Here is a 230,686-nt window from a genome sequence, read left to right on the forward strand (position 1 = left end):
GTTTATTTAATTGTGTGAATTATAATGCTTGTGATAAAAAACAAGAGAAATAAAGCTAGTAAGGCATATGTGTAAAAAGGAGTTTTTGATTCCTTTTTCAATTTGATACCTTCTAATTTCATCTCAGGACTGAATTCATTAAATCTTCTATTCTGTTTGCAATGAACACAAACTGAGCGTAACTCCTTCCACATAGGAAATAAAAAAATCCAAAATACATGAAAGTAATTTTGATAAGCGATGTATGCCAATGTATTTTGACTTTGGCAATAAGTACATGGCAATTTAGACACTTGAGTGCCGATACGAGCTTTTCTTAATCCGAATATGAAAAACATAGGCGATTGTTTTTGTTATTCAAAGTTTTTGAATTTGATTAAAACATGCAATAAATGCTAGTCTACAGAATACATACGTGATGGAATACGGCTATATACAATGTCTCTACAAGAATGGGTAAATGGTTGAAATTCAGTGTTTTTCTTATTCAGGTAGAATTTCGTTTTTATTATAGAACTTCTTTTTTAATTGTTAGATTAAAAATAATAAAAGCATTATTAAATAATCATTAATTTTTCTAAATGATTAATATTGCTTGATATGAGATCGTTTAAATAGTTTTTTAGAGGTTTTTAAAGGGGATAGAATAGGTGTCGAAAAAAATAATCCTTTTATAATGAGGCTGTTTTATTGAAAAATAAAAAAAAGATAGATTTAGATTGTGAATTTATTTGAAAAAGTCTACCTTTGCATCACTTCAAACAACGAAGGGTTCTGGTTAAAAGAACAACGATTCCGTAGCTCAGCTGGTAGAGCAATACACTTTTAATGTATGGGTCCTGGGTTCGAATCCCAGCGGGATCACAAAAAAAAGCTCAATCGAAAGATTGAGCTTTTTTTTGTGCCCGCCGGGATTCGAATAATATTCCGAAGGGACCCATATTGGGTTCGATTCGGAGAAGGTTCAGGACAAAGTATTCAGTGGCATGTGGGGACACCTGCCACGTCGGCAAGTAATCTTCGCTCATTCAAAACGGTCTGTACAGCTCACTAAATAGTTTCCCTCTCTTACGAGAGGGAATGACACGCTCACTCGTTTATTGAGGCGGGAATTGGGCGGGGAAGTGGTCGCCGCAGCGACCACTTCCCCGCCCAATTCCCGCCATACCCCCAGGATTGCTTGTCATTCTCAAGCTTTAGCTTGGGAAACTATTTAGTCTCATTACAGAATTTTAGTTTGTTTGGTAGTGTGGATAGTTATTTAATTAACCAGCAATTTATAGTGCCACCCCTACAGGGTTGAATGGCATCGTATAATCTATTCTATAATAGTTACACCCCTACAGGGTTTCATGGCGTGATAATCGTTTGTTGTAATAGGTTAACCCCATCGGGGTGCCACTATTATAGCAGGTGTTAAACAAACATGCCACACCTACGGCGTTTGTGTTTGACGCGATTTTCATTTCTATAGATATGGCAATGCCGATGGCATTTAAGAGATATTTCATGCCTCCGGCATTTAACCCCGATGGGGGTTTTTGGTCTGTATATTCCACATTTTCTTAACTCAATGAAATTGCCTGTAGAGAGGTAACTTTAAATTTCAGTCTACATTTCAATACATCCAACATTAATTATTATTCCGACTTTATAATTTCAACCTCTTCTGGAACCATAAATAGAATCTGGCAACCTGTTTCGGATTTAACTGAATGCTTATAGTTTTTTAGGGTATAGAGATAATCCCCTTTGATTAACTTTACTCCATTAAAAAAGACTTCACCTTCTAAAATAAATGCTTCTTCACCACCAGGATGATTATGTAATGGATAGGAAGCACCTTCTTCAAATTTTAAAATAAAACTTTTTGGTCTTTGATTATCCTCATCATAGAGCAAGACCTTATAAGAAATTCCTCGAGTATCAACATTTTCCTCCAATAATGGCTTCCATTCAATCATGGACGTACTAACCATATATTTACCAAAATTATTTTTAGATTCCATAAAATTCAATTTCTATATTAACGTCTGTTTAACTAAAATGGTTTTATCGTGTTTTTTAAGCCCACCGATGCAGGAATTGGATTTCCCACGTTTTGAGTTTTCATTCTCATCGCAGATGAGAAAACAATTTTTAACATAATACCCTATCCACATCGATTTTAACTAACAAACCATTTCTAACTTTATCCTTTTTTGAAGAAACTTTGAATCAACCAAAATAACTTCCTTATCAATCAATTGAACCACTTGATTTGATGAAATACCCAGTAATTCCTTAATTATAGTCGATATTTTAAGATTGAAATTATATGGATATACGATTTCAAAAATAACTTGTCGATGCTGAAAGTTGATGAGATTAGCCAATGAATCACCATGATATTTTAAAGAATACTCCATACTTGCAAAATCAAACTCAAAAGAATTTTTATTAGCAAGTACTGGTGAGAACGCATACATCCAAGCAGTTTCAATGTCATCATTTAAAAACTTATCATATAGTTCCTTATTTATAACTTCTGGATTTTTTCGTGTTAGGATTGTAGCGTTATAGGTACTGTCACAATTAGTACACTTATAAATCAACCAAATATCAATATTTTTCTTCTGTGCGTTTATTCGAAACCTTTCACTGCAATAAAACTTATAACTGTCACACCGGCTACATTTCTTTTTTAATAACGGAGTGTTTTTCACTATCACCTCCAATTTAAATTCTTGAACCATTGTTCTTTAATACCGCTTAATATTCTTTTGTGAATTGTATTATTCATGCGGTAGCATTCTCACTAGATTAATAAGATCACTGAGTTTTATAGCAATGATTTAGGTTGCTCTTTCGCGTAACCCTGCATATTCATGAATAATTATTTATTAGGAAACCGGTCGGGGAGAAATTGCCCCAACAAAAGAATTCAGCCTGTGGTTTATGAGGCTGTTATTAAGCGACTATAAATTTAAGAATGGTTCTCAAAATATATTTTGTGTTTGTGCTAATTCAAATCTACTCATTCTAGAATAAAGCTGCAAAACTTGAATCACCAATTCGATTAGGGTTGTTTTATTAATAATGCCATCAGTTCGGTGGAACTTTTTACTTCATCTTTCGATTTATATTTTTTTTATGTGTTTCCAATGTAAAAACACTTAAGTCTGCAATCAACCAAAACTAGCCACATTTAGTGATGGTTGGGCGACACCAACCATGGCGACAAGTAATCTTTGGATATTCAAAACAGCCGTGTATAGCTCACTAAATAGTTTCCCTCTCTTTCGAGAGGGAATGACACGCTCACTCGTTTATTGAGGGGGGAATTGTGAGCGGAAGTGGTCGCCGCAGCGACCACTTCCCCTCACAATTCCCCCCCCATACCCCAGGATTGCTTGTCATTCCCAAGCTTTAGCTTGGGAAACTATTTAGTCGCATTACAGGATTTTAGTTTGTTCGGTAGAGTGGATAGTTATTCAATTAACCAGCAATTTATAGTGCCACCCCTACAGGGTTGAATGGCAAAGTATAATCAATTCTATAATAGTTAAACCCCTCTGGGGTTGGATGACCGGAAAACATATCTGCAATAATATTTTCAACACTTTAGGGTGAAAATGTGCTATTGTCGAAAATAACATTAAGCGTCTACTAATCCTGTAAGGATGTAACTATAATAGAAATTAAAGCTATACCCCCCCAAAAAACCCCATCGGGGTTAAATGCCGTAGGCATGAAATCTCTCTTAAATGCCATCGGCATGTAATATCTATAGCAATGAAAATCGCCTCAAGCACCAACGCCATCGGCGTGGCATGTTTGTTAAATTAATTTAACTTAATGACATTAACCCTACAGGGTTTAATGGCATCGTATGATCATCTAGAAAAATCGGTTTTTTCAAACCCATCATTTATAAAATTGTTGTTATTCATAGTTAATTGGTTGATCTAATTATTTTAAGAGAATAGATTGATAGAATTCTTTATAGCGTATTTATTATAAAATTATCATGCAGACTATTAACATCACTGAAAACATAATATTTGATTCTAATCATAATCTTAAATTGGATATATATGAACCCAGTCAAAATCCAAAAGGAGCATTGATCGATATTCATGGAGGGGGGTGGTTTCGTGGGGATAAGTCCAAAGAAAATGATTTAGCTTCTGTTTTGGCAGAAAATGGATTTTTAGTGTTTGTTCCAAATTATCGCATAGCACCAGAATTCCTATATCCTGCTCCTGTGGAAGATATGGAAACTATTTTAAGTTGGGTTAAATCTTCAGATTATAAATTTGATAAAAATAATATTGGATTTATTGGCAGTTCCGCAGGGGGGAATTTAGCCATTGAAATGGGGTTGAAAACCGGTTTGCCAATTGCTTCTTGGTCTGGTATGATTGATATTGAAAATTGGATTCAAAATCATCAAGATGTTGTCCCATCCAAGGGTGAGGCACAAGATGGAGGAATACAAAGCGGCCCTAATGACGCTCTTTATAAATGGGCAATTTTAAATTATACCGGCGAAGATCAAGATCTAATAAAGAAAGCATCTTTATTGGAAAGAGTTACTAAAAAAGCAGGCCCCATGTTTTTGGCTAATTCCCTCAATGAATTTTGTCCTGTCGATCCAGTCTTTCAGTTGGCTCAAAATTTAGCAGATTTAAAAATTGCATCAGTTACCCAAATTATTCCAGGAACCAAGCATGCTAAAGGATATCTCAATCATGCCATTGATTATACACTTATCTTTTTTGAAGACTGTTTTAAAAAGAATAAATAATAATAGTCTGTGTTTTAAAATTAGAATGTATTCCTAATACTTAACTTATACCAACCCAAAAAACGGAACTAGGGCATACCACAAAATATACATCAACGAAACAGCCATAATACCATCTATTCTATTAGGCTTATCTCGCTTGCCCATAAATCCCACCAACAAAGCGACAAGCCAGATAGCATGTCCAATCGCCAAGTAAATAATATCTCCAATAACTGCATTAATTTCAGGGATTTGCTTTAAGACTAATACAGATATTATAGATAATACTACAAATCCAATAGCCAAACCCGTCGCTTTTGATTTTCCCATTCTAACCGCCAAGGTGCCTTTTCCAGTTTGTTTATCAGCTTCATAATCAGGAATGCCAGCCATAATAATTGCAGGAACTATGGATAGGAACAATGGTATTCCCAATAACCAAGGGAAATGGATTTCCTATGTTACCTCCCTGAAAGATAAATCCACAAATTATCACGGCAAAACTATGCGTGAACCCAACGACAACTTCTCCCAGCCATTATAGGAGAATTTCAGCGGAGGTGCAGTATAGGAAACTGCGATTAAAAATAATACAGTTGTGGCAAGAATAACTAGATGAAAAGGTGCTGTCGATAGAAATCCTAATATTACAGTTAGAACACAGCTAATAATAAATAGGTTTCTGATCGAATTCTTTATGGAATTTTCAGTCAATACGCCATTCACTAAAACCCTGGAACCTCCAGAAAAAAGTACTAAAATTCCGATTTATCTTGTCTGTTTCCCTGTCGTGATAATCATTGCTAAATACAGTGATTACTTTCAATCAAGAAAAGTACGATGTATCCCAAGATAAAAACCAAAAGGTTAAGCTTGAAGTTAATTCCCGATAGGCGTAAGCTCCAATGCCATAAGCAAAAAATGTCATCGGATAAAATTGCAATCGTATCGCCTGTAGCCATGGTATAACCTTTTGCATCAACTTTTCCCAAGGAGTAAGGATTCCATTCTCTAAGTTTTCCCCAATTCAAAAACTTCCTCTAACCATGTATCTTTCTGTTCCTGATCTGAGTGTTTTGATAGGACTCAATATTTTCTTTCGGACTGGACTGACTCCACAGAACTTTAATGTTGCAATCTTCAATGATTTTACTGACGGTGCACCATTTATCAATCGATCAATAATAACCGGTGTATCCATTGTGGTAATGATCTGTGCTGTTCTAGAGCTTAATAACTTCTGGAATGCATCGGCTTGAATTTCATAAAATGCAAAGCCTGGAACAAATACTCGATCGATAAAAAGCCTTTAGGACAGCTGGCATATTTCCCCACCAAGTAGGATAAATAAAAACCAAATGGTCAGCCCATTTTATTAATGATTGGGCGTGCAATATATCTTTCTCCCTATGTTGGTTTTGAGGTGAAGCAACCAAAACATTATGCTCGAAATCTAAATCTATGACCTCTAGATATTCAACTTGTGCACCAGCTTTTTCTGCACCTTTTATATATAGATTCAGCTATAGCATGACAATAACTATCCTTCCGTGGATGACCAAAATCACTAATACTTTCATAATAGATGTTGCTTACCTATGGAACAGATGTGCAGGAGAAAGTGTTTGATTATTATTGACTTAAAATAAATGCCCATGAAAGTACAGGACAGTGTTCGCTATATTATTGTTAACTTTAGTTAGTCTCAACCAATAAGATAAACTACCTGTCATGTATAAACCAAAATGGAAGTTTGATTTTTACGTATTTAGAATTCTGTTGATTTTCTTATTTATAGCTTTTTGGCGTTTGAATCTATATGGCAAGAGGCAATTGAAGCTACATCTGAAGAATTAGTAGATCAGAGTGAGCCATGGTGGGTTTGGGTTTTCTTGGGAAGATTACACCCTCTGATGGTCCATTTTCCAATTGGATTATTGGTTATAGCAGGGATCATGGAGTTGGCGAAACTCAGGACATTTGATTCTAAATTACGGACAGGAACCAATTGGTTGGTATATATTGGTGCAGCTGGATCTGTATTGGCAGTTCTTTTGGGTTTATTATTGGCGAATTCTGGAAGTTATTCGGGAGAAACATTTGAATGGCATCAATGGGCAGGAATCACAACAGCTATCTTGGCTGTTGTTACCGCATTGTTGTTATATGCTATCAATAAGTATAACAAAAGAAGTTTAATCATTGGTTATCGTACTTTTCTAATGATCACTGTATTGGGTGTTTTTATGGCTGGGCATTATGGAGGCTCCTTAACTCATGGTCAAGATTACCTGCTGAGTGCAACACCGTGGGCGCCTAAGGATGAGAATCTAGAAGGAATAGAAGGGGGCATGTCATCTGCTGATTTTGACTTTGCATCCTATACAAATGAAACGGACTCACTTTCCTTAGAACAACAAGTCAATTTAAATCTCGCGGTCAGAACGATTCTAGCACACCATTGCTTCCAATGCCATAGCAGTGATAAAATGGAAGGCGAATTACGATTAGATGATAAAGAACTTGTTTTTAAAGGGGGAGAATCCGGAAAGGTAATCATACCCGGGGATTCTAAAGGCAGCGAGTTGGTTCGTCGCATTACTTTACCAGCTGGTCATAAGGAAGCTATGCCAGGGAAAGGAAACCATTGGGAGAAAAAGACATCGCTTTGGTCAATTATGGATTGATAAAGGAGCCCTTGGCCAGATCAAGCTAAAGGAATTTCAGAGTTGCACTTTGGCACCACGAAACCCGATTTACCTGCAGCAACTAATGGTCTGGAGAACCCAATAGATAGATTAGTCAATGCTTATTTTGTAAAAAATAAGATCGAATGGCAGGAAGTTGTCGATGATCGGACTTTTCTACGAAGAATCTATTTTGATTTAATTGGATTACCACCTTCCGAACAGGATTACTTAAATTTGAAGCTGATGCCAGCGCAGATAAAGGGCTAAGATTGCTCAGAACTCTTGACAAAAGACCATGAATATGCAACGCATTGGACGACCTTTTGGAATGACTTATTGAGGAATGATTATACCGGAACAGGCTATATAACACAAGGAAAGATTCAATATTTCCCCTTGGTTATATCAATCCCTACAAAATAATAAGCCCTATAATGAATTTGCGATGGAGTTGATTGATCCTTCAGAAGAATCTAAAGGATTTATCAAGGGTATCGCTTGGCGCGGAGCAGTTAATAGCAGCCAAACTACGGCGATGCAGGCCGCGCAGAATGTATCCCAAGCGCTGCTAGGCGTAAATTTGAAATGTGCCTCTTGTCATGATAGTTTTGTAAGTGATTGGAAATTGGATGATGCTTATGCTTTTGCCAATATTTTTTCAGAAGAAGCACTTGAAATCAATCGCTGCGATATTCCTACAGGTAAAATGGCGGACACTAGAATTCTGTGGCCCGAACTCGGCGAAATCAGTAAGAATGGTTCCGTAAAAGAAAAGTCAAAGGAATTGTCAACTCTGCTCACAAAACCTGAAAATGGCCGTTTATACCGTACTCTGGTCAATCGGATTTGGGCACAGCTGATGGGTAGAGGGATAGTGGCCCCCGTTGATGAAATGGACAAAAAACCATGGAGCCAAGATTTATTGGATTGGTTAGCCGTAAATTTTGTAGAACAACGGTACGATATCAGACAACTATTGTATCTGATTACTACCTCTAAAACCTATCAATTACCATCTCATACAATTAAAGATCCAAGCGAAATAAATTCAGAATCATTTGTATTCAAAGGGACATTAAAGAGAAAATTGACAGCAGAACAATTTGCTGATGCCGTTAGTTCAGTAGTAGACCCGGTTTATACGGTAGAAGCGTTAAAATATAATCCATTTGAAAATTCACAGGCTTATGCTTCAGCGTCTCCTTTCGTAAGGGCAGCGTTGGTTCAGAACGATCCATTTCTAACAGCCTTAGGTAGACCGAGCCGTGAAAATATCACCACTTCCCGCGAAGGGCAAGTGACGTTGTTGCAAGCTATGGAATTAACAAATGGAACTAAGCTCAATGAAACATTGGTCAAAGGGTTCCAAAAAATGGGTAGCGAAATATGGAAACCCTGAGCAATTGATCCAGGCAATTTATTCTCAAAGCCTTGGTAGAAAGCCATCCCAAAAAGAATTTGAAATTGCTAAAAAATTGATGGGCAACAAGATGGAGGAAGAATCAGTTCAAGAACTATTGTGGGCAATTGTTCTATTACCGGAATTTCAGTTCATCGAATAAATATGAAGCAAGATGAAAAGTAATTATAATCGTAGAGACTTCTTAAGAACAGCAGGAGTAGGGACTTTGGCAGCATTGGCAGCAGGTGCCCCTATGTCTAGTTTTTTATCATCCTGTTCTGGTAAGATCCAATCAAGTGCTGATACTGTCATATTACTTTGGATGGCAGGAGGGATGGCACATACTGAAACTTTTGATCCCAAGAAATATACGCCATTTGAAAAAGGGTTAGATTCAAATAAAGTTTTGAGTACTTTCAAATCTATTCCAACAGTTTTGGATGGCATCAATTTTTCAGAGGGCTTAGAATCCATTGCTTCAGTGATGGATAAAGGTACTTTAATCCGTTCTTATGTATCTGGTGATTTAGGGCATATACTTCACTCTAGGCATCAATATCATTGGCATACCTGCTATGAGCCACCACAGACTGTATTAGCTCCTCATATTGGATCATGGATTGCCCAGGAGCTTGGGCCTAAAAATCCTGTGATACCTGCTTTTATCAATATTGGTCAACGGATGACTGTCGGTGAAGCTGAAGAGCTTAAAGCATTTCATACAGCGGGATTTTTGGGCAGCGAGTTTGGTCCGTTTATGATTCCTGATCCTACATCCGGCCTCGATGCCGTAAAACCACCCGCAGGCATGTCCTTTAGCAGATTCGAAAGAAGAAATCAGTTATATGCTGAATTGCTGGATAAAATGCCATTGGCGACCTTGGAAGTGATTACCAAAAGGAATCCTTCAAACGCTCCATGGAGCAAGCCTACAGATTGTTGAAATCTCCAGAAGCTAAAGCATTTGATATTAAACAAGAACCTAAAGAAAGTTACGATATATACAACACTGGTAAATTTGGATTAGGCTGTTTAATGGCCAAGAGACTAGTAGAACAAGGAGCAAGGTTTATTAGCGTGACATCCGAATACGAACCATTTATGGGTTGGGATACGCATGAAAATGGGCATACCCGCGCCAAGGATATGAAAAAATTGATTGACGCTCCTATAGCCCAATTGATAAAAGATCTGGACAAAAGTGGTCACTTGGACAGAACGTTGGTGATTGTGGCCAGTGAATTTAGCCGTGATATGGTGATGGAAGGAAGACCAGGTGCAGAAGTATTGCATCAAGTAGATCAGCCTGATATTATTCATGATATCAAGAACTATGGAATGCATCGCCATTTTACAGATGGCAGTTCTATCCTGATGTTTGGGGGCGGAATTAAAAAAGGATTTGTCTATGGGAAAACCGCAGACGAGAGACCATGTAAGACCATAGAAAAGCCAATAAAAATAGAAAGGATTCATCAGTCTATTTACCATGCGCTAGGTATTGACCCACAAAAACATGCTGTAGTTGAAGGAAGACCATTTTATACCACACCGGATGGAGTGCACAAAGCAGAGATGGAATTTTTTCTATAAAATTTTCGTATAAATACTCGTAAATACCTGATAATTATAGACTGTGTAAAAAACCCGTACCTTTATAGTAATCAATTTATATATGGTATGAAATATTTATATTTATTATTCCCATTAGCTATTGTTTCATTAATGTCTTGCAATCAAACTCAAAATAACAAAGAAGCGACCACTGCAGATAGTACGATCGTAGAACAACCTGAAGCAGGAGCGGATGTTCCGTTTACGGAGGCAAGGAATTATTTTGTTAATAATACCGTTGGAGAAGATAAAAATGGAACGTTAAAAATTGAAACTCAAGAAGCATTTAATGAATTATTTTCCCCAGCGACTACCATGGGTGAAGGTGGAATGCCTACAGAAATTGATTTCAATAAACAATTTGTAATCGCGGTCATCTCTCCAACATCAGATTTAAATCCATCAATTGACAGTTTATCTCTCAAAAAAATCAACAGTGATCTTGTTTTGGAATTCAAAGAAACAATGGGTGATAAGCAAAGTTTCTCCACAAGGCCAGCTGCCATCCTAATTGTTGATAAACAATTTGATGGAAACCTGAAAGCTGATGTAAAAAGTACTTTATAAGAAGGGGTAATTATTTTATTTTTTCATAATCATTGATAAACCTAGACTCCAATAAGTCTAGGTTTTTTTTATCTCCGTTTATCACTTGTAATTCTCATTTCATCCATGTTTGATAGGGGACTTGTTCCACTCTCCGTCCTCTTTCGTTCGGAGCTTGTTCGGACCTCGTTCGGATGTTTTCCGAACAAGGTCCGGTTGAAGTCCGAACGAGAGAGGAACAAGAGTGGAACAAGGTACCTGTTTGAAACAGTGCAGACCTTAAAAATAAGATTTAAAATAGATGCATAATTATTCGGAATTATAAGAAAGAATTTGATATATTTATGATATCAATTTAATATCATAAAAAACTGAAATTATGGAAAAGATTATTAAACCAACCTCGGGCTATTTAGCACTTGTGTTTTTGTTGCTCAGCATCTTAGGCATCGTATTTTCGTTTATTCAGATAGCTGCTACTGATAATATAGCTTATATAGCACTCGTTGCGGTTTTGTTTGTTGTATTTATTGTGATTATAAAGGGTTTGATCATTGTAAATCCAAATCATTCGAGAGTTTTGAATCTATTTGGAAACTACGTAGGAACAATAAAAGCGAATGGATTATTTTTTATCAATCCATTTTATACAGCTCAAAAAATCAGTCTAAGGTCAGAAAATTTACAGGGTCAAACTTTGAAGGTCAATGACAAACTAGGAAATCCGATTGAGATTGCCGCAGTAATCGTTTGGAAGATTGGAGATACGTATAAAGCTGCTTATGATGTACAGAGTTATATGGACTATGTCCGAGTTCAGAGCGAGGCCGCAGTAAGGCATTTAGCAGTAAGTTTTTGCATATGATAGTTTTTGAGGATGAGAATGCTGATCTTACCTTAAGAGATGGTGGTGAAGATGTGAATAAAATCCTTGAGAGCGAACTATCGGCGAGATTATCAAAGGCAGGAGTTTGTTGTCGAAGAGGCTAGGATTACGCACTTGGCTTATGCGCCAGAAATTGCCGGAGCCATGCTGCAACGTCAACAAGCATCAGCAATTGTTGCTGCAAGAGCCAAGATTGTAGAAGGAGCAGTTGGAATGGTCGATATGGCCTTACAACGTTTGTCTGAACAGAATATCGTAGAACTTGATGATGAAAGAAAAGCAGCAATGGTGAGCAATTTAATGGTTGTATTATGTGGTGAGAAGGCCGCCCAACCTATTGTTAACGCAGGAACTTTGTATAATTAAGGATTTTTAATTCGTCCCATTAGTAAAAAGATTATTTATGAAAAAAGTTTTGTGATCAGGATTGATGAAGAAACCTTTAAACTATTGGAAAGTTGGGCTCAGGATGAATTCAGGAGTGTGAATGGACAGATAGAATTTCTGATACACCAAGGCTTGCAGAAATCCGGTCGAATGAAAAAGAATAAAAATAATAATGACAAAGGATCAGTCGATAAAGACTGATCCTTTTTTAATCTCTTCTGATATATTCTCTGTCTTCATCAGTCATCCCATCATTATTACCTAAATATTCATTGTCCTCATCCGAAGGTTGCATGGTATTCGTGATGCCATATTCTTTTGGATGTTTTGGTTTTCTTCTGAACAAAATACCGCCTACAATGACTCCAATAACAAAAAATATCCCCAGGATTATTAGTTTAGAAGTTCTTATCTCACCAAATAGCCAAAATGAAGCCTCCTCTTTATTGTTAAAAAGTACAATCGCTATAAAGGCTAATACAACGGCAATTACAATGGTTTTTTGGTTTCATAATTACAATATTTAAGACAAAACTATAAAATTATGGGAGGTTTTCAATTTCCAGTCCTCTTCCTTAATATTTTTAGTAACAATTTTATTATTTAGTAAAGTTTTAAATTATTTCCTATAATTTAATAATTGGAACAATATATGCTAAATAATATAGATTTACCTATATTTTTAATATTTTATCCTTTTATTTTAAGGATAAATTGGAAACTAAATGGTGCTATGAACGTTTTTTAATATAGAATAATACTTGTATTAAAACGTTTGATTTGTAAACTAAATAAAAAACAAAGGGGAAGAATTGGTAAGAGATTTTATTGGTAATACACCATTGCGTAGGGATGAATATTTATCCATGCGATACAACACAAATATTTTAATCAAAGAGGAGTTTCATAATCCCGGTAAGTCCTCCAAAGATAGGGCAGCTTGGTTTATGGTTGAGGATGCAATAAAGACCAATAAAATTGCGCCGGGAGGTACTTTTGTAGAAGCTAGTAGTGGAAATACAGGTATTAGTATCGCTTTGATAGCCAAAAAGCTTGGTTATAAAGCTAAGATTTTTGTCTCGGCGAGTTGTTCTGACGAAAAAATTGATCTTTTAAAGTCATATGGCGCAGAAATTCAACAATGCGATAATTCCAATGGTTTACATGTATTTAATTCTACACAGTACCTAGCACAAAATTATAGCTCAAATACAGAAAATACTTACTTTACAAATCAATATTACAACTCTAACAACATCAAGGCACATTATAAAACTACAGGTCCGGAAATCTGGACACAAACTAACGGTGAGGTTACCCATGTTTTGGTTGGAGTAGGTACAGGTGGTTCGATTTCAGGAATAGGTCGCTATTTGAAAGAACAGAATCCGAAGGTCAAGATTTTTGGGATTGAACCGAAAGATTCAGTATATAGTTTATACATGCAAAATATTCCCATTCCGGATGAAGAGGCAAAGTTTGATTCGATTGAAGGTATAGGAAGAACTTTTATCCGGGAGCATTTGACAAAAATGCCGTGGATGAAATTTTTCAGATAGATAAAAATGCTACGGTTTCTATTTCTAAAAAATATAGGGAAATCAGCGGCAATTTGCTTGGTTATTCCAGTGCAGCAGTACTAGCGGCTCTGGATAAACATATTGAAAAAATGAATTTAACTGAAAATGATCAAGTGGTTTTGTTTTTTCCAGACCACGGTGATCGATATATACATAAATTATATAAGGATTTAGTATCGATAGAAGAGATAAGTGAGGACTATAATGCATCAATATAATGATTTAGCGATTCCCATTGCTTGGCCAGATCAGACAGCAAGAGGAGATGAACTATGGATGGCCGCATTAAAGAAATTAGGAGTGGTAAAAAACCTTAATTTCAAGGTTGGTCATGCTGCTATTGTCCTTATTGAACGAAAAACTGGACATTTAAGATACTTTGATTTTGGAAGATACATTACGCCTCGCGGATTTGGCAGAGCTCGATCGAGTCAGTTTGATCCGCGGCTAGAATTGACTACTGTGGCAGAATTCTCAGATTCTGGAGAATTGATGAATTTCGAAGAGATTTTATTGGAACTAGAAGCTAAAGAATCTGCTACGCATGGTGGCGGAAGGTTATTGTGCTCCATCTCTAAAGATATTTCATTCCAAAAAGGAGTGGCTTTTGCTGAAAGCCTGGTGGATAAAGGTCCCATTTTGTATGGAGCCTTAGCTCCCAATAATAATAGCTGTTCAAGATATGTGGCCCAGATTTTGGTCAATTCTCTAGATAAAAAAGATCCAAGGATCAATAAGATTCTATATCCTGAATGTTTAAAGGCTAGCCCAACAAGTAATGTGGTCAATGCAATTGAGCATGATGAGTTATATTGTTTTAAAGATTCTAAGTTGGAAACCTGGAATATGGGACGCTGGGATTCTCTGAAATTTCAAATAGAACTCTTACATCCCAACTTTATTCGATCAAAATCAATGGATCTACCTGATGATTTGATTTTAGGATTTATGGAAGAGCCTGAACGCCCGGTACACCTGCCTCATGAGGCGCAATGGTTAGGTGGATTAGGAGAGGGCTGTTGGTTCTATCTTGGTAATTTAGCAAACGAAGTTGAAATTACGCGATTTAACCATAAGGGGGGAAGTGGACTACACTGTATTGGCAAATACGGAAGATAAAATCAGCAATTATTCCAATGCTAAATTTAGTTACCACATCCACCACAAAAAGACATGTTGTTAAACAAAATGATCAAGAAATAATATTTAAAACTCTAGAAATAAATAATTTAAATTTAAAACAATCTATCTAAAAAAATAAAATACAAAATGGAATTAAAAATTTTAAAAGCCAAGATTCATACGGTTAAAGTGACAGAAGCGAATGTAGAATACAATGGGTCAATTACGATTGACGCTGATTTATTGGATGCTGCAGGTATTGTGAAATATGAACAGGTTTATATTAATAATGCGGTTAGCGGAAGTCGTATCATGACTTATGTATTGCCAGGAAAACGTGGAAGTGGTGAAGTGTGTATGAATGGTGGAGCTGCATTGCACGCAAAAGTAGGAGATACCGTTCACATCCTTTCTTTTGTAAACTTAACTCCTGAGGAAGCTGAAACATACCAACCTACTTTGGTATTTACTGAAGGAAACAACCAGATTAAATCGGTTGAGAAGTATGATTACTAGGGTAACATTTGACATAAGACATAAGACATAAGACATAAGACTTTGTAATTGTTTTAAAGTTTTAGAAAATTGGTTCGCAGGATTGCGGACCTTTTTTTGTTGATAGTGGCAAACAACATTCATTTGAGGGTTGGAATGGTGGTTTTGCTTGTTATATTATATAATTTTGGCATATCTATTATGATTTTTAAATAGATATTTGCTTATGTTTAAAAATCACTGAAAACAGTGAGGTTTGAATTGAATTTTGTGCTTAACTTCATCAACTGAAATTGAGCCTTTACAGATCATGTTAACATATTGAAAATGATTAAAAAAGTATATTTATTATTTATCGGAGTATTTATTTCAATGTCCCTTAGTTCATGTTTTGACATTGTGGAAGAGATCAATATGAAGAGTGATGGTAGCGGGGCAATCGTTGGGACATTGAACATGAGTAAAAGCCGTACTAAAGTTTCATCGTTGATGAAATTGGATAAGATTGATGGTTTTAAAATCCCTAACCAAGCTGAGATCAGAAAGCAAGTAACAACGCTCGTTCAATTACTGAAAAATACAAAGGGAATAAGTAATGTCAAATACAAACTTGATTTTACAAATTATATAGCCAGTATTTCCTGCGATTTTCAAGACGTAAATGCTTTGAATGCTTACACTGCGACTTTAGCTAAACATTTTAAATCCAACTTGAAATACCTATTCTAGTTATAGTTATAATTCAAGTAACAAGACTTTTGTACGTAGTTATAAGCACAACCCGGAAGCTAAAAAAGAATTTGATAAACTTAAACCTGAAAATCAGAAGTCATTTGACCAAGCATTTTATACCAGCATTTATCGTTTTCAACAACCTGTTTTAAAGCAGTCAAATGCATCGGGGAAAGTATCCACAAATAAACAGGCTGTGATGATAAAAGTTCCTATACCGACATTAATTAACGGTAAAGCTAACTTAGCTAATACCATTGTTATTAAATAATATATAAAATTAATCTATCATATATGAATAACTTGAAACTTGCCATCACTGTACTGGCAGTTAGTATAAGTGGGAATCTATTTTCTCAGGATTTACTCCATAAAGTTCCTGCAGAATCAAAATTTGTAATTGCTCTGAATGGGAAAGGATTTTTCAAACACGCAAGTGTGGAACAACTCAATGGAATATTTAAAAGAGCGGGTATTTTTGAGAAGATCATGAAAGATAATGGTTCATTTCAATCTGAGAATATCGAAGAATTTGGAATTGACCTGAACTCCAAATCTTACCTTCATTTTAATGTTAATGATAGTTTACAGTATTTCGGTGCTCTAATTCCATTGAAAGATAAAGGGCAGTTTGAATCCCACTTTGCCTGAAGATTCTGAAATTGAAGTGATAAATGGATTGAATTCGATTCAAACAGATGATAAAACAATTCGTATTTCTTGGGATCAACAAACACTGTATATTCCTGGGTGGAGTAGCAATGGACAATTATTTCAAGCGAGAAGACATAAGACAGAAATATGGTATGCTTGAGAATCCAGAATACGATTATGCGGAGGATGGCTGCTGCTGTTCCGGATACATTAGATTGGGAAGCTTATGACTATGATGAGGAAAATACAGTAGACACTATCATATTGGCAAGATCCTGAAAGTGAATCCGTTGAGGAAGTTGAAGCAGCGGTAGAGGAAGCAGCCGAAGCTGTAATTGAAGAAGCCGAAGTTTCCACAATACCTCCTCCACCATCTTTACCTGATGATTTTGAATCGGTCGATTCTGTATTGGAGAGAGATGAATATCAAGATGATTATTATACTCAATACAGTAAGGTAACTAATCATAATGATTCTATTAAGGATGTTTTCGTTAGTCAACAACTTGATGCTCAAATGGCTAGACTATTATCAGGAGAATTAGGTTCCTATAAGTCAAAGAAAATGGGATCAATGAAAGATAATGAATTGATTCATTTTGAAATGGATAAATTGTCCAATTTAATGGAATACTATTATCCTACTGATATCCTATATGGCTATATGGGGAGACCATCCTTTGATTATGGTTATGAACATATCAATAGCACCTTGTTGGTTGATGGCAATAAGATGAAATGGTTGGGAGATGTCACCTTTGACAAGGAGATGGCTAAATACTATAAAGAAATATACCAAAAGAAGATTAATCCAAAATTCTTGAGATATGTAAATGATGATGCTTTGGGTTTTCTTATCCTTCAATGTAAATTCTGAAGCTTATATCAAACATATGCCTGCAATCGTGAATAAGTTTTATGGCGGAATGGATGGGAAAATAGGTCAAATTATGGATTTGTTTATCACTGCATTTGATATTGTTGTAGATGAGAAAGCTGTGGCCAAAGTTTTTAAAGGTGATAATTTGTTTGTGTTAAATGGAGTTTCTCAAAAAGAGGTTAAATACATCGACTATGAATATGATGAGGATTACAACTATAAAGAAATTGAAAAAACTAAGATGGAGAAGATTCCAGATTACTTATGGATGTTCTCATCGGATGACACTAGGGTATTTGAAAAAATTCTAGCTATTTTAATCACTGAAAATAGAGTTGTAGATCATGATGGAATATATGAGGCCGTAACAAACGAGATTGATCAAATAGCACCTTATATTCTGATTGATAAAGGTATTGTGTTTTTGAGTAACAATATGGAGCAATTGAAACAAATTAAATCCAATTCATATACACCTACAGCAAGTAAGTATTCTTCCATTCTAAAAAAGAATAAATTTTCACTTGTACTGAATACCAAGAAGATACCTAGTTTGATAGATGAACTAGATCTTCCTGTTCACCGTTCTATGGATGCTGAGATCAAGAATTTGAGCCAATATGGTGATTTTTATATGATCAGTAATGGCATGAAAGGCGATAGGTTCCTTTTGGGAAGCCGGCGTTGAATTTCCGAATGAAGGAAAAGAATGCGGTTGATTATTTAATTAATACCTTTGATAATATTAGTAAGTCATTTAAAGGATTAACCTATGGGTTGGATTAAAAAATTATTCATATTTATTATAGGACTTATAGCTGTACTGGCTATAAGTCTTTTTGCTTTTAAATATTTTAGAGCATCAAAAGCAGATAATATCCGAATTCCGAAAGATGTTTATTCAGTTATTAAAATAGATGTTGATGGATTGGCAACTGATATTTTTAAAAATTCGATTTCCAATTATTCGGAATATTATACCGCAAAAAAAGATAGCACTGATACCATTAAAAGAAAAAAAATATGGAATATAGGATTAGATATTCCAGCTAAGTTATATCTTTTTAGTTTAAGTGATACTTCAAGTACATTTTATGCAGTTATTGGGGTAAATAATAAAGATAAAGTTCAGAAGTTTTTAACCAATGATTTAGAATTGATTGCTGATTCTTCTGCTATTGAATCTGGCAATGCAGGGCTGTATTCCAAGAGGCACTTCAAAGTATTGTTGGGAGGAAATAGTATGATTCTCTCGGTTGGTCCCAAAGCTAATTTGGATGAAATGACTTCGCTTTTGAAATCGGACCAGAAGGATTGGCAGCTAGCCAACAGCTTTGGAAATGGAATAGCCCAGATAAATAATGCAAGGATAAGTTATGTAGACAATAAAAAGAACTGGGCAAAATTGGATTTTATGAATGGAAAGTTTGCTCTTGATGGATATTATAAATCAGCCTTGTTCAAATTCCCTTCGAATCCAAAGGGTTTGGATCATTCTGATGACAATGTTTTAAGTCTAGCATTTAACTCTGATCTATCCTTGATATTAAAAGATAAAGAACTGGAATTAGCGAAATTAAAATTACCAATCGATAGTGTATACAAATATGTAGGGAATTTTGCCTCCATTCAATTAAAGGATAACCAAGTAATGGAATCTGATACAGTCATCACTTATGATTATGATGATAATTTTGAAATGATAGAGAAAAAGGAAATTCAGCAGATTGAGGTTCCCGATCTAACTTTCAATGTGATGGCATCGCCACATCTATTGGATATCTGCCAGAGAAAATGTTTTATAAATTCTCTAAAAACTATTCCGATGGAATGATTTATTTAACAACAAATAATACTTCCATTGAATCATTTAACTTGATCCCATCACAAAATGTTTTGTCATTGGTATACAGTAAAAATTCTTCAGCTGCCAAATATCTTGGGTGGTTGCCGAATTATGATAGGGTAGTCCTTGGGACTATTTATGGCAAAGCAATCAGTGATAATGAAATGGGGGTTGAAAGGGGAGTTTGTATTGGAGAATCCAGATTTGAATAGTTTTTATCAGATGCTGGTTAAATAAGACATTAGACATAAGACATAAGACACAAGACCATTTCTTGTGTCTTAAATTTCTCGAATCTCAATATACTCTCTCTTCATCTTGTGTCTTATATGCGTTTTAACATTTAATTTAATTTGTAATCGTTTTTTTAAACGTTTGGCTTTAGTATTTGGTCAAAGAGGTAGAACAATAAAATATTACTTATGAAACGATTATTTGGATTAATATTAATAGCTATCATGGCATTTAGTGTAGCATCATGTTACAGCCATAGACATCATCCACATGGAATGCCTCCAGGACAAGCAAAGAAAAGATATGGTGGCAAATCCGCTAAGCACTATGCACCCTGGACAGCAAAAGAAAAAATACAAAGGGAATAAAGCTAAAGGAAGACATAATCATCCTGGGACATAGATATGACGTTGTATATCCGTAGGGGAGATATGAGATATGGGATGTGAGATATGAGATAGAAAGGGTGATAGGAGCAATTCTAAACTTATTCTAAGGAGACATGATATATATTAGTCAGTATGAATAGGTATATATCTTAACTCATGTCTTTTCCGAAAATATTATAAGTGGGATATCAATCCTTATTCAGGTTAATATCGCAAATCTCATATCTCACATCTCATATCCCGATAAAATTAAAAAAGGCCAGATTCAAAATGAATCCGGCCTTTTTTAATTTTATCGTAGACTGCTTATTCAGCAACAACTTCGAAAGGGATTTGTACTTTAACTTCCTTGTGTAAGTTCAAGTTAGCTACGTACTCACCTAATTGCTTAGGTTCAGTTTCGAAAGTGATACGACGGCGGTCAACTTCATAACCTTGAGCTTTAAGCGCTTCAGCGATTTGAATGCTGTTAACTTTTCCGAAGATCTTGCCAGATTCACCAGCTTTTAGCACCAATAGATAATTTTACTGATTCTAATTTAGCTGCTAATTCAGTAGGCATCTTTCTTGATTTTGTCTTGTTTGAACTGAGCTTGTTTGATATTCTCAGCCAATACTTTCTTTGCAGATGGCGTAGCCATAATTGCAAATCCTTGAGGAAATTAAGTAGTTACGGCCGAAACCTGGTTTTACTACTACGGATATCGTCTTTCTCACCAAGGTGTTTAACATCTTGTTTTAATATAACTTCCATTATCGTATCCTCCTTATTTTAATGAATCAGTTACGTAAGGCATTAATCCGATGATACGAGAACGTTTCACGGCTTGAGCAACTTTACGTTGAAATTTCAATGATGTTCCAGTTAATCGACGAGGTAAGATTTTACCTTGATCATTTACAAACTTCAATAAGAAGTTAGCGTCTTTGTAGTCGATGTACTTAATACCGTTCTTTTTGAAGCGACAGTATTTTTTACGGTTGTCCTCTACTTTAGGAGCAGTCACGTAATTGGATGTTTTCGTTTGCCATTAGTTTGCTACCTCCTCAGTTTTAGTTTCTGCCTTTTTGTTGAATGCACCGCTACGTTTTTTCTCGTTGTAAGCAACTGCGTGCTTGTCAAGAGAGATTGTTAAGAAACGCATCACGCGCTCATCACGTTTGTATTCAACCTCTAATTTTTTGATTAATTCACCTGGAGCCTTGAATTCAGTTAAGTGATAGAACCCAGTTGTTTTTTTCTGGATCGGATACGCTAATTTTCTCAAACCCCAATTATCTTCTGCGATAATTTCGGCTCCGCCTTCTGTCAAGATGTCTTTGAATTTTGCGATTGTTTCTTTCGCAGCATCTTCTGAAAGCAACGGGGTAAGAATGATTACAGATTCGTACTGTTGCATTGTGTAAATAAATTATGTTTATTAATTTTTTGCCGTAAGTATGTTAACGGATTGCAAAGATAGAATTTTCTCCCGAATTATACTATAGATACACTATTATTTTTTCTCTCGATTTTTGGTAATCAAGCAATTGTAAAAATCAATGTAGCTGTAAAACTACAAAACCTGCGCTATCCATCTCTTTATTAGCCTAAATATATATAAATCCCCATCTTTGCCGCTCACTAGAATTAATAAAATTAATATTGAATTTCATTGGTAGGATGCCTCTTTGGGCTAGGATTATGGTCTCCGTGACCATAGGGTTGGTAATAGGATATTTAGTTTCAAACTTGATTTATTTTTGGTTGTTGGGGCTTTAGACATAAGACATAAGACATAAGACATTAGACTTGTTTGAAATCTATGGATTTTGTTATCAAGAAATTATTAATTAATAAAAAAAGCGATTATAGGGTGTTCTATAATCGCTTTTTATTATAATTAAGACATAAATTTTATACAATAAACTAAAATTTATAAAAGTCTATTGTCTAAAGTCTATTGTCTAATGTCTATTGTCTAAAGTCTATTGTCTATTGTCTAATGTCTATCCACCTTACGCCAACTTCCCTAATGCTTCTTTGATTCTTCTTAGGGCTTCTTTTAAGTTTTCGTCGGAAGCAGCGTATGAAAGACGGATATAATTGTTGTTTCCGAAAGAATCTCCACCTACTGTTGCTACGTGTCCGTAGTTTAATAAGTATAGTGCAAGATCAGCAGAGTTATTGATTACATTTCCTTCTGGATCTTTTTGCCAAAGAAAGAACTGATTTCTGGGAAGAAATAGAAAGCTCCATCTGGAAGGTTAGTTTTTACTCCAGGGATATCATTCAAAAGATCGTAAACCAGTTGGCGACGGCGTTCAAATGCTTCTTTCATCTCCAAAACACTTTCTAAACCTTGTTCATAGGCTGCAATACCTGCGCGTTGTGAGATTGAACATGTACCTGAAGTAGTCTGTCCTTGCATTTTTTCATTTGCAGCAGCGATTTCTTTGTTAGCAGCGATATATCCTAAACGCCAGCCAGTCATTGCAAATGCTTTTGAAAAACCGTTGATGATAATAACGCGGTCCTTAATAGAAGGGAATTGCGCTATTGATTCGTGTTTATCAACGAAGTTAATATGTTCATAGATCTCATCTGAGATAATATAGATTTCAGGGGTGCTTTTCGAAAACTTTAACAAGACCTTCTAGTTCCTCCTTTGAATAAACAGAACCCGTAGGGTTACAAGGAGAAGAGAACATGAAAACCTTTAGACTTCGGCGTGATAGCAGCTTCCAATTGTTCAGGAGTGATTTTGAAATCAGACTCGATAGTGGTGTCAATAAATACAGACTTTCCTTCTGCTAGGACGACCATTTCTGAATAAGAAACCCAATATGGTGTAGGAATGATTAACTTCATCTCCTGGATTCACCAAGGTTAACAATACATTTGAAAGGGATTGTTTCGCACCTGTAGAAACGACGATATTTGAGATGTCGTAATCTAAGCCATTTTCATTCTTTAATTTATTTACGATTGCTTGGCGAAGTTCAGGATAACCAGAAACAGGAGAGTAGCGTGTCCAGTTCTCATCCAAAGCCTTCTTAGCAGCATCTTTTACATGCTCAGGCGTATTGAAATCGGGTTCTCCTACACTTTAAACTAATAACATTAATGCCTTTGGCCGCAAGTTCACGACCTAATTTGGTCATTTTTAAAGTTGCTGATTCGGATAGATTATTGATTCTATCGGATAGTATGGATGTTTGACTCATGATATTACAAATATATTATATACTATTTATTATTGATGAGAAAAATGTAACAAAATATCTCTTAGAATGATACTTTCTAAATATATCGCTCTAAATAGCGGTTTGTTAAATTTATGATAGCTTTGTATGAAAATCGGTTAATAAATGAAGTTAAAATTTGATGGTTTTATAATTGCTCTAATCTTTATGATCATCCTAGCCTATATCTTCCCAGATATTGCAGCATATATGGATGGTCGGTTTTTAGAAATCATTACAAGTGTAGGCGTAGCGTTAGTATTTTTCTTCTATGGGCTCAAGTTAAGTTTTAATGAGATTAAACATGGTATGAAGAACTGGAAACTTCATTTGTCAGTTCAACTCTTTACTTTTGCCCTATTTCCATTGTTAGTTTTATTGTTCAGGCCATTTGTACATACTGAAACACAAGAGCAATTTTGGCTATCCTTTTATTTTCTGGCTGCCTTGCCTTCAACAGTTACTTCCTCAGTGGTCATGGTATCCATAGCTAAAGGAAATGTCCCTGCGGCAATTTTTAATGCTTCGATTTCTGGTTTGATAGGAGTAGCGGTAACGCCTTTATTGATGCATTTCTTTCTCGAAGTTGAAGAAGTTAATGTGTTTGCTGAGTTGTATTTAGGACTTTTATTTGAAGTTATACTCCCAGTTATTTTTGGATTGATAATTCAGCCGTATTGGGGCAAATGGGCTCATAAATACTCCAAAGCTCTTTCAAACTTTGACAAAGGAGTGGTGTTATTGATAGTGTATGGTAGTTTTTCAGAATCATTTATGAATGATATATTCAATACCATCGGAACAACTTATTTATTGAGCCTGTTTGCTGGGGTGATTGCTCTGTTTTTTACGGTTTATCTAATAATTTTAATACTAGTTCGTTATGTGTTAAAATTCAATCGAGAAGATCGGATTTCAGCGTTGTTCTGCGGTTCTAAAAAATCATTGACACATGGCAGTGTATTTTCAAAATTCCTTTTTGCCAACAATCCAAAAATGGGGTTATTTATATTGCCATTAATGATTTATCATGCTTTTCAGATTTTTGTGGTTACCATTATTGCGCAACGTTTGGGTAAGCAGAAAGATGAGAATTGATTAACAAAAAAGTAATACATCCTATACTTGAATTAATTATTTTTGCGATTCAAAAAAACAAGTGCTATGAATAGGCAAATGAGATTGGTTTTATTATCCTTGATTACAGGTATCGTTTTGATGCTAATCAAGTTTATTGCCTATTTTATTACGGAGTCCAATGCTATCTTTTCAGATGCTGCAGAAAGTATTGTTAATATTGTGGCATCAGGATTTGCATATTATAGTATCTACCTAGCTGCACAGCCAAAAGATGAAAATCACCCGTATGGACATGGAAAAGTAGAGTTCTTCTCCGTATTCGTTGAAGGCGGAATGATATTTATTGCAGGTAGTATTATCCTAATAAAATCTATTTACAGCCTATTCTCACCACAACCTATAACGAATGTTGAAGAGGGTATGTATCTTATTCTTGCGACCTCCTTCATCAATTTTGCAGTTGGGTTTTATTTAATGAAGAGAGGTAAAGCTCTAAGGTCGTTAACGATTGAAGCCGATGGCAAGCATCTACAGGTAGATGCATACAGTTCAATTGGTTTGATTGCAGGTCTCTTGATCATGAAATTAACAGGATTAGCCTGGATCGACTTGGCCTTATCGTTTGTTTTAGGAACATTTATTCTTTTTAATGGCTATAAATTACTCCGCAAATCTATTTCAGGGTTAATGGACGAGTCTGATACTGAGGTTATCGAAGAAGTTGTTACTATTTTAAATGCTAACAGAAAACCAGTTTGGATTGATGTCCATAATCTAAGAGTTCAACGATATGGACAAGAGTTACATATCGACTGCCACTTAACATTACCAAACTATTACGACCTTAATAAGGTTCACGACTGCATTTCTGATTTCGACCAAGTATTGAACGAAAATCTACATTCCAAGACAGAATTCTTTATCCATGCTGACCCCTGCATGCCTGAGTGTTGCCATTACTGCACTGTCGAAAATTGCCCTATCCGCTCCGAACCTTATTCAAAACACATTGAATGGACAACCGTCAATGTAACTAAGAATATGAAGCATTTTAGGGATAGGTAGTCTTTAGACATAAGACATAAGACATAAGACAATAGATGTATTTCTCATGTCTTGCCTATATATATATGCTTGACCATTTTTGGACAAGGCATGAGATAATGTAACACTTTTGAATATAGGATAATTTAGAATTTTAAAACGATTATTTTCGCTAGCCTAATAATATTAATTCTTAATTTATTTATCAAAAGACAAAAGTCTAATTTCTTTTGTCTACTGTCTAATGTCTATATTTCACTATCTTTAACCTAAAATCCACAATTATGAAACTATTAAATATTTTATTTTTCAGTGTGCTATTTATTCAAGTTTGCATTTGGTCAGGCAGATAGAGATGCTGTAAACCAGGTAATGGATCAATGGCATAAGGCAGCTGGGGAGGCGAATTTCAAGGAATACTTCGATTTAATGGATGAATCCTCGATTTTTATTGGTACAGATGCGACCGAGCGTTGGAATAAGCAAGAATTTATGGACTATGCGAAGCCACATTTCGATAAAGGAAAGGCGTGGAATTTTACAAGTTTGGAAAGAAATGTAGATTTTTCTGAAGATGGCAAAACAGCATGGATAGATGAGTTGTTAAATACACAGATGAAAATCTGTAGGGGTTCAGGGGTATTGGTTAAGGAAAATGGTAAATGGTTGATCAAACATTATGTTTTGTCGATGACCATTCCAAATGATTTGGTAGATCAGGTTGTGCCACTGAAGTCAGATATAGAAGACAAAATAATAGAAGAATATAAATTAAAATAAGGATAATTATGTTAGTGAAACACGAACAATCAGACAATAAGGGAGCATTTTTTGCTGAAGAGGATGGAAAGAGAATTGGCGAAATGACATATTCGAAGGCTGGTCCCGGTAAGATTATAATCGATCATACGGAGGTTGATCCTGAAGAAAAAGGTAAAGGGATTGGCTCAGTTCTACTTGAAAAGGCAGTTGAGTTTGCTAGGGATAATAATCTGAAGATATTACCATTATGCCCATTCGCAAAAGCTCAATTTGATCGTGATGTCAATATTCGCGATGTTCTTTTTTAATAATAAAGGAAGATTTATTTATTAAAACAAAAACATCAAAAAAACAATATGAAAGCAGTAGTTATAGGGGGTACCGGAGCAACAGGAAGAGAATTAGTCCTTCAATTATTAGAGGATCGTCGAGTGGAATCAGTAACAGTCTTGGTAAGACGGCCGTTTTTTCCATCAGAACCGAAACTTAAGGAAGTGGTTGTTGATTTTGATCGCTTGGAAGATTATCGAGTGTTTATCGATGGGGATACAGCATTCTCGACTTTGGGTACTACTTTAAAAGCTGCTGGGAGTAAAGAAGCACAATGGGTAGTAGATTACGATTATCAATTGAAATTTGCTGCCCTTTGTAAATTAAACAGGATTTCAACTTTTGTTTTATTGTCTTCAGCTCAAGCAAGCGTGACCTCACGCTTTCATTACACCAAAATGAAAGGATTGCTTGAGGAAGCAGTTAAAGCCTTAAATTTTCCAAAATTAGTAATCGTTCGCCCAGGACCTATTGACCGACCTAATACGGATAGGCGTGGTGAAAGAATTGCTGTGAAAGCCCTTAAATTCTTGAATTCCTATGGATTATTTAAAACCTATAAGCCTATCAGCACAATGGAATTGGCAAAAGCGATCAAGGAATCTTCATTTGAAGATAAAGAAGGTTTGGTAGACGTATATAACCCTAAAGAAATTTGGGGCGAGGAGGGTGACGAAGGTTAATGATTTTCTAATTTTTCAGGTTATTCTATTGAGAAAAGTCAAAGATTTTTGATATTCCATCATTATTTTGGCTTTTATGGCTATTTAAAATTGATTTTATTATCTTTAGGCGAATTTAAAAAAAGAGCTCATTACGCTTTTTAATTTTCACTAATAATTGCAAAATAATATCATTTCAATAGAAAATTATGTCATCTAAAATCATTTACACAAAAACAGATGAAGCGCCTTTATTGGCAACGTATTCATTTCTACCTATCGTTCAATCATTTGCAAAAACTGCTGATATTGAAGTAGAATTAAGAGATATTTCTTTAGCAGGACGTATCCTAGCTAACCTAAACGAATATTTATCAGCGGAACAAAAAACTGCTGATGCTTTAGCAGAATTAGGTCAATTGGCAACTACTCCAGATGCTAATATCATTAAATTGCCTAACATTTCTGCTTCTATCCCACAATTAAAAGCTGCTATTGCGGAATTGCAAAAAGCAGGATATAATATTCCTCATTACCCAGATTCACCTGCAAATGCAGAAGAAGAGAAAATTAAAGCTGCGTATGCTAAAGTTTTTAGGTTCTGCTGTAAATCCAGTTTTACGCGAAGGTAACTCTGACCGCCGTGCTCCAAAAGCTGTGAAGAACTACGCGAAAGCAAATCCTCATAGAATGGGAACTTGGGCTAATGACAGCAAAACTAAAGTTACTTCAATGAAAGAAGGTGACTTCTACGGTTCTGAACAATCATTAACTCTTGACCAAGACAGCCAATTTAAAATTGAGTTCGTTGGATCAAATGGTGAAACAAAAGAATTAAAAGGATTAGGAAACCTTAAAGCGGGTGAAGTGATTGATTCTTCAGTTATGCACGTTGCTAAATTGAAAGAATTTGTTGCTCAAGCAATTCAAGAAGCTAAAGAAGCTGGTGTATTATTGTCAGCTCACTTGAAAGCGACTATGATGAAAGTTTCTGACCCAATTATCTTCGGAGCTATAGTTGAGGTTTATTTTAAAGATGTATTCGCTAAATATGGCGAATTATTCAAAGAATTGGGCATCAATAAAAACAATGGTTTAGGTGAGGTGTATGCTAAGATTGCCGGAACTCCACAAGAAGCTGAAGTAAAAGCAGCAATCGACGCTGCAATTGCGAATGGTCCAGATTTGGCAATGGTGAATTCTGATAAAGGAATCACAAACCTACATGTTCCTTCAGATGTTATCGTTGATGCATCTATGCCAGCAATGATTCGTATTGGTGGAAAAATGTGGGACAAAAACGGTGCTGAACAAGATACTTTAGCGATTATTCCTGATAGATCATATGCTGGAATTTACGAAGCAGTTATTGAAGACTGTAAAGTAAACGGTGCTTATGATCCTAAAACCATGGGTTCGGTTCCAAATGTTGGTTTAATGGCTCAGAAAGCTGAAGAATACGGTTCACATGATAAAACTTTCCAAGCCACAGAAAACGGTGTAATCCGTGTGGTTGATAACAATGGAAAAACATTGATGGAACAGAAAGTTGAAGAAGGTGATATCTTCCGTATGTGTCAAACTAAGGATGCTCCAATTCAGGATTGGGTTAAATTAGCTGTTAATCGTGCTCGTTTATCTTCTACTCCTGCAGTTTTCTGGTTAGATGAAAACCGTGCTCATGATAGAGAAATCATCAAAAAAGTAAACAAATATTTAGCTGACCACGATACAACAGGTTTAGATATCCGTATCCTTTCTCCAATCGAAGCAACAAAATTCTCGATCGATAGAATCCGTAAAGGTGAAGATACGATTTCGGTAACTGGAAATGTTTTGCGTGACTATTTAACTGACTTGTTCCCGATCTTGGAATTAGGGACATCTGCAAAGATGTTGTCTATTGTTCCATTGATGAATGGCGGTGGTTTATTTGAGACTGGTGCTGGAGGTTCAGCTCCTAAGCACGTTGAGCAATTTTTGGAAGAAGGTTATTTGCGTTGGGATTCTTTAGGTGAATTCCTTGCATTGCAAGCCTCTTTGGAACATTTAGCACAAACTCAAAACAACGAGAAAGCTCAAGTATTAGCTGATGCTTTAGATGAGGCAAATGCTAAATTCTTGTCAAATGATAAATCTCCAGCTCGTAAAGTTGGACAAATTGACAACCGTGGTTCTCATTTCTACCTAGCAACTTACTGGGCTGAAGCTTTGGCAAATCAAACAAAGGATGCAGAATTGGCGGCTAAATTTGCTGACCTAGCAAAAGCATTGACAGAACAAGAAGCTAAGATCAATGAAGAATTAATCGCTGCTCAAGGTAAAGCACAAGAAATCGGTGGATATTATTTCCCTAATGATGAATTGGCTAGTAAAGCAATGCGCCCTTCAGCAACATTAAATGCTGCAATTGACGCTTTATAGTATTCTATAACATAAAAAAGAACCCCTGATTTAATTTAATCAGGGGTTCTTTTTTTTCCATTTCGCCTTTCACTCTCTATTGCCTTTTAGGTTGAAATTCCTTATTTTTAATATTATATACAACATAAACCTATTTCAATGAGTAATACTAAAAACAGTAGAAGGAGTTTTTTACAACGTAGTGCTTTGGGTGCTGCAGCAGTTTTAACAAGCCCAAGTTGGATGACTTCGAGCGCTTCCGAATCAGTTGAAAAGATGGCGGATCAAAATGCCATTAAATTGGGAATTGCTGGTTATAGCTTTGTAAACTTTAATTTGGAGCAGTCACTAGCCATGATGAAAAGAATGGATGTAAGATACTTATGCATTAAGGATTTTCATTTGCCATTAGATAGTACAGCAGAACAAATTGCAGCATTTCATCAAAAATTGGCGGAATCTAATGTTAAAGGTTATGCTGTAGGACCATTGTATATGAAGACTAAGGCTGAGATTGATAGAGCTTTTGATTATTGCAAAAGAGTAGGTGTAGATCTGATGATTGGAATCCCTGAAATCAAAGATTTACCGTATGTTGCTCAAAAAGCTAAAGAATATAATATTAAATACGGAATCCATAATCATGGTCCTGAGGACAAAATTTATCCTAACGCTACGGTAATCTGGAATCAAATAAAAGATTTGGATAAAAATTTGGGTATGTGTTTTGACATGGGACATAATATGCGGGATGGTCAAGATCCTATAAAAGATTTAGGAAGATATAAATCTAGAATATTTGATATCCACTTGAAAAATGTAACGGCAGCAGATGCGAAAGGATCAACATGCGAATTAGGAAGAGGAGTGATCGATATTCCTGCATTTGTCAAAGAATTATTGAAAATAAAATATCCAGGGGTATGCAGTATTGAATTTGAAAAAGATATGAAAGATCCATTAGCAGGAATTGCTGAATCCGTAGGTTTTTTCCGAGGGGTATTGAGCGCAGTTTAAAAATTAAAAATATTTTATTTGAAAGGAATGGTCATTTTGGTCATTCCTTTTTTTGATTTTAGGTTATAGCTTATCATTTTATTAAGGTTTTAATCTGAAACTTAATTTTCTATTAAATGTTCTGTATTAAGTGGATGTTAAGTTATTTGAATCTAAAAATTAAGTAAATTTATATGGATAAACCTTTGTGTATGAAGATAGCTTTATTTTTCCTACTGAACTTGCTGTTCATACATAGCTATGCACAAAGGAGTTTTACTTTAATGAATCCCAAAATTAATTCTTTCAAATTTGAGATTAATGGAAATTTAGTAATTGTTCCAGTGAAGGTGAATGGTGTAGAGCTGTCATTCTTATTAGACACCGGAGTCAAGGAAACTATTTTATTTGCTAGTCCACAGGATTCTGTGCCTTTAGAAAATGTATCTAAAGTTAAGTTTTCTGGGATTGGCATTGAAGATGGTGTTGAGGGAGTGATGGCTGTTGGAAATGAAATTTTGGTTGGCGAAACACTATTGGATAGCACCCATAATATTTTTGTGATTGATGGTGAGGAATTGGATCTTTCGAGTCATATTGGTGTACCCATCAATGGAATATTGGGAAGTCGATTTTTTGAAGACTACTTGATCAAGGTAGATTACTTGAAAAATAGGATTTACATTTATGACTCCTATGAATATCCTGAAAAACTCACCAAAAATTTTACTAGAGTACCAATTGAACTAGAAAGAAGCAGACCCTACGTAAAAATTGATTTAGATCTTGGAGATCGTCAATTAACACAGGCAAAAATGCTGGTTGATATGGGGAATTCAGACGGTCTGTTGGTGTTTCCATTTCTTTTGGATTCATTTCAAGTCCATGAACCGAGAATTTATGATTTTATCGGAAGGGGATTCAATGGTTTGATATTCGGTTTCAGAAACAGAATCGAAGGGTTTACTTGGACTGATTTTTATATCAATCAACCGATCGTTTCTTATCCAGACTCTAATGCTGTTCATGCTGCAAAATTAGCTGTCAATAGGGTAGGATCTATTGGCAACCAAGTATTACAGCATTTCCATGTGATTTTTAATTATCCTCAGAATGAAATCTATCTGAAGAAAAACCGGAATTTCAACAAGAAGTTTGAAATCAATATGGCCGGGCTGGATATCAAACATGATGGACTGGAATGGACACAACGAAGAATCCCGACAAATATTGGTAAAAGACAGGATGGCCCATCAGGTGGCATTAGTGTCTATAGTCAAGAAGAATTCAAGTATGAGTTTTCATTGAGGCCAATTTATAAAGTCGGGAATGTTAGAGAGGGTTCACCGGCGGATTTAGCAGGAGTACAAGTTGATGATGAAATATTAAAGATTAATGGTTCATCTGCACAAAACATGAAATTGAAGCAGATTATTGGTAAATTTCTGCATAAAGAAGGAGATATAATTCGACTGGTTTTGAAAAGAGGAGCTGAAGAGGTAAAGGCTGAGTTTAAATTGATCGACCCGATACCATATAAAAAGGATATATAAAAAAGGGATAAAAAAAGCCTCGAGATTATCGAGGCTATTATTTTATTCGTTTACAACTCCCATATTGCTGAATTTGTCTATTCTTTCAGTCACTAGGGTTGAAGTATCTTTAGCTTTTAGAATTGTCAGATCTGATAAGATTCTGTTTTTTACATTTAGTGCAGTTGCTTCAGGATCTTGGTGAGCGCCTCCAACTGGTTCTTCGATAATTCCATCGATCAAACCATTTCCAAGCATATCTTCTGCAGTTAATTTCAATGCTTCAGCAGCTCTTTCTTTTTGATCCCAGCTTCTCCATAAGATAGAAGAACAAGATTCTGGCGAAATAACAGAGTACCATGTGTTCTGCAACATGTAAACTCTATCACCAATACCTATTCCTAATGCACCACCAGATGCACCTTCACCAATCACGATACAAATAATCGGAACTTTTAAAACTGCCATTTCACGAAGGTTTCTAGCAATAGCTTCACCTTGTCCACGTTCTTCAGCTTCTAAACCAGGATAAGCACCCATGGTATCGATTAGTGTAACGACTGGTTTGTTAAATTTCTCCGCCATTTTCATCAGGCGCAGAGCTTTTCTATATCCTTCAGGATTTGCCATCCCGAAATTGCGGAACTGACGTTCTTTAGTGTTTTTACCTTTTTGATGACCAATAACCATTACAGATTGTCCACCGATAGTAGCAAATCCACCAACAATTGCTTTGTCATCTTTGATATTTCTATCTCCGTGCAATTCGATGAAATCATCGCAAATCAAATCAATATAGTCGAATGTTTGTGGTCTATCGGGATGCCTTGACATCTGAACTTTTTGCCAGCCAGTCATGTTGCTATACACCTCAACTTTTGTTTCCTCCAGTTTCTCCTCCAATTCGCGAACAGTAGCACTCATATCTACTTTGGTTTTTTCTTCTACTTGTTTAACCTTTTCAATCTGCATCTGTAAATCAGCAATCGGCTTTTCAAAATCAAATGTCGTCTCCATATTTAACTGTTTGGTGTCATTTAAGCGGAAGCTAAGTTACTTGTTTTTTAAGAATTATAAAATGTTATTTAGCCTTAACATCAATTTATTTCCAATAAAAAACTATTTTATAGCTGATAATAAGCATAATAACAAAACGGCAGCAACACTTGTTTTGTGTTGTACTTAAAAAAATAATATATTGATGCCCATGAATGCAGCCACACAAGAAAACAAACCGAAAATTCCTTGGGCTTTTATAGGAAAAGTATTGCTTGTGATAATTATTATCTATAGCCATATCTATTTTGAAAATGATATAGAGGAAAGAAAATTGCTCGCTCAGTTCTTGAGAGGTCTATATTCATTTTTGATACCGAGTATCGTCCTTTCTATGTTCAGATTCTTGGTAATCATGCTTTATAATGCACGAAATTCCAAGAAGAGGGAACGTGGTAATTTTTGTTTTGGGCATAAATAGGCTGACAGCAGTTTTAAATACAATATTCTTTGTAATAGCCATTATGACTGCATTTGGTATCAATCCTAAAGAGTTTATTACCAGTATGACCATTGTTGCCATGGCCATAGCTGTAATATTCAGAGATTATATCACCAATATGATATCCGGATTGATCGTGATGTTTTCAGAGCAGCTTTCTGTTGGTGACCGGATAAAAGTAGGAGAACATAAAGGTAGGATTATCGATATTACTTTTGCTAACCTAGTTTTGCAGGATGAAGAAGATGATATTGTAATGGTACCCAACAATATGGTATTTACCTCCACATTTATGAACCTTTCTGCTCATCAATCTAGTTTGTTTACTGTTCGATTTGAATTGCCATTGGAAGTTTCCCTTCATTTTGAAGAACTAGAAGAGCATTTGAAGTTAAGTTTAGTAACTCATCCTAACCTTAAAATAAAAGATGATGAATTTAAGATTAAGGTGATGGAAATAGGAAAGGATATGGTGCGTTATAAATTGGACTTACATGCAGTAACCAACAGTAATCGTATGCATCGAGATATTGAAAACGAAATTCTAAGAGAGATTATTAAGTTCGAAAGGAAAATCCTTAAATCTTCCTAACCTTTACTCTTTTAATAAAGTGTTCAGAACCTTTTTTCAGGATCAGATCAGCTCTGTATCTTGTTGGAAGGATGTTTTCATGTAAGTTAGGCCTGTTGATTTCATTCCAAATCTGTCGTGCCATAGCATAACTTTCTTCTTCAGTTAGATTGGCGTATTTATGGAAATATGAAGCTGAATTCTGAAAGGCTGTTGCTCTTAAGGATTCAAACCTGTCAATATACCATGAAACGATGTTTTTTCTCATCCGCATCTACGTATATTGAAAAATCAAAGAAATCTGAAACGAAGACCCCATTCTTTCTTGAATTTACCTGTAGGACATTGATTCCTTCAACGATCAGAACGTCAGGCTGAGAAATCAGCAACTTTTCATTGCTCAATACATCATACTCCAAGTGGGAATATAAGGGGACAGTAACTTGAGATTTGCCAGATTTTATGTCAGCAAGAAACTGAAGTAGCTTTTTTCGTGTCATAACTTTCTGGGAAACCTTTTCTATTTAAGATATTGCGCTTGATTAATTCTTTATTGGGATATAGGAAACCATCAGTAGTTACCAGTTCTACTTTAGGTTTGTTGGGAAGTAGGGACAGGACTTTAGTCAATACCCTTGCTGTTGTACTTTTACCTACAGCCACCGACCCTGCGATACCTATAATAAAGGGTAACTTTCGGTCATTGCGCTTAAAAAATACATTGCTTTTAGAATGCAGCTCTTGAAAATTGTGAATATGAACTTCCAACAAGTGTGCTAAAGGAATATAAATATCCTCAATTTCATCCATGGTCAACGGCTCGTTGAGGGCGTGCAGTTGATCTAAATCTTCCTCTTGAATGGAATGGGACAATTGACCGTTCAATCTTTTCCATTGTTCGCGAGTAAAATTCTGGAACGGACTTGTAAAAGTATGTTCACTTATAGATGGCATGGTAATTTATTTTTTCAAGTCGCAAATATACAATCAAGAATTGTTTTTTACTTGCATTGTATCAATTAGATTACTTTCAATGACAATAGGGTTCATTAACATCTTATGTACCGGACATTTTTCACCTATTGCGTAGATTCTTCTTTTTTGTTCCTCATCAAGGTCTCCTTCGATAAATATATTGCATTTAATAAAGGTTGTTTGCTGTTGTTCGCTTTTCTGAACCTCACTGGAAATTTTGATATCGATTTTGTCGACTTTCCATTTTTTTCTGTTGGCATACATTCTCATTGTAATTGCCTTACAGGCTCCAACAGATGATAGCAATAATTGTGAGGGTGCAAGGCCTTTATTTTGACCTCCGAGCTCGACGGGTTCGTCTGCTAATATTTCTAAATCGTCGTATGAAATTGTAGTGGTATAACTTTCTTCACCAATACTGACCAATACCTCTGCCATATTTATTAATTATCCTCCTCTAATAATCCTTTTATAATCAATGTTCCTGTTGCTACGTTAGTTGCCAATGGTACATTCCATAGATCACATATACGCATCAACATTTGAATATCAGGTTCATGCGCATGCTTTCCTAATGGGTCTCTAAAGAATATAATCCCTTGGATTTTTCCTTCAGCTGCCATTGCAGCAATCTGTGCATCTCCGCCTTTTGGTCCGGAGAGCTTTAACTCAACTGGTAAACCTGTTTGTTGTATATAAGAACCTGTTGTTCCTGTTGCCACGATATGGGCTTTTGCTAATTCTTCTTGATGATCTTTGACGAAGGCAACCATTTCGGCTTTCTTCCCATCATGTGCAATTAAAGCTATTGTTTTTGCCATTTGAATTGAATGTTTGCGTGTTGTTGATATCGCTTGGATAAGATAACAAAAATAATTGGGGAAGGTTATTTAAACACTAAGAAAATGTCAAATATGTGAGAAATTTCTATATATTTGCACCCACATTCAGGAGAGATGTCAGAGTGGTCGAATGAGCAGACCTGGAAAGTCTGTATACGGGATGACTGTATCGAGGGTTCGAATCCCTCTCTCTCCGCAATCATTACATAATAGTGATTAAACCATTACAGGGGGTTTAGTAGTTCGAAGTACTGAATCCCTTTTTTAATGAACGCTAGTGCAGTAAAGATACTGATTCTCAATAACATTTCCTAATACTATTTGCTTCTACAGCGCACAATTTTATTGTTTTCATTTATTGTGAATTTCATAATTATTCCCCATTCAAATTATAATATTGTTAATAACTCGCATAGGATGCTTTGAAATATTTATAATGAAAGTATTTATCTGTTGAAGATTTAATAATTCAGGCTATAACAAATGAATCTTATATAAAAAATAAGAGATAGTTTTTAATTTAAATTAGTTTGATAGGCACGGTTTAGCCACTGTTGTTTTGTGTGACAATACGAATGGTTTTAACAGGATGTTTTATATTTTATAAAATGAATTGGATGCGGTTTAGATGATTTGTTACAGTGGATGGGAAAAAGTTTTCAGGATTGTATTTATGGGGCTGTGATGTGTGTTCCGATATGTGGGGCAAAGAAAGGGGCATTTACATCCCCTTCCAAAACCTAGTTTATAAAAAACTATCTATCAAATAATTACAAAAAACAAACATAATATTTTTCTATCACTTATACAACCAAAATTCCCATATATCACCCTGACATCTATAATATCTCAATATTATAGCTATATGTTATAAAATATATAAATGAATATTATCCATTATTTTTTATCGCAATCATAACATTGTTCAGTGGTCATTTTTTAAGTTATAACTCATCAGCTAAATGTGACTTTAGCTTTTTAATCAAATTATATCTAGTGTACCATTCTGAATAGATGTCACTTTTAGGGTCTGCATCAACCTTTTCTTTGTATTGGTCGAATAAATCAGATAATGCCGTGATGTACTCTTCAAGCTCTGTTCCGATATTCCAATACACAATTTTATTTAATTCAATCTTTTTTGACTTACTTAGACTATGGTTGTTGATTACCTCAATAAAGAAATCTATTTCTTTTGTTAATTCTCGTAATATTATATCAGTACTTTCTTTATTATATATTTTCTTTTTGATTATTGTATCTAGGTCTTTATTTATATAACCCATAACTGTGTTTTCATTAAAAGGTATTTTATATTTTATAGTTGAAAGCCTTTTGTTCGTGTACTCTAATTGTTGATAGATGATGCTTAATGCTCTATTGAATTCGCTATTTTGTTTATTGTACTCTGATTCATCCTTTTGTTCCTTTAACTGTTTTTTCTGAATAAAGAAATTTATGAATAGTACTATTATTGTTATTATACCAGCTAAGAGAAGAATAAATTGGATTGTCGTATCATTGGCATCCTTTTGCTTAGGTGAGGAATCATAAAACATATTATAAACACCTAGATAGACTACAATAAATAGAATGATGGGTAAGATGAAGTAATAAAAGATTTTTTTCATGATGATTTTGGTTTGGATTTATAAATTATACAAATCTATAGTTTTTAATTTATTTTTACTGACTTATATAATATATAACAAATCTGACCATCAGAAACACACCTAGAATCAATTATCTTTTTGTTTTAGTATAAGTAGTCCAAAGCGATAAAAAGTGCCTCAAAACGTCTTATTTTAGCTTATATGAGGTTTAATAAAAAAAGGCTACTGTTTAAAGGTAGCCTAGAGTATAGTTAGTTGTTTGTGTACGATATTACGTTATAAATATAGGATTTATTTTGTCATGATGTTTTATGTCTTGATATTAAATTATTGTTAAGGTAATGGTGTCACTATCTTCATTGCCTTTACTGTTGATGGATATCTATTGTTTGTATATTCCACTTCCAATAGTTTAAAATAAGAATTACCGTATGGTGTCTGTATGAATACAGGTTGTTGGAATGTTTGGTTTATTGTTGCTATGTCTGTTTCTGTTAGATAAGCTTGGAATTCTATTATCATGATGTTATCATCTATGAGTGTTGTCAATTGTTCCTTATGGTATCTTTCATATTTGGTTATTGAGTAGTCATCTGTAACATCTTGTGTATTGGTATAGTATCTCAATGGTAAGTCAAAAAGTAGTGTATCTGTTATATTGTTGTTTATTGGGTCATACCTGAACATAGATGAATGATTGTATGTTGATAGCTTTGTCAGTTCGTTACCTTGATGTGTTATACTATATTGGTCTGTTATTGCTTCACCGTTGTTGTAGAGTATCCTTGGTTTAACTGTCATTGGTTTCTTTTTGCCTGTTAGGAATCCTTCTGTTTTATATAAGATAGGCAGTTTCTTTCTGTTTAGGTCGTGGTCTATGTTTACTGTAGGTGCAAATATTACTTCTATGTCCTTTTCGTCTTGCATACCTTTTGAATCATTGACGGTTATGTCTCCATAGTTTTTGTTTGTTTCCGATTTATACCTTTCCAACATCATATCATTGTCTTCTGTGAATTTAAAGTTGTATGCTTTTGGCAGGTTATGGTTGGTTGATAGCTTATAGGTAGAGAAATCTATCTTATCTGTCCAATCTTTTGCTTTTGTTCTATCCAGTTTCAATATATCATTATAGAATGTAGTGAATGGTTTTAATATGAATTTGTTCTTATTTTCAGGGTCTGTGACCATATAGAGGTTGAACAATGTCATGATACTTTTCATGAAGTCTTTTACCTTTATTCCTGTAGGCAGTGCTTTGTTCAATTGGATTGTCTGACCTTGGCTGTATGCGATGTTTGATATTACGTTTGTGTCACCGAATTTTATGACTAGGTTATTTACCTTGAAATCTGTGTTTACACCTATGTTATCCTTGCCTTGGTCTTCTCTACGTATAGCCAATATATAGTTACCTGCTATGTCCTGTACTTCACTGTTGTATACGATATTGAAAGTCTGTGCCGTTGTTGTTGTCTTGGTTATCTTCTGTGCAAATCTTAGGTTGGAGAAATCCTTTGGGTTATTGGTTACATCAGCTAAGCCAAAGTAATAAGTACCCTTCCAATCAGCAGGTAATGTTATTGTACCTGTCATGCTTACCTTTGACTTTAGGTATCTGTCTTTTGTTCGGAATACCGTAGTAGGTGTAGTGGTATATAAATTGAACTTATCACTGCCATCATTATACTTGTATACGGTTAACCCTGAAGGTAACTGATATGTTGAGAAATATGACGTATTGAATGATGTTGTATTCAATGGTGCGATTAGGTTAGGTGAATTAACCAATGGTCGTGGTGGTACTCCCAATACTTGTGCAGGCAAGGTATAGTTAATAGCAGGTAATGATGTTAATGTACCTGTATATTCGTATGACATCTGTTCACCTGTATGTGGTATATAAATCCTGTTTATGTCATCATTACCTAAGGTTTCAATCTCATAGGTATAATTATTAATTGGTGTACCATTGCTATTTAATTGGGTATATTTCTTTGTTGTACTATCATATCTCCAACCTCGGAAAATAGCATCAAGATAGCCCTTAAGGGTTATACCCAATTTGAAGTTCCTGAAGTCATATGCACTATCCCACCAGTTAGGAATGATTTCATAATCCTCACCGTTTTCATCAGTCTGCCATATTGATAATCTCTCGTCATATCCGAAATCACATTGTCCGAATACATATCTATAATTGTTCGGGAAATTCCAAGTATCTCTAATCCTTGCAATGGTGTATGGTATATTATCATTTAAGCTATCCAATTCAGACAATTCCCTATTGTTCATCTGACCAAAGAAACTTACCATATGACCTACAATTTGACAGTTATAGGTTATATCTCTAGTAAGTACATTTATATCAGCATCCATTATCAACAGACTGCCATTTAGGATTTCTATATTGTTTTCAAGTAATATGCATCTGACCGTTCGATTCTTCTTTAGGTTGTGGTTTAAGTCAGTTGCATAAGATTCAGATGAATAAGAGGATATATTGTACAGATGGGCTAATGCTCTGTTATTTGCATGAGTACCTTTAAGTGTAAAATCCTTGGTGATTGAATCCTTTCTTTTGGTTAGGTCTGTGATAGATTCCACGCTGAAAATATTGGTCATCTGAATTGCTTCTACATCCAAAAGATTATAAGAATTGTCTACGTCCGAAAATATGTATAAGGTATATAATGATTCCATATTGTTGTGTTAAGATTATTTAATAGTAAGTGTGAAAAAAGTTCATGCATAAAAAAAGGATAGCGATTAGTGCTATCCTTGTTAATTGGTTTAAGGTTGATAAGTTACTTATTCTGCTAATTCATCAGCAATGTCATTGATTTCTGTCATTACATCCGTAACGATGGCAAAGTCAAAATTACCATTGGCAAAGTTAACATTGGTATTGCTCGATGGCAAATAGTTCTTTACTACCGAAAATACATATTCTCCATTTTTTAACACCGCTTACTGATATTGATTCTAATCCTTCAGTTTTGCTCACGATGTTGAATGTCAATTCATATTCTAAATGTGTAGCCTTATCTACTCTAATTGTGTTGTTACTTTCTGTTGTACGTGTCATAATTAATATATTATTTATTACCAAGTAAGTGTGCATAGGTATAAATGTAGCCCCCATGTTGGGGGCTTCTATATCATGCACTATGAAATACCTGAAATAACTACATAATCATCCTGTACGATACCATTCCAAACTTTGAAGACAATACCACTATAAGTTCCAGTACCTGTACCATCTGAAAACAATGTAGTATTACCTGCTATGTACCAACCATTAGGGATAAAATTACTTACTGATTTAACTTGCGTTGTATGGTAACCTGCGTACTGTTTGTTTGAACCACTTGTAGCATTAATACCTTCAGCATATAGGTAATAGTTAGTACCTGCATCCATCTGTCTATTGGTAACTGAACCTGAACTATTCAATTTAATCTTTGATTTAAAGGTATTAATCTTTGTTGAAGTCAATGTTTCTGTTGCAGATGTTATTGAATCCATAAAGAATAGATTTGAAGGTGTCCAACTTTCAGGTACATCATTGACATAAACTATACCTGCCGTCCCTCCTTCCCAAACTTTATTTCCTGAAGAATCATAGAATATAATTTTGGGAATTCCACCGACCAAACCCATCTGAATTGCAACTTGTCCGTTACTGTGCCTTACCTTGAATTGTCCATCATTGGATTCATTAATGGATACCCTGCTATCATTTTCACTTGTCTTAATCTGTCTTGCAGTAAGATTGTCAGTATTTATTTTATCAGCTGTAATGGTACCAGTACGAATCTTTGCACCATCTATTTCAGTAGTTGAGGCAAATGACCAAGCATCCGTTTTAGACTTAGCATTAGTTGCATTGGTGTTAGCTGTATTGGCTGTTGAAAGTGCTGTACTTGCATTCGAACTAGCTGTGTTAGCTGTTGAAAGTGCTGAAGATGCATTACTGTTAGCTGTATTGGCTGTGGTTACTGCATTGGATGCATTTGTGTTTGCAGTGTTTGCAGTTGTCTTTGCACTAGTAGCATCTGTCTTAGCAGTGTTAGCATTACTGTTAGCTGTGTTAGCAGTTGATATTGCTGTACTTGCATTGTTGCTAGCCGTATTAACGGTTGACTGCGTTGCAGGGTCTAATGAACTGAACGTAACCTTACCTGTCAGGGACAGTTCCTTACCGAAAATATTAATTGCGTTTGCTGTAATACTGATACCTGCCTTTATTTCCTCTTCGTCAGGTTTGTTGTAAACCTCTGACATATCAATTACAGTAGCCCAAGCTATGTAACTTTCAACAGGGGTTGATGCTGTAGGTGTAGGTGTACTCGCACTTACCTTGCGCAAGTCAAAGTGATTGACCGTACTGAAGTCACCTGTGTTTCCACACACCAATCTAAGGACATATTCTTCGTACATACCCGTACCTGCCGTAGGTGTAAGCCAAGTCGCTGACCTATTGGCACTGTCACCGTAACTGTTGTGAGCATCCATTATACGCCATCCAACAGGTAACTTAGCAACTATACGTGTAACAAACACCGCATTAGGTCTAGATGGGTTAGCCCATCTTACCAATGACAGCCTTTTATTAGAATCCGCTATACCAGTATGAACAAACTTATATGCTATGCTGTTCTTGGTAGGTGAATCCGTTTGAGTATTCACCCTAGTCATAGTCGTACCCACTGCATTAGGATATTGGGTCATACTGTTAGCACCTAATACAAATGACGGGTCAGTATACAACATCTTACCGTTAGCATAAGCCTGTGCAGATGCTTGGTTCGCTATCGCCTGCGTCTGTGCCTTCACAGTCAAGTTTATCTCTTCAGGGGCTATCTTAAGCTCTGCATTGTTCATCCTAGTTGTCAACCCATCCGTTACGGTTTTGTCAGCTTTTGCAAGTATGGTATTATTGGTAATGGATATTTGATTGTCAGTATAGGTTTTACTTGATGCAACAGCATTGGTCTGTGCAGTATTTGCTTTGGTTGTAGCGTCTGTCGATGCTGAAGCAATTGCTGAAGTCCTAGCATTATTAGCCTTGGTTGTGGCATCATTGGATGCTGTATTGATAGCATCTGTCTTAGCATTGTTCACCTGTGAGGTTACCTCGGTCTTAGTAGCCCTAAGGTTTATTTCAGTCAATGATTGTGTTATATCCGTTTCAGCATTGGTAACACGTGTGGTTAATGCTGTTACTTTATTTTCCACATCTTCAGGTGATGGTTTCCAGTCTGTTGCTTTGTTACCATATTCATATTGAAGTCTCCACCAAGTGAAGTCTACGTTATCCGATATGGTTATTGGGTTTACTTGGAATTGAACCGAACCAACACCATTACCTTCTATACCTTCAAATACAATACGCTTACCTTCGTTCGGTGCCAAAATAGTTGATTTAGAACCTTGGTTGGATGCTATGACTATATTCTTTGTTCCATTGTTTTTGAACCAACCTGAAGCTGTAACTGTTTCACCAGTCTTTGGAATTCCAATTGCTGTGAGAACTCTTACTGTACTGTTACCACCTGAAGATATAACCCTGTTTGCATCTGTTGCACCCCATTCAGGTACTGATACTGTGTTATTAGTTTTAGTTACCGATGCACCACTATATCCACCAAAGTAGTGAGCACCACTGTTACTGTTAAGCAATAGGTTACGTCCACCAACTTGAATATTTGCTACAGCATCTGAAGCTATCTGTTGTGTTTCCGCTCTAACTGTAGACTTGATTGCATCAGGTGTAATTTTAGTTTCAGCTGAAGTCATTCTTGCTGTTAACCCATCAGTGACTGTCTTATCCGATTTCAGGGTAATGGCGTTATTGACAACTGTAATCTGTGAATCAGTGTAAGTCTTGGATTCACTAACAGCTGTAGTCTTAGCGGAATTTGCTTTGTTCTGTGAACCAATTGTATTCTCACTTTCTGTCCACGATGTCCAAGATGTTGAACTACCATACCTTTGGAAAACCCTATTGTCTACTGTAGCTGTCTGAACAACTGTACCACCACTTGAATCATTCCAAGGTAGTGTAGTTTCTAACTGACAATAAGTACCTGCAACGCCTGTGATACCAATAGCTGACATAAACTTAAATTCCTTAACGGTCTTTTTAGGGTAATTGGCAAAGTACCAAGCAGGTGTTTGGTTGTCGCTTCTTGTGTCCTTGAATTCAGTTACTTCATTTATGGCTTCATTCTTAGCGGTATTGACCTGTGCTGTTACCTCGGACTTTGTTGCTCTAAGGTTGATTGCAGTGGTGTTCTGTGTAATCTGTGTATTGTGATTGGTAACAGTTGTAGTCAATCCTGACAATTCGCTGTCAATATCTTCAGGTGCTTGTGTCCATCCTGTAACCTTATTACCCAATTCCAGTTTTGGTTCCCTTGACTTAAAAATTGAACCACCATTAAATGCACTATAGTATCCAGTGTTATATGTTATGGTACATTTAGGTGCAGGTGCTGTAAATGTAAATGGTATAGTTTCTCGGATAATAACAGAATGGTAAGTATTATCTGCATTCCTGAACGTAATCCATAACCTATTAGGTGTAATCACTGTACCTTCTTTCATGCTAAAAGTATATTCACTGCCAGTACTTAGGTCAAACACATTTTTAGCTCTACCCATTGATGTATCGGTACCTTGACCAATACTTGCTTGATTCCAAGAACCATTTTCAAAACCCCCATAGATTAGGTTACGTCCACCTATTACAACATTCGCATTGTCGGTGTCTTCAGGAGCAGGTAACCATTCCAAGTTTGGCTTGGTTATATTACCTTCGTATAGGCAAGCCCAATCAACAGATGATGTACCTGCTGAACCTTGCGGATAGTGATAGAAGTATATACCCCCACCTATATTAGGTCTTGAATCCCTTGTAAATACAATTGTCTTGATGACATCTGTTTCATTAGAAATGAAATCCTGTTTAATTCCTTGACTACCATCAACCCAAACACCCAATGTACCTGCACCACTGTTACTACCTTTTACTACCAAGGTATAGACCTTATTAGGTGGTAACAAACGATAAGATGGAGCAACCTGATAATTACCTATCTGATATATATTATCAGTCGATAATTTTTTGAATGGGGTATTAGATTTCAACAAGATATTCCTATTGGATAAGGTCATATTGTTCACAGCATTGTTGACCGTTGTGTTAACTTCAGTTTGGCTTACCTTACTAGCAATTAAACCTGCCTGTTGAATTAGTGTACTTTCAGTGGTTGATATCCTTGTCTCAACTTCATAAGGATTAGGTGAATAATCAGTTGCTTTATTTCCTTTCTCAACTTTAATATTCTTTATCTCAAACCAAAAAGTCTGACCAACTGACAAAGCCAACAAGATACTAGCTACATCATTTGTAAAGTTCGGTTTGAAGGTTGTACTTACTCTAATATAGGTAGTAGAGTTGATTCCAGTTAAATCCAATCTGCTAAGTTCAGAATGTAATTGTTGGTTGTTCTGACCTGATTCATTCCTCATTAAAAATACATAGTTCAGATATCCGATATTACCTCGGATGTCAAATGACAATGTATAGTCCTGACCTGTTTCTACTGAAAAGGTATGGCTTGCACTGTTACGCTGATAACCGAATGCACCTGCATCTGTTGAGGTCTTATTATATCTTACACTATATCCAACTGACTGTGCTGTAGATGCCATTGTACCTAAACTTGTACCCCACATTTGCGGTGATTTCAGATATGAATCATAGAATATATTTGTGGCTCCAACCTGCAAATTACCTACAGCATTATTCACAATTGTTTCAGTCGAATCCTTTACCGTATTGATTATGGCAGTAGGAGTAATCTTTGATTCAGCTGTGTTCATACGTGAATTCAATCCATCAGTTACGGTCTTGTCGGCTTTCAAAGTGATAGCATTATTTGCTATTGTTATCTGTGCATCTGTGTATGTTTTTGCAGAAGATACAGCATTGGTCTGTGCTGAATCAGCTTTGGATTGTGAACCTACTGTAGATTCAGATTCTATCCAAGATGACCAAGCAGTAGTAGTACCTGCACGTGTGAAAATTCTACTACCTACTTTCAGTTCCTGTTGAATAGCACCACCTGAAGTATCAGTCCAAGGTACAAAGGTTGTTAGCTGACCATAAACATAGCCTGCAACAGTTACACCCAATACAGCAAGTGATTTAAACTCCCTTAATGTTTTGGATTTATGGTTGGTGAAGTACCAAGCAGGGTTTTGGTTTGTATCCCTTGTATCCTTGATTTCGGTTACTTCTTTTACAGCATTGGCTTCTGCTGTATTGGCATAGCCCTGTGCAGTTGTATTGGCACTAGACAAAGCTGTACCTACCTGATTGGTTACCTCGGTCTTAGTAGCCCTTAATGCAATTTGGTCTGACTGTTGGGTTATGGATGTTTCTGTACTTGTTACCCTGTTTTTAAGAGAAGTAAATTCATTATCCACATCAGCAGGGTTTGGTGACCAAGCTGTCGCTTTGTTACCTTTTTCAACTTTGATATCCTTGAATTGATAAACAGCCCAATTGAATTTACTGAAGTCCACAAAGTGATATAATGCTGAATAATTGGTAACATTAACCGTATGGGAAAAATACACCCATTGGTTGTTGTTAGGTACATTTATTGTCTTGGTGATGTAGATGTCACATATGTCAATTTCAAAAATTAATGGTAAAGATTGTGTACCTCTTACCCATCCCGATAATGTCCATTCACCGTTACCAGTAACGACATTTCCCAAGCGCATACTACCAGTTGCACTTGCAGTAGCTGTATAGCTAAATCCGTTCGGACAGTTTGAATCATTCCTGTTACCTATAATACCTGAAGTCAAAACACTGATTGGTGTAATGGATGGTAAATTGGAATAGGTATTGGTTCCACCGATTATTATCCCATCTACTGCATCTTTGGCTATTTGTTCAGTTGAATCCTTGACAGTGGAAATAATAGCTGAAGGCGTAATCTTGCTTTCAGCTGTAGTAACTCTGTTGGTCAATGCATCTGTAATTGTTTTATCCGCTTTAAGTGAAATAGCATTATTGGTAACTGTTATTGAATTGTCGGTGTAGGTCTTACTACTAGCTAGTGCATTATTAGCTTTAGTTGTGGCATCCGTTGAAGCTGAATTTATTGCTTCACTTTTAGCGGTTGATACCTGACTAGTAACTTCTGTCTTGGTAGCTCTCAATGCTATTGCATCTGCATTCTGTGTTATTGTGGTTTCTGCTGTACTTACCCGATTTTTCAATCCTGACAATTCAACATCAATATCTTCAGGTGCAGGTGTCCAGTCAGTTGCTTTAGTACCCACTTCTAATTTTAGGTTGCGGATATAGATTTTTACCAAATTACTATTGGCACCTTCACCATAGAATTCGATTTTACCTGCACCTGTATTTGATGTATTGGTTAAATTAATTGGTGCTTCGTACCTAGCCCATTCACTAGTAACGGATGGGATAACACTTGAATAGATATATTTAGCATTTCCGTTACTACTGTATACCCTAACAGCACCACTAGTTGCGCCATTAATAAGGTCAACCTTTGCATCAAATGAAATCATGATTGGTTTACCCAATAGACCTGCAAACAAATCATTTAAATTCGTTCGGTATACACCATATGCTGAATTTGAAGACATACCAGTAGTAGCCCATTCAACAGCTGAATTGGTGATGTAGTTACGACCACCGATATTGATATTACCTACAGCATTATTAACTGAAACATCAACATGCGATTGTGTGACCTTAGTCGCAATTAGGTTTGCCTGTTGAGTTATGGTTGATTCTGCTGAAGATACACGACCAGTTAAACCACCAACTGTATTGTTTAAACTGTCAAATGCAGTCTGTGATACTTTACTTTGTATTTGGTTTGCCTGTTGGCTTATGGTACTTTCAGCAGTACCTACTCTTTGGTTCAAAGCATTGTAATCAGATTGACTAACTTTACTGTTGATAGATGTCTCCAAGACTTCAAATTTGGTTGTGGTTGATGTCCTGAAAACTTCCAAGGTATCATTGATATCTTCAGGGGCAGGTGTCCAGTCCAATGCAGGTTTATTTACTTCACCCTCATAGAGTGTAGCCCATTCAACCTTAGAAGTACCTGTTGAATTTTGTGGATAATGGTAAAAAGATATTGCCGTTCTTGTTGGGGTATTGGTAACAGTAAAAGTTATATATTTTATAACATCATTTTCATTGTTGATTATATCCCTCTTAATTTCCTGTTGTCCATTTACCCAAACACCCAAACGACCTGCACCACTACTCGAACCTTTAACAACTAAAGTATATTTTTTCCCTATCTCTAATGGTCTTTTGCTTGGAACTATAGTATATGAACCCATAAGGTACATAGCTTCATTTTCCAACTTTTGGATAACAACATTTGAATTGCTCAATAGGTTACGGTTACCAACCTGAATAGCCTTAAAAGCATCCAAGGAAAATTGATTTGCACTTGCGATTGCATTGGCTTGGGCTTGGTTTGCTTTATTTTGTGCGTCAATAGCTGAAGCATCAATTGCCTGTTGTTTTGCGCTATTAGCTTTTGCAGTGGCATCTGCTTTTGCTTCTGCTAATTTTGCTTCTGCATCTGCTATTGCTCTTTGTTCTTCAGCTGTAACAATCCCATCCGAATATGCTTTTATAATAGTTTCCTTTAAATTATCTTGGGCTTGTGCATAAGCCTTCATTGAAGTGTCCAAATCAGTAGATGCTTTAGCTCGGATACTTTCAATTGCTTCACTTAAGCGAGTTGAAAGTGTACCTAAGGCAGTTCTATAGTTACCAAAATTGGTATTGACTGCATTCTTTTCAGCTACTGTTGTTTTTCCATCCGATATAGCTGTATTAATACTATTGATTAAGGTCGTGTGATTATTATTATATGCTGTCTTAGCTGTAGCTAAATTAGTTTTTGCAGTTCCAACAAGACTAGTATTTGCATAAACAATACTGTATTGATTGTCCAATTGGAGCTTTTCAACATTGATTTCATTTATATATTTTTCAATACTAATAGCTTCTGCTTTTTCGATTATTCCATCTTGGAATGTTGTGTTAATTGTTGATTCCAAGTCACTAAGAACGTCACCCAATTCATCAATCTGTTCATCCGTATATGCCTTTGCATTCGCTGTTGATGTCGTAATTGCTTCTTGTGCTTTACTGTTTGCATGATTTTTTGCCCTCGGTCAATTTAGCATTCGCATCCGCAATTGCACGTGCTTCTTCATCAGATACAACACCGTCTGCATAGGCTTTAACAAGGATTTCTTTTGCGTTATCCTGTGCATCCGAATAAGACTTCATGCTTGCATTTAGGTCAGATATCCCTTTATTTCTAATAGCTTCCAAAGCTTCATTTACACGTGTTGAATAGGTAGCATTCTTGGTCTTGAAATCTGCAAATGCATTGTCAACAGCGGTCTTTTCAGCTGTTGTTGTTTTTCCATCTTGGATTGCAGTATTTATAGCAGATACCAATGAAGTATATGAAGTATTTAAAGCTGTTTTGGCAGTATTAAGATTGGTTTTAGCCGTTCCTGTCAAGTTGGTGTTAGCGTAAACAATAGTGAATTGGTTGTCAATATCAGCTTTTTCACGTCCAAGGACATTCAGGTATTTTTCGATTGAAATTGCTTCAGCTTCTTGTATAATCCCATCCTGAAAAGCACCTTCGATTTCAGTCTCCAAGTCATTAACTGACTGTCTAAGCTCTGCAATTTCAGTGTCTGCGTATGTTTTAGCATCATTGTAGAATGCTTGATTCTGTGCATCTGTATAGACTTTAGCTGTATTGATAGCATTGTTTTTAGCCGTGTCAATAGCAGTGTTTGCTTCAGCTTTTGTAAAGACATTAGAACCGTTCTGAACGATTAATTTACCTTTAATGTATGCTGAATTGGCATATAGACCATAACCCGATAATGCACCCAAGTCAGGGTCAACAATACCATCCAATTTTCCTAAACGTACCTTTGTTTTATTGGTTAATGAAGCATTGGTAACACCATCTATAACATCTATGAAAGGTGCACCGTTATCCGATGCAGTTAAATATACTGCACCTTGACGGTTAAGGTCGGCACTATTACCTATACGTACTAAATCATCCTTGGATTCAGGAAAACTAGCACCTTCGATAACTTGCAAAGTGAAATGTTTATCAGCATAATTAGTTGCAATAACTTTAGCTGTATAGTATTTCATTGATTTGCCGTTGAACCTTTGGCATCGTACAATGTCATTCACTACAAAAGGAATCCAAATTGTATCTTCATCTGTATCTATTGTACATCTGTAGTCATTACCTACCTTAGTTGCAGTTTCTAATTTAATGGCATCCGATACCCAAAGTGAACCGTTGGTAGCTCTAATTTGCGATACAATTAATTCATAAACCGTAAAGTCTTTTCTGACTGTTAAACGGTCTAATTCCATTAAATAATTACCGTTGGCATCTTTGGCTAAACGATATCCAGTACCTGCAAAACCGCTCACAAAAGTAGCAGATGATTGTTCACCAATCCTAGCAACATTTGCCCCGAACTTCATCAGTCATAACTTGACTAGTTGCATCCAAAATATCTGTGTTTACACGTGAATAAGCATTCAATACATCCGTATTAACCTGCAAGTCTGCATTCAATATTTGAGTATCAATTTGCGTTTGAGCAACCAAAGTGTCAGTATTGATGTTGAATGTATTGGATATATAATTACTCTTTGCAATGTTGGTATTGACTTCATTGGTTGCATTTACTTCAACAGTATTGACCATAGAGGATGCAGATAACACATTGGTATCAATGTTATTTACAACAGTTAAATTCTGAAAAATTGGTGATGCAGAAGTCGATAAATCTTGGTCAATTAAATCAAGAAAAGTCTTATTGTTATGCTCATGAAGCATATCTGCATTGTTATTTATAACTTCTTTTTAATTCGTTTGCATCTGTATTAGTCCATTTACCAGTTATGTGATTGTTGCTCTCATTAAACTTGGTTTTGTCCTGATATTGTACTTTCTTTTTTGCCATTATATTTATGGATTTTATTAGATAGTAAGTGTGAAGGGCATAAAAAAAGCCCCCATGTTGGGGGCTTCTATGCTCTGGATGTTTGGTATGGTTATAAAAAGAAATCCAAGTTATAATCAAATCCTTCACTTACTATTTCAGCAGGAACTAAGAATAATTCCAATTTTAGGTTTGCATTGGATGTAAATTCTAAATTCATCCTATTTCTTGTTTTTTGTGTATTTCTTTTTTAATACATCAATGTTGTTGGTGTCTAAAACGATTGGGTATAGCTCACCACTATTCAATTCAGTATATACATTTCTACTATTAATTATACTACTGAATGCATCATATTCTTCATCTGATAATACCTGACTAGTTATAATATAACGATTAGCAATTGAGGTATTGACCACCTTCTGAAAAGGTTGATAAACCCCATTTATACGATTTAAATATCCATTGGTATTAATTACATTCTTGGTTGATGATTTGGTTTCCCTTGGTGAGATGAACGTATTGGAAGTCATACCCCCAAACTCGTTTATCCAGTTAATATTACATAGTGTCTGATTGCAATTGTAGACCATTAAATTATATGTTCTATCCTCGGACATCTGTACACCATCATTGTCAGCTATATAAACTGTAATGGTTTTTAGATTCTGTAAATCAAAACCAATTTGCTCTGACAAACTCCTAGGTGATAAATTAAGTCTATGTAATTTTTTGTTTTGTGGATTGGTAAAATCCATCATATGAGTTTGCTCTGTACCGTTTTTATAGGTCAAGAAAAAAGTAATATTACCAACGTCACTAGTATTGTCAGCCAAAAAATATAGATGTTCTTTTTGTACGTAATGAAGAAATGAAAACGTTGGTCTATCCGATAAAAATTTATGTTCATAACCTTTTTGCAGGAAATAAGAGTTCATGAGATTATTGAACAAATCAAAATTATTAAGCTTACCATTGAATGCATGATTGATACCAGTGGTTAATTTTGGTTCGGTGATATTCCCTGCATTGTCCAATACCTGTTATCTCGAGGTAGTACGATATTACACCATCCAAATTAACCAAAACATTATCTGAATTGTCGATTGGTGTTGATGTTTGAGCATCAATAATGGCTTGGATATCAATGAAGCTTTTATTTGAAGATGGGGGTAAAATAGATTGTTGTCTTTATCAAAATCTCATTGGTAACTGCTTTTTTAACCAATACATTGTAGTATAGTGTATTGTTGTTGTCACAGCTGAATTCCCAAATCATTGGATTTTGAGAAGGTGAAAATAAATATGGTTGTCTTGTTATTGTAATCATGCTTTTTTAAAGGTCTAGGTTTGAAAAAATATTGGATATGTAATATTAATTGCTTGGTTGGTGGCATCATTTAATAGCTTTGGAATCTCTTTTTTGAATATGTTCTTTGGCTCTGCACCATTTAGGAATCTGTCTTTTGCCATTGCATATGCCATTTGTTCTATGGCTTTTTCGTCACCACTAAAGACTTCATCCTTACCTGCATCACTGCCTAGGTTGTAGCTTGTGTTACGAACTTTCAGGTTTTTTAAATTAATCCAATCTATAAATTCCTGTACAGGTGGCATTTTGTCTGTGTACTTGTAAGGGCTAAATGGGGCTCTAATAGCGTTAACTGAACCCTGCACACCTTCATCTAGGAAGTTGATATACTTTTCGCCAATTATATTTATTTCGTTTGGATTAACTATCTGAAGCTCGATATTGGCAATTGAACCAGTGGCAATTAAATCTTGGTCAGTTATGTTTTGTACAACTCGGTCAACAAAGTCAGCACATACACCTTCAAGACCTTTTTCAGGGTCTTTGAATTCAGTTCGGTCAGTACCTAAATTGTCTAACCAATCCAAACTTTGCTGTCTTGCATTGCTTTGTTTTGCCATTTAATATTTTTAATTAGTAAGTGTTAATCACTAAAAAAGCCCCCATGTTGGGGGCTTCTATATTAAATGTTGTTTTTATTAATCTGAATTGAATTAAGTTCAGCTTCATCAATCATCATGCTTGCAATACTTAGTACCTCAATTATACTGCGATTCATTAATTGAAAATATGGTGTTAATGTATAATCTGAAACATCTTTGACCATCTTCAGAAATCCATAATTGGAATTGAATTCTATCTTTTGTTCTTGAAGAATTGAAGCGAGAATATTTTCTTGATTTTCTCCTTCACTGTCCGTTTGAGTAAAGATTTTGCCGAATAATTGATAAATTTCACTAATTCTCGCTGAAGCAAAAAAAAAGCATACAATACATCCGTTGTCGGTAATTGGTTAACTTTTTCTTCTTTAATGCCTGTCATCATGCTAATAATATAGCTCATTGAATCTTCATCATTTTTTAACTTCTCGTATGAAATGAATTCATCCGTTGTTAGGTCTTCTAATTGTTTGAAGCTCCAATTGAAGTTTGATTTACTGAAATCAGGTTTTTGTGATAAAAAGCTAATGTCTTCTGTTAACGTTTGAAAGTTTTTTGCTTCATTTCTTTAACCTCATTAATAGATAAGTCATTGAGAACTGCAACCATTTCAATCAGTTTTTGAAAATCATCATCTGTTTTAATTTTATTTAGTTCTACGTATTTTTGGAATGGTAATGTCTCCCAACTGTTTATTTTCATTTTTATATATTTTATATTTTAAGCCCTACGGAATGAATACGTATTACTTCTTCTAGTTCTTTTATTGTACATATGCCAACACAACGCCAATGCTATAACTTGGTCATCGTGCCCCGAAACAGCTTCATATTTTATATTTTTGGGGTTCAAGTCCGAGTATTTGTATTCAAAATTTAGCATTTCATCCGCCACGCTTTGGCAGTAGCGAATCTTTCCCTGCTCCACGGCAAGAATCAATTCTTTTATTAGAATGGGCTTACTTGCAACGTTAAAATTAAAGCCGTATAAATTTGAAAGTTCTAGTTTTAGCTCGTCAAAAATTGGCTTTCCAACTCCCGAGTTATCCATCATTTTATCTATACTTCTTGGTAATTCTTTAAGCTTCATTTTGGTTCATTCCAATCAGATTGCCAACGTTGTAATCTTGACATTGTAGCAACTCCATTTTCATCACTTAAACCAATAACTACTGACCAATCGACCGTAGATGCAAGGTCAATACCTATAGCTTTGTCTTTTTTCCTCGATAAAGTTGGAATGATATTTTTTGCAATGTGGTTACCGAAACAGTTCGCACCCGAAACTTGTGGAATAGCTAAATATTCCTGTGCAAAAACCATTTCAGGTAATTCTCTTTTAGCTTCTTCGATGACTTCCCTTTTCAGGTGTGGGTTGTCATATGTGCTATAGTGAAATGACTCCCAATTTTTATACTTTAGTTCACTGCTTAACCCATAGTTATAAAATTGAAAAAACTCCCCTTGACCTCTCGGTGTACTTAAAAATATTGCATCACCATTAAAATCAGTTAAACAAGGATTAATACATTCGAAAAAGAAATTTTTGAGTGATTTTATGTAAGCGCACTCGTCAAGTATGGCAAGGTGAAATTTATGCCCCCTAAAATTATCAGGGGCTTCACCTGTAAAAAAGCGAATTGAACCACCTGTAATTAATTTAATATATAAATCAGTTTGGTTACATTCTTCTATCAATTCACTACCAATAGTTTCAAGAAGTTCTTTGTAAAAACTTTACCAAGAGAAAATGTCGGGGTAACATAGGCTATTAGTTTTTTTATCCAATGCCCCCTGTATCGCTAATGATTTGCAGATGAGACTTTTGCCCCAGCGTCTGCCGCACATTAAGACCTTTCTTTTTGCTTTTGAATTTAAAAATTTTACTTGTCCTGAATGTGGGTTAGGTAATATTAATCTTTGTTTCAATACTAAAATGGGTCATTATTATCATCAATGTCTGTTTCAACATCAATGTCATCAGCATCTGTGCTGTCTATATCCTCAATTTCTTCATGAGGTGTAATTTTGATTACAGGTTCAGGTAATGCTTCAGGTTTTTCATAAGAAATCTCGATTTTATTAATCTGTTTCTTTTCTTCTTTCAAACCTTTTTTCAATTGCACCTCTTGTGCATAGGTCGAGGTGGTGAACTTTGCCATTTCAATAAGAAAACGAGCTTGTTGATTTGGGGTCAACTGGTCAAAAATAGCCTGCATCTTTGTCATATTATAGTGGACAAATAGCCCAATCTTTTTACCTGTTTCTTTATTAATAAGGTCTCTAGAGCTGTTTTTTAACTTATTATAGCTTGGGGTTTTGTTTGGTGAATTTTTTGGGCGGCCCCTTTTTCCACCATTATTATTTTCGTTTGCTTCTGCCATTGGATTTAGGTTTTTGAATTGGTTTTACTTCTTCTTTTTTGTCCTCAACAATTGGTTCAGCTATAGCTTGTTCTGCTACCTCGGGGGTGAATTCAACTGCATTGTCTTTTTCAACTTCTTCAGCTTTATTTTTTTCTTGGCGTTTTTGCCAGTTTTGAAGGATTATGAATGCTTCTTTAACACAGCTTGAACATCCTGCGTTGAACTTGATATATTGTCTTTTGGTGATGAAATTGTAAACCGATTCCAAGACCTTAATATCTTTTTCGTTGTCAAATTTGTAGATTCCTGAAACTGCATGATAGTCTATTACGTACTGCAATTGCTCGATTGCCTCGAATATTTCTTGATTTGTCATATTATTTATATTATTTATAGGTAAGTGTGAATGCATAAAAAAAGGGCTACATATGCTGTAACCCTATATTTTTTAAAAAATAACTTTGATATTTTTTTCTTTTACTATTTGTCTTAATTTTCAAAAATCTGTTCTTTTTGTTCTCTATATTCCTTGCGATATTTACCCTTGGTAACACTTTTGTCAAGTTCAAATTCAAGAATTTCTTTTTCATGAGGTTCTAAAAAGCTCATTAAATAATACAGAATATGTTCTTTTTTAACCTCTACCAATTCACCGTTGTCATTGACCTCTAGTGTGGTTACACTGTCTGTTCCAACAGGTCAAAGTCTCCACTTTGTTGCGTCAAATTGCTCGTAAAGCTATATATTGACCGAACGAATGCTTATTATAATCCTGATAGTTGGGCTTTTTCAGGAACATTTTTTAAGGATTCCAAGTGCTACAGCAAACGGTTTTTTTGGATTAATTAAATACCACTCATACAATAATTCAGCATCTTTTTTTGAGAAGTTGGTTAATAACTTCCTGCTTAATATCTTCAATAATTTTGGATTTGTCTGTGAAAAAATTCTTGAAACAATGATGTCTGCACACCATATGGAAATCTTCACTCTGATATATCTCTCTTATAATTTCATTCTTTGCTTTGTCTACGTCAATTAATCTAATTTTTTTACTCACTAGTTCATATTATTTAAGGCTTTGAGTTGCTCGTTGGCAATAACTCGGTCTAGGTAGATTGCTAACATTGCTGAAACAGGTGCAATCAGTAGGGATAATGGACTTGTATACATCAGGATTGAGTAAATCAATCCAACCCAAAAAGCAAAACACAGTTTGCAATTTAGTGGGGGTCTGTCCAGTTTTATTTTTTTTATAAAATTCAAATAGGGGTCATTATGCCCTGTCATGAAGATTGCAGTCAGTGCAATCATGATACTAATTATTAGTTCTTGCATTTTTTATCATTTTTAAAATTCGTTCTTGGCTTGGGGTCAAAGGTTCAAACCTGCTTCTTTTTTGTCCAGTATTGGTATCTCGGATATCCGCATCTTTGAAGTCCAGTAAATAGACTTTCTTTAATACTTTTGTTGTCTTATCCGCTGTTGTAGCGTTCATCCACCGCATTACACCATCTTCTTCTTTTAGATTTAATTTGTTCAAATTCCACGTAGCGGTTAACATTGTTGGAAAAGTGGTACACAGCTATTATTTGTGTGTTCTCGGTCAGCTTGACTTGGTTCAGTCTGAATACCTTATCAACCTCTAGGTAAGCATCTTCATATTGAAAACTTGGGAAATCCCTTGTCTTTATTTCCACCAATATTGTCTTACCATTCTCTAAACTAAAAGCGTCAAAAGGACACATATCATCCTCTGCGAATTGCCAATTAACCATTGGAAAAACTGTTAATAATTTTTCTCTACCTGCTTCTTCAAATTTTAATTTTGAAGCCATTTTGATTTTTTTATTTCCATTTTTTATTCTCTTTATTATAAATATTAGGTAATCTGAAAAATGAATGTTTTTACCAATATTTATTTCATATAAAGAAAATAGGTCATGAAGGCTTAATTATGTAGTTTAAAAGTTCATGCATAAAAAAAGGGATGACCGTATTGTCACCCCTGATAATTGATTGAAGATTAAAAAATAAAATTGGGAATACCGATTGTTCTATCTCACTTTTTCCGTTTTCACTGTGTCGGTATTCAGGTTTGTTTTTATTTCTTGGTAGCAACGAACTCCTACTGCTATTGCTAGGCATACTAATAATGCCTTCAATGTGAATTTTAAATTTGTTTTGAACTTTTCCATATATCTATAAATACAACGTAATTTGAAAAGTTATCTATTTTTTATAAAAAATAATTTTCATATTCTTCATATTTTAATTTAGTGAGGTGAAATACTTCATCTTCACCTAGGTCAAAATAAATTGATTCAAAATATTCACCTAATGTTTGTTGTCTAATTTCCATTATGCTGTTGATTAACTTTCAAAAAACTTCTTCATAAACCTGCTGACAGATTGAATAATATAAATCATCATCTATTTCATTGTCTCCAACTATCTCTTTTACTTTTCGTGCATATAATTCTCTGAAATAGTTTTTAACGTCTATATTTTTTGCTTGTTCATTTAAACTTTTGATTGAGTGCATATCATCATTTTTGACTAATTCCTTTACCACATTTAAGTATGAATTCAATACTGTTTCCTGTTTACCTGTTAACTTATATCCCCTAGCTATATAATCACCAATTGATGGCATAAATTTCTCTAGGAATTCTGTTTTCTCAATTTTACCATCCAAGATGCTCTTTTGAATAAGTAAATATTTATCTCTATTACTAATCATTTATTTCAAATTTTAAATTATTGTGTTCAAAACGTTCTTCTACAGTTTCATATATAACTAAAAATAATTCTTGGCTACTTCATCTCCTGTATTTTCATTAACAAATTGCTTTGAAGTCAGATTATATATTTCGCTGAAGTTTTGCATACCATTATTAATTAGTTCTTGGACAAACTTTTGATATATATTTAAATCCTTAATAGTTTCATTCTTGGTTGGAATCTCACCATGGTGAGATTCTTCTAATGTTTGAACTTCTTTTTCAGTTGGTTTTTTAATTTCGTTTTCCAAGGATTCCAATTTTTTGATTGAAGGTCATTGCCATTAGTTCCATCATTTCCTTTAACATTTTTATTTCTAGTTTTAGCTCGTTCATAGTTTCTCTTTCTTCTTCAGTGATTATATCCTTGGGTACGTATTGGTAATTTTTAGACCAAAGTGACTTTTGAGGTTTAACAACTAAATGATTATCTAGATGAAATCTTTGAATATATTCAGGCATAGAATTATATTCTTCTCCATAAAACCTTCTTTTAACCTCACCTTGGTTAATCTTCCATTTATATTGGTTAGTGGTTTTATAGTCTTCGATTTAGTTCCTGCTCGTGTGATGAAGTACACACAATTAAAGAATTACTTAATAATGGTTTAAATAATTCATTCCATTTATTGCCGTTCAAATTCCCAAAAAATACTCTGTGATTACGTACATTTATTTGGTACCCTAATCCATCAGCACGATTTATTAAATAGATTAATAATAATGCTTTTTCCTGTAATTCCTTAGTTGGGTAAATCTCTTTAATCTTTTTTTCAACTTCTCCTGTGAAGTCATAAATTGTTAAGTCTTGTTTGTTTTTAATATTCATAGTTTTATTTTTTTTATAAAACCCATAGTTATTTTTTAAAAGAGGTGGGTTTATAACTCCACCCCTTAACTATGAATTTCTTATAAATAGTAGTGTCGATTCCTAATGATGTTTTTTATTAAAACTTTTTTCTAACAACTGATATTGAGGTAGAAAAAAAAATAGACAAACCAACCCTACATTAACTAATATATATCAAAACCTTCCAAAACCAAGTTTTTATAAAAAAAAATAAAAATTAATATCCTGACCACAGTTTGACCACAGTTGAAGAAAAGATTATAAGAATAAAACCTATTAAAATTCTATGACCACAGCTTGACCACAGAAACACCACAGTTTTTGACACAGCTTGACCACAGAAAAGACCAACATAGTACGTATACTAGATAAAGATAAGAGAAAACACTCTCATCATCTCCCTACGGCATTGAGGCATTGGTAGCCCAAAGCGGACAATGCCAATAATACATATACAATAAATAAATAATACTTCACTGCGTTCGTATTATTTATAGTAACCTTAACATAAACCTTATATTTTTTATAAAAAAAAAACCTACGGTATTGAGAAAACTAACAGAAAATACAATGTTGGATTATATTAGTTTTATGGTTAAACTAAAAGTAGATTTCAACATAATTAAGAATATAAAAAATCAGTTGAGAATAAATAATGTGGATGAGGTTGAAATAGTTAATTGTATTAGCAAAATATACCATAGGGTAAAAAACATTGAATTCTCACTTATATAGAAGTAGAAGTAAACAACAGAATAACTTTAAGTTTTGGTTATGATACATCAAATAGGTATAATAATAGTATTTTCAATGTTAAAGTATCTACTCAATAGGATTTAAACATGAAGTTTCCCTACGGTATTAAGATAAGGTAGTTAACAAATACAATTGTTAAACAAAGTATGTTACCCCTACGGTATATAATGTATAAACAACAATAAGAAATATTATTCTTCAACAGGATTAAGGTAGTATTACGAGGTTACCAATTATCTCAATATTCCCAATATCTCAATGGTCTATCGACCAAAGGTTACAGGAATAGTTATCCATGGTAACTTCAAGTAGCAGAGGTTCCGCTCGCCCGCCTGCGAGGTTAGGGTCAAAGATGGTTGTATTAGGTCAGGGGGTAGCTAGAATCAATTATCTATCACAATGGTATAGATATACCTCAAACGAATGAAAGTGTCTTAAATCGCCTTATTTGAGTCAAAGGTTTTAAGGTATGAGTTTTTATATATTATATAAGCAAGGAAAATAAATTAAAAAAAGATTACTTTATAAATTATATAATTTTCCGACACAAAAATTATTTTCATTAAAGTTTGGATTTTAGGAAATTATTCGTATATTTGTATTATTGAATTGAAATTATTCTACCTATTATTCAGATACTTATATTTTTTAGGCGTAATTCTTTAAATTTTTTTGGAATAATTCAATTCTTGTTGTATTTATAGGTAAAGATTAAAAATATTAATAAAATGGAAAATTTAAATAAGAACAAAAAAAATGGTCTAGAGGTAACAATACCCCTGACAGATGTAAAAAATTGGGAGATTGTTACATACCTAAATGGTAAAAAGAATGGTTTCTGTTTTTGGATTGTTGATGGTGAAATTGATAATGTAGGTTTTTACCAAAATGGTAAATACTTTCAGGAAATGAAAACCTCAAAATAAGGATTATGCTAATGTAATTTACAAAGGTTTAGTTGACAATTACTACCAATGTGATTTTTTTGGTAGAAACTTCATGCAGGATAATACACGTGTATTGCAAGACTTAAATATCGTTTGGATTGATTAAAAAATTAATAATATGGAAAATATAAAAGAAAAGTGTCAGCACTTAGACCAAGCAGAATACAAAAATTTGTTAAATGTATATCCTCAACTAAGTGCATTGTTAACCAAGATTTCGGATATTGCTACAACTCAATCGCTTGAGCTATTGCAGACAGAAATTGAAAAGGATGAAGAATATAAATGGTTTGATAACTCTAATTGGTTCAATCAAATCCACGGATTCTCATCAAGTTTTATTGAAACTGAAATTGATTTATATTGTGAAGAACAAGGTAAATCAAAGGATGAATTGACAGAATTGGATTACGAAGATATAGCTTTAGAAATACAAAGTTCAATTGATTGCAACTGTAAGGAGTTAAATGAAATTATTGAAACAATAGAAGAGTAAAAAAAGTAATATAATAAACAAGAAAAGCCCCCATGTTGGGGGCTTTTTCTATTTAAAATTACCGATACTTTTTTTGTATAGCTGTTGAAAAATCATAACTATCTATGTGATAAATGTTGCCATAAAGATATTCATACGAATAATTATAATTTTCACCTTCAATAAAAAAAGAAAAAGTCCCAAACTTTTGCACAGGCATTTTTTTATTTTCACTAAAACTTAATAATTGTTTCAACGCACATTTTCCGATGTTTAAAATTGTCAAATTATCCATTTAAATCACACAATCTTTTTTAATTTTTAATTTATAAACAATTTTAAAAAATTATAGTTTTACTCTCCATCATCTTTTTTGGGTTCTTTAGAACTTACCCAATTACCTAAGTATTGCCTGACCTTATCCACTATTGCAACGCCTGTATGTTTCTCAATAGTACTTAAATTCCCAAAAGTTCAGCACCAATTGGAATTGCCATTATCAATTTAAAAATTTCAAATGCTTCTTTAATTAGGTGTAATTGAACCGCATTCACAACTATTACCAATATTGAGTACATTATCAATTTAATAATGAATGGCTGTGTTATTTGCCAGTGTTTGCATTCTTTGCATTTACCGAAAAACCATACGGCTAAATCCATTATATAATCGACCGTAACAAGGAAAATAAGTAGAATGTATAATTCCCAAACAGGGCAAAAAATGCGGAAATAAAAAGTAATAACTTGGTAACTAAGCTTGAAGTCACAAAGTTGTTGAATAGTTCTTTTATCAGTTCCATCTTAAATTAACCCTTCCAAAATCTTGTTGCACCAGTGTCAATGTGCACAAAAGTGGGATAATGACCTACACCACCTTGTTTTTTATTTTTAACTACACAGGATAACCAACCTTTAATATCACCATTTATTGGGTATGTGTCCAGTGCATTGCCGTATATGTGTTGACTTGCAGTTGCACCGTTTACTGACTTATTATAGCTAGGTGACCTATAGCTTGAACTAATTCCAATCGGTGAACCGAATATTGTTCTCAACTGTTGAAGTTCCAATATAATTTTAAGGTTGATTTTGGTTGTGGTATCTTTTCTGTTCTTGGTCAAGAACTCATGAAGTTTGAAATTCTTGGTTAGTTGAAAGTTCGGAGTGGATGCATTAAATGTTATGTGGTCTCCATCTACTTTAATATTGTTCTTTAAACATAAATCTTTTAATTCTTTAAGTGTCATTATTGGGTTTGGTTAATTTTGGATTAAAGTTTGTTAACTTTAACGGATTAATTTGCAGATTTACAAATAATCCTTATTTGGGTCTGATTCTGACCTCTATATCTCGTCTGTATTGAATTATCTTTTGAGATTCGACACATTGTGTCAGAAACACTAAGAATGTCTTAAAACGTCTTATTTAGCTTTATATGGGATAAGACAATAATTGGCTTCATTGAATACTGCTATCCGAATGGCAAAACTAATTCCTGCATTGCGGTCTGTGTGGTCTTCAATAAATTGGTTAATCTGAATGTTTGCGTCCAATTCGAACCTGTCATTGTTCATGATGTGGTAATCTATGAAGTCTTGTGCTACCATCATGCAGTCATTGTGGATATTATCCACATTTTTATGCATGATTTTATCGTTTTGAATGTCAGAAATTGTGATAACAAAAGTGTAATAACGGTAAACATTAGACACTGAAGAATTGACAAACTCACAGTGTGCTACAGGATAGTCAATATTGTTCAATTCACTGTAATCATCTTTTGAGGTTATAACAACGGTATTGATGAATGCACTATTTTTGAACCAATCTTTCAGGTATTTTTTTAAATTATTTAAATTCATATTACCTGAACCTCCAACCAGTTTTATTGCTTCTTGCCTTTGCAATTTCATAAGAATTTGGTTCGGATTTGATATAAAATCCAGTAGTAAATCCTGATTTTTTGGGCTACCAGTACCGCATGATTGGTCAAGATATTCAATCAATCTTAGCTTGTAGGTATCCATCTTAGCACGGTAATATTTCTTCACGCTTTCAACTTCACCCAAGGTGACATCAGATGCATTTGCATCAGTTATTGTCTTAGTTCCTTTATTGCTGAACTTGTAATTTAATGCAGTCGTAATATCGTACAGAACGGAATAAATCAAAAAGTCATTGATATATTCCTTTTTAAGTTTCACCAATTCAGGGTCAATAATATAGCTTTTATCTTGGGTATACTTGGTGTATTCTTCAATAAGCTCATTGTATTTTTCAGCACCTAAAATGGGTTTCAGTTTTATATCCTGAACTTCTTTAAGGGTAATTTTATGAGTTTGGAATTCAGATTTTCATCCAAAATTGAATTCTCTTTTATATATTTTTCGCTTAGTAAATTTATCATGATTAATTATTTTTTAGCGTCTAACTACACTGTGTTTTACCCAAGTGTGTCTGCAATTTTTGCCCATTTTGTGGGTAAAAACATCCCATCCAAGGACAGCTGACATACTTTCAATTTCCTCTCTAGAATAAAGTTTGTTGCTTCTAACAAGCTTGTGACAGGTTGGTCTATTTTTATCATCAGCTATACCTTCATAGGAATACATCACGGAAATTGATTTAATTTTTGAAGTATTATTTGCAGAAGGATTCACATTTAGTTTTCTCGCTTGGTCTTGAATGTCCTGTTTTTCAATTAAAGAAGTCATTGGAATAACCTTAGTAGAAACTAATTTGGCTAATTCTTCTCTTATTTCTTGATAGTAAATTGATTGTCCAATGCGGTCTGAATACCACGTAATGAACCCCCTACGAATGGACTGTTCGCAATTAGATAATCAGTTAACCTCTTATCACTTTCAAATTTTAAATTCTCACTGAATTTGTAAGTCCTGAAGATTACAAAATCATCTTTGTCTAGTCCAAAAATGTTGAATCTTGTTGAATGTTTCATCTTCAATTTCTTCATCATGATTTTCTTCTTTGCTGAATTTGGATTCAGTTGCAGTAGGAATTGGTTGAGCACCAATCATTTTTTGTCCTTCATTATTTGGTAATTTTGGTAAACCTTTCAATTCTCTTATCTCATCTATAAGCATGATTTTTTCCAACATTGGGTCTAATTCTTCATCACCGAACCTATCTGCATCATCCTTAATATCCAATGGGTTAAAATATCCTTTGAACAATTTTATTTAGACCTTTAAGAATCTCAACACGTTTATTTAAAACAAAATTTGCTCTGAAAATTGAATATGCATCTGTTAAAGTTTGGTTAGCTCCAAGCTGACCTTGGATAGCAATACCTGCCAAAGCAGGTGATGGTAATGAGTGACCAATAACAATATCCGCATCCGTGTTTTCTTTTAATGTTAAGAATGCATCGTTGAAGGATGAAGAAGAAATATTGGTTACTTCTGCACCTTTACCGCTTTCATCGCTGAAGTTTATAAGCATGCGTTTTCCATTAACACCTTGGTATGAATTTTCTAAATCTTTTAGTAATTGGTCAGCAACTTCATCTTCAGGTTCACCGCCAAAAAACGTAATAATTGAACTAACAGAAAAGTTATTTTTTTAAGTTGTTTCTATGAAAATCTCGAATGGCAATATCATTCTCTATGCTTATCAAACATCCGCTGTAATCGGGGGTTGGGTAGCAGAATGAAGGACTAGGTGAGTAGCCTTGGTAGTAGAAAATCTTGCTTGTTAAATCATCTGTAATTTGTCTAGTCCAACCATCAAAATGAATAGATTCTGTTGAACGTAGAAACCAGTCTTCACAATACCAAAAATGTTTCTTGTTTTTTGATATACGTAACCTGTCTACAGGTATATGGTTGTATTTTACCTGTTGCCCTGAACGGTCATAGATAACTTCTATTGCATAGGAGTTGAAAATCAAAAAATCTTTGGTTACTTTTTCGAATAAATCTACAATTGAATCCTCATCATTGACCATAAAGTCAGCATATTCATCTGTATTTTCATAAATCAGTCCATTTCCGTGTATAAATGTGTACTTTGAATTTAAAATTCCCTTATGACTTGGTGAATCCTTGTATAATTCAAGCAAATAATTGGGATATAAGTTTGAATTACCCCAATACATCATGACATCAGCAGATTTTCGACCACCTTTAGGTGTTTCTATAGGTAATTGTGTAGGTTGAGTGCTGAAATTAAATGCTTTTACGTTTAATTTTTGAGGTTTTTGATTATTTTTATTTCTCATGATTGTAATTAGTCCTCAACAACAATTATATCGTCACCATCTTCTTCAAATTCTTTAAATTGGTTTGCACCAAAATCATCTGATTGAATCTTTAGACTACCTTCTTTTAATATCCCTTCAGAATCAGATATTGAATAGGAATAAAGTCCATCCAGTAATTCTGAAAATGGATTATCTACAGTGAATAGGGTATATCGAGTATTCTCTACAGTTGGTGAATCTAGATTGACAGTATTTTTTTTAGCATGATAATCACCTGCAACTTCCATCGTTACAGCACCAACAATTGGTCTGTCAAAAGTGAAATAAAGGTTGAGAATCAAAGCTTGTCTATCAATTAGTAAAGTCATTGTTGTTATGTTTATTAGGTAAGTGTACAGGCATTAAAAAAGCCCACTACAGGGGATGGTGGGCACTGAAAAAGTCCCCTTTTAGAATGGGCTTAAAAAAGGAGTGGAAAACAACAGTTTTCTGCTCCTTTTTTCGTATCTTAAAGTAGGCTTTAACGGACATCAGGATGCTTTCTACCCAACAAAAAATTCAGTTCAGTTCCTATTCGGGATTGTACGATATCATTGTTCCAAAAGACAATCTACTTCGCAAAATCAACGATCTTATCGATTTCAGTTTCATACATGAGGAACTTTTGGAGAAGTATTGCCAGACCAATGGGCGTACAGCAGAGAGCCCCATCAAGATGTTCAAGTACCTTCTGTTAAAGACGATCTACACCGTTTCGGATGTTGATGTCGTTGATCGTTCCAGATATGACATGTCCTTTAAATACTTTCTGGAAATGGCCCCTGAGGAGGATGTGATCAATCCAAGTTCGCTCACCAAATTCCGTAAGCTACGGTTAAAGGACATGGACCTGTTGAACCTGTTGATCAATAAGACCGTAACGATCGCTCTTGAAAAGGGTATTATAAAATCAAGGTCCATCATCGTAGATGCCACACATACCCATTCCAGATCGAACCCATACACAGCACAGGGAGTGCTAAAGGAACGATCCAAGCTGTTGAGGAAAGCAATATATCAGATCGATGAGGACTACAAAGGGCGCCTACCACAAAAGAACGAGTCCAACGACCTGGACCAAGAGCTTGCCTATTGCAGGGAATTACAGAGAGTGCTGGATCAGGATCAATCTATCAGTGAAATACCGGCTGTAAAAGAGAAGTTGAACCTGTTGAAAGAAACCATCGAGGACACAAAGGAATACTATCTGCTCTCAAAAGATGGTGAAGCCAGACTTGGACATAAATCAATGGACAGTAGTTTCTTTGGCTATAAAACACATCTGGCAATGACCGAGGAACGCATCATCACAGCAGCGGTCGTTACTACAGGCGAGAAAGGTGATGGTCCGGAACTGCCCCGATTATTGGAGATCAGCCAGCAGAATGGAATGGAAGTGGACACGATTATAGGCGATGCCGCATATTCTGGAAAGGACAATCTACGGCTGGCAAAAGAACAGAACATTGATATCATCGCTAAATTGAAACCGGCAGTCAGCCAGGGATCCAGGAAAGAAAGCGATCACTTTCACTACAATAAAGATGCGGGGATGTTTGTCTGTCCGGCTGGCCATCTAGCAATCCGGAAGGCCCGTCAGGGCAAAAAGAACATAGGTAAAAATCAAGCAGACACGTATTACTTCGATGTGGATAGATGTAAGGTTTGCCCTCTCAGGGAAGGATGTTATAAGGATGGGTCAAAAACAAAGACCTATTCGATAACCATTAAATCCGAACTCCATAAAGAGCAGATGGCTTTCCAGCAAACCTATCATTACCGGAGCAAGTCTAAGGAAAGGTATAAGATCGAGGCAAAGAACAGTGAGCTCAAGAATGTCCATGGTTATGGAAGAGCAGATTCCTATGGCATCCAAAATATGGAAATGCAGGGTGCAATGGCCATCTTCACGGTAAACTTGAAAAGAATCCTGAAATTGATCTAAAAAGGAGGAATATTACCTCAAAATCAATGGATTTGAGATTCTGAAAGCCTAAATAGCCACTCATGGTCGATTAAACCTTCAATAAAACCATTAAAAAACAAATTTTCAGAAATCCCTAGAACAAAAATGACCGAGTAAGATAAATCCTGTACTCAGTCATTTCTTTAAATCTCATTAAAAAGTTGAGACTTTTTCAGTGCCCTCCAGGGGATGCAATGGGCTTTTTAAGTACTTATTATAGTATTGGGAATACTATTAGATTATTGTGTCTATAACAGTTGGGTCAACTAATTTAGGTAGTACACCACCAGTTTCACTTAATGAAATAGTAAAACCGTTAAGGTCAGCAGATACCAAACCTGACTGCATTGAAGCAGTAGCTAAAGACATATATCCATCAAAACCTGTTGAAAGGTAATGACCTGATTTTAATTTAATCACAGCAACAACGCTGTCTACTTCTGCTAAATTCTGAACGAATGCACGAGATTCAGCAGTAATTCCTGAAATGTTGAAGTTCACAGTAGAATCAAAACCAAATGAATTGTTTTCAACACTACCTGCAAATTCACCAGTAAAAGATAATGAATTGTTGATGACACCAACCTTTACGAATTTCTTTACATTAGGTTCAGCACCTATATTAAATGCTGAAATCATATTTTTTGTTGTGTCCTCTGTATAGACTTTGCCATTAGTTTTAGTTAAGTCATCGTAGGCAATTAAGTACAACTCATTGGTTGCACCGCCTTGGGTCTTACCACAACTTTTGGCTAAAGCTGTTAAACTTTTGCATGAAGGCATATTATTAATGTTTTTATTTTTTATTTAATATGGCAGTCACCATGGTGACTGCTCATATATGTTTCTCTAATTTTTTGAAGGGTTTAATTATTCACCACCTTCAGGTGCTGAAGCTTCTTTTTTGAAAACGTACAATTCGTTTTTGAAGATTAATTCAACTCCTAAAGCCCAGTGATAGTCCAAATAGATGTTTTGAGTCTCAAAAGAATACTCCATTGAAGCACCTTCACCTTCCAATTCACCCATCAAATCGGTTCCTAAAACATAAGAACGACCACGACCGTACCAAAATAAATCTTTATTTTCTAGACCTTTAACTGCAATAATTCTAGCGTTTGTACCGAATAATTTTTCAGCTTCACCTTCCTTAAAGTAGTTAGCACGAGCTTGTTCTAATTTCAACAATTCAGCATCTTGGTGGCTTAAAACGATATAGAAATCGTCAGCGGATTTTATATGTTGCGGAATGGTTAAGAGTGCATTCTGCAACCTAGCTGTTAATGTCTCACCAGCAGGTAAAACTTGAATGTTTTGTTCACCAAATTTTTTGATGAAACCATCAAATTTGTTAAGGTTTGCATTTGTAGAATCGACATCACCGCCCCATATTGCCATTTCGTTCAAAACGGAAATCTTGTTTGCTTTAAGTGCCATAATCTGATTTGCGAATATCATCTCTGTGTATGGCTGTGAACCTGCACGTAACAATGAATTCAACCATTTTTTGTTTAATTTTTTCGGACAAAGGTTTTCTTCACTTTTTAATTGAACAACGTTAATTTTTCCTAAGTCAAAGCTAGTATTACCGATAGGATTCCTACCGCAATTTCCTTCACCATCTGCTTGGATAGTAACGTCGCCATCTAAAAATGGGATAAATTCTGAATTTTTTACACCCACCATCAAAGTACCATTTGAGGCAATGAACTTTGCTGTGTCTGCTTCCATAATTGTAGCTGACAAGTGCTCACCTGAAGCTTCTGAGGTATAATCAGCCAATTTTGATAAATCTAAAGCCATATTATTTTAAGTTTTTAATTGATTTTTATTTTTGTAACCTGCAAGACGTTTAATTCTGTCTTCTTTAGAGTTGGCTACTTGTTCTTCTTTTTCTTCAGTCTTGGTCACTGAAGTGCTAATTGGTTCTTTTGAGAACTTTTGTACTGCATCTGTCAATGCAAGGATATCCGCATTTACTTTATTGAATTGAGAAAATTCAGATTTCAATACTTCAATTTCTTCTTGGATAGCTTGAACTGCTTCTACAGCTTGTTCAATCGCTTCCACAACAGCTGTGTTGTCAGCTACAGGTGCTTCAGCACCTTCTTCAAATTCTTCGTTGGTTTCAGCTTCAGGTTGTTCAATCTCTGCGATTAATCCACCTTCAACTTTGATTTTGATATCACCTTCAACAGCGTACCATCCATCGTTTGCAGGGCTTTCACCTTCGTTACTCGCTTGGGTAACAGGTGCACCTACTTCTAATGAAGGGTATGAAATTGTAGCTCCTTCAGCTGTCTCAACTATCTCGAATTTGAATTTTACCTTTGACGTTATCATTACTACTTCATCCTTCTTGGAAAAATTCCCTTTTAAGATGTTGATAGCATTGTTTAATAAGTCTAACGCATTTCTTTTCTCGTTCATTTTGTTATTATTTTACCCTGTAAGTGGGCTAAGCGAAAATTTTTTAATTATTAGTCTTCTTTGAGTTTATTGATATAATACTCTAATTGGTTGATGGATGCTTTTATTTGGGTATCATGCAAAGCCCATCCTGTAATATCAATATCAACTTTATTGAATTTTTCATCGGTCTCAACCTCAACCCATACATCTCTATCAATCATCTGAAACATTCCTTCAACAGAAAAACCTCGTTTTTTACCTTGTTTTATTTCCTGCCACAATTCAGGGTCATTGACTTTGGCACATATTAACCAACTTCCATCGCTAACTTCACCAAACACTTCAGGGGCTTTAATTCCCATAGCTTCATCAACTAAGATTGATTGGAAAATGTAACTCTTTGCAGACTTTGAGGTGTGGTCTACATTCATATTATGGTTAAGGGATTTTTGGAAAAAAGTGGTAACTATTTCATAAATCATTTCTTTGGTGAAAGTGACATAGAACTCTTTTCCAGTTTCTTCATCACGTCTATAAATATGGTCACCTGCCATCATTGCAATTCCGAAAATGATTTGCTTTTCATCAGTAGAGAAAAACATCTTTTCCTTTACAGGTTCATCTTTTTTGAAGGCTAAGAAATTTCCATCACCAAACACTTTTTTGTTATTTGTTGCAACAGCAGGGGTTTCAACAATAGAGACAAAATCAACTATCATTCCTTCAGCAGGATTTATCACACATTCATAAACAGGTAATTCTTTAATTGGCATATTAATTTTATTTACCGTGTAAGTGTGAAGGCAATAAAAAAGCCCCCATGTTGGGGGCTTCTATGTGATAATCTATATGTAATTAATACTCCGAATTCTGTTTGGCTTGGTTTTCATTTTCCTGCCATTGGCTTATATCCTTGGAAACTATATATGCTCTGATTGGGTCTTGGTTCTGTTGGGTATTACCAACAACTCGAACATCTTGTGTACTTCTCGGTGTTAATTGGTGTACATTAATAGTTGGAGCTTGGATGCTCTGACCATTACTATTTGACTTATTGTTTACTTTGGTTTTTACAATGGATGCGACATTGGCTAGACCAGTTGCAATAACTGAACTCATTGCTATCACACGCTCCCAAGGTCTCCCAACGAAAAATGGGTCTTTAAGGATTTCACTACCTGCAAGGAAACTGTTAATTGTTGCTTGTGCAATTGCAAGTCCTTTTTGCCATAGGGTATTTTCTTCACCAATAACTTTACTAGCTTCTAAAAGTGCATTAGCAGAATCAAAGTATATCCTATTTGAATCAGCTTTTTTAGCATTTTCATTCTGTTGGATTTCAATCTTCTTTTCTGAATTTTCTTTTTCAGCATTAAGCAAATCATTTTTATACTTAGCATCTATTAGTGCCAGTTGTTCAGCATTGTCAGCATATAGTTCACGTTCTTTTTGATAGTTAGCTTCTAACTGAATAATCTTAGCATCATGAAGTTTTTGGACGTTGTCAAGTACTAATTTTACTTGGTCATCGGTAAGGGGTTTGTCAGGATTAGAAGGTAAACCATTTTCAGATTCACTTATTTGGTTTTCAACATTGAGAACATTTGTCTCTTGGATTATTTCAACTTTATCCTTCGCATCTTGTTTCTCTTTGTCCTTTATAGCTTTTACTTTATCAGCTAATCCTTTTATTTATGTTGTAGACATTATTGGCATATTCAGCTTCAATGTTCTCTAATTCCTTAGCATTATCTTTTGCAAGAATTTTCTTTTTCTCATAGGAATCTTTAGCATTTTTTAACTCGACATCAGCTATGCGAGTAACATCAGCAACAGTCTTTTCTTCGTTACCAGTTTTAACTTTAAGTAAATCAGTACTACCTTTTAGTTCAGTTTCAGACAAAGCTTTTTCATTGTCCTCTTTGTCGTATTTTTCATTTACTTCATCCTTTTTTATTTCCCTAGCCGTTTTTATTTTATTAACGGTATTGGCTTGCTTCAGGGCTGAATTAATATCGCTTGCATCCTGTTGATATTTTCTCGCTTTTTTAAGAAGTTCAGCATAATGTTTATCTATTTCATCCAGTTCTTTTTGTCTTTCACTTTTGCCTTGGTCAGCTAAGAATTTATTTACCTCAACCATTGCATTTTTGAATTCCTCAACACCTGCCTTGAATGCATCTTCAGATGCTTTGCCTGCATCAGCAATGAATTTATTGTGTTTAACCCCTTCGACCTGCATCATTTCTTCGAGTTCATCAACTCGTTTTTGGTCAGCATCGGATAAGACTTTATTTTTCTTTTTTAATTGGGTAATCTCGTTACTCCACATCTTTTTCTTTAAAGCAAATATTTCCTTTTCTTTACCGCTTTGGGCTTCTAATAATTTGATTGTTTTTTTCAGTTTCAGCATTGAAGTTTTTAATATTCTCCGTTGCTTCAGCTTTTATTAAACCTTGGTTGAATCCACTATTGAAATCTTTAACAATATTGGTAAATCTCTCAATAGGGTTTAAAGCATTGAATATTTCCTTGCCTGCACTTTTCCAGTCACCATCTTTTAATAAGTTAAAAGCTTTAATAGCACTTTGAATAGGACGAACCACAAAGCCAATTACAGCTTTACCCACACCTTCCATAATAGCACCCATATTTTTGAATTGGTCACTCACTCCACCTAGGGATGGTATGAATTCCTTCACTGTAGCAGAAAGTGAATTCCAGTTCTCAACCAAATACATAACAGCGGTTATAACTAAGCCAATTCCTAGCCCTGACAGACCTAATTTCAACAGTTTAGTTGCAGATTGTGGTACCATTGGTAGCAAGGGTTAAAGCCTTCATGCTTTGTATTGAACGACCTATATTCTCCACCGCATCTTTCAATGTCATGAGCTGAAGCATCTTTTGGATAGACTTTTCAGTTTCCTCGGATTCAATACCCAATACACCTACAGCTCCTTGTAGCAATTGTGTCGCTCCGACTGAACCAAGTATAGCTCCTTCGAACCCTTTAAAAGCGTTTTCGAACTTAGCACCAGTAATAGTACCTTTTAGTTTAGATACAGTTTGAGCCATTGAGGACAGCTGTTGTTCAGATGCCAAACCTGACTGTTTTAATTGCTTTAATACATTTTCAGCTTGGTTTAAGATGTTGCTGAAGTTCACCTATACTACTGTTGTCAAAATCAATTTCATCAAAGGATAAAGCTACATTGGATAAGTCTCTAAACTTTCTTTTTAAGGCTTCAGTTTCACTTTCAGCTGAAGATGTATCTATATCAACAGGAACGTTTACACCTTGAATCTGACCGTTGATATTATCCATCACTGCCATTACTTCTGTCAGCATTTCCTTCGGTATCTATACTACCATCTTTGAGGTTAAATATATCATGAAATAAGCGTTGGGATTTCTCAATTTCAAAGTTTAAAGAATCTAAACTAACATTGGGTAAATCAATATTCTGTAGGTCTTGTAACCTGCCTTTTAAATCATCAATATTGTCATTGACTTTGATATCAATGTTTTCAACTTTGGCTATCTGTTGGTTTAAAGCATTTATTTCTGTACTGACTTTCTTTAAGTCATCAATAGATGCGAGACCACTAGATGACAATTCCTTGAATAAGTTTTTTGCCTGTGTAAGGGCAATTTGTAAATCATTAACATTGATATTGTTGAGGTCAATATCTGTATACTTATCTACAGCTTGTTTTAGTTCATTGAATTTTTTTCTTTAATGCATCAGTAGATTGAATTGCTTCTTGGTTATCTACCTTAACGCTAATTAATATATCTCTTTCGTTTGTTTCCATATTGGGGTATTAGATTATTAATAGGTAAGTGTGCATGCAGGCATGCATGATAAAAAGAAAAACCCCCATCATTTCTGACAGGGGCTACGAATAAAAAATTATGGAAAAATTTATTTCTTTTGTTGTTCTTGAATTACTTCAAGTTGTATTGTTTCTTTTGTCTGCTGTAATTCATCACACAATTCATATTGTTCTTTTTTGCTCATTACAGTTATTAATTCATCGAGGTATAGATAAGCAATGTTCATATTGAAAGCATCATCTTTTTCATAAACTTCTATTGCATCATGCAAAGAATCTAATTCTTTATTTTGCATGATATCCTTTAATTCAGCGGTGAAATATAAAACACTCATTTGTTCTTTTGTCAGGATAGTACCTACTTTATCCAGTACCGCATCCAACATTTCTAATCCTTTACTAGTCATCTATCAATTCAAAAATATATTGGTATTGACTAGCATTGGTAATATTATTGAATTCATTGATGTTGAATTCATAACCAAGGTCCAATTTCTTCTTCAAGCTTTTCAGCATATTCTTTTGAAAACTTTTCTGCATTCTCATCAGATTCAAACTGATATCTGTTTTCGGATTCATTTAGTACTGCATACTGTTCCAATAATCCAATCCTAGTTTCCTCAATTTGCTCAACCAGTATCTGTACATCTTTATTTAATTTGTTCAGTTTATATTTAAGCTCAAAGCTTACATTCTCATGCAATAATTGCTGTAACTCAACAGCAAGGTTTTTTATGTTTTGTACTTTCATAATTTATTTATCTTATATATTCTATAAATAGTGCAAGACATAAGTAAAGTACAGGTTCTATAATCCCTAAGACCTTAACTAATTGATTATAAGTTAGAAAAATTTAAAATAATTTTCAGCAGGCTTTTCTTGTGGTTCTTTACGTTCAATCATTTCATTTTTCAACCTGATATCATTCTCAATAATATCGTTCAATAGCCAAGCTAAGAATGATGCATTGTCATTTTCAGGTAGGGTTACAGATTGTTTCAGTGCATTGGCTAAGGCTTGATGAAAATCATCATATGATTCAAAATGACGTTCTTCAGGTTGAGTTACGTATTTACCTAATTGAATTGATAGTTTGGTTTTATCAACCAAGAATGTACTACAGTATTGATATAAAATTTCTATTAAGTCATCATTATCTTCATCAACTCCCAAGTCATAAAATTCTTCATCATCTACTTCATCAGATAGTAGGATGTAAATTTGTTTCAATAATTCGTAATCATGAAGTTCACATTCTTCATTATAGATAGATTCAAGAAGGTTATATAATTCTTCGTTTATAGTGTCGGTATAGACAGCAAAGTTATATAGTTCAGCAATTTCAGCACGGTATTTACTCATAGTATGTTTTTTATTATTAAGTGTGAAGCAATGAAAAAGCCCCCATGTTGGGGGCTTTATGTGATAATTAAATTTGATTGTAGATAGTATTTAAGATTGATTTAGTACTTGGTAATCTTTTTCAATAGGGTAAGTTTATGTCTGTAATCCTGTTTGTTACCGACCATAAATAAAGTGTCACCTGAAGTGCGGTAAACATAGCTGTCATACTTATTACCTTCACTACCTTGAACCTTCAATTCATTTTGCATGATATAATAACTGTATGTTTCCTTTACGCCTGTATTGGTGATGGTCAACTGTTTATTGCTGAATGTAAAGTTAATCTTCTCAATCTCTTTACCTGATTGACATCCATTCAAATCAGGTGTATTGCTACACATTTCAATTAGTTTATATACCCCTGTTAATTCTCTTTCAGTAGCAGGTTTAAAGTCATATTCAAAGTCATTCTTGCTACATCCAGTAGTTGATAATAATAAAGCTGAAGCTACAGCCATTGCGATTGTTTTAATGTTAATTGTTTTCATTGTGTTATGTGTTAATAATAGTTTATAATTCATTACTTATAAATAGTCTGTTGATTGAAATAATTAAGCTATGCTTGACATTTATGTCTAGATTGATGGGATAAGTTTTTTAGATACATCCACGAATTCAACTAAATGCCTTAAATAGTTTTCAGTTTCAGCAAGTGAATGATGTCTGTTGCATATCATGATTTCAGCTACAGTAAAGCCTGCTAAGTATTTCTGTACGTTGGAATAGTGCTTTACCGAATACAGGGTATAGCCTTTGTTATCAAGTCCGAGGTTGGATAATATCTTTACAAATCGCTTGTAGGGTCGATTGGCTTGGTATGGTGTATTACCCCAAAGGATTGTATCATTACAAAACAGGTATGCATTACTAGGAGCATTGAAATAATATTCTTTCAATAGGTCATAGTAGTTATCATCAATGTGAACTACACCATCTTTTTTGTTCTTGGAAATATCTGAAGGAATAGATATAATTCTCTTATCAAAGTCAATATGACGTACTTGTAATTGGGTTAATTCCTTGGGTCTAATGCACGTGTAATATATGCTCTTTACAAACATTGATAACATCACATCCTTTTCAACCTCAACCATAATAGCATTGAAGTCATCCTTTGAAAATGCTTTGTTCTTAGATGATTTACCTACGTATTTAGTCTTAACCCTACTACAAGGATTAACATCGATATATCTACTATCAATACAGAATTGAAATAAACCTGTATAAACACCTTTAGCATTATTAAAAGTCTTGGGTGACCATTTTAAATCCTTGGATAGGGTAATAAGCAAGTCATCTACATCTTTATGATAGATATAGTTGACAGGTGTATCACCTAGTTCATCAGTAAAATAATTTAACTTGGATTGGTAGGACTGAATAGTCTTTAGCCTACTGCCTTTATCTTTATGCCACTTTATGAATGCTTTTACAGCATCCTTAACACTTGGTATAACTACAGGTTTTTCAACAGGCATACCATATACACCATCTTTCAATTGTTGATGTACTACATCCTTTAAAGCATTGAATGCATCAAGCTTCTCATTGTAATCCTTTAACCTGTTTAATTGATTGGATAATCGAGTACGTTTCCCATTGTAGGTAAATTCTACGAACCATTTGCATTTAGCTTGTTCTTGTTTGCTACGTTGTTTTGCTCCAACATTTACCCTTGGAACTGTGTAGGTAGGCGTAAAACCAGTCACTGTTTTTCTTGTCATTACGTTTGTGATTAAATTAAACCATACATTAATGCGCACACTAAAACTGTTTTCTGTATGGCAAAATCTACTGTAATGACTATTTAAATGCGGATTTAAAATACTGTGGTCGAATGAGCAGACCTGGAAAGTCTGTATACGGGATGACTGTATCGAGGGTTCGAATCCCTCTCTCTCCGCCAAAGAAATAAAGCCCGACGTTAGTCGGGTTTTGTTGTTTCTAAGGCTGTTGCCAAACTTGTTTGAGCAAAAGCCTTAGAAACAACAAAACCGCTCGCGTAGCGATGCGGCTTTATTTCTTTGAAGCCAACCCCAAAAAGGGATGGTTCAGGGTAATGAGCGCGGGGAGTGAGCGGCTGAGCCAATCCCGATGGCAATTTTATCCATTGATATTCACCTTAGTTTTCCAAATTCATCTGACCTTATATTCTATCCTTATATAGATTAAATATTCAATCTTGTTTTCCATTTCTCATCCTATCCCAAAATACTTCCTATTCAAAACCTTTTAATATAAACGTTCGTTCAATGTTCTAATATTCCCACTCCATAAAATCAACTTCAATTTCTTTTTACTATATTTAATTACAATACCGAAAAAACATCTTTCAATATGGCCAATACATTTAACCATAATATATATTAAAGCAAATAGACTCTCAATTTTATATCCTATGATCATACGCCAATTCCTATTACTACTATTGTTGCTCACAAATGTATATCTACATGCAAATGATGGGGCATATTTTGCTTCTGGCAATCAATTAATCCCTATCCATGAAACTGATATTTCAGTACAAAAAGAAATATTAAAAGTAAAGAAGGTTAACAATCAGTTTATCGAAGTAACCGTCTACTACGAGTTCTTCAATCCTGCTGAAGCGAAGGAAATCTTAGTTGGTTTTGAAGCAATATCGCCATCTGGTGATGTGGATGGGGCACCCAAAAAAGGTTTACATCCATATATGCGAGATTTTACAGTAGAAATGAACGGGGAAAATCTTAAATACAATGTAGCATATGTCGCTGATTCCCTTTATTATCAGAATGGAAAAATAAAAAGCATTGACTTAAAAAACATTTGATGGTAGCACCAGTGGTAACTATATTGATTTTATGTATGTCTACCACTTTAAAGCTAACTTCAAAAAAGGTAAGAATATCGTTAAACACACTTATAAATTCGATGTATCCAGCAGTATAGACTACAATTATCACTTTAATTATGTTCTTACAGCTGCGAATAGATGGGCGAATAAACAGATTGATGATTTTACATTAATTGTTGAGATGGAGGATTCTGAAGAATTTAATATCAATAAGACATTTTTTAAGTCAAAAGATGAATGGCAAATTGAGGGTAAAGGAAAAGTGATTGAGATAGAAGGAAAGGCAAATACCGCCATGGAAAAGGACGCCCTTCGTTTTCAGATGCAGGAAGGAAGATTAGTATTTAAGAAAAAGAATTTCCATCCTGATGGTGAATTAGAAATCTATAGTTTTAATAAGCATATACAGAGCATGTTAAATAAGGACTATCGATTCTATTTGCCGTTTTCTGTTTATATGTCAGATAGTTTTGAATTAGAAAAGCCTGCAAATCCTTTTCAGAGAGAAATCATGAGTACTCTACCTTTCGCCAGGAAAGGTTATGTATTTAAAGACAATAAATTCAATTACAAAACTTAAATAGAAGTGGACAGTGAGATGGAATAAATAATCTAATAAATTATAAAATGTAAGTTTATGAGGATCATATTGTTATTGTTTCTATGTATACCAATTATTGGTTGTTCCTCAGCGCGAAAACTTTCAAAAGATTTCTCAGGTAAGGTTTCAACCATCAATACAGCATTTGAAGGGGAATATTATTCCAATAAACCTGCAGAGATCAAACAGAGATTTACGGTTAAAGAATATACATTATGGGATTTCTTATCCTTTTATAGATCAGATATAGATTCCACTGAGAAAATACCAGATGATGCCATTATACGATTTACTGTTCAGCCAGACAGTTATCTAGAAGTTACAGCTTTCAAGGGAAATGATAAGTTATCTTCATTTTCAATCTCAACTAGGAAAGAAGGTAACTACCTATATTTAAAGAAAAACCGATCAATGGTTCCAATCCCTGTTGTCTATTTTCAAATAAAGGAAGATATCTCCTTTTTAGCTCCCTTAGATAACAATAGATTGGGGATTATGAACTATAACGACAATACATTGTGGATACTATTCTTTGGTGCTAGTAATTCCGGTCGAACAATTGAAGAATACGAAAGAATCAGTTTTGACAGCCTCTAATAAACTCATATTGTCTCAATGATAAAACCAACGATAATATTCTATTTTTTATTTCTATTCACTCAGCCACTGTTTGCTCAAGAAAAGCAGGAAAAAGTGATTTTTTAGAATTACAAGAAGGAGGGGACCTAGAGCCTTTATTTGTGAAAAGTGGAGAACAGCGATTAACTTTTGTATATCAACCAGATTCATTTGTGGAATTGAATTTATTAAGAGGAGACAGTATTCTGATTAACTGGGAAGATAGGGTTTTGAAGCTTGCCGGAGATACCGAAACAGTAAGAGAAAAGGTAGTAACCAAAATTCTTAAAATTAAGGATAGTAAAATCCTGGATTTCCGAAGTAAATATGGAAAGGATCTAGTCTTTCAATATCCTATGGACAGTAATTATACAGAAACCTTTAAAGATTATCTATATAACTGGGTCGAATATTATCTAACCATAAGCAAGACTCTCCCGGTAGATGATTTTATTATTGATAAATCAAATACAATCATTTATTCCATAGAAGATGCTGAAAAAAATGGAAAGAGATACACTTTAATTGGCATTGGAATAAAGGCTTCTCCTGAGAATTCCAGCATTCTTCAATGGTTGTACCTAGATAATGAATCTCACCGGATGTATGAATATGATCTAGGAAAAGATGAATTGATAGAAATAATATAGATTTTTTTAATTTCTTAATTAAACTGGTTCAAATAAGGCAATTGTAAAATATTCATAATCAATTTGGGATTGCTTGTTTTAATAAGATTAATAAATAAAATAATTTATTAAAGAACTATCATAATTTTTAAAAAAAAATAATAATTTAATAGCATAGAATTCCTAATTATTACCTATGGATATTAAAAGAGAATATAATGAATTAATTAATGATTATGAGGAGTTTTTAAATGAAATCAGTAGATTAATTGAAAGACTTTTAAATTCTAAAAATATACCAATAGCTTTTGAGATTAATAAAAGAGTTAAAACTTTTGAGTCAATTCAAGAGAAAATTTATTCCAATAAATTTCGAAAGGGTAGATCCTTAAAAGAATTAAATGATTTAATAGGATTAAGGATTGTTGTATTATTTCCTGAATATAAAGATAAAGTAATAAATTTATTAGAATCAAACTTTATTATTATAAAAAAGTATAATTCAAATATCACTTTTTAAAGAATTTGGATATAATTCTATTCATTTAATACTTAAAATCAAAGATAAATGGCGTGATCATCCAACATGGGAAACTCACACAAAAAAAATATTTGAAGTTCAAGTTAGGACAATTTCTGAACATATATGGGCAGAAACTTCACATAATCTTTTCTATAAAAGGGAAGAAAATATTCCAGATATTTTAAAAAGAGATTTATCTCGAGTTTCTGCATTATTAGAAATTGTTGATGAAAAACTTCAAAATATTAAAAATAAAATTTATCAACACTTTGAATATATAAGAAATGCTCCTTATGATGAAATTTTAAAACTAGATTTAAATCCTGAATCTTTTAGAAGAGTAATGATTAAGAATTCTAATTCTATATATAATTTAAATGATAGTCAAAATAAAATTTTAAGTTCAAAAGTTGAAAAAGAATTCAATATACTTAATGCAAATGTTTTAGATGAGATGATTTCAGGGAATATTAAGAATGAAAATTTGTCTACGGAAGAGTTTGTAGAAGAAGTTTTAAAATTATTGGAAATAGAAAAGGCAAAATTTGGAGACAAACAAATCAAATAATAATATTTTTATAGAAATAACCTTCCCTTTTTGCCATTTTTCATATTCTGTTGACCGTTTTTCATAGATTGACTACCCTTAACATACCTTACTTTTGCGGTAATTTAGAATCGTTATAAATAAAGCGCATGAGAGTTAAGTATTTTAAAAGGTTATGTAATGGTTCATTAGTCCTTTTCATGTTGTTGGGAGCTTGCAGCAAAGAAGAAAAACCATCCATTCCTGATAAACCCATTCAGGAAGAAAAAATTGTCAGAAATTTAAAAGCTGACTACGCTACCAAGCCATTCTTTAAATTCAGTACCGGAGAAGTCGTTAAAAAAATTGGAGCAGATAATTGGGACATCTGTTTTGAACATGCCCAATTGAAAATCAATGGTGGTACCATGGCCAATCCAGTCCGTAGCGGAAATGCTAAAGCAATGATCGCCAATGTTCCTTATCACACCATTAAGGATATCCCAAGTTTGAGTGGCCTTAAACAAGATGTAGGTAGAAATGACTTTGCATTAGGCTACCGAAGTGGAGGAAAGACTTGGTATTACATGGATGACAACATGTTTTACACCCCATATTCTGAAAAGACTATGATTATCCAAACGGCAGATCAAAAAGGATTTGTCAAATTACAAATTTTGAGTTTTTATAGGGACATGCCTAACCTAAAGGGCGAAACGTACGAAACCATGAGTACCAGAACTGGCTATTATACCTTTAGATACCAGTATATCGAAAAAGGACAGAGGTTTCATTAATTCATTCACTCAACCAATACGTTTATGTTTAATATTAATAAATGGATAGCCATCCTATGGCTAAGTCTACTGGTATTCCTATTTTCTTGTAGGAAAGATGTTTCACCTTATGGTGAGTACAAAAATCAGCCAGAGCCCGAAACTGCTTTCAATGAGGCAATCATTGTTTATTTCAAGGATAAAAATTCAGGAAAATATTCAATTTCAAATCCTAAAGAATTCTTGACTGAAAAAGCTATTCAAAGAAGAATAACACAGAAAATTGCCATTGATTCGACGGATCTTCCTGTCAGCAATGCATATATTCAAGAGGTTGTAAAACAAACCAAAGGCAATAGCTTGAATGTTTCAAAATGGCTGAACTACACTGTTATCCATCTTCCGGAAGGGTTCGGCGATTTTGAAAAAAATTGAAAACCTTCCTTTTGTTGCATCTATCAAAAAATTGGGAACCCACATTCCTTATCAAGAACCGGTAATTCCACCATTAAAGAACGAAGGCGAAACTATTTCGAAGGCAACAACCAAAATTTTAGATCAGCTAGAAGTTACTGAAGATAATTATGGTAAAACCTTTCAATTTCTACAGCAATATCAGGCCAAATTCCTACACGAACAGAGGTTCTTTGGCAAAGGTAAAACTATCGCTCTGTTGGGTGAAGGGTATGGTTATATAGATGAAAAGCCTGAAATAGCTCACTTGTTGCTTGAGAACAAAATCTTGCATACTTATGATTTCCTGTTCAATAAAACAGATTTAAGCAATACTACCACGGCCGGTAATAACCATTTGGGATGTTAGCTGCCCTCAATGAAACTCAATTTATTGGATTGGCGCCCAAGGCTGATTTCCTTTTATTCCGTACAGACCAAAATGGAAGCCAAGAACCTTTCTTTGAAACCAGCTGGATAGCTGCTATGGAACGTGCTGATAGCTTAGGAGTTGACATAGTGAGTTCGTCCTGTGTTTATGGAGTTAAATTCAATCAACCTCAATTTGATATAAAACCAGAACAAGCAAATGGAATGTCCATTAGCAGTAAGGTCGCAGATATTGCATTGAAAAGGGAATTTTAACTGTTCAAATGTTTCCTCAGAAATCAAGTTTGATCACATTTGTATTACCACCTGCAGACGCCAAAAATATTATCACTGTAGGAAATATCAACAAAAGAAACAAGCCACTTTGGTCTGTATTGGACGCCGTGACTGCCGACGGGCGTATCAAGCCTGAATTAGCTGTGTTAGCGCAAGAAATCCCCGTAATCTATGGTTGGAGTGATTCTTATAATACTGCTGATACTCCACCAATTCTTGCTGGTTTGCTGGCTTGCCTATGGGAGGCACTCCCAAATAAAACCGCTAAAGAATTAAAATCTCTACTACAGTCCTCAGCTAGTCAGGGTGATAATCCCGACACAAAGCTGGGATATGGTATTCCTAATTTCAAAAAAGCTTATGATACCTCAAAATAAATTAAACCAGCCAACTTCAAGGTTCATTAAATACTTCAGAGCTTTCTTGAAGTTATTCATGGTCCTTTTAATATTAGCCGCCTCATCCTGCCAAAAAGATAGTGTTAGTGATTTCGGCGAAATAAAAACTAAAAAGACAGTTGTCGATTACATCCTGAATCTTGAAGGGTTGTATCTCATCAAATATAATTTTCAATACAATGAAAAATATCAAGTAACCAAAGTATATCGTGGTGAACGATTTGCCAATCATAATCAGTTGCAACTAATTTTGGAATCGCATTATAATGCGAATAATAACAATAATCTACCGGATTCAATCTCCACTTATAACACTAAAGGATTTAAGGTGGGCGTATTAAAACCCGATGATTATAATAAAGTGGTTTCAATTTCCAAAAAATCAATCTTATAAATGGCCAGAAAGAGAGAACAAACTATTGGCAGTTCCAGGAGGAGAATTTGCTTTAGCTATTTCGAGTAAAAAGGTAGCATGGTCAGGTGCTGGGCATCTAGGTTCAGGTAGCCAAGTTGAAATTATGCATAACCTAAATATGTTAAAAAGACAAAGCCTTAAGGATAGTCTTCAAGTGCCGGTGCCATATAAAACAGATGGCACGGACAGGAAATTCGATGACTTCCGTATCCTTTACAACAACAGCGGTTATCCAATAGACTTGGCGTTCTTCGATGCAATCAATGCCAACTTCGAAAAGTTAAAAATCAATTATAGGGAGGAATAATTATGAAATATAAAATATTTTACCAAATCATTGCTATGGTATTGATAGCAGTCGGAATATCCGGATGCAATAAGCAGGTCACATTTGATCAAATTGATAGATCTCAGATTCCTTTGGATTTTCATCTTACACGTGTCAATTCCAAAAACGGAGAACTTATTGAGCAATTCAATTTTAACAATCAGAACCAACTATCTTCAGTGGTATTGAATGGTTCAGACTGTTTTAACCTTAGCTACCAATCTAATAAACTTATAGCATTCAATGATTATAAATGTACGTATGATCAAGAAAGCCGTTTGATAGAGGTTCAGGGACCAGAATTGAGCAATTCAAAATTAACTTATGGACCAAAGGGTATCCAAATTATTCAAACGACGAGACCTATTGTTCCTGGCCCAAAGGCGGTACAAGTTGATACGCTTAATTTATTTCTTAATGATCAGGGATTAGTCGTCAGAGCTACGTTGTTCCAAAGAAGCTAGGATTTGAGATCCGATATGACCAATTCTCAAACCCTTATGTCAATATTCAAGATAATCTATTGCCTTTATTGTTAGTGTATCCAGTTGAAGAAATTTTTGGAGATATCGCAAGCTTAGTATCTAAAAGAAACATAACCAGAATTTATCAAAACGCAATTAACATCAGTAGTAATATCGAGAAACCATTGGTTGAAGATATGACTTATCGATATGATCATATTAAGTATGATGTACCTACTTCAAAAACCATTTATGGTTCTAAAACTGAGGAAAGACATTTCAAATACTCAGAATAATAATCAACAGTCATGAATACGAAAATAATTTTAATCTTATCCTTTTTCATATTTGTATGCGTTACAAATTCATCTGCACAACAGATCATTCAAGGAAAAGTTATCAATGAACAAGGGCATACCATAGACCATGTTCAAGTCCTCGATGCAAATCATGTATTGTTAGGAGCAACAAATAACAAAGGTGTTTCAGAGTTTATATCTCTAATTATCCTATCACTCTAATTTTTCAAAAACAAGGTTTTGAAACTCGCGAATTAGAGGTGACCGATGCAAAAGAGTTGACCATTACATTGTCTAAATCTTCAGAAAAAATCCATGAGGTTTATGTACTTGCACAACAGAACTATGATAAATCATATGAAACGACACTTTTAGAAGGTGCACAGTTAATCAATTCTTTTGAATCCAATCCTATAAACAGTTTGAGGGCTCGTGTGCCTGGCTTGCAAATGAATGCTACTGCTGGAGGTGTAACATCAGGAACTGGAATGGTAATCCGCGGAATGAAATCAATAGTAGGAGGTAACCAACCTCTATTTGTCATCGATGGAATGCCAATTGAAAATGAAACCTCCGGTGCAAACCAATATGGGGGGCAAGACTGGGGAAACAGTCTCAAGGAACTCAATATTTACGATATTGATCATATCCAAGTTTTAAAAAGTGCTGCTGCATCTCAGAAATATGGTTCCAGAGGAATGAACGGTGTAATAGAAATCCTTACTAAAGGACAAAACATCAATCCAGGTCTATCCTTTGATGTCAATTTAGGAGGAAGCAAGGGCAATGTGTATGGTATGCCTTTACTGCTGAGTCAGGAAGATATAAATCAGATCAATGACAGCAGACTAGCCTGGTTGTCTACTGCAAGTGATAATTATTACCAATCATTTGAAAAATCAAATTCTCAGGTAGCTCAAATTGCTGTTAATTACAGTAAAGCCAAGAACAAATTCAGGTTGTCTTATGGAGCTGATTATAACAAAGGTTCTTTCATCAGAAATACCCTGGATAAAAACAATTTAATGTTTAAAGGGATTCGAGATTGGTCTCCAGAAGTACAAACCATCCTAGGAGCGATTTATAATCACAGTATCTCACGCAATGCACCTAGTATCGGTGCCCAAAAATTTGCATCTCTAGGTCGAAGTTTTATTGAATACCCCGTGGATTTTGCAACGGTTACTAACAATGATCCCCTAGAAAGTGAAACAGCTTGGTATCTTTATGGCCAACAAGCAAAAAAGACTGCACAGACTGTACGGTTGTTCTTAAACAATTCTTGGAAAATAAATGAACAATTAAATTTTAATATATCAGCAAATTATTCTGATTATAATATTGAAACAAAGGAAGGTGCAAATGGGTATTTTGAAAGATTATTGGGTAGCGAAAGCTTATATCATCAGCAGCGAGCATATAATAACCAGGCCAATGAATATACAAGAGATTGGATGACAAAGGCTGAACTAAACTACAATAAATCCATTCAAAAACATCAGATCCATTTATCAGTAGGTTACGATTATTGGCAGACAGAAGGTGGAATAGAAGGACAATCATATTTGCCTTTAGATAAATATCCTCAAAGAATTAAAAAGGGTGGCGAAAAAGTGGCTATAGATACTTATTTAGATCCTTCAAAATTCAGCCTCGCGAATGCATTCAATATACAACATGCCAACAATAAAAGTATTCATGGTGCAATCGCATCAGCAAACTATCAATATGGCCCAAATATTTTTGTAAATATTGCTGCACGATACGATCATGTCAATACATTAAGCAACCTTGAAAAACTTGGCAGTTTAAATAAATTCTATCCTTCTGTTGGTGTTTCTTATTTATATGCACCATTAATAAATAAATGGTTGGGATTTACAGAAAAGACACTGAATTTCGCTAAAATACGTGCGAATTATGCACACATTGGAAATGTTACAGGATTATTCCATTATCAATCTGCTGTTACTGATGATCTAGAATTGCCCTATCCAAGTTTAAAAACGGTCTACAAACCCTATTATACGAACTCAGGATCATGGGGTCTCAGAAACTATCAGACAGGTTTTTCATATGAGTATGCAAAAGAGTATGAATTGGGCACAGACTTGAGTTTGTATGCTAACCGATTAAATTTGCATGTCACTTGGTACAATAGAGTGATTGATAATTATCTTTATGATATTGTGAGCCCATTAGAACAAATGACAACTCCGCTCCGAGATGTTCATGCAAAGGTTAGAAACAGAGGCTGGGAAATCCAATTGAACGCTATTCCTGTTCAGATATCAAATTTTTCATGGTCCAGTACCATTAATTTCTCAGCTAATCAAAACAAATTCTTAGCGATCAATTCTTCCTCGCCTTCAAGTCTAAATCAATTGGGTACTCAAAATGATGTCAGTTTGGTTGGTAGTGTGAACGGGAACTTTGGTACACTGTTGTCAGGATTCGCTCAAAAAACCAATGATAAGGGTCAGCCACTATTGAATTCTGCTATGGAATATTTGCCATCCGGCGAAGCTAAGCAAATTGGGAATACTACAGCTAAATGGATTGCAGGCTTTGAAAATAAAATTTCATTCAAGAACTTCCAAATTTCCGGATTATTGGACTTTAAAGTTGGAGGTGATATCTATTCAGGTACACACGGATTACTATATCAAAGAGGGGTATTAGCAGATACTAGATTCGGAAGATCCAAAGAATTGGGTGGCATCGAACGTAAAACGGCAGTTAGACAAATCGATCCAGAAACCGGAATCCAGGAGACTGTATACAAGTCAACTTTCGATGGAATAATTCCAGAAGGAGTTTTTGATCAGGATGTGTATTTATTTGGTAAAAATGTAAGCGGTCTATCTTTTTCCCAAGCCCAGGAATTAATTGGGAAAGATGAGCTAGGGGAGCATGTTCTGCAGCCAGTTTCCGCAAGTGATTATTATGCAGGATTTCATGATAAGGCTGGCGTACGCGATAGGTCTGTTTTCGAAAATAGTTATATCGCACTGCGAGAAATTACTCTGGGTTATACCATGCCTACCAATCTCGCTCAGAAATGGTTCCATGCTGATTTGGTACAGATTGGTGTGGTAGGAAGGAACCTTGGTTACCTCTACAAAAGCCTTCCATTTAATCTTAACCCAGATGGATCTTATAACAATAGGAATGCTGGGTCATTTGAATATGCAGCATTACTTCCTGTGAGAACATATGGAATGTTCCTTAAATTAAATTTTTAATCCTTCGGGATCAGGTGCAATAAACCTGATCCCTTTATTTCTATATGATGTTATTATTTAAAAATCGCTTCATAATAATCTTCCTTGGCGTTCTCGTTTTATCTGCATGTACAAAAACAGATAGCCATGAAGTAAACCCAACACCTACAGATATTTATATCCGTGATCTGAACAATGAAAAGATCCTCAATGGTAAACCCATTGGTAACTCAGAACCAATCTATTTTAGTTTTGATAAAAAGAGTAAGGTGGATAAGGAAAAGGATTGGGATATTGTTTTCTCAGGATTAGCAAATACCCTGATAGTTGCAAACAGTAAGAATGGTACTTGGATGGATGTTGCTAATGTAGATTATGAAGGTATCAAATCGAAACCATCTTTAAAATTTAATCTTTCAGAATCGGGAAATGCTGGTAGCAGCACCACGGGCTGGTTTAAATACGATATTATTACTCACATTGTTGAACCTATTCCAGGTAAGACCATATTTATCAAAAAAATCTAATGGTCAAGTATTTAAAATGAATATGATCAGTATTTATTTCGGAGCCCCCACATTTCCAAGCTCAGATGATAAAGCTCCTTTTATGAACTTTAAATATGCTGAATTAAAATAGGATTTAGTAATTTGGTGCTATGCATATTGTACCGCTAGGATCCTTAGGTGAGAAAATTTGTATTATTGGACCAAGTTCTAGTGGGAAATCTTCATTAGCAAAAGCGTTAGGGAATAAATTGGACTTTAAAGTCCTTTATCTCGATCAAATTGCTCATTTACCAAATACAAACTGGCAACCTCGCGAAAAAGAACTCATGCGAGCCGACCATAAAGAGTTTATTAGCAAGAATAATAAATGGATAATCGAAGGAAATTATAGTTTTCTAATGAAAGATAGGTTTACTTCTGCAACCTGTATTATTTGGTTGGATTTTAAAAGAATCGGGTCCTTAATACGTTTTATAATGAGAGGCTTGCAAAATTCAAAGGATCGAGCAGGAAATCTAGAGGGTGCTAAAGAACAAATAACTTGGGATATGCTGCGTCAGATTTTATATGTGGCCCCTAAAAATAGGTCGAAATATGCAAAACTAATTAGTGAAAGCAATGCCATGCTAATCCATATTAAATCTATGAAAGAATTAAATAAATATTACCAAGAATGGGAATTGGATAAAAGGTTTGGCTAATTTAGAAATGATTTTATATGGAAACTGACACAGAATAAAAACTTGTCAACTATGATTTTAAAAAGTTTATTTTCAAAATTCCTTTATTTAGGTTTTTCAGTTTTGTTGCCATTCTATGGCTTGACCCAATCTACTGTAGCAAATAATAGTACAACCACAATTCCGTTTCTATCAAATTCAAAAATTGTAATCGATGGCAAGCTGGATGATTGGAAAGCACCAAATAAACTCTTTAAGATTGATCAATTCGTATCACCTTGGTCAAGTCCAGATTTTGGGAAAACTGAGTTTATGGCATTCTATGATGCAGATTGGTTTTATTTCAGCTTTGAAATTGAAGATAAGAAAATAGTGGAAGCAGATTTCAAAAAAGAATCAGATGTGGCGTTAGGAGATAGAGGCGAGATCTTTATAACAGCGGATTCAAGTTTGAAAGAATATTATTGTTTTGAAATATCTCCAACAGGGAAGGTGCTCGATTATGTAGCTCATTATTATCGTAAGTTCGATTATAATTGGAATTTAGAAGAGCTTGAAATTAAAAGTTCAAAAACATCCAATGGTTATATTTTGGAAGGTAAAATGCCGATGTCTTTTATTAATAGCATTGATAAATCTGATGGTAATACTCTGTCAAATTTAAGATTCGGAGTATTTCGAGCAGAATTCAACAACCTCAATCCTAAAGATCCTACTGTTAATTGGATATCATGGATAAAACCCAGTACGAACAAACCAGACTTTCATACGCCATCAGCATTCCAGAAAATTACTTTTGAAATAAAATAGGTCATTTGCTGGAAAATAAGTCGGCAACCATATTGATCCAAAATACTTTAGTGGAGATATTCATCAATAATAAAATTTCCAAGGACCAGATACAGAGAAAAAGAAAATAAGGGCTATGCAAAATAGCCCTTTTGTATTTTAATTTTTCCAATATTATGATTGATATAGATTTCACAAAAGGTAATAGTACAGCAACGATCAAACCCAATCCCGGCTGTAACTGATTTAATAACCTTGAAAGTCCCGGATTAAGTATAACCAATGTTGCTGCCAGAAGAAATCCAACATGCCATCGGATATTCTTTTTATTGACCATGGCAATTGAATAAAAAATTGAAAACGATAAAATATCCAGTAAACCCACCATGGCTGTAAATGCAGCATCTTGTTTGGATGTTTCAAGCTGCCTCTGGACTTGTTCAGCAATTAATAGTGCAATAGTCATAATCAGAACCGGAACAAGGAAATAGCTTAACTTACCAATGCGCCTATGCATTTCAATCTTATTCCTTTTAATAAGTACCGGTTGAATAATAAGTAATGCAAACCAACATAAAAATGCAAAGAAGTGGAGGTGAATTATGATTGGAAATCTATTAAAATCGGGAAAAAATCTGATATAGGAATTGTAAAAGCCTGCTAAAGTAAAGACAATCACTAAGCAAAAGAATACTAGTAAATTCTTAGAATATGTTTCCATTTTGAACAAGGCTTTTAGTAATTCAAACGGTGCTTCATTCCCAATACCCTAAATAGAGTTTTGCTTGAAGTTAACTTTATTAAAAGATAAAAAATAGTACAGATGCGACATGTATTCAACTAAATGAAAATGTGTAAATTAGAATAAAATAAATCTATTATGATTGACGTATTATTACCCCATTTAGAATTACGTCCTTTTATAAGAGGATATATTCATAACGTCATAGATTTTAGTTTGGAAAACCTAAACAACACATATTTTTTCACGCCGACTCATAAAAAATTTATCATGCTCTATTTAGGAAGTTCGGTTGAAGTAACCTTTGAAAACAAGAAAAAGGAAAAGAAAAAAGATATGTTGATTATAGGACCTCAAACTACACCTGTAAGCTTATGTTTTGAAAGTAATCATAGAATGATTGCGATAGAACTACAAAATATCGGTCAGTATTATTTATTGGGAGGCTGTCCTATTCATACCTTAATTGATAGTCATCTAGAAGGTGATGCGGTATTTGGAAATCCTGTAAAAGAACTCATTGATAAACTTATTGAAATCAATGACTTGGAAATAATAAAAAAGGAGCTTGATCAGTTTTTCTTAAAAATTCTTAATAGTAATAAACTCAAAACAAATCGATCTGACATGCTATTGAATGAATTGCCTCAAAACATTCCTATTGCTGCAATGGCTTTGGCGGCTGGGAAAAGTATAAGGCAACTAGAAAGATTATTTAAAGATAGAATAGGAGTGAGCCCCAACTTTTTCAGGAAACTAAGAAGATTTGCGACCGCTTATAAGATAAAGGAGCTCAATCCAAATCAAACATGGACCCAAATCGCATATTCATGTGGTTACTTTGACCAAATGCATCTGATTAAAGATTTTAAAACTTTCTTGGGACATAATCCTAGTTATATCAATCAATTGTTGAATCAACAATATCAAGAATATACTAATTATCAGATTCCACAATAAAAATCCTAAATCAAATTGTCATTTCGATTGTTCTTTACAATAAAAAGATGGTAAAATTAGATCCCATAATAGCTGTAAAAGATGTATTATCCAGTTCAAGGTGGTATGAGGAACTCTTTGGCTTAAAGAGTAAACATGGCGGAAGTAATTTCGCAGTGTTACAAGATGAATCTGGAGAAACTGTCATCTGTTTGCATGAATGGGGGAGCCATAATCATCCTTCTATGACGGATCCAACCATCCTTCCTGGCAATGGCTTAATATTATATTTCAAAACCACAGATTTTGAATCTATAAGAGGAAAAGCTGAAGAAATGGAAGTTCAAATTATTCAAGATACCCATCTAAATACCAATTCTAATAGGTTAGAATTTTCAATTAAGGATTTGGACGGATATTATATCAGCATTACTGAATATCATAATTACCAAGGGTAGCAATTCTTTCGAATAATATAAATAAAGTCGTGTAAAATATTCTTTAACGGCTTTTTTGGGATATAATTCACTAATATTTCACTTGTTTAAACACTTAATTTTCCTTCTGAATATATTTTAATACTTTATGTTAATTCAGATTCTATGAGGTTTATTGTAGCCATAAAAAGATTTGTCGGGTTTCGATGAAATTCTTAACTATTTTCGGTACAAAAATCTTTTTTTTATTCCATCTAAAAATCTTGTCTGAGAGTGATTTTTACGGGTTTTTCATGCTGTATTTATTGAATTACAATAATTAAAAAATTTAATAAAACAGATGTTTAACCATCTTTTTTGAGCTACTAAAACATATTAGCAAAATTAAAAATTTCAATTAAGTATGTAGGGCATATGCTACAAATACAAATTAACAGGCCGTTTTGGGCACTATTGATTTTAAGGAACAAAATTCCTGTGTATTTTTGTAGACCATTATTAAATGGCACACAAACTATTAGAAAAATTAAAAGAAGTATTAAAAAATTACAGCAATTAATTAACTGGATAGAAAGATTAGTCTGAATTCAGGGAACTAAAGTTGTAATTGCAAATAATCGAATATGAAAAAGCAATATAAATCACCCCATATCAATATGGTCAAGGTTCAGATGGAAGCTGATATTGCTCTTGGTTCGGCAAAAGTATACCCTTACAACGAAAAAGGTGAAATGTATGAATCTTGGGAGCAAGAACCTGATGACAGTAGAAATATTGATTGGTAATTATAAAATTGGATTTAAAAATAAAATGAATAGAATAAATAAAAATATTTGCCTAAAGTGGAGCATGGGCTTTATGGCGATTTTAATGCTGACATTCTCATCTTGTCAAAAAGATACAGATGCTGGCACTGGCACTGGGGATGCCAAAGTAATGGTTCAAATGGATGGTGTTTCTTTTGAACAAGACAATTATGATTACGGCGCTAAATCAAGTGCTGCAAATTCTTCAGCTTCGGGCATCGTTAAAGACACGTCTATTGTATATGATGATTTTGTAGTGGATGTTCAAATGACAAACGAAACTGACAGATCTAGCAGAACCGTAAATAATAATACAGTTTATAGAGCTGGTAACAGCAATATGGCTGCCTCTACTACTGTTACTACAAAATTAGCTCCTGGAATTAAATATAAATTAGTTGCATTTAATTCTGATGGTACTTTGAATCAAATAAAAGAATATACTGTTGGCAGTGAAGCGACAACCGGGCCAATGAGTTTAGATGCTGGTAAAAACTATACTTTCGTTGCATATTCTTTTAATGGCACTACCTCTCTGCCAGATGTAAGCTATAAAACAACTGTTAAAACCTTCGCAAATGCCATTTTACCAACTGTTGATAAAGACCTTATGGTATTTGTTGCGAAGAATAGAGCGATTAGTCACGGAGATACAAAGCTTGCAATCGTGTTAAAACACAGGTTCAGTATGATTACTACGAAATTGACCATGGTTGCAAAAATGACTGGTTCAATTAAGTCACTAGTAAATACAACTATTGGACCTACGCATGCAAATGCAACGTTTAACTTTACTGATGAAACTCTTACATATGGTGGAACATTAACTTCCCGACCATCTGTAGCATGGCCAAACCTTGCAGTAGGTTTACGTGAAGTAATTAGTACTCCAACATTGTTAATTGCTCCTATGGCATCAAATAAAACCTTAGTTTTTGGTTCTATTATGATTGATGATGAAACCAAAACTAACTTTACTATCAATAATATCAGAGTAAATCCAGGATGTAAATATAATTTAAACCTGAATTTCAGAACATGTACTGAACCTGTTAATTTAGCGAATGATGCAATGAATTGGTCTTATCCAGTTAATGGTTCTTACACAGGTTGTATAACTCCAAGCGGAGAAGTTAAAAATGGTACACTATTAAGTCACACTTTTAATGCACCAGCTTCAAATTATGGGTTTACCTTTGATATGACAGAATTAGATAATGCAATAAATGTTGAAGTAAACGGTACTAGAATATTCACAGACCCTGCATTGGCAATTAAAGAAAATTCGCAAATTCAATTTCAAACTTATGATAACACAGCTAATGGTGAAGGTATTATAACAAGAAATATCATGTTTGTAGGTGGTGATGAATATGGATTGGATAGAAATGGAGATAAAATTCATGATGTACCTGAAATTTGGTTGATTAAAGGAACTGCTACAAAACCAATGATCAGAATAAGTATCAGTAAAACTGGAGAAGTTGCTATGTTAGGTAGTAAAACTAGTGGTGGAGATTTAGTTCAATTGATATTGAAGAATAATATGAAGTTCAATACAGTGCCTTGGAATTCAACTTCTCCTAATGTTGTTAAAATAACTCAGAGGGTATCTAATAAAACTGTTGTTATTGGTAAAGGATACGGACAAAGAAAAATCGCTTGTCCAACAACTTAAAACAAGATTAATTTTTATAAACATAATAGAATAGAGAGCCTGAAGTCATTCAGGCTCTTTTTATTTTACTTAAATTTTTGTAGCATAATGCCTAACAATTTCGTATAGTTTACATAAACTATTAATAATTATGAAAAGATTCCTGTTTTTAGCTTTAAGCTTATTATTGTTTTCGTCTTGCGAGAAGGACGGTGAAATGGTAGATTCCCAAGATTGTCACATCAAAATGAAAGAACAGTTTAAGGATGAATTGAAATGTTCCTCAAATGGACAAGGTGAGAGTGTTCATCTCTTTAAAGGTGTGTACAAAGGAAAAACTGTTTATTATCCTTTAACTGTATGTGCCAATTGTAATACGATGCCACCTAAATTTGGATATACTTGCAGTATGGAAAAAGTCGAGTTTGAAGATTTCAATGAAAACATGAAAGAGCAAACAAAAGTCTATGATAGCTGCAACAAAAAGTTCAGCGAGTAAATAATTCTTAACTACCAATAATATTTATTTTATGAAAAACTTATTGTTATTATTTTTTATGACTGCCTTTTTTATTTCGTGTGATTCGGATAAAGAATTTGAAGACATTGGCGATGCGTCAGAATGTTCACTTAAAATGAAGGAACATTTTAAAGAAGAATTATATTGTAATACAAATACTGAAATTAGTACACATTCAACACATCTTTTTAAAGGCAACTACAATGGAAAAATTGTATATTTTACATATACTGACTGCGAAAATTGCCTTAGAGAAACTCCTCAATCTGGTTATACCTGCGAACTTGAATTAGTGGAATTCAATAGGGATTTTGAAAATGTGAAGGATAGAAAATTGGTGTACAATAGTTGTGAAAAAAAATTCTATGAATAAATCCTGCTTGTTAAATCTCATTTAAGCTCTGTTTAATTTTTTTTATTTTTGCTATCGATGAAAAAAGAGTTCGTAATAGATGGAAATAGAATAAAAGATAAAAGCAGCTTATATGAAGAGATCAATAGGCAATTTATGCAAGAGGAAAGTTGGCAATTAGCTGAAAGCTTAGATGCTTTCGATGATCTCTTGTATGGCGGGTTTGGAGCAATCAAGGAAAAAGAAGAAATAAAAATTGTTTGGTTGAATTTTGATAGCAATAAAGAAGCTTTCGGATTAGATTTTACAAGAAATTTCTATAAAGAAAAACTTGAACAACCGGAAAATTTTGATTCAAAATTAGTCCGCCGTCAATTAGATGACTTAGAAAGGGGAGAAGGGCAAACGTATTTTGAGATAATTGAAGAAATTATATCTTCACATCCTAATATAGAATTGATAAAAAAATAGGCGATGAATTATCATCGCCTATTTCATTTATTAAACAAATATTAAACAACAGCTCGCTTCATCAAAATATCTATCTGTTCATCGGATCCGAGTTTGAATGTATGTTTGTCAAATTCCTCAAACCCATTTTTCTTATAAAAGCTGATCGCACGAGCATTCTCTTCCCATACGCCTAACCAAATCGTAGGTACGCGCAAATTCTTTGCAGTTTCCAAGGCTTTGAAAAATAACATTTGACCTACCTGCTTGCCATAATGACTTGCATAGACGTAAATCCGCTCTATCTCAATATGATCTTCAAGCTTAAATTCAGTCTGGGCTTGCCCAACATTGAGTTTCAGATAACCTATAGGATCTTCCTGATCCCAGGCAATATAAAAAATGGACTCTACGTTCTTCAGCTCATTATGAACTTGAAGATCTGAAAACCTTTCCGCTAAATATTCCTGCATATCCTCAGCAGTATTACGTTCTTGAAAAGTTTCCAGAAATGTTTCTCGTCCTATTTTTTGAATAATGAGTACATCATCGACAGATGCTACTTTAATTTGAATCATAATATTAAGTCCTAGGTGGCTAAATTTATCTAAATTATCGCAATTCAGATAAAAAAATCAGAGTTATGACGTTAAAATTATAGTTTACGGTAACAATTTGGAGTAAATACGGTAGTTTTCCTCGTCAAAACACACAAATGTTACATTTTGGATAAATTCATCCTCAACTAAATAGTCTTGAACAGCATGAATTGCAATTTCTGCAGCCCTTTCCTTCGGAAATCCGTAAATACCAGTGCTGATATTAGGGAATGCTATAGATTTGAGGTTATTTTTGGAAGCCAACTTTAAACTGTTATGGTAAGCTGAATACAATAACTTATCTTCATTTTTAGATCCATCCTGCCATACAGGTCCTACAGCATGAATAACATAATCAGCAGGTAGGTCTCCCGCATTGGTAATCACAGCTTCTCCAGTTTTGCAACCACCTTGTTTATTTCGGATATGAACGCATTCTTCCAAAATTGCTTTCCCACCTGCACGATGAATTGCTCCATCAACACCACCACCATCCATTAAGGAAGTATTGGCAGCATTAACAATAACATCTGTTTCACATTTTGTTATATCACCTAGCTCTAGTTTTATCTTATGCTCCATTTGTTCAATTAATTAATAATTTGCTACCTATAGAACCTACGAATCATATAATCGTTGGATATATTCTAAAAATATTCAATTAATTCAAACTAATTCTCGCCTTGATTGTTTCAAATTTATTTACAATATGATTGTTACAACGCATATCGCAATACAACCATAAAACTGTAGATTGACTCTTTTCAGAATTTAGTTATACAACATTTACTTGTCAATGTACAGTCGATTATACCCCTGTCGCTAGGGGTATAATTGTTTTTGGACTGGATGACTTAGTTAGACATAAGACATTAGACATAAGACATTAGAACTTTCAAGGCTTATTAAACTTAATTATCAAACACTCAATATTTGGCATAATAAAATAGTTCAAATCGAACTTAAGCTCATTTTATAAAACCATACATAAGTTATTTTAGTAAACTATATCTTTGTCTAATGTCTTATGTCTAGTGTCTTATGTCTACTTTCAATTTACCGTCTAAAATATGTGCTACCATGTTGGATCTCCGAGTAAATCGGAGCTAAAGAATAAATTACCAAAGAAAAAAATCTATTACCCGAATGAGAATGAAATCTTTCATATCTCAGGATTTACTCGTCCTTATTTACCGGTTACTCTAAATTCAGATGTTGATTCAGTAATTGAAGCTCGATGGAAATTGATACCAGGTTGGGTAAAGAATGAAACAGACGCTGGAAAGTATGCCAACACCCTAAATGCAGAGTCTGAAAGTATTTTCGAAAAAGCTAGTTACAAGGATTATATTCTCAAAAATAGAGGGTTACTATATGTAAGTGGTTTTTATGAACCACATAAAGTTGCTGGAAAAAAAGAATCTGAGAACTATTTTATCTATGCTCCACAGAATGAGATATTAACTTTGGGAGTAGTTTACAATAACTTTACGGACCAAGAAACGGGAGAAACATATCCTACTTTCTCGATCATTACAACTGCCGCGAATCCTTTGTTAGAAGAAATACATAATGAAAAGAAACGGATGCCATTAATCATTTCAGCACAAGATCGTGATGCATGGTTATTTGCTGAAGGAAAACAGGAAATCCAAGACCTTATGAAACCTTATCCTGGTGATTTGGGTAGTCACCAGGTCTATCGAGTAACCGGAGCCAGGGGAGAAGATACAAACAAACCAGGAATCCAAGATAAATGGTCTGGTCAAACCAGTTTATTTTAAAAATCTAAACCTATGAAAATAAAAAGCATACTGATCAGTGGCTTCGCAGCTTCACTATTGCTAAGCTCTTGTTCAGTATCACAGAAATTAAGTGAGAAGCCTTACGTAATTGTTCAAAAGGAAGGGCGGGAGGCCAAAAAATGGAAATTAGTCTGGGAAGATGATTTTGATGGGAATGAAATAGACTCTACAAAATGGAGCAGGATCCCTAAAGGAGAATCGGATTGGAATAGGCATATGAGTACCGTAGATGACGTCTTTAGATTAGAGAATGGTAGTCTCTATCTTAGAGGAATCAATAATCCAGACACAACCAAAGATTCAAGACCTTTTATAACCGGCGGAATATGGAGTAAGAACAAATTTGCTTTTCAATATGGCAGAATTGAGATCCGTGCTAAATTGGGAAGCGCTCAAGGTGCTTGGCCTGCTATGTGGATGCTTGCTGAGCTTGATAAATATGGTAAATATCCATTGAATGGGGAAATCGATATTATGGAACATTTGAACTATGATACGATTATTTACCAGACTACACATTCACATTATACTTTGAATTTAGGTCAAAAAGACAACCCTCCCCATGGAGGCACTGCACCTGTAAATGCCAATGAATATAATGTTTATGGCCTCAGCTGGTACCCTGACAAAATTGTGTTTCAATTGAATGGAAAAGATACCTTTACATACCCAAGGGTAGATGGAGTGGATAAATCACAATGGCCATATGACCAACCGTTTTTTATATTGATAGACCAACAGCTCGGTGGCAACTGGGTAGGTCAAGTTGATCAGAGTCAATTGCCTGTTGAGATGGAAATCGATTGGGTAAAAGTATACCAATAGAAAATAAAACGGCCAAACAATTGTTCGGCCGTTATTTTCAAACTATATTCCTGTTTTAAATGGGTTCCTTAATCTTTTGGACATGCTATTCTTTTCCTACCATATCCTGTTCCAATGACGATAGTTCTTCCATCGACCTTTTGACTTACTACAACTTGATTGACATCATCGGCTTTCCACACGACCGGATTGAAAGATTGACCGTTTTTGAGTCTCATTTGCATTAATGGACCTCCATTGGTTTTACTTCCTAAAATAGTGACTTCGCCATTTCTACTGATAAGAATCCGAATCAAAGGGTTCTGCGCTGTACCAACTAAATCGTAGACCTCGTCAATACCATCTTCGCTATATTCTGTCCCATCGATGAATTCAATATTTCTAACTGTTCCCAAAGAATTGTTTGTTTGGAATTGAATTTGTTGACTGGCACTTGTTCCGAAAATATAATTATCATTTACTTTCATATTGAAGGCATTATCCAATTCTGTGATATCAAACTGGAATCCGTAATTTGCTTGTGGAGCAAGAAACTGATTCGTGATAATCGAATTATTAGGATATTTAATTCCATCCTTTATAATACCCTTATAGGTTACCCATTTACGATTTTCTCGTACTTCCCACGACTCTTCAGGATATCTCCAATTTAGACCATCAGAGGTTACATTCTGGGTACATACTCTAAATTTCAATACAAGGTTGTAACGATGGCCTGGAGTGATTTTTATATCAGGTACTGAAATATTGGTTTTAGTTTCGCCATCTAAAGTAATAGAACCAATGTTAAAGGCTGCAGTCGTTGTTGCAGGACTGATCAAAAAAGTAGGTGAACTTGTGATCGATCTGATACCTGGTGTAATCGCCGGGAAAGCAACGTTTGTTGAATTACTGGTTGCCGGAAAACTAACGAGATTATTGCTGAACTTGATGGAACCACTTGCTTTTGTAGGCGTTATTTGGTTTCCTGATAAAGCGTGAATGTTTCCAGTCATACTATTGTCCATTTCGATTGTCGTTGTGATCTGGCTGAATTGATGAATTAATTCTGCTTCCAACAAGTTTGTTTCACCAAAAGTCAAAGTCATTGTTTTCTTGAAATACATGAGCTCCGATGAAATATTATTTAAACTTGCTGTCGACAAACTTCCTTGGTCAGTAATATTGGGTAAAGTTGAAGTACTGTTTACCGAGTAAACAATAAATGTATAGGTAGCACCATTATTTAGTGGAATACCGGGTGTTATTGCTTCATTTCCATACGCATAGTCATAATTTCCTTTGTGTGCTCCATCTTCATCATAAACGACTACCCGATATTTAACACCTGGATCGAGGACTTTGACAACGGGTTGGGTTGCTGCTTTTGCATCGCCCAAGGCAGGTGATGCTGCTGATAGCGTAGCATTATTGCCATCCTTGATAACCATTACGTCCATACTTATTCCATCGCTTATTTTTACAGATGATAACTGCACATTAGATTCAGCGCTTCTTTTTAGTGGTTTTGCTGTTCCCAAATAATATGTTTTCCTCTTTTGGTGATCCTACCGAAAGCTTCACTTTTAGCATAGTTTCTCCGCCAGAACCAATGTCAGTTCCCGATTTTTTACAAGATTGAAAAACAATAAACAGCATGGCAAAAAAGAACAACGTAGAGAATCTAGCCACTTTGTTGATTTGTGTGAATTTCATTTTTTAAGGTGTTTTAAAACGTTTAGTGTGTGTGTGTTAATTTAGAACCAATCGATGCTTTTTGACTCTTGGTCATCTTCATACCATTGTTCTATGACCTCATCATTACCGTTTTGAGGACGTACAAATGCTGATCCTGCAGCAATCCCTTCTTCGAGGTGAATGTTATTTACCTCGATCAAGGGGCTAACGTATTTTTTTTCCATAATACATTGCTCCTAGTTTAAAAAATTAATAAAATTTAGAATTCCGGTTAATAGTTAGTGATTGTCGGTAAATTCTAATGTCTTCCTTTTGAGGACAATGTAAATGTATATAGTTAATTGTTTTCCTAATGATAGAAAAGGGTTATTTCGGTGGTTAATTTTGAATTGTCGTTTCCTATCTACAGTTTGCTATCGATATCAGTTAAAAGAGATATTGTAGCCCTACAGCCTTGTAATATTTTAAATTATCCGAATTTTAAATTGTAAGAAAACGGCTGTTTTTACTTAATTGATAGGAGATGGTTTAAAATAGAAACCATGTTTATCCAATTTCCATTTTTGATCTTTTTTGTTTTTTGCTGTTATGATTTTCTTCGAGTCAAGTCTGACTCTTGTTCCACTCTCAGTCCTCTTTCATTCGGACCTCGTTCGGACCTTGTTCGGGTGTTTTCCGAACAAGCTCCGAACGAGGTCCGAACAATGTCCGAACGAGAGACGAAGGAGGGTATAAGGAAGGAGGGGTTTGATAGTATTTAATCCATGTGTAAACCATTTTCAGGAATAGACTTATTAATTAGTATTTTGTCTTGGAAGATTTGCTTTTTGAAGGGCTTCTTTTGCTAATTGTTCTTCATTCGCTTTTAAGTACCACTCGGAAATATTTTTATAAAGTTTGGGTAGATCCAATACTTCTTGATATTCACTTTGGTCTATATATTCTTGAAAAGCTTTAGCTCCCAAATGGTATATTTCAGGAGGTAGGGTTGATTTATTTTCATTTTCGTGGTAACGGATTACTTCTACAATGGACCAAGCAGGTTTAAAAACAATTTCTTTAGAAGTTAGTATTGAATTTCCATATTCATAAGCTTTTTTTGGGTCTAAGGAAAGCAATGACTGCATAATATAAAACGTTGGAATGGGAGTGTTTTCCAATTCAGGATTCGCAACCATAAACTCATTTATTTTATCTAAGGTCTTTTGATTAATTTCTGATTCATTAAGTTTTTTAGCATTGAGATCATAGATATAGTTATTCATAGAATCCAAGAAATGCACTTCCAATTCTCTGAAATTTTTTTCCTCATTTTTTTCTTTGCTAGCAGATTGTAGCTCCCATTCTCCAGCAAGAATTTTATTGATAACTGGTTCTAAATCTTTTGGATGTCCAAACCATGCAAGCTTTGAATTTTGATCTATGACGAATGATTTTGGTATCCCTTTATCGTCGTTTGTTGTATTAAACCAATTATCTATCATTTTATTATTGTCATCAATCGCTACATGGTAATCCATCTTGTCTCCCATATTGAGGACAAATTCTTGGATATCTTCGCTTGTTGTATTTTTATCTTCAAAAACGCTGACGCCTATGATTTCCAATTGATCTTTATTTTTTCTTTTTAGTTCAGAAAGATGAGGCATAGCAGCAATACAGGGTTTACACCATGTAGCCCAGAATTCTACAATGTAAACCTTTCCTTTTTCATATTCTTTTATTGGTTCGCCTTTCACCCATTCTTTGATAAATAGTGGAGGTGCGGCATCAGAAATTTTCAATGTAGCATTACTTGGATCTTGTGCAAATGAAGATATTGAAATCAAAGTAATCAATGAGATAAAGATAGGCTTGAAATTCATAATCTAATTAGTTAAGTGGTTGTGTGATAAATAGTAAACGATGAAATTGGGTAGAAAATTGTATGACTTTAGATAAGAAGAAGTTATTCAAGGATTTATGGATGATTATATCAAATACAATGATTTCTATTTTAGTACCATCTTGTGAGGAAAATGCCAAGGTCATTTTTTCAGTGGCAGGTGGGGACACCAGCCACGACAGTCCAAGCTCCGAATGAAGACTTGTCTGTATTTTAAATTACAATTTGTGAACCAAATTGCGATGACCAAAATTTCGCTGATCGAGATTCTTAAAATATGCGGTCCTACAGTTATCTAAATACTAACTACTAAGTACTAAATACTAAATACAAAAAGCCTGTCGCAAGACAGGCTTTTTTTGTTTTGTACCTAGGGCGGGAATCGAACCCGCACTCCTTTAACAGGAACAGGATTTTAAGTCCTGCGTGTCTACCAGTTCCACCACCTAGGCAACTGAGCGAAAGACGAGATTCGAACTCGCGACCCCAACCTTGGCAAGGTTGTGCTCTACCAACTGAGCTACTTTCGCTTGACGTGCTGCAAATATAGATAGATTTAGCAAAGTTGAAAAATAATAATTGTTGAAATGATGCAATGTGCTTGTAATGTGCGTAATAATTTTATCACGAAAGGGATAAAAAGGCCATAATAATAGCTTTTGGTGCTATTTTTGACTACTTTCGTGAATTAATTTAGATTTATGCAACTTAGACTCTTTGCTTTTATATTGTGGTGTTGCTTCGTCAAATTTGCCAAATCAGAATCATACCCCGAAGTGGTATTTGATAATAGTTTGGTGAAAGGTTCGTATGCCCGAAGTATTGTCAATTATTCAGGTGATAGCTGGGTGGAGAATGTACAGCGTAACCTGTTAGTCTCCGATACGTTGTTCTTTACTCCAGGAAATGCACTTTCTCTAAAATATATATCCTCAGAAAACGGTGACTGGGATGTCATGATTAAATATAGCCGCCAGAAGTTTCATTACCGGGTATCCAATAATGATATCTTGAGCCTAAAAATATTTGTTGGTTCGGAAGGTACCAAACCTGAACACCTTCCATCTATCTCTATTCAACAAGGTCAAAACCAATCAATCTCCGTTCCTTTAGGTGATTACATCGAAGATTTCAATAATAGTAGTTGGATGAGCGTAAAAATCCCTGTTAAAGAATTCGCTGGTTTAGATAGCGATAACATAATTTCAGGAATAGTTTTGCGTCAGCACCATTCAAGTGCAGTTACCAACCAACTGTTTCTAGACCAGATTGAATTCCTTCCTTCGCAATACCCGGAAACACCTTTGACATCAAATGCGGTGCTGACGAAAGCGCAAGCTTATGGAAACCATGTTGACTTGCTGTGGCAGGTACCTTTAACGCCAAGCATCCGTTACGTGAAGATTTATCGTTCCGAAGATAATAAAGATTTTAAGGCTGTTGGAATCCGACCGACTTATATGTTGAGGTGTTTGGACTTTGTGCCCATACTTGACAAAAAGTATTACTATAAGATTGCTTGGGTAGACTACAATTATCGGGAATCTCCATTTTCAGAAGTATTGGAGGTGGAACCGAAAAAATTAAGTGAAGACCATCTGCTGGATTTGATACAGTTAGCCAATGTCAATTATTTCGTCGACAATTATGATATAAATTCCGGTATGTACATGCCATTCAGGATGAAGGATAAAGCACCAGTTTCCGTTCGTGAAACTGGAGGTGCAATGCTCAGCATGTTGATTGGTGTAGAGAAAGGATTTGTGAGTAAACCATTGTTCTTGAGCAGAGTGAAAAGAATTGTAGATTTCTTAGGAAAAGCACAGAATAATAAAGGTTTTTATCCGGCTTATTTTGATGGTAGGAAAGGATTGCCGATTTACTTAGATGATCAACCACGCTATGATATTCAGGCTACTACCAGTTTAATGGAAGCTTTGTTGATTATTAGGCAGTACTTGACTACAGATTCAGAAGATGAAAATAATTTAAGAGCGATATCACCAAAATTGTGGGAACGTTTGGATTGGCGTGGAGTTACCTTGCCGTCCGGATCCTTTGGTTTTAAGATCTGCAATTGATATGGTCGATCAATACTTCACTTACGATCCTTTAGTTGGAATAAATGGAGGCATGAATGCCTATATGTTAGCTATTGCATCAACAAAATCCAGTCTTGCTCCCAGAAGCATTTGCCAATGCAATTCAATATAAGTTTGAAAGGCCAAAGAGAAGAAGCACTATTCGCAATATGCAAGTAACAGCAGTTGATAATATTGCGGATTCCGTTCAATCAATGATGGATCAAGAAGCACAGTTTTCAACTGTTTCGGGTAAAGATTCTATCTATAAGGTCTTAGCCACTCATGATACCTTGATGTACGGAATTCAATTGCCATTTGGTAATTATACGACAAGTCTATTGGATATGTATAGACCGTTTAATACGATTAATCCTTCCATTTCGAAAGTTGCAAATTATGATTTGAAAGATGTTTTGCAACGCTATACGCAAGTTGCAAAACGCAGGGACAATGAAATAGGGGTGGGCACCTCCAATTCCGATATTTGGGGATTTTACCAAGTAAGAGATAGTATCGGTACTTATAGAATTAATCCGGCCATTTCAGTTTCATCGATATTTTTGGATGAGGTTCGCGGGAAGCGTTCTCTGCATGCATTATACAATCAATTTGGAGAATATTTATTTACGGAATATGGTTTTAGGGCATGGTTGGACATTCGGACGGATGATGTCTCGGATGAATACATCGCCACTAATCAGGCGAGTTTAGCTATTCAGTTGGAAAATTCAAGAACGGGTTTGATTTGGAAATTATATCAAGCGATTCCCGAAATAAAATCTGCAGAACAAAGAATCTTTAAGAAGTAATATTTTAAATCAATATCGTTATATTTACGGCAATTAAACAATGAAAAAACACATGAAGCGAATCAATTATTTTTCTCTAATCTTTTTAGCGGGTTTAATCCTATTTTCTTGTAAACAACAAGCGTTAGTCGTTAATCCAGGTGCTGTAGTTTCTCAAGATGGTACCAATGATGGTTTGAAAAATGTAAAGAGAGAATTTTGAAGATGCTAAACAAACAAATGAAGGTATTTTAGTTTCTATTTCTTCGGATTTGTTGTTTCCTACCAATTCTTCATATTTGACAGATGCTGCTAAAACAGAGTTGAGCAAATTGGTTAAGGTTTTAAAAGGAGCTAACGGCAAGAATGATATTCGCGTTGATGGGCATACAGACGCTACAGGTACTGCTGAATACAATGTTTGGTTATCAGAGAAACGTGCTGCCTCTGTTGAGAAATTCTTGGTTGATTCTGGAATTTCAGCGTCTAGAATATCGACAAAAGGATTAGGACAATCAAAACCAATCGCAGATAACAAGACTCCTGAAGGAAGACAAAAAAACAGACGTGTAGAAGTGGTAATCTTAAAATAAGATACCCTTAAAATAAAAAATTGATTTCAAAACCGAGGTTTGGTTTTTGGTGGATACTGAAAATTAGACCTCGGTTTTTTTGTTAATAATTTTCTGTATTTTGTAATAAGGAACGGAAGAACGAATTTAAAACTCAGTAAAAAAACGATGTTGATGTTTTAATGGGCTAGTTTAGATTTACTTAAAATTATGAGTGTCTTGGTTGGATGATTTTCGGGGATTATTAGGATAATAATAATTAATTTTGTTAGTTATTAGAGGAAGTGAACAACGATATATTGAGTTAGGAAGAAATCTATGTATATAATTTTTGATACGGAAACGACGGGTTTGCCAAAGCGTTGGGATGCACCAATTACAGATACTGATAATTGGCCGAGATGTATCCAGATTGCATGGCAATTGCATGATGAAATGGGGCGATTAGTTGAGCATCAAGATTATTTAATCAAACCTGATGGTTTCAATATTCCCTATGATTCGGAGAAAATTCATGGTATTTCCACAGAGCTTGCTGAAACCGAGGGTATACCCTTAACTGATGTTTTAAGTTAAGTTTAATGAGGCTTTATCAAAGGCCAAATTTGTAGTAGGTCAGAACATTGGTTTTGATATCAATATTATGGGCTGTGAATTCTACAGGTATCAGGTTGAAAGCCCCATGGCTTCAATGCCTATTTTGGATACTTGTACAGAAGTTACTGCTGATCTATTAAAATTACCTGGAGGTAGGGGCGGTCGTTATAAATTGCCAAACCTTACTGAATTGCATAGCTATTTATTTGGAGTTCCATTTGCAGAGGCGCACAATGCAACTGCCGATGTGGAGGCTACGACTAGATGTTTCTTTGAGTTAATCAGGAAGGAGGTTTTTACTCCTCAAGAACTTCAAACGGATACAGGATACTTTGTTGAGTTTAAAGAGGAGAACCCCGAGGTTATTGAATCAGTCGGGTTAAAACATATTAATCTCAAGGTGGCTTCAGATGCTATTCGCGAAGCAGAGAGCATGGGTCAGAAAAAGGTTGTTATTGACCCTGAGACTCTAGCAAAATTTAAAGCAGCAGAATTTGCACATTTACATAATCATACTCAATTTTCAGTTTTACAATCCACTATTTCTATTGATAGTTTGATCCAAGCTGCTGCAAAGCACAAAATGGCAGCAGTAGCTATGACCGATCATGGCAATATGATGGGTGCTTTCCACTTTGTGAGCAAAACATTGGGTCATAACAAAGATGTTGAGGCTAAGATGGCTGAAGCAATTGAGAAAGGTGAGGAGTATGATGGAAGACCGATTAAACCAATAGTCGGCTGTGAGTTTTATGTTTGTGATAATCGAAAGGATAAAAGTCGGAAAGACAATGGTTATCAAATCGTATTCTTAGCAAAGAATAAAAACGGCTATCATAATATGGCCAAAATGGCTTCTGTAGCTTATACAGAAGGATTCTATTATGTGCCACGTATTGACCGTGAGACTGTAGAAAAGTATAAACAAGATTTAATAGTACTTTCCGGAAATTTAAATGGCGAGGTTCCGAGCAAAGTTTTAAATATTGGAGAGGTTCAGGCCGAAGAAGCATTGATATGGTGGAAGGAGCAGTTTGGGGAAGATTTTTATATTGAATTGATGCGACATGGTCAAGAGGATGAGAATCGAGTAAATGACTCATTGATCCAATTGGCTAAAAAACATCAGGTTAAGTTAATAGGAACCAACAACACCTATTATGTAAATAAATCTGATGCCCATGCTCATGATATCTTGTTATGTGTAAAGGATGGCGAGAAACTTTCGACTCCTAAGGGTCGTGGACGTGGATTTAGGTTTGGTTTGCCAAATCAGGAGTACTATTTCAAGTCTGCTGAAGAGATGAAGAAAGTGTTCTCTGATATTCCTGAGGCTATTATCAATATTCAGGATCTATTGGACAAGATCGAGGTTTATTCGTTGAACCGCGATGTCCTATTGCCAAAGTTTGAGATTCCTGAGCAGTTTCAATCTGCTGAAGATTTGGTTGATGGCGGCAAACGAGGTGAAAATGCCTTTTTGAAGCATTTAACCTATATTGGAGCAGAAAAGCGCTATGAAGAAATTACGGATTCTATCCGGGAACGTTTGGATTTTGAGCTTGCCACAATTGAAAAGACTGGATACCCCCGGTTACTTTCTGATTGTTCAGGACTTTATTGCTGCCGCTCGAGAAATGGGCGTATCTGTAGGTCCTGGTCGTGGATCCGCTGCTGGTTCTGCAGTAGCATACTGCCTAGGAATTACCAATATCGATCCCATTCAATATGACCTACTATTTGAGCGTTTCTTGAATCCTGACCGTGTTTCCATGCCCGATATTGATATTGACTTTGACGATGAAGGCCGTGGTAGGGTTATGCAATATGTAATTGACAAATATGGAGCATCTCAAGTTGCTCAGATCATTACCTATGGTACTATGGCAGCCAAATCTTCGATCAAAAGATACGGCGCGGGTACTGGATTTGCCATTATCAGATGCAAATGAAATTGCCAAACTAATTCCAAACCTAAAACTGAGCAAAATCTTCAACTTGGAGGACAAGGCATTGAAAGAGGTATTGCGGAGTGAGGAATTGGAGGCTGTAAATAAATTGAAATCCCTGGCTGATGGTGCCGGTATTGAAGCTGAGACCATCAAGCAAGCACGTGTTTTGGAGGGTTCGATGCGTAATACGGGAATTCATGCCTGTGGGGTCATCATTACTCCAGATGATATTACGAATTTTGTTCCGGTATCCTTAGCGAAGGACTCTGATCTATATGTCACTCAATTTGACAACTCCGTTGTTGAGAGTGCTGGCCTTTTGAAGATGGACTTCTTGGGGCTTAAAACATTAACACTGATTAAAGATACAGTGGCCAATGTGAAGTTAAGTCATGATATAGAATTAGATCCTGATAATTTCCCTATCGACGATGTAAAAACCTACGAGTTATTCCAAAGAGGGGAGACTGTTGGGGTTTTCCAATATGAGTCGCCTGGGATGCAGAAATACATGAAGGAATTGAAGCCTACTGTATTTGCCGATTTAATTGCGATGAACGCATTGTATCGACCAGGACCAATGGAGTATATTCCACTATTCGTCAAGCGTAAACATGGTATTGAACCTATTACGTATGACTTAGATGCCTGCGAGGAATATTTGAGTGAAACGTATGGTATTACGGTTTATCAGGAGCAGGTAATGCTTCTTTCTCAGAAATTGGCAGGTTTCTCTAAGGGTGATGCCGACGTATTGCGTAAGGCAATGGGTAAGAAACAGAAGGCTGTATTGGACAAGATGAAGCCTAAATTTGTTTCGCAAGCTGAAGCAAATGGTCACAGTGCGAAAATTCTTGAGAAGATATGGACTGACTGGGAAGCTTTTGCATCTTATGCCTTCAACAAATCGCACTCGACCTGTTATGCTTGGATAGCGTATCAAACTGCATATTTAAAAGCACATTACCCTGGCTGAATATATGGCCGCTGTACTTTCCAATAATATGAAACGATATCAAACAAGTAACGTTCTTTATGGAAGAGTGCAGACGAATGGGCTTAACAGTTTTAGGTCCGGAATGTTTAATGAATCGCATTATAAATTTACGGTAAATGACGAGGGTGCTATACGTTTTGGTATGGGAGCTGTAAAAGGTGTAGGTGCTGGAGCTGTAGATACAATCGTAAATAGTAGAAGCAACGGACCTTACAAGTCAATTTTTGATTTGGCGAAGCGCGTAGATCTACGCATGATCAATAAAAAAGCATTTGAGAGTTTAGCTTATGGTGGAGGGTTTGATTCATTTACAGATACTCATCGTGCCCAATACTTCTTTTCGGACTCAGACAGCAGTTCTGGAATCGAAAAAGGCCATTAAGTTTGCTCACAAATTCCGTGAGAATGAAAATTCTGCTCCAAGTAAGTCTGTTTGGTGCCGGTGGCGCTGTGGAACTACCTGAACCGACTTTGAACCCATGTCCACCATGGGGATTGATTGAGAAATTGAAATACGAAAAGGATGTTATTGGTATTTATTTAACCAGCCATCCTTTGGATAACTATAAATTTGAAATGAGGCATTTCTGTCCAAATAATGTGACGGACTTGCAGATGATCAATAAAGTCAAAGCGGCAGAGGTAGAACAAGAATTGCTGCTTGAATTTAATAGAATTAAGAATAAAGAGGTTGTCGTAGGTGGTATTGTGCAAATGGCAAACCATCGTGTAGCTAAATCTGGCAAGCCTTTTGGTTCTTTTATTATTGAAGACTATTCGGATTCATTTGAAATTATGGTTTTCGGAGAAGATTATGTTAAATTCAAAGGTTACTTGCAGGAAGGATATTTTGTTCAAATCCGCGGATTGGTTCAAGAGCGTTTCAAACAGGTTGGAAATTGGGGTTTTGAGTTAAAAGGGATTCAGTTGCTATCAGACCTCCGCGAGAAGATGGCCAAAAGCTTTACGATTCAATTTCCTTTGCATGCCTTAAATCAAGAATTTATGCATACCTTACAAGAATTGGTTAGCTGCACACAATTAGAAGGGCAGGAGGCGAATTGTCAATTGAAATTTATGATCATGGATCTTCAGGATGAGCTTTCTATAGAAATGCCAGTTAAGAAGAAGAAGATATTTATAACCAATGAATTTTTGGATGGCCTTGAGGCTCTTGAAAACGTTCGTTATAAATTAAATTGATAGGTTATAAAAAAAATAATAGGCGTAATAAAATAACATGTATAAGTGATTGCTTATATTTGTGTTTATAAAATTGTAAAACATAAAACATAATCAAAATGGCATTAGAAATTACAGATGGCAACTTTGATGAAGTTGTATTGAAATCAGATAAACCAGTACTAATCGATTTTTGGGCAGAATGGTGTGGCCATGTCGCATGGTTGGTCCATTGGTAGACGAAATTGCAACTGAATACGAAGGTAAGGCAGTAGTGGGTAAAGTTAATGTTGACAACAACCCAGACATCTCTGTACGTTATGGAATCAGAAATATCCCAGCGTTGTTGTTCTTTAAAAACGGTGAAATTGTTGACAAACAAATCGGTGCCGTTCCAAAATCAGTTCTAACTGAGAAATTAGAGAAACAATTATAAGAAAACAAAGAAGCCGCTCAAAAAGCGGCTTCTTTGTTTTCTGGATATGAGATTTGAGATATGAGATGTGGGATAATTTTTAGACAATAGACACAAGACATAAGACATAAGACTTGACATAGACTGTTAATATTTTATATCTAATAAGAACCGATTTTATTAACCATTACTACGTTTTTTAGATTATTAGTTTCTATATTTAGAAATTATTTCAATACCTCAGTAATATTTTTAAATAATAGTTATATTTATAATTTGACGGTTGTTTGTGTTGAATTATAGAATAATTTTTACTGAAGAAGTTAAGGGTTTTATATATTGTTTAGATTCTAAATCGGTAGAAAAAATATTAAAGACTTTTGATAAAGTAAAATTAGGACTATTTAGAGATTATTATGCTAAGATGTCTGGTACAAAAGATTTTTATGAGTGTAAAGTGAAAACAAAAGACCATTGGTTTAGATTTATTACTAAACATTATAAAATTAATGATGAAACCACAATTATTGTTCTTTCAGGATTTAAGAAAAAAAGTAATAAAATTCCCCAAAATGAAATAAAAAAAGCAGAAAAAATATATGAAAAAATATTTAAAAGTGGTCATTCATGATAAAATATTAAGTTATTTAATTTAACAAGAGGAATATGAAGGATTCTATAAAAATAAATGGATTGAACTATAATCAGCTTACTTCCCTAGATACTTTGAAAGATGAATTGATAGGTGTTGAAGGAAGTTTTGAGAGAGAAAGGTATGAACAAGAGTTAAATGTTGAAACCATTCAGGAGTTAATTAGAGAAATTAGAAAAAAAAGAAATCTCTCTCAGGAAGAGCTTGGATTAAAAATCGGAGTAAAAAAATCCCAAATAAGTAAAATAGAATCTGGCTATGATAATATTTCTCTAAAAATTATTTCTAAAGTTTTTGTAGCCCTTAATGCAAAGCTTAAAATAAGTGTTGTGTTAGATGATGAAGACCAACTGGATTTTCCTTAATGGTATTTCTAAAAGTTACTTTTTTACCGCTAACCTATATCTAAAACCCAATGTTGCCCATCTGCTTGGCATTGGTACCGCTCCAACTTCTATATATTGTGCATCGAATATATTCTGCATATCGGTATAGATCATATAGCTAGATTTCTGGAAGGAGATTCTTGCATCTGAAACAAAATAGGAATTTTTAGAACTTCTCTCAAGCATTCTATTTGCAGTACTGAAAGTCCAATTTCCTGTTTGAAAAACTGATCGTGCCAATCGCTTGATGCTTTAAACTTTCGATTCCGTATTTGATTATAGTGTTTTTATAATCATTTATAATAGAAGGATTTAAATATGTATACGAAAAGTTGAAGTTTATGTTTTTATTTTCTGTTATTCTATGGTTGTATAAAATATTGCTGAAAAAGCCATGTGTTTTATTGTTCCCTAAATTTTGGGGCTTGGAATGGTTCATCGGTGGATGCTCTGACCCAGTCGATGAAGTTGTCGATATCTCTGTAAAAGTATCCTCCTTTTAGGGTAAGACTGTTTTTTTGGAATGATGTGCTGATTTCATTCTGCCATGCATTTTCACTTTTCAGGTCTGGATTTCCAATGTTTCCAGGTCTTTGGTTTAGGTAAAGATCCGTAAAAGTTGGATTCTTTGGCTTGTTCCGCTGCTGGCAGAGACTTTCCAATGATCATTGATTAAATAACTGATATCCAACCCCGGGAAAACTTGCCAATCATAATCGGTATTATAGTTAATATAAGCTCCTAAGTTGAAAATAAAATTCCTGAAATAGGTTGACCTAAATTCTGTAAACATCCCTAAATTATTACGGTTGTGGTCACCAATATTAGAGCTGCTAATTGATTCATGTCTTGATTCAACCCCTAGGCCCAGATCACCATATTTAGACTGTCTATAAGCGTGCAATTCACCTGAGAAAGAATGTGTATAATGTTGACTTCTACCTTTGCTTAAATCATCTTTGAAATATCTATAATCATCTTCGTTATACCTATAATTTATCCTTGGACTCAAGTACCACTTTTCATTGATCTGATGTTGAGAGGTAATGCTCGACAGAAATGTTTCGACATTCTCTTCGGAATTTTTATCACCAGGTGCTGCATAAAAACCATTTGCTCCGAATTTATTATTGATATATCCCGCCATCATCTGTATCCTATTGTCCTGATTCAAGACGATATTATTTTGGTAATGCAACCTTTCATTATTACTGCCCGTATTGTAGCGTTGACCGTTACTATGTTCTTTGGTGGCATAAAGCTGGTGTTGGTGTTTTTGTGCGTTCAATGTTTCACCGACCTGTATACCACTACCATAATAAATGCCACTTTTATCTTCTTCTTCCACCTTTTTGAAGGAGCTTCCCGCATATAAATGTGCATAAACAGAATTGTGGTCAACTTTTTTGGTAACAATATTTACAGCTCCGGTTAGAGCATTGATTCCGTACATCCTAGATGCTGGGCCTCTCAGGATTTCAATTCTTTCGATGGCTTCCAATGGAATTGGAATATTGAGCATATGATGTCCTGTTTGAGGATCAGACAATTTAACACCATTGATCAAAAGTAAAGTTTGATCAAAACTGCCGCCGTCAATACCTATGTCAGCTTGGGTTCCAAATGGACCTCTTTGTCTAATATCCAATCCGGACACATATCTTAAAACCTCATTGATACTGGTACTTGGCAGATTTTTGAGGTCTTTTTGGGTGAGGACCTGAATGTTTCGACTATGTTGGTTAAAAGGAATTTGAAATCTATTTTCTTGAATTAATACTTCATCTATATTGGTAGTATCGGAGTTTATGTTTTGTGCAAAAACAACAGTAGGTAATGAGCACAGAAGAAATAATAAATTCTTAGTTGACATTCTAATTAAAATTTTGCCAAAATTAGTTAAAATGTTTACAGCAAACGAAGTTTTTAATGCCATTCTTGCCTTCCTTTTGGTATTTTATTTATAGTCAAATCCATACTGTCATTTTCAATAGATATCTTTTCCAATTTTGATAGATCAGGTTGTCCTGCATCAACCCATGCACTATACCACAATGACCCAATTGCGTGTATGGATTTTTTCATCCTTCTTTGTACCATTCCATTCAATGCCAAATGATAAGATATGACATAGAAATCGGAATAATTAGGTTGAATTTGCTGCCCTCTTTGGATATATGCCCTTTGCAAGACTTTGGGTAAATTTTTGGAGAGTTGTTTTTCTATTGTCTATACGGAATCGAGTAAATGATGGCTTTGGAGAACTGTTGACCAAGCGAAATCCAGGACATTGTTTATATATTTTGCTGGGCCTACCATAAGTTTGTATTTATGGTGAAACATTTCAGGTATTCGAGTTTCCCAAAGAGCATGAATTCCAACCTGATTGGTAAATTGACCATTATAATTGCTGGTCGTATGTAGTGGCACGTGCGCATCGGCAGCATAATGACCTAAATCTGCAGAAAGCTTGATTATCCTTGCAATATCCTTGTTGTAAAATGCCTTAACCAGTTGCCTATACGAATTGTCGATCTGCCAAGGGACAATACCTTTGCTTAATATTATTTTTTCATTGAATTTTTCTCTGACTTTATACCAAGGAATCAGCAATGAATCGGTATTTTCAATTTTATCAAGATCGATGAAATGTCTTGGCGATTCCTTGGGGTCGATATATACTCTTTTATCTGCATTTACGGCAAAATTCACGGATTTGGAAACTATGTTTTTTATAGAATATGGCGAGATTTGGTGGGAGGGTGAAGATAGCGTTAAGGTTGATCAATTTATGAGGTTGAAATCCCCAAGACGATACAAAGAACGTTAACATAAAAAATGCTATTGTAGTCACACAGCGTTTCATGTTGGTTACGAGATATTTATTGAAAATTAATAATTTTTAGTTAAGATATCTAGAGTTTTTTCTAAACATATTAACTGAAATTTGTTACTTTGTTACAGTCAAATTCGGAATCGATGAAAATATTATATGCTGTTCAAGGGACTGGAAATGGGCATTTATGTAGGGCAATTGATATTATTCCCTGCCTTCAGGAATATGGACAAGTAGACGTTTTAATCAGTGGTATCCAAGCCGATATCGTATTGCCATTTGAGGTGAAATACCGTTATCATGGTTTGAGTTTTATTTTTGGGAAATCTGGTGGTGTCGATCTCTGGAAGACCTTTATGAGTTCCACTGTCCGTAAATTCGTCAAAGAAGTGAATTCGGTACCCGTTGAAGAATATGATTTGGTGATCAATGATTTTGAGCCGATCTCAGCATGGGGTTGTTACTTCAAAGAAAAAAGCTGTATTGGTTTAAGCCATCAAATAGGAGCTTTTGACCCTTCAAGTCCTAAACCCGAAGAATCGGATATGTTGGGTAAATTCATCATGAAAAATTATGCTCCTGCAAATATTTCTTATGGATTTCATTTTAAATCCTATGCTTCCCATATTTTCACTCCTGTCATCCGTCAATCAGTTAGGCAATTAGATCCTAAAGATTTAGGACATTATACCGTATATTTACCATCGTACGATGATTCACATCTCTTAAAGCATCTTTCGAGGTTTCCAGATGTGAAGTGGGAGGTTTTCTCTAAACATAACAAGAAACCTTTTAGGATGAAGAATGTCTCTATTAATCCGATTAATAGCGATGCTTTTGTTCAGAGTATGGCAGAATCATCAGGGGTGCTTTGCGGAGCTGGTTTTGAAACACCTGCTGAGGCTTTGTACTTAGGCAAGAAGTTGTTGGTCATTCCGATGAAAAATCAATATGAACAGCATTTAAATGCTGCTTCATTAGAAGAAATCGGAGTTCCGGTGATAAAAAGCTTGAAAAAGAAATCAGAATTGGATATTGAGTCGTGGCTCAATGCCAAATCTAAAGTAAATGTAGACTACCAAGATTGTACTGCTGAGATAGTAGATAACATCGTGAAAAAACATAAACCGTAATGAAGTATATTTTAGGAATCTTTTTTTGTTTAGCCTTGAGTTCGAAAAGTGTTCAAGCTCAGAAATTATCGAATAGCACTGATTCATTGTCGTATGCATTGGGTCAAGACTTGGCATCTTATCTCAAAAAAATGGAGCTCCCACTGAACAAGACTCTTTTAATGCAAGCTGTCAGCGATGTTCTAGATGGGAAAGAAACATTATTGAAAGATGAGGAACGCGAAGGTGTAATCCGCGCTGGATTAATGAAAATTCAAGAAGAAAAAAATGCAGGTCTGAAAAAAGCATCACAAGATTTTTTGGATCAAAACAAAAAGAAACCTGGCGTAAAAGTTACTCCTGAGGGGGTTCAATATGAGGTTATCAAAGAGGGGGAAGGATTGAAAGCGACATTAGAGGATACTTTAACCGTTCATTATGTGGGCAAAATTTATACTGGTGAACAATTCGATAGCTCATATGATCGTGGTGAACCTTTAGAACTTAATTTAAAGTCAATGATCGAGGGATGGAAAATTGGAATTCCTTTGATGAACAAAGGTTCTAAATATAGATTCTTTATTCCTCATTCCCTTGGATATGGTGAACGAGCAAGCGGACCGATTCCAGCTTATAGCACCCTGATATTTGAAGTAGAATTGTTGGACATCAAATCACCTAATGAAAATGCAATATAATAAAGTAGGTCATTCAGATTTGAAAATTTCTGAGGTAGGGCTGGGAGCGATGTCCTTGGTTCAAGGTCAGGATGATACCAATTCTTACATCATAAATCATGCTAGGGGATTGGGAATCAATTATCTCGATACTTCAGATCTATATGATAAAGGTAAAAATGAAGAATTAATAGGGAGACTTCTTTCTGGTGAGCGTGATAAATGGATTTTAGCATCCAAGGTAGGTAATAAGTGGCGCGAAGATGGAAGTGGATGGGATTGGAAACCGAGTAAAGATTATATTCTTAAAGCTGTAGAAGATTCACTCAGACGTTTAAAAACTGACTATCTTGATCTTTATCAGCTGCATGGCGGAACTATTGATGATCCTTTTGACGAGATTGTTGAAGCATTTGAAATACTGGTAAAGCAGGGGAAAATCCGTTATTACGGGATTTCATCTATTCGACCAAATGTATTTCTTAATTATGCTGAGCATAGTAATATAGTTTCAGATATGATGCAGTACAGTATCTTGGATCGTAGACCAGAAGAATATTTTCCAGAATTGGCAAAAAGAAATATTTCGGTACTAGCAAGGGGAACAGTTGCTCAAGGGCTTTTAATCAAGAAAGCAGCACAAAAATATCTTAGTTATTCTGTCCATGATGTCCTTGATATTCAAAAGAGAATAAATTCCATCGCTAATGATCTGAATGTATCAAGTCTTGCATTAGCTTTAAAATATCCTTTATTACATGAGCCAGTTGCTTGTTGTGTGCTGGGCATAAGAACCAAAACACAGGTAAATGCATTGGATAATGTATTCCAAGAAATGAGCACATTAAATATTGATTCTTACAGTCCTTTATTTAATGTACTGCCAAAAGAAATTAAGTATCAGGACCATAGGAAATAAAATCAAGAATTTATATTTATCATTTTAAGATTTAAAAGAGGTTATCCAATGCGGGTAACCTTTTTTATTTCTTGTTAGAATTCTTTTAAAAATAATATTCCTATATTTGCCTACCTACTAGTAGGTAAATGTAAAACAATATATGGATACAAGAGATAAAATCATTCAACTAGGAGATACGCTGATTCGGGAAAGAGGCTACAATGCCTTTAGCTTCAGTGATATTTCTAAGCAGTTGAATATAAAGAATGCTTCTATTCATTATCATTTTCCAACTAAAACATCTTTAGTTATAGCCATTATTCAAAAACACGTGATTCAATTGGAACGATTTAAAAAGAATGTCAGTAATTCTGATCCATTGCAGAAAATTACCATGTTTTTAAATGTCTACAGTTTTGGGAGGAAAGAAGGCAAAAGAAGTATTCTAGGTTCTTTAAGTAATGATTATAACACCTTTACTTCAGAAATTCAAACGGAATTAAAGATTTTGATGGACAATACTTTGCATTGGTTATCAGAAACATTGAAGGAAGGAAAGAGTTTGGAGGTATTTATTTTCAAAGAAGATAATAGGACCAAAGCCTTATTATTGATCACAAATATTTTAGGTGCGGAACAATTGACAAGAATCACCTATAAACATGATTTTCGGGATATAAAGAATGCCATTATTAATAATTTAACAAATATTTAAATGAGAAGAGTTGTTGTTACTGGAATTGGAGCGATTAGTCCATTGGGCAATACGATTAAAGATTTTTGGAAAGCTATCGTTGGAGGTAAATCTGCTGCTAAAAATATCACAAAATTTGACACGAGTAATTTCAAGACAAAATTTGCTTGCGAGGTAAAGGATTTCAATCCATTAGAGGTTATAGAAAAAGCTGATTTACGCAAATATGATTTGTATACTCAGTATGCTTTGGTTGCCGTTGATGAGGCAGTCAAACATGCCGGCATAGATTTCGAGCAATTAAATAGAAACAAAATAGGAGTTATCTGGGGGTCAGGAAATGGAGGGATCGAGACCTTTCAGGAGCAGGTTTCAGAGTTTGCTTTAGGAAATGGTGTGCCTCGATTTAACCCATATTTTATTCCTAAAATGATCGTTGATATTGCTTCAGGGGTTATTTCAATGAAGTATGGATTGAGGGGAGTGAATTTTGCTACAGTTTCAGCATGTGCAACTTCTAATACTTCAATTATTGATGCTTTTAATTATATAAAATGGAATAAGGCAGATATGATTATTACTGGAGGATCTGAAGCAGCAATTACAGAAAGTTCAGTTGGTGGATTTAATGCTGCAAGAGCATTATCGACCAATAATGATAATCCTGAACAAGCTTCAAGACCATTCGATATTAAGAGAGATGGATTTGTGATGGGAGAAGGCGCAGGAGCAATCATCCTTGAGGAATTAGAACATGCCAAGAAGCGTGGAGCAAATATTATTGCTGAAATAGTCGGAGGTGGTATGGCTGCAGATGCTTATCATTTGACTGGTACACATCCAGAAGGAGAGGGTGCTTACTTAGGAATGTTGGCAGCTTTAGAAGAGGCGAATATTGAACCTAATGAGATTGATTACATCAATGCTCATGCTACGTCGACACCAGCAGGCGACATAAGTGAATTGAAGGCTATGACTAGAGTTTTTGGAGAAAACAAGGATATAAGCGTTAGTTCTACAAAATCAATGCTAGGTCATTTATTAGGAGCAGCTGGAGCCATTGAAGCTATTGTTTGTATCAAAGCTGTAAGCGAGGACATAATACCTGCTACAATCAATACTACGGAGATTGAACCCGCATTTGCAAACTCTTTCAACTTCCCATTAGGGACAAGTATTAAGAGGCCTGTCAACTATACGCTGAACAATACTTTCGGTTTTGGAGGACATATAGCCTCCAGTATTTTCAAAAAGTATACAGATTAATCTATAACAAAAATGACCAAGCGAAAACTTGGTCATTTTTGTTTTAAGATCTAAAATATTTCTTTAAGATCGGTTCCAGATCTTCCGGAGTATCGATTGCATCATTGATATGATTTGAAATAGCAGTTTGGATTTTATATCCGTTATCCAACCATCTTAATTGTTCTAAGGACTCTGTAGTTTCAAGCTTGGAAATTGGAAGTTTAGCTATCTCTTTTAGAACATCGATTTTGTATCCATATATACCGATATGATTATAGTAAGGCGCATTAGAGAGCCATTCTGATATATTTAATCCTCTAAAGTAAGGAATTGGTTGTCTGGAGAAGTATAGTGCTTCATTATTATGGTTCAGAACAACTTTTGGCTTATTGACATTTTCGAGGTCTGCTAATTCAGTAATAGGTCTTACTAAAGTGGCGATGGAAGTTTCTGGTTTTTCAAAACATGAGACTAGCAGGTCAATCTGTTGGGGATCGATAAAAGGCTCGTCACCTTGTATATTGATTGCCACATCAAATCCGGATATACTGTTGATGACCTCAGCACATCGGTCAGTGCCAGACTGATGATCCTTACTGGTCATGACAACGTTTTCTGCAAAACTCTTTACATGGTCAAAGATTCTTTGATCATCGGTCGCCACTACGACTTCACTTAACGAACTTGCATGCTTAACCTGATTATAAACTCTTTGGATCATTGATAATCCGCCAATGTCTACCAATGGCTTGCCAGGAAACCTTGTGGATTCATACCTAGCAGGAATTATTCCGATAACTTTCATAGGATAAAAATAAAAAAAAGCCGATGAAAATCGGCTTTTAAAATATTTTGATTAGAACAGACCGAAAAGTTCGGCTTCTATTTTTTGGATAATCTTACCGAGATCTTCTTGGTTATTTGCAAAGTCTAAGTTGTCTTTATCTAATACCAATAGTTTACCTTCTGTATAATTATTGATCCATTTTTCATATTTATCGTTTAGTTTCGATAAGTAGTCCAAGCGAATTCCAGATTCATAATCACGTCCTCTTTTTTGAATATTGTTCACTAGGGTAGGAACAGAGGCTTTTAGATAGATAAGGAGATCTGGAGGTTTGATATAATTTACGATGCTCTGAAAGATATCGGAATAATTTTCAAAGTCACGTGCACTCATCAACCCCATATCGTAGAGGTTTTCTGCAAAGATATAAGCATCTTCATAGATTGTTCTGTCCTGGATCATATTGATGTCTCTGTTTTGCAGATCCACAATATGGCGGAATCTAGAATTCAAGAAGAAGATTTGAAGGTTGAATGCCCAGCGTTTCATGTCGCTGTAGAAATCTTCTAAGTAAGGATTGTTTTCTACGGCTTCAAACTGAGGTTCAAAGTTGAGGTGCTTAGCTAATAATTCTGTTAATGTAGTTTTACCGGCACCAATATTTCCAACGATAGCTATATGCATAATTCTAGTACAATTTTTTTAAACCGATGATTTCACGCACTTCTTTCATTGTTTTTTGAGCACTTGCCTGCGCTTTTTCAGCTCCAAGTTTCAATACTTTAGCAATATATGCGTCGTCTTGGTTGATTTCATTGATTCTAGCTCTAACATCACTAGTAGCAATGATCATATCTTCAGCCAATTGTTTTTTGAAATCACCGTAACGGATCTCAGCTTTATTATATAGATTGTCAAAATGTTGAACTGTATCAGGTGTAGATACCACATTCATCAAATCAAAAAGGTTCTGAACAGCTTCTGGTTTTTCTTGGTTTTCTTGAGTAGGACCAGCGTCAGTTACAGCACGCATTATTTTTTTACGAACAGCCTCCTCAGTGTCAGAAAGGTAAATACAGTCGGCATCACCATTTGATTTGCCCATCTTTCCTTGACCTGAAAGCCCAGGGATTTTAATTAACTTATCAGAATATGTAAATGCAAAGGATTCTTTGAAATAATCAACTTCATACAGACGGTTGAATCTATTTCCAAAAGTCCTTGTCATTTCCAAGTGTTGTTCTTGATCTTTTCCAACGGGTACTTTCGTTCCATGGTGAATTAGGATATCACATGCCATCAATACCGGGTAAGTCAATAGTCCTGCATTGACATTGTTAGGATTTGCTCGTACTTTATCCTTGAATGCTGTTGAGCGCTCAAGTTCCCCCAAATATGCATTCATATTCATATATAGGTAAAGTTCAGCCACCTCAGGTACATCTGATTGTACGTATATAGTTGACTTTTCTGGATCAAGTCCAGCGGCAAGATATTCTACTACGACATTGCGCACAGTTTCTTTTAATCCATGTGGCGTTGGGTGAGTAGTTAAAGAGTGTAAATCTGCGATAAAAAAGAAGCAATTGTACTCGTCTTGCATTTTGACGAAATTCTTCAATGCTCCATAGTAATTTCCAAGGTGTAATTTTCCGGTACTTCTAATACCACTAACAACGGTTTCCATATTAGTTGCGAAGTTACATAAAAAACAGGAAAATTCAGACAGGTTAAATCTATGTTAAGCTGTCGTAAGATAATCGTGCTAAAAGGTGTTTTAAACTAGGTTTAGTAGAGTTGAGGGTTCTCCAATAAGTCCGTTACATAACCTAAAACTTCTGCTTCTTGGGCTCCATCTTCTAGCATAGAAAAGGTTAGGTATGCTGCATATATCTCACAACTGAAAACGACATGTTTGTCTGAGACAATGGTGTCAATTACACCTTCCCTGATGTCAATTCCCAAATGCTCTATTTCATTGTGAAGGTTGGTAGAAATGCTCTCGTGATCTTCACCTGAAGCAAATCCAACAATAATATGTAAGATCAATTTGTCAAACAGTTCCGGGTTCATATTCTTGAACTTATTAGCATATAGTTCAGAATCAAAACGACTTTTCGCACTTGAGACAATTTTGTCCCAAATAAGGTACTCAGTTTTAGTTTGCATAACAAAAGTTTATAAGTGTTATCGTAAATATAATCAATTATCCTTTTCCATACAACGGTTAAATTAAGATTAACTCTCAATGTGTATGCAAACAAATAGGTTGTTTGGAAGGTTCTAATAGTACATTTTAAAAAACAATTGTTATGATAAATTCAGATGAGAATAAAAAGAAGAACAAGTTGAATGATGATGATCAAGGACCTAGAGATCCTAATAATCTTGCTTATGACTCAGAAGAAGATTCTTATGAGCTTGATGTCAATGACAGAGATCCAGATTGGGAACACCCTTCGGATTATGACACCATAAGTGAGGGTGCAGCTGATGATGATTCCACCTATGACTCTGCCAACCCTTATGTTGGCGATGAATACGCACCTTTGGAAGAGTTGAGAGAAGAAAATTTGGATGACAATAATATGCATATTGAAGGTGAAAGTATTGTGAGGGTTTCTAAAGAAGATGAGGAATTGTCTAGAGATGCCGAAGATTACCGCGATGATTTAGACGAGGAAGGTTATCCTAAAAACGACGAGTAGCCTGTACTTGGCTACTATTTTAATTTTGACTTGAATCACTATATTTAGTCTTTCAAAATTATTGATATGCATATTGATTTAACGGGCAAAACTGCTCTTGTTGGCGGTGGAACCGCAGGAATTGGCAAAGCTATCGCCAAAGAATTGGCTGCTTGTGGAGCAGAAGTTTATTTGATGGCAAGAAATGAGGATAAGCTGAAGCAAGTTTTAACTGAATTGGACACAACAGCAGGGCAAGTTCATGGATACATCGCTACAGATTTTATGAATTTTGAAGTTCATAAATCAAATTTAAAGAAGTTCTTTGATGAGCATGTTATTGATATTTTAGTAAACAACACGAATGGCCCTTCTGCAGGAACGGTAATGAACAAATCCATTTCTGATTATCAGGAAGCATTTGATTTATTGTTCAAGAATGCTGTCTATGCATCGAGTTTGGCTTTGAATTCAATGCGTGATGCTGGTTTTGGAAGGATCATTAACGTTTCGTCCTTGACTGTCAAAGAGCCTCAAGACTCATTGGTTCTTTCCAATACTATGCGAGTTGCGTTGGTTAGCTGGAGTAAATCTCTTTCAAAAGCGGTTGCCGCAGATGGAATTACAGTCAATTCTGTTTTAACAGGATACTTTGGCACAGATCGTTTACATGATTTGATGAATAATCAAGCTAAGAGTGAGGGTGTTGACGTGGAGGTTATTGAAAAAAGAAGAATTGATAGTATGCCTGTCAAAAGATTGGGCAAGCCTGAAGAATATGGTTATTTGGTGGCCTTCTTGGCTTCACCTTATGCTTCCTTTTTGACGGGAGCTTCCATTCCATTAGATGGGGGACTTTCTGACTTTATATTTTAAGAAATTCAATTGGAAGCTATTCAGCTTCCAATTGTTCTTTATACTTTCTTTTGTGTTCTTCTACCTCTTCTGGCATCTCAGGGTAGTGGATGTCTTTATATTCTGATAGAGTTTCATAGATGATGCTTGCTACCAAGAATCTGCTGATTGGTTTGGAATCTGATGGAATTATATACCAAGGAGCGTCTTTCTTAGTTGTATTCCTGATTGCATCCTCATAACATTCCATATATTTATCCCATAGACCCCTTTCTTTTAAATCCCCGGGTGAGAATTTCCAGTTTTTCTCTTCTTCTTCCAGTCTGCTCAATAGTCTTTCTTTTTGTTCTTCCTTGCTGACATTCAAGAAGAATTTAAGGATAATCATACCATTTTGAGTTAGTCGTTTCTCAAAATTGTTTATTTGGTCGAATCTCATTTCCCAAAAAATCACTCGGAAGATGGTGTGGATCTGTAATATTTGGAATCCGTTCGTTCAATAAATATTCAGGATGCACTCTAGTCACTAGTACGTTTTCATAATGCGTTCTATTGAAAACAGTGAATTTCCCTTTCTCGGGCAACCTTATTTCATGTCTCCACAGGTAATCATGCTGCAATTCTAATTCTGTAGGCGTCTTGAAACTTTCAACGACCACTCCTCTGACATTCATTTCCTTGAATACTTCTCGAATCAACGAATCTTTGCCGGAAGTATCCATCCCTTGCAAACATATTAATACGCTGTATCTATCATCTGCGTACATTTTATCCTGCAATGCTGCAATCTTTTTCCTCAATTCCTTGAGTTCAATTTTTGCATCGTCTTTACTGATTTCATCCTTTATGTTAGTAGGGTGTTCTTTTAATTTAAAATTGCTTTTAGCAGCTAATTTCTTAGAATAGTTTGCCATAGATTTTATTTTAGGTAACACAATTTACTAAAATTTTGTTTCTATTTCATTTGATTATCATTAAATTTAATGATAATTTAGATTATCATTGAAATGTGTGATAATTTAGATTATCACTAAAATGAGTGATAATTTTATTTATCATTGATATGAGTGATAATTTAAAATATCATTAGATTCGATGATTATAAAGTAAATAGAGGATCTTAATCACAGAAAAAATGAAGTATCACGTAATATTAACGGGCGATGTAATCCACTCACGGTCATACGAGGCGAGTGAATGGTTGCCAAAATTTGAACGGGGAATCAAGCGATATGCAAAGTCTTATGATATTTTTAGGGGAGATAGTTTCCAGGCTGAAGTTTTCTTTGGAAGATTGTTTTAAGGCTTTGTTTTATCTAAAGGCGGAGATGCGTCAGTTCGAGGGGATGGATGTGCGGATAGGAGTAGGAGTTGGGCAAGTTGATTTTATAGATAAGGACATCAAAAAGTCGACTGGTGAAGCTTTTATTCTATCGGGTGAATCCTTGGATAGTTTGACAAAGGAAAGTTTGGAATTTCGGTCTCAATGGAAAGAATTGGATGAAAGTATAAATTTAATTTTAACTTTATCCACTAGATTAACTGACCAATGGACTGCAAATATGGCCGAAACGGTTCAGGCAGCCATGGACAATCCTAAAGCAAATCAAACGGAAATTGACAAGAATTACGGGTAAAAAGCACCAGAGCCAAGTCCAGTACTGAACTGGGGAAAGCGAATTATACAAAAATCAATCAGGTCATCGATTATTGTACTAAAGAATTAAAGCGATATGTTAACTGATTTACTTAAAATGTTGACTGCCCAATATTTTAGGGGACTTTGTCCTTCAACCGAAATCATGGGTAGACAAGCGGAAAACCAAGATCCAATATCTGTTATATCATGTTGCTGTCCATGCTGGACTGTTGAATTTTTGTTTTTATCAATGACTTAGCAGGAAATTGGCAGAACATTTTATTCTTAGTAGCAGCACACTTAGCCATAGATAGCCTAAAAAATTGGATGGGAGCAAAGATGGCCATCTAACCCAGCGCGAATATTCTTGATCGATCAGGCCTTGCATTTGGCAAGTATATTCGGTGTATATTTCTTACCCATCCTGAAGTATTCAAAACCATGGCGGCAGATATTTCAGCCAATCATGTTATGTTGTACTTGATTGCTATTTTATTGATAGTTTTTGTTATTCCCAATTGGAATCAGAATTTTTTTCAGCAAATGGAATAAAGAATCAGAATTCAATGTTAAAAGGAAAGAAACCTTATTTGATGCCGGAACGATCATTGGGATTATTGAAAAGAGCCATGATCTTGGGATTTTATATTAATGGATTTTATGGAAGGAGTTGGGTTTTTGTTAGCAGCTAAGTCAATTTTTAGATTTGGCGACCTAACGAATGCCAAGGACACTAAATTTACAGAGTATGTGCTAAATAGGGACTTTATTGAGTTTTGGGTTGGGAATGTTGGTGGCCATAGCACTTAAACATGCACTAAACATAATTTAATCATACCATGAATAAAACTAAAAAAGGTTTTAAAGCCTTAATTCTATTAATTTTCGCTGCAAATATATTCAACCGGAATCTATGCTCAATCAGCTACTTTTGAATCTGAACTCAAGAAGATCACAGATAAGTATGATGCCGTTGGCTTAGCAAGTTGTTGTGGTAAAGAACGGGAAAACCTGTATATGAAAAAAGCTTTTGGTTATAAAGATTTGGAAACCAAAGAACCATTGACAACGGACAATTTGTTTCGGATTGCTTCCATTTCAAAATCTTTCAGTTCGACTGCGATTATGCAATTGGTGGAAGCTGGTAAAGTATCATTAGATGATGATATCAGCGACCTAATAGGTTTTAAAGTTAGAAATCCTAAGTTTCCAAACACAAAGATTACTCTAGAAATGATGCTTTCGCATCGTTCTAAGTCTCAAATGACAGCCAATGGCTATTTTACGTTGGATGTATTGGACACCACGAAAACTAAAAGATTGGCAAAAATCATTCAATTCCTATGAACCTGGGACGGATTATGAATATTGTAATTTAAACTTTAATATGATAGGAGCTGTTTTTGGAGCGATTGAACCAATGTACGCTTCGATAACTACATCAAACAGCAAATACTGAAATCCATTAGGATTGGATGCTGGTTATTGTGTTGATTCATTGGATCAGGGGAGGATTGCAAAATTATATGAAAAAGAAGATGGGAAGTATGTTGAACAGAAAGCTGCATATAATCCTAGATCAGAAGAGATAAGAAACTATACCATGGGTGTTAGTACGCCTGTTTTTTCCCCAACAGGGGGCATGAAAATCTCTGCCCATGATTTATCTAAATATATGATGATGCATATGAATTATGGTAAATCAGGAAAAACCAAAATTATTTCAAAGGCTAGTTCCAAAAAGATGCAAACAGGTCTTTCTCCAAAAGAGAATTACGGTTTGGCTCTTCTGGAGAATGACCGATTGATTCCAGGAGAACATATGATTGGCCATACGGGTTCAGCATATGGACTTTATAGCAATATGTTTTTTGAACCCAAGAATAAATTTGGGTTTATCGTCATCACGAATGGATGTATTCCAACATTGGATAGGAATGAGGATATTATGATGTCCAAAGAAGTTATTAACTTACTGTATACTGATTTTATAAAAAAATAAATAAAGGATTCACAATTAATTTTGAAAGTAATTGATAATTAGAATTTAGTGTCTCAATGAGCAGATTGGAGGTTTGTTTGAGGTCTATATCCTAAGGGATAACATCTAAATACTGATTTAAATTAACTACTTTTGTAAAAATTATTCAAATTGACAATTAAGCAATATGATTATTCAACCAAGAACTAGAGGTTTTATCTGTTTAACAGCTCATCCGGAAGGAGCAGCAGAGAATATCAAGAACCAAATCGAATACGTAAAATCCAAAGGAGAGATCAAAAACGGTCCTAAGAAAGTTTTAGTAATCGGTGCATCTACCGGATTTGGGATTGCTTCACGTATTAGCGCTGCTTTCGGTTCGGGAGCTGCTACTATCGGAGTATTTTTTTGAAAAAACCAGCCTCAGAAGGGAAATTAGGAACAGCAGGATGGTATAATAGTGCCGCATTCGAAAAAGAAGCACATGCTGCAGGATTATATGCAAAGAGTATCAATGGCGATGCTTTTTCTGATGAAATCAAAAAACAAACTATTGATTTGATAAAGAAAGACCTTGGTCAAGTTGATTTAGTGATCTATTCTTTAGCTTCTCCTCGTCGTACACATCCTAAAACAGGTGTTCAACATGCTTCAGTATTGAAGCCAATTGATAAGCCTTTCACCGATAAAACTGTTGATTTCCACTCAGGTGTTGTATCTGATATCAGTATCCAACCCGTAGACTCGGAAGATGATATTAAAAATACAGTTGCTGTAATGGGTGGTGAAGATTGGAAGTTCTGGATCGAAGACCTTAAAGAAGCAGGTGTGTTGGCAGAGGGAGTGAAGACAGTAGCATATTCATATATTGGTCCTGAATTGACTTACCCTATTTACCGTAACGGTACAATTGGCCGTGCAAAAGACGATTTGGAAGGAACTGTACCAGCAATCAATGATTTATTGAAAGACCTTAATGGAGTTTCTTATGTTTCTGTAAACAAAGCTTTAGTAACTCAATCTAGTTCTGCTATCCCTGTCGTTCCATTGTATATTTCATTATTATATAAAGTAATGAAAGAAAAAGGAATTCATGAAGGAACAATTGAGCAAATGCAGCGCTTATTTGCAGAGCGTCTTTATATTGACGGTGAAATCCCATTGGATGAAAAAGGAAGAATCCGTGTTGACGACTTAGAAATGAGAGAGGATGTTCAAGCAGAAGTTGCAAAACTTTGGGAACAAGCAAACACTGAGAATTTAGAAGAAATTTCTGATATCCAAGGATACCGTGATGACTTTTTCCAGTTGTTCGGATTCAACTTTGATGCGATAGATTATAATAAAGATACAAGTGAACTAGTTCAAGTACCTAGTTTAGCTGAATAATATATCTTAAATTTTAAGAAATGCGTCAAGAATTTAATATTCTTGACGCATTTTTTTGCTTTGCATTCGTTTGTTTTTTGGAAGACGAAATTTATTATAATTTAATAAATCAATATTCGTTTTAAACAATCTATTTGATATGAAATAAAATATGTGTTTAATCACTTAATATTCAATAGATGGCGGTCAAAAAATCACAAAAAATGGGTTTATTTATAGTATAGCATATTTTTATTACATAAATAAGTAGAAAAATTTTGTTTCTTTTTTTAAATTTACCCCATTAATCCATGATAAAATAAATCTTTATCTAGATTGAAACAAACCACTAACTATGAATTAACATAAATGAATAATCAGGTTCTTATTAAAGACGAACACATGTTCTTGAGCGAAGGCATTCAAGAATTCGGATATCTATTAATTACGGATACTGAATTTAACCTGATTGCTGGCAGTGAAAACTGTGACGAGTGGCTTTGTGAAGACTTCTCCGATTGCTTGGGTCTTAATTTGTGGAATATCCTAACAGATTATTTTCCGAATTATGTTGCTAGCATTAATAAGGCTGTCCATCAAGTTCTTGATGATATCAATGAACGTGTTTTGATGGAGGTATTCATTAATGAGGATTCATATTATTTAAACATCTATTTATTAAACGATCTGATTTATCTTGAGTTTGAAAAGAAATTTGAGGACTCGAATGTTTTTTTTCCAAAATTTGAAATCGTAGACAAGCTATTGTCGAAGAATAAAGGGAATATTTGGCAAGCTGCATGTTCTTATATTACCAAGATTAGTGGTTTTGACCGGATCCGTGTATTTCAATTTGTTGAAGGCGGAAACGGACTCATTATAGCTGAGTCAATTGACAACAATGAACTGGAGGGAATCTTAGGATGCTATTATCCAGATATGGATATCTTCAAATTAGCAAAAAACATCCATCAGGTCAATGTGCATCGTTATGCAGCCCAAATTGATGGTCCTACAATTCGTATTATTTCAAACCCTAAATATGAACCAAATTTATCGCAGACTAACATAAGAATGGTTTCGCCAATCCATGCTGCATATATGCTGAAGGATGGCGTAAATTCAAACTTAAGTGTTGCCTTGCAGATTGATGGTAAACTATGGGGTTTCATATTCTGTCAAAGTCAAGAAGCTAAAAAAATCAACCTCTTGAAAAGAGAGGCCTTGGTTTATTTTATCCAAATGGCGGTAAATAGGTATGCTGAAGAACAAAAAAATTATGAAAAGGAATTCCATGACGATATCCGGAATTTTGAACTCCAACTCAAAGAAAAACTTGTTCTCAAAAATAATCTAGCTGAATCATTGCGTGTTCTCGAAAAAGAACTTTGTTATTATGCCAAAGCTGATTCGATGGTCATTTTTATCAATGGGCGTATGTATGCCTATAATATTGTTATAGGCGAGCAGAAAATCCTTGAAATCATAGCATTGTTGAAGTCTGAATGTAAGGAACAATATTATGCGGATCATGAATTTATCATGAAGTATGGAGAACAGCTAGAAATTAACTCTGAGCGTTTTGTTGGTTTAGCTGGTCTGCATGTTGAAATGGATGAAAGTTGTACCATCCTGTGGTTCAGGAAAGAAAAAGAGTTTCATAGAAAATGGGTTGAAAAACCTGTCAGAAGAATTGGAATGAATCTTCCAAATGAAATATTCACCCATGAGGAGCATCCTTACCTGGATATATGGAACCAAAAAACAGTCGGAACTTCTGAGCCTTGGGGCGAAGATGAAATCTATTTCATCAAAAGATTAAGAGAATTAATTCTCCAAAGTGCAAATAATTTCTCCCAGGAGATTGATAAATTAAATAAGGAAGTGGGCGACTTAAATCGTGCTTTGGATAACTATGCCAATACAGTCAGTCATGACCTTAAAAATCCTTTATCCGCAATTAATCTTTCTACCCAAATGTTGTTACAACGCCCCGACATGAAGGAAGAATTGCGGAATAGAATGCTCAAAAATACGAAAGACGCTGTTGAAGTGATTGGAGGAGTTGCTCCGAAGTGTTCATGAATTTTCTAAAGTGAAGAGTTATGAATATAAGATGGAGCCTGTGTATGTTGATGAATTCTTGAGTCAAATTGTGGAGTTTAGTCCAAATCCGCTATCAAGCTGAACATGCTGAAGTAACATATGGAACTATATTACCGGTTTATGGTGAAAAATCCATTGTCTACCAATTGTTTCAAAACTTAACTGGAAATGCTGTCAAATACAGCGCAAAAGGAAATTATCCAAAAATTCATTTTGGATTCTAAAATTAAGCATGAGTTTGTAGAATATACTATTGCCGACAATGGAATTGGTATAGCTAAGGAAGAGCTCAGCATGATATTTGATTCATTCAAAAGATTGTCTAATGCAGGGAATTTTGAAGGAACTGGGTTAGGCCTTTCTATCGTAAAACGCATTGTGGATAGATTGGGTATGCAAATAAAGATAGAGAGCGAACTTGGAAAAGGCACCACTATCCACTTGTTGTTTCCAAATACTAAGTAAAATTTCTTATTAGAAAGTTCCTTTTTCCTATTGTTAAGATTCATTCGCTTCTATGAATCGTAAATAGATACTTTTATAGCTAAAAACCTCGCTTAAAAAATTTATATTTGCGAATTAAATTGAAGGCATAATAACCTATATGAAGCATATACGCAATTTTTGTATTATCGCACATATCGACCATGGTAAAAGTACCTTGGCTGATAGATTATTAGAGTATACCAATACAATTACACAACGTGAAGCGCAAGCTCAGCTGTTGGATAATATGGATTTGGAACGTGAAAGAGGGATTACGATTAAGAGCCATGCAATCCAAATGGAGTATACCAAAGATGGACAAAAGTATGTGTTGAATCTAATTGATACCCCAGGCCACCGTGGATTTCTCCTACGAGGTATCAAGATCCATTGCTGCTTGTGAAGGCGCATTGTTGATCGTAGATGCTTCCCAAGGTATCCAAGCTCAGACCATTTCCAACTTATATTTAGCATTGGAACATGATCTTGAAATCATCCCAATCCTTAATAAAATGGATCTTCCAGGTGCAATGCCTGAAGAAGTAAAAGACCAAATCGTTGATCTTATTGGTGGAAAACGTGAAGATATTATCCCTGCATCTGGTAAAACGGGTATGGGTATTCCTGATATTCTTGAAGCAATCGTTGAGCGTATTCCGGCACCAGTTGGTGACCCTGATGCTCCATTGCAAGCATTGATCTTTGACTCCGTATTCAATTCTTTCCGTGGAATTATGGCTTACTTCAAAGTTGAAAACGGAGAAATCCGTAAAGGCGGACAAGGTAAAATTCGTGGCAACAGGAAAAGAGTACTTTGCAGATGAAGTAGGAACCCTAAAATTAACTCAAGTTCCAAAAGATGTTATTAAAACTGGGGATGTAGGTTATATTGTATCAGGTATTAAAGAAGCAAGAGAAGTTAAGGTTGGTGATACCATCACCAAAAAAGATAGGCCATGTGCTGAAGCGATTCAAGGTTTTGAAGAAGTGAAGCCGATGGTTTTCGCAGGTATTTATCCTGTCGATACTGAAGATTATGAAGAACTGAGAGAGTCGATGCACCGTTTACAATTGAATGATGCATCCTTGGTATTTGAACCAGAATCTTCCGCAGCTTTAGGATTTGGATTCCGTTGTGGATTCTTGGGTATGTTGCACATGGAAATTATCCAGGAACGCCTAGAAAGGGAGTTTGATATGACCGTTATTACGACTGTACCTAACGTGTCTTACCGCGCATTCTTATCGAAAAACCACGAAGAAGTAGTAGTACATAACCCTTCTGATTTGCCTGATCCTAGTAAATTGGACAGCATTGAAGAACCTTATATCAAAGCAAACATTATTACAAAGGCTGAATTTGTAGGTCCTGTAATGTCTCTTTGTATTCAAAAGAGGGGAACAATTATCAACCAGTCTTATCTAACTTCAGATAGGGTAGAGTTGGTGTTCGAAATGCCGATGGGTGAGATCGTATTCGATTTCTATGATAAACTAAAGACCATCTCTAAAGGTTATGCTTCTTTTGATTATCACCAGATTGGATACAGACAATCGGATTTAGTGAAATTGGACATCAGGTTGAATGATGAACCAGTGGATGCTTTATCATCATTGATTCACCGTAGCAATGCATACGATTTTGGTAAGAAGATCTGTGAAAAGTTAAAAGAACTATTGCCAAGACAACAATTTGAAATCCGTATCCAAGCATCAATCGGTGCTAAGATTATTGCGAGAGAAACTATCTCTGCTTTACGTAAGGATGTAACAGCTAAATGTTATGGTGGTGATATCTCCCGTAAGCGTAAGTTATTGGAGAAACAGAAAAAAGGTAAGAAAAGAATGCGCCAAGTAGGTAATGTGGAAATTCCTCAGTCTGCATTTATGGCTGTTTTGAAATTAGATTAACAAAAATCAACCTATACATAATAACATGAATTTACTTGACGGTAAAGAAGTATCAACAAAGATTAAAGAAGACATCAAAAGAGAGACTGCAGAGTTAACTGAAAAGTTAGGTCGCAAACCTCATCTAGTGGCGATTCTTGTCGGAAATGATGGCGGAAGTGAAACCTATGTTGCCAGCAAAATGAGAAATTGCGAACAAGTAGGATTTGATTCCACAAACCTTCGTTATGATGTCGACATCACTGAAGAAGAATTATTGAACAAAATCAAAGAAATCAACGCTGATGATAGTATTGATGGTCTTATTGTTCAATTGCCATTGCCTAAGCACATTGACCCAGATAAAGTAACTGAAGCTATTGACTACCGCAAAGATGTTGATGGATTTCACCCCATAAATTTAGGTCGAATGCAAAGAAATCTTCCTTGTTTTATTCCAGCTACTCCTTATGGAATTATGCTGATGTTGGAACATTATGGAATTGATACAGCAGGTAAAAAAGCAGTTATTGTAGGTAGAAGTAATATTGTAGGATCACCAATGAGCATTCTGTTGGCTAGAAATTCTAATCCTGGTAACTGTACCGTAACATTAACACATAGTAGGACTAAAGATTTGAAAGATGAAGTTCTACAAGGAGATATAGTGGTAGCTGCGATAGGTAAAAAGAACTTTGTCACAGCTGATATGGTCAAAGAAGGTGCGATTGTAATCGATGTAGGAATTAACAGAGAATCCTCAACAGAAACAAAATCAGGTTTCAAATTATACGGAGATGTTGATTTTGAAAACGTCGCTCCAAAATCATCTTGGATAACTCCTGTACCCGGCGGTGTTGGTTTAATGACTATTATTGGTCTTTTAAAGAATACACTAGAAGCGGCAAAAGGAACAATTTATCCTAAAGCATAGCAAATTATTGAATTGAAATATGTTTATTTTAAAGCCTTGACTTGGTCAAGGCTTTTTTTATTTATAAAGATTTTAGAAGGCAATCCTATAAAATAGAAAACCATTTAGTATTCCTAAGGTTTTTCATATCAAAAACTTAATGAATTATGATATGGAAAAATTGGATAACCCATATCCTTTTATTCTGATGAATTTGGTTCTTTCCTGTATTAAAACAGAATTGGAAATCAGGAGTTTGCTCAAGAAGATAGATATGCTTTTACAGGAAGAAATAAAACAATTATTTGAGTCACAAGTGACCCATTTAAAGTTACTTAAACAGATGTCAGACCATATTGATAAATTGGAAAAAGAAATTAAAAATAGATATCAACAATAATTAAATTATTTTGGATATTTACCACAATAATATTTGGTATAAATATTGTATCGAACCTACAGATTATTGAAAAACTTAATTATTATAACACTAATAAAAACAAAACAATGAAAAAAATCGCGCTATTAGCAGCAGTTGCATGTGCATTAACCATGTCTGCATGTAACAATAATTCATCAGCAGATAAAAATAATGATGGTGATACTACAATTGGTGAGCACTTAGATCACTCAATTGAAACTACTGAAGAAAATGTAGATGCAATGCAAGCTGATGCAAATGCTGAACTTGCAAAAGCTGAAGAAAATGCGAAACAAGCTCAAGCTGATCTTGATGCAGCAATAAAAAGCGGTGATAAAAAAGCTCAAGAAGCTGCTCAAAAAGCATTAGATGAAGCTAATGCTGCTTGGGAAAAAACTAAAGAAGCTGCGAAAAATGCAGTAGATGCTACTAAAGAAGCTGGTAGAGAAGCTGGTCAAGCAATCGAAAACACAGCTGAAAAAGTAGGTGAAAAAACTGAACAAGTAACTGAAGATGCTAAAAGAAAAGCTGAAAACGTTAAAGAAGCTTTAGAGAACTAAATAATTCCATTATAAAAAATGGTTATTAAGTTTTTAATTGAAAGCGCCAATTGTGTTGGCGCTTTTTTTATGAACATTCTTTAATGTATATTGCCAGTTCACGTAAAGATAGAATGAGTTATAATAAACAAGAAATAATAGAAATTTTAATAGAGAAATCTCAAAATCGAATAAACGATATTAATGCAGCAAAGGAAACTGCTCAGGATGCCATTCTCAATGATACCAAAAGCAGTATGGGGGATAAGTATGAAACTTCACGTGAAATGGCCCAGCAGGAATTAAATCGTTTACAAACTCAATTGCAACAAGCCCAAGCTGATCTCGACAAACTCAAAACACTGAATGTAAAACCTACCAGCATCGTTTCCGTTGGAAGTATTGTCATCACAAACCAATTCGACTATTTTATCGCTATCTCTGTAGGTCCAGTGAAAATAAACGATAAATCACTTATGGTGATATCAAAAGAATCGCCCATAGGAAGTTTATTAATAGGCAATAAAACAGGAGGGAAGGTAACATTCAATGGAAAGGATTTAATGATCAAAAATATCCTTTAAACAAAAGTAATATCCTTTAAACAAAAGTGTTTGTTACACAAATATTCATTGTAAGTCGACAAATAGACTTCTTTAGATCGCTCTATTATGATTTAAAATATACTTTGAAATGAATTGAATCTCGATAAATTAAAAATTTATTGATCAAAACATTTTACCTCTAATTTTTGTTTAGATTTATGTATTATTTACCAATAAAAACAAGAGGTTTTATGAATTTAAAAAAAATCTTATCTATTGCATTAGTATCGGGAACATTGTTATCCGGAACAATTGCCTGCAAATCCAACATCTCGGATGCAGATCTTAAAGCTAAAGTAGAAACCGCTGTTCAAGCAAACCCTGGTGTTACTGTTGAAGTAAAAGACGGTGTTGTTACTTTGAATGGTACAGCAAATTCTGAAGATGAAAAACTTCAAATCGAAAATGCTGCAAAAGCTGCTGATAGTAAAGGCGTAAAATCAGTGCAAAACAATATCGTAGTGAATACGATGCCTCCAGTTGAAATCAATACGGATGATGCTGACCTTACTGCTAAGGTTACTGAATTCACAAAAGATTTCCCAACTGTAAAAAACTAGCATCGCTAATGGTGTTATTACAGTAACTGGCGAATTGGAGCAAGCACGTATTCAAGCACTTAAAATGGGTTTAGATGCTTTGAATCCTAAAAAAGTGGACATGAGTGGTTTAACTGTTAAATAGAACAAATATGAGTTTACAATCAAAATATCAAGTTTTAATTGACACTGCAAAAGCTTCTGGCATAACAGATCTAGCTATTGCTGAACAAGAAGGCGTATTGCATATCCAAGGTACTGCACCAAATGCTGATGTAAAAAACAAACTTTGGGATATCTACAACCAAATTGACCCGAACTTCTTAACCGGTGATGTGGTGATGAATGTAGATGTGTCTACAGCAGTTGCTGGAACACAAGCTAAAGTAATTACTGAAAGTAGCAACCTCAACATTCGTAAAGGTCCAGGAACTGACCAACCAATCGTTGGTAAAGCTGCAAAAGATGAAATAATTACCCTTATAAGTCGCGCTAATGACCAATGGTGGTTAGTAAGAACAAAAGATGGTGAAGAAGGATACTGCTATGCTCAGTACCTTGAGCCAGTGGGTTAATATATATCCAAAATAAAAAATGCCCGGTAAAGGATTTTTACCGGGCATTTTGTTTATGATTATGTCGTTACTACAATTCCAACGATACTACATTTCCTTCGCTTCCAGTCAAATAAATACTCTTTTTATCTGTAGAAATAGCTATCACATTGAAACTAGCAGTGGATATGTTTTCCCAAGTTTGTCCAGCATCCTTGGAAATATCAGTTCCTGAAGTTCCTGTAGCTATCAATATTTCAGGAGTTAGGTATTTAACACAAGATCTGTAACCGAAAACCGGCACCCCAGGTTTTTCCCAAGAAAGACCAGCATTTTTTGTCAAAAGAACATTGTTGCTATTATCCTTATCTGAAGAATAATTTCCACCAACCACGACTCCTTCACGTTCATTTAAAAAATCTATGGAAAAAATCCCTGTACTTGCAGAACCTGACCAGATAGGGACATCCTGTACGTCTAATCTACTTTCTTTTTCACTTCTTTTGATTAAACTAGAGTAGGAGCCGCCAGTACCTATATAAACCCAATCATTGATAACTTGCAAGGATGTGCCACTTGCAGCAAACGCAGCCTCGCCGGGCTCCGCAAACAAATGGATTCCTTCGGTCACATCTTCCCATGTACGCCCTTTGTTCTTACTTTTCAATAACTGAAATTGTCCATCAATGGGATCGCCTAAAATATACCCGGTCTTGCCTTGAAAATCCATGCCATCTAAAAAAGTAGCGGGATCCTCATTCTTGTAAACTTCTTTCCAATCTTTACCACCATTCTTAGTATGTAATATTACAGCCGGTGAACCTGCACTTACTATTACTGCTTCCTTTGCACTAAAAGATTCTATGTCTCTAAAATCATATTTCTCGTAGCCTCTTGGTGAAACCCATTCCCATGTTTTACCCATATCAATGGATTTACCTACAACTCCATTACTTCCACTAACCCAAACGACTTTGTTTTTATAGGTTGATAACCCTCTGAAACTAGATTTGTTCCCAGACGTTAAGGTTTCGAAAGTTTGTGAATTAACAGTACATGAAAATGTAAAGAGGATAAATGATAAAATTATTTGTTTCATAATCAGAATGTATTTTACCTACGTGAGCTGCTTCATTAATTGATCAAATTCTTCTCTCAATGTATTCAGTTTTTCTTCGAGTTGTGCCACCTTTTCTTCTAACTGTGTAATAGTTGAATTATTTGATGTTGAGGCAGGGGAGATAGATTCCTCCTCATAAGCATCCTCGTCAAATTCGCTGAATAAATGGACAAACCGAACCTCCTTTTGCCCAGGTTTCTTTGACAATTGCTTCAAATAAGCTGGTTCTTCACTACTTAGTTTATTTAATAGTTCCTGCACTTCATCCAAATTCTCAAATTCATATAGCCTACCTGAATTACTGTTTATTTCACCAGCAGTTAATGGACCGCGCAGAAAAAGCAAACAAAGAATTGCCAATTCTTGAGGTAAAAGTGGAAATTGAATTGCGATATTATGTTTATATTTTGTAACTCGACTTCCTCCACCAACAACAGTAGAAACCAAACCCTTTTTTCGAAGACTGTCTAATACCTGAACTATAAGACTTTCATCATATTGTACCACTGGCTTTCTTGAAGTCTTTTGATTACAGGCAGTTTGTAAACCGTTCAGGGTCATTGGATAATATTCAGGAGTAGTCTTTGATTTCTCAAGTAAACATCCTAATACTCTTATTTCTTCAGCACTTAAATTCGGCAATGATCTGTTTTCTTCCATAATATATATTCAATATCTACCTTAAATATACATTTTTATTAAAAAGTTGAAGATTGAGCACAAAAAAACAGCCTATTAAATAAATAGACTGTTTTTTGTTTTCACAAGTTTTTATGATTTTTCAGCAAGTAAAGGATTGAATAAATCCTGGTTTGCTTATTCTACATCCATAAATTGGGCAATTTCTTCCCTAATTTCAGCAGGTAACATCATGTAAATCTCTTTCTTCAATGTTACTTGTTCTCCATGAATTGTTGAAATTTTACCATCATAACTCACTATAGATTCAAAACCTCCAATTAACCACTTACCATCGGTTTGAAGATAATCATGATGTTTCTGATCCAATTTCTTTAATTCTTTAATAATTTCATCACTATTAAAGTTTTGATTCTTTACCATATTAAAAAAATCCATTTTATATAGATAGTGCTGTGATTTTAGCCCAAATGTGTTCTAAACATTCGTCATAATTCAAACAATTATCTATTGTTAAACAACTACGTGTACGTAAGTGAAAATATTGTGCCAATTATCTAGATTTTTGATTAAAACTTTTATAAATAATTTTAGGTTAACACAGCATGTTATAAATTAAGCTATTATTAACCTAAAAGATGCATTTGCACTAAATGATTTAAAATATTTAAATCATTTAGCTTATTTAAGAATAGGTGTCCTAATTTTTAGTGCAATATGGTATCAAATTACTAACACGTACTTTTCTCATTTAGCTTTATAAGTTGTATACCTAGCATTTATTACCTCTTCAGTGGAAACAGCAACAATGACTTTCTTTCGCTGATCTACAAAATATTGATCCGATTTATCCTGGCCATAATATTCATATCTTTCATTATAAAATGTCAATAGATCATCTAATTTGGATTTATCCATTTCCTTGTACCTAATTATGGCGTAGCTACAACGATTTCCTTCAAATAGATAATACATTGTTTCAACATCCGCTGATTCTGAATCATAAATTAAAGTCACGGGATTATTTGCTAGAAGTTTTCTTTTTTCTAATTCTATAATTTCGTTTTTGCTAACTCCGAATATTATAAGGGGTTCAGGAAATCCTGTTACTTGGGGAATTACAATAACCGCTGCTTCTTTTTTCTCTTCCCCATATTGGGCAATGACTTTTGTTTTCCCAATATGTTTCGCATTGAATGTTCCATTCGAACTAATCGTTCCAATAAATTTGTTTTTACTTTCCCATTCAACATTATCTTTGTTTGTCCCAAATCTTACTTTCTGTCCAATATGTAATTCAGCTGTTTTTGGATTCAAAATCAATTCTTCAGAATGGTCATCTAACTTGACGCAGGAATAAATTGTAAATAAAATCATAAGGACTATAAATGAATTTTTTAGTTTCATAATAGAGGATAATTTTGCTTTCTGTATTAATATAGCTATGTAAAATTAACCCAAGATTAAATACAGAATAACTTATTGATTCTATGAATGTTTCCTTATTTTTAAAGTGATATGAAACTATGAGAAACAAATATTGGTTGATATGATGAATGAAAATGAGAAAATTTTGAAGTTGGTAATTTCTTTGATGGAAAATGATACATTATCAAATTTTTTAACAGAATATGATTATTCAGTTAATTTATTCGGATTGAAAATATCTGATTCCAGGCATTATTTCTTAAGGTTATCAAAACCTCAAAATGATGTCGTGCTGTGGATGCAAGAGGAATATATACCTAAATTGGACATAAATGGTAACTGGATAGAGTATCCTGCGATTGAAAACCCTCGAGTTGAAAGATTAGAACCTTCTGTAAAGTATATCCCAAGTGATCTAACTTATGAAGAATTCAAAAAAAATCTCTTCCAATTTTTTGAACAGCTGAAAGGATATAAAGCCAATCATTTGAAGAATACTGATTCTAGCAAATTGAATAATGATATTGATGCATTAATTCAGGAAATCAGAACAATTTCTTAAAGAATACTACTCCTTATAAAAGGATAAAAAGCTACCAATTAAAAGGGGTGATACTATTTTTTGAATTCAAAAATAATAGGATCACCCCTAAATTTATTGTTTAAATAGATTCAATATTATTTACAACGCTGGATTTTGTGCATATTCACTCCATGTATCTTCAATCGATTTTCCTAAGGATTGACGGAAGAAGTCGTTATAATTGATTCCATCTCTCAATGCTCTATCCAATTCCTTAACGAAGTTTTCATTTTTATGAGTTTCAATCCATAATAGAAACCTTGCAGTAATTCCATAGCTCCCATCAAAATTGTGTTCCGGCTTGTAGTCTTGAAGAGTCCATGGATCAGGGTCATCAATTCCATAATGATACCTTACATTGTCTGCTATACCTTCAACCAACCAGCCTGGAACATTTCCTTGATATCCTTGTTGGACATGATGCATAGTTTCATGCACCACAACATCGCCATCAGTAGGATTGCCCTCCATATAATCGTAACTAAATACTACTACGTCACCAAATGCATAGGCTGCACCTTCATAAGTAGGGTCGATAATAAAATAGAGCTTCTTTTTAGAATCTGGATTGAAGTCAGCAATCAACTTCGGATATACACTGAAATAAGTATTCATTAACCTTTCTTGATATGCTAATTCAGATTTATCAGAATGATTTATAAAAACTAAAGAGACACCATTCTTACTTAAGCTATCAATTTTTTCTCTCGGAGCATCCTTCTGACTGGATGGTGGCATCTGAATTAGCCTAAACTCAGAGACTTGAAACATATTGTCATTATACAGCTTTGATATCGACCATCTATAATAGGTGAATTGCTGCTCATTCTTAAAATAAAACTTATAGGTAGTTCTCCGTTTCCTGAATTGCATCCCCATATGACTATCGAGCTCAGTCCAGTTTTGGCCATCATCAGAACCATAAAACTTCCAATCCATTGGATCTCTTCCATCAAAATCATTACCAGTAGTAAATTCATAAGAGGCAATAAGTTTGGCCGTATCAAATTGGAAATCAATGCTCAATGATTTAAAATCCTTGGCCAAGTATTTTGTGGTCGTGTCGCCATCAACCAATTTGTTGGAACCTTCCTGGCCAGTTGCACCATCTGGATTTTCTATGCTCACACGTAACTGAGCATCATCAGTAACATCCTTAACCACAATTGTTTCTAATTCTGGATCTGGAAGATCAACACTTGTGTGCGGACTACAACTCGTGTAAAGGGTCCCACAGAAAATACTAAGGGGAATCAACCACTTTAAGGTTTTCTTTTTCAGCATGAATATTAAGATTTAGTTTACAAATTAGTTAGCAATTGCTCGCTAGTTCTAAAAACGGATATTTTCAGACTTTCTTATACATTTAAATTGCTAAATCGCGTTAGCTAGCAATTATTATCCAATAAAGTGGGTTTATTAACTCATAAATACATATCCTAAAGGAAATTTTTATTCGAAATTCTTTAAGGTTACTATTTGCTAGCTAATTTTTATTTTAGCAAATAAAATATTGCATTTTTAGGAAATATTAAGATAGAATTCTTTGATATAAGCAATTTGCAAACATATAGCTACAAAAATTTTTAATGTCACGTTACTATTATCATAATATTAAATTGCTATTAAAATTTGTTATAATTTTGAATCAATATCAGAATTAAATCAATGAAAAAGCTAGGTATATTATTATTGTTCGCCGTATTATTTATCTCTTGTGAAAAGGATAATGGCGTGATTCCAGAAGACTTGAAGAAAGAAGTAACTCAAGATCTCAAAGGAAAAGTATTTACCGCTTATGAAGCACAAGTTTACAAACAAGGGGGAACAAACACAGAGGTAGACCCAAAAAATGCCTATTTTACTAAAATGGAAATTGTTGGGAATGTTATAGAATTAACTAGTGCAAGTAACAGTAAATCAAGATATGGATTCGAAATAAATAACGCTAATAGAAACTCAGAAGAATTACCTGAAGTTTTTACATTAGCAATGAAATCCAACTACAAAAACTTTTACATCTACTTAAGTAGAGATTATTCAAATGCGGTTATCACGCTAAGCGATGGCTCAAGTAGCTACGGTATCAGTCTGAAACCATAATTGAATTTTAAGAACCTTAAAGCCTGATTATACTTTATATAATCAGGCTTTTTTTATTCCTTCATTTATATAATTTTGTCAGACTTTCCTTTTTAATATCAAAAATTCATCCCCATCTTCGATTATGTAAATCAATCAGAATCGGAATGAAAAATTATTTGAATGCATTTTTTGTAGGAATATTATTGGTGACAACATTTTCAAATTGTTCAAAGTCTAATATTGATCCTACAGTAGACGGTGATAACGATTCTACAATAACTACTCCAGCTGCTCCAGAATTTCTGTTCGCTGGTCTACAATATACAGGGAAATATAACAACAACCATTGGAGAGCAGTTGCCGTAATTAAAGATTCTATTATTCAACTCTCACCAAATAGGACCTCAGATGCTATAGGTATTGTGAGTGTACAAAATGATGTGTATGTGGCTGGAAAACAGAAAAATGCCGCCAATGAAACATTTGTATCCTATTGGAAAAATGGTAAATTAAACCGGCTAAGTGAAGGCAAGGCAGGTAACCTTGCAACAGCAATACATACCGATGGAAAAAACGTATACATCGCAGGAAAAGTCAGAGATGTCCAGGTGGAACCAACCACATATATGTGGACAAATGGAAAAAGGGAAAGGAAAGCATGTTGCTTGGCGATGACTGGAATATATGCAATCGACACTTACGATGGAAAAGTAGTTGCTGCTGGAAAATTTGCCAATTTAGCAACTATGTGGAAAGATGGATCGGCTATCGCTTTGGCCCCTCAGGGCTCAGGTGCTGAATATATAAAAGTAGTCAATAAAGAAGCGTATGTATTGGGCTGGGAAAACTCATCACAATCTACCAATGCTGTATCCGTGTGGAAAGACGATGTAGAAGTCTTTAAAAATCAAATTGGTTTTAATATAATTAATGTAAAAGGCTTTATGGAAGGCAAAGACTATTATTATGCGGTAAACTATAATGATGATAATTATAAAAAACGTACAGCTATATATAAAAACAAGCAATTCCTGTATAAATTAGGAGGCAACAATGAAGCAACAATTACTGGAATTAAGTTTCACAAAGGAAAAGTATATACCGTTGGAAACCTGTTTTTAAGCAATGGTGGAGTACAAGCTATGTTTTGGGAGGATGGAAAAGCAAAAACAGATTTTCTAAAGGGGAAACCAATATTTATTAATGATTTCTTTATAAAATAAATCGGATTAATATTCCCAGCCTACAAATCTTTGACTTAATTTTCCATCTGAAAATACCCACACGACATAATTGAAACAACTGCCGTCACCAACTCCCTGGTATGCAAAATAATGATTTCCATTGCGATAGTATTCAAAACTATTCTGTGCGGATATTACCCCTAAAATATACTTCTGGGGGATATGGAGTTTTTGACCATTCAAGGTTGCAGTCGCTTTTATTACAGCAGTCTTTGGCAAACCACAATCTGCTAGGTAATAATGAAAACCATTTATGGTCTTAGGAGCATAACTAGATTCTTCATGGTAAGTTAATCTGTAATCTTGCTTTCGAAAAGCTTTGATTTCAAAATCCATCGAGAATACTCCAGAATTAGGCTTTTTCAATGCATTTAATTCTTTCATCTGAGATTTATGAATAAATCCAGTCTCCATTTCTATATGATCTGTTTCTTCCAAAATAGAAAATGGACGCTCATTATAAAATAATATCTTCTTCCAATCTTCATTCTCAGACCCTTCATCAATTTCGTCCAATAATATGATTGTATTTTCCTTTAGTTTGGTGATAATCTTAGATTTCGCACCAGCACCTGTCCTAACATGAGTATAACCCTCTTTACTACTGATTATATATGGCTGAGCTTTGGAAATTGATGTACTTAAACATATAAAACCAAAGAAAATAAAAAGATAGATCTTCCTTAAAAACATAATAATTGATATTTAAATGAATGAAATCAATTGAGATACAAATTAATAAAACAGTTTTATCCTATAATTTATTCAGTATATACAATTCGTTTACATATCATATAATTAATTGCCTTTAATATTGCTTCTCGGTTTTTACCTTATGACATAATTTGGGTAAATTAGAAAGATAAGATAGATATTTCATGGATCACAAACATATATATAATAGCAATGGCGTTTGCGAAATTTGCAGTCAAACGGCTAAAGTTTATAAAAATGCAAATGCTGATGACCTTTTAAAATCCAACAAAAAAGTAAAACAAAGTGCTGATCTTACCAAAGAACATGGTCATCAGCATACAGATGATGATGGACATGACCACGAGCACTCACACGATGATGGACATGATCACGATCATTCTCATGATGTCGATGGAAATCTATTTATCCTGTTTAGACCTGCAATTATCAGTTTAGTATTATTGCTTTCAGCATTAGCTTTTGATCATCTTTTTAAATTCTCTTGGTTTACAGGTTGGCTTAGAATCATTTGGTATATAGCTGCATATTTACCAGTAGGTCTACCGGTACTTAAAGATGCAATGATCAGTATAAAAAAAGGAAATTTCTTTTCAGAATTTTTCTTGATGGGATTAGCTACCCTAGGTGCTTTTGCAATTGGCGAATATCCAGAAGGTGTAGCAGTTATGCTTTTCTATGCAGTAGGTGAAGCCTTTCAGACACTTGCTGTGTCTAGAGCAAAATCTAATATTAAAGCCCTCCTTGACCAACGACCGGACGAAGCTAATATTTTAGTGGATGGAAAAACTAAAGTTATTAAAGCATTAGATGCCAAAATTGGAGATATAGTTCAGCTCAAACCCGGTGAAAAGTTGGCATTAGACGGAAAGTTAATCTCTGACTCGGGTTCTTTTAACACCGCAGCATTGACTGGCGAAAGTAAACCTGACACTAAAAATAAAGGCGAAACAGTCCTCGCAGGAATGATTAATCTAAATACTGTAACACAAGTGGAGATAACTTCTGCTTATGAGGACAGTAAATTGAGTAAAATTCTGGAAATGGTTCAGAATGCAAGTACACAAAAAGCTCCAACAGAATTATTTATTTCAAAATTTGCGAAAATCTATACCCCAATTGTAGTCTTCCTCGCAATTGGTATCGCTTTTATACCTGCCTTATTTGTTAATGATTATGTCTTTCAAGATTGGCTATACAGAGCCTTGATATTTTTAGTGGTATCCTGTCCTTGTGCATTGGTAATTTCAATCCCATTGGGATATTTTGGTGGGATAGGTGCAGCAAGCAAACATGGAATACTGGTAAAAGGAGGAAACTTCTTGGATAGCTTGGCCGCTGTAAAACACGTCGTCATGGATAAAACTGGAACAATGACAGAAGGCGTATTTAAAGTTGCCGAAGTAAATTTTGATCAACAAGTCGATCAACAACAAATACTAAAGTATGTCAATGAAATAGAAAATAACAGTACCCATCCTGTAGCGACTGCCATACATGAATATGTAGGTGAAATACAAGAAAATATAACCATTCAAAACGTAGAAGAAATTACAGGTCATGGATTAAGAGGTACAGTAGACCAAAAAGAATTGTTGGTTGGAAACTATAAGCTAATGGACAAATACAATATATCATATCCTAAAGAACATAGAGAAATTGTATTTACTACGATAGCGGTAGCATTTGACGAGAAATATATAGGTTATATTAGTATTGCTGACAAAATCAAAGCGGGAGCAAAAGAAACTATAGAAGTATTGCATAAAGAAGGTGTTAATGTGACGATGTTAAGTGGTGACAAGTCTACAGTTGTCAACGAAGTGGCTAAAGAACTAAAGATAGATTCAGCATATGGTGACCTTTTGCCTGAAGACAAAGTTGAAAGATTGAAAGCAGTTAAAGCCAATGATCGTATAGTCGCATTCGTTGGAGATGGAGTTAATGACGCACCTGTTGTAGCAATAAGCGATGTAGGTATCGCTATGGGAGGTTTGGGCTCAGATGCTACTATAGAAACTGCAGATGTCGTAATTCAAGACGATAAACCTTTGAAAATACCTATGTCCATAATGATCGGGAAGAAGACTAAAAAGATTGTTTGGCAGAATATCGGTCTTGCATTTGGCGTTAAAGCGATTGTATTGATCCTCGGAGCAGGTGGATTGGCAACCATGTGGGAAGCCGTTTTTGCAGATGTAGGAGTCGCATTGTTGGCCATTTTAAATGCTGTAAGAATTCAGAAAACAGATTTTAATAAACTTCTTAATAAAAGATCCAATTAAGGAGTTTCCGAATTTATTCCACCCACATTGAACGTCGTGTGATTATGATCATGGTTATGAATATAGGGTTTATACTGATTGCTCATATTGAGTTCTATGCCTTCTGAATCTTTAAAAAGATAATTATTGGATATATAATCATATTTCATACTGAAAATAGGTTGGTTATCTACTAATATGGAATTAGTATACCCAAAATTCGTTTTTCTGACCGCTTCGTATAACCACTAGAATAGGTGGCGATCATTTTTGCAATACCAGAATTCTTTAACTCTACTGAATTGTTGGCATTGTCAATCACGCTGAAACCTCGCTTGATACGGTTGATATCTAAATTATATCCTTCACTATTTTTAATACTTAACAAGTGCCACATATCAAATGTCAAATCATAAATAACATCATGCTCATCTTTTATTGCAAATTCGTAGACCCCTTTTCTAAATGAAGTTATAGTTCTCCCATCTGGGTAATAAAACGTGAAATTCCCTTTCCCATTGATTTCTAGTTCAGAAGTCAATCCATGAATATCCTTGAAAACCATAAAATTTGGCCAACCATTAACAATGGATAAATAATTGCTTTTCGAATAACCGAAATATCCGTCATCGGACAATAACATCATATACGCAATAATTTGGAATTCATCACTGAACATGTCTTTAATTGGAAAACCCATGAGCCGCTGGTCAACAATTCTTTCAAATATTAAATCGGTTTTACTTTGGACAGTCGAGTCTGTAACAGATAGACTGTCAAGTTGCGAATATCCGTCCGTTATAGAACCAATAGAAAAGGTTAGGAGCAGAACTAGAAATTTTAAATAAGTTGGCATATTGATCCGATAAATTTTCAGTTAATAATAAAAGCGTATTTTCAGGTATGGACTGAAGAAAATGCGATAAGTTTAATCAAAAAGAAAATTAAGTCATCGGAGTTTTAAAAACAAAAAAAGGCACCCATTAAGGGTGCCTTTAATTTTTTATATACAAACTAGTTTGCTGGACTTAATTCTATTTGACCTAAATCTTTAATTTCACCCGTAGTAACAGTTACATTTTCAATCGAATCCTTTAGAAAATTACCGGCGGTCGGAACAATATCAACCTTGTAAGTACCTTGTTCAATACCTGGGAAATAAAATTTACCAGTTGGGCCAGCTAAAGTACCCAATGTATCTGTTCCTTTAATAGCAAATACATGAGCATTTGACGTTATTGGAGAAACAAATCCTGTTAAAGCTCCAGAAACAGCTACAGGAATCGCACGAATAACTGGTTTTAATATATATTTGCCATTTTTTTCATTATGAACAATTGATTTAGATGCATCAAAATCCAACGCCAAGGTATAGGCAATGTTAGGGATTAAATCATCCTGAACTTTGATTTTTACACCAGATGATTGTCCTGATGGAGTTGTTAAGTCATGAGGGGTTCCATTTACCACGATTTTGTTATCATCATCCAATACCAATCTTACTTCTTGCAATCTTCCAGAAGGAACGTCATGTTCTGCTAAAAGGAAAAATTTACCTTCACGATAATCAAGCATATCAAATGGATCATGGTCCACATCAATTACTTGTTTTCCGCCTTCTGTGATAACCTCAATATGATCGATATCTAAAATGATTTGATCATAATATGCTGGTGCATCTGTAATTTCAATCCTCACAGGAGTAGTACCATTGGTGGTGTTTGTGTTGTCTGTGCTACAGCTTGCCAAGCTTAAAGCAGCTGCTGCTAATGATAATCCTAGTAATGCTTTCATAGTAATTTCCGTTATTAGAAAAATCATTAAACAATTAATGTACCAGTTCAAACAATTATTGTTTTTTTAACATTTACTACGTCAGGAAAATAGGCCTATCTAACTTCATAGCAATACGATAAGCCGCATTCATCAATCCTACATGGCTATATGCTTGCGGAAAATTACCCCATTGGCTACCATCATCTTCATGTACATCTTCCGAAAATAGTTGAAGATCATTGCCATATTCAAGCAATTGTTCAAAGGTTTCTTTAGCTTCATCCAGACGACCAACACAGGCCAACGCTTCAACATACCAGAATGCACAAACTAAAAACGTAGTCTTCGGCTTTCCAAAATCATCCCTATGTAGATAGCGATAAAATAGACCATTCTTACCCTTCAATTCTTTCTCAACTGCCGCCAGATGCTTCTTTGCCCTTTCAGAACTAGGATCTAAATAGTTCATAAGAATCAATTGTAAGGTACTTGCATCCAAATTTGTTCCCTCATCCGAATTTCTGTAAACTTCGTTTTCAGGGTCATAACATTTTTCAATATAAGCTGCTGCCTTATCCATTAAGGTTTTGGCTTGTTCCTCAATATCCTTATAGTTATTTTGTTGCGCAATCTTCAAAGCTGCAGATGCGCCAGCCCATTGAAATAGGTTTGAATAAGCATGATGATTAGCTATATTTCGAAACTCCCAAATTCCAGCATCTTTTTCATCAATGGTCATCTGAATTTTTTCCAAGATATATTTTAACCATGATTTGGCATCCTTTCTTTCATCTTGTGGAAAACGATAGTCTGTATACAAGGGGAGAAGGGCAATCATAGCCTGACCATACACATCGTTTTGAATATGCTCATAGGCTTGGTTCCCGATTCGAACAGGTTTATTCCCGCGATAACCTTCCAAATAATCCAACTCTATCTCTGTCAACGCCTTCCGCCCTAAAATACCATACAAAGGTTGCAATCTTCCAGAATCTGATTGTGTTATGGAGGTAATGTAATTAGCAAATTCCTCCAATTCATCGAATTTACCAATATGGCTCAGCGCCGTAAGTACGTAATAACTGTCACGAACCCAACAATATCGATAATCCCAATTCCGACCAGAGCCCGGTGATTCAGGTAAACTCGTAGTACTAGAAGCGATAATAGCCCCGGTATCTTCGTATTGATGCAATTTAAGGACTAACGCTGATCGAATAATATGATCCTGATAATAATTAGGAATATTCGCCTTTTTCGTCCAACGCCTCCAGTAGATTTTGGTTTTGATCAAAAACTCTTCAGCCGTTTGCTGTAAGGAAGCTTCAAAAGTATTGCCATATGAAAGAATCATATACTTCTTTTCCGTCAATAGAAAGTTGCCTTGTTCTTCATCAAAAAAATGACTGATCGGAATATTGGTAGTCAAACGCATGCTCTCTTTATCATGCTCAAATTTGATATGATTACTACCTCTAAATTTATTGAATTCATCTCGACCGTAATTGGCCCGAGGATGACAATTCACACGAATAGAAGGATTCCCATACATAGGTTCCACAATCCTAACTAGCATCAAAGGCTTAAAATAACGATCATATTGAACAAAGCGTGGAGCAAAGTCCGTAACCCTAAAACCTGAATGCTCACCCTTTACTTCGGTGACTAATATATTGGTATTCTCTAAATAATATTGATTAGAAGTGATTTGTGTATCATTCAACTTGATGTTGAATTCACCTCCTTTGTTAACGTCCAATAAACACCCAAAAACAAAACTGTCCTCAAAGGTCGGCCAACAAAGCCAGTTTATATTCGTGCTCTTATGGACATGAGCGATAAAATTACAATTCCCAATTATTCCACTATTATATATATGTCTTTTATCCATAAATTTTCTTTATACTTTTTTACTTGCTTAAAGAGTCCAATAATCGTAGGACTTCCTCATGATTTTCAACGTAATACTTCGCATGAGATTGTTTATCACCAACTTTTATGGTGATACTTGTATCAGGTAAGGAGATAAACATATCTTCATCGGTAGCATCATCACCGATGCACAATATGAAATCTGGCTTTATCTGATCAACGATGTTGATGGCTGCTTTGCCTTTATTGATTAGTTTACTCTTTATTTCAATCACACGGTCGCCATTGATAATCTGCAAATCCAAAACCTGATTTAAATGCCTTAATTCCTGAAGTAATTCTTGAGCCTGCCTAATACCAAAAGCCTTTTCAACCTTTCGATAGTGCCATGCTAAGGAATAAGACTTCTCTTCAATAGAGGATCCAGGAGTTCTATCTGTAAATCTTTGAAGGATTTCATGAATATCTGCCTTCCAAGTATTACTTAAGCCAGGAACCAAATGCCATTCCTTATTCGGAAAATTACTCCAAATTCCATGTTCGGCAATTAGGTAATAAGGTCTTTCTGAAAACCATTTGTCCAAATTGCTGTATTTTCTACCCGAAATAATGGAAATATGGTTTTTTGGATCCCTGCTCAATTGATCCAATACATCGTAAACCTGTTGCGTAGGAGTGGCCTTGTCCGCATTCTTGTTGAAACCAACCAAAGTACCGTCATAGTCCAAAAGAATCAACCTATTGCTGCTTTTTGCATAGGATGATTTGATCTCGGCTTCGACTTTTTCACGAACCTTACGCGCCAATTCATCCCTCTGAGTATTTTTGACCTCAGAAAGCCTTTGCATAAATAAATTAACCCAATGATGAACCGTAAATTTGGAAACGATCTCCTGACTGGATTTCAACCTTTCATCTTGTTCTTCAACAGGCATCGTAATCGCCTCATAAAGTGTTCTACTCGTCCTTTGAACCGCATATGGATTGATGATCAAAGCATCCGAAAGTTCCTTAGAAGCTCCCGCAAACTCACTGATAACCAAAACACCAGTTGAATCTTGCTTACTCGCTATAAATTCCTTGGAAACCAGATTCATACCATCGTATAATGAGGTTATCCAACATACATCTGCAGCAGAATACAAAGCCGACAAAACATCAAATGGAAGTGAATCGTAAAAATAAGCAATAGGCTGCCAACCAGGTTTCCCATGAACAGCATTGATGTTACCTACTTTACGGTCAATCTCGTTCCTCAATTTCTTATATTGACCAACCTGATCCCGAGATGGGACAATCAGCATATATAAAACAATCTTCCCAATGAGTTCTGAATGATTGTTCAACATGATTTCAAATGAAGTCAATCGCTGTAAAATACCTTTACTGTAATCTAAACGGTCAACAGACAATATAATCTTTTGGTCCTTATATAAGCTTTTTAGATGAGTAGCATAATTTCGAGTCTCCGGAGTAACTGCTTGATTCTTGTATTTTTCGTAATCAATTCCCATTGGAAATACATCCACCAAAACTTTACGACCATTGATCTTTAATTGATTGATATTCGTGGGTAAATTCAAAATCCCAGAACTTGAATCTAAAAAATTATCGACATTTTCATAAGTATGAAAACCGATGAGATCAGAACCCATTAAACCCATCAACAATTCTTCGCGCCATGGAAGCATTTTGAAAAGTTCAATCGGAGGGAAGGGGATATGATGAAAATAACCTATGCTGCATGATTCTTTTTGTTCCCTGATATAATTGGGAACAAGCATCAATTGATAATCATGAACCCAAACATGAGTGTTTTCTTCAATAAAAGGAATGGCAGCCTCTGCAAATTTTCGGTTCGCTTCCGTGTAACTAATCCAATAGTCTTGTTTTAATTCAACATAACTTGGTCGATAATGACACAAAGGCCATAAAATAGCATTTGAAAAACCCTCATAATAACCTTTGATTTCTGCTTCAGTAAGAAAAACTGGAATTAGATTCAGCTTTTTTAATTCTTCTCTGATTAACTTCTCTTCAGATTCGTTCTTGGGGATAATCCCTGGCCATCCAATCCACCAAGATCCATTTTCCTTATAAAAGGATCCTAATCCTGTCGCCAAGCCCCCTTCACTGGCAGTAAATTTAAGCTTTGACTTTTTTCTCTCAATTTTGACGGGTAGGCGATTCGAAATGATTAGAGTACCTGTTGCGGGTATGTCTAGATTTTGTAGCATATGTTCCTTAAATACAATCGAATCTCAAAATTGTTTTATAAATGTGTTACAACATCAATATTTCATAGTAACCCAATTGTAATTTTATTATGTACAACCACTAACCATATCAAGTAAATCAACCACAAGAATTAAAATTAATGAATTGTAATATCTAAAATTAAATTGTTATGAAATGTCAACTTTTTTATAATCAGTATTTTATTAATTATTAGATTATCCTTAAATTTAATAGGATATTAGGATGTGATATAAATAATATTGCTTTTAATTAGAAAAAATCATATTTTTTTCAATTTCTAATTGGTAAAAATATCCTCGTAAAATGTTATTATTTTACTGAATAACAAGTGGAGCATAACATAAGTGTCGAGCCAAAACATTAACTATTGTACTAAGGTATTTTTTAAAGTAATTGTTTAAAATTCGTGATTTTAGGGCTATAGATGCTGAACTGAATATTTAAATATATTTGTTCCAACAAATGCAAGCTAACCTATAGAATCTCCTCAATGCGTTATCCTGTATTGCAATTATTAACAGTCCCTTGCTTTTAAAAGGACCCATTATTATTAATCATTCTGAGTTAATCTTAATAGAGATCTCAGTTATAAGAAATGAAAAAGAACATATTTGAGATTTTATTGACCATTTTCGGTATTGGTCTATTAATTCAAATTTTATTGATGATGAAAAGGTATGATTTCCCAATCGCATTAATATTTGGACCGATTCTCTTTTTTGCCTTTCTCGACCAACTCAACAAAAAAATACCAATTATTTATTATTTCCTCCATTTCATACCTTTTATAATCGTTTCAATTTTATTTTACACGTTAGGTGAAAATCAGGTTATCCTCTTTAGGCATATATATTTTATAACCACCCTCAGTTCTTTATTCATTTATCCAGCTTTGGTTATATTTTCCAAAAAAAGAGATTCTTCTTTTATAAATGAAAAAAATCTGATTTTACTAGAAATTCTAGCCATACTTGGCTTGGCAATTTTCTTCTTTTTGAATATAATTTATATTAACCATATCTCAAATAATTTTACAAATGTTTATGAGCAGTTAGTAATCATTTCATTGATGGTAATTAATGTTGGTATACTAACTTGGTTCCTTATCTCAAATAGATTTTCTCCTAGTGTATTTAATGAAAACAACTCTAAAAAACCTGTTGAAACAGCTTATATTTCCGAAGAAGAAATACAATTGATCAAAAGCAATATTAATCAGATTATGGAAACTGAAAAACTATACCTAGACGCACATTTTTCATTAGAAAAACTAGCGAAGATTTCAGGACATTCAAAAGTCAAAATATCTTACTATATAAAAGATCAACTTAATGTCGAATTTGAAGATTGGTTAGCAACATTTAGAGTAAATCACGCAGTTGATTTAATCCATAAAAATGATGGAAATTTAAAACTAGAATATTTGGCAAATTTGAGTGGTTTTGACTCTAGAACTGCTTTCAACAAATATTTTAAGCATTATGTAGGAGAATCGCCATCTAACTATAGAAACAAATTAACAAAGTAAATCTATGTTGGTTTATTTTATTTATTCAGCAATTATTGTCCTTTGCCTTTTGAGTTATCAACTATATCTCAATTTGGCGATAAAAGGTGCATTTGAAAAGGTGTTGTCTTACCTAATTCTTGTCATCCTTTTTCATATCATATTTGCTGCAATGTTTAGAGATATTATACCAGGATATAGATATGTAGATATCGGAGCTCCATTTGGTTTGCTGTATGGGCCATTTTTATACATCGGGTATTTAGCTTTTAAAAGAAAGGATATTTCAAACAAAACTATTATTATACACGCAATACCTTTTTTAATCCTTACAATCGTATATATTATTTTCCTCAGCAATGAAAAATTAAGATTTCAATATGGAAAATTATATTACATCATTTTATATAGTTTATTCGGATTGTCATGGATGTTATATCCAGCCTCTATTCTGATAAAAGGTAAAATATCTGATTTTAAACAACTTGATGTTAAAAGGCTATATTATTACTTTATGGTTTTACTGTTGGTACTGGCAGCATTTATTATACCTACAATTATGTCAACAGTGATAAATAAATTTGATGTCAGTAAACCACTTTCGGGTTTGACAGTATATATTATTATGATGCTTGGGATCAGTATGGTCTACAATTTCTTATTGAAACTATTGATAAGTCAAACAAAAAACCACAATTCAATTCCAATTGCCAAACCTATTAATGCGGCACCAACTACAATTTATTCAGTCAAATTATCCCCAGATCTAAAACATGCATCTCTAAAAGGTAAAATATTATTATACCTCGAGGATAAAAAATATTTAGATCCAGAGTTCAATCTGAATACAATGGCAAAAGATTTAAAACTTTCAAGATCCGTGATATCTCAATTTTTTAAGGAAAATTTCAACCAAAATGTTCTAAAAACTATTAATGCCTTGCGCATAGAAGAGGTATGTCAAGAATTGAACAAACCAGATTTTGACATGAATATTGACGAATTAGCTTACCGATGTGGATTTAGTTCAAGAGCTTCATTTTACAGAAACTTCAGTATTGAAAAAAACTGTACACCAATTGAATATCGAGAGATGTGTCTCCAAAATTAATTTAAAATGTTAAGATATATCTTATGCTTTTGTTTATTGCTGTCCGTTGGATATCAAGGATTTGCTCAGAATAATAACGCTGATAAGCGCTTTAATGATGTAATGCTGGACTTAGTTGCATCTAATTCTGTCGAAGCTTTCCGCGTGGCAGATTCATTAATGCAAACTGCTAAAACTGATCTTGACAAAATAAAAGCAAACCTCGTCATATCTTTTGTTCATCAAAGCGTAGGAACGTATTCCTTAGCCGTAAATTATGCCCAAAGAGCAGATAAATTGTCCAACCTCCTGGGATTACTAGATTATGAAACAAGTTGTGCAATTTTATTAGCATCAATCTATAGGGAAATAGGAGTTTATGAAGAATCATCAAATTATATCAATAGAGCAAAATCAAATATTAAAGGAATAAATGACAGTAGCGCCTATTATTTGTTGGAAATACAAATCATTCAGGAAGAAGCAAAACTTTTAATCTCCTCCAAAAGATATTCTGATGCTATTGATCTAATAAATGCCGCCATACTCAAAAAAGGATATATTGATGTAAATCATAAAGCTTCCATATTGTTGAGATCAAAAAATCATCTTATCCTTGCTGACTGTTATAATCAATTAGGTAATCCTTCTGAAAGTATACCTTATTTAAAAAGGGTCCTTGATGATGTCTTAGGAATGGAAACACTTTTAAGACCTTATGCTTATCAAATGTTAACTGAAGCATATTTCATCCTCGGCCAATTAGACTCCGCAAAAATATTCTTTGACCTTGGAATGCCATACATTGAAAGTTCAAACAATATGGAGTTGAAAAGTAGATTCTATTTTCAAAGTGCTAAATATTATGGAAAAATCGGTGACCATAAATTGTCACTTACCTATTTTGACCAATATTCCAAACTAATAGAACAGAACCACAATACTGCTCAAATAATAGGTAACAGTCTGTTGAAAAGCAATTACGATGAAATTGTACTTCTAAGAAGAAATAACCTTATACTGATATGGGCACTCATAATTGGTATAAGTTTATTCATACTTTATTATTTCATTAGAATTTATCCAAAAAATGAAATATCTGAAAGTATAGCTCAATATCCTCAAGTCATTGAATCTGAATCTCCCAGTTCGAATTACAAAAGCCTAGAAAAAGATGCTACGATCGTAAATTTGGATTCTCAGATATCTTTGGAAACAGAAACTCCGGTTGGTAAAAAAACTGAATGATCTTGAAGATGAAAAATTCTTCCTCGATAAATCTATAACCTTGGGTATTCTTACAAACAAAATTAATTCGAATCAAAAATATGTATCCTATATTATTCGGAAGTATAAAAATCAACACTTCAATGATTATATATTGAATTTGAGAATTCAGTATATCGTAAACCAATTAGAATCGAACAAAATTATGCTGGACTATAAATTGTCCTATTTAGCAGATATGTCAGGATTTACTTCTCATAGTAAATTCACTATTGCCTTTAAGAATGTTATGAATATTACTCCCTCACAGTTTATTGAACAGCTTAAGGCTTACAAAGAATAATTCCAACCCAAAAATTATAGGATAATTACATTAATCTTTAGGTTAATTTTTTCTAAATAGTCTTTTTTAGGGGGTGGACATTCCTTCATATTAATAACTACCTAGCTATTGATTTGCGGTATATACTCCCTTATCTCTCTATTTTAGGGAGTACTTATCTTGGGAAATGGTAAAAAACAAAAAAAATTGCGGGATACTCAATGTTTGACCTCCAGATTTTTTTGAAAATTTATAGCTAAATCGTTACTATTTTGATAAGTTTTTAGGGGTTCTGTTAAATTTTACCAATGTCCACCACCCAAAAACTCCCAAATACCACTGGAAATATACTCACAAATTTCAAATTCTCGAAAATCATAAATTAAAAGAAGCTACTTCATTAGTCGTGAATAGTCAATTGTATATCAGTTAGTTATATCTTTTTAAGACATGTCTTAAAATTGATTTTAAATAGCGGTATCACGAAATGAGACATACTTTTTTGAGTACGAGACGTAATTTTGAGTAAACGATTTCAAAGGATTAACTGGAATTTAAACCTTCACGAAATCTAGGTGAAAGAAACCAACTAACTATTAATATTAAAATATTTAAAATTATGTATCTAAGTTATTATCTTATATTTTACCTGTTCCTATTACAGGCAAAATTCTGGGACTTTCCCTGGGTGATTAGACTATCCTTAGTAATCTTCACATCTTTAATCGTATTGTTTTTAATTAACTACATTAAAAACTACTTCGAGAACAAAAAATTTGTCAACAAAAAAAGCTGCTATTGATACATTAAGAATGAAATTGGAATATTCCATTCAGAATGTACTCCCAAAAAGCAATTACAATTCGGAGAAAAATTTAGATGATCTTAAATTTTCTTATAAGAAACAGTTTCAGCATCTATATATTCAAAATTCAATCCCGACTTCTAAACCTGATAATAAAATAATTGCTGAAAATTTAAACAACCATGAACCTTTCAAATTCTTGGATGAAACCTTCAATAATGAGTTTACTGTACTTGACGGCATCTTAGTTCACCAATTTTTATTGGCTAAAGCTCAAACCGGCCATTTGCCTATGTTAAGCCGTTGGGTTAGAAAAGGACAAAACAACGAGTTCCGAAAGTTCATGATCAATGAAATCGCATTTTTTAATCAAAAAGGATGTGCTTCAATATTGGCTAGTCTATTAGCCTCCGAAACCGATTGTGAAATTAAAATTGCCTTGATTAATTCACTCACTAAACTCAACTACAAACAGAGTGAAGCTCAAATCATAGCGTGTTATAAAAGCGCAGATATCAAATTGAGAAACGTGATCATAAATGCAGTAATCCTATTCAAATCTAAGTATGGATTAAAATTCTTGAATGATCTCTTTTTCGATTCGCAAGATCAAAACTTCAAGGACAGCTTAATCTTAGCAATGAAAATTATGAGAGATGATATAAGTAATGAAAACAATAAAAATAAATCCTAATACGGACTCTAGTTCGATAAATAGTATAGCCCAATATAATTACCAAATCATCTAAATTTTAAAAGAACCGTAATAAATAAAAAATTAAATTAACACTATCTAATCTATTATGTTTAACAATCTTACAACAATTAAAAAGGAGTACATGAATGCAGACACAGAAAACAAAATTCTCGCTGCATTGGCTCAATGGGAAGCTAAAGAAGCTTATTTGAACCCGGCATGTTCCATAACGTCTGCATCAAAAGAAATTGGTTGTAATTCCAAATACCTTTCTTTTGTCGTAAACAAAAACAAAAAAATTGATTTCCCTAACTATGTAAACAATCTAAGGCTCAATTTTTTGAACAATTACTTGCGCACAGTAGAGGAAGCGAGGAACTTTAAACTTACCTATTTGGCTGCCTTATCTGGTTTCTCTTCCTATGGAAAATTCGCAAAAAGCATTAAAGATAGAACGGGGTTCAATCCAACCCCAATTTATCGTTTTCTTCGATGAAAAAATTGCTTAATTGCATTTATAATCCTAAAGTCCGAAAGGGCTTTAGGATTAATTCTAATAGTCTAATGAATAGAGCCTTGAAGAAATAACCCTTTAACGGTTTTTATGGTAACTAATAGCTGACCATAATGACGCTGACCATGCTCCGCAGCATGAAATAATAATCCAATCTGAGTCGTCGGAATTTTTTTCCTGCCCAAATACCGTACATCTGTCAAAGTATTAGAATCAATGCTGCTTAAATATGTTATCGTGTTCTCAATGATTTCATGCAACCGATTCTTTAAAACCTCATTGTTAAACTCTGGATTTTGAAGGCCTTCTAACTTAATTTCTTGTAATTCTTCATCTGTAAGTGTTTCTCCTTTAGAATAGATGACCATTCTTTTAATAACGCCAGCGATATGCTGTACATGAAAAGCAATATTGGCCATCTCAAAAGGTCGGATCCAAATATAAGGCTCAATTTCGTCTGATAATTGCTTTTGGATGTCCTCGTCGATTTGAAGCAATGCGTGCGCCACAGGCTGTAATAATGGGCTGATACCCGAAATTGGACCCCGCATCCATACTTCTAATTGATCTTTATTTTGCTCGCCCATATATATTAGCCTTGAGTAACCGATTTATCACCAAAAGTAACCATCACCATCCCAATGATAATTATCAAAGAACCTAAAATCTGCATCCAACTTAAGGGTTGTTTGAACCTTAATGCCATAGCTAATTGAACAGTTAAAAACGTACCACCTGAACATAATGCAATAACAATTGGCTGTGGGACAGTTCTAAATAATTGAACCAAAAACCAAGAAGCAGATAATAAAATTATATTCCCAGCAATTAAGGCTGCCCATTGATATTTAGGCTGGATACCTCCATACTTGAAAATAATACTGGAACTTATCTGACAAACCCAAAATGCAACAAAAAAAAGAATCTTCATAAGGCAAAATTAACCTTATGAAGATAGAATTTATTTAATAAAATTAAAAGTTATGCTTATTGGGAATATCTCACTAAATTTTAATGATGGTATAATCGGACGAAGAAAAATCAATATCATGATCCTTATCCCTCAAAACCGTTTGGATAGTAATAGTTTTTTCTAAAGGATAATCCTTTAAAAATGATAAAATTCCCTGTTTGTTTTTGGAATGATACGAGCCGTTCAAATGAAGAAATATTTCATCAGCATTCTTGTTCTTTAAAATAAAATGAGACATCGTTGCATCCTTGAGACCTTGTGAATAAATCATGTTGGCATTGCTATGGTCTGGCATCATCATTAACATTTCTTGATAGATCTGAATAGTAGTGTCAATCTGAATCGGTAGTTTCGGGAAAAATTGCTTTGCATAATCTGAAAGACTATCCAATATACTTAGACCTTGGTGATAAACAGCATTCGCATAACGCCTTGGAACATTGGTACCAATCAACTTTATTTGGTTTTCCTTGGCATATTCTAAAATCGGTTTATAATCTGACTTATAGTTTGACCAAATCCTGGATTTCTGTTTCAAAACTCTTTTGATTTATTTTACCTGAAAAAATATTCATCAATAATGGGCTGTACATCAGCTTCAAACATTTCCATACCAATCACCACTCGACCTTTATATTTTTCATGAAGTCCCTTGAATAGTTCCAACTCAGCTTGATGGGCAAAAGATTGATCATGGATTTCTCCAAAAAATATTAATGGCTTTTCATCTGCTTCTGTTATTATTTGGGCTAGGCTTACTTCAGTGCCTTCTCGATCAAAAACTTGATACTGGTCTTGTGCATTTACTAAACCAAAACATAGGAAGACCATTAAATTGATGAAGAAATATTTCATATTTGATTTTCTATTGTTTTAACTATTTTACGCCAATCTTCGCTCTCAGGAATGCTCGGCTTTCTTTTTCCAAAAAACTGTATGATAAGATTATCTTCTCTATCAAAAGCTTCAATACTATGTACCAAGCCCAAATTTGTTGGTTTCTTAACAATCCACAAACTATCTATTTCGGTATCATTTAAATGAAGATTGAACTTGTCATCCAGAATGTTAATCCATGGCCCGGTTCTTACAATCTTTTCTGCTTTTCCTGTATGGATCTGTAAACAACTTTTGTTGCCCACAAAAACCATAAATTCAATTCCACTTGAAGATACCAAATTCAATAAACTTTCAGCCTGTCCAACAGGAATATTGTAGGTAAATCCTTTCGGAGCCAGTCGCATAGACTGTAGTCTGCTAACCTCGTATTTTTTCAAAATGCCAAAGAAATCGTGCGTGTCCTGCAAACTTTTCCATTCATTTTGGAAACCATTCACATCAATATCCTCATCAAGCTTTTCAATGTTGGCCTGAAATGGCTTAACTTCTATTTGTACAGTAGGTGGGTCATTCAAAGTATATTTAGCTAATAATCTTTCAAATGCTTCCGCATTACTGTTTTCCGTTAGGTAAATCTTATGAATCGCTTCACCGAATCGATCAAAGAATTGAATGCTTTTCCTGTTGTTCTCATTCACTGCAAAGACATACGTCCAAGCAGTCATAAATAACCTCAAGTCAATATCTGGGTTAGTGACCAAACCAATATGCCCATGAAAACTGGCCTTTGTATAAATTCCTTTCCTTTCATGAACAGCATAATTGTTTCTGGTCAAGGCCATAACTTCCCCCAACTCCGGTATATCATTTAAGATGCTGCTAAACTCAGGTAACAATAATATATTGTCAGAACCAATGCTTACTAATTCTGCCTCTGAAACACCCAATTGTTTTGCAGCTTCACGAATTCTACTGCTTGGGTTCTGTAACTTATAACTTTCAAATCTCTCTTTCAATGCTGTTTGATTCTCCATTTTTATGATTTTTATGATACAGGCATGATGACTGGATACCCAAGGTTTTGATCTTGGAGACGTCTCACACGTGTATGGTAGGTGTTAAAAATTAATTCTTCTGATAATATTTCTTGAGGGCTGCCAAAACCCATGGTTTGACCTTGTTTCAAAATCAAAACATTATCTGCATATTGGGCAGCTAGGTTGATGTCATGTAAAATGCAAAAAACAGTTACACCTGTGCTGGAAAGACTCTTTGCCTTCTCCAAAATAATCTGCTGATACTGCAGATCCAATCCTGTAATCGGCTCATCCATCAAATAATATCGCATCCGGATTATCATAAATCTGTGCCAGAACCCTAGCTAATTGCACCCGTTGTTGTTCTCCTCCAGACAGATTATGAATTAATCTATCTTTGAACTTCAACATGCCCATTTCTGCTAATGCTTGATGTGTGATTTCAATATCAATAGGTTCGGGATATGATTTGAAATGTGGATATCTTCCCATCACCGCAATATCAAAAACCGTAAGATTGATGTTCAGAAAATGCGACTGTGGAAGCACTGCCCGATACTTTGATAGCGTCTTCAAATCGATTGTTTTCAGGTCTGTGCCGTTAATATGGATACTGCCAATTTTTGGCTTCAATTGCTTGCTGATTAATTTTAGTAAAGTCGATTTGCCAGCTCCATTTGGACCTATTACAGCCAGTATTTCAGAACTCTTTGCTTCGAAGTTGATATTGTCAAGCAAGGAACGGTTTCCAACTGTATAAGTCAAGCCACTTACTTCAATCATAAATTCCTCCTTTCTCGTTTGTTCCTTAGAATAATGATGACAAACATAGGTACCCCCATAAATGCAGTTAAGATGCCGATAGGAAGTTCTGCAGGTACAACAATCGTCCTTGCAATCAAATCCGCAAATACTAACAAGCCACTTCCTAATAATGCAGAGGCAGGCAATAAGAATTTATGATCTGCTGATATGGAAATACGAAGTAAATGGGGAACTAATAAAGCAATAAAACCTATTATCCCAGCCATAGCAACTGAAGCACCAACACCAATTGCCGCCAATACAATTATATACCGATTTATTTTCCGTATATCCATTCCGAGATGCTCTGCTTGCGATTCCCCCAAAGCCATCGCATTTAGCGCTTTCCCCAAAGGAAGAAGTCCAAAAATGCTTATTAGGGAAAAGGGAAGGATCACCAAAATGGTCTTCCAGTTCGCACCACCCAGACTTCCCAGTGACCAAAAGGTAATAGTACGCAATTGATCATCCGTAGCGATATACGTAAAGAAACCCGTGAAGGCAATTGCTAGTGCATTGATTGCTATACCTAACAATAGCAGAGATGATATGTCGGTTTTACCATTAGTAACAGAAAATTTATATAAGAACCATGTAGTCATTAATGCTCCTAAAAATGAAGCTATCGATAATGCATAGTACCCGAACATTAAGGTAAGACCACTAAAAACATGGTGACCAACAACAATAAACATAACAGCGAATAATGATGCTCCAGATGAAACACCTATCAATCCAGGCTCAGCTAAGGGATTCCGAAACATCCCCTGAACCGAACAGCCTGTAATGCTTAAGGTAGCACCTATTAAAGCGCCTAAAAGCACCCTTGGTGCTCTTATCGCTAAAAAAACTGACTCTTCTTGAATAGGAATCCCGTGAAATCCAGTTGAAAAACCGTGTTACCTAAGATTTTAAGTAAGTTTTTCAATAGGTATTTCTATGGCTCCCACACAGATGGAAGTTATGCAGGAGCACAATAGAAATAGTAGTAAAGAGATAATGGAGATTCTTTTTTTTCTTTGTAATGTCATTAATGTATCTTAGAATGTAACTCCTCAATCGCTATCGGTAATCTCGAACTAAAACCCGATAGTAATTGACCGTCCATTGCTATAATTTTTTTGTTCCTGCCAGCATTGGTTTCCTTAACTCCTTGAATATTCATCATGCCAGTCTCATTTCCTAAACTGCTTAATCCACTGCTAAATAATAAAATGACATCTGGATTGTAAGCAACTAATGCCTCTGGAGTTAATGGCTTGTAATCCGCAAAATCCTTCGCAACATTGATCCCTCCAGCTAATTCAATCACTTTGTCAACTTGTGTACCTGTACCACCAACCATCATGGTGCCAGCGCCACGTGCATAAATGAAAAGAACTTTGGGTTTTTTAGACTCAGATCCATAAGAACTAACGGTTTCCATTGCTTTGTCAAAGGACCCAATCAAGGAATCTCCTCGTTGCGTAAGTTTCAATGAATCCGAAACACCTTTGATTAATTTCCGAGTTCCTTCAACCGAATATTCCTGATCAAACAAAACCGTTCTGATACCTGCTTGCTTAAACTGTTCAATAGTTTCAGGATTCACTTCCTGCTTCGTACCAATGATCAAATTCGGATTTAATGCCATGACTCCTTCAACAGGAACTTTTTTGTTATGGCCAACTTTAGGCTTGGAATTCATGGAGGCAGGATAAGTAGAAGCAACATCTGTTCCTACAATCTGGTCCTCCAACCCCAATTCACTGATGATTTCTGAAACTGTACCGTTCAAAGAAACAATCCTAAGCGTGTCCGAAAAAGAAGTGTCTGCTGATTCGGAAGTTTTCTTTTGTATTTTGACATGAGAATAGGAGACATGCTGCCCCAAAACTCAATATTAATCTATTTATCTTATTCATTGTTCGCTGTTAATTGCTTTTTACTAATTTGTACTCGATCTCAGGATAACCTCTCTTACCGCCATCATCTTTTACGCCCATGGCTAAAAATCTAAGTTTATAAATATTACCTGCTTTATCCTTTATGACATAAAACCTGTCCCTCAATACGCCAACACTCAAGGTATTTCTCCATGATGTAGCCATTGCATTCCTATTGTTCTTAAATTTGATACCGCTCAATTTGCTGGAATCAAACTCTTCATAATTAGGTTGACCATTGCTTTTATTGTCCTTTCCTAAAAACACAACCTCCGAAACACTAACGCCATTAAGATGATTGATGAAAACTAAATCACTGAAAAAATAGGGGATAGGCGCCCCACCCATAGCCGTAAAATAGATGCTTTTGGTCCAAACAAGATCCCATTCATCCTTTGCTGGCTCTACATTCACAGGTCCTTCTGAAAATGAGATAAAATTGAAGTTTAATTTATTGTCCTTTTTGATGGTTAAGGATTTAAAATTGGTATCATCAAGCTTGGCATATTGTAAAACATAATCCTGAGCTGTTCCTCTATTTATTTTAACCTTCCAAACATTAGCTTTATCAGCATTCGGATGTACTGGATTGATTACATAAACTTTATTTTCCGATTCAGTAGCTTTTATTTCAGCAATCAATGATTTTTCTATCCTTCCTGCAGTATCATCATAGTTCTGAAGCTGATCCTTTGCCTGGAAATTATAATTTAACTTAGTTAAATCAACATTCGTTGAGCTTACAGCCTTGATATCTGTTTGATTGGTAACCATAGCAGAATACGCCATGTGATTATTTAAGATAACCCTAAATGCTGAACCTGAATAAAATCCTAAACTCCATGATTTTCTAGCAACTGAAGTTTGTTTATCTGTACTTAAGTCAACATAAACAGCATTTGCAGCATCTGTGCCTCCTTCTCCTCCTTCTAAGGTCATTTTACTCCCGTCAGATGGCGGTACAACCGGAAGAACGTCCGTCTTGTTGTCACGCTCACAGGATGTGAAGCCCAGGATACTGATGAATGCAATACTTGCTAGTTTGGTAAATTTTCTCATTGTAATTATTTGTTAATTTGATATAGTAAACCGAAGAATACAGAGCGCCCATAACTAATGGGGATGGATGTGCTACTACTAGAGTGGGCACCCGTACCTTCTGTTGCCGTATTTAATACATTGGTAATATTGGTCAAGTTCCGGATTCCGGCCTGCACAGTAATACTGTTGTAAAGCCGCTTGTTCAAAGAAATATCCAGCTGATGATAAGCATCTTGCTTCGCTTGGTGGATTTTTAGCTGATCGCCAGAGCCAGTGGTTTGGAAACCAGGACGTTGACCATATAATTTATAAAAGACATTCACATTAGCTTTCCATTTTGGAAATTCATGAGAAATGCTCCCATTGACCTCTGGAGTCCAGAAATACTGACCCAAATCTTTGTTTTCTTCAAACAAACTGTTTAATCGACCTATATAACTTAGACCAACACTGATCTTGCTGTTTTTGATCAATAAATTGTTCTCCCAGGTACCACCCATAGTCTCAAACTTTCCTATATTTTAAATAGGTATTCATCGAGATGTTTTCTTTGTCTTGACCAATCGTTATCAGATTATTGAAGTGATTGTAAAATCCACTCAATGAAGAGTTGATAATGCTTTTTTCAGCTAAGGTTTTATGGTAACTCAGACTCACATTAAAGTTTTGGTTATGTTCTGCCTTCAAATCTGTGTTTCCATTGATGGCATGATTGCTGTCATGAAATGTAAAATACAGCTCCCTTAAACTAGGCGCTCGAAAACCCATAGCATAACCCAATCTCAAATCCAATAATGGATTAAAATTGATTCGCATGTTCAATGATGGGATAGCGGGAGGAGCGTTGTAAATTGAGTTATGAATAAACCTAACTCCGGGTCGAATCATCAACCATGACAAAGGCTTATAATCTGCAGTTAAGAATCCAGCAAAATCATAAATCTCAGAATTATCTTGAATCCTTGCCCCAGAACCCTTGTCAAAATCTAGCTCTAATCCTGCCAAGAGGTCAAAATTAGAACTGATTTTATATAATCCGTTTACACGAGCAAAAGCTTGATTGAACCTGGTGATATCTTGTTCCCCAGCACCTGAAGTCAAACTTGAAGTTTGCGTATTGAGATCAAAAAGCTCAGTAACTGTAGATCGCTTATAGTTCTGATAAGAAAAGGAACCATTAAAAACAAAATGGTCATTAACGGTATATTGTGATTGAAGGATCTGTGTTATCCTGTCTGTAAAATAATTTTTATCTACGTACTTGGAATTAGGCATAACCGCCCCTGGAGTGTAGAGATCCTCATTGAGATAATCAATGCTATAACTAGTATTGAAATTTTCCTTCTCAAACCCAATTTTTCCGCCCCCTAACCATTGCTCTTTAGGTTGCCACTGCAATTTCCTTCCTTCAGAAGTACCCTGAAAGCCTCCAAAATTATTCCTTGATCCATTCAATTCAAATCTCCAAATACCCGTAGAATACTTGAAGCCTAAATGAGCGTTGTGCCGACCTTCGTCATTAACGGGTTTGTATTCTGAACCAACAGTTTCTTCCAGTATCCTTGCTGTTATCCCTAACTTGCTAGTTTTATGATTTGGATTGCTGGTAATAATATTGATTACCCCTGCCAAAGCATCGGTACCATACATCACGGATACTGGACCCTCAACTATTTCAATTCTTTCAATGGTATTGATATCGATTTGGGACAAACTCTGTTTGGTAGCACCTCGGTCGATCATCGGAACTCCATTAACCAATACCTTAACATTCTGCCCGCTCATCCCCATCAGTTGCATGTCTGATTCTCCTAAAACCAAATCGTTTGAAAACCTCACACCTAACTCCATATTCAACAAAGTTGACATATCTGTGGTTGCACGTCGCTGAATATATTCTCGGTTGATTGTTCTTACTTTATAAACTGAATTCTTTAAAGATGTTGGCTCAAATTGTCCCGTGACTACAACCTCTTCAATGGGTAGCACTCGTTCGGAACTATCCTCCTGTGAAATGGCAGTGACCGGTAAAAGTAATAACAGAAAAAGATGTTTTATTCGCAACATTATTTAGAATCATTTTAAATAGTGTTGCAAACATAACCCTTGTTTAGAATTATTCCAAACAAGAAAATAACGTATTAGGAAAATTAAATGACGAAATCCGAAATAAATCAGAAAATAAATTACGGGTAGGTTAGACAAAAAAAGGAGCCGAATCTAAATCCAGCTCCTTCCTAAAATCTTTATAAATATTATCGAGAACTCACAGAACCACCCGAAGAATGATTCACATTTTTATTGCTTGGATTGCCTGAATATACCACCCTGGCACCCGATGAAACGTTCGCTGTAATCGCATTGCTTACAGCAACCGACAATTTCCCACCTGAACTGCCATTAACAGTTAAAGAACCTGTACTGAAGTTCTCCAAGTTCACCCTGCCGCTAGATGACATATCGACATTCAAGGTTTTCGATTTGCCAACTAAAGTAACTTCTCCAGAACTAGAACTGTTGATAGATACTTTCTCGGCTTTCAGCTCTCCAGTCATCTTTCCTGCAGAACTTAAATCTATAGTAGCTGATGTCGCAGCAATTCGTCCTGCGGTAAGTTTTCCTGCAGAGGAAAGATTTGCAGTGAAATTAATTGCATCAATAGGTTCCAATATCTCTAATGATCCAGCTGAACTCAAAGAAATAGAATTAATAGCCGAATTACTGTAAACCGTCACGTTCAAGGTACCTGAATTCTGAATGTGGCTGTTTGGTTTTACCCTGACAACTAGGGTGCCTCCCTTCACATTTGTTTCGATCTTTGGAAGTAGGTCTGCCCTAGAGACATCTACAACCACCTCGTTCCTGGAAGATTTAATGAATTTTGCCTTGATTCCAGAAGAAACTGAAATCCCTGAAACCTTACTGATTTTACGGGTTTCTTTGTGTTGAGCATGTGCCAAAGAAACAAATGCAACTAAGGCTAAGGTTAATATTTTTTTCATCTTTTAAATAAATTTGGTTAGTACAAAAGTATCATCCTCTTGCTTGACTAAATTTATAAATAAATTTTATTATAACTCACCATTATTAATACCCGTTTTTCATTTTTTTCATTCTATGCTTTCTAATCCTCCTTATTTTGCAATTCCACTTAAATTATATATTTTGAAGCGATTAATTATTAATAAGAATAAATGACCATTTTAAGTTATTTCAAGGAGCAATACCATATCTCCCGACGAATTTGAACAATTTTTCGATTCAATAATTGAAGTTAAGGAATATGCTAAAGGTGATATTATCTTTGAACCGGGTGCTTACTTAAAATACATCTATTTTATCGAATCTGGGTTCACAAGAATCTATTATTATAAAAACAGGAGAGATATTACCCACTATTTCTTCGGCCCCAATACCTTCAGTACTGGAATTGAAAGTGTTTTCCATAAAAAACCATCAATTTTCGGATTCCAAGCTTTGGCTCCATCAAAAATAGCTTTCTTCCCATTCTCCAAAATGGAAGAACTAGCCAAAACAGACATCACCATGAACAAAATCATTCAGTCTGTACTTTTGGATTCCTTGATAAACTTCTCAAACCGTTTCTATAATACCCAATTCGAAACCGCACATGAGCGATATAACGCCCTAATAGAAGAAAATCCAGAACTATTCCAAAATGCCTCACTCGGAAACATCGCTTCTTACCTCGGCATATCCCAACAAACCCTCTCCGTAATCAGAGGAATGAAATAAAAAAACATTAGTCATAGCGACCAGAGACACCAACTATGGCGACCAGAGACACCATTCATAACGTCGATTGATGGTTGGTGAGGACACCAACCATGGCGACCACAGACACCATCCATAACGTCGATTGATGGTTGGTGAGGACACCAACCATGGCGACCAGAGTCACCATCCATTACGTCCAGAGAGAACAAACATGAGGTGCTCAATATCCCCACATACCACCCTGAAAGGGTGGCACTATTATAGAATTGATTATTCAACGCCCACTAACCCCGCTAGGGGTGTAACTATTCCCCAAAAACCACCCTTATTCCTTCAACACAGCTGACATTCTTCAGCCCGCTCATTTTCAGTGGCGGCAGGATGGATAAAATGCCGCGGCCATTGTGCGTTGGCCTTGCCCTTGGATGCTTTCCAGCAATTATCTCCTCCAAAGAGATAATTGATTAGAACGGCATCCTCGGCAATAAGGCATTTTGTTCATGCGGGTTGGGCTTGCGCGAAAAGCCACCTTAAATGAGCAAGCGTTTTTGTTACTTTTGCGCCTCAAAAGTAACATCCCATGCCATGAAATGGCATTATTAATTAGGGTTAATAATCCCAAATCATGCCAGCAACCTCATCTCAAAATTTAAAAACTTCATGGTTTTGGCGTATTATCAAACATGTCACGCCTATGGCGTTAATTTTTGGTTGCTATGCATTTTCTATAGATATATTATGCCGCTGGGATTTAAGAAACATATAACGCCTACGGCGTATAATGCTGCTGGCATTGAATCAATTGATGGTTGGTGGGGACACCAACCATGGCGTCCTGACTGTTAAGGCGTTTTACAGCCTGAAAGAATTTTCGAAGCCGAAGCCCCGCTCATTTTCAGTGGCGGCAGGATGGATAAAATGCCGCGGCCATTGTGCGTTGGCCTTGCCCTTGGATGCTTTCCAGCAATTATCTCCTCCAAAGAGATAATTGATTAGAACGGCATCCTCGGCAATAAGGCATTTTGTTCATGTGGGTTGGGCTTGCGCGACAAGCCACCTTAAATGAGCAAGCGTTTTGGTTACTTTTGCGCCTCAAAAGTAACTGCATCTTGCCATGAAATGGTAAAGAATTTGGGTTGTTAGCCCAAGTCAGGCCAGCGCGCATAGCCACCGCGCAAGACTTGCGCTAGCAATGCTAAAGATGGTCGATAGCGTAGCCGAAGCGTGCGCTAGCGTTGCTGAAGATGGTTGGTGAGGACACCAACCATGGCGACCAGGGACACTATCCATGACGCTCTATATCCTCTCATACCACCCTGTAGGGCAATGTCATTAAGTTAAGGGAATTTAGCAAACATGTCACACCTACGGCGTTGGTGTTTGGGGTGATATTCATTTCTATAGATATTACATGCCTACGGCATTTAAGAGATATTTCATGCCTACGGCATTTTACCCCGATGGGGCTTTTGGGGATGTATGGCCATATTTTTTTCCTAACTTAATGACATTGCCTGTAGGGGTGGCACTATTATAGAATTGATTATTCAACGTCCACTAACCCCGCTAGGGGCGTAACTATTATAGAGGACAATTCCAAAACCAAATCGTCTCACAAAAAATACTACTCTATTGTTTAAACTCGCAAAATGCTTTTTTTAAGATATCTGAAAATTATTAACCTAAAACTGTCCCATCTTTGTCTTGTTAAAAGATATAAGTCAAACTGATTCAAAATGGATTTTAGATTTAAAAAAACCTTTTCTAGCTTAACCCTTACCTTACTGGCTGCAATGTCTGCATTCGCACAAGATGGGTTAAACAATTTTAAGGTCCCTGTACAACAGGCAGTAACTCACAACAAAAGTCTCATCAATGCTAACCTTGAAAATCAAAAAGTAGCATTGGACAGAGAAAATGTTAAAGGGAAATTATTACCAACTGTATCCGCAAATGCCATGTATGGCTATTTAAACAGTACTTTGGATATAGACCTCCCCGCTAAGACATTGCCTCTATTGGGATCCACAATTTTTGATGGTACCCAAAAAATGAATATGTCAACCCAAATTGGATTGGCAGGCGTAACTGCTACCCAGGTGATTTTCTCAGGATTGCAGATCACGAATGGACAAAAAGCGCTGGAACAAAAATTTAAAGCACAGCAATTAATGACCGAAGCAGGTTATGACCAACTTGCCCAAGAGGTGATGACAAGTTTTGACCAATTGATGTTGCTCAAAGAAGTGGATCTTTTGATCCTTGATTCTGAAAAACGCCTCAATAAAGAGCATGAAAAAGTTATTAAAGGAATTGAAAACGGATTCGCAATTCCTTATGACCGCGATAAAATCAAATTGGCAATGCTGGAGCTTGAATCTAAAAAAGCAGAAGTCCAAAGTAACAGAGAATTGCTTTTCTTTAAATTAGAGGAATTGACAGGGATGTCAATGGAGGAATTGAAGGAAGTTAATTATAAACTGGACGAACTCAATCTGGAAATGGATTCAGCAAATCAGATGAACAGAAAAGAGCTGCAAGCATTGGAAGCTTCGCAAAAAGCTTATGAGTTTGTCCTAAAAAAGGAAAAAGGAGCAAAATTACCGCAGGTATTTGCTTTTGGAAACGTGTCTTATTTGAACGCGTTTGGTACCGATTTAACGGTCAAGGATCTTCCTCGTGTGGGTGATTTGAAATTAGAATCCAATCACTTGAGGATGGCGCCGAATTTTGCATTAGGTGTTGGAATGAAATGGACTATTTTTGAAGGTAAAGCTCACAAAACAGCAATCGACAAAGCTAAATTAGATATCCAAATCAATGAAAACAAGCTTGCCGACACCAAGGAAAAGCTGTCTTTGCTGCAGCGAAAAACTGAGGTAGATTATAACCTTGCCCACAAAAAAATCCAAGTGAGCAATCAACAGGTTGAAATAGCAAAAAACAATCTGCACCTAGCATCACGTCAATTCGAAGAAGGTCTTTCTGATGTGACAGAAAGATTGGAAGCTGAAAACGAATTCTATAAACAGTCTCTAGGCTATTATAATCAAGTGCTCAACCAAAGAATGGCAGCATCTGAACTTTTGAAAGCAAACGGAAATCTTTACCAAACCATCACTAAATAATCATGAAAAATATTTTATACACTATAGCAGGAATTATTCTTTTACAAAGTTGTTCTGGTGACAACCAAAAAAAGCAAATAAAATTAGAAGGAAAGATCGAACGTGATCAAATCGCGGTCACAACAAAGATCCCCGGTAAAATTCAGAAAATATTTGTCGAAGCAGGTCAGAATGTCCATAAAGGGGATACCTTGGTGATTTTGGAACTTCCAGAGGTAGACGCTAAAGCAATACAGGCCGAAGGAGCCTTTTCCGCTGCACAAGCGCAATATGAAATGGCAGTGAAAGGTGCAACAGATGGACAAATGAAACAGTTGCACGCCAAAGTAGACGGCTTAAAAGAACAGTACGACTTCGCGCAAAAATCATTGGACAGAATGAACAACCTTTTGCGCGACTCCCTGATCTCGCAACAAAAGTATGATGAAGTATATGCGAAATACCAAGGTGCAAAAAATCAATACCTTGCCGCTCAAGCCGAATTAGCTGATGTACAGCATGGTGCAAGGATCGAACAACAAAGAATGGCACTCGGGCAAAAAGAACGGGCATTAGGGGCAGTAGATGAAGTGAATGTAGCGGCTAAAGAACGTTATATTTTGGCACCTCAGGATATGAGCATTGAGAATATAAACTTGCAGGTAGGAGAGTTGGCAATGGCAGGATATAGCTTAGTATCTGGATATATCAATGATGGTACATTCTTCAGGGTAACAATCCCAGAAAGCAAAATCAAGGATTTTGTAAAAGGTCAAAACAAAACCCTTATTATTCCATACTTGGAAAATAAAGAGATACAAGCTAAAGTCGAAACAATTAAGCCTTTGAGCTCTTATGCTAATATCTCAACAGCTTATCCTGATTTTGAAGAACAAGAAACTTTGTTCGAGGTACATTTAAAACCTGTAAATATTCAGGAATCTAAAGACTTGCTAACAAAAGCTACATTTATAGTAAAACAAAATTAAGACATGAAGAATTTTTTGAGTTTATTAAAAAGAGAATTCAGACTCTTCTTCCAAAACAAGGTCTTGCTTGTTCTATTCTTGGGAGCTCCGATTTTATATGGAGTTTTGGTAGGAGGGGTCTATAAAAAAGGAAAGGTTACTGACTTACCTATAATCGTAGTCGATGAAGATAAAAGCCCATTGAGCAGACAATTGATCGATATGTTCAATGAAAATGATGTTATCTATGTCGCCAAGGTGCTCAATGATCCATTCAGAGCTAAAGATGAAGCCCTGAAAACAGAATCTACTGTCGTGGTGCAAATCCCAAGAAACTTTTCTGCAGATGTAAACTATAATAGAAGTACTGAATTGACATTATTTGTAAATGCATCCAACACATTGACCTCAAATTCAGCAATGATGGCAGTAAACGTAGCTGCATCTACTTTAAAAGCTGGGATACAGATCAAGGCGCAACAAAAGAAAGGTGTACCTGAATACGTCGCTTCAAAACAATTTGAACCCTTCAAAATAACCATGATCAAACAAAATATAAGAAGCGGTAACTATCTTTATTTTATGCTCCCTGGAGTTTTGTTGACTGTATTGCAACAAGTAATGATGTTAGGACTGGCATTGAGTTTTGCCTCAGAATTTGAAAAAGGGACATTTCCGGAACTGGTACAAAAAAGCAACAATGTATTTGTCCTTATATTGGTTAAAATCTTGCCTTATATCCTGATGTCTGGCCTGATATATATCTTATACTATGGCTATTCACTTTGGTATAGAATGCCATTGAACTTGGACGGCGGAGCATTCTTTGCAACAACCATACTGTTTTTGTTAGCGGTAAGCTTTATAGGGATTTTGGTTAGTATAGCTATTCCAAGTCAGCTGAAAGCTACGGAAATCTTAATGGTTATTGCTACGCCAAGCTTTATCCTGAGCGGATTTACATGGCCATTGAGTCAAATGCCTGAATGGGTAGTCGCGATAGCCAAAATGATCCCATTAACACATTACTTGCAAATCTTCAGAACTTTAATGATAGAAAAGGGAAGTATAGAATATCTTCAAGGGCCCGTTATTGGACTTGCAATAATAGCAGCTGTAACACTAATAGCTTCAATTATCCTACTCCAGATTAAAATCAATAAGGTCAAGAAAAATAAACAGGTCCAAGCAACAGTTTAACTTTGTCTTTTAACAAACCTGTCAAGCATTGAATCACTCGATTCAATGCTTTTTTTATTTACACCCATCGGTCCCTGGGCTTCGACTCCGCTAAACCACCGAGTAGAAGGACAGCCAGCGGGATGTTCGGTCCCTGAGCGTAGCCGAAGGGCCCGAACAATCACAGACTAGACATACCGGTCCCTGAGCTTCGCCTCTGCTAAACCACCGAGCCGAAGGACAGCAATCGGGATGTTCGGTCCCTGAGCGTAGCCGAAGGGCCCGAACAATCACAGACTAGACATACCGGTCCCTGAGCATCGACTCCGCTACCCAGCGAGTAGAAGGCGGTCCCTGAGTAGGCGAATGGCCAGTTCTAATGTCTAATGTCTTATGTCTAATGTCTAACCCCTACTTCCCCTCAATAACCACACTTCCTTTCTTACCTGGCGAACCAGAATAAATCTGTCCTTGAGGCATACCTCGAAGACCGGGCTGAGCCATGGAAATACGGCTATAGATCTGACCAATCTCACTGGTTGGATTAACTCGTAACCCACCTTCTTGTACATCTACAAAAAGATAATTGTTCGCTTTTTTATCGCTGGACTGAGGTTTGATGCCAGTAGGATCATACATGATTACAACATCGCCACCATCACCGTTGGGATGAGTCTTGGTGCCATTAAATGCATCTATCCCTCGAGCAATAACAAATAAGGATCCCAATTTATTGAACTTTACATCCATATTAATGTCTGTCGCATTGTTTTTGCTGTCCTGACCCGTAATAACTACATTTTTACCAATCTCAGCATAACCAATCTCCATCTTTACGTCCTTTTTCGCATAAAATTCAATCTTGGACCTATCCTTCATAATCAGCGTATCAATCTTCAAAACCATGGATGAGTCTCCACGGTTGAACACTTTTTTATCCTTCTTTCCAAGTTCTAACTTAGAAATATGCTCTACTTGTTGACCATAAGATAACATGGTGCCCAACAATAAAGCGAAACTTAATATATATTTCATTGTACAATTCTCCTTTCTAGTAGGACAAAAATTAAGGGAAATAGTTTAACTATTCCCCTTTCATATATTCAACGATTAGTTTTGCTGTCTTTTTTGAAGCCCCTGGGCTGCCCATTTTTTCAATGAGAACATCATAATTCTCCAAAACACTCGCGCGATGCTCTGGATCAGCAATTAACCTCCCAAGTTCATCACCAATATTGCTTGTTGTACAATCCTGCTGGATTAATTCAATAACTGACAAGTAATTGTTGATCAAGTTGACCAATGATATAAATTGTACTTTAATAACTTGTCTGGCAATCATCACGGTGATTGGATTCGCTTTATAAACGACCACTTGCGGCACTCTTAAAAGAGCGGTCTCTAAAGTTGCAGTTCCGCTAGTAACGGCTGCTGCTTCAGCATTTTTCAGTAAATCATAAGTCTGGTCAAAAACAACCTTGATAGGATAGTCACCAATATATCTTTGATAAAGGCTAAGGTCAAAATTAGGAGCACCTGCAATAACGATTTGATGTGCCGGAAAACGATCATATAAGCCAACCATTTCAGGTAATAAATGCTCAATTTCCATTTTGCGACTGCCGGGAAGTAAAGCAATGATAGGACTTTGATCCAATCCATTTCGCTCCCTGAAATCTGACTGGAATTTATACGCCGAAATAGCATCCAATAATGGATTCCCTACATAGTCGACATCATATCTAAATTCCTTGTAGAATTTAACCTCAAATGGTAGAATACAGAACATATGATCAACAACCTTCTTGATCTTATAGACTCTCTTTTGATTCCATGCCCAAAGTTTTGGGGAAATATAATAACAAACCCGAATGCCCAGCCTCTTGGCAAACTCAGCAATCTTCATGTTGAAACCAGGGAAATCTATCAAGATAACAGTGTCAGGTTGATATCTTTGTATATCTGCCTTTACTTTTTTGAGGTTTTTGGAAATACTTCTCAGGTTTTTCAGAACCTCAATAAAACCCATAAAGGCCATCTCCGAAGTATGAATCAACACGGGAACTCCAGCTGCAGCTTGCATCTGGTCGCCACCTACAATTTGAAATTCCGCTTCCGGATCTTCCTTCTTCAAGGACTTGATCAGATTTGCACCATGTAAATCACCCGAGGTCTCTCCAGCTATTATATAATATCTCATTATTCCGATTAATCTTTAAAGATAAGAATTCTTACAACCATGATGCAAAAATTCAATAAAATGCATAAACCTAAACTTAGTAGCCCACTTTAAACTATTCAATCCTTTCCAATTTGACCTGTCCCAAATCTTTCTAATTACTAACGAATAGGTGCTTTGTTATACTCTCATTCGTCTCTTGTTCGGACCTCGTTCGGACCTCGTTCGGAGCTGCTTCGGAAAACACCCGAACAAGGTCCGAATCAGGTCCGAACGAAAGAAGACTGAGAGTGGAACGAGAGTGGAAGGAGAGTGGAACAAGACTATACTTAGAAAAATAAAAATGACAATATTAATATCAACAGAAATTAATATTGAACCCATCCAAAATCAAAAAAAAATGGCCCGGAATTAATTCCAAGCCATCCTCTATTCAAATATCTTCATTTCAAGTCTACCAATAATAGACAATAGACATTAGACAAGAGACAATAGACACATACAACAGTCAAAAGTTTGCAAACATAAAACCTTAACATGTCATTGTCTTATGTCTTATGTCTTATGTCTACTGTCTATGTTTAAATCCCCAACTCAACCTGGAACATAGCGCCCCATGCACTTTTATCATTGTTGTTGTTGAAATATCCATCTTTGAATGTATAACTTCCATTTAATTGAAATTTCAAACGGTGAGCTTTCATGTACTTAGTAAGACCTACCTCCATAACTTCGGTCTGTCTTTCAAATGCCTGAATATCTTTATGAGGCTCAACGTAGGTATATCGACCAGCAATTTCATAACCGTGGTTCAACAAATAAGATACTTGTTGATTGACACCCCAACCTTTATAGGCAACTGTTTCTTGAGGATCGTCCTCATCGGTCATATTAAATGGGTTGTCTACATCACGGCGCATGTATTCAGCTTGATAAGCAAATCCTGCATACTTGAATATGGCATCAGCAAACGCAATTTTAAAAGTAAATGGGTTTTGTACAAATCTACCCAATTGACCTGCTTCGCGTTTTGTTCTATCATTATAGCTATAACCACCACCGATTGACAACTTAGGAGTTTCTTCGCGCTCTAAATCACCTTCTTGGTAATCATTGTCATTGGTGAAGTCGCCCAATGGAAGGAATTCAACACGACCGGTATAGGCTAATCCGGCATCTGTTGAAGATGCTGCACGACCTTCACCAGTAGATATCGCTGCCTTAGCATTGATAGGTACATTTCCAATCTTCTTGCTCAAGTTCAAAGAAACACCAAAGTCACGGTCCAACGTGAAGTTCTCATTTACTAATGAACGATCCGCAAACTGCAACTGACCCGAAGAATTTACACGCTGGCGGTTACCAGGTAACTTGTTCTGACCAAAGGAAATGTAAAAATCATCCGTAAAATTATAGAACATCACAGCGTCCCTTACAATATTTGGAATCTTGGAGTCGTCATAATCTTGGTCACTGCGGGTAAATGCCAACTGAACGGAATAGGAAATCTTAGGTGTATAAATGTAACCATCCATACGCATTCTTAGCCTCCTGATACGAGCATCAAACTTACCATCATCTATGCCATTTAATTCTTCCTTGTAACCTAACCGGTTTTGCATACGGAACCTGAAGTTCACATAAAACAATGAATCACTGGATTTATACTGAATTCCTTTGAAATTAAGGATTGTAGCTCGGTCATCACGTTCTTGGGCGTAGGCTGATGTAACTCCAATAATTACAAGAGTTAAAATAAGGTAAAGGTGTTTTAATTTTTTCATGTTAAATAGATGGTTCTTGTTGGCTTAAGCAATGAAAACTTCCTAATCCCCAGATAATATCTACGGAATCAATTCCAATTACTTTTCTATCAGGAAAACAACTCTGGATGATTTCGAGAGCCTTAGTGTCATTCTTATCATTGAAAACAGGTACAACGACAACTTTGTTTGCAATATAAAAATTTGCATAGGATGCTGGCAATCGTTGGTCATCGTATTCAACTGGTCTTGGCATGGGTAATTCGATGATTTTCAATGGTCTACCATCTAATAATCTCATGCTTTTCAAGTTTTCCAAATTCTCCTGAAGCAAGCCATAATTTTCATCATTAGGATCTTCCTCAACGACAGTTAAAACAGTATCCTCAGATACAAAACGCGTAATATCATCGATATGGCCATCTGTATCATCCCCAACAATCCCATCACCTAGCCACAATACCTGTTCTTGACCATAATAATCCTTTAAATAACCTTCAATCTGTTCCTTGGTTAGATGTGGATTGCGGTTTTCGTTCAACAGACAAGCCGTTGTGGTCAACACAGTGCCTTTTCCGTTGAATTCTACTGATCCTCCTTCCATAACGATGGGAGGGGTAAACAATTTCAAACCGAATTCATTGGCAATTCTAGTGGGCACGACATCGTCCAAATCAAAAGGAGGGTATTTACCACCCCATGCATTGTAACCCCAATCCACAATTGCTTTTTCCCCTGTTTCCTTATTGATCAAAAATGCAGGACCGTGGTCGCGGCACCAGGCATCATTCGTAGGATTAAAATAAAAACTGATGTTCTCCATCTTGGCACCGCTTTTCTCAATGTGAGAAATAGCAAAGGCCTTCATCGCTTCATCAGCAACATTGATGCGTACTAGTTGATCGGCTGCCACTAATTTGATGAACTCCGCATAGGGAGCATAAATAGTGTCAATCTTTCCCGGCCAAGATTCCTCTTTATGAGGCCAGCTTAACCAAAGCGCATCTTGCTTTTCCCATTCTGCAGGAAATACAAAACCCTGGGCCTTGGGAGTATCGTTGTAATTGTAAAAGTCGGAATTTGTTGTGCTCATCACGTGATAACATAAAAGAAAATGCTTCCCTGAGAAAGCATATTTCTAATGGTCAATTTTTTATATTAAGATTAATCTTCGTCAATAAATCTCTTGGTAATAGGCGCATAAGTTTCAATGCGTCTATCGCGCAAGAATGGCCAATGTTTGCGGAAGAAATCAGATTCATTAAGATCAATTTCAACCACCTCAACTTCTTCTTGATCATGCGAAGCCAAATACAACAACTTCCCTTGAGCATTGGTCGCAAAACTGCCGCCCCAGAATTTCATGGCGCCATCCTGTTCAAATCCTACACGGTTCACCGAAACTACAGGAACACCGTTAGCAACAGCATGTGAACGTTGAATCGTTTGCCATGCATTATATTGGTCCTTGTTGGTTTCTTCATCTTGATCAGTTGCCCAGCCAATAGCGGTAGGGTAAAACATAATCTCTGCACCCATCAAAGCTGTGATTCTGGAAGCTTCAGGGTACCATTGATCCCAACAGATCAATACACCAATCTTGCCAAATTTGGTCTTGAATACTTTATATCCCAAATCACCTGGAGTGAAATAGAATTTCTCGTAGAATGCAGGATCATCAGGAATATGCATTTTACGGTATTTCCCTAGGTATGAACCATCAGCATCCAAAACAGCTGTTGTATTATGATATAATCCTTGTGCTCTTTTTTCAAACAATGATGCAATAATCACAACGCCCAATTCCTTGGCAACTGCAGATAATGCATCCGTAGAAGGACCCGGAATGGCTTCCGCCAATTCAAAATTGTCGTAATCCTCTACATCACAGAAATACAAAGAGGTAAATAGCTCCTGTAAACAAACAATTTGTGCGCCTTTGGATGCAGCCTCACGAACCTTCTCTATTGCCTTATTCAAATTTGTCTGCTTATCCTTAACGCATGACATCTGAACCAAACCAACTTTTACTTTACTCATCTCTTAAATTATAATTATGATTCGGCGCAAAGATACTATTATTTCATGGCTTATGGGAAGGTTGCCGTTATTTTTGCTGTCCGGTGACAAAAAATTTCCCCTACATTTGTAGCATGCGAAAGATCATTCATATTGACATGGATGCGTTCTATGCTTCTGTGGAACAGCGCGATTTCCCTGAGTTCCGTGGTAAGCCCCTTGCGGTCGGAGGTTCCCCGGATGGAAGAGGTGTAGTCGCAACAGCAAGCTATGAAGCCCGGAAATATGGCGTCAAGTCAGCCATGTCTTCCAGGATGGCCATGAAGCTATGTCCACATCTTTTGTTTACCTATCCAAGATTTGATGTGTACAAAGAGGTTTCAAATCATATCAGGTCTATTTTTGCCAGATATACTGATCTGATCGAACCGCTATCCTTGGATGAAGCCTATCTCGACGTTACAAATGATAAAATGGGAATCGGATCGGCAATAGAAATTGCAAAGGAAATCAAAGAAGCTATTTCAAATGAGTTGAACCTCACCGCCTCAGCGGGAGTATCAGTCAATAAATTCGTCGCAAAAATAGCCTCCGATTTTCAGAAACCTAATGGACTCACATTTATAGGACCCTCAAAAATAATTGGTTTCCTTGAGAAACTACCTATCGATAAGTTCTTTGGCGTCGGCAAGGTCACAGCCAAAAAGATGAATCAAATGGGAATCTTTACGGGTATGGATTTGAAACGGTTCTCTGAGATGGAAATGATACAGCATTTTGGTAAATCTGGGAAGTTCTTCTTTCAGATTGTCCGCGGAGAAGACAATAGACCAGTCAAACCTAACAGAATCAGTAAGTCGATAGGAGTGGAGGATACTTTTGAAACCGATCTCCATGAGTATGAAGATATGATCGAAGAAATAAATAGAATAGCAGAAAAACTATTTAAAAGATTGGAAAAAGCAGATAAGTTTGGCAAAACTATTACCTTGAAAATCAAATTCTCAGATTTTACTCAAATCACGAGAAGCAAGACTTTCTTTACATCATTGGACCAATTGCAGGAAATACAAAAACAAGCCCTAGAACTCTTGGATAAATTGGACTTGCAAGAAAAAAGAATCAGATTACTCGGAGTAACTATTTCAAATTTTGCAGATATGGAACCAACCTACGAAGAAGGGTTCCAACTAACCTTGTTCTAAAATAATCCTTCCCCAATATTAATAAATAACATCATCTACTGGAGAGTCCACTTCCAACGGCAACCCTTCAGATGCATAACCTTGTTTGGATAAAGTCTAGCAAAGCTCTCAACCAAATGGTTCATGTAAAAATTATGAACTACCAAATTATCCTGCGTAATAAGGTCTTCGATGTCATCAAATTCAAGTTCGTTATCAATAAAACCTAAGGCATGAACTTTATTATCCTTAAAATAAACATAACTTTTTTCTGTGCTTTCTCGACCTTTGTCAATTATGACAAAACTTCGTTTTTGCTCAGTTAGGGACTCAATCGCTTGGGTAACCTTATTATTATACTCCTCAACATGGGGTAAATCTTCCCTTGCCGTGAAATCCCGAATCTCCTTTAGGGCTGTAGGATTGGCGAAAAAAGAACATAAGCGTAAATCCAACTCGAAATCTTTAATTAATTTCAAGAGAAATTGCGTAGAATCATGAACGGATCCAAAAAAATATATTGGTCGAACATTCTTCCTGACTTGACAAATGGATAAGCGAATATATCCATTTTGATCTTCATAATCCAGCAAGCCATATTTTGGTTCGTACTTCTTTAAAGCTCTGTTGTAAATCGGCCAGATTTTTTTGATGAGATGACATTCCTTCAAAAATGCCATTAATTCAGTGCCGGTTTCCTCAAAGTCTATATCGCATATTTCATTGATAAAACGCTGTCTCCTTTGCCCAGTATTATTTCCTGTAAAATGGGAAATTACCCTTTTTTTAATATTGTTAGCCTTACCAACATAAATTATTTTAGCCGCAGAATTCTTGAAGAGATAAACACCGGCAGTCGTCGGTAGATTATTGATTAACTCGGATGGTATATGCGTAGGAATTCGTTGCTCTTTAGCTTTGACCTGAATGGTTTTCTGAATAATATTTTCAGTATCCGACAAAAATATTTTTTGGAATAAGGTAACAGTTGCTTGAGCATCACCTCTGGCTCGGTGCCTATCTTGGATTTCAATACCAACAGATTGACATAATTTCCCCAAACTATAGGATGTGAAGCCAGGGAATATCTTGCGGGATAATCTGACGGTACACAAGCGCAAAGCTTTCCATTCGTAACCTGAATTCTTTAAGGAAGCCTGTACAAAAGAATAATCAAAATGAACATTATGAGCAACAAATACCCGGTTGTTCAGTAAATGATAAATATCTTCAGCTACATCATCAAATACAGGGGCATCTTTGACCATCTCGTCCGTTATACCTGTCAAGGCTTGAATATGGAAAGGAATGGGTTGCTCAGGATTGATCAGGGTACTGTATTCATCAATGATCTTTTTACCATCAAAGATGAAAATTGCAATTTCGGTGATTTGACTCGCTGAGGCAAATCCACCCGTGGTTTCTATATCGACAATTGCAAAAGTAGGGGACTTCATTAAACAAAAATAATACTAATAATTTTAATTACTAAAATTATTAGTATTATTTTAATTCTTTTTTTTCAACTATAGTAATTCTACTCCTTGATCGAGTAATTCTTCTTTTTTCTTTGGATCCCAAATACTTACTTGAACCTCGCCAATATGTTTCAGCTTCAACATAAACATACAGATTCGAGATTGACCAATTCCACCACCAATGGATTCCGGCAATAGGTCATTTAATAGCATTTGATGGAATGTTAACTTCTGTCTATCCAAACTGTTTCTGATTTCCAATTGGGTCATCAATGCTTTTTTATCTACACGTATTCCCATGGATGAAAGTTCGAATGCGCTTCCCAATATCGGATTCCAAACTAAGATATCACCATTTAGACCACGGAATCCCAAAGTGTTGTCCGTACTCCAATCATCGTAATCCGCAGCTCTGCCATCATGCGCTTGTCCGTTTGAAAGAACACCACCGATACCATATACGAATACAGCACCATATTCTTTTGAAATGGCGTTCTCACGTTCTTTGGCCGTTAAATGAGGATAGGCCAATAACAACTCTTCAGAAGATATGAATTTGATTTCCTTTGGTAGTATAGCCTCAACGTGTGGGTATTTTTCTGAAACAGACTGTTCAGTTTCATAGATTACAGCATAAATTTTCTCAACAGTTTCCTTCAAGAAATCCAATGATCTATCATCATAACGGATACTTTTCTCCCAATCCCATTGGTCTACATATATAGAATGAATAGGAGAATAATCTTCATCAGGTCTTAATGCACGCATATCTGTCAAAATCCCTTCCCCAGGTTCCATCTCCAGCTCTTTCAATCTAATTCTTTTCCACTTTGCTAGTGAATGTACTACCACTGCTTTTTGATCAGACAAGGATTTGATCGGAAATGAAACTGGCCTTTCGATACCATTCAAATCATCATTGATACCTGTGCCATCCAAAACCACAATAGGAGAGGAAACAGGGGTTAAATTCAAAGCCTCCTTCAATCGAGATGCAAATGTCTCCTTCACAAACGTTATCGCTTGCTCTCTTTTTAAAATATGACGTCCCATTAAAAATTTTACAATATTAACATAGTTTAGTATGACCGTTGCCTACTAATTTTCATAATCGAAACAAAAATAAGAAAATGTTAATGATTTGCAGATTTTATTGCAAAAATAACTACAATATATTGGGTATCTGATGAAATAATTTAAAGCTTTTGTTCTAGAGCTTTCAAAATCGCACTCGCTTTGGTGTAGCATTCTGCAAATTCATGCGCTGCATGGGCATCAATGGTAATGGCGCTTCCAGTATGAAAGGATAGGTATTGTTTGGAATGGTTGTATAAAATTGTCCGGATCACAACATTGAAGTCGAAATCGCCATCAGAAGAAAAATATCCAATGGCACCTGAGTAAATCCCGCGCCTGGAATTCTCATAACGATCGCATAATTTCATCGCCGATATTTTAGGAGCACCCGTCATGGAACCGGCAGGAAATGTGTTCTTGATCACTTCCGTGTCTTTAAGACTCGGGTCCATTTGACAGGAAACCGTAGAAATCATTTGGTGTACATGTTCAAATGTATAAATCCCCAGCTTCTCCGTGACTTCCACTGTGCCAGGTATAGCACTGCGGGTTAAGTCATTCCTGACCAAGTCCACAATCATCACATTCTCGGCAATCTCTTTCGGATTCGTGGCAAGGTTATCTTTTAATTGCTGATCCTCTTCTTTGTTCTTGCCGCGGGCGGCAGTTCCTTTTATAGGTTGTGAAATAAGTTTATTCCCTCTCTTTGCCAAAAATCGCTCCGGAGAAGCACTGATAATATACTTATCACTAACTTTAATAAATGATGAAAATGGAGTAGGGGAAAGCTTGTTTAGATTTAAATAAAGAGCTTCAGGGCTAGATACTTCAGCGTTCTCTCCATAAAATTCCTGACATAAATTAGCTTCATATATATCTCCCTTTTTGATATGGTCCTTTATGCTTTCAAAAGCTTCAAAATATCTGGACTTATCCATTCTCGGTTTTATCTTTCCCGAAAATAAATAATTAGTGTCCAAATTTTCAGCCAACTGAATCGCATCGAAAACAGTTTCAGGATTTTCAGAATGAATAATAACTTGATTTTCTAATAATTCTATTAGAATTTCAGGAACAAAAAAATAAGCATCAGGAAACTCCAGAGGATTTGGATGTTCTGTGCTTAAGTCCTCAATTTCATTCTTGAGGTCATAACTAAGAAATCCCGGTATCCATTGATTAGGAAACCGGGATTTAAATTTTTCGAGATCAGCAAATGCTGATCCTACATTTGCAGAGAATTCCTCTTTTGCACCAACGGCCAAAAGACTCCCTACTTTTGAATATTGATTCTGGAAACCATTTGATTGAAAAAGACATACGGTTTCAAACCTTTTGGACCAATTTATGGCCTTAAGTAAGAAATCAGTAGTAGTCGTTTCAAAAATGGCTCTTGCCATATCTATTTACTATAAAACAATAGTTTGAGTACGATCAGGACCTACCGACAAATACTTAATCGGAACATTTAATTCTTGTTCCAAGAAAGAAATGTAGTTCTGCAATGCTGCAGGGATTTCATCCTTACTACGGATACCTGTTAAATCAGTATTCCAACCTTCAACTTCCTTAAGAATTGGTTCAGGTTTGTGGGTAATGATTTCATATGGCATGTAGTCGATCGTTTCTCCTTGATATTTATAATGAGTACATACGTAAATTTTATCGAAAGTATCAAGCACATCCGCTTTCATCATAATCAATTCAGTTACCCCATTGATCATAATAGCATACTTCAATGCTGGCAGGTCAATCCATCCAGTACGACGTGCTCTACCTGTTGTTGCACCGAACTCATGTCCTAACTGGCGTAATTTTTCGCCTGTTTCATCTTCAAGTTCTGTAGGGAATGGTCCTCCACCAACGCGAGTTGCGTATGCTTTAAAGATACCATAAACCTCGCCGATTCTGTTTGGAGCAATACCCAATCCAGTACATGCACCAGCAGTAGTGGTATTAGATGAAGTTACAAAAGGATATGAACCGAAGTCAACATCCAACAATGTACCTTGAGCACCTTCAGCCAAAACTCTCTTGCCATCCTTTAAATATTGATTTACCAAGTGTTCAGAATCAACAAATGGAATGGTTTTCAAGAATTCGATAGCATCCATAAATGCTTTTTCCTTTTCTGAAAAATCAGGGATCTCACCGTAATGAGATAAAATAGAAAGGTGTTTCTGTTTTAGTTTCTCATAGCGCTCCATAAAATCAGGAAGGGTAGTGTCACCTACACGCAAACCGTTTCTACCAGTTTTGTCCATATAGGTTGGTCCGATACCTTTTAAAGTAGATCCGATTTTACCAGCACCCATATTTGATTCAGATGCAGCATCCAATAGTTGATGGGTAGGAAGGATTAAATGGGCCTTGCGAGCAATAACCAAATTACCTTTGCCCACAGGATCAAATCCAGCAGCTTTTAGGTTGTCTAATTCTCTTTTAAGAATGATAGGGTCAATTACCACCCCGTTTCCGATTAGGTTGAGGGTTCCTTCATTGAAGATTCCTGAAGGAATAGTGTTCAATACAAATTTCTTGTTGTCAAACTCTAAAGTGTGTCCCGCATTTGGTCCGCCTTGAAAACGAGCGATCAAATCATATTTTGGACAAAAAACATCAACGATTTTCCCTTTTCCCTCGTCTCCCCACTGCAAACCCAATAGCACATCAACTTGCATAGTATTACTTGAAATTTATTAGTTAAAATTTAATTTGTTTTGTTCACGAATCAAAATAAAAATTCGGAAAAAGGGCGTTACCAGCCTTTTTCCGAACAAAGGTATATATTAATTCCTCGAATGTTAAATTAATTTGAAATTACTGCTTCTTTTGCGGGAGCATCTTGAGTAAGCTTGCTTTTGCGGCAGTCAGCACAGATTCCATAAAGGTTTAGCGAATGGTGCTTGATGTCAAAATTCAACAGGTCCCCAATCATAGATTGAATCTGATAAACTCTTGGGTCACAGAATTCTACAACCTTGTTGCATTCAATGCAGATTACATGGTCATGCTGTTTGTAACCGTAGGATTTCTCGAATTGAGCCATATTACGACCAAATTGATGCTTGGTCACCAAATCACAAGAAACTAACAACTCCAATGTGTTATAAACCGTGGCACGACTAACACGGTATTTCTTGTTTTTCATGTGGATATATAATGACTCCACGTCGAAATGATCCGACCTAGAATATATCTCCTCTAAAATAGCATAACGCTCAGGTGTTTTTCGTAGGTTCTTGTTTTCAAGGTATGCCTCAAAAATCTTCTTAACGGTTTCGTAATTTTCCCCTTGTTTCATAAGGTGTGTCCTTTGTAAAAATTCAAATTTACCAAAATACAGCGGTATTCACGATTAGAATTGTCAATACCCTGTAAGTCTTTAGTTCTCCGACTCGTATCTCGTCACTCCAGTGATGCCCGGAATCTGCTTCAAGTGCTTGATTAAACTGTCCAATTGATCAGTGTCGTTCACAAAAACCATAATGTCGCCCTCAAAAATACCCTCATTACTCGAAATCGACAGTGAACGAATGTTTTACCTTGAAGTCTTGTGAAATTACAGTCGTAATCTTGTTCACCAAACCAACATCATCGATACCTACAATCTTTAACCCAGTCAAGAATGCAACACTATTGTGCAAAGATGCCCATTTTGCTTTTAAGATACGGTAACCATAGTTCGCCATTAATTTGGAAGCATTCGGACAACTGGTCCTATGAATCTTGATCCCATCATTAACCGTCAAAAATCCGAAAATATCATCTCCCGGAATCGGATTACAACATGGTGCTAAAGTATAATCTACTTTCTGATAATCATCGCCAATTAAAATAGTATCATCCTTCTTATTGATCTTTTCAACGAGACCATTGATATGAGACTGGAATTGATTTTGATTGGCGTCCTCAGAACGTTCGTTCGCCACAAAATTCCTTAAGTTCTTGATATCTATTGTACCCTTGGCAACATTATAAAATAGTTCTTGCGAGCTTGGATATTTAAAGAAATTAGCGATCTTATTGATGTTTTCGGTATTGTAGGTAATCTTAAGGGACTTTAATTTACGTTCCAATATCTCCTTACCATCTTCAGCTACACGGCGTTTCTCTTCTTTCAAGGAAGATTTGATTTTGGATTTTGCTTTGGCCGTAACCACAAAATTCAACCAATCTTCTTTAGGAGTTTGTTTGCTGGAAGTGATGATTTCTACCTGATCACCATTCAGCAGCTCATGGCTCAGCGGTACCAATTTATGGTTTACTTTGGCACCTATACAGGTTGCACCAATATCCGTATGAATTTCAAAAGCAAAATCTAAGGCAGTAGCACCATTCGGCAATTGAACCAAAGTTCCTTTTGGAGTAAAAATAAAAATCTCGTCAGAAAACAGGTTCATCTTGAAATCATCCACAAAATCCAAAGCATTGGGTTCAGGATTATTCAATATATCACGAACCTTCTGAATCCATTGATCCAAGCCATTGTCAGAATTGGATTCCTTGTATTTCCAATGAGCTGCAAACCCTTTTTCTGCGATTTCATTCATTCTCCTCGTACGAATCTGTACTTCAACCCATTGTCCTCGAGGACCCATCACAGTGGTATGCAAGGATTCGTACCCATTAGCCTTAGGGGAAGAAACCCAATCCCTCAAACGGTCAGGATTCGGACGGTATAAGTCTGTTACGATAGAATACACCTTCCAACATTCTGTTTTTTCCTTTTCGTCATCCGTATCGATGATAATACGGATGGCAAACAAATCATATACCTCTTCAAATGGGATAGATTTCTTCCGCATCTTGTTCCAAATGGAGTGGATCGATTTTGGTCGCCCAAAAACAGAAGCGTTGATTCCTTCTTCTGCCAATATCTCTTGGATAGGAGTGATAAAATCTACAATGAATTTTTCACGTTCCGCTTTTTTCTCATTCAGTTTCTTGGCAATGAATTTATAAGTATCCGGATCGGTATACTTCATGGACAAGTCTTCTAATTCAGACTTGATAGCATAAAGGCCCAAACGATGTGCCAATGGAGCATATAAATAGCTGGTTTCCGAAGCAATCTTCAACTGCTTGTGGCGTGCCATAAACTCCATGGTTCTCATGTTATGGAGCCTATCTGCCAATTTGATCAGGATTACCCTAACATCATCTGCCAGGGTCAACAACATCTTTCTAAAGTTCTCAGCTTGCATGGAGCTGTTCGGGTCGAATATGCCTGAGATCTTGGTTAGACCATCAATGATTCGTACAACTTTCTTTCCGAACTGTTCCTCGATGTCCTGAAGTGTTACACTGGTATCTTCAACAACATCATGTAGCAATGCGCAGACAATAGAAGTGGTTCCCAACCCGATTTCTTCTGCAGCAATCTGGGCCACAGCAATAGGATGGTAAATATAAGGCTCGCCAGATTTACGACGCATGTCTTTATGGCTCTCCAATGCTAAATCAAAGGCCTTTCTGATCTGTTGCTTGTCACCTTTTTGAAGTGTAGGTTTACAAGCTCTAAGCAGCGCGCGATATCTTTTACGGATTTCCTTATTTTCAGCCTCAATATCAATCACATATTCTTCCATAAAAATGCATTGCTAACAATAAAAAAATAAATAATTTTGTTATATTTATTGAACTAATAATTCAAGAATTTATACTAAATTGTAAAGTATAAATATACGGAAAAAAATTAAATTTATTTGCATAGGGCTTATTATAATGATGATGTGTGGAAGTAATTTAAAGTGGGTTTTTATGGTTTTTGTCATGTTTGTTTTGCCTCTATCAATACAAGCTCAGACGCTCATAAAGCCCCAATATGGACCTGGTAAACCAGAAGTGGTTGAGCATTATGCCACCACAACCCTAGACAATGGGGAGGTCGTGCCATGGTTCCCAATCGAGGAAGTAGTGGTCTATGCCAGAAGGACATTTAAAACAGAAGACGACCGCCAGAAATACCTCAGACTCAGAAGAAACGTTATTCGTGTGTTACCGTATGCAATCTATGCGCAGAAACGCTATGAGCAACTCGACCGCGACTTGGCAATGACAAATTCGAGAAGAGAAGAAAAAAGATTGATCAAAGAATGTGAACAAGAAATCAAAGATAAAATCACTTCAGAAGTGAAAAACTTGAGCATTTCACAAGGTAAGATCCTGATTAAACTAATAGAAAGACAAACAGGTAATACAAGTTATGAACTCGTAAAAGACATGAAAGGCGGAATATCCGCATTCGTCTACCAAGGAGTTGCCAAAATATTTGGTCATAACCTAAAAAGTACCTACGATCCAGCAGAAGATTATGAAATTGAAAACATAATTCGCGAATATGAACGTTCGCGTCCTATGGCCAACCCTAAAAACCTTTTTTTATGAGTAAGACCGTTTATGATTATAATGCACTAGAGTTCAGCGGACAGAAGAAATCACTTCGCGATTTTGAAGGTAAAGTATTACTGATCGTGAATACAGCCAGCAATTGCTTTTTTACCAAACAATTCAAAACCCTTGAAAACTTATACAAAAAATATAGAGACATGGGTTTTGAAATATTGGCATTCCCTTCGAATGACTTCAGAAATCAAGAACCCCTTACTGGAAGAACATTGGAAACTTTCTGCCGCGTGAATCAACAAGTAACATTTCCTGTCTTCAAACGTATCCATGTCATCGGAGAATATAAAGACCCTTTGTATGGATATTTGACAGATATCAATGCTAATGGCAAAATCGGAACCTCCCCAATGTGGAACTTCCATAAGTATCTTGTCAATAAAAAAGGAGAGGTTGTCGACCATTTCTATTCCTTGACCAGCCCAATGTCAAAGAAAGTCCACAATCGCATAGAAGAACTGCTTAGCGACAAGTAATAGCAGTGATTTTTCGTATAATTGTGTATTGTACAAAATACACGATCACATGAAATTAGATTTATTAGTAATGACCGTTCATCCTGATGACGCTGAATTAGGAGCAGGGGGTGTTATTGCCAAATACGTAGCTGAAGGTAAGACCGTAGGAATTGTAGACTTGACTCTTGGCGAACTTGGAACTCGGGGTACTCCTGAAATCCGAGCACAAGAAGCTCAAGACGCTGCAGAAATCCTCGGAGTGGCCGTACGTGAAAATCTGAAACTCCGTGATGGTTTCTTCCAGAACAATGAAGAACACCAAATCGCTATTATTAAAGCAATACGTAAATACCAACCTGAAATTGTTATCACCAATGCATGGGAAGACCGACACCCTGACCATGGACGTGCCAGTAAACTCGTAAACGATGCGCTCTTCCTTGCTGGACTCAGACGAATCGAAACTGAACTGGATGGCATTTCGCAAGAGCCATACCGTCCACGACTGCAGCTGCAACTGATCCAAGACAAATATATAACCCCGATATCCTGATCGATATCACTGAATACTGGGACATCAAAGAAAGGTCTATCCTTGCCTATACATCACAGTTCAATGTCGGCAATGACGACGATGAACCACAAACCTATATCTCAAACCCCGACTTTATGGACTCCACCAAAGCTAGAGCACACGAATTCGGCAGATCCATCCAAGTAAAATACGCCGAAGGATTTACCTCTAGAAAAATCTTGGGAGTAAGGGATTTGTTTGAGTTGTATTAAAATAGACATTAGACAATAGACATAAGACATAAGAACTGAGATAGTTTATTAAAATAATAAAAAGGTCTGAAGATTGAAGCTTCAGACCTTTTTTATGTGAAATTGATAATTTGATAGTGAATAATATATAATACAAAAATGGTTTTAGTGTTATTAGGAGCGAAAATTTGACTAAAAAGTCCTAGGTTCAACCCATTGCAACGCCATAAAATTCTTATGTCTTATGTCTAATGTCTAATGTCTAATGTCTATTGTCTTATGTCTTATGTCTTATGTCTAATGTCTAATGTCTATTGGCTTATGTCTACTGTCTAATGTCTACAACCCTTTCCCCTCAAAATAACTCCTAATTGCTACTTCATCCTTTTTGATCTGTTCCTGCATAAGTTCAAGGCTTTCAAACCATTGATCATGACGGATAAATTCCAAAAATTTTACGCGGATGGTTTTGCTGTAAAGGTCATCGTTGAAATCCAATAAGTTAACTTCAATTTTTCTGTTCATACCGTCAACGGTTGGTCTTGTACCGATATAGCACATTCCTTTTGCTACGCGTTCTGGTTCTGGTTCATAATAATCGCCAGTTACAATCTCAGTAGTTCTAGGATAAATCTCAACTTCCACCGCATAGATACCATATGCTGGGATCAATTTGTGAGCTTCGTGCACATGAAGGTTTGCCGTCGGAAAACCGATTTCTCTGCCAATTTGATCTCCTTTTATAACGGTACCTGTCAGCTCGAATGGATATCCTAAATATTTATTTGCTGTTGTGATATCACCTTTGATCAACGACTCACGAACACGGGTCGAAGAAACTGCCACATCCTCAATATCTTGCTCCGGGATTTGGTCAACGGAATAATCGAATATTTCAGAGAAATGAATTAGATCCTTGATAGTTCCTTTTCTGTCTTTTCCAAAATGGTGGTCATAACCGATAACGATTTTCTTGCACCCAATCTTATTCACCAGAACATTGGAAATATATTCTTCAGGAGTTTGGATTGAGAAATCTCTCGTAAAAGGAGTGATGATCAAGTGGTCGATACCTGCCAATGCCAATCTTTCAGCCTTTTCTTCAATATCATTGATCAGACGAAGGGTGTCATCGTCCGGATTGATAATCAGTCTAGGGTGGGGGAAGAAGGTAAGCAATACAGTTTCTCCGGTATTATCCTTGGCTAACTCAGTTAGCTTGTTCAAGATTTCTGATGACCGACATGAACTCCATCAAATGTACCTATTGTAACGATGGCATAATCCAGTGGGTTTGAATTCATCCAGATTCCTGTATATTTTCATTATATATTTTTCTAAGTCTTTGAATTTAGACCGTTTGGTGCTTCAATTCTTTTACTTGGTTAATTAATTCAGTTAGTTCCCAGGCGTCTTTGACATCAAATTCGCCAGATTTTGTTCTTCTCAATGATGATAGATGACCACCGTTGTTCAATACTTTTCCGAAGTCATGAGCAATAGAACGGATATAGGTGCTTTGCTACACTTTATCCGGAAGTGAACCACAGGCATTTCAATCTTCACAACTTCAAATTCCATGATTTCAACTCTTCGAGCTTTTAATTCTACTTCCTCACCTCGGCGTGCCTTTTCATAGACTCTTTCACCACCAATCTTAATGGCAGAATGCACAGGTGGATATTGGTCCTGAACGCCGACAAATCCAGCAGCAGCATTTAGGATATCTTCATCCTGGATATTTGAAATATCGAATGTTTGATCAATTTCGGTTTCTAGGTCATAAGATGGCGTGGTAGCTCCCAAAGTAATTGTCCCAGTATATTCTTTGTCTTCAGCTTGAAAACCATCGATCTGTTTGGTCATCTTCCCGGTACAGACAATCAATAAACCAGTCGCTAAAGGATCCAAAGTCCCAGCATGACCCACCTTGACCTTCAAAGGCTTGATGCTATTCCTTAATTTTCCTACCACATCAAAACTTGTCCAAGTTAATGGCTTGTCGATTAATAGTACTTCACCCTCCGCAAAAGCAAATTTTGGCTTAGCTTGTCCTTCTGTATTATTGCTCATTTAATCTAAAAGTTTCATTAAAATGTCCCTAACATCAATTCGATGTTGAAACATATCCCTGGCTAAATTTTGTGCAAAAATAGGAATAATTAATGAGATGTGAGATATGAGATGTGAGATATGAGATAGAAAACGGAAAAGCAAGGAGTCAATGTTCCGTTGCCGTGGTTGGTGTCTCCACCAACCACGGTTAGAAAATAAAAAAAGGGCTTTTCCAAGCCCTTAATAAAAAATATTTTTTCTCTTTATACACACATCCCACCTAGCACCCTCACTGTCGCAAATCTCACATCTAATCTAGCACCCTCACTGTCGCATATCTCACATCTCAAATCTCATATCTACCTCTGCGTATAAAAAAACACCAACAGCGCTATTCCGATAACAATTCGGTACCAACCCCAGAATTTGAAGCCATATTTTGTCAATACAGTGATAAAGGATTTTACAGCGATCATAGCTACCACAAATGCTACAATGTTTCCAATGATGAAAACCATAATGTTTTCATTGCTGGACATAATCATTTCATAGCCTTTTTGGGCATGAGCAGTTCCTTCACCCCATGTTTTTACAAAGATGGAATATACTGTTACGGCAAGCATGGTAGGTACGGCCAAGAAGAATGAGAATTCTGCGGCTGCCTTACGGTCCAACCCTTGGGTAAGACCACCAATAATGGAGGCTGCAGAACGAGAGGTCCCTGGCATCATCGCTAAACACTGCCAAAAACCAATGATAAATGCTTTTTTAACCGGAATTTCTTTTTCGTCGGTAATCTTTGGATTCTTGAACCATTTGTCAACGAACAAAAGAACCACACCACCTAATACCAAAACAGTAGAAATGGCGATCTGATTTCCCAATACAGCTTCAATTTTATCATCCAACAGTTTTCCTAGAACTAATGCTGGAATAACAGCAATAGCCAATTTATAATAAAACTTAAGGTTCTTGAAATCGAAGAATTTCTTCCAATAAAGGACAACGATTGATAATATTGCTCCAAATTGAATAGATACTTGGAACATTTTAAGGTATTCACTTTCTTCCATACCCATCAATGCGGCAGTAAAGCCCATGTGTGCAGTTGAGGAAATTGGAAGATATTCGGTTAAGCCTTCAACGATGGCTAGGATTATTGCTTCAAAAATACTCATTACTCCTGATTTGTCTTGTTCTTAGGTTTATATAAAATGGCTACGAATCCTAGAGCAAAACCTGCAACAACCACTAATGGTGCCAATGTAATCTTGGTAAAGCTATAAATATTCTCAGTACCCATCATCAAAATGAAACCTATTGCAACATAACAATGCTCGCAATGAATAATTGATAATTTATCTTTTTTAAATACGAACTCCGCTCTGTTTGTAGTCACTGGAGTTGTTTTTACTTTTTTTGTCTGACTTCATTTTTTAAAACTGATTAACAATTGATTTATCTATATAAACTTGCTGACTTAGCACGTAAATATTTGGTAACGGCAAAATATGTACTCGCTGCAGAAATCAAGATCCCCAATCCAAGTACGATGGCAAATATCATCGCGAATTCAAACCAATCGCGAAGGAATACCAATTCAGGTACCTGTTTCTGAGCAAACTGTAAAGTTAAGATCAATAAAAGGATGGCTATCAAAGCACCTATCAATCCATGGGCAATACCATATAAGATATAAGGCCCGACGAATAAAACCTTTGGTAGCACCAATCAACTGCATACTCTTGATCAAGAAACGTTGAGAATAGATCGCCAATCGAATGGTATTGTTGATCAAAGCAACAGCAATGATTAAAAGCACAACCGTAAATGCCAAAATAACAATCGAAATCACACGGATATTCTTGTTGACCATATCAATCAATGACTCCTGATAAACAACTTCTTTGATACGGCTGTTCTTGCTGATTTTATTGATGAAGGTCTGAATAGAATCACTGTTGGCATATTGTTCCTTCATATAGATGTCAATAGAAGGAAGGAGAGGGTTTCTACCTAAAATATTCAACGAAATCTTCACCCAAATCTTCTCTTAGATTCTTGGCTGCAAGTTCCTTGCTGACATATTCAGAACGTAATACATAAGGGTCTTTTTCCAAATCCTTCTGCAAAGAAAGCACATCGCCTTCATTGACATTATCATTCACGATAACATTAAGGACAATATTCTCTTTGACATAGCGGGATAAGTTTTTTGCGTGGACTAGAATCAATCCCAAAAGACCTGTCATCAATAGAACCAGTGCGATACTGATTACTGTAGATACGTATACTGATTTCGTTTTTTTTCCTTGGCGAACCCTGTTCGATCACTGACATATATTTGAATCTGCGTTTATTCTTGCGAAAGTAAGGATTTATTTTTTTCCAATACTAATTTTCTAACAACGAATATCTGAATTTATTGTATAGAATAAAAAACTTTTATACTGAATTTACCCTAAATTCGCTAATTTCGCAGTTCTTTGTACAATACATTTACAATATATAATGGATTATAATCATCAATCTATCGAGCAAAAATGGCAAAAGTTTTGGGCTGACAAACCAGACCTTCAAAACTTCTGAATCAACAGAAAAACCAAAATACTATGTTTTGGACATGTTTCCGTATCCTTCAGGGGCAGGTCTGCATGTTGGTCACCCGCTCGGCTATATTGCTTCCGATATTTTCTCACGATACAAAAGATTAAAAGGCTTTAACGTATTGCACCCAATGGGGTATGACTCTTTTGGTTTGCCTGCTGAACAATATGCAATCCAAACAGGACAACACCCCGCAATTACTACGGAAGCAAATATCAATAGATATAGAGAACAACTTGATAATATTGGATTCTCTTATGACTGGTCCCGCGAAGTGCGTACTTCCGATCCTGAGTATTATAAGTGGACTCAATGGATCTTTATGCAACTTTTTGATGCATGGTATAATAAAGAGTCTGACAAAGCTGAACCTATCTCCAATTTGATCTCTAAATTTGAAACTTCAGGCTCTGAAGGTATCAATGCTGAATCTGATGATGATGTTCTATCATTTTCCGCTGAAGAATGGAGAAATTTCTCGGACAACGAAAAACAAACCGAGCTCTTAAAATATAGACTGGCTTTTCTTAGAGAAAGTACGGTCAACTGGTGTGCAGCTCTAGGTACAGTACTTGCAAATGATGAGGTCATCAATGGTGTATCTGAACGCGGAGGATATCCGGTGGAACAAAAGAAAATGATGCAATGGTCTATGCGAATCACAGCTTATGCTGACCGACTGTTGCGTGGCCTATATACCATCGATTGGCCAGAACCTCTTGTAGAAATGCAAAGAAACTGGATCGGAAAATCGGTAGGAGCTAGTGTTAAATTTCCAGTCGCACAATTGAACGAAAATATCGAAGTATTCACCACACGAGTAGATACAATCTATGGTGTTAGTTTCGTTGTATTGGCACCCGAACATGAGCTAGTATCTGCTTTAACTACAGATAGTCAAAAAACTGAAATTGAATCTTATATAGATAAAACTTCTAAAAAATCCGAATTGGATAGATTGGCAGATACTAAAACTGTCTCTGGCGCATTCACAGGATCTTATGCTAAACATCCATTGACAGGAGAAGATGTGCAAATCTGGATTGCTGATTATGTATTAGCTGGATATGGCACCGGAGCCGTCATGGCAGTACCTTCAGGTGACCAACGTGATTACGTATTTGCAAAACACTTTAATCTTCCTATTATTCCTATTTCCGATTCTCAAGATATCTCAGAAGAAGCGGATCCGAATAAGGATGGAAAATATATCAATTCCGATTTCATCAATGGTATGACCTACCAGGAAGCAGTTCCTGCATTAATCGAGCGACTGGAAAACCTGAAATTAGGAAAAGCAAAAATCAATTTTAGGATGCGTGATGCCATTTTTGGAAGACAAAGGTATTGGGGCGAACCAGTACCGGTATACTTTAAAGATGGATTGCCTCATTTAATTAAAGAAGAAGAACTTCCTTTGCTATTGCCTGAGGTAGATAAATACTTACCAACAGAAAACTGGCGAGCCACCATTGGGTCGTGCTGAAGGTTGGAAATATCAAGATCAATACGAGTATGAATTGAGCACAATGCCAGGATGGGCAGGTTCTTCATGGTATTGGTTCCGCTATATGGACCCTAAAAACCAAAGTAATTTCGCATCCCAAGATGCTGTAGATTATTGGAAAGCAGTGGATCTATATATCGGTGGTTCTGAGCACGCTACAGGCCACTTGCTGTACTCTCGCTTCTGGAACAAGTTCTTGAAGGACCTGGGTTTCCATAATGAAGAAGAACGTTCAAGAAATTAATCAACCAAGGAATGATTCAAGGTCGATCTAATTTTGTGTATCGTGTGCTCGACAACGAAGGGAAAGGAACAAATCAATTTGTGTCTTATGGATTGAAGGATCAATATCAGGTTTATCCACTACATGTGGATGTTAATATCGTCCATAACGATGTTTTGGACCTAGAGAAATTCAAACAGTCGCGCCCCGATTATAAGGATGCCGAGTTTATTCTTGAAAATGGTAAATACATCTGTGGTACTGAAGTTGAAAAGATGTCAAAATCTAAATTCAATGTTGTAAATCCTGACGATATCATCGAACAATATGGGGCAGATACCCTTCGTCTCTATGAAATGTTCTTGGGCCCGTTGGAACAGGCAAAACCTTGGAACACAAATGGTATTGAAGGGGTATATAAATTCTTACGTAAGGTATGGAGATTATTTCATGACGCCGAAGGCAACTTCCGTGTTTCTGATGAAGAACCATCGAAAGCAGAATATAAAGCTTTACACAAGATTATTAAAAAAGTGGAAGATGATATCGAAAGATTTTCATTCAACACTTCCGTTTCAGCATTTATGATCTGTGTAAACGAGCTTACTGACCTTAAAACAAATAAGCGCAAGATCTTGGAAGACCTATTGATCGTTCTTGAACCTTATGCACCACATATTACTGAAGAACTTTGGTCATTATTGGGCAATCCTGCAGGATCTATTTCTTATGCTACTTATCCAGAATTCAAACCTGAATATTTAGTAGAAAGTGAATTCGCATATCCTGTGTCTATAAACGGCAAGATGAAAATGAACTTACCTTTGGCTCTTGACCTTGATCAACAGGCTGTAGAAGCAATATTGAATGATAATGCCGATGTACAGAGACTGTTAGATGGAAAGCCAGTGAAAAAGGTGATTTTTGTAAAAGGAAAAATTATTAATATTGTTATTTAAGACCAATTAATATTTTAAAAATATAAAAAGGCAGACCTAATGGTTTGCCTTTTTTAGTATAATAGATGTAATATTTTACAAATAATGTTAAATTTCATCTACCACCATCTGGAGTGCAGTTTTTGACCTGTAAACAACCTCAATAGTTGGTTCATTCCTTGTTCCAGCTTTCAGTTTGACTTCTCCATGGACCGCCGCTTGAATTAGCGGATCCCTGATATCTCCAAAAGGATAGAGCTCCTCTGCTGAAAATTCATTAATGTTTATCTGTGGCTTTAATCCCGTTTTATAATTTCCTTCACCTTTGCTGTTGAATAGTTGATAGACAAGGGGAGACATAATCCACTTATATCCATTGCCGCTCGTTTCATTATCAGAAGTAATGTTGATGCTGGCCATATCTTTGCCCATAGTGGATTCACCAATCTGAATTACATCCATATAAGGCTTGAGGTTATTGATCATTAATTCGGATGCGGATGCCGACTGCTTACTACTTAAAATATAGATTTTTGAAAGATTTAAACTTTTTGATTTAATATCCTCTGCTTTAAATGAATATCCATCCGGTTGGGTAGAAAGAGCATCAATAAAACTGTATTCTTTTTTTCCAACTTTACTATTCCCTACCATCTGGACAAAACGATCGGTAGGATTTACATTTCCAAGGAGTAGCGCACAGAATGCAGCATAAGATACTTGACCTCCAGGATTATAGCGCAAGTCCAGAATAACATCTTTTACCTGCTCGGTTTTAAACTTTTGGATTTCCCCGATCAGGTCATATCCGGAATCAAAATTAAAATGGCTGAGGTAGAGGTAGCCAAATTTTTTGTTATCAACTTCAATTGTTACAGCCTTATAAATTCCAGGTTGTGCGATATAAGCTGAAGCAAGCTTAAATTCTTTTCCATCCTTTCTCAACAGATTTAGTGAATTGCCATTTAATATTTTTTCAACTGAACCCGAAATATCTGCATTTAAGTTCAAATCATTGATCTTTAAGAGTACATCTCCTCGTTTCAGTCCCATTTCCTCTGCCTGTGATCCAGGAACCACCAAGGTAACGATTGCTTGGATAGATCCTTCTCTTTTCACCTGAATGAAATCAAAGCCAAAGCTGGTTTCAAAATTGTTTTTGTAACTAGCTAAGTTCATATTTTGGATGATTGTAGAATAGTGATCATCCTTATGAAGTAAGTTCTGAAAGAATTGGATAGGATTATCAGAAAGATTATGACCAGATTGATTAATCTTCCAGAAATAATAATCATCCATGTTTCCCAATATCCATTGGTTTATTGCTTCATTACTACCCGAGTCATAATGGACAGGTTCCTTTTGACATGAAAATAACAGACTCAATACTAGCAGGATAGTCACATAAAATTTCATGATTAAAGCTAAAAAGAATTAGTTGAAATTTTCCTAAATCTTAATTTTGATAGTTTAATTTAATATAAGATTAACATAGCTACCGAAAAGAGCACCATGGTAGGAACCTCCATATCGCCATGGTTGGTGTCTCCACCAACCATCAATAGCTCTAGAACCCTTGGTTAAAGAATCATGTCACACAGATGGCAGTAGTTCGCCATGGTTAGCACCCCTTATCGCCATGGTTGGTGTACCCACCAACCATCCGTAACTGTTGTAATCTTGGTTTAACATACATGCTACAGGGTTGGTTCGCCATGGTTGGTGTCCCCACCAACCATATCAAAAAAATCGTCGTTTTCTAATTTCTAAAAAATGCCTCTATTCATTGAGCTTTAGCTCTCAAAACTATTAACCCCATTTCGCATTCCTGCAATTCTTATGTCTTATGTCTTATGTCTACTGTCTAACACCACTATTCTATTGGTTACTAATTTTAACAATTGATTAATTTTAGATGATTATATTTGATCACCAAACTTAACCAGATATGAACAGTTTTTTAAGATTATTGAGAGAGGAGGGTAGTCGGGATGCTTATACCCATATTTATAACCACTATGCTGACCAACTTTACCGTCATGCTTTGGTCCGAGTGAAAGATACTGTAATAGCAGAGGAAATCTTGCAGGAACTCTTTATTCAGTTTTGGGATCGACGCGCTAGCCTGAATGACCAAATTGATTTGGACAAATATCTCTATTCAGCTATTAAATACAAAATCATTGACCATTTCAACAGATTGAAAACACATTCCACGCAATTGGACGAATTGGCGCAGCACTTAAAAAATCATGCTGAACAAAATCCGGACTACCTAAAGACTTATTTGGCATTGGAAAGGATCGTAGAGTTGGAATTAGAGAAAATGTCTAAGAATATGCGAGAAATCCTCCTTCTGAGATGGGAAAAGTACAGTATTCCCTGTATTGCAGAAAAACTGCAACTCTCAGAACAGACCGTCAAGAACAATCTCACCACAGCAAAAAGAAGACTGAAACGAAATATAGACGAGAATTCTGAGAATTTAGATATCATAATGATTTCTCAAATCAGTTTTGCGCTAATAGGTAACTTATAAAATCAGTTCACAAATTTTTTATCTATTCTTAACATTTTCTTGAAGTACAAATTGGCATTTCACAAGATATATAAGTGAACAAGCCAATAAAGAAATGAAAAGAAAAGTCTTACATATATTATTAAGACAATATCTGAAAAATGAAGTTACCCAACGCGAATCTGAATTGATCGAGAGTTGGTATCATTCCTTTGAAAATAAGGATGTTCCCCCCTTAGATTCAGACTCAAAAGCTAGGATATTAGAATCGTTAAATAAAAATATCGACAATAAGCCAACAGCAGTATCAGTTTTCAAAAATAAGTACACCTAAGTATATTATTTTCAAGGTAGCAGCATGTATTATCTTTCTTTTGGGTTTTTATATTTTTATCCAGCATGCCCAGTATAGTCCCAACACACCGAAAATAATCAAAAATGAGATCAGAACTTTCAGCAGTAAAATCGGTGAAAGAGTCCGGATTGATTTGCCCGATGGTTCAATACTAACCTTGAACCCGAATTCCAAGATTAAGGTTGACATCGCAGGATTTCATAATGGTAAACGCCACATTGATCATATCCGTGGTGATGTATTTTTCGAAGTAAAAAGTGATAGCAACTCCATCTTTACGGTAAATGCAGGTGAACTGAATACAAATGTTCTGGGAACTTCATTCATGATTAGTTCATACCCAGAACTTAATCAGCAGAAAGTTTCCGTTCGATCTGGATTAGTCGAGGTAAAATTAGGTCATAAACTATTGAGTAAAGTTTCGAAATCCGAAGAGTTGATCGTCAACCGATCTTCTCAAGAATTTAAATTGGGGAATCTTGATATTTTACAATTTAATAAACGTGATTATGGTCAATTGCTCCTAAAGCAAGTGACTTTTCAAGAACTGGCCATACAAATCAACAATTATTTTGGTATACAGATAACGACCAAATCAAAAGAAAATATTAAGCCAAAAATATACGGTTCCTATAGATAAAAATAAGCCGATTCAAGATTTACTCAAAGCTATTGCCGAGCTACATAAAAACCAATATAGAAAGGAGGGTGAGCTGTTGATTTTTTATTAAAAAATAGGTCAATGACCGCCATCATTGACCTAAAATACAATTATTAATCCTAAAAATTTAATTAAAGAATTTAATACAAAAGCAAATCTATGCATTATTATTTACATATCAGATTATTGTTCATGAGAACATCCATATTTATAGTACTGCTAAATATCTGTAGTACACTGATTGCAAATCCCAGTAAAGGACAATTGCTGGAGACTAAAGTGACGGTAGAAAAACCAACCCCTAGTCTATTGGGATTGATAAATGAACTCGAAGAACAGTTTATACCATTAGTCTATGACCGAGAATTGATCGCATCGGCTTCTCAATCTCAAAAAACTAAAAACTTTATTAACAGACCACTTAAAGAAGTCCTGAGTTATACGCTCAAGAATTCGACCATAACATTCAAAGAAACTGCTGGCTATATCCTGTTAGAACGGAAGAAACAGCAGCATGGACGTCTGATCGGTAGGATATTGGACAATTGGGGAAAGCCATTGAGCAAAGCTAATATTCATGTGTTGGGCACGAATTATAAGGTAGAATCTTCGGTAGACGGGAGTTATGCGCTTAGTTTACCGACCGGAACATATAAAGTTCAAGTTAGCCATATCTCAAAACAAACTCAAGAAATAGCATCAGTGGAGGTCAAAGCTGGCGAATCAACAAAATTGGATGTTGCCATGATTGATCGTAGTTCAAAGATTGAGGAAGTAAGGGTAGAAACTACCTTCAAAAAGGCTTCCACATCAGGACTCTATGCCGCCCAAAAGAATGCCGTAACAGTTACCGACGGTATATCAGCTGAACAGATTGCTAGAACGCCGGATAATGATGTGGGACAGGTACTGAAGAGAATTACCGGTTTAACCACTGTAAACAACCGGTCTGTCATCGTAAGGGGGATGTCTGACCGTTATAATCAAGCAATGTTGGATGGGATACCTTTGCCTAGTACATCGCAATTTAAGCGCGATTTTGCTTTCGATATTATACCCGTAGAAATGGTAAGCTCGGTAGTAGTAAATAAGACGGCCAGTCCCGAGCTTTCAGCTGAGTTTTCCGGAGGACAGGTCACTATCAATACCTTAGATATTCCTGATGCGAATTTTACATTGTTCCAATATGGATCGGGAACCACAAGTCAGTTAGTAGGTAAGGATTTCCTACGACTGGGCCAACGCAGTACTTCAGAATATTTCGGATTACCAAGCAAATCGGCACAACAACCTAAAGATATTTTTTGTATGGAACACCCATACCGAAGCAATTAGAGAAGATGCAATTCCTTTAGGGGAAAAAACCCATGAAAAAGCAAGAGATCTCATGTTAAATTATCGCCATAATAATTTGACCTATAAAGATCTTGACGCTATTGAACAAAGCAAAAAACTCAATCCAGATGGATTTAAGTCCTATAGATATGGTGCTAACCCCAATCAGAATATTCGGATGACGTTGGGAAGGGTATATGACCTCCGCAATAATTCGAGGTTTGGGTTTTCATTGAGTGGAAATTTCAGAAATGAACAAAACATCGTTGAATTTAATAATGTTAGGGGAACTATTGGACTTCAAAACTTTATGGACAGTGTAGGTTTTGGAAAAAGAGGGCCTGGTCAATCTTTCCGTTTTCAACAGTAATTCGAGTGTAGTCGCAAATGTCGGCTATCAAACTTCCAGATTTTAAAGCATCATTGAAAAATATGTATGCCCGAACCTATGCAGACCATTTCAACCAGATCACCAGATTATATTATGGTGATTTAACACCTCCAATAGATAATCCAAGCAATTTGATTCGTGAGCAATATCAACAACCGGAGGCTATGTCTCTGCAACAGCATCAGTTGAATACTGAAGTTTCACTACCATGGGGAATCAAATCTGATGTCATGTTTACCATAAATAAAATCAAACAGCAGATCTTGGATGAGAAAAAGAATGCGCTATAATGTAACCACCAAGATTGGAGACACCTATTATTTCCAAAACCCAAATTTATTTAGGTTCGCAGCATCCACCAATGTTACTGAAAAATACGATTACAGAATATGGACCAATATCAACCAAAGGGATTTGAATTGGGCTGCATCATTTTCCAAATCGTTTAAGATATCTGATTTTCTTGAGAACACAATGAAAATAGGGTATCAGGGAGTCAATAAGTTCCGATCATTGGATGTCCTGGAAATGCTGCCTGCGACAAGGTCATATGATGAAAACCCTTCCAATAGTAATCGTAGTGCACCACGGATCATGACAAATTATGCCGAATTGATGAAACCCGAGAATCTTGGTAATGGAAATGGTCAAGCTTATTATTATGCAATGAATACTGGTGGAAGAATATCCTCTGGAGGCATGAATAATCATTCTGCCTATATCATGTTGGATCAAAAGTTATGGGATAAATTACGATTAGTATATGGGGCAAGATTGGAATTTTTTGACTTGGAAAACAGACAAGAACAGCAGATCCTCTCATTGTACGGACCAGATGCATTAGAAGATCCAAAATACGCATATAGACTTACTGTTGGAGATAAACAGACTCGTATCCTTCCATCCATTAACCTAACTTATCAGATAACGGATAATTTCAATTTCCGAACCTCTTTTTCCAGAACGGCTATCCGCCCCGATTTCCGCGAGACCGGTATGTTTGCTTTTCTATTCTTTTGATATCAATGGTTATATCGGAGGGGAGCAGGTAGTTTCAACAATAGTAGAAAATACAGATATACGTTTGGAATGGTATCCAGGTCCCGGAGAAATTATATCAGTAACCGGATATTATAAATATTTGGACAAACCAATTGAATTGGTTCAGGGTGAGAGGTATAGAAATCTTTATAAATATGCCAATATGGAATCTGCCACCAATATGGGCTTAGAAATGGAAATCAGGAAAAATTTTGGATTCCTATCGGAAAAACCATGGCTCAACAACCTGTTTATATATGCCAATGGTACTGTTTTAAAATCACATGTGAATGCTTTGTCGGCGTATAATTGGATCAATCCCCCGGGAGAAACAACAGCAGTCCGTATGCAACAAAGAGTACCAAGCCAGGACCGACCGTTAATGGGCCAGTCTCCTTGGTTGCTAAATCTTGGATTTGGTTATTGGGGCGACAAGTTTGGAGCTACAGCTAATTATAATCATCGAGGTTATAGAACAAACCTGGGCAATATAGACATGAGTCGAGTTGAATTCGAATTAGCTCCTAGGCAATTGGACTTTCAGCTATACGGACGCTTTCCTCAAGAAAAAGCTCGAAATGAAATTTAATATAGCCAATGTCTTGAATGACTGGACCAGGTTTTATCGCAACAATTTATATTACTCACCCGGCGAAATAGCTGACCAAAAAGGAGAGAGGGAATACCGTAGAAAGCAAGGGTGATGTCAGATATAACAAAAAAGACGGAGATATTATACTGTATCAGAGCAGGGAAGGGGTTCGATATAACCTGTCATTGACTTATTCTTTTTAATCAGAGCAAAATATAAATAATTAAAAACCTGGACTGTAACCGAAAAGCTGCTAAGGAATACAGTTTGGTACACTATTTTATATAGCAGCAACCATAAAAAAATCGTTATGAACACAACAAAAAAATTGTTCATTTTCGCATTGGCTGCATTCATGTTATTTGGATGTAACAAAGACAGATTGATGTCTCCAAAGGGAGATATGACAGCAGGCTTACCTGCCAAACCACATGCCACCATTCCTGTAGATGAGAATGGCCTAATCACTAAATTGTATCTATCAAAAGATACCGTTTGGAAAATCAAAGGCGTTGCTTTTGTTGAACCAGGAACAACCCTGACCATTCAAGAGGGTACATTTATTGTCTCTGGTGAAACCAAACCCTATTATGATGAAGAAACCGATTTGACTCATCCATATCAAGGGCGTATTGGTAGTTCCAAAAAATGCTAAAATCATGGCGATAGGAACAGCAACTGAGCCGATTGTATTTACTTCTGATAAAGCAGCTGGTGAAAGAAATACCGGTGACTTTGGTGGAGTTGTATTATTGGGAAATGCAATGATCAATCCAGGAACGGCAAGGATCGAAGGTATTCCAAAACCATTGAATGTAGATGTAGATTATGGTGGTCAAAATGACGCAGATAATTCTGGCGTTTTGAAGTATGTACGTATCGAATTTGCAGGGTACAATCTTTCCCAAGACAATGAAATCAATGGATTGACTTGTGGTGGGGTAGGAAATGGTACTACATTGGAAAATATCCAGGTTTCTTGGGGTAGAGATGATGCATTTGAATTCTTCGGTGGATCTGTAAATGCTAAATACCTCGTAGCAATCTCTACAGATGATGACGATTATGATTTTGACTTTGGATATTCTGGTACTATACAATACGCGCTTTCATTGAAAGACCCTCAATCCACTAACAGTTTGGATAGAACAGGTAAATCAGATTCTAACGGAATTGAGTCTGACAATAATGGTGAAGGTGTATTTAGGGATCCTACAACCAGGACCAATTTTGAAAAACTTTACCTTTTTAGGAATTCAAAACATGGATAGAGCTAAAAAGCAGTTAAGATTTGGAAACCGTTGGAGAAGAGCATCATCAATGAATATGACCAATTCAATTATTGCAGGTTATGATATTGGTGCTGTATTTGAAAATATAACAGTAACAGGATCAGTTTTTAGTAATAATGTGATACATGCCTATTCAGCACCTTTTGGGGGTGATTCTGAAGTACCAGGAACAGGAAATATTACCGCAATAGGAACATCAATTAATGCAGGCTGCCGATTTTTTAAAATTGTTTGGTCAAAGAGGTATTTTTTATAGTACATGAAAATGCTTTTCATTACAATCTTGGAAATTTAGTACCTACTTCAAATTCACCTGCCTATGGAGATGGTAAATCAACATTTAAAGGTGCATTCAATCCTAGTACAAAAGAACTTTGGACTGAGTATTGGACAGAATTTGATCCAAAAAATTATTAATAATTAAACAATCAATAATTGGAGAGCTTAATCAGCTCTCCAATTAATAGTTTGGATATGAAAAAACTTATTATATACAACAATTCTATAAGGCTAAAGTACTTAAAGAAAATAAAGAAGAATTATATTGATAATAAAAAAGTTTATTTATTCATATTGATGGGAGAGACCAATGCAAGAGAGAGTTTTAATACTTAATATAGAAACCCAATCCTTAAATAGTCAAATAGATAGAAATAATTGGTATGAAATTTTAGATGGATATACAGATAATAATATTCTAATTTATATGTCAAGATAGATCATCTTTGAAAAGATTACCTCAATAAACTCTTCAATTAATGCAGCTACTAAAAAATTATTAATAAATAAAATTATATCGCGAAGTGGTTAGCAACTCGCTTAATTTATAAAAACATGAGAATATTTATTTTTTTAACTTGTTTAATATATTTAATCATTTTTACTATAAGTTTGTAAAAAAGGTCAAATAATGGATGACAATATAAACTTTTCAACTTTTACATGGGAAGCAGTTGGAGATGTACCTCACCCAATTTCAATTACATTGATGATATTAAATTTATGAGTCAACCAATTCTATTTCCATATTTAAACCAAGATTCTATTGATCTTTTTTTGGAGTTTCAGAGATCTGATAAAAACTTTAAAAAAGAATAGCATTTAATAAAGGTGAAAATCATTTTACATACTTCTATAATGATTTGATAGATTCCATAGTTACAATAGGTCCACATCCTTTAAAAGGGATTGAAGTACCAAGTGGCAAAGTAGCACTAAAAATTTTTGGTCATAATGTAAAAATTTTCTCCAAAAAACAAACCAATCCATTTGGCAATTTATGAAATCGAGGGAGAAGTAATTAGAGGTAAAGAGGTGAAATATACCGAAAAACCTGTTGACACAATTTTTAATATTACCGCAAAAATTCCAGAAGATTTTAAGATAATTAATAAAAACCGCCCAAGAACTAGTATTAAAACAAAATTATTAGATGAAAATAAAAAAGACTTGATAATAGATGATGTAAGAGCTTATGCTTATTTTTACATTTTCTGAAAATGCAAATGTTTATATATTAGAACTCAGCTCATATCCACCTTCTTTGGGGTGATTATCGGGATCCAAATAGTCGAGTTAGACATCCTGATGGAGGGATATAATGTATCAAGATCATTTTTCTCGCTATATGTTCTTATAATAGCGTCTTAAAGATTTAGTTTCATTTAAAATCAAACTTAATTGGTGCTTTCATCAAAGAAAAAGGTTCTGAGATTTCGGAACCTTTTCTATTCAATATTCATGATTTTCCAGAAACAGTAAAATTTATAATATAGCTACATCACCATTTAAAATTCATTTGCTGCAATCAAGTTTTGAAATCTTGCTATATGCAAAAACATAATTATGTAATCATTGTAGTCATCGCAAATTCGAAAGGATTATTCATTTACGGTAATTTAATATTTAGTTAATACATAAATAATAGTTTTGATTAATCATTTATGCTATGCAAGAAATTATTGATCAACAATTATTTTTCCGTATAAGCCAATCAGACCCTCAAGCCTTTGAAGAATTTCACAATCGCTTTTATGCTGACATGCTCCGATTGACAATAATGAAAATAGGAGATGTAGAGGAATCTTATGACTTATTACAAGATCTTTTTATCGAACTCTGGGAAAAAAGAGAAAGCCTTTCAATTACCAATAGTTTAGATGCTTATATGCGGAATAGACTATGGTTTAAAATAGCTACATATTTTAGGTCAAAAGGCTTTAAGCAAAAATCACATCAAAAAAGTTTACTGAATTCCTGGAGCTACAGGAAAAACCTCCCTGTTGATCAGCATGAAGTCATGGAAATCAATCTACAATATGAAGAAATGATCAATAAAGTCAATGAGGTTATCACTAATATGCCCGAGAAAATGAAGGCTGTTTTTATCCTAAGTAAAGAAGAACAACTGAGCATAAATTCAATCGCTGAAAAAATGAACCTTTCTCCAAAAACTGTAAAAAACCACCTCCATGCTGCCTTAAAAAGAATCCGATCAGAACTCAATGATTACTCACCTGTAGCCGTAGAAATCGCTATTCTTTTTTGGTTCATAAATAGTTAATAAAAAGTTAACTGAAATCAACTAGGTCTTTTTCCATTTTGCTGCTTATTACTTATATATGCAACAAGAAAAAGATTATTTAAAAAAACCTTTTGTCCAGATACCAATCTGGAAACCTTTCGGAAGATGAGAAAAAAATGATTTCTCAATGGCTCTATCAGTTAAATCTTGAAGAGTCAAATCTTACTTTGGAACAATTCAACACCTTGTCCCAATAAATCATTCCAAGAAATCAGTGAGAGGATTAATCCGCCTAATAAATCCAAATATTTCAATCTATTTAAAAAGTTCCATGCTGTTGCAGCCAGCTTAGTCTTTCTTCTAGGACTCAGTTGCTGGTTTTTCATGCAAAATAAACAACAACAAAATGATTCAAGCTTTAACCGCGAATTTCTAGTCGTGAACACAGGTGTAGGTGAGCATAAAACGATCAAATTATCAGATAGCTCAATGGTGATATTGAACGGCATGAGTAAATTAAGTTACCCCAAAATATTTTCTGAAGATAAAAGGGAAGTCAAGTTAGTAGGAGAAGCCTATTTCGAAGTATCCAAAAATCCAGATAAACCGTTTGAAATCTCTGCCAATGGCTTTGATGTGCAAGTCTTAGGAACTTCTTTTAATGTAAGTTCTTATAGGGATGACAACCTGAGCTCTGTATCTGTCAGAACAGGAAAAGTTGCTGTAGTAAGTCCTCTTCAAAATCAAATATTAGTAGCAGGTGAATCTGTAGAAATTGAAAATGGAACTGGAGCATGGACAAAAGGAGAAATTAATACACACGATGTTTCAAAATGGAAAGATGGAAAATTAATTTTTCACAATCAATCGATGAAGTCCATCACTAGGGTATTAGAAAGAAAATTCAATGTTGATTTTGTATTTAAAAATAAACGTATTCAAGATAAAATTATCAGCCTTCAAATCAAAGATCAATCTCTGAAAAATATTATGTCTGCCTTACAGCTTTCCGCTGAATTCAAATATGAACAAAATGAAAATACAATAATAATATGGTAAAGTTTAACCCCAAACCAATAGAATACATGCAAAATTATATTAAAAAAACAGTGACAAATCTATTCAGCCATATGACAAGGCTTACCTTTATTATCCTTATCATCAACTTCAGCACATTGGGAATTCTTTATGCTGAAAAAGCCAATTCTCAGAATTTTGATAAGATCTATGTCAACCTAAAAGCTGGTAACAGTAGTCTACAAAATATCCTCCACCATATTGAAAATCAAACCAATCTATCATTTACTTTCTCCAAAGAAGTTGGGGATATTCAGTATGTAATAAAAAGTAATGATAATTATAAGTTATCGAAACTTTTCCAAGGAATTGAGCAAAAAGAACAATTAAAATTTACAGCCAAAGAGAATCTAGTTGCCGTTCATAAAATAATTCCAAAAACAGTAATTCAACAAAATGGTAGACTATCAGGAAAAGTTATCGATTCCAGGGGAAATCCAATGCCAAAAGCAACCATTCGTATCCTAAGTACAACTAATAATATTGAATCAGCAATAGATGGCAGCTATTCTTTCTCATTAGCTCCGGGTAAGTATACTATTCAGGTTAGTTACATTTCATATCAGACAAAGCAAATTTCAGATGTGGTAATTCGTGCCGGTGAATTAACCAGATTGGATATCGCAATGGAAGAATCCAGATCGGAAATAGAAACCGTAACAGTGAAAACAACCTTTAAGAAAGCATCCGTTGCTGGGTTATATGCTGCCCAAAAGAATGCGGCAAGCGTAACGGATGGCATCTCTGCAGAACAGATTGCAAGAACCCCAGATAATGATATGGGACAAGTATTAAAAAGAGTAACGGGTTTGACCACCGTTGACAACAGGTCGGTGGTAGTTCGTGGAATGTCAGATCGATACAATCAAGCACAACTCGACGGAGTATCTCTGCCAAGCACTTCACAGAGCAGAAGAGACTTTGCTTTTGATATTATCCCATCGGAGATGGTAAGTTCTGTTGTGGTTAATAAAACAGCAACTCCTGATGTCTCATCCGAATTCTCCGGTGGTCAGGTAAGTATTAATACCCTGGATATTCCAGAGAAGAATTTTATGTCCATACAAATTGGTTCAGGTGCTAATTCACAGGCATTTGGTAAAGATTTTTATAGACTTGGAGAAAGAAAAAACTCAGAATATTTTGGATTTTTTGATAAAAGCGCACAACAACCTGAGGGAATTTTAGTTTGGCAACGACAAGGTGAAGCAACTTATGATGGTATACCAATGGGCCAAAATACAGAAGAACAATCAATGAACTTGCCTTTAAGTTATCAGAATCCAGATTTAAAGTATTCTGATCTTGATGCTATTGAACAATCTAATAAGTTTAATTCATCAGCATTAAAATATATGAAATACAACAGTCTACCTAATCAAAATATGAAATTTACATTAGGTAGAGTTTATGAATTAGACAACAGCTTGAAATTTGGATTTGCTGGAAGCTTAAATTTCAGAAATGAACAGAATATTTCCACGTTCAACAATGTAAGAGGAACCGATTTTAGTGAACATAATTGGATTGACAGTGCAGATCATATCCAAAATGGTGCAGGAAAAAGTTATAAATTTAATAGTAGCTCTGGTGCAGCTTTAAATGTTGGACTTCAAGGAACAGAATTTCGAATATCCTTAAAAAACATGTATGCTAGGACTTATGCTGATAATTTTAATGAAAGTTATCGATTGAGCTATAGAGATCTGAGGGCGGCTCCAAATCGTCAATTATATCAATTGCCAGAAGCACTATCTCTTCAACAACATCAATTAACTGCTGACTATTTACTCCCATGGGGAATAAAGGCCGATGGAATGTTCACCTACAATCGAATTAATCAGGAAATTTTAGATGAAAGAAAATTACAATATGGATTAACAACGACAATAAATGATACCAAATTTTTTAATACTCCAAATCTAGGTCAATTTTCTTCATTAGCTAATGAGGTTAATAAAATAGATTCTCGAATGTGGACTCACACCAATGAAAACGCTTTCAACTGGGCAATTTCTTTTAGTAAATCTTTTAGTACCTCAAATTTTTTAACCAATCAATTAAAGATAGGATATCAAGGTACCACTAAAAATAGGAGGTTGGATGTACTTCGAGTACGTCCAATGACTAGAAATTTTACTGGTACATCTGTACAGAGGGTTGACCAACCGATCGGCCTATATGAGGAAATATTAAGCGAGGGCAATTTTGGTAATGAAGAAGGTAAAGGATATTATTACCCTGAAGCTACGGGTGGAAGAGTATCAAATGGAAAAATGAGTTCGCATGCAGCATATGTGATGATGGATCAAAAACTGTGGAATTTTATTCGATTAGTTTATGGTGTTAGAATGGAATATTTTGATTTAAATAATAGAACAAGAACAGCAGATTGTAAAAACAATGGGGACCTGAAACACTAAATGATCCCATCTATGATTATATGAAAACCGTTGGCGATAAGGAAACTAGATTTTTACCATCAATCAATGCAACCTTTAATTTAACAGATAAAATAAATATTCGTGCCTCATATTCTAAAACAGCTATACGACCAGATTTTAGAGAAACCGGATTATTTGCTTTCTATTCTTATGAAATGGATGGATACATCTCTGGAGAACAGGTTGTGTCAACCATTGTTGATAATACAGATCTTAGGTTTGAATGGTATCCAAGTGCTGGTGAAATCATTTCATTGACTGGTTATTATAAGTACTTAGATAAGCCTATTGAATTAACAGAATTTCAGCGTGATTTAGGGTATTATAAATATGCTAATATGGAATCAGCAACTAATTTAGGTCTAGAGATGGAAGTTAGAAAAAACTTAAGTTTTATAGCTGATAAAGAATGGTTAACTGATTTTTTTTGTTTATGCAAATGGAACCCTGTTAAAATCAAATGTAAAAGTTTTGACCCCTTATGACACAAGAATTCAACCAAACGGGGAATTGGAAAGATCTCAAGAACGAAGAGAAGATCAAGATAGACCATTACTAGGCCAGTCCCCCTGGCTTATTAATCTAGGATTAAGTTATTGGGGAGATTATTATGGTGCGACTGCTTTCTTTTAATTATAGAGGTTTTAGAACCAATTTAACATCTTCATATATACAAGGTGTTGAGTTTGAACTTGCCCCAAAACAATTAGATTTTCAAGTCTATGGTAGATTCCTTAAAAAGAAATTGGAGGCAAAACTTAATCTTTCTAATCTGTTAAATGATTGGACCAGATATTATAGAAATAATAACCTATATGATAAAAGATCAAATTGGAGATTCAGATCTCAAAAGTAAAGGAGATACAAATTACAATAAAGATGATGGAGATCAAATCTTATACAGACGTCAGGATGGCAGAAGGTATAGTTTATCTCTGACTTATAGTTTTTAAAATAAAATATCAAAATATACAGTCCAGTAAACACTGAAATCTTAAAAACAGAAAAAAAAAGATTTTTAGAAAGACTGGATTGTAAAAGACTGAACTGCAACGTAGATGTTGCCAGCGAAGCAGCTCAGATTAGGATAATGGCGACAAAGGTAAAAATAAATTATTAAAAGTAATGAAAAAAATGCTTTTATTATCTGCACTAGGTGCAGCTCTTTTGACATCTTGTAATAAAGATGCAGCAACAATTCAAGACGGTGGATTAAATGCAGGATTACCGGCAAAACCACGTGCATCTATTCCAGTAGATGCAAATGGAATTATCCAAAAAACTTTTTTATCTAAGGATACAATTTGGCAAGCCGATGGAGTAGGTTTTGTTAAACCGGGTTCAACATTAACTATCCAAGCAGGTACTTATATTGTTGCAGGTGTTACTAAAGCTTATCCAGATCAAACGACAGGAGAAACACAATACATTAAAGGAGTTATAGTAGTTCCAAAAACAGCTAAAATTATGGCGGTAGGTACTGCTACAGAGCCTATTGTATTTACATCTGACAAAGCTGCAGGACAACGTGCTCCTGGGGATTTTGGAGGTCTTGTTATATTAGGACAATCAATTACTAATAAACCTACTGATACTCGTATTGAGGGAATTCCAGTGCCAATTAAAGATGTAGATATTACTTATGGAGGTTCAATTGCAGCAGACAATTCAGGAACTTTAAAGTATGTTCGCATTGAATTTGCTGGCTTTAATTTAGCTCCAAACAATGAAATTAATGGTTTAACATTAGGTGGCGTTGGTTCAGGTACTACATTAGAAAATATCCAGGTTTCTTGGGGTAAGGATGATGCTTTTGAATTCTTCGGTGGTACAGTGAATGCAAAATATCTAGTTGCTCTATCAACTGATGATGATGATTTTGATTTCGATCATGGATATTCCGGTACTATTCAATATGCATTATCATTAAAAGACCCTAATTCTACAAACAGTACATCAGGTGGCTCATCTGATTCAAATGGATTAGAGTCTGATAATAACGCTGCTGGTACAGCACATCCTACTACAACCAGACCCGTATTGAAAAACTTCACTTTTATTGGTATCCAAAATCCAGCAACAGCTAAATCGAAATTGAAATATGGTAACCTCTGGAGAAGAGCATCTTCTATGAATATTACCAATTCAATTATTGCAGGTTATGATATTGGTGCAAGCTTTTGAATCTATCACAACTACTGGTTCTGTATTTAGCAATAATGTTGTACATGCTTATACTAATCCTTTTAATGGTACTGTACCAGGAACAGGAAATGCTACTGGAAGCGGGTCAGCTGAAACATACTTACAATTCAATATACCGACTGGAAAAACGATGTTTTACTCTACAGCCAATCTTGCAAACTTTAATACAGCTTATTTGAGACCTAAATCAGGATCTCCTGCTTACGGGGATGGAAATACAACCTATAAAGGTGCATTTCATCCAACAGCTGCCCCGTGGACGGCTACATGGACGGTTTTTAATCCAAAAACTTATTAAAAACTTTTAAATGGATAAAAATGGTGAGCTGAATTCCTCAGCTCACCTTTATTAAAAAATAATTATGTATAAAAAAACATGTATTGCTCTTAAAGCTCTAATCCTTTTATCGTTGATTTATTCTTGTGAAAAACCTGAATATATAAAAAATGATGTTGGTTTTACTGAGATAAAAATATCCGCAGTAGGAGATATAGGAATTATAAATCCGATGACATATGATGGAAAGGAATATATGACAGGTGATTTAATTCCTATAGATAAAAATAAAGATTCAGTTGATATCTCATTTTTTTTATAATTCAACAAAACCTGCCTTGAAGATGAAAATTGAGAATAAAATTGGACCCAATAATTATTTCTTATATTACAATAATCCTGTTGACTCTACAGCAATAATTTCAAAAAAACATCCTATTGATGGAGAAATGCCTCCAGAAGGCAAAAGTTTAATGAAAATTATTAATCTAAATAAAACATTATCCCCAAATGACGAGCCAATTCATTTAGCAATTTATGAATTCAAAACCCCATGGTATGAATGGGTAGACCCATATGTACCAATTCATGATCAAATACCAAAAGATACTATTTTTAATATCACATCTTCAATTCCAGATAACTTTACCATAATATCTCCTTTAATTTTAGGCCCAATGAGCCATTTCGCAAAAGTTTTAAAAGAAAATAAAGAAGAATTATTAGTCAATGGAAATAAGGTTTATGTTTTTTTCAATACAGTTGGTAGTGCTTGTATATTATATTTATCAAATGATAAATTGGAAGATCAAACAGATTACAATGATTATAATTTTGGACCAAATCCAGATAATGGATATTCACTGAATGCATTGCAATTCATGTATAGATAATAAATATATTATGCGTAAGATCAACTCTTTAAAACATGCAAAATTTATATTAATAATGCAGGAAATAGAGAAGATATTTTCGGATGAATCCAAAGTCATAAGGCATCTTATGCTTTCTAAACCAATCCGAAAATTAAAACTCAAGAAAAATCAACCTGATAAATTTAAAGGTATTGTTAATCAGGTCAATAGTTTCATAAGTTAATGGGTAAGAGTGAAAAAACCGGGAGAAATTCCGGTTTTTTTAGCCCATCAACAATTCATTGGTATGTTTCTTAATATTAGCCGCAATCTTGTCTATCGGCAAATCATCAGAGTCTTTCCCAAATGGATCTTCTATAGATTCGCCAATCATCTCCAAAGTTGCTAAAACATAAAATATAAAGGGTACGGCTGCCACCACAAAATAACCCATCGAAAATACCAATCCTATTGGTAGTGTTGCTGTATACAATACAATAAATGTCTTGATAAAGGCACTATATCCTAAGGGAATAGGCGTATTCTTGATTCTTTCACAAGCACCTGTTATCTCTGTCAGTGCTGTGAGTTCTTTGTTCAATACAATGAGTTGATCTCCTGAGATTTTCCCTTCTTTATAGATCAGATTGGTCTTTTTATAGATCAACGAGGCAACCTGGTTTGGTCCGTGTTTTTTGTCATCCAGGTCCTTAAGCTCGGGGTGATCATTCTCATCTAACATAAACTTGGTATAGTCCGAACGCAAATAATTGAACAGAGTTTCTGCAAATAGAGGAATTGATTTCTTGTAAAAGCTCCTGGTCACTTTATCCTCAGGATCCAAAAATGAATTCAACTTAATCGCCAGGATTCTGCTCGTATTGGTCAAAGCACCCCATTGTTTCCTGGCTTCCCACCATCGGTCATATGCAGTATTTGTCCTAAAAACCAACAACAAGGAAAGGACAAATCCCAATAAATTATGGACCGTAGTAATATTTCGCATCCAACTTTTGTCAGATAGTTTTAAATATTCAAGTTCATAGTATGCCAGTGCCCAAGAAACCAAAACGGAAATAATAAGATAGGGCAGAAGTCTCTTGAAAATTTTACTGGTAAAAATATGAGAAATGGTTTTCGACCAATCTTTGGGATTATAAACAATCATTGATAAAATTTTTTGACTATCAAACTTAAATAGCCTAATTTCACGCAATATGACAAAAAAGCGCAAAACAGTCAAGAAAAAAGTAGTCACCGAACAGGAGATTAAAAGAAAATTACTGTTTTGGAGCATTGCCATTCCTTGTTTGATGGTGCTTGCAATTTTCACATGGCAGCATCGTGCCGGATTATCTTATCTGATGATTAAGTGGTTCGAAAAAGATAAAATGATTGCTGAAGATAACAGCAAATATGATATTCGGAATATTGAATTGATGCGCCGTCATCAGGAAAAAATATTTGGCATCGATGTTTCCCAATATCAGGGTGATATTTCTTGGGATGAAGTATTGACAATCAATGATGAAATCCCCGTGGACTTTATCTTTATCCGTGCAACAATGGGAGAAAAAGCCAAGGATTCTAAATTCAAGTCCAATTGGAAAGAGGTAAAAGACAAGAACAAGCTCCGTGGAGCCTATCATTATTTTAGGCCAAATGAAAATTCTATTAAACAGGCAAATAACTTCATAAAAACCGTCAAACTTGAACCTGGAGATCTTCCACCAGTATTAGACATCGAAGAAATGCCACGAAATCAATCTATGGATAGTCTGAAGACTGGTCTCAAACGTTGGTTGATTCAGGTTGAAAAACATTTTAATGTCCGCCCTGTTTTATATTCAGGCGACAAATATTTCGCTGATTTCCTTGAAAAAGAATTCGCTGATTATACACTTTGGATTGCTAATTATAACTTCTGGGTCGAAAGTCCCAAAAAACATTGGAATTTTTGGCAATTCTCTGAACGTGGGACAGTGAAAGGAATTAAAGGTCCGGTAGACCTAAACCTGTTTAATGGGGATATTGAGGAATTGGAGAAAATTTGTTTGAAATAGGAGGTTGGTGAGGACACCAACATTAAATAATTAATTATGGCATCTTTTAACGAAATAATTCAGAAAAATTCATTGGTTTTGGTTGACTTCTCGGCAGCTTGGTGTGGACCATGTCAAATGTTGGCGCCGATTTTAAAAGAGGTAAAAGACGAACTTGGAGACAAACTCTCAATTATCAAAATTGATATTGATAAGAATCAGGCGGTAGCATCCAAATTTCATGTTCAGGGAGTACCAACTTTGATTCTATATAAGGATGGAAATCAGGTTTGGAGACAGAGTGGCTTACAACCCAAACATGAACTCCTCAAAATTATAAATTCGCATTCTTAATTAATGAATACAAAAAAGGCGCAGTATAATCTTTCTGCGCCATTTTTTGAATGATACCTATCAATCAATATTTGCGGTTTCATCAGAGGGAACATCCTTTACTTTAAGGCTCAATTTGTCGATTCTATGTCCATCCATGTCTAATACTTCAAACTCAAGATTCTTGTAGACAACTTTTTCTCCTTCTTCTGGTATATGATCGAGCAGAAGGAATACCAATCCCGCTACGGTTGTTAGGTTTCCGATTTCATCTTCATCGTCTTCTGTGAGATCAAGATTGAACATTTCGATGAAATCATCCAATTGGAAACTGCCATCAATAACAAAAGTTCCATCTTCACGCTTACGGATTGTTTTCTTTTCTTCCGTTTCAGGAGAATCAAATCCTCCGACTAAGGATGCTACGATATCTGTCATGGTAATAATCCCTTGTGGGCTGCCATACTCGTCAACCACCACTGCCTGTAATACTTTAGCAGATTTTAAAGTCTGCAAAACATTATAAGCATAGGTGTTTTCATTTACAAATGGAATTGGAGTAACTAATTTGGTTAAATCCATTTCTCGTGTTGTCAAGTACTCCTTAAACAAGGTTTTCACATGGACAACCCCAATCACATGGTCAAAATTTCCATTACAAACCGGATATTCAGTATGTTCATCTTTTATAATACAAGCTTTGTTTTCTTCAAAGCTATCTTGAATATCCAAATAAGTGATTTTACTTCTGTGGACCATCAGATTGATAGCTTTTTTATCTCCCAAGCTAAGTACGCGATCCACCATATCATGTTCTATGCCTTCAATAGCTCCACTGTCTACCCCTTCATCCACAAGGCTTTGATTTCTTCTTCTGTCACCGCATTTTTGGTTGACCTTGATATTAAAGAGTTTGACAATGAATTCTGTAGACACGCTCAATAACCAAACAAAGGGTTTCACAATCTTGCTCAACACATTCATTGGCAGAGCGATAAATGAAGCATATTTTTCAGGAATAAGCCATTCCAATTCTTTTGGGAACTAATTCCCCGATGACCAATGAGAGGTATGTGATCATCAAAACCACCAATATTAACCGATATTTGACTGCTGTAAGGAGCCAAGGTTTCTCTTTATTAAGTTTTTCTGCAATAAAAGTCGAAATGGAACCACCTGGAGAAAAAACCTGTCAAAATACCAATCAACGTAATTCCGATCTGTACAGTTGACAGGAAGTTATTTGGATTTTCTTTAAGTTCTAATGCTGTTTTTGCACCATTGTTTTTCGCACTTGCGGCCTGCAAACGTGCTTTTCGGCTAGATACAATGGCAATTTCAGATGCGGAGAGGATTCCGTTTAATACAATTAGTATGAGAATTATTATTATTTCCGTGACCATATAGGGTGTTAATCGCTAAAGATGTTCCAAATTACGAAATATTCTTGTCAAAACTTGATTTAAATTGTTTTTAAAGCAATGTTATATCTTGAATTAATAAAACTGTTGGCATGTTGAATAGTTTTAAATCATGCAACCGTTTGATTAAAAATAATATTTTATTTATTGATTTTGATTATAGATATTGCATTACTTACATAGTATTTTTGAATGAAAAGTGAAGTAATGTCAACCAAGAAACTGAAAACAGCATCAGATCGGCGCAAAATTTTAAACTAGAAGGTCAAATTTTAGACTCTATTCCATTTGGTTCAGGGCATATCAATGATACTTTCAAGATTACTACGGACAGCACCAATTATAATCTATACCTACTCCAAAGGATCAATCACCATATTTTTCAAGATGTTCACGGATTGATGAACAATATTGAAATGGTTTGCAACCATTTAAAGGAAAAATTGGCACACCTTGGAGATAAAGAAGTGCAGAAAAGAACCATGACATTGTACAAACGCACGATGATAAAAACTATTATCAAGATGATCGTGGTGACTATTGGCGTGTATTTCATTTAATTCCAGATACCAGGAGCTATGATATCCTGGAAACTCAAGAACAAGCATTTTCAGGAGGAATGGCATTCGGTCAGTTTCAAAAGCAATTAAGTGACCTTGACCCAAGAAAATTGTGGAGATTCTTCCTAACTTCCATAATATTGAGTTCAGATTGAATAATTTGCGTGATGCCATCACAAAAAATCCAGTTAATCGTGTGATTGAAGTTCAGGATTTGTTGGACTATATCTTTGAAAGAGAAGATAAGATGCGGACCATATTGGAATTGGGCAGAGCAAACAAATTACCACTGAGAATTACCCATAATGACACTAAATTCAACAATGTTCTGTTAGACAAAGATGATAATGTACAATGCGTTATTGATTTAGATACCGTAATGCCAGGATATGTTGCCTACGATTTTGGTGATGCAATTCGCACGATTATCAATTCAGCCGCTGAAGATGAAGCCGATGTTTCCAAAATAGTACTGAATATTCCATTGTTCCAATCGTTTACTGCCGGCTATTTATCAGAGGCTAAAGATTTCCTAACAGAAACTGAAGTTGGATCATTGATACCAGCTGTACACCTTTTGCCATATATGCAAGCAGTTAGATTTTTGACAGACTATATCAATGGCGATACTTATTATAAAATTGCCTATCCTGAACACAATCTAGTTAGAACTAAAGCACAATTAAAATTAGTTCATGAATTAGAAGTTAATAATGAAAAATTAACTGATATATTAGCAGAGAACTTGATGTCTAACTAATATGAAAAGACTAACTGTTAAGAAATTAGACTTTACTGGCATTGAATTGGACTATTCGAATTTAGCCAATGAATTAAATGATTTGGATTGGAATGCAATTGACGAAGCTCCCTGGAAAGAGGAATTCCCATACACTCCGCAAGCCAAATTTCAAATTGCCTATGATCAAAATGGTATTTATCTGCATTATGATATTGATGAAGAATTCGTAAAAGGAGAATTTATCCGTCCTAATGAAAACATTTGGGAAGATAGTTGCGTTGAGTTTTTTGTTTCTTTTGATGGTCGAAAAACTTATTATAACTTGGAATTCAATGTATTGGGCACTGGTTTGATTGGATATGGCACTGCTGAAAAATCTAGTCGTAATAGATTAAGTGCTGAGGAGATTTTGACGGTTGATGCAATTTCACAGATAAAAACAGTGAATGGCAGGAAAAATTGGAAACAAATATTGATCATTCCTTTCGCCTTGTTTGGATTGACAATTGCAGACATTGAAGGAAAAACCTTGGCTGCAAATTTCTATAAATGTGGAGATGGGCTTCCAAACCCTCATTTCCTTTCTTGGAATACCATTGAAAATTCAAAACCGAATTTCCATTTACCGGAATTTTTTGGTGAAATAATTTTTTAAAAAATATCGGCAGGATGATTTGAGGATCATCCGGCCGAAATACATACATTTACCCATTACTATAAGGGGCAATTACAATAATTTTTCAACCCAGCTCTGAAAGGCTTTTACAAAGTCCTTTAGGAACTTCTGAGTTTCTTCTTTAGTTAATTTTCCAGAATCATCGAAGTTAGCAGCTACATTGCCAATATAAGCTTCAGGTTGAGCCATTGCAGGTACATTGATAAAAACAAGAGACTGCCTCAAATGATGATTGGCACCAAATCCACCGATTGCTCCAATCGAAGAACTGATAACAGCACCTGGTTTTCCGTCCCATTTATTTTTACCATAGGGTCTTGAAGCAACATCAATTGCATTCTTTAAAACTGCGGATACACTTCGGTTATATTCAGGGGTTACAAATAATACGGCATCTAACCCTGCCACGGTATCCCTAAATTCAACAAATTCTGCAGGAGGGTTCCCCTTGTCTAGATCCTCATTATAAAAGGGAAGTTGCCCAATCTCTATGATTTCAAAATCGTACCCTTCCGGAGCAATTGAAACTAGGTAGTTGGCTATTTTACGGTTAAAAGATTCTTTCCTTAAGCTTCCTACAAATATTCCTACTTTTTTATTTGCCATAATTATACTTTCTTTTTTTGGATAACAATTTACTTCACAAAAAGTTATTTAGATATTGATAATTGTTTAATTTCATATTCTATCGGTGGCACTATGAAAAACGAATTTGCAGAGGTATGGTTTTATAATCAAGGATGGCAAGCACATGAGTTCCAACAGAAATGTTGGGAAGCTTTGGCGAATGGTGAATCTGGAATATTGAATGCACCTACAGGTTATGGTAAAACCTTTGCTATTTGGTTTGGTGTTTTAGCACAATATTATGCCAAGGAAGCTCTGCAAGAGAAAAAAATCAAAAAGAAAACCTTGCATACGCTCTGGATAACACCTTTAAGAGCGTTATCAAAAGAGATTCATAAAGCAACTTCTCAAGTTTCCCAAGACTTGGACCTAGATTATGAAATAGAGTTAAGAACAGGTGATACAACCGTAGCCAACAGACAGAGACAAAGAAAGAATCCTCCACAAGCATTGATTACGACCCCAGAGAGTGTCCATCTCATTTTGGCAACAAAGAAGGTCAAGATTATTTCAAATATCTTGAATTTATCATCATAGATGAATGGCACGAGTTATTAGGATCGAAACGTGGAGTATTAATTGAATTGGCATTGAGCCGACTAAAAGCAATAAACCCAAACCTCAAAGATTTGGGGAATATCTGCAACCATTGGAAACTTAGAAGAAGCGAAAGATATTCTTTTAGGACCAGGCACCAAGGGTTCTTTGATAAAGGCTGATATTCATAAAAAAATTGATATTCAAACAGTTTTTTCCTGACAATTTGGAAAAATTCCCCTGGGCTGGACATTTGGGAATCAGACTTTTAGATAAAGTCGTTGACATCGTCAACCAATATAAAACAACCCTTATTTTTACAAATACACGATCACAAGCTGAAATCTGGTACCAACAGATAATCACATATTACCCTGAATTTGCTGGGTTATTGGCTATTCATCATGGTTCATTAAGTGATGAAGTTAGGACTTGGGTGGAGGAAGCTTTACATGAAGGAAGGTTAAAAGCAGTCGTATGTACCAGTAGCTTAGATTTAGGAGTCGATTTCAGACCTGTTGATTGTGTGCTTCAGGTAGGATCTCCCAAAGGGATTGCCAGATTTTTGCAGCGAGCAGGTAGGTCCGGACATAGACCCGATGCTACTTCCATAATCTATTATGTTCCTACAAATTCCTTGGAGATAATTGAGGGTGATTCCTTAAAATTTGCTGTTAAGGAAAAGATCGTAGAAAGCAGAATCCCTTATGTCCGTTCATTTGATGTTTTAATACAATACCTGATGACTCTAGCTGTCGGAGATGGTTTTTATGCAGACGACATATTACAGGAAGTAGCTCAAACACATTGTTTTGAATCAATTACTCAAGAAGAATTTAATCAATGCATGGCCCTCTTGATTCATGGAGGTTCTACTTTACAAGCATACGATGATTTTCATCGCCTAGTATTGGTAGATGGCAAATATAAAGTTACTTCTCGGAAATTGGCAATGCGGCATCGATTGTCCATCGGAGCCATTGTCTCCGACCTAATGATGCGTGTTAAATTCCGGTCTGGAAAGTATCTAGGTTCGATTGAGGAGTCATTTATTTCAAAGCTGAATATTGGTGATGTTTTTTGGTTTTCAGGTAGACAATTGGAGCTTGTCCAAATCATGGCAAACGATGCTATCGTAAAACCTTCGGAAAAGAAAAAAGGAGTCGTTCCGTCGTGGATGGGAGGTAGGTTTGCCATTTCTCCAGATTTGGGTATTGCAATTCGACATAGCTTCAAAAGCATCCATAAAACTCAAGGAATTTCTCCTGAAATCAAGTTTTTGAAACCCTATTCAAAGAACAGGAGTCACTTTCTGCATTACCTAAGGAAGATGAATTACTGGTTGATATATACAGACCAAATATGGCTATCATCTTTTCCTATATCCATTTGAAGGGAAACTGGTTCACGAGGGCATGGCTCAAGTATTAGCCTATCGATTGAGCTTAATTAAACCCACAACCTTTTCAATAGCAACCAATGAATATGGCATCGAATTGTTGTCGGAAACAGAATATCCAATCGACGAAAAATTGCTGAAAAAATTATTCAGTCCGCAACACCTGCATCAGGATATCAATTCTGGAATCAATGTACAAGAAATGGCTCGACGAAGATTTCGTGATATCGCCGGAATTGCAGGCCTAATATTTCAGGGATTCCCAGGAAAACAAATGAAAAGCAAACATCTACAAGCAAATGCGGGTTTGTTTTTTTCGGTTTTCTCAGAATATGATCCAGGTAACTTACTTCTTCGAGAAGCATATGATGAGGTCTTTGATTTCCAGTTAGAAGAGGGAAGGATGCAAATCGCATTTGAAAGAATCTCCAAGCATAAGATTATTTTTTTCCAAACCCAATAAATTAACTCCCTTCGCATTCCCTATCTTTGCAGAATCTTTCCGCGAAAGATATTCAAATGAAGATTGGCAAAGTCGCCTCGAAAAATTAAAGATGCAATTGTTGGATGGCTAAAAGGATAGAATTAAATGGGTTGGAGCTTTATTTGTTGCCTCAAAAGGTAATTTATATTCCCAAATATTTTATGCTGATTATTTCAGATTGGCATTTGGGAAAATTAACCCATTTCCGAAAGGAAGGTCTATTTGTTCCTGCACCAGATATTGAAGAAGAATTCCTCAGACTCAGCACGCTAATAAAGGAATTGGATGTTAAAGAAATCGTATTCCTAGGCGATCTTTTTCATTCGGAATGGAATTCCGATTGGGAAAAATTAAAGTCTTATGTCAATTCAATTGGGAATCAATCCATCAAATGTACCTTGACCAAAGGGAACCATGATATCCTTACAGAAAATCATTTCTACAATATGAACCTCCGTTTGATCGAAGAAGTAGTATTGTCTGAAGGTATCGTCCTTTCGCATGAACCTATTGTCGGATTACCTGATTATATGTACAATATTGTTGGACATATCCATCCAGGATGTTTAATTGATGCCGGAGCAAGACAATCTTTTAAATTGCCATGCTTTTATTTGAAAGATAAAGTGCTTACAATGCCAGCATTCGGTAAATTCACTGGACTATTTTTAGTCAAAAAAGAATATAATTCAAATATATATGTCGTTATAAATGATGCTGTTGTAGCATTTAAATATTTATTTTTCCTGCTGTAGTAAAGAATTTTAGTTTTATATTAGAGTATTGAAAATGCTAAAGCGATTTATCATTTTTTGAAACTAACCAACTAAAACTTAAAAGAATGTCCATTAACTACAGTTTAATAGCCATATTTTTCCTGCTCACGAGTTGCGTCTCTACAAACCCAGATACTGCCTCCAGCAAAGATTTTGTTTGGACCCTAGGTGGATTTGAAAGGCCAAAAGGGAAAAACCCAATTATTGAACCGGAATCAACAAATACATTTATGGATCCTATGAATGATTCATTGGTTCGTTGGGAGGAGAATGATACTTTCAATCCAGGTGCTGTGGTTAAAGACGGGTAAAGTATATGTTTTATATCGGGCTGAAGATAAATTTGGGATTGGAATCGGCTTTAGAACCTCGCGATTGGGATTGGCAGAGAGTAAAGATGGGATCCATTTTACAAGAAGAAAAGAACCGTTTTATTTCCTGGTGATGACTCACAGAAGGAATTTGAATGGCCGGAGGATTGAAGATCCTAGACTAGCAGTAACAGAAGATGGCACCTATGTCGTATTCTATACGCAGTGGAACCGAAAAATCCCCAGACTTGGCGTAGGACTTCCAGAGGATCTGGTCACATGGGAAAAGCATGGACCAATTTTCAGGAATGCAAAATTTCAAAAAGTTTTCAATGAACCCCATAAATCAGCCTCTATCGTTACCAAGTTGAAAGATGATAAGCTTGTAATTTCAAAAGTTGGCGGAAAATATTTTATGTATTGGGGTGAACATGGGGTATCAGGAGCAACCTCTACTGATTTAATCAACTGGGAACCAGTGTTAAATGAAAAAGGAGAATTAGCGAAATTTATTATTCCAAGGGAAGGATATTTCGATTCTGCCTTAACTGAGTGTGGTCCTCCAGCAATTATCACCGATAAAGGAATTTTATTACTTTACAACGGGAAAAAACCATGATGATAAATTAATCGCCGATCCAAGATTTAATATCGGAACCTATAGTGCTGGACAAGTTTTATTTTCCAAAAATGACCCAACAGAAGTTCTTCAGCGATTGGATGTGCCATTCTTAAGACCCATGGAAGCATTTGAAAAATCAGGCCAATATAAGGATGGAACGGTTTTTATCCAAGGATTGACTTATTATCAAAAGAAATGGTTTTTATATTATGGCTGTGCCGATTCAAAAGTTGCAGTTGCGATTTATGACCCCACTAAATTAGTAGATTTCGACCCAATCCCTGAGGAGAAATAATTTAAAATTATCAATCAACCTACGAACTATGAGTAAGATTTGGAAATATGTTTTTATCGCCTCCTTGGGTGGCTTTTTATTCGGTTTTGAAACCGCTGTAATCTCTGGAGCAGAACGAATTATCCAGGAACTTTGGGATTTAAATTCCTTTTGGCATGGATTTACGGTTTCAATTTCCTTAATAGGAACTATTTTTGGCGCAATCGGAGCTGCTAAACCAGCCCAAAAATATGGCAGAAAACGTGTTCTCCAAGTTGTAGCAGTCATGTACCTACTGTCGGCTATTGGTTGTGGCCTTTCCTTTAATTGGTATATGTTTTTATTTTTCAGACTGTTGGGCGGTATTTCTGTAGGAGTGAGTTCAGTAGTTGGACCACTATATATCGCAGAAATCGCACCAGCCAAGGTCCGTGGCAGAATGACTGGCATGTTCCAGATTATGATTGTTAGTGGAATTTTCATTGCTTTTTTGACCAATTATCTATTCGCAAATTTTGGAGATTGATGCTTGGCGCTATATGCTGGGGATAATGGCAATCCCTTCATTGCTGTTTTTAATCCTGTTAAATACAATCCCATTTTTCCCCACGTTGGTTATGGTTGACCGGTAAAAAAGAAGAAGCCAAAGTAGTTTTTGAAAGCTTAGGACAATCAACCACTGAATTAAACTCATTGGAATCACAAGATCAAAAAGAAGAACCATTATTCCAGTCAAAATATCGAAAACCGATTATTTATGCTGTTTTACTGGCTGTTTTTAATCAGTTGACAGGGATCAATGCTATTCTTTACTATGCACCAAGGATATTTGAAATGGCAGGTTTTAGCCGTGAACTGGCATTTCTGCAACCCATATTTATAGGAGGTACTAATCTATTGTTTACATTAATAGGAATGAGTATTATCGATAAATATGGGCGTAAGAAGCTATTGTTGGAGCGGGAGCGGTCGGAATGTTCATATTCTTGATCTTAGCAGCATTTGGCCTTAAATCAGGAGCTTCGGATTTCCTATTGTATTATATCATTGGTTTTATAGCATGTTTTGCATTGTCGCAAGGAGCCGTTATCTGGGTATTTATTTCAGAGATATTTCCAAATGCTGTACGAGCACAAGGTACATCCTTGGGCAGTACTACCCATTGGGTCATGGCAGCCTTGGTGTCATGGGTGTTCCCAATAATCGTAGAGAATATCGCCGGTGGCGGATTTTATATCTTCTTGTTCTATGCGATTATGGTTGTCGTGTCGTTCTTCTTTATCATGTCGATGCCAGAAACAAAAGGAAAATCATTGGAACAAATACAAGAGGAATTGAAGTAAATCCGCCCTGGTTGGTGTCCTCATCAACCAGAAAACCTTTCGCCCTGATTAGTGTCTCCACCAACCAGTAAACCTTTCGCCCTGGTTGGTGGTCTCCACCAACCAGTAACCCTTCCGCCCTGGTTGGTGTCCTCACCAACCAGTAATTTATCATTTTATTAACCCTTTACTAATCTTATAAATTTTAATTTGTCCATATTAAACAAAAACTCCAATGACAATTAGAAATAGCAACATAGAATTAGGATCAATATATTTCTGAACTGTTACGATCAATAATTGGAATCAATTACTAAAAGATAATTCCATCAAACAAATTATCATAGATTCTTTGAATTATTTAATAAGAAATGGAAATATTGAGGTTTATGGGTATGTCATTATGCCAAATCATGTCCATCTTATTTGGAAGGCAATCAAACTCAATGGAAAAGAAAAGCCTCATCATTCTTTCCTGAAATATACATCACATAGTTTTAAAAAATATATGGTCCAATTTGATATGGTTGAATTGGAGAATTATTACAACAATACTTCAGATCGGAAATTTAATTTTTGGCAAAGAGATCCCTTGGCAGTTAAAATTTTTACTGAAAAAATAGCTTTTGAAAAGTTAAATTATATACACAAAAATCCATGCCAGGAGAAATGGATGTTAAGTCAAGTACCAGAAGATTATACTTATTCATCAGCAAAATTTTATAGTACTGGAAAAATTGAAGATTCGCTTATTTTGGTTACAGATATTCGTGAAGTCATTTAGTTTTTTTGGTGGTCGGTGGGGACACCGACCACGGCTAACGTGTCTTGGTTGGTATCTTCAGCACCCCGCCCTGGTTGATGTCTCCACCAACCAGTAACCCTTGCTCATATTTAATTATACAATAAGGTGGTCGGTGGGGACACCGACCACGGCATCGTGTCCTAGTTGGTATCTTCAGCACCCCGCCCTGGTTGATGTCTCCACCAACCAGTAACCCTTGCTCATATTTAATTATACAATAAGGTGGTCGGTGAGGACACCGACCACGGCTAACGTGTCCTGGTTGGTATCTTCAGCACCCCGCCCTGGTTGGTGTCTCCACCAACCAGTAACCCTTGCACATGTTTAGTTATGCAATAAGGTGGTCGGTGGGGACACCGACCACGGCTACCGTGTCCTGGTTGGTATCTTCAGCATCCCGCCCTGGTTGATGTCTCCACCAACCAGTAACCCTTGCTCATGTTTAGTTATGCAATAAGGTGGTCGGTGGGGACACCGACCACGGCTACCGTGTCCTGGTTGGTATCTTCAGCACCCCGCCCTGGTTGATGTCTCCACCAACCAGTAACCCTTGCTCAAGTTTAATTATGCAATAAGGTGGTCGGTGGGGACACCGACCACGGCTACCGTGTCCTGGTTGGTATCTTTAGCACCCCGCCCTGGTTGATGTCTCCACCAACCAGTAACCCTTGCTCAAGTTTAATTATGCAATAAGGTGGTCGGTGGGGACACCGACCACGGCATCAAGCCTTGGTGGGTGTCTTTAGCACCCCGCCCTGGTTGGTGTCTCCACCAACCAGTAACCCTTACTCATGTTTAATTATACAGTAAGGTGGTCGGTGGGGACACCGACCACGGCGTTAATTCTTCCCAGTCCTCATATATTTTTCACTTGCCTCAAGATCATTCATAATATGTTTGATCTTTCGGTTCTGATAATAAGAGATGTACTCATCCCTTGATTTAAATTTAGCGTCAGGATTATTTTCATAACTCAATATCGTATCTAGCACC

267 protein-coding genes, 4 tRNA genes and 10 pseudogenes (1 of these 281 cut by a window edge) are annotated in these 230,686 nt (G+C 35.4%); 155 read left to right on the forward strand and 126 right to left on the reverse strand.

The annotated features are described in order from the left end of the window. The first annotated feature begins 791 nt into the window (after positions 1–791). Positions 792–864 (forward strand) — tRNA-Lys (locus FGL31_RS11060). A gap of 776 nt (positions 865–1,640) precedes the next feature. On the opposite strand, the gene FGL31_RS11065 is transcribed toward FGL31_RS11060, so the two are convergent. Beyond that, positions 1,641–2,009 carry a cupin domain-containing protein gene (locus tag FGL31_RS11065; protein ID WP_138091439.1) on the reverse strand — a complete coding sequence of 123 codons (369 nt, stop codon included), beginning with the start codon at positions 2,007–2,009 and terminating at the stop codon, positions 1,641–1,643. Positions 2,010–2,171: 162 nt separating this feature from the next. Further along, the gene (locus tag FGL31_RS11070; RefSeq protein WP_138091441.1) at positions 2,172–2,735 is read right to left on the reverse strand and encodes a DUF1062 domain-containing protein; all 564 of its coding nucleotides are present in this window, start codon (positions 2,733–2,735) and stop codon (positions 2,172–2,174) included. A 1,274-nt stretch (positions 2,736–4,009) separates the two neighbouring features. Between FGL31_RS11070 and FGL31_RS11075 the strand changes: the two genes are divergently transcribed. Then, positions 4,010–4,789, forward strand: coding sequence for an alpha/beta hydrolase (locus tag FGL31_RS11075; protein ID WP_197734206.1), 780 nt, complete (start codon positions 4,010–4,012; stop codon positions 4,787–4,789). A gap of 45 nt (positions 4,790–4,834) precedes the next feature. On the opposite strand, the gene FGL31_RS11080 is transcribed toward FGL31_RS11075, so the two are convergent. Then, positions 4,835–5,164, reverse strand: coding sequence for a UbiA prenyltransferase family protein (locus tag FGL31_RS11080; protein WP_232046643.1), 330 nt, complete (start codon positions 5,162–5,164; stop codon positions 4,835–4,837). Here FGL31_RS11080 and FGL31_RS22665 point away from each other — a divergent pair. Continuing rightward, on the forward strand, positions 5,154–5,315 hold the full coding sequence (locus FGL31_RS22665) for a hypothetical protein (RefSeq protein ID WP_171017484.1): 162 nt from the start codon (positions 5,154–5,156) through the stop codon (positions 5,313–5,315). The genes FGL31_RS11080 and FGL31_RS22665 overlap by 11 nt on opposite strands. A gap of 502 nt (positions 5,316–5,817) precedes the next feature. After that, positions 5,818–6,030 carry a hypothetical protein gene (locus FGL31_RS25435; RefSeq protein WP_232046650.1) on the forward strand — a complete coding sequence of 71 codons (213 nt, stop codon included), beginning with the start codon at positions 5,818–5,820 and terminating at the stop codon, positions 6,028–6,030. Between the two features lie 3 nt (positions 6,031–6,033). Here FGL31_RS25435 and FGL31_RS29895 read toward each other — a convergent pair whose 3' ends face one another. Further along, positions 6,034–6,294 carry an NAD(P)H-dependent oxidoreductase gene (locus FGL31_RS29895; protein ID WP_138094742.1) on the reverse strand — a complete coding sequence of 87 codons (261 nt, stop codon included), beginning with the start codon at positions 6,292–6,294 and terminating at the stop codon, positions 6,034–6,036. A gap of 279 nt (positions 6,295–6,573) precedes the next feature. Between FGL31_RS29895 and FGL31_RS23500 the strand changes: the two genes are divergently transcribed. The 10 genes from FGL31_RS23500 to FGL31_RS11115 all read left to right on the forward strand — a co-directional run bounded on the left by FGL31_RS23500 (position 6,574) and on the right by FGL31_RS11115 (position 12,497). Beyond that, complete coding sequence (locus FGL31_RS23500) at positions 6,574–7,458, forward strand: c-type cytochrome domain-containing protein (protein ID WP_197734207.1); 885 nt, start codon at positions 6,574–6,576, stop codon at positions 7,456–7,458. 42 nt (positions 7,459–7,500) lie between these two features. Then, positions 7,501–7,728, forward strand: a complete 228-nt coding sequence (locus FGL31_RS29900; RefSeq protein WP_197734208.1) for a DUF1549 domain-containing protein — start codon at positions 7,501–7,503, stop codon at positions 7,726–7,728. A 121-nt stretch (positions 7,729–7,849) separates the two neighbouring features. Then, positions 7,850–8,860 (forward strand): DUF1553 domain-containing protein, encoded by a 1,011-nt coding sequence (locus tag FGL31_RS23510; protein ID WP_232047155.1) that lies wholly within the window; start codon positions 7,850–7,852, stop codon positions 8,858–8,860. A 4-nt stretch (positions 8,861–8,864) separates the two neighbouring features. Beyond that, on the forward strand, positions 8,865–9,023 hold the full coding sequence (locus FGL31_RS23515; protein ID WP_197734210.1) for a hypothetical protein: 159 nt from the start codon (positions 8,865–8,867) through the stop codon (positions 9,021–9,023). A 12-nt stretch (positions 9,024–9,035) separates the two neighbouring features. Further along, positions 9,036–9,806 (forward strand): DUF1501 domain-containing protein, encoded by a 771-nt coding sequence (locus tag FGL31_RS27905; RefSeq protein WP_197734211.1) that lies wholly within the window; start codon positions 9,036–9,038, stop codon positions 9,804–9,806. After that, positions 9,782–10,456, forward strand: a complete 675-nt coding sequence (locus tag FGL31_RS27910) for a DUF1501 domain-containing protein (protein ID WP_197734212.1) — start codon at positions 9,782–9,784, stop codon at positions 10,454–10,456. The genes FGL31_RS27905 and FGL31_RS27910 overlap by 25 nt, the downstream gene beginning before the upstream one ends. A gap of 87 nt (positions 10,457–10,543) precedes the next feature. Beyond that, positions 10,544–11,044: a hypothetical protein gene (locus FGL31_RS11105; RefSeq protein WP_138091445.1), complete on the forward strand. Its 501-nt coding sequence runs from the start codon at positions 10,544–10,546 to the stop codon at positions 11,042–11,044. Between the two features lie 358 nt (positions 11,045–11,402). Beyond that, positions 11,403–11,888 (forward strand): SPFH domain-containing protein, encoded by a 486-nt coding sequence (locus tag FGL31_RS25445; protein WP_232046652.1) that lies wholly within the window; start codon positions 11,403–11,405, stop codon positions 11,886–11,888. Between the two features lie 66 nt (positions 11,889–11,954). Further along, positions 11,955–12,275 (forward strand): SPFH domain-containing protein, encoded by a 321-nt coding sequence (locus tag FGL31_RS25450; protein ID WP_232046654.1) that lies wholly within the window; start codon positions 11,955–11,957, stop codon positions 12,273–12,275. 51 nt (positions 12,276–12,326) lie between these two features. Further along, on the forward strand, positions 12,327–12,497 hold the full coding sequence (locus FGL31_RS11115) for a type II toxin-antitoxin system antitoxin (RefSeq protein ID WP_232046655.1): 171 nt from the start codon (positions 12,327–12,329) through the stop codon (positions 12,495–12,497). A 7-nt stretch (positions 12,498–12,504) separates the two neighbouring features. Here FGL31_RS11115 and FGL31_RS22670 read toward each other — a convergent pair whose 3' ends face one another. After that, entirely contained in the window at positions 12,505–12,642 is a 138-nt protein-coding gene (locus FGL31_RS22670) for a hypothetical protein (protein WP_171017638.1), read from the reverse strand. Positions 12,643–13,108: 466 nt separating this feature from the next. Here FGL31_RS22670 and FGL31_RS11120 point away from each other — a divergent pair, with 466 nt between their 5' ends. The 12 genes from FGL31_RS11120 (at position 13,109) to FGL31_RS11170 (ending at position 20,207) form a co-directional block, all read left to right on the forward strand. Continuing rightward, entirely contained in the window at positions 13,109–13,855 is a 747-nt protein-coding gene (locus FGL31_RS11120) for a cysteine synthase family protein (protein ID WP_171017639.1), read from the forward strand. Continuing rightward, entirely contained in the window at positions 13,834–14,094 is a 261-nt protein-coding gene (locus FGL31_RS11125; RefSeq protein ID WP_138091451.1) for a hypothetical protein, read from the forward strand. Before FGL31_RS11120 ends, FGL31_RS11125 begins: the two co-directional genes overlap by 22 nt. Continuing rightward, a complete protein-coding gene (locus FGL31_RS11130) occupies positions 14,081–14,995 on the forward strand; it encodes a DUF6695 family protein (protein ID WP_138091453.1) in 915 nt (304 codons plus the stop codon). Before FGL31_RS11125 ends, FGL31_RS11130 begins: the two co-directional genes overlap by 14 nt. 150 nt (positions 14,996–15,145) lie before the next feature. Then, positions 15,146–15,514 carry an aspartate 1-decarboxylase gene (gene panD / locus FGL31_RS11135; RefSeq protein ID WP_099369820.1) on the forward strand — a complete coding sequence of 123 codons (369 nt, stop codon included), beginning with the start codon at positions 15,146–15,148 and terminating at the stop codon, positions 15,512–15,514. Positions 15,515–15,820: 306 nt separating this feature from the next. Further along, the gene (locus tag FGL31_RS25455; protein ID WP_232046657.1) at positions 15,821–16,222 is read left to right on the forward strand and encodes a hypothetical protein; all 402 of its coding nucleotides are present in this window, start codon (positions 15,821–15,823) and stop codon (positions 16,220–16,222) included. A gap of 297 nt (positions 16,223–16,519) precedes the next feature. Then, a complete protein-coding gene (locus FGL31_RS11145; RefSeq protein WP_138091455.1) occupies positions 16,520–16,876 on the forward strand; it encodes a hypothetical protein in 357 nt (118 codons plus the stop codon). A 159-nt stretch (positions 16,877–17,035) separates the two neighbouring features. Beyond that, positions 17,036–17,158 (forward strand): hypothetical protein, encoded by a 123-nt coding sequence (locus tag FGL31_RS27915; protein WP_262709100.1) that lies wholly within the window; start codon positions 17,036–17,038, stop codon positions 17,156–17,158. A 130-nt stretch (positions 17,159–17,288) separates the two neighbouring features. Then, a complete protein-coding gene (locus FGL31_RS11150; protein ID WP_138091457.1) occupies positions 17,289–17,756 on the forward strand; it encodes a hypothetical protein in 468 nt (155 codons plus the stop codon). Between the two features lie 16 nt (positions 17,757–17,772). Next, positions 17,773–18,447, forward strand: a complete 675-nt coding sequence (locus FGL31_RS11155; protein ID WP_138091459.1) for a hypothetical protein — start codon at positions 17,773–17,775, stop codon at positions 18,445–18,447. Between the two features lie 84 nt (positions 18,448–18,531). Further along, positions 18,532–19,593 carry a hypothetical protein gene (locus FGL31_RS11160; RefSeq protein WP_138091462.1) on the forward strand — a complete coding sequence of 354 codons (1,062 nt, stop codon included), beginning with the start codon at positions 18,532–18,534 and terminating at the stop codon, positions 19,591–19,593. After that, on the forward strand, positions 19,590–19,817 hold the full coding sequence (locus tag FGL31_RS11165) for a hypothetical protein (protein ID WP_138091464.1): 228 nt from the start codon (positions 19,590–19,592) through the stop codon (positions 19,815–19,817). The genes FGL31_RS11160 and FGL31_RS11165 overlap by 4 nt, the downstream gene beginning before the upstream one ends. Before the next feature lie 210 nt (positions 19,818–20,027). Further along, entirely contained in the window at positions 20,028–20,207 is a 180-nt protein-coding gene (locus tag FGL31_RS11170) for a quinol oxidase subunit 4 (RefSeq protein WP_197734213.1), read from the forward strand. A 327-nt stretch (positions 20,208–20,534) separates the two neighbouring features. On the opposite strand, the pseudogene rplI reads toward FGL31_RS11170, so the two are convergent. The 4 genes and pseudogenes from rplI to FGL31_RS11190 all read right to left on the reverse strand — a co-directional run bounded on the left by rplI (position 20,535) and on the right by FGL31_RS11190 (position 23,372). After that, positions 20,535–20,982: pseudogene (rplI, locus tag FGL31_RS11175) on the reverse strand (50S ribosomal protein L9). Between the two features lie 13 nt (positions 20,983–20,995). Next, positions 20,996–21,260, reverse strand: a pseudogene (gene rpsR / locus FGL31_RS11180) (30S ribosomal protein S18). Next, the gene (gene rpsF, locus FGL31_RS11185; RefSeq protein WP_099369827.1) at positions 21,260–21,628 is read right to left on the reverse strand and encodes a 30S ribosomal protein S6; all 369 of its coding nucleotides are present in this window, start codon (positions 21,626–21,628) and stop codon (positions 21,260–21,262) included. Before rpsF ends, rpsR begins: the two are co-directional and overlap by 1 nt. A 598-nt stretch (positions 21,629–22,226) precedes the next feature. Further along, positions 22,227–23,372, reverse strand: a pseudogene (locus FGL31_RS11190) (pyridoxal phosphate-dependent aminotransferase). 207 nt (positions 23,373–23,579) lie between these two features. Here FGL31_RS11190 and FGL31_RS11195 point away from each other — a divergent pair. From FGL31_RS11195 to FGL31_RS11230, 9 genes are all read left to right on the forward strand, one after another. Then, complete coding sequence (locus FGL31_RS11195; protein ID WP_138091468.1) at positions 23,580–24,551, forward strand: bile acid:sodium symporter family protein; 972 nt, start codon at positions 23,580–23,582, stop codon at positions 24,549–24,551. Between the two features lie 66 nt (positions 24,552–24,617). Next, positions 24,618–25,598: a cation diffusion facilitator family transporter gene (locus tag FGL31_RS11200; RefSeq protein ID WP_138091470.1), complete on the forward strand. Its 981-nt coding sequence runs from the start codon at positions 24,618–24,620 to the stop codon at positions 25,596–25,598. A 291-nt stretch (positions 25,599–25,889) separates the two neighbouring features. Continuing rightward, positions 25,890–26,357, forward strand: a complete 468-nt coding sequence (locus tag FGL31_RS11205; RefSeq protein WP_197734214.1) for a nuclear transport factor 2 family protein — start codon at positions 25,890–25,892, stop codon at positions 26,355–26,357. 8 nt (positions 26,358–26,365) lie between these two features. Continuing rightward, complete coding sequence (locus FGL31_RS11210) at positions 26,366–26,647, forward strand: GNAT family N-acetyltransferase (protein ID WP_138091472.1); 282 nt, start codon at positions 26,366–26,368, stop codon at positions 26,645–26,647. Between the two features lie 48 nt (positions 26,648–26,695). Then, entirely contained in the window at positions 26,696–27,352 is a 657-nt protein-coding gene (locus tag FGL31_RS11215) for an NAD(P)H-binding protein (RefSeq protein ID WP_138091475.1), read from the forward strand. Positions 27,353–27,540: 188 nt separating this feature from the next. Next, positions 27,541–27,963, forward strand: coding sequence for an NADP-dependent isocitrate dehydrogenase (locus FGL31_RS30365; RefSeq protein ID WP_262709101.1), 423 nt, complete (start codon positions 27,541–27,543; stop codon positions 27,961–27,963). After that, the gene (locus FGL31_RS11220; RefSeq protein WP_262709102.1) at positions 27,914–29,755 is read left to right on the forward strand and encodes an NADP-dependent isocitrate dehydrogenase; all 1,842 of its coding nucleotides are present in this window, start codon (positions 27,914–27,916) and stop codon (positions 29,753–29,755) included. The genes FGL31_RS30365 and FGL31_RS11220 overlap by 50 nt, the downstream gene beginning before the upstream one ends. A gap of 138 nt (positions 29,756–29,893) precedes the next feature. Further along, complete coding sequence (locus tag FGL31_RS11225; protein ID WP_138091478.1) at positions 29,894–30,751, forward strand: sugar phosphate isomerase/epimerase family protein; 858 nt, start codon at positions 29,894–29,896, stop codon at positions 30,749–30,751. Between the two features lie 191 nt (positions 30,752–30,942). Next, positions 30,943–32,283, forward strand: a complete 1,341-nt coding sequence (locus FGL31_RS11230; RefSeq protein WP_171017640.1) for a PDZ domain-containing protein — start codon at positions 30,943–30,945, stop codon at positions 32,281–32,283. Positions 32,284–32,325: 42 nt separating this feature from the next. Here FGL31_RS11230 and FGL31_RS11235 read toward each other — a convergent pair whose 3' ends face one another. After that, positions 32,326–33,279 carry an acetyl-CoA carboxylase carboxyltransferase subunit alpha gene (locus FGL31_RS11235; protein WP_099369835.1) on the reverse strand — a complete coding sequence of 318 codons (954 nt, stop codon included), beginning with the start codon at positions 33,277–33,279 and terminating at the stop codon, positions 32,326–32,328. A gap of 190 nt (positions 33,280–33,469) precedes the next feature. Here FGL31_RS11235 and FGL31_RS23530 point away from each other — a divergent pair, with 190 nt between their 5' ends. Together FGL31_RS23530 and FGL31_RS11240 are read left to right on the forward strand one after the other, a co-directional pair. Continuing rightward, positions 33,470–33,739 (forward strand): hypothetical protein, encoded by a 270-nt coding sequence (locus FGL31_RS23530; RefSeq protein ID WP_197734413.1) that lies wholly within the window; start codon positions 33,470–33,472, stop codon positions 33,737–33,739. Positions 33,740–33,782: 43 nt separating this feature from the next. After that, complete coding sequence (locus FGL31_RS11240) at positions 33,783–34,352, forward strand: mechanosensitive ion channel family protein (RefSeq protein WP_232046659.1); 570 nt, start codon at positions 33,783–33,785, stop codon at positions 34,350–34,352. Here FGL31_RS11240 and FGL31_RS25460 read toward each other — a convergent pair. Genes FGL31_RS25460 through FGL31_RS11255 form a run of 5 tightly spaced genes read right to left on the reverse strand, consistent with a single transcriptional unit; the run spans position 34,339 to position 36,127 of the window. Then, positions 34,339–34,599 (reverse strand): type I pantothenate kinase, encoded by a 261-nt coding sequence (locus FGL31_RS25460; RefSeq protein WP_232046661.1) that lies wholly within the window; start codon positions 34,597–34,599, stop codon positions 34,339–34,341. The genes FGL31_RS11240 and FGL31_RS25460 overlap by 14 nt on opposite strands. After that, positions 34,568–34,831 carry a type I pantothenate kinase gene (locus FGL31_RS25465; protein ID WP_232046662.1) on the reverse strand — a complete coding sequence of 88 codons (264 nt, stop codon included), beginning with the start codon at positions 34,829–34,831 and terminating at the stop codon, positions 34,568–34,570. Before FGL31_RS25465 ends, FGL31_RS25460 begins: the two co-directional genes overlap by 32 nt. Then, positions 34,797–35,285, reverse strand: a complete 489-nt coding sequence (locus tag FGL31_RS25470) for a type I pantothenate kinase (protein ID WP_232046664.1) — start codon at positions 35,283–35,285, stop codon at positions 34,797–34,799. The genes FGL31_RS25465 and FGL31_RS25470 overlap by 35 nt, the downstream gene beginning before the upstream one ends. 33 nt (positions 35,286–35,318) lie before the next feature. Continuing rightward, the gene (locus FGL31_RS11250) at positions 35,319–35,744 is read right to left on the reverse strand and encodes an OsmC family protein (RefSeq protein WP_138091484.1); all 426 of its coding nucleotides are present in this window, start codon (positions 35,742–35,744) and stop codon (positions 35,319–35,321) included. A gap of 5 nt (positions 35,745–35,749) precedes the next feature. Further along, positions 35,750–36,127 carry a methylglyoxal synthase gene (locus FGL31_RS11255; RefSeq protein ID WP_099369838.1) on the reverse strand — a complete coding sequence of 126 codons (378 nt, stop codon included), beginning with the start codon at positions 36,125–36,127 and terminating at the stop codon, positions 35,750–35,752. Positions 36,128–36,256: 129 nt separating this feature from the next. On the opposite strand from FGL31_RS11255, the gene FGL31_RS11260 reads away from it, so the two are divergent. Next, positions 36,257–36,344, forward strand: a tRNA-Ser gene (locus FGL31_RS11260). A gap of 748 nt (positions 36,345–37,092) precedes the next feature. On the opposite strand, the gene FGL31_RS11265 is transcribed toward FGL31_RS11260, so the two are convergent. From FGL31_RS11265 to FGL31_RS11350, 20 genes are all read right to left on the reverse strand, one after another. Next, the gene (locus FGL31_RS11265; RefSeq protein WP_138091488.1) at positions 37,093–37,779 is read right to left on the reverse strand and encodes a hypothetical protein; all 687 of its coding nucleotides are present in this window, start codon (positions 37,777–37,779) and stop codon (positions 37,093–37,095) included. 315 nt (positions 37,780–38,094) lie between these two features. Beyond that, complete coding sequence (locus tag FGL31_RS11270) at positions 38,095–40,464, reverse strand: hypothetical protein (protein ID WP_138091491.1); 2,370 nt, start codon at positions 40,462–40,464, stop codon at positions 38,095–38,097. 108 nt (positions 40,465–40,572) lie between these two features. Next, a complete protein-coding gene (locus FGL31_RS22675) occupies positions 40,573–40,728 on the reverse strand; it encodes a hypothetical protein (RefSeq protein WP_171017641.1) in 156 nt (51 codons plus the stop codon). Between the two features lie 201 nt (positions 40,729–40,929). Continuing rightward, positions 40,930–48,930, reverse strand: coding sequence for a hypothetical protein (locus FGL31_RS11275; protein ID WP_171017642.1), 8,001 nt, complete (start codon positions 48,928–48,930; stop codon positions 40,930–40,932). Positions 48,931–48,997: 67 nt separating this feature from the next. Beyond that, complete coding sequence (locus FGL31_RS11280; protein WP_138091497.1) at positions 48,998–50,389, reverse strand: hypothetical protein; 1,392 nt, start codon at positions 50,387–50,389, stop codon at positions 48,998–49,000. Beyond that, complete coding sequence (locus FGL31_RS11285; protein WP_138091499.1) at positions 50,364–50,747, reverse strand: hypothetical protein; 384 nt, start codon at positions 50,745–50,747, stop codon at positions 50,364–50,366. Before FGL31_RS11285 ends, FGL31_RS11280 begins: the two co-directional genes overlap by 26 nt. A 327-nt stretch (positions 50,748–51,074) precedes the next feature. Then, positions 51,075–51,890, reverse strand: coding sequence for a hypothetical protein (locus tag FGL31_RS11290; protein WP_138091501.1), 816 nt, complete (start codon positions 51,888–51,890; stop codon positions 51,075–51,077). 307 nt (positions 51,891–52,197) lie between these two features. Continuing rightward, a complete protein-coding gene (locus tag FGL31_RS11295) occupies positions 52,198–52,785 on the reverse strand; it encodes a hypothetical protein (protein WP_138091503.1) in 588 nt (195 codons plus the stop codon). A 235-nt stretch (positions 52,786–53,020) separates the two neighbouring features. After that, positions 53,021–53,227, reverse strand: a complete 207-nt coding sequence (locus FGL31_RS11300; RefSeq protein ID WP_138091505.1) for a hypothetical protein — start codon at positions 53,225–53,227, stop codon at positions 53,021–53,023. Between the two features lie 134 nt (positions 53,228–53,361). Then, positions 53,362–53,526 carry a hypothetical protein gene (locus FGL31_RS22680; protein ID WP_171017643.1) on the reverse strand — a complete coding sequence of 55 codons (165 nt, stop codon included), beginning with the start codon at positions 53,524–53,526 and terminating at the stop codon, positions 53,362–53,364. Between the two features lie 18 nt (positions 53,527–53,544). Continuing rightward, a complete protein-coding gene (locus FGL31_RS11305; protein ID WP_138091507.1) occupies positions 53,545–53,913 on the reverse strand; it encodes a hypothetical protein in 369 nt (122 codons plus the stop codon). Next, entirely contained in the window at positions 53,910–54,521 is a 612-nt protein-coding gene (locus tag FGL31_RS11310; RefSeq protein WP_171017644.1) for a terminase large subunit domain-containing protein, read from the reverse strand. Before FGL31_RS11310 ends, FGL31_RS11305 begins: the two co-directional genes overlap by 4 nt. Positions 54,522–54,754: 233 nt before the next feature. Beyond that, complete coding sequence (locus FGL31_RS11315) at positions 54,755–55,207, reverse strand: hypothetical protein (RefSeq protein ID WP_138091511.1); 453 nt, start codon at positions 55,205–55,207, stop codon at positions 54,755–54,757. Further along, positions 55,185–55,565, reverse strand: coding sequence for a hypothetical protein (locus FGL31_RS11320; protein ID WP_138091513.1), 381 nt, complete (start codon positions 55,563–55,565; stop codon positions 55,185–55,187). The genes FGL31_RS11315 and FGL31_RS11320 overlap by 23 nt, the downstream gene beginning before the upstream one ends. A gap of 683 nt (positions 55,566–56,248) precedes the next feature. Continuing rightward, positions 56,249–56,527 (reverse strand): hypothetical protein, encoded by a 279-nt coding sequence (locus FGL31_RS22685; RefSeq protein ID WP_171017645.1) that lies wholly within the window; start codon positions 56,525–56,527, stop codon positions 56,249–56,251. Between the two features lie 137 nt (positions 56,528–56,664). Continuing rightward, on the reverse strand, positions 56,665–57,027 hold the full coding sequence (locus FGL31_RS11330; protein ID WP_138091517.1) for a hypothetical protein: 363 nt from the start codon (positions 57,025–57,027) through the stop codon (positions 56,665–56,667). Positions 57,028–57,569: 542 nt separating this feature from the next. Further along, the gene (locus FGL31_RS11335) at positions 57,570–57,887 is read right to left on the reverse strand and encodes a hypothetical protein (RefSeq protein WP_138091519.1); all 318 of its coding nucleotides are present in this window, start codon (positions 57,885–57,887) and stop codon (positions 57,570–57,572) included. A 102-nt stretch (positions 57,888–57,989) separates the two neighbouring features. Beyond that, a complete protein-coding gene (locus tag FGL31_RS11340; protein ID WP_138091521.1) occupies positions 57,990–58,223 on the reverse strand; it encodes a hypothetical protein in 234 nt (77 codons plus the stop codon). Then, a complete protein-coding gene (locus tag FGL31_RS11345; protein WP_138091523.1) occupies positions 58,207–58,434 on the reverse strand; it encodes a hypothetical protein in 228 nt (75 codons plus the stop codon). The genes FGL31_RS11340 and FGL31_RS11345 overlap by 17 nt, the downstream gene beginning before the upstream one ends. 76 nt (positions 58,435–58,510) lie before the next feature. Continuing rightward, positions 58,511–58,801 carry a hypothetical protein gene (locus tag FGL31_RS11350; protein WP_138091525.1) on the reverse strand — a complete coding sequence of 97 codons (291 nt, stop codon included), beginning with the start codon at positions 58,799–58,801 and terminating at the stop codon, positions 58,511–58,513. Between the two features lie 1,505 nt (positions 58,802–60,306). Here FGL31_RS11350 and FGL31_RS11355 point away from each other — a divergent pair. Together FGL31_RS11355 and FGL31_RS11360 are read left to right on the forward strand one after the other, a co-directional pair. Beyond that, entirely contained in the window at positions 60,307–60,504 is a 198-nt protein-coding gene (locus FGL31_RS11355) for a hypothetical protein (protein ID WP_138091527.1), read from the forward strand. A 139-nt stretch (positions 60,505–60,643) separates the two neighbouring features. After that, on the forward strand, positions 60,644–61,021 hold the full coding sequence (locus tag FGL31_RS11360; RefSeq protein WP_138091529.1) for a hypothetical protein: 378 nt from the start codon (positions 60,644–60,646) through the stop codon (positions 61,019–61,021). A gap of 437 nt (positions 61,022–61,458) precedes the next feature. Here the strand turns inward: FGL31_RS11360 and FGL31_RS11365 are convergent, their stop codons facing one another. The 9 genes from FGL31_RS11365 to FGL31_RS11405 form a co-directional block, all read right to left on the reverse strand. Further along, on the reverse strand, positions 61,459–61,662 hold the full coding sequence (locus FGL31_RS11365; RefSeq protein ID WP_138091531.1) for a hypothetical protein: 204 nt from the start codon (positions 61,660–61,662) through the stop codon (positions 61,459–61,461). A gap of 146 nt (positions 61,663–61,808) precedes the next feature. Continuing rightward, positions 61,809–62,249: a YcbK family protein gene (locus tag FGL31_RS11370; protein ID WP_138091533.1), complete on the reverse strand. Its 441-nt coding sequence runs from the start codon at positions 62,247–62,249 to the stop codon at positions 61,809–61,811. A 174-nt stretch (positions 62,250–62,423) separates the two neighbouring features. Next, complete coding sequence (locus tag FGL31_RS11375; protein ID WP_446677081.1) at positions 62,424–63,332, reverse strand: DUF6712 family protein; 909 nt, start codon at positions 63,330–63,332, stop codon at positions 62,424–62,426. 90 nt (positions 63,333–63,422) lie between these two features. Next, entirely contained in the window at positions 63,423–63,716 is a 294-nt protein-coding gene (locus FGL31_RS11380) for a hypothetical protein (RefSeq protein ID WP_138091537.1), read from the reverse strand. A 41-nt stretch (positions 63,717–63,757) separates the two neighbouring features. Further along, positions 63,758–63,979: a hypothetical protein gene (locus FGL31_RS11385; RefSeq protein ID WP_171017646.1), complete on the reverse strand. Its 222-nt coding sequence runs from the start codon at positions 63,977–63,979 to the stop codon at positions 63,758–63,760. Further along, positions 63,915–64,196, reverse strand: coding sequence for a hypothetical protein (locus FGL31_RS11390; protein WP_138091541.1), 282 nt, complete (start codon positions 64,194–64,196; stop codon positions 63,915–63,917). Before FGL31_RS11390 ends, FGL31_RS11385 begins: the two co-directional genes overlap by 65 nt. Then, positions 64,177–64,464, reverse strand: coding sequence for a hypothetical protein (locus FGL31_RS11395; RefSeq protein ID WP_138091543.1), 288 nt, complete (start codon positions 64,462–64,464; stop codon positions 64,177–64,179). Before FGL31_RS11395 ends, FGL31_RS11390 begins: the two co-directional genes overlap by 20 nt. Before the next feature lie 112 nt (positions 64,465–64,576). Continuing rightward, positions 64,577–65,242, reverse strand: a complete 666-nt coding sequence (locus FGL31_RS11400; RefSeq protein ID WP_138091545.1) for a hypothetical protein — start codon at positions 65,240–65,242, stop codon at positions 64,577–64,579. A gap of 8 nt (positions 65,243–65,250) precedes the next feature. Further along, positions 65,251–65,592: a hypothetical protein gene (locus tag FGL31_RS11405; RefSeq protein WP_138091547.1), complete on the reverse strand. Its 342-nt coding sequence runs from the start codon at positions 65,590–65,592 to the stop codon at positions 65,251–65,253. A gap of 167 nt (positions 65,593–65,759) precedes the next feature. Here FGL31_RS11405 and FGL31_RS11410 point away from each other — a divergent pair, with 167 nt between their 5' ends. Then, positions 65,760–67,208 carry an IS1182 family transposase gene (locus FGL31_RS11410; protein ID WP_138091549.1) on the forward strand — a complete coding sequence of 483 codons (1,449 nt, stop codon included), beginning with the start codon at positions 65,760–65,762 and terminating at the stop codon, positions 67,206–67,208. Between the two features lie 255 nt (positions 67,209–67,463). Here FGL31_RS11410 and FGL31_RS11415 read toward each other — a convergent pair whose 3' ends face one another. From FGL31_RS11415 to FGL31_RS11485, 15 genes are all read right to left on the reverse strand, one after another. Beyond that, complete coding sequence (locus tag FGL31_RS11415; RefSeq protein ID WP_138091551.1) at positions 67,464–68,012, reverse strand: hypothetical protein; 549 nt, start codon at positions 68,010–68,012, stop codon at positions 67,464–67,466. 87 nt (positions 68,013–68,099) lie between these two features. After that, entirely contained in the window at positions 68,100–69,032 is a 933-nt protein-coding gene (locus FGL31_RS11420) for a hypothetical protein (RefSeq protein ID WP_138091553.1), read from the reverse strand. A 6-nt stretch (positions 69,033–69,038) separates the two neighbouring features. After that, positions 69,039–69,659, reverse strand: coding sequence for a hypothetical protein (locus FGL31_RS11425; protein ID WP_138091555.1), 621 nt, complete (start codon positions 69,657–69,659; stop codon positions 69,039–69,041). 50 nt (positions 69,660–69,709) lie between these two features. Continuing rightward, positions 69,710–70,414 carry an XkdF-like putative serine protease domain-containing protein gene (locus tag FGL31_RS11430; protein WP_138091557.1) on the reverse strand — a complete coding sequence of 235 codons (705 nt, stop codon included), beginning with the start codon at positions 70,412–70,414 and terminating at the stop codon, positions 69,710–69,712. Between the two features lie 82 nt (positions 70,415–70,496). After that, positions 70,497–71,021, reverse strand: coding sequence for a hypothetical protein (locus tag FGL31_RS11435; RefSeq protein ID WP_138091559.1), 525 nt, complete (start codon positions 71,019–71,021; stop codon positions 70,497–70,499). A gap of 295 nt (positions 71,022–71,316) precedes the next feature. Then, positions 71,317–72,054, reverse strand: coding sequence for a hypothetical protein (locus FGL31_RS11440; protein WP_138091560.1), 738 nt, complete (start codon positions 72,052–72,054; stop codon positions 71,317–71,319). Beyond that, the gene (locus FGL31_RS11445; protein ID WP_138091562.1) at positions 72,005–72,460 is read right to left on the reverse strand and encodes a hypothetical protein; all 456 of its coding nucleotides are present in this window, start codon (positions 72,458–72,460) and stop codon (positions 72,005–72,007) included. Before FGL31_RS11445 ends, FGL31_RS11440 begins: the two co-directional genes overlap by 50 nt. Beyond that, positions 72,438–72,809 carry a hypothetical protein gene (locus FGL31_RS11450; protein WP_171017647.1) on the reverse strand — a complete coding sequence of 124 codons (372 nt, stop codon included), beginning with the start codon at positions 72,807–72,809 and terminating at the stop codon, positions 72,438–72,440. Before FGL31_RS11450 ends, FGL31_RS11445 begins: the two co-directional genes overlap by 23 nt. Continuing rightward, positions 72,778–72,993 (reverse strand): hypothetical protein, encoded by a 216-nt coding sequence (locus FGL31_RS11455; RefSeq protein ID WP_138091566.1) that lies wholly within the window; start codon positions 72,991–72,993, stop codon positions 72,778–72,780. Before FGL31_RS11455 ends, FGL31_RS11450 begins: the two co-directional genes overlap by 32 nt. After that, complete coding sequence (locus FGL31_RS11460; RefSeq protein ID WP_138091568.1) at positions 72,962–73,261, reverse strand: hypothetical protein; 300 nt, start codon at positions 73,259–73,261, stop codon at positions 72,962–72,964. The genes FGL31_RS11455 and FGL31_RS11460 overlap by 32 nt, the downstream gene beginning before the upstream one ends. A gap of 309 nt (positions 73,262–73,570) precedes the next feature. Continuing rightward, complete coding sequence (locus tag FGL31_RS11465) at positions 73,571–73,888, reverse strand: hypothetical protein (RefSeq protein ID WP_138091570.1); 318 nt, start codon at positions 73,886–73,888, stop codon at positions 73,571–73,573. Positions 73,889–73,956: 68 nt separating this feature from the next. After that, entirely contained in the window at positions 73,957–74,232 is a 276-nt protein-coding gene (locus FGL31_RS11470) for a hypothetical protein (protein WP_138091572.1), read from the reverse strand. Between the two features lie 93 nt (positions 74,233–74,325). Continuing rightward, a complete protein-coding gene (locus FGL31_RS11475) occupies positions 74,326–74,844 on the reverse strand; it encodes a hypothetical protein (RefSeq protein WP_138091574.1) in 519 nt (172 codons plus the stop codon). 101 nt (positions 74,845–74,945) lie between these two features. Then, entirely contained in the window at positions 74,946–75,374 is a 429-nt protein-coding gene (locus FGL31_RS11480) for a hypothetical protein (RefSeq protein WP_138091576.1), read from the reverse strand. Positions 75,375–75,461: 87 nt separating this feature from the next. Then, positions 75,462–76,610: a tyrosine-type recombinase/integrase gene (locus FGL31_RS11485; RefSeq protein WP_138091578.1), complete on the reverse strand. Its 1,149-nt coding sequence runs from the start codon at positions 76,608–76,610 to the stop codon at positions 75,462–75,464. Between the two features lie 674 nt (positions 76,611–77,284). Here FGL31_RS11485 and FGL31_RS11490 point away from each other — a divergent pair. The 19 genes from FGL31_RS11490 to FGL31_RS11580 all read left to right on the forward strand — a co-directional run bounded on the left by FGL31_RS11490 (position 77,285) and on the right by FGL31_RS11580 (position 89,641). After that, on the forward strand, positions 77,285–77,698 hold the full coding sequence (locus FGL31_RS11490; RefSeq protein WP_138091580.1) for a hypothetical protein: 414 nt from the start codon (positions 77,285–77,287) through the stop codon (positions 77,696–77,698). 31 nt (positions 77,699–77,729) lie between these two features. Continuing rightward, on the forward strand, positions 77,730–78,302 hold the full coding sequence (locus FGL31_RS11495; protein ID WP_138091582.1) for a hypothetical protein: 573 nt from the start codon (positions 77,730–77,732) through the stop codon (positions 78,300–78,302). 57 nt (positions 78,303–78,359) lie between these two features. Next, complete coding sequence (locus FGL31_RS11500; RefSeq protein ID WP_138091584.1) at positions 78,360–78,920, forward strand: hypothetical protein; 561 nt, start codon at positions 78,360–78,362, stop codon at positions 78,918–78,920. 143 nt (positions 78,921–79,063) lie between these two features. Beyond that, a complete protein-coding gene (locus FGL31_RS11505) occupies positions 79,064–79,591 on the forward strand; it encodes a hypothetical protein (protein ID WP_138091586.1) in 528 nt (175 codons plus the stop codon). 175 nt (positions 79,592–79,766) lie between these two features. After that, a complete protein-coding gene (locus FGL31_RS11510; protein WP_138091588.1) occupies positions 79,767–80,090 on the forward strand; it encodes a RelA/SpoT domain-containing protein in 324 nt (107 codons plus the stop codon). Positions 80,091–80,127: 37 nt separating this feature from the next. Continuing rightward, complete coding sequence (locus FGL31_RS30520; protein WP_512745624.1) at positions 80,128–80,661, forward strand: hypothetical protein; 534 nt, start codon at positions 80,128–80,130, stop codon at positions 80,659–80,661. 128 nt (positions 80,662–80,789) lie between these two features. Continuing rightward, complete coding sequence (locus tag FGL31_RS11520) at positions 80,790–81,416, forward strand: HmuY family protein (protein WP_138091590.1); 627 nt, start codon at positions 80,790–80,792, stop codon at positions 81,414–81,416. A 24-nt stretch (positions 81,417–81,440) separates the two neighbouring features. Next, positions 81,441–81,830 (forward strand): hypothetical protein, encoded by a 390-nt coding sequence (locus tag FGL31_RS11525; RefSeq protein WP_138091592.1) that lies wholly within the window; start codon positions 81,441–81,443, stop codon positions 81,828–81,830. Further along, positions 81,817–82,218 (forward strand): hypothetical protein, encoded by a 402-nt coding sequence (locus tag FGL31_RS11530; protein WP_138091594.1) that lies wholly within the window; start codon positions 81,817–81,819, stop codon positions 82,216–82,218. The genes FGL31_RS11525 and FGL31_RS11530 overlap by 14 nt, the downstream gene beginning before the upstream one ends. Continuing rightward, complete coding sequence (locus FGL31_RS11535; protein WP_138091596.1) at positions 82,212–82,493, forward strand: S8/S53 family peptidase; 282 nt, start codon at positions 82,212–82,214, stop codon at positions 82,491–82,493. Before FGL31_RS11530 ends, FGL31_RS11535 begins: the two co-directional genes overlap by 7 nt. Positions 82,494–82,501: 8 nt before the next feature. Next, positions 82,502–82,891, forward strand: a complete 390-nt coding sequence (locus FGL31_RS11540) for a S8 family serine peptidase (RefSeq protein WP_138091598.1) — start codon at positions 82,502–82,504, stop codon at positions 82,889–82,891. Positions 82,892–83,259: 368 nt separating this feature from the next. Beyond that, positions 83,260–83,634 carry a hypothetical protein gene (locus FGL31_RS11545; RefSeq protein ID WP_138091600.1) on the forward strand — a complete coding sequence of 125 codons (375 nt, stop codon included), beginning with the start codon at positions 83,260–83,262 and terminating at the stop codon, positions 83,632–83,634. Positions 83,635–83,636: 2 nt separating this feature from the next. Then, positions 83,637–84,119 (forward strand): hypothetical protein, encoded by a 483-nt coding sequence (locus tag FGL31_RS11550; RefSeq protein WP_138091602.1) that lies wholly within the window; start codon positions 83,637–83,639, stop codon positions 84,117–84,119. A 59-nt stretch (positions 84,120–84,178) separates the two neighbouring features. Next, a complete protein-coding gene (locus FGL31_RS11555) occupies positions 84,179–84,415 on the forward strand; it encodes a hypothetical protein (RefSeq protein WP_138091604.1) in 237 nt (78 codons plus the stop codon). A 12-nt stretch (positions 84,416–84,427) separates the two neighbouring features. Continuing rightward, a complete protein-coding gene (locus FGL31_RS11560; protein ID WP_138091606.1) occupies positions 84,428–84,640 on the forward strand; it encodes a hypothetical protein in 213 nt (70 codons plus the stop codon). A gap of 38 nt (positions 84,641–84,678) precedes the next feature. Further along, positions 84,679–87,663: a TonB-dependent receptor plug domain-containing protein gene (locus tag FGL31_RS11565; protein ID WP_171017648.1), complete on the forward strand. Its 2,985-nt coding sequence runs from the start codon at positions 84,679–84,681 to the stop codon at positions 87,661–87,663. 44 nt (positions 87,664–87,707) lie between these two features. Next, entirely contained in the window at positions 87,708–88,169 is a 462-nt protein-coding gene (locus FGL31_RS11570; RefSeq protein ID WP_138091610.1) for a hypothetical protein, read from the forward strand. A 131-nt stretch (positions 88,170–88,300) separates the two neighbouring features. Continuing rightward, positions 88,301–88,852, forward strand: a complete 552-nt coding sequence (locus FGL31_RS11575) for a P-loop NTPase family protein (protein WP_197734216.1) — start codon at positions 88,301–88,303, stop codon at positions 88,850–88,852. A gap of 51 nt (positions 88,853–88,903) precedes the next feature. Then, positions 88,904–89,641: a carbohydrate-binding family 9-like protein gene (locus tag FGL31_RS11580; protein WP_138091612.1), complete on the forward strand. Its 738-nt coding sequence runs from the start codon at positions 88,904–88,906 to the stop codon at positions 89,639–89,641. A gap of 1 nt (position 89,642) precedes the next feature. Here the strand turns inward: FGL31_RS11580 and FGL31_RS11585 are convergent, their stop codons facing one another. Then, the gene (locus FGL31_RS11585) at positions 89,643–90,137 is read right to left on the reverse strand and encodes a hypothetical protein (RefSeq protein ID WP_138091614.1); all 495 of its coding nucleotides are present in this window, start codon (positions 90,135–90,137) and stop codon (positions 89,643–89,645) included. A gap of 363 nt (positions 90,138–90,500) precedes the next feature. Between FGL31_RS11585 and FGL31_RS11590 the strand changes: the two genes are divergently transcribed. The 7 genes from FGL31_RS11590 (at position 90,501) to FGL31_RS11615 (ending at position 95,544) form a co-directional block, all read left to right on the forward strand. Continuing rightward, complete coding sequence (locus FGL31_RS11590; RefSeq protein ID WP_138091616.1) at positions 90,501–91,322, forward strand: AraC family transcriptional regulator; 822 nt, start codon at positions 90,501–90,503, stop codon at positions 91,320–91,322. A gap of 47 nt (positions 91,323–91,369) precedes the next feature. Then, the gene (locus tag FGL31_RS11595) at positions 91,370–91,759 is read left to right on the forward strand and encodes a VOC family protein (RefSeq protein WP_138091618.1); all 390 of its coding nucleotides are present in this window, start codon (positions 91,370–91,372) and stop codon (positions 91,757–91,759) included. A 602-nt stretch (positions 91,760–92,361) separates the two neighbouring features. Beyond that, positions 92,362–92,523: a hypothetical protein gene (locus tag FGL31_RS22690; RefSeq protein ID WP_171017649.1), complete on the forward strand. Its 162-nt coding sequence runs from the start codon at positions 92,362–92,364 to the stop codon at positions 92,521–92,523. Beyond that, a complete protein-coding gene (locus tag FGL31_RS11600) occupies positions 92,498–94,222 on the forward strand; it encodes a fimbrillin family protein (protein ID WP_138091620.1) in 1,725 nt (574 codons plus the stop codon). Before FGL31_RS22690 ends, FGL31_RS11600 begins: the two co-directional genes overlap by 26 nt. Before the next feature lie 130 nt (positions 94,223–94,352). Next, positions 94,353–94,700 carry a hypothetical protein gene (locus FGL31_RS11605; RefSeq protein ID WP_138091622.1) on the forward strand — a complete coding sequence of 116 codons (348 nt, stop codon included), beginning with the start codon at positions 94,353–94,355 and terminating at the stop codon, positions 94,698–94,700. A gap of 31 nt (positions 94,701–94,731) precedes the next feature. Continuing rightward, on the forward strand, positions 94,732–95,094 hold the full coding sequence (locus FGL31_RS11610; RefSeq protein WP_138091624.1) for a hypothetical protein: 363 nt from the start codon (positions 94,732–94,734) through the stop codon (positions 95,092–95,094). 57 nt (positions 95,095–95,151) lie between these two features. Then, positions 95,152–95,544: a barstar family protein gene (locus FGL31_RS11615; protein ID WP_138091626.1), complete on the forward strand. Its 393-nt coding sequence runs from the start codon at positions 95,152–95,154 to the stop codon at positions 95,542–95,544. Positions 95,545–95,585: 41 nt separating this feature from the next. Here the strand turns inward: FGL31_RS11615 and FGL31_RS11620 are convergent, their stop codons facing one another. Together FGL31_RS11620 and FGL31_RS11625 are read right to left on the reverse strand one after the other, a co-directional pair. Continuing rightward, the gene (locus FGL31_RS11620) at positions 95,586–96,101 is read right to left on the reverse strand and encodes a GNAT family N-acetyltransferase (RefSeq protein WP_099369891.1); all 516 of its coding nucleotides are present in this window, start codon (positions 96,099–96,101) and stop codon (positions 95,586–95,588) included. An 84-nt stretch (positions 96,102–96,185) separates the two neighbouring features. After that, positions 96,186–96,704, reverse strand: a complete 519-nt coding sequence (locus FGL31_RS11625) for an O-acetyl-ADP-ribose deacetylase (RefSeq protein WP_138091628.1) — start codon at positions 96,702–96,704, stop codon at positions 96,186–96,188. A 488-nt stretch (positions 96,705–97,192) separates the two neighbouring features. On the opposite strand from FGL31_RS11625, the gene FGL31_RS11630 reads away from it, so the two are divergent. Together FGL31_RS11630 and FGL31_RS11635 are read left to right on the forward strand one after the other, a co-directional pair. After that, positions 97,193–97,906 (forward strand): SOS response-associated peptidase, encoded by a 714-nt coding sequence (locus tag FGL31_RS11630; RefSeq protein ID WP_138091630.1) that lies wholly within the window; start codon positions 97,193–97,195, stop codon positions 97,904–97,906. 12 nt (positions 97,907–97,918) lie between these two features. Then, entirely contained in the window at positions 97,919–98,752 is an 834-nt protein-coding gene (locus tag FGL31_RS11635; RefSeq protein ID WP_138091632.1) for a glycoside hydrolase family 16 protein, read from the forward strand. 68 nt (positions 98,753–98,820) lie between these two features. Here the strand turns inward: FGL31_RS11635 and FGL31_RS11640 are convergent, their stop codons facing one another. The 6 genes from FGL31_RS11640 to FGL31_RS11660 all read right to left on the reverse strand — a co-directional run bounded on the left by FGL31_RS11640 (position 98,821) and on the right by FGL31_RS11660 (position 102,844). Further along, positions 98,821–100,272, reverse strand: coding sequence for a fimbrillin family protein (locus FGL31_RS11640; RefSeq protein ID WP_138091634.1), 1,452 nt, complete (start codon positions 100,270–100,272; stop codon positions 98,821–98,823). Then, entirely contained in the window at positions 100,238–100,447 is a 210-nt protein-coding gene (locus FGL31_RS11645) for a hypothetical protein (RefSeq protein WP_138091636.1), read from the reverse strand. Before FGL31_RS11645 ends, FGL31_RS11640 begins: the two co-directional genes overlap by 35 nt. A gap of 41 nt (positions 100,448–100,488) precedes the next feature. Further along, on the reverse strand, positions 100,489–100,653 hold the full coding sequence (locus FGL31_RS22695; RefSeq protein ID WP_171017650.1) for a hypothetical protein: 165 nt from the start codon (positions 100,651–100,653) through the stop codon (positions 100,489–100,491). 570 nt (positions 100,654–101,223) lie between these two features. After that, positions 101,224–102,267 (reverse strand): TlpA family protein disulfide reductase, encoded by a 1,044-nt coding sequence (locus tag FGL31_RS11650; RefSeq protein ID WP_171017651.1) that lies wholly within the window; start codon positions 102,265–102,267, stop codon positions 101,224–101,226. A 414-nt stretch (positions 102,268–102,681) separates the two neighbouring features. Further along, positions 102,682–102,766 (reverse strand) — tRNA-Leu (locus tag FGL31_RS11655). 5 nt (positions 102,767–102,771) lie between these two features. Then, a tRNA-Gly gene (locus tag FGL31_RS11660) sits at positions 102,772–102,844 on the reverse strand. Positions 102,845–103,015: 171 nt separating this feature from the next. Here FGL31_RS11660 and FGL31_RS11665 point away from each other — a divergent pair. From FGL31_RS11665 to relB, 8 genes and pseudogenes are all read left to right on the forward strand, one after another. After that, positions 103,016–104,395 carry a hypothetical protein gene (locus FGL31_RS11665; RefSeq protein WP_138091640.1) on the forward strand — a complete coding sequence of 460 codons (1,380 nt, stop codon included), beginning with the start codon at positions 103,016–103,018 and terminating at the stop codon, positions 104,393–104,395. 74 nt (positions 104,396–104,469) lie between these two features. After that, positions 104,470–105,207 (forward strand): glucoamylase family protein, encoded by a 738-nt coding sequence (locus FGL31_RS11670; RefSeq protein WP_138091642.1) that lies wholly within the window; start codon positions 104,470–104,472, stop codon positions 105,205–105,207. A gap of 52 nt (positions 105,208–105,259) precedes the next feature. Further along, complete coding sequence (locus FGL31_RS25480; protein ID WP_232046667.1) at positions 105,260–105,409, forward strand: hypothetical protein; 150 nt, start codon at positions 105,260–105,262, stop codon at positions 105,407–105,409. A 76-nt stretch (positions 105,410–105,485) separates the two neighbouring features. Continuing rightward, positions 105,486–105,779, forward strand: coding sequence for an OmpA family protein (locus FGL31_RS25485; protein WP_232046673.1), 294 nt, complete (start codon positions 105,486–105,488; stop codon positions 105,777–105,779). A 297-nt stretch (positions 105,780–106,076) separates the two neighbouring features. Continuing rightward, positions 106,077–110,507 (forward strand): annotated as a pseudogene (gene dnaE / locus FGL31_RS11680) (DNA polymerase III subunit alpha). 98 nt (positions 110,508–110,605) lie between these two features. Beyond that, positions 110,606–110,922 (forward strand): annotated as a pseudogene (trxA, locus tag FGL31_RS11685) (thioredoxin). A gap of 268 nt (positions 110,923–111,190) precedes the next feature. Continuing rightward, entirely contained in the window at positions 111,191–111,532 is a 342-nt protein-coding gene (locus FGL31_RS11690; protein WP_232046675.1) for a type II toxin-antitoxin system RelE/ParE family toxin, read from the forward strand. Between the two features lie 35 nt (positions 111,533–111,567). Beyond that, a complete protein-coding gene (relB, locus tag FGL31_RS11695; RefSeq protein ID WP_099369900.1) occupies positions 111,568–111,918 on the forward strand; it encodes a type II toxin-antitoxin system RelB family anti-toxin in 351 nt (116 codons plus the stop codon). A 15-nt stretch (positions 111,919–111,933) separates the two neighbouring features. Here relB and FGL31_RS11700 read toward each other — a convergent pair whose 3' ends face one another. The 5 genes from FGL31_RS11700 to FGL31_RS11720 all read right to left on the reverse strand — a co-directional run bounded on the left by FGL31_RS11700 (position 111,934) and on the right by FGL31_RS11720 (position 114,651). Continuing rightward, entirely contained in the window at positions 111,934–112,179 is a 246-nt protein-coding gene (locus tag FGL31_RS11700) for a hypothetical protein (RefSeq protein ID WP_138091646.1), read from the reverse strand. A gap of 161 nt (positions 112,180–112,340) precedes the next feature. Further along, entirely contained in the window at positions 112,341–112,601 is a 261-nt protein-coding gene (locus tag FGL31_RS11705) for a TonB-dependent receptor domain-containing protein (RefSeq protein WP_138091648.1), read from the reverse strand. Next, on the reverse strand, positions 112,538–113,812 hold the full coding sequence (locus FGL31_RS11710) for a TonB-dependent receptor plug domain-containing protein (RefSeq protein ID WP_171017653.1): 1,275 nt from the start codon (positions 113,810–113,812) through the stop codon (positions 112,538–112,540). Before FGL31_RS11710 ends, FGL31_RS11705 begins: the two co-directional genes overlap by 64 nt. Positions 113,813–113,865: 53 nt before the next feature. Then, positions 113,866–114,129 carry a hypothetical protein gene (locus FGL31_RS11715; protein ID WP_138091652.1) on the reverse strand — a complete coding sequence of 88 codons (264 nt, stop codon included), beginning with the start codon at positions 114,127–114,129 and terminating at the stop codon, positions 113,866–113,868. Positions 114,130–114,168: 39 nt separating this feature from the next. Then, positions 114,169–114,651, reverse strand: a complete 483-nt coding sequence (locus tag FGL31_RS11720) for a phospholipase C/P1 nuclease family protein (RefSeq protein ID WP_138091654.1) — start codon at positions 114,649–114,651, stop codon at positions 114,169–114,171. 267 nt (positions 114,652–114,918) lie between these two features. Here FGL31_RS11720 and FGL31_RS11725 point away from each other — a divergent pair, with 267 nt between their 5' ends. From FGL31_RS11725 to fabF, 5 genes are all read left to right on the forward strand, one after another. Then, on the forward strand, positions 114,919–115,908 hold the full coding sequence (locus FGL31_RS11725; protein WP_138091656.1) for a glycosyltransferase family protein: 990 nt from the start codon (positions 114,919–114,921) through the stop codon (positions 115,906–115,908). Beyond that, the gene (locus FGL31_RS11730; protein ID WP_138091658.1) at positions 115,908–116,585 is read left to right on the forward strand and encodes an FKBP-type peptidyl-prolyl cis-trans isomerase; all 678 of its coding nucleotides are present in this window, start codon (positions 115,908–115,910) and stop codon (positions 116,583–116,585) included. Before FGL31_RS11725 ends, FGL31_RS11730 begins: the two co-directional genes overlap by 1 nt. Further along, a complete protein-coding gene (locus tag FGL31_RS11735; RefSeq protein ID WP_138091660.1) occupies positions 116,575–117,483 on the forward strand; it encodes an aldo/keto reductase in 909 nt (302 codons plus the stop codon). The genes FGL31_RS11730 and FGL31_RS11735 overlap by 11 nt, the downstream gene beginning before the upstream one ends. A gap of 142 nt (positions 117,484–117,625) precedes the next feature. Beyond that, positions 117,626–118,180 (forward strand): TetR/AcrR family transcriptional regulator, encoded by a 555-nt coding sequence (locus FGL31_RS11740; protein ID WP_138091662.1) that lies wholly within the window; start codon positions 117,626–117,628, stop codon positions 118,178–118,180. Then, entirely contained in the window at positions 118,181–119,425 is a 1,245-nt protein-coding gene (gene fabF, locus FGL31_RS11745) for a beta-ketoacyl-ACP synthase II (protein ID WP_138091664.1), read from the forward strand. Positions 119,426–119,468: 43 nt separating this feature from the next. On the opposite strand, the gene kdsB is transcribed toward fabF, so the two are convergent. The 4 genes from kdsB to FGL31_RS11765 all read right to left on the reverse strand — a co-directional run bounded on the left by kdsB (position 119,469) and on the right by FGL31_RS11765 (position 122,363). Beyond that, positions 119,469–120,212: a 3-deoxy-manno-octulosonate cytidylyltransferase gene (gene kdsB, locus FGL31_RS11750; protein ID WP_138091666.1), complete on the reverse strand. Its 744-nt coding sequence runs from the start codon at positions 120,210–120,212 to the stop codon at positions 119,469–119,471. A 51-nt stretch (positions 120,213–120,263) separates the two neighbouring features. Next, complete coding sequence (locus FGL31_RS11755) at positions 120,264–120,878, reverse strand: deoxynucleoside kinase (protein WP_099369907.1); 615 nt, start codon at positions 120,876–120,878, stop codon at positions 120,264–120,266. A 4-nt stretch (positions 120,879–120,882) separates the two neighbouring features. Continuing rightward, entirely contained in the window at positions 120,883–121,881 is a 999-nt protein-coding gene (trpS, locus tag FGL31_RS11760; RefSeq protein WP_138091668.1) for a tryptophan--tRNA ligase, read from the reverse strand. 101 nt (positions 121,882–121,982) lie between these two features. Beyond that, complete coding sequence (locus tag FGL31_RS11765; RefSeq protein WP_099369909.1) at positions 121,983–122,363, reverse strand: hypothetical protein; 381 nt, start codon at positions 122,361–122,363, stop codon at positions 121,983–121,985. Between the two features lie 143 nt (positions 122,364–122,506). On the opposite strand from FGL31_RS11765, the gene FGL31_RS11770 reads away from it, so the two are divergent. Together FGL31_RS11770 and FGL31_RS11775 are read left to right on the forward strand one after the other, a co-directional pair. Continuing rightward, a complete protein-coding gene (locus FGL31_RS11770) occupies positions 122,507–122,902 on the forward strand; it encodes a hypothetical protein (RefSeq protein ID WP_099369961.1) in 396 nt (131 codons plus the stop codon). Positions 122,903–122,968: 66 nt separating this feature from the next. Then, complete coding sequence (locus FGL31_RS11775; RefSeq protein ID WP_099369910.1) at positions 122,969–123,757, forward strand: SDR family oxidoreductase; 789 nt, start codon at positions 122,969–122,971, stop codon at positions 123,755–123,757. Positions 123,758–123,773: 16 nt separating this feature from the next. Here FGL31_RS11775 and FGL31_RS27925 read toward each other — a convergent pair whose 3' ends face one another. Both FGL31_RS27925 and FGL31_RS27930 read right to left on the reverse strand, forming a co-directional pair. Next, complete coding sequence (locus FGL31_RS27925; protein WP_262709104.1) at positions 123,774–124,124, reverse strand: polyphosphate kinase 2 family protein; 351 nt, start codon at positions 124,122–124,124, stop codon at positions 123,774–123,776. Positions 124,125–124,146: 22 nt separating this feature from the next. Next, positions 124,147–124,650 carry a polyphosphate kinase 2 family protein gene (locus tag FGL31_RS27930; protein ID WP_197734218.1) on the reverse strand — a complete coding sequence of 168 codons (504 nt, stop codon included), beginning with the start codon at positions 124,648–124,650 and terminating at the stop codon, positions 124,147–124,149. A 330-nt stretch (positions 124,651–124,980) separates the two neighbouring features. Between FGL31_RS27930 and FGL31_RS11785 the strand changes: the two genes are divergently transcribed. The 15 genes and pseudogenes from FGL31_RS11785 (at position 124,981) to FGL31_RS11845 (ending at position 136,798) form a co-directional block, all read left to right on the forward strand. Beyond that, entirely contained in the window at positions 124,981–125,373 is a 393-nt protein-coding gene (locus FGL31_RS11785; RefSeq protein WP_138091670.1) for a hypothetical protein, read from the forward strand. 133 nt (positions 125,374–125,506) lie between these two features. Further along, positions 125,507–125,629 carry a DUF3307 domain-containing protein gene (locus FGL31_RS29910; protein WP_394366190.1) on the forward strand — a complete coding sequence of 41 codons (123 nt, stop codon included), beginning with the start codon at positions 125,507–125,509 and terminating at the stop codon, positions 125,627–125,629. Between the two features lie 763 nt (positions 125,630–126,392). After that, positions 126,393–126,722, forward strand: coding sequence for a serine hydrolase domain-containing protein (locus tag FGL31_RS25495; RefSeq protein WP_232046676.1), 330 nt, complete (start codon positions 126,393–126,395; stop codon positions 126,720–126,722). Between the two features lie 124 nt (positions 126,723–126,846). Next, entirely contained in the window at positions 126,847–127,377 is a 531-nt protein-coding gene (locus tag FGL31_RS25500) for a serine hydrolase (protein WP_232046677.1), read from the forward strand. 166 nt (positions 127,378–127,543) lie between these two features. Next, positions 127,544–127,768: a hypothetical protein gene (locus FGL31_RS28950; RefSeq protein WP_317131000.1), complete on the forward strand. Its 225-nt coding sequence runs from the start codon at positions 127,544–127,546 to the stop codon at positions 127,766–127,768. After that, complete coding sequence (gene fabV, locus FGL31_RS11800) at positions 127,765–128,745, forward strand: enoyl-ACP reductase FabV (RefSeq protein ID WP_317131001.1); 981 nt, start codon at positions 127,765–127,767, stop codon at positions 128,743–128,745. Before FGL31_RS28950 ends, fabV begins: the two co-directional genes overlap by 4 nt. A gap of 348 nt (positions 128,746–129,093) precedes the next feature. Further along, on the forward strand, positions 129,094–130,809 hold the full coding sequence (locus FGL31_RS11805) for a histidine kinase dimerization/phospho-acceptor domain-containing protein (RefSeq protein ID WP_138091672.1): 1,716 nt from the start codon (positions 129,094–129,096) through the stop codon (positions 130,807–130,809). Positions 130,810–130,998: 189 nt separating this feature from the next. Next, positions 130,999–131,295: an ATP-binding protein gene (locus tag FGL31_RS11810; protein ID WP_138091674.1), complete on the forward strand. Its 297-nt coding sequence runs from the start codon at positions 130,999–131,001 to the stop codon at positions 131,293–131,295. 139 nt (positions 131,296–131,434) lie between these two features. After that, positions 131,435–133,227, forward strand: a pseudogene (lepA, locus tag FGL31_RS11815) (translation elongation factor 4). 25 nt (positions 133,228–133,252) lie between these two features. Then, positions 133,253–134,140, forward strand: coding sequence for a bifunctional 5,10-methylenetetrahydrofolate dehydrogenase/5,10-methenyltetrahydrofolate cyclohydrolase (locus FGL31_RS11820; protein WP_138091676.1), 888 nt, complete (start codon positions 133,253–133,255; stop codon positions 134,138–134,140). Positions 134,141–134,291: 151 nt separating this feature from the next. Beyond that, positions 134,292–134,519 (forward strand): DUF1003 domain-containing protein, encoded by a 228-nt coding sequence (locus tag FGL31_RS11825; RefSeq protein WP_171017654.1) that lies wholly within the window; start codon positions 134,292–134,294, stop codon positions 134,517–134,519. Positions 134,520–134,626: 107 nt separating this feature from the next. Next, the gene (locus FGL31_RS11830; RefSeq protein ID WP_138091680.1) at positions 134,627–135,100 is read left to right on the forward strand and encodes an efflux RND transporter periplasmic adaptor subunit; all 474 of its coding nucleotides are present in this window, start codon (positions 134,627–134,629) and stop codon (positions 135,098–135,100) included. Positions 135,101–135,183: 83 nt separating this feature from the next. Then, complete coding sequence (locus FGL31_RS11835) at positions 135,184–135,663, forward strand: 3-oxoacyl-ACP synthase (protein ID WP_099369920.1); 480 nt, start codon at positions 135,184–135,186, stop codon at positions 135,661–135,663. A gap of 212 nt (positions 135,664–135,875) precedes the next feature. Then, positions 135,876–136,244 (forward strand): BON domain-containing protein, encoded by a 369-nt coding sequence (locus tag FGL31_RS11840; RefSeq protein ID WP_232046678.1) that lies wholly within the window; start codon positions 135,876–135,878, stop codon positions 136,242–136,244. 131 nt (positions 136,245–136,375) lie between these two features. Continuing rightward, positions 136,376–136,798: an SH3 domain-containing protein gene (locus tag FGL31_RS11845; RefSeq protein ID WP_099369921.1), complete on the forward strand. Its 423-nt coding sequence runs from the start codon at positions 136,376–136,378 to the stop codon at positions 136,796–136,798. Between the two features lie 70 nt (positions 136,799–136,868). Here FGL31_RS11845 and FGL31_RS11850 read toward each other — a convergent pair whose 3' ends face one another. From FGL31_RS11850 to FGL31_RS11865, 4 genes are all read right to left on the reverse strand, one after another. After that, entirely contained in the window at positions 136,869–137,876 is a 1,008-nt protein-coding gene (locus tag FGL31_RS11850; RefSeq protein WP_138091682.1) for a YCF48-related protein, read from the reverse strand. Positions 137,877–137,894: 18 nt separating this feature from the next. Continuing rightward, positions 137,895–138,557, reverse strand: coding sequence for a YceH family protein (locus tag FGL31_RS11855; protein ID WP_138091684.1), 663 nt, complete (start codon positions 138,555–138,557; stop codon positions 137,895–137,897). Positions 138,558–138,713: 156 nt separating this feature from the next. Continuing rightward, positions 138,714–138,959 (reverse strand): hypothetical protein, encoded by a 246-nt coding sequence (locus tag FGL31_RS11860; RefSeq protein WP_099369924.1) that lies wholly within the window; start codon positions 138,957–138,959, stop codon positions 138,714–138,716. Positions 138,960–139,283: 324 nt separating this feature from the next. Then, a complete protein-coding gene (locus FGL31_RS11865; protein WP_138091686.1) occupies positions 139,284–139,943 on the reverse strand; it encodes an Ig-like domain-containing protein in 660 nt (219 codons plus the stop codon). A 142-nt stretch (positions 139,944–140,085) separates the two neighbouring features. On the opposite strand from FGL31_RS11865, the gene FGL31_RS11870 reads away from it, so the two are divergent. Beyond that, positions 140,086–140,526 (forward strand): hypothetical protein, encoded by a 441-nt coding sequence (locus tag FGL31_RS11870; protein ID WP_138091688.1) that lies wholly within the window; start codon positions 140,086–140,088, stop codon positions 140,524–140,526. Positions 140,527–140,646: 120 nt separating this feature from the next. Here the strand turns inward: FGL31_RS11870 and FGL31_RS11875 are convergent, their stop codons facing one another. Next, on the reverse strand, positions 140,647–141,831 hold the full coding sequence (locus tag FGL31_RS11875; RefSeq protein WP_138091690.1) for a basic secretory protein-like protein: 1,185 nt from the start codon (positions 141,829–141,831) through the stop codon (positions 140,647–140,649). 384 nt (positions 141,832–142,215) lie between these two features. Here FGL31_RS11875 and FGL31_RS11880 point away from each other — a divergent pair, with 384 nt between their 5' ends. Both FGL31_RS11880 and FGL31_RS11885 read left to right on the forward strand, forming a co-directional pair. Next, positions 142,216–142,650 carry a hypothetical protein gene (locus FGL31_RS11880; RefSeq protein ID WP_138091692.1) on the forward strand — a complete coding sequence of 145 codons (435 nt, stop codon included), beginning with the start codon at positions 142,216–142,218 and terminating at the stop codon, positions 142,648–142,650. A 146-nt stretch (positions 142,651–142,796) separates the two neighbouring features. Continuing rightward, the gene (locus tag FGL31_RS11885) at positions 142,797–143,855 is read left to right on the forward strand and encodes a hypothetical protein (protein WP_138091694.1); all 1,059 of its coding nucleotides are present in this window, start codon (positions 142,797–142,799) and stop codon (positions 143,853–143,855) included. 6 nt (positions 143,856–143,861) lie between these two features. Here FGL31_RS11885 and FGL31_RS11890 read toward each other — a convergent pair whose 3' ends face one another. Then, on the reverse strand, positions 143,862–144,569 hold the full coding sequence (locus tag FGL31_RS11890) for a hypothetical protein (RefSeq protein ID WP_138091696.1): 708 nt from the start codon (positions 144,567–144,569) through the stop codon (positions 143,862–143,864). Between the two features lie 185 nt (positions 144,570–144,754). Between FGL31_RS11890 and FGL31_RS11895 the strand changes: the two genes are divergently transcribed. Continuing rightward, entirely contained in the window at positions 144,755–146,875 is a 2,121-nt protein-coding gene (locus FGL31_RS11895) for a heavy metal translocating P-type ATPase (RefSeq protein ID WP_138091698.1), read from the forward strand. A gap of 172 nt (positions 146,876–147,047) precedes the next feature. Here FGL31_RS11895 and FGL31_RS11900 read toward each other — a convergent pair whose 3' ends face one another. From FGL31_RS11900 to FGL31_RS11915, 4 genes are all read right to left on the reverse strand, one after another. After that, positions 147,048–147,710, reverse strand: coding sequence for a hypothetical protein (locus tag FGL31_RS11900; RefSeq protein ID WP_138091700.1), 663 nt, complete (start codon positions 147,708–147,710; stop codon positions 147,048–147,050). 158 nt (positions 147,711–147,868) lie between these two features. Next, positions 147,869–148,648 carry a DUF4382 domain-containing protein gene (locus FGL31_RS11905; RefSeq protein WP_171017655.1) on the reverse strand — a complete coding sequence of 260 codons (780 nt, stop codon included), beginning with the start codon at positions 148,646–148,648 and terminating at the stop codon, positions 147,869–147,871. Positions 148,649–148,724: 76 nt separating this feature from the next. After that, the gene (locus FGL31_RS11910) at positions 148,725–150,521 is read right to left on the reverse strand and encodes a glycoside hydrolase family 15 protein (protein ID WP_138091704.1); all 1,797 of its coding nucleotides are present in this window, start codon (positions 150,519–150,521) and stop codon (positions 148,725–148,727) included. A gap of 19 nt (positions 150,522–150,540) precedes the next feature. After that, positions 150,541–152,739 carry a bifunctional alpha,alpha-trehalose-phosphate synthase (UDP-forming)/trehalose-phosphatase gene (locus tag FGL31_RS11915; protein ID WP_138091706.1) on the reverse strand — a complete coding sequence of 733 codons (2,199 nt, stop codon included), beginning with the start codon at positions 152,737–152,739 and terminating at the stop codon, positions 150,541–150,543. 617 nt (positions 152,740–153,356) lie between these two features. On the opposite strand from FGL31_RS11915, the gene FGL31_RS11920 reads away from it, so the two are divergent. The 6 genes from FGL31_RS11920 (at position 153,357) to FGL31_RS11945 (ending at position 158,905) form a co-directional block, all read left to right on the forward strand. Then, on the forward strand, positions 153,357–154,289 hold the full coding sequence (locus FGL31_RS11920) for a helix-turn-helix domain-containing protein (protein ID WP_138091708.1): 933 nt from the start codon (positions 153,357–153,359) through the stop codon (positions 154,287–154,289). A 4-nt stretch (positions 154,290–154,293) separates the two neighbouring features. After that, positions 154,294–155,379, forward strand: a complete 1,086-nt coding sequence (locus FGL31_RS11925) for an AraC family transcriptional regulator (protein WP_138091710.1) — start codon at positions 154,294–154,296, stop codon at positions 155,377–155,379. A 6-nt stretch (positions 155,380–155,385) separates the two neighbouring features. After that, entirely contained in the window at positions 155,386–156,606 is a 1,221-nt protein-coding gene (locus FGL31_RS11930; protein WP_138091712.1) for a tetratricopeptide repeat protein, read from the forward strand. Then, a complete protein-coding gene (locus tag FGL31_RS11935) occupies positions 156,587–156,928 on the forward strand; it encodes a helix-turn-helix domain-containing protein (RefSeq protein ID WP_171017657.1) in 342 nt (113 codons plus the stop codon). The genes FGL31_RS11930 and FGL31_RS11935 overlap by 20 nt, the downstream gene beginning before the upstream one ends. 755 nt (positions 156,929–157,683) lie before the next feature. Next, the gene (locus tag FGL31_RS11940) at positions 157,684–158,406 is read left to right on the forward strand and encodes a hypothetical protein (RefSeq protein ID WP_138091716.1); all 723 of its coding nucleotides are present in this window, start codon (positions 157,684–157,686) and stop codon (positions 158,404–158,406) included. Positions 158,407–158,551: 145 nt separating this feature from the next. After that, positions 158,552–158,905, forward strand: coding sequence for a hypothetical protein (locus FGL31_RS11945; RefSeq protein ID WP_138091718.1), 354 nt, complete (start codon positions 158,552–158,554; stop codon positions 158,903–158,905). 65 nt (positions 158,906–158,970) lie between these two features. Here the strand turns inward: FGL31_RS11945 and FGL31_RS11950 are convergent, their stop codons facing one another. From FGL31_RS11950 to FGL31_RS12010, 13 genes are all read right to left on the reverse strand, one after another. Then, positions 158,971–159,510 carry a DinB family protein gene (locus FGL31_RS11950; protein WP_138091720.1) on the reverse strand — a complete coding sequence of 180 codons (540 nt, stop codon included), beginning with the start codon at positions 159,508–159,510 and terminating at the stop codon, positions 158,971–158,973. Positions 159,511–159,515: 5 nt separating this feature from the next. After that, positions 159,516–159,854: a hypothetical protein gene (locus FGL31_RS11955; RefSeq protein ID WP_138091722.1), complete on the reverse strand. Its 339-nt coding sequence runs from the start codon at positions 159,852–159,854 to the stop codon at positions 159,516–159,518. A gap of 73 nt (positions 159,855–159,927) precedes the next feature. Beyond that, positions 159,928–160,434: a ChaN family lipoprotein gene (locus tag FGL31_RS27935; RefSeq protein ID WP_171017658.1), complete on the reverse strand. Its 507-nt coding sequence runs from the start codon at positions 160,432–160,434 to the stop codon at positions 159,928–159,930. Positions 160,435–160,451: 17 nt separating this feature from the next. Beyond that, positions 160,452–160,751 (reverse strand): ChaN family lipoprotein, encoded by a 300-nt coding sequence (locus tag FGL31_RS27940; protein WP_138091726.1) that lies wholly within the window; start codon positions 160,749–160,751, stop codon positions 160,452–160,454. Then, positions 160,748–161,770, reverse strand: coding sequence for a hemin-degrading factor (locus FGL31_RS11970; RefSeq protein WP_138091728.1), 1,023 nt, complete (start codon positions 161,768–161,770; stop codon positions 160,748–160,750). The genes FGL31_RS27940 and FGL31_RS11970 overlap by 4 nt, the downstream gene beginning before the upstream one ends. Before the next feature lie 11 nt (positions 161,771–161,781). After that, positions 161,782–162,084, reverse strand: a complete 303-nt coding sequence (locus FGL31_RS11975; RefSeq protein ID WP_138091730.1) for an ATP-binding cassette domain-containing protein — start codon at positions 162,082–162,084, stop codon at positions 161,782–161,784. Next, the gene (locus FGL31_RS11980; RefSeq protein WP_138091732.1) at positions 162,062–162,556 is read right to left on the reverse strand and encodes an ATP-binding cassette domain-containing protein; all 495 of its coding nucleotides are present in this window, start codon (positions 162,554–162,556) and stop codon (positions 162,062–162,064) included. Before FGL31_RS11980 ends, FGL31_RS11975 begins: the two co-directional genes overlap by 23 nt. Further along, complete coding sequence (locus tag FGL31_RS11985; RefSeq protein WP_317131140.1) at positions 162,553–163,449, reverse strand: FecCD family ABC transporter permease; 897 nt, start codon at positions 163,447–163,449, stop codon at positions 162,553–162,555. Before FGL31_RS11985 ends, FGL31_RS11980 begins: the two co-directional genes overlap by 4 nt. Positions 163,450–163,607: 158 nt before the next feature. Beyond that, on the reverse strand, positions 163,608–164,450 hold the full coding sequence (locus FGL31_RS11990) for a heme/hemin ABC transporter substrate-binding protein (RefSeq protein ID WP_232046679.1): 843 nt from the start codon (positions 164,448–164,450) through the stop codon (positions 163,608–163,610). Positions 164,451–164,490: 40 nt separating this feature from the next. Then, positions 164,491–165,561: an HmuY family protein gene (locus FGL31_RS11995; RefSeq protein WP_138091734.1), complete on the reverse strand. Its 1,071-nt coding sequence runs from the start codon at positions 165,559–165,561 to the stop codon at positions 164,491–164,493. Positions 165,562–165,566: 5 nt separating this feature from the next. Then, the gene (locus FGL31_RS12000; RefSeq protein WP_138091736.1) at positions 165,567–166,043 is read right to left on the reverse strand and encodes a TonB-dependent receptor; all 477 of its coding nucleotides are present in this window, start codon (positions 166,041–166,043) and stop codon (positions 165,567–165,569) included. Between the two features lie 4 nt (positions 166,044–166,047). Beyond that, a complete protein-coding gene (locus FGL31_RS12005) occupies positions 166,048–167,610 on the reverse strand; it encodes a TonB-dependent receptor plug domain-containing protein (protein ID WP_138091738.1) in 1,563 nt (520 codons plus the stop codon). 188 nt (positions 167,611–167,798) lie between these two features. Then, positions 167,799–168,545, reverse strand: coding sequence for a head GIN domain-containing protein (locus FGL31_RS12010; protein ID WP_138091740.1), 747 nt, complete (start codon positions 168,543–168,545; stop codon positions 167,799–167,801). Between the two features lie 265 nt (positions 168,546–168,810). On the opposite strand from FGL31_RS12010, the gene FGL31_RS27945 reads away from it, so the two are divergent. The 4 genes from FGL31_RS27945 to FGL31_RS12030 all read left to right on the forward strand — a co-directional run bounded on the left by FGL31_RS27945 (position 168,811) and on the right by FGL31_RS12030 (position 174,556). Further along, a complete protein-coding gene (locus FGL31_RS27945) occupies positions 168,811–169,299 on the forward strand; it encodes a Crp/Fnr family transcriptional regulator (RefSeq protein WP_262709242.1) in 489 nt (162 codons plus the stop codon). A gap of 1,718 nt (positions 169,300–171,017) precedes the next feature. Further along, on the forward strand, positions 171,018–172,409 hold the full coding sequence (locus tag FGL31_RS12020; protein ID WP_138091744.1) for a TolC family protein: 1,392 nt from the start codon (positions 171,018–171,020) through the stop codon (positions 172,407–172,409). A gap of 2 nt (positions 172,410–172,411) precedes the next feature. Then, positions 172,412–173,377: an HlyD family secretion protein gene (locus tag FGL31_RS12025; protein ID WP_138091746.1), complete on the forward strand. Its 966-nt coding sequence runs from the start codon at positions 172,412–172,414 to the stop codon at positions 173,375–173,377. A gap of 3 nt (positions 173,378–173,380) precedes the next feature. Continuing rightward, positions 173,381–174,556, forward strand: coding sequence for an ABC transporter permease (locus FGL31_RS12030; RefSeq protein ID WP_138091748.1), 1,176 nt, complete (start codon positions 173,381–173,383; stop codon positions 174,554–174,556). A 390-nt stretch (positions 174,557–174,946) separates the two neighbouring features. On the opposite strand, the gene FGL31_RS12035 is transcribed toward FGL31_RS12030, so the two are convergent. From FGL31_RS12035 to FGL31_RS12055, 5 genes are all read right to left on the reverse strand, one after another. Continuing rightward, positions 174,947–175,570, reverse strand: coding sequence for a hypothetical protein (locus FGL31_RS12035; protein ID WP_138091750.1), 624 nt, complete (start codon positions 175,568–175,570; stop codon positions 174,947–174,949). 49 nt (positions 175,571–175,619) lie between these two features. Then, on the reverse strand, positions 175,620–176,735 hold the full coding sequence (gene lpxB / locus FGL31_RS12040; protein WP_138091752.1) for a lipid-A-disaccharide synthase: 1,116 nt from the start codon (positions 176,733–176,735) through the stop codon (positions 175,620–175,622). Between the two features lie 560 nt (positions 176,736–177,295). Then, positions 177,296–178,498 (reverse strand): porin, encoded by a 1,203-nt coding sequence (locus FGL31_RS12045; RefSeq protein WP_138091754.1) that lies wholly within the window; start codon positions 178,496–178,498, stop codon positions 177,296–177,298. A gap of 1 nt (position 178,499) precedes the next feature. Next, a complete protein-coding gene (locus tag FGL31_RS12050) occupies positions 178,500–179,570 on the reverse strand; it encodes an agmatine deiminase family protein (RefSeq protein ID WP_138091756.1) in 1,071 nt (356 codons plus the stop codon). Between the two features lie 71 nt (positions 179,571–179,641). Continuing rightward, positions 179,642–180,517, reverse strand: a complete 876-nt coding sequence (locus tag FGL31_RS12055) for a carbon-nitrogen hydrolase (protein ID WP_099371106.1) — start codon at positions 180,515–180,517, stop codon at positions 179,642–179,644. Between the two features lie 113 nt (positions 180,518–180,630). Here FGL31_RS12055 and dinB point away from each other — a divergent pair, with 113 nt between their 5' ends. After that, entirely contained in the window at positions 180,631–181,701 is a 1,071-nt protein-coding gene (gene dinB, locus FGL31_RS12060) for a DNA polymerase IV (protein ID WP_138091758.1), read from the forward strand. A gap of 35 nt (positions 181,702–181,736) precedes the next feature. Here the strand turns inward: dinB and FGL31_RS12065 are convergent, their stop codons facing one another. From FGL31_RS12065 to FGL31_RS12090, 7 genes are all read right to left on the reverse strand, one after another. Beyond that, positions 181,737–183,137: an exonuclease domain-containing protein gene (locus tag FGL31_RS12065; protein ID WP_138091760.1), complete on the reverse strand. Its 1,401-nt coding sequence runs from the start codon at positions 183,135–183,137 to the stop codon at positions 181,737–181,739. A 69-nt stretch (positions 183,138–183,206) separates the two neighbouring features. Beyond that, complete coding sequence (gene asnA, locus FGL31_RS12070) at positions 183,207–184,211, reverse strand: aspartate--ammonia ligase (protein ID WP_099371103.1); 1,005 nt, start codon at positions 184,209–184,211, stop codon at positions 183,207–183,209. Positions 184,212–184,354: 143 nt separating this feature from the next. Beyond that, complete coding sequence (locus tag FGL31_RS12075) at positions 184,355–185,635, reverse strand: anthranilate synthase component I family protein (RefSeq protein ID WP_138091762.1); 1,281 nt, start codon at positions 185,633–185,635, stop codon at positions 184,355–184,357. 9 nt (positions 185,636–185,644) lie between these two features. Further along, positions 185,645–186,916, reverse strand: coding sequence for an adenylosuccinate synthase (locus tag FGL31_RS12080; RefSeq protein WP_099371101.1), 1,272 nt, complete (start codon positions 186,914–186,916; stop codon positions 185,645–185,647). Between the two features lie 128 nt (positions 186,917–187,044). Further along, complete coding sequence (locus tag FGL31_RS12085) at positions 187,045–187,539, reverse strand: Fur family transcriptional regulator (protein ID WP_138091764.1); 495 nt, start codon at positions 187,537–187,539, stop codon at positions 187,045–187,047. An 81-nt stretch (positions 187,540–187,620) separates the two neighbouring features. After that, the gene (locus tag FGL31_RS29915) at positions 187,621–187,722 is read right to left on the reverse strand and encodes a hypothetical protein (protein ID WP_394366143.1); all 102 of its coding nucleotides are present in this window, start codon (positions 187,720–187,722) and stop codon (positions 187,621–187,623) included. Between the two features lie 25 nt (positions 187,723–187,747). Further along, positions 187,748–189,826: a RelA/SpoT family protein gene (locus tag FGL31_RS12090; RefSeq protein WP_394366144.1), complete on the reverse strand. Its 2,079-nt coding sequence runs from the start codon at positions 189,824–189,826 to the stop codon at positions 187,748–187,750. Positions 189,827–189,998: 172 nt separating this feature from the next. On the opposite strand from FGL31_RS12090, the gene FGL31_RS12095 reads away from it, so the two are divergent. From FGL31_RS12095 to bshB1, 3 genes and pseudogenes are all read left to right on the forward strand, one after another. Continuing rightward, positions 189,999–190,625: a DUF4294 domain-containing protein gene (locus FGL31_RS12095; RefSeq protein ID WP_232046681.1), complete on the forward strand. Its 627-nt coding sequence runs from the start codon at positions 189,999–190,001 to the stop codon at positions 190,623–190,625. Then, entirely contained in the window at positions 190,622–191,119 is a 498-nt protein-coding gene (locus FGL31_RS12100; RefSeq protein WP_099371097.1) for a glutathione peroxidase, read from the forward strand. The genes FGL31_RS12095 and FGL31_RS12100 overlap by 4 nt, the downstream gene beginning before the upstream one ends. A 49-nt stretch (positions 191,120–191,168) precedes the next feature. Next, a pseudogene (gene bshB1 / locus FGL31_RS12105) lies at positions 191,169–191,887 on the forward strand (bacillithiol biosynthesis deacetylase BshB1). A gap of 318 nt (positions 191,888–192,205) precedes the next feature. Here the strand turns inward: bshB1 and ribF are convergent. The 5 genes and pseudogenes from ribF to FGL31_RS12130 all read right to left on the reverse strand — a co-directional run. Next, a complete protein-coding gene (gene ribF / locus FGL31_RS12110) occupies positions 192,206–193,093 on the reverse strand; it encodes a riboflavin biosynthesis protein RibF (protein WP_317131002.1) in 888 nt (295 codons plus the stop codon). Positions 193,094–193,217: 124 nt separating this feature from the next. Beyond that, positions 193,218–193,939: pseudogene (truB, locus tag FGL31_RS12115) on the reverse strand (tRNA pseudouridine(55) synthase TruB). A gap of 341 nt (positions 193,940–194,280) precedes the next feature. Beyond that, positions 194,281–195,099 (reverse strand): undecaprenyl-diphosphate phosphatase, encoded by an 819-nt coding sequence (locus FGL31_RS12120; RefSeq protein WP_099371093.1) that lies wholly within the window; start codon positions 195,097–195,099, stop codon positions 194,281–194,283. Then, positions 195,099–195,320: a DUF3098 domain-containing protein gene (locus FGL31_RS12125; RefSeq protein ID WP_138091766.1), complete on the reverse strand. Its 222-nt coding sequence runs from the start codon at positions 195,318–195,320 to the stop codon at positions 195,099–195,101. Before FGL31_RS12125 ends, FGL31_RS12120 begins: the two co-directional genes overlap by 1 nt. A gap of 59 nt (positions 195,321–195,379) precedes the next feature. Continuing rightward, a pseudogene (locus tag FGL31_RS12130) lies at positions 195,380–196,230 on the reverse strand (cell division protein FtsX); the annotation flags it as partial. 202 nt (positions 196,231–196,432) lie between these two features. Here FGL31_RS12130 and leuS point away from each other — a divergent pair. Then, positions 196,433–199,217 (forward strand): annotated as a pseudogene (gene leuS, locus FGL31_RS28960) (leucine--tRNA ligase). 87 nt (positions 199,218–199,304) lie between these two features. Here the strand turns inward: leuS and FGL31_RS12140 are convergent. Further along, a complete protein-coding gene (locus FGL31_RS12140) occupies positions 199,305–200,612 on the reverse strand; it encodes a S41 family peptidase (protein WP_138091768.1) in 1,308 nt (435 codons plus the stop codon). A 532-nt stretch (positions 200,613–201,144) separates the two neighbouring features. Between FGL31_RS12140 and FGL31_RS12145 the strand changes: the two genes are divergently transcribed. The 14 genes from FGL31_RS12145 to FGL31_RS12195 all read left to right on the forward strand — a co-directional run bounded on the left by FGL31_RS12145 (position 201,145) and on the right by FGL31_RS12195 (position 209,944). Beyond that, positions 201,145–201,735, forward strand: coding sequence for an RNA polymerase sigma factor (locus tag FGL31_RS12145; RefSeq protein WP_138091770.1), 591 nt, complete (start codon positions 201,145–201,147; stop codon positions 201,733–201,735). Positions 201,736–201,829: 94 nt separating this feature from the next. Next, the gene (locus FGL31_RS12150) at positions 201,830–202,048 is read left to right on the forward strand and encodes a hypothetical protein (RefSeq protein WP_138091772.1); all 219 of its coding nucleotides are present in this window, start codon (positions 201,830–201,832) and stop codon (positions 202,046–202,048) included. 40 nt (positions 202,049–202,088) lie between these two features. After that, positions 202,089–202,709: a FecR family protein gene (locus tag FGL31_RS12155; RefSeq protein ID WP_171017659.1), complete on the forward strand. Its 621-nt coding sequence runs from the start codon at positions 202,089–202,091 to the stop codon at positions 202,707–202,709. 180 nt (positions 202,710–202,889) lie between these two features. After that, entirely contained in the window at positions 202,890–204,065 is a 1,176-nt protein-coding gene (locus tag FGL31_RS12160; protein WP_138091777.1) for a carboxypeptidase-like regulatory domain-containing protein, read from the forward strand. A 52-nt stretch (positions 204,066–204,117) separates the two neighbouring features. Then, complete coding sequence (locus tag FGL31_RS12165; RefSeq protein ID WP_138091780.1) at positions 204,118–204,435, forward strand: hypothetical protein; 318 nt, start codon at positions 204,118–204,120, stop codon at positions 204,433–204,435. Between the two features lie 17 nt (positions 204,436–204,452). Then, on the forward strand, positions 204,453–204,746 hold the full coding sequence (locus FGL31_RS12170; RefSeq protein ID WP_138091783.1) for a hypothetical protein: 294 nt from the start codon (positions 204,453–204,455) through the stop codon (positions 204,744–204,746). Next, positions 204,724–205,476, forward strand: a complete 753-nt coding sequence (locus tag FGL31_RS12175; RefSeq protein ID WP_138091786.1) for a TonB-dependent receptor domain-containing protein — start codon at positions 204,724–204,726, stop codon at positions 205,474–205,476. Before FGL31_RS12170 ends, FGL31_RS12175 begins: the two co-directional genes overlap by 23 nt. Next, a complete protein-coding gene (locus FGL31_RS12180) occupies positions 205,457–206,086 on the forward strand; it encodes a hypothetical protein (RefSeq protein ID WP_138091789.1) in 630 nt (209 codons plus the stop codon). The genes FGL31_RS12175 and FGL31_RS12180 overlap by 20 nt, the downstream gene beginning before the upstream one ends. 313 nt (positions 206,087–206,399) lie before the next feature. Next, positions 206,400–206,744 (forward strand): hypothetical protein, encoded by a 345-nt coding sequence (locus FGL31_RS25530; protein WP_232046684.1) that lies wholly within the window; start codon positions 206,400–206,402, stop codon positions 206,742–206,744. A gap of 4 nt (positions 206,745–206,748) precedes the next feature. After that, a complete protein-coding gene (locus FGL31_RS25535) occupies positions 206,749–207,360 on the forward strand; it encodes a beta-helix domain-containing protein (protein WP_232046685.1) in 612 nt (203 codons plus the stop codon). Continuing rightward, positions 207,353–207,637, forward strand: coding sequence for a hypothetical protein (locus tag FGL31_RS25540; RefSeq protein WP_232046686.1), 285 nt, complete (start codon positions 207,353–207,355; stop codon positions 207,635–207,637). The genes FGL31_RS25535 and FGL31_RS25540 overlap by 8 nt, the downstream gene beginning before the upstream one ends. Beyond that, positions 207,613–207,798 (forward strand): hypothetical protein, encoded by a 186-nt coding sequence (locus FGL31_RS25545; RefSeq protein ID WP_232046687.1) that lies wholly within the window; start codon positions 207,613–207,615, stop codon positions 207,796–207,798. Before FGL31_RS25540 ends, FGL31_RS25545 begins: the two co-directional genes overlap by 25 nt. An 852-nt stretch (positions 207,799–208,650) precedes the next feature. After that, positions 208,651–208,878: a hypothetical protein gene (locus FGL31_RS12190; protein ID WP_138091792.1), complete on the forward strand. Its 228-nt coding sequence runs from the start codon at positions 208,651–208,653 to the stop codon at positions 208,876–208,878. Positions 208,879–209,329: 451 nt separating this feature from the next. After that, positions 209,330–209,944, forward strand: a complete 615-nt coding sequence (locus FGL31_RS12195) for an RNA polymerase sigma factor (RefSeq protein ID WP_138091796.1) — start codon at positions 209,330–209,332, stop codon at positions 209,942–209,944. A gap of 176 nt (positions 209,945–210,120) precedes the next feature. Here FGL31_RS12195 and FGL31_RS22700 read toward each other — a convergent pair whose 3' ends face one another. After that, the gene (locus FGL31_RS22700; protein ID WP_171017660.1) at positions 210,121–210,291 is read right to left on the reverse strand and encodes a hypothetical protein; all 171 of its coding nucleotides are present in this window, start codon (positions 210,289–210,291) and stop codon (positions 210,121–210,123) included. Here FGL31_RS22700 and FGL31_RS12200 point away from each other — a divergent pair. From FGL31_RS12200 to FGL31_RS12225, 7 genes are all read left to right on the forward strand, one after another. Then, positions 210,290–210,964, forward strand: a complete 675-nt coding sequence (locus tag FGL31_RS12200) for a FecR family protein (protein ID WP_138091799.1) — start codon at positions 210,290–210,292, stop codon at positions 210,962–210,964. The genes FGL31_RS22700 and FGL31_RS12200 overlap by 2 nt on opposite strands. A 26-nt stretch (positions 210,965–210,990) precedes the next feature. Beyond that, on the forward strand, positions 210,991–213,405 hold the full coding sequence (locus FGL31_RS12205) for a TonB-dependent receptor (RefSeq protein WP_171017661.1): 2,415 nt from the start codon (positions 210,991–210,993) through the stop codon (positions 213,403–213,405). Positions 213,406–213,425: 20 nt separating this feature from the next. Next, entirely contained in the window at positions 213,426–213,911 is a 486-nt protein-coding gene (locus FGL31_RS12210; protein ID WP_138091804.1) for a TonB-dependent receptor domain-containing protein, read from the forward strand. 640 nt (positions 213,912–214,551) lie between these two features. After that, the gene (locus tag FGL31_RS12215; protein ID WP_232046688.1) at positions 214,552–215,610 is read left to right on the forward strand and encodes a beta-helix domain-containing protein; all 1,059 of its coding nucleotides are present in this window, start codon (positions 214,552–214,554) and stop codon (positions 215,608–215,610) included. Continuing rightward, a complete protein-coding gene (locus FGL31_RS25550) occupies positions 215,588–215,929 on the forward strand; it encodes a hypothetical protein (protein WP_232046689.1) in 342 nt (113 codons plus the stop codon). Before FGL31_RS12215 ends, FGL31_RS25550 begins: the two co-directional genes overlap by 23 nt. Before the next feature lie 64 nt (positions 215,930–215,993). Then, positions 215,994–216,230 (forward strand): hypothetical protein, encoded by a 237-nt coding sequence (locus FGL31_RS12220; protein ID WP_138091806.1) that lies wholly within the window; start codon positions 215,994–215,996, stop codon positions 216,228–216,230. Positions 216,231–216,252: 22 nt separating this feature from the next. Further along, a complete protein-coding gene (locus tag FGL31_RS12225; RefSeq protein ID WP_138091809.1) occupies positions 216,253–216,801 on the forward strand; it encodes a hypothetical protein in 549 nt (182 codons plus the stop codon). A 244-nt stretch (positions 216,802–217,045) separates the two neighbouring features. On the opposite strand, the gene FGL31_RS12230 is transcribed toward FGL31_RS12225, so the two are convergent. Next, complete coding sequence (locus FGL31_RS12230; protein WP_138091812.1) at positions 217,046–217,930, reverse strand: bestrophin family protein; 885 nt, start codon at positions 217,928–217,930, stop codon at positions 217,046–217,048. 49 nt (positions 217,931–217,979) lie between these two features. Here FGL31_RS12230 and FGL31_RS12235 point away from each other — a divergent pair, with 49 nt between their 5' ends. Both FGL31_RS12235 and trxA (FGL31_RS12240) read left to right on the forward strand, forming a co-directional pair. Further along, entirely contained in the window at positions 217,980–218,825 is an 846-nt protein-coding gene (locus tag FGL31_RS12235; RefSeq protein ID WP_138091815.1) for a glycoside hydrolase family 25 protein, read from the forward strand. Positions 218,826–218,861: 36 nt separating this feature from the next. After that, positions 218,862–219,158: a thioredoxin gene (trxA, locus tag FGL31_RS12240; RefSeq protein WP_099371081.1), complete on the forward strand. Its 297-nt coding sequence runs from the start codon at positions 218,862–218,864 to the stop codon at positions 219,156–219,158. 60 nt (positions 219,159–219,218) lie between these two features. On the opposite strand, the gene FGL31_RS27950 is transcribed toward trxA (FGL31_RS12240), so the two are convergent. Both FGL31_RS27950 and FGL31_RS27955 read right to left on the reverse strand, forming a co-directional pair. Then, a complete protein-coding gene (locus tag FGL31_RS27950; protein WP_262709107.1) occupies positions 219,219–220,169 on the reverse strand; it encodes a hemolysin family protein in 951 nt (316 codons plus the stop codon). Between the two features lie 107 nt (positions 220,170–220,276). Beyond that, positions 220,277–220,540, reverse strand: a complete 264-nt coding sequence (locus FGL31_RS27955; protein WP_262709108.1) for a CNNM domain-containing protein — start codon at positions 220,538–220,540, stop codon at positions 220,277–220,279. 419 nt (positions 220,541–220,959) lie between these two features. On the opposite strand from FGL31_RS27955, the gene FGL31_RS25565 reads away from it, so the two are divergent. The 3 genes from FGL31_RS25565 to FGL31_RS12255 all read left to right on the forward strand — a co-directional run bounded on the left by FGL31_RS25565 (position 220,960) and on the right by FGL31_RS12255 (position 222,515). Then, positions 220,960–221,118 carry a hypothetical protein gene (locus FGL31_RS25565; protein ID WP_232046690.1) on the forward strand — a complete coding sequence of 53 codons (159 nt, stop codon included), beginning with the start codon at positions 220,960–220,962 and terminating at the stop codon, positions 221,116–221,118. Between the two features lie 112 nt (positions 221,119–221,230). Then, the gene (locus FGL31_RS25570; protein ID WP_232046691.1) at positions 221,231–221,878 is read left to right on the forward strand and encodes a phosphotransferase enzyme family protein; all 648 of its coding nucleotides are present in this window, start codon (positions 221,231–221,233) and stop codon (positions 221,876–221,878) included. Between the two features lies 1 nt (position 221,879). Beyond that, positions 221,880–222,515 (forward strand): carbohydrate-binding family 9-like protein, encoded by a 636-nt coding sequence (locus FGL31_RS12255; RefSeq protein ID WP_138091818.1) that lies wholly within the window; start codon positions 221,880–221,882, stop codon positions 222,513–222,515. Between the two features lie 72 nt (positions 222,516–222,587). Here FGL31_RS12255 and FGL31_RS12260 read toward each other — a convergent pair whose 3' ends face one another. Beyond that, positions 222,588–223,142 carry an NADPH-dependent FMN reductase gene (locus FGL31_RS12260; protein WP_138091821.1) on the reverse strand — a complete coding sequence of 185 codons (555 nt, stop codon included), beginning with the start codon at positions 223,140–223,142 and terminating at the stop codon, positions 222,588–222,590. Positions 223,143–223,235: 93 nt separating this feature from the next. Between FGL31_RS12260 and FGL31_RS25575 the strand changes: the two genes are divergently transcribed. The 11 genes from FGL31_RS25575 to FGL31_RS12285 all read left to right on the forward strand — a co-directional run bounded on the left by FGL31_RS25575 (position 223,236) and on the right by FGL31_RS12285 (position 229,672). Further along, complete coding sequence (locus FGL31_RS25575; RefSeq protein ID WP_232046692.1) at positions 223,236–223,700, forward strand: DEAD/DEAH box helicase; 465 nt, start codon at positions 223,236–223,238, stop codon at positions 223,698–223,700. Between the two features lie 226 nt (positions 223,701–223,926). Next, entirely contained in the window at positions 223,927–225,093 is a 1,167-nt protein-coding gene (locus tag FGL31_RS25580) for a helicase-related protein (protein ID WP_232046693.1), read from the forward strand. A gap of 22 nt (positions 225,094–225,115) precedes the next feature. Further along, positions 225,116–225,562: a hypothetical protein gene (locus tag FGL31_RS25585; protein WP_232046694.1), complete on the forward strand. Its 447-nt coding sequence runs from the start codon at positions 225,116–225,118 to the stop codon at positions 225,560–225,562. A gap of 104 nt (positions 225,563–225,666) precedes the next feature. Beyond that, complete coding sequence (pdeM, locus tag FGL31_RS12270) at positions 225,667–226,338, forward strand: ligase-associated DNA damage response endonuclease PdeM (protein WP_138091824.1); 672 nt, start codon at positions 225,667–225,669, stop codon at positions 226,336–226,338. A gap of 86 nt (positions 226,339–226,424) precedes the next feature. After that, entirely contained in the window at positions 226,425–226,670 is a 246-nt protein-coding gene (locus FGL31_RS25590; protein WP_232046695.1) for a hypothetical protein, read from the forward strand. After that, positions 226,630–227,289: a glycoside hydrolase family 130 protein gene (locus FGL31_RS12275; RefSeq protein ID WP_262709109.1), complete on the forward strand. Its 660-nt coding sequence runs from the start codon at positions 226,630–226,632 to the stop codon at positions 227,287–227,289. The genes FGL31_RS25590 and FGL31_RS12275 overlap by 41 nt, the downstream gene beginning before the upstream one ends. Continuing rightward, the gene (locus FGL31_RS27960) at positions 227,225–227,587 is read left to right on the forward strand and encodes a glycoside hydrolase family 130 protein (protein ID WP_262709110.1); all 363 of its coding nucleotides are present in this window, start codon (positions 227,225–227,227) and stop codon (positions 227,585–227,587) included. Before FGL31_RS12275 ends, FGL31_RS27960 begins: the two co-directional genes overlap by 65 nt. A 28-nt stretch (positions 227,588–227,615) precedes the next feature. Further along, the gene (locus FGL31_RS27965; protein ID WP_262709111.1) at positions 227,616–228,092 is read left to right on the forward strand and encodes an MFS transporter; all 477 of its coding nucleotides are present in this window, start codon (positions 227,616–227,618) and stop codon (positions 228,090–228,092) included. A 95-nt stretch (positions 228,093–228,187) separates the two neighbouring features. Beyond that, complete coding sequence (locus FGL31_RS27970; protein WP_262709112.1) at positions 228,188–228,556, forward strand: MFS transporter; 369 nt, start codon at positions 228,188–228,190, stop codon at positions 228,554–228,556. Then, a complete protein-coding gene (locus tag FGL31_RS27975) occupies positions 228,541–228,909 on the forward strand; it encodes an MFS transporter (RefSeq protein ID WP_262709113.1) in 369 nt (122 codons plus the stop codon). The genes FGL31_RS27970 and FGL31_RS27975 overlap by 16 nt, the downstream gene beginning before the upstream one ends. A 331-nt stretch (positions 228,910–229,240) precedes the next feature. Beyond that, a complete protein-coding gene (locus FGL31_RS12285; protein WP_138091826.1) occupies positions 229,241–229,672 on the forward strand; it encodes a transposase in 432 nt (143 codons plus the stop codon). 860 nt (positions 229,673–230,532) lie between these two features. Here the strand turns inward: FGL31_RS12285 and FGL31_RS12290 are convergent. Further along, positions 230,533–230,686, reverse strand: partial view of a hypothetical protein gene (locus FGL31_RS12290; protein ID WP_138091829.1) — the 3' end only. It continues 449 nt past the right edge of the window; only the last 154 of its 603 coding nucleotides appear in the window; the start codon falls outside the window, past its right edge; the stop codon is at positions 230,533–230,535.

This window comes from Sphingobacterium daejeonense (genome assembly GCF_901472535.1).
GTDB lineage: Bacteria > Bacteroidota > Bacteroidia > Sphingobacteriales > Sphingobacteriaceae > Sphingobacterium > Sphingobacterium daejeonense.

Excerpts from the sequence above, each read along its gene's own strand:
- FGL31_RS11065 (WP_138091439.1), bottom strand. The coding sequence starts at position 2,009 with ATGGAATCTAAAAATAATTTTGGTAAATATATGGTTAGTACGTCCATG.
- FGL31_RS11070 (WP_138091441.1), bottom strand. The coding sequence starts at position 2,735 with ATGGTTCAAGAATTTAAATTGGAGGTGATAGTGAAAAACACTCCGTTA.
- FGL31_RS11075 (WP_197734206.1), top strand. The coding sequence starts at position 4,010 with ATGCAGACTATTAACATCACTGAAAACATAATATTTGATTCTAATCAT.
- FGL31_RS22665 (WP_171017484.1), top strand. The coding sequence starts at position 5,154 with ATGCCAGCCATAATAATTGCAGGAACTATGGATAGGAACAATGGTATT.
- FGL31_RS11080 (WP_232046643.1), bottom strand. The coding sequence starts at position 5,164 with ATGGCTGGCATTCCTGATTATGAAGCTGATAAACAAACTGGAAAAGGC.
- FGL31_RS25435 (WP_232046650.1), top strand. The coding sequence starts at position 5,818 with ATGTATCTTTCTGTTCCTGATCTGAGTGTTTTGATAGGACTCAATATT.
- FGL31_RS27905 (WP_197734211.1), top strand. The coding sequence starts at position 9,036 with ATGAAAAGTAATTATAATCGTAGAGACTTCTTAAGAACAGCAGGAGTA.
- FGL31_RS27910 (WP_197734212.1), top strand. The coding sequence starts at position 9,782 with ATGGAGCAAGCCTACAGATTGTTGAAATCTCCAGAAGCTAAAGCATTT.
- FGL31_RS11105 (WP_138091445.1), top strand. The coding sequence starts at position 10,544 with ATGAAATATTTATATTTATTATTCCCATTAGCTATTGTTTCATTAATG.
- FGL31_RS25445 (WP_232046652.1), top strand. The coding sequence starts at position 11,403 with ATGGAAAAGATTATTAAACCAACCTCGGGCTATTTAGCACTTGTGTTT.
- FGL31_RS11130 (WP_138091453.1), top strand. The coding sequence starts at position 14,081 with ATGCATCAATATAATGATTTAGCGATTCCCATTGCTTGGCCAGATCAG.
- panD (WP_099369820.1), top strand. The coding sequence starts at position 15,146 with ATGGAATTAAAAATTTTAAAAGCCAAGATTCATACGGTTAAAGTGACA.
- FGL31_RS25455 (WP_232046657.1), top strand. The coding sequence starts at position 15,821 with ATGATTAAAAAAGTATATTTATTATTTATCGGAGTATTTATTTCAATG.
- FGL31_RS11145 (WP_138091455.1), top strand. The coding sequence starts at position 16,520 with ATGAATAACTTGAAACTTGCCATCACTGTACTGGCAGTTAGTATAAGT.
- FGL31_RS11155 (WP_138091459.1), top strand. The coding sequence starts at position 17,773 with ATGCCTGCAATCGTGAATAAGTTTTATGGCGGAATGGATGGGAAAATA.
- FGL31_RS11160 (WP_138091462.1), top strand. The coding sequence starts at position 18,532 with ATGGGTTGGATTAAAAAATTATTCATATTTATTATAGGACTTATAGCT.
- FGL31_RS11165 (WP_138091464.1), top strand. The coding sequence starts at position 19,590 with ATGATTTATTTAACAACAAATAATACTTCCATTGAATCATTTAACTTG.
- FGL31_RS11170 (WP_197734213.1), top strand. The coding sequence starts at position 20,028 with ATGAAACGATTATTTGGATTAATATTAATAGCTATCATGGCATTTAGT.
- rpsF (WP_099369827.1), bottom strand. The coding sequence starts at position 21,628 with ATGCAACAGTACGAATCTGTAATCATTCTTACCCCGTTGCTTTCAGAA.
- FGL31_RS11195 (WP_138091468.1), top strand. The coding sequence starts at position 23,580 with ATGAAGTTAAAATTTGATGGTTTTATAATTGCTCTAATCTTTATGATC.
- FGL31_RS11200 (WP_138091470.1), top strand. The coding sequence starts at position 24,618 with ATGAATAGGCAAATGAGATTGGTTTTATTATCCTTGATTACAGGTATC.
- FGL31_RS11210 (WP_138091472.1), top strand. The coding sequence starts at position 26,366 with ATGTTAGTGAAACACGAACAATCAGACAATAAGGGAGCATTTTTTGCT.
- FGL31_RS11215 (WP_138091475.1), top strand. The coding sequence starts at position 26,696 with ATGAAAGCAGTAGTTATAGGGGGTACCGGAGCAACAGGAAGAGAATTA.
- FGL31_RS30365 (WP_262709101.1), top strand. The coding sequence starts at position 27,541 with ATGTCATCTAAAATCATTTACACAAAAACAGATGAAGCGCCTTTATTG.
- FGL31_RS11220 (WP_262709102.1), top strand. The coding sequence starts at position 27,914 with ATGCTAAAGTTTTTAGGTTCTGCTGTAAATCCAGTTTTACGCGAAGGT.
- FGL31_RS11225 (WP_138091478.1), top strand. The coding sequence starts at position 29,894 with ATGAGTAATACTAAAAACAGTAGAAGGAGTTTTTTACAACGTAGTGCT.
- FGL31_RS11230 (WP_171017640.1), top strand. The coding sequence starts at position 30,943 with ATGAAGATAGCTTTATTTTTCCTACTGAACTTGCTGTTCATACATAGC.
- FGL31_RS11235 (WP_099369835.1), bottom strand. The coding sequence starts at position 33,279 with ATGGAGACGACATTTGATTTTGAAAAGCCGATTGCTGATTTACAGATG.
- FGL31_RS23530 (WP_197734413.1), top strand. The coding sequence starts at position 33,470 with ATGAATGCAGCCACACAAGAAAACAAACCGAAAATTCCTTGGGCTTTT.
- FGL31_RS11240 (WP_232046659.1), top strand. The coding sequence starts at position 33,783 with ATGACTGCATTTGGTATCAATCCTAAAGAGTTTATTACCAGTATGACC.
- FGL31_RS25460 (WP_232046661.1), bottom strand. The coding sequence starts at position 34,599 with ATGAGAAAAAACATCGTTTCATGGTATATTGACAGGTTTGAATCCTTA.
- FGL31_RS25465 (WP_232046662.1), bottom strand. The coding sequence starts at position 34,831 with ATGACACGAAAAAAGCTACTTCAGTTTCTTGCTGACATAAAATCTGGC.
- FGL31_RS25470 (WP_232046664.1), bottom strand. The coding sequence starts at position 35,285 with ATGCCATCTATAAGTGAACATACTTTTACAAGTCCGTTCCAGAATTTT.
- FGL31_RS11250 (WP_138091484.1), bottom strand. The coding sequence starts at position 35,744 with ATGGCAGAGGTATTGGTCAGTATTGGTGAAGAAAGTTATACCACTACA.
- FGL31_RS11255 (WP_099369838.1), bottom strand. The coding sequence starts at position 36,127 with ATGGCAAAAACAATAGCTTTAATTGCACATGATGGGAAGAAAGCCGAA.
- FGL31_RS11265 (WP_138091488.1), bottom strand. The coding sequence starts at position 37,779 with ATGAAAAAAATCTTTTATTACTTCATCTTACCCATCATTCTATTTATT.
- FGL31_RS11270 (WP_138091491.1), bottom strand. The coding sequence starts at position 40,464 with ATGGAATCATTATATACCTTATACATATTTTCGGACGTAGACAATTCT.
- FGL31_RS11280 (WP_138091497.1), bottom strand. The coding sequence starts at position 50,389 with ATGAAGTTCGGGGCAAATGTTGCTAGGATTGGTGAACAATCATCTGCT.
- FGL31_RS11285 (WP_138091499.1), bottom strand. The coding sequence starts at position 50,747 with ATGCTTCATGAGCATAACAATAAGACTTTTCTTGATTTAATTGACCAA.
- FGL31_RS11295 (WP_138091503.1), bottom strand. The coding sequence starts at position 52,785 with ATGGCAAAACAAAGCAATGCAAGACAGCAAAGTTTGGATTGGTTAGAC.
- FGL31_RS11300 (WP_138091505.1), bottom strand. The coding sequence starts at position 53,227 with ATGAGCTATATTATTAGCATGATGACAGGCATTAAAGAAGAAAAAGTT.
- FGL31_RS22680 (WP_171017643.1), bottom strand. The coding sequence starts at position 53,526 with ATGAAAATAAACAGTTGGGAGACATTACCATTCCAAAAATACGTAGAA.
- FGL31_RS11305 (WP_138091507.1), bottom strand. The coding sequence starts at position 53,913 with ATGAAGCTTAAAGAATTACCAAGAAGTATAGATAAAATGATGGATAAC.
- FGL31_RS11315 (WP_138091511.1), bottom strand. The coding sequence starts at position 55,207 with ATGGCAGAAGCAAACGAAAATAATAATGGTGGAAAAAGGGGCCGCCCA.
- FGL31_RS11320 (WP_138091513.1), bottom strand. The coding sequence starts at position 55,565 with ATGACAAATCAAGAAATATTCGAGGCAATCGAGCAATTGCAGTACGTA.
- FGL31_RS22685 (WP_171017645.1), bottom strand. The coding sequence starts at position 56,527 with ATGCAAGAACTAATAATTAGTATCATGATTGCACTGACTGCAATCTTC.
- FGL31_RS11330 (WP_138091517.1), bottom strand. The coding sequence starts at position 57,027 with ATGGCTTCAAAATTAAAATTTGAAGAAGCAGGTAGAGAAAAATTATTA.
- FGL31_RS11345 (WP_138091523.1), bottom strand. The coding sequence starts at position 58,434 with ATGCCTGAATATATTCAAAGATTTCATCTAGATAATCATTTAGTTGTT.
- FGL31_RS11350 (WP_138091525.1), bottom strand. The coding sequence starts at position 58,801 with ATGAATATTAAAAACAAACAAGACTTAACAATTTATGACTTCACAGGA.
- FGL31_RS11355 (WP_138091527.1), top strand. The coding sequence starts at position 60,307 with ATGGAAAATTTAAATAAGAACAAAAAAAATGGTCTAGAGGTAACAATA.
- FGL31_RS11360 (WP_138091529.1), top strand. The coding sequence starts at position 60,644 with ATGGAAAATATAAAAGAAAAGTGTCAGCACTTAGACCAAGCAGAATAC.
- FGL31_RS11365 (WP_138091531.1), bottom strand. The coding sequence starts at position 61,662 with ATGGATTTAGCCGTATGGTTTTTCGGTAAATGCAAAGAATGCAAACAC.
- FGL31_RS11370 (WP_138091533.1), bottom strand. The coding sequence starts at position 62,249 with ATGACACTTAAAGAATTAAAAGATTTATGTTTAAAGAACAATATTAAA.
- FGL31_RS11380 (WP_138091537.1), bottom strand. The coding sequence starts at position 63,716 with ATGACTTCTTTAATTGAAAAACAGGACATTCAAGACCAAGCGAGAAAA.
- FGL31_RS11385 (WP_171017646.1), bottom strand. The coding sequence starts at position 63,979 with ATGATGAAGAAATTGAAGATGAAACATTCAACAAGATTCAACATTTTT.
- FGL31_RS11395 (WP_138091543.1), bottom strand. The coding sequence starts at position 64,464 with ATGCTTATAAACTTCAGCGATGAAAGCGGTAAAGGTGCAGAAGTAACC.
- FGL31_RS11400 (WP_138091545.1), bottom strand. The coding sequence starts at position 65,242 with ATGAGAAATAAAAATAATCAAAAACCTCAAAAATTAAACGTAAAAGCA.
- FGL31_RS11405 (WP_138091547.1), bottom strand. The coding sequence starts at position 65,592 with ATGACTTTACTAATTGATAGACAAGCTTTGATTCTCAACCTTTATTTC.
- FGL31_RS11410 (WP_138091549.1), top strand. The coding sequence starts at position 65,760 with ATGCTTTCTACCCAACAAAAAATTCAGTTCAGTTCCTATTCGGGATTG.
- FGL31_RS11415 (WP_138091551.1), bottom strand. The coding sequence starts at position 68,012 with ATGCCTTCATGCAAAAGTTTAACAGCTTTAGCCAAAAGTTGTGGTAAG.
- FGL31_RS11420 (WP_138091553.1), bottom strand. The coding sequence starts at position 69,032 with ATGGCTTTAGATTTATCAAAATTGGCTGATTATACCTCAGAAGCTTCA.
- FGL31_RS11425 (WP_138091555.1), bottom strand. The coding sequence starts at position 69,659 with ATGAACGAGAAAAGAAATGCGTTAGACTTATTAAACAATGCTATCAAC.
- FGL31_RS11430 (WP_138091557.1), bottom strand. The coding sequence starts at position 70,414 with ATGCCAATTAAAGAATTACCTGTTTATGAATGTGTGATAAATCCTGCT.
- FGL31_RS11440 (WP_138091560.1), bottom strand. The coding sequence starts at position 72,054 with ATGCTGAAACTGAAAAAAACAATCAAATTATTAGAAGCCCAAAGCGGT.
- FGL31_RS11445 (WP_138091562.1), bottom strand. The coding sequence starts at position 72,460 with ATGGTACCACAATCTGCAACTAAACTGTTGAAATTAGGTCTGTCAGGG.
- FGL31_RS11455 (WP_138091566.1), bottom strand. The coding sequence starts at position 72,993 with ATGCTGACAGAAGTAATGGCAGTGATGGATAATATCAACGGTCAGATT.
- FGL31_RS11465 (WP_138091570.1), bottom strand. The coding sequence starts at position 73,888 with ATGACTAGTAAAGGATTAGAAATGTTGGATGCGGTACTGGATAAAGTA.
- FGL31_RS11470 (WP_138091572.1), bottom strand. The coding sequence starts at position 74,232 with ATGAAAGTACAAAACATAAAAAACCTTGCTGTTGAGTTACAGCAATTA.
- FGL31_RS11475 (WP_138091574.1), bottom strand. The coding sequence starts at position 74,844 with ATGAGTAAATACCGTGCTGAAATTGCTGAACTATATAACTTTGCTGTC.
- FGL31_RS11480 (WP_138091576.1), bottom strand. The coding sequence starts at position 75,374 with ATGAAAACAATTAACATTAAAACAATCGCAATGGCTGTAGCTTCAGCT.
- FGL31_RS11485 (WP_138091578.1), bottom strand. The coding sequence starts at position 76,610 with ATGACAAGAAAAACAGTGACTGGTTTTACGCCTACCTACACAGTTCCA.
- FGL31_RS11490 (WP_138091580.1), top strand. The coding sequence starts at position 77,285 with ATGATCATACGCCAATTCCTATTACTACTATTGTTGCTCACAAATGTA.
- FGL31_RS11495 (WP_138091582.1), top strand. The coding sequence starts at position 77,730 with ATGTATGTCTACCACTTTAAAGCTAACTTCAAAAAAGGTAAGAATATC.
- FGL31_RS11500 (WP_138091584.1), top strand. The coding sequence starts at position 78,360 with ATGAGGATCATATTGTTATTGTTTCTATGTATACCAATTATTGGTTGT.
- FGL31_RS11510 (WP_138091588.1), top strand. The coding sequence starts at position 79,767 with ATGGATATTAAAAGAGAATATAATGAATTAATTAATGATTATGAGGAG.
- FGL31_RS11520 (WP_138091590.1), top strand. The coding sequence starts at position 80,790 with ATGAGAGTTAAGTATTTTAAAAGGTTATGTAATGGTTCATTAGTCCTT.
- FGL31_RS11525 (WP_138091592.1), top strand. The coding sequence starts at position 81,441 with ATGTTTAATATTAATAAATGGATAGCCATCCTATGGCTAAGTCTACTG.
- FGL31_RS11535 (WP_138091596.1), top strand. The coding sequence starts at position 82,212 with ATGTTAGCTGCCCTCAATGAAACTCAATTTATTGGATTGGCGCCCAAG.
- FGL31_RS11540 (WP_138091598.1), top strand. The coding sequence starts at position 82,502 with ATGTTTCCTCAGAAATCAAGTTTGATCACATTTGTATTACCACCTGCA.
- FGL31_RS11545 (WP_138091600.1), top strand. The coding sequence starts at position 83,260 with ATGATTATAATAAAGTGGTTTCAATTTCCAAAAAATCAATCTTATAAA.
- FGL31_RS11550 (WP_138091602.1), top strand. The coding sequence starts at position 83,637 with ATGAAATATAAAATATTTTACCAAATCATTGCTATGGTATTGATAGCA.
- FGL31_RS11560 (WP_138091606.1), top strand. The coding sequence starts at position 84,428 with ATGAATACGAAAATAATTTTAATCTTATCCTTTTTCATATTTGTATGC.
- FGL31_RS11570 (WP_138091610.1), top strand. The coding sequence starts at position 87,708 with ATGATGTTATTATTTAAAAATCGCTTCATAATAATCTTCCTTGGCGTT.
- FGL31_RS11575 (WP_197734216.1), top strand. The coding sequence starts at position 88,301 with ATGCATATTGTACCGCTAGGATCCTTAGGTGAGAAAATTTGTATTATT.
- FGL31_RS11580 (WP_138091612.1), top strand. The coding sequence starts at position 88,904 with ATGATTTTAAAAAGTTTATTTTCAAAATTCCTTTATTTAGGTTTTTCA.
- FGL31_RS11585 (WP_138091614.1), bottom strand. The coding sequence starts at position 90,137 with ATGCATAGGCGCATTGGTAAGTTAAGCTATTTCCTTGTTCCGGTTCTG.
- FGL31_RS11590 (WP_138091616.1), top strand. The coding sequence starts at position 90,501 with ATGATTGACGTATTATTACCCCATTTAGAATTACGTCCTTTTATAAGA.
- FGL31_RS11595 (WP_138091618.1), top strand. The coding sequence starts at position 91,370 with ATGGTAAAATTAGATCCCATAATAGCTGTAAAAGATGTATTATCCAGT.
- FGL31_RS22690 (WP_171017649.1), top strand. The coding sequence starts at position 92,362 with ATGAAAAAGCAATATAAATCACCCCATATCAATATGGTCAAGGTTCAG.
- FGL31_RS11600 (WP_138091620.1), top strand. The coding sequence starts at position 92,498 with ATGACAGTAGAAATATTGATTGGTAATTATAAAATTGGATTTAAAAAT.
- FGL31_RS11605 (WP_138091622.1), top strand. The coding sequence starts at position 94,353 with ATGAAAAGATTCCTGTTTTTAGCTTTAAGCTTATTATTGTTTTCGTCT.
- FGL31_RS11610 (WP_138091624.1), top strand. The coding sequence starts at position 94,732 with ATGAAAAACTTATTGTTATTATTTTTTATGACTGCCTTTTTTATTTCG.
- FGL31_RS11615 (WP_138091626.1), top strand. The coding sequence starts at position 95,152 with ATGAAAAAAGAGTTCGTAATAGATGGAAATAGAATAAAAGATAAAAGC.
- FGL31_RS11620 (WP_099369891.1), bottom strand. The coding sequence starts at position 96,101 with ATGATTCAAATTAAAGTAGCATCTGTCGATGATGTACTCATTATTCAA.
- FGL31_RS11625 (WP_138091628.1), bottom strand. The coding sequence starts at position 96,704 with ATGGAGCATAAGATAAAACTAGAGCTAGGTGATATAACAAAATGTGAA.
- FGL31_RS11630 (WP_138091630.1), top strand. The coding sequence starts at position 97,193 with ATGTGCTACCATGTTGGATCTCCGAGTAAATCGGAGCTAAAGAATAAA.
- FGL31_RS11635 (WP_138091632.1), top strand. The coding sequence starts at position 97,919 with ATGAAAATAAAAAGCATACTGATCAGTGGCTTCGCAGCTTCACTATTG.
- FGL31_RS11645 (WP_138091636.1), bottom strand. The coding sequence starts at position 100,447 with ATGAAATTCACACAAATCAACAAAGTGGCTAGATTCTCTACGTTGTTC.
- FGL31_RS22695 (WP_171017650.1), bottom strand. The coding sequence starts at position 100,653 with ATGGAAAAAAAATACGTTAGCCCCTTGATCGAGGTAAATAACATTCAC.
- FGL31_RS11665 (WP_138091640.1), top strand. The coding sequence starts at position 103,016 with ATGCAACTTAGACTCTTTGCTTTTATATTGTGGTGTTGCTTCGTCAAA.
- FGL31_RS25480 (WP_232046667.1), top strand. The coding sequence starts at position 105,260 with ATGAAGCGAATCAATTATTTTTCTCTAATCTTTTTAGCGGGTTTAATC.
- relB (WP_099369900.1), top strand. The coding sequence starts at position 111,568 with ATGAAGGATTCTATAAAAATAAATGGATTGAACTATAATCAGCTTACT.
- FGL31_RS11710 (WP_171017653.1), bottom strand. The coding sequence starts at position 113,812 with ATGTCAACTAAGAATTTATTATTTCTTCTGTGCTCATTACCTACTGTT.
- FGL31_RS11725 (WP_138091656.1), top strand. The coding sequence starts at position 114,919 with ATGAAAATATTATATGCTGTTCAAGGGACTGGAAATGGGCATTTATGT.
- FGL31_RS11730 (WP_138091658.1), top strand. The coding sequence starts at position 115,908 with ATGAAGTATATTTTAGGAATCTTTTTTTGTTTAGCCTTGAGTTCGAAA.
- FGL31_RS11735 (WP_138091660.1), top strand. The coding sequence starts at position 116,575 with ATGCAATATAATAAAGTAGGTCATTCAGATTTGAAAATTTCTGAGGTA.
- FGL31_RS11740 (WP_138091662.1), top strand. The coding sequence starts at position 117,626 with ATGGATACAAGAGATAAAATCATTCAACTAGGAGATACGCTGATTCGG.
- fabF (WP_138091664.1), top strand. The coding sequence starts at position 118,181 with ATGAGAAGAGTTGTTGTTACTGGAATTGGAGCGATTAGTCCATTGGGC.
- kdsB (WP_138091666.1), bottom strand. The coding sequence starts at position 120,212 with ATGAAAGTTATCGGAATAATTCCTGCTAGGTATGAATCCACAAGGTTT.
- FGL31_RS11755 (WP_099369907.1), bottom strand. The coding sequence starts at position 120,878 with ATGCATATAGCTATCGTTGGAAATATTGGTGCCGGTAAAACTACATTA.
- trpS (WP_138091668.1), bottom strand. The coding sequence starts at position 121,881 with ATGGAAACCGTTGTTAGTGGTATTAGAAGTACCGGAAAATTACACCTT.
- FGL31_RS11765 (WP_099369909.1), bottom strand. The coding sequence starts at position 122,363 with ATGCAAACTAAAACTGAGTACCTTATTTGGGACAAAATTGTCTCAAGT.
- FGL31_RS11770 (WP_099369961.1), top strand. The coding sequence starts at position 122,507 with ATGATAAATTCAGATGAGAATAAAAAGAAGAACAAGTTGAATGATGAT.
- FGL31_RS11775 (WP_099369910.1), top strand. The coding sequence starts at position 122,969 with ATGCATATTGATTTAACGGGCAAAACTGCTCTTGTTGGCGGTGGAACC.
- FGL31_RS27925 (WP_262709104.1), bottom strand. The coding sequence starts at position 124,124 with ATGATTATCCTTAAATTCTTCTTGAATGTCAGCAAGGAAGAACAAAAA.
- FGL31_RS27930 (WP_197734218.1), bottom strand. The coding sequence starts at position 124,650 with ATGGCAAACTATTCTAAGAAATTAGCTGCTAAAAGCAATTTTAAATTA.
- FGL31_RS11785 (WP_138091670.1), top strand. The coding sequence starts at position 124,981 with ATGATATTTTTAGGGGAGATAGTTTCCAGGCTGAAGTTTTCTTTGGAA.
- FGL31_RS25495 (WP_232046676.1), top strand. The coding sequence starts at position 126,393 with ATGAAAAAAGCTTTTGGTTATAAAGATTTGGAAACCAAAGAACCATTG.
- FGL31_RS28950 (WP_317131000.1), top strand. The coding sequence starts at position 127,544 with ATGATTATTCAACCAAGAACTAGAGGTTTTATCTGTTTAACAGCTCAT.
- FGL31_RS11805 (WP_138091672.1), top strand. The coding sequence starts at position 129,094 with ATGAATAATCAGGTTCTTATTAAAGACGAACACATGTTCTTGAGCGAA.
- FGL31_RS11810 (WP_138091674.1), top strand. The coding sequence starts at position 130,999 with ATGCTGTCAAATACAGCGCAAAAGGAAATTATCCAAAAATTCATTTTG.
- FGL31_RS11820 (WP_138091676.1), top strand. The coding sequence starts at position 133,253 with ATGAATTTACTTGACGGTAAAGAAGTATCAACAAAGATTAAAGAAGAC.
- FGL31_RS11825 (WP_171017654.1), top strand. The coding sequence starts at position 134,292 with ATGGAAAAATTGGATAACCCATATCCTTTTATTCTGATGAATTTGGTT.
- FGL31_RS11830 (WP_138091680.1), top strand. The coding sequence starts at position 134,627 with ATGAAAAAAATCGCGCTATTAGCAGCAGTTGCATGTGCATTAACCATG.
- FGL31_RS11835 (WP_099369920.1), top strand. The coding sequence starts at position 135,184 with ATGTATATTGCCAGTTCACGTAAAGATAGAATGAGTTATAATAAACAA.
- FGL31_RS11840 (WP_232046678.1), top strand. The coding sequence starts at position 135,876 with ATGAATTTAAAAAAAATCTTATCTATTGCATTAGTATCGGGAACATTG.
- FGL31_RS11845 (WP_099369921.1), top strand. The coding sequence starts at position 136,376 with ATGAGTTTACAATCAAAATATCAAGTTTTAATTGACACTGCAAAAGCT.
- FGL31_RS11850 (WP_138091682.1), bottom strand. The coding sequence starts at position 137,876 with ATGAAACAAATAATTTTATCATTTATCCTCTTTACATTTTCATGTACT.
- FGL31_RS11855 (WP_138091684.1), bottom strand. The coding sequence starts at position 138,557 with ATGGAAGAAAACAGATCATTGCCGAATTTAAGTGCTGAAGAAATAAGA.
- FGL31_RS11860 (WP_099369924.1), bottom strand. The coding sequence starts at position 138,959 with ATGGTAAAGAATCAAAACTTTAATAGTGATGAAATTATTAAAGAATTA.
- FGL31_RS11865 (WP_138091686.1), bottom strand. The coding sequence starts at position 139,943 with ATGAAACTAAAAAATTCATTTATAGTCCTTATGATTTTATTTACAATT.
- FGL31_RS11870 (WP_138091688.1), top strand. The coding sequence starts at position 140,086 with ATGATGAATGAAAATGAGAAAATTTTGAAGTTGGTAATTTCTTTGATG.
- FGL31_RS11875 (WP_138091690.1), bottom strand. The coding sequence starts at position 141,831 with ATGCTGAAAAAGAAAACCTTAAAGTGGTTGATTCCCCTTAGTATTTTC.
- FGL31_RS11880 (WP_138091692.1), top strand. The coding sequence starts at position 142,216 with ATGAAAAAGCTAGGTATATTATTATTGTTCGCCGTATTATTTATCTCT.
- FGL31_RS11885 (WP_138091694.1), top strand. The coding sequence starts at position 142,797 with ATGAAAAATTATTTGAATGCATTTTTTGTAGGAATATTATTGGTGACA.
- FGL31_RS11890 (WP_138091696.1), bottom strand. The coding sequence starts at position 144,569 with ATGTTTTTAAGGAAGATCTATCTTTTTATTTTCTTTGGTTTTATATGT.
- FGL31_RS11895 (WP_138091698.1), top strand. The coding sequence starts at position 144,755 with ATGGATCACAAACATATATATAATAGCAATGGCGTTTGCGAAATTTGC.
- FGL31_RS11900 (WP_138091700.1), bottom strand. The coding sequence starts at position 147,710 with ATGCCAACTTATTTAAAATTTCTAGTTCTGCTCCTAACCTTTTCTATT.
- FGL31_RS11905 (WP_171017655.1), bottom strand. The coding sequence starts at position 148,648 with ATGAAAGCATTACTAGGATTATCATTAGCAGCAGCTGCTTTAAGCTTG.
- FGL31_RS11910 (WP_138091704.1), bottom strand. The coding sequence starts at position 150,521 with ATGGATAAAAGACATATATATAATAGTGGAATAATTGGGAATTGTAAT.
- FGL31_RS11915 (WP_138091706.1), bottom strand. The coding sequence starts at position 152,739 with ATGCTACAAAATCTAGACATACCCGCAACAGGTACTCTAATCATTTCG.
- FGL31_RS11920 (WP_138091708.1), top strand. The coding sequence starts at position 153,357 with ATGAAAAAGAACATATTTGAGATTTTATTGACCATTTTCGGTATTGGT.
- FGL31_RS11925 (WP_138091710.1), top strand. The coding sequence starts at position 154,294 with ATGTTGGTTTATTTTATTTATTCAGCAATTATTGTCCTTTGCCTTTTG.
- FGL31_RS11930 (WP_138091712.1), top strand. The coding sequence starts at position 155,386 with ATGTTAAGATATATCTTATGCTTTTGTTTATTGCTGTCCGTTGGATAT.
- FGL31_RS11945 (WP_138091718.1), top strand. The coding sequence starts at position 158,552 with ATGAATGCAGACACAGAAAACAAAATTCTCGCTGCATTGGCTCAATGG.
- FGL31_RS11950 (WP_138091720.1), bottom strand. The coding sequence starts at position 159,510 with ATGGGCGAGCAAAATAAAGATCAATTAGAAGTATGGATGCGGGGTCCA.
- FGL31_RS11955 (WP_138091722.1), bottom strand. The coding sequence starts at position 159,854 with ATGAAGATTCTTTTTTTTGTTGCATTTTGGGTTTGTCAGATAAGTTCC.
- FGL31_RS27940 (WP_138091726.1), bottom strand. The coding sequence starts at position 160,751 with ATGAAATATTTCTTCATCAATTTAATGGTCTTCCTATGTTTTGGTTTA.
- FGL31_RS11970 (WP_138091728.1), bottom strand. The coding sequence starts at position 161,770 with ATGGAGAATCAAACAGCATTGAAAGAGAGATTTGAAAGTTATAAGTTA.
- FGL31_RS11975 (WP_138091730.1), bottom strand. The coding sequence starts at position 162,084 with ATGCGATATTATTTGATGGATGAGCCGATTACAGGATTGGATCTGCAG.
- FGL31_RS11980 (WP_138091732.1), bottom strand. The coding sequence starts at position 162,556 with ATGATTGAAGTAAGTGGCTTGACTTATACAGTTGGAAACCGTTCCTTG.
- FGL31_RS11995 (WP_138091734.1), bottom strand. The coding sequence starts at position 165,561 with ATGAGAAAATTTACCAAACTAGCAAGTATTGCATTCATCAGTATCCTG.
- FGL31_RS12000 (WP_138091736.1), bottom strand. The coding sequence starts at position 166,043 with ATGGGTGGTACCTGGGAGAACAATTTATTGATCAAAAACAGCAAGATC.
- FGL31_RS12005 (WP_138091738.1), bottom strand. The coding sequence starts at position 167,610 with ATGTTGCGAATAAAACATCTTTTTCTGTTATTACTTTTACCGGTCACT.
- FGL31_RS12010 (WP_138091740.1), bottom strand. The coding sequence starts at position 168,545 with ATGAAAAAAATATTAACCTTAGCCTTAGTTGCATTTGTTTCTTTGGCA.
- FGL31_RS12020 (WP_138091744.1), top strand. The coding sequence starts at position 171,018 with ATGGATTTTAGATTTAAAAAAACCTTTTCTAGCTTAACCCTTACCTTA.
- FGL31_RS12025 (WP_138091746.1), top strand. The coding sequence starts at position 172,412 with ATGAAAAATATTTTATACACTATAGCAGGAATTATTCTTTTACAAAGT.
- FGL31_RS12030 (WP_138091748.1), top strand. The coding sequence starts at position 173,381 with ATGAAGAATTTTTTGAGTTTATTAAAAAGAGAATTCAGACTCTTCTTC.
- FGL31_RS12035 (WP_138091750.1), bottom strand. The coding sequence starts at position 175,570 with ATGAAATATATATTAAGTTTCGCTTTATTGTTGGGCACCATGTTATCT.
- lpxB (WP_138091752.1), bottom strand. The coding sequence starts at position 176,735 with ATGAGATATTATATAATAGCTGGAGAGACCTCGGGTGATTTACATGGT.
- FGL31_RS12045 (WP_138091754.1), bottom strand. The coding sequence starts at position 178,498 with ATGAAAAAATTAAAACACCTTTACCTTATTTTAACTCTTGTAATTATT.
- FGL31_RS12050 (WP_138091756.1), bottom strand. The coding sequence starts at position 179,570 with ATGAGCACAACAAATTCCGACTTTTACAATTACAACGATACTCCCAAG.
- FGL31_RS12055 (WP_099371106.1), bottom strand. The coding sequence starts at position 180,517 with ATGAGTAAAGTAAAAGTTGGTTTGGTTCAGATGTCATGCGTTAAGGAT.
- dinB (WP_138091758.1), top strand. The coding sequence starts at position 180,631 with ATGCGAAAGATCATTCATATTGACATGGATGCGTTCTATGCTTCTGTG.
- FGL31_RS12065 (WP_138091760.1), bottom strand. The coding sequence starts at position 183,137 with ATGAAGTCCCCTACTTTTGCAATTGTCGATATAGAAACCACGGGTGGA.
- asnA (WP_099371103.1), bottom strand. The coding sequence starts at position 184,211 with ATGGGACGTCATATTTTAAAAAGAGAGCAAGCGATAACGTTTGTGAAG.
- FGL31_RS12075 (WP_138091762.1), bottom strand. The coding sequence starts at position 185,635 with ATGGCAAGAGCCATTTTTGAAACGACTACTACTGATTTCTTACTTAAG.
- FGL31_RS12080 (WP_099371101.1), bottom strand. The coding sequence starts at position 186,916 with ATGCAAGTTGATGTGCTATTGGGTTTGCAGTGGGGAGACGAGGGAAAA.
- FGL31_RS12085 (WP_138091764.1), bottom strand. The coding sequence starts at position 187,539 with ATGAAACAAGGGGAAAATTACGAAACCGTTAAGAAGATTTTTGAGGCA.
- FGL31_RS29915 (WP_394366143.1), bottom strand. The coding sequence starts at position 187,722 with ATGGTTTTTGTGAACGACACTGATCAATTGGACAGTTTAATCAAGCAC.
- FGL31_RS12090 (WP_394366144.1), bottom strand. The coding sequence starts at position 189,826 with ATGGAAGAATATGTGATTGATATTGAGGCTGAAAATAAGGAAATCCGT.
- FGL31_RS12095 (WP_232046681.1), top strand. The coding sequence starts at position 189,999 with ATGGTTTTTGTCATGTTTGTTTTGCCTCTATCAATACAAGCTCAGACG.
- FGL31_RS12100 (WP_099371097.1), top strand. The coding sequence starts at position 190,622 with ATGAGTAAGACCGTTTATGATTATAATGCACTAGAGTTCAGCGGACAG.
- FGL31_RS12120 (WP_099371093.1), bottom strand. The coding sequence starts at position 195,099 with ATGAGTATTTTTGAAGCAATAATCCTAGCCATCGTTGAAGGCTTAACC.
- FGL31_RS12140 (WP_138091768.1), bottom strand. The coding sequence starts at position 200,612 with ATGAAATTTTATGTGACTATCCTGCTAGTATTGAGTCTGTTATTTTCA.
- FGL31_RS12145 (WP_138091770.1), top strand. The coding sequence starts at position 201,145 with ATGAACAGTTTTTTAAGATTATTGAGAGAGGAGGGTAGTCGGGATGCT.
- FGL31_RS12150 (WP_138091772.1), top strand. The coding sequence starts at position 201,830 with ATGAAAAGAAAAGTCTTACATATATTATTAAGACAATATCTGAAAAAT.
- FGL31_RS12160 (WP_138091777.1), top strand. The coding sequence starts at position 202,890 with ATGCATTATTATTTACATATCAGATTATTGTTCATGAGAACATCCATA.
- FGL31_RS12165 (WP_138091780.1), top strand. The coding sequence starts at position 204,118 with ATGTTAAATTATCGCCATAATAATTTGACCTATAAAGATCTTGACGCT.
- FGL31_RS12170 (WP_138091783.1), top strand. The coding sequence starts at position 204,453 with ATGTCGGCTATCAAACTTCCAGATTTTAAAGCATCATTGAAAAATATG.
- FGL31_RS12175 (WP_138091786.1), top strand. The coding sequence starts at position 204,724 with ATGAGAAAAAGAATGCGCTATAATGTAACCACCAAGATTGGAGACACC.
- FGL31_RS25530 (WP_232046684.1), top strand. The coding sequence starts at position 206,400 with ATGAACACAACAAAAAAATTGTTCATTTTCGCATTGGCTGCATTCATG.
- FGL31_RS25535 (WP_232046685.1), top strand. The coding sequence starts at position 206,749 with ATGGCGATAGGAACAGCAACTGAGCCGATTGTATTTACTTCTGATAAA.
- FGL31_RS25540 (WP_232046686.1), top strand. The coding sequence starts at position 207,353 with ATGGATAGAGCTAAAAAGCAGTTAAGATTTGGAAACCGTTGGAGAAGA.
- FGL31_RS12195 (WP_138091796.1), top strand. The coding sequence starts at position 209,330 with ATGCAAGAAATTATTGATCAACAATTATTTTTCCGTATAAGCCAATCA.
- FGL31_RS12200 (WP_138091799.1), top strand. The coding sequence starts at position 210,290 with ATGCAAAATAAACAACAACAAAATGATTCAAGCTTTAACCGCGAATTT.
- FGL31_RS22700 (WP_171017660.1), bottom strand. The coding sequence starts at position 210,291 with ATGAAAAACCAGCAACTGAGTCCTAGAAGAAAGACTAAGCTGGCTGCA.
- FGL31_RS12205 (WP_171017661.1), top strand. The coding sequence starts at position 210,991 with ATGCAAAATTATATTAAAAAAACAGTGACAAATCTATTCAGCCATATG.
- FGL31_RS12210 (WP_138091804.1), top strand. The coding sequence starts at position 213,426 with ATGAAAACCGTTGGCGATAAGGAAACTAGATTTTTACCATCAATCAAT.
- FGL31_RS12215 (WP_232046688.1), top strand. The coding sequence starts at position 214,552 with ATGAAAAAAATGCTTTTATTATCTGCACTAGGTGCAGCTCTTTTGACA.
- FGL31_RS25550 (WP_232046689.1), top strand. The coding sequence starts at position 215,588 with ATGATATTGGTGCAAGCTTTTGAATCTATCACAACTACTGGTTCTGTA.
- FGL31_RS12220 (WP_138091806.1), top strand. The coding sequence starts at position 215,994 with ATGTATAAAAAAACATGTATTGCTCTTAAAGCTCTAATCCTTTTATCG.
- FGL31_RS12225 (WP_138091809.1), top strand. The coding sequence starts at position 216,253 with ATGAAAATTGAGAATAAAATTGGACCCAATAATTATTTCTTATATTAC.
- FGL31_RS12230 (WP_138091812.1), bottom strand. The coding sequence starts at position 217,930 with ATGATTGTTTATAATCCCAAAGATTGGTCGAAAACCATTTCTCATATT.
- FGL31_RS12235 (WP_138091815.1), top strand. The coding sequence starts at position 217,980 with ATGACAAAAAAGCGCAAAACAGTCAAGAAAAAAGTAGTCACCGAACAG.
- trxA (WP_099371081.1), top strand. The coding sequence starts at position 218,862 with ATGGCATCTTTTAACGAAATAATTCAGAAAAATTCATTGGTTTTGGTT.
- FGL31_RS27955 (WP_262709108.1), bottom strand. The coding sequence starts at position 220,540 with ATGGTCACGGAAATAATAATAATTCTCATACTAATTGTATTAAACGGA.
- FGL31_RS25565 (WP_232046690.1), top strand. The coding sequence starts at position 220,960 with ATGAACAATATTGAAATGGTTTGCAACCATTTAAAGGAAAAATTGGCA.
- FGL31_RS12255 (WP_138091818.1), top strand. The coding sequence starts at position 221,880 with ATGAAAAGACTAACTGTTAAGAAATTAGACTTTACTGGCATTGAATTG.
- FGL31_RS12260 (WP_138091821.1), bottom strand. The coding sequence starts at position 223,142 with ATGGCAAATAAAAAAGTAGGAATATTTGTAGGAAGCTTAAGGAAAGAA.
- FGL31_RS25575 (WP_232046692.1), top strand. The coding sequence starts at position 223,236 with ATGAAAAACGAATTTGCAGAGGTATGGTTTTATAATCAAGGATGGCAA.
- FGL31_RS25585 (WP_232046694.1), top strand. The coding sequence starts at position 225,116 with ATGGCTCAAGTATTAGCCTATCGATTGAGCTTAATTAAACCCACAACC.
- pdeM (WP_138091824.1), top strand. The coding sequence starts at position 225,667 with ATGGCTAAAAGGATAGAATTAAATGGGTTGGAGCTTTATTTGTTGCCT.
- FGL31_RS25590 (WP_232046695.1), top strand. The coding sequence starts at position 226,425 with ATGTCCATTAACTACAGTTTAATAGCCATATTTTTCCTGCTCACGAGT.
- FGL31_RS12275 (WP_262709109.1), top strand. The coding sequence starts at position 226,630 with ATGATACTTTCAATCCAGGTGCTGTGGTTAAAGACGGGTAAAGTATAT.
- FGL31_RS27965 (WP_262709111.1), top strand. The coding sequence starts at position 227,616 with ATGAGTAAGATTTGGAAATATGTTTTTATCGCCTCCTTGGGTGGCTTT.
- FGL31_RS27975 (WP_262709113.1), top strand. The coding sequence starts at position 228,541 with ATGTTCATATTCTTGATCTTAGCAGCATTTGGCCTTAAATCAGGAGCT.